At 63.9% G+C, this 175,061-nt stretch carries 177 protein-coding genes, 4 tRNA genes, 1 other RNA gene and 1 pseudogene (1 of these 183 running past the window's edge); 105 read left to right on the forward strand and 78 right to left on the reverse strand.

What is annotated here, in order from left to right; all coding sequences use genetic code 11:
* The 6 genes from ABFX23_RS14210 to ABFX23_RS14235 all read left to right on the forward strand — a co-directional run.
* Positions 1–199, forward strand: the final stretch of a protein-coding gene (locus ABFX23_RS14210; RefSeq protein ID WP_346033657.1) for a Maf family protein. It extends 356 nt beyond the left edge of the window; only the last 199 of its 555 coding nucleotides appear in the window; the start codon falls outside the window, past its left edge; the stop codon is at positions 197–199.
* Positions 192–1,157: a ribonuclease E/G gene (locus ABFX23_RS14215; protein ID WP_346033658.1), complete on the forward strand. Its 966-nt coding sequence runs from the start codon at positions 192–194 to the stop codon at positions 1,155–1,157. The genes ABFX23_RS14210 and ABFX23_RS14215 overlap by 8 nt, the downstream gene beginning before the upstream one ends.
* Positions 1,154–1,318 carry a DNA gyrase inhibitor YacG gene (locus ABFX23_RS14220; RefSeq protein ID WP_346033659.1) on the forward strand — a complete coding sequence of 55 codons (165 nt, stop codon included), beginning with the start codon at positions 1,154–1,156 and terminating at the stop codon, positions 1,316–1,318. Before ABFX23_RS14215 ends, ABFX23_RS14220 begins: the two co-directional genes overlap by 4 nt.
* A 91-nt stretch (positions 1,319–1,409) precedes the next feature.
* Positions 1,410–1,484, forward strand: a tRNA-Phe gene (locus tag ABFX23_RS14225).
* Positions 1,485–1,759: 275 nt separating this feature from the next.
* A complete protein-coding gene (wrbA, locus tag ABFX23_RS14230) occupies positions 1,760–2,362 on the forward strand; it encodes an NAD(P)H:quinone oxidoreductase (RefSeq protein WP_346033660.1) in 603 nt (200 codons plus the stop codon).
* A 74-nt stretch (positions 2,363–2,436) separates the two neighbouring features.
* Positions 2,437–3,759, forward strand: coding sequence for a cation:proton antiporter (locus ABFX23_RS14235; protein WP_346033661.1), 1,323 nt, complete (start codon positions 2,437–2,439; stop codon positions 3,757–3,759).
* Positions 3,760–3,817: 58 nt separating this feature from the next.
* On the opposite strand, the gene ABFX23_RS14240 is transcribed toward ABFX23_RS14235, so the two are convergent.
* Positions 3,818–4,219, reverse strand: a complete 402-nt coding sequence (locus tag ABFX23_RS14240) for a hypothetical protein (protein WP_346033662.1) — start codon at positions 4,217–4,219, stop codon at positions 3,818–3,820.
* Between the two features lie 265 nt (positions 4,220–4,484).
* On the opposite strand from ABFX23_RS14240, the gene purC reads away from it, so the two are divergent.
* Together purC and ABFX23_RS14250 are read left to right on the forward strand one after the other, a co-directional pair.
* The gene (gene purC, locus ABFX23_RS14245; RefSeq protein WP_120076708.1) at positions 4,485–5,306 is read left to right on the forward strand and encodes a phosphoribosylaminoimidazolesuccinocarboxamide synthase; all 822 of its coding nucleotides are present in this window, start codon (positions 4,485–4,487) and stop codon (positions 5,304–5,306) included.
* Between the two features lie 65 nt (positions 5,307–5,371).
* Positions 5,372–8,266, forward strand: a complete 2,895-nt coding sequence (locus ABFX23_RS14250; protein WP_346033663.1) for a M16 family metallopeptidase — start codon at positions 5,372–5,374, stop codon at positions 8,264–8,266.
* Here the strand turns inward: ABFX23_RS14250 and ABFX23_RS14255 are convergent.
* Complete coding sequence (locus tag ABFX23_RS14255; RefSeq protein ID WP_346033664.1) at positions 8,263–9,483, reverse strand: bifunctional alpha/beta hydrolase/OsmC family protein; 1,221 nt, start codon at positions 9,481–9,483, stop codon at positions 8,263–8,265. The genes ABFX23_RS14250 and ABFX23_RS14255 overlap by 4 nt on opposite strands.
* 281 nt (positions 9,484–9,764) lie before the next feature.
* Here ABFX23_RS14255 and purS point away from each other — a divergent pair, with 281 nt between their 5' ends.
* Both purS and purQ read left to right on the forward strand, forming a co-directional pair.
* Positions 9,765–9,998 (forward strand): phosphoribosylformylglycinamidine synthase subunit PurS, encoded by a 234-nt coding sequence (purS, locus tag ABFX23_RS14260; RefSeq protein WP_346033665.1) that lies wholly within the window; start codon positions 9,765–9,767, stop codon positions 9,996–9,998.
* Positions 9,998–10,669, forward strand: a complete 672-nt coding sequence (purQ, locus tag ABFX23_RS14265; protein ID WP_346033666.1) for a phosphoribosylformylglycinamidine synthase subunit PurQ — start codon at positions 9,998–10,000, stop codon at positions 10,667–10,669. The genes purS and purQ overlap by 1 nt, the downstream gene beginning before the upstream one ends.
* On the opposite strand, the gene ABFX23_RS14270 is transcribed toward purQ, so the two are convergent.
* From ABFX23_RS14270 to glmU, 4 genes are all read right to left on the reverse strand, one after another.
* On the reverse strand, positions 10,666–12,978 hold the full coding sequence (locus tag ABFX23_RS14270) for a putative bifunctional diguanylate cyclase/phosphodiesterase (protein WP_428831672.1): 2,313 nt from the start codon (positions 12,976–12,978) through the stop codon (positions 10,666–10,668). The genes purQ and ABFX23_RS14270 overlap by 4 nt on opposite strands.
* 111 nt (positions 12,979–13,089) lie before the next feature.
* Positions 13,090–14,913 (reverse strand): glutamine--fructose-6-phosphate transaminase (isomerizing), encoded by a 1,824-nt coding sequence (gene glmS / locus ABFX23_RS14275; RefSeq protein ID WP_346033668.1) that lies wholly within the window; start codon positions 14,911–14,913, stop codon positions 13,090–13,092.
* 18 nt (positions 14,914–14,931) lie between these two features.
* Positions 14,932–15,243 (reverse strand): hypothetical protein, encoded by a 312-nt coding sequence (locus tag ABFX23_RS14280; protein ID WP_120076713.1) that lies wholly within the window; start codon positions 15,241–15,243, stop codon positions 14,932–14,934.
* On the reverse strand, positions 15,240–16,598 hold the full coding sequence (gene glmU / locus ABFX23_RS14285; RefSeq protein WP_346033669.1) for a bifunctional UDP-N-acetylglucosamine diphosphorylase/glucosamine-1-phosphate N-acetyltransferase GlmU: 1,359 nt from the start codon (positions 16,596–16,598) through the stop codon (positions 15,240–15,242). The genes ABFX23_RS14280 and glmU overlap by 4 nt, the downstream gene beginning before the upstream one ends.
* Positions 16,599–16,659: 61 nt before the next feature.
* On the opposite strand from glmU, the gene ABFX23_RS14290 reads away from it, so the two are divergent.
* Positions 16,660–17,331 (forward strand): HAD-IA family hydrolase, encoded by a 672-nt coding sequence (locus ABFX23_RS14290; protein WP_346033670.1) that lies wholly within the window; start codon positions 16,660–16,662, stop codon positions 17,329–17,331.
* 15 nt (positions 17,332–17,346) lie between these two features.
* On the opposite strand, the gene ABFX23_RS14295 is transcribed toward ABFX23_RS14290, so the two are convergent.
* The 4 genes from ABFX23_RS14295 to ABFX23_RS14310 are packed head-to-tail and all read right to left on the reverse strand — an operon-like array spanning position 17,347 to position 20,347.
* Positions 17,347–17,703, reverse strand: coding sequence for a DUF2794 domain-containing protein (locus ABFX23_RS14295; protein ID WP_346033671.1), 357 nt, complete (start codon positions 17,701–17,703; stop codon positions 17,347–17,349).
* Complete coding sequence (epsC, locus tag ABFX23_RS14300; protein ID WP_346033672.1) at positions 17,703–18,416, reverse strand: serine O-acetyltransferase EpsC; 714 nt, start codon at positions 18,414–18,416, stop codon at positions 17,703–17,705. The genes ABFX23_RS14295 and epsC overlap by 1 nt, the downstream gene beginning before the upstream one ends.
* Positions 18,417–18,443: 27 nt before the next feature.
* Entirely contained in the window at positions 18,444–19,052 is a 609-nt protein-coding gene (locus ABFX23_RS14305) for an HdaA/DnaA family protein (RefSeq protein ID WP_346033673.1), read from the reverse strand.
* Between the two features lie 11 nt (positions 19,053–19,063).
* Positions 19,064–20,347 carry a heavy-metal-associated domain-containing protein gene (locus ABFX23_RS14310; RefSeq protein ID WP_346033674.1) on the reverse strand — a complete coding sequence of 428 codons (1,284 nt, stop codon included), beginning with the start codon at positions 20,345–20,347 and terminating at the stop codon, positions 19,064–19,066.
* A gap of 68 nt (positions 20,348–20,415) precedes the next feature.
* On the opposite strand from ABFX23_RS14310, the gene purM reads away from it, so the two are divergent.
* From purM to ABFX23_RS14325, 3 genes are read left to right on the forward strand one after another with little or no spacing between them, the layout of a single operon-like run.
* Positions 20,416–21,513: a phosphoribosylformylglycinamidine cyclo-ligase gene (gene purM / locus ABFX23_RS14315; RefSeq protein WP_346033675.1), complete on the forward strand. Its 1,098-nt coding sequence runs from the start codon at positions 20,416–20,418 to the stop codon at positions 21,511–21,513.
* A complete protein-coding gene (gene purN / locus ABFX23_RS14320; protein WP_346033676.1) occupies positions 21,506–22,471 on the forward strand; it encodes a phosphoribosylglycinamide formyltransferase in 966 nt (321 codons plus the stop codon). Before purM ends, purN begins: the two co-directional genes overlap by 8 nt.
* Positions 22,472–22,519: 48 nt before the next feature.
* Complete coding sequence (locus ABFX23_RS14325; RefSeq protein ID WP_346033677.1) at positions 22,520–23,677, forward strand: sulfotransferase family protein; 1,158 nt, start codon at positions 22,520–22,522, stop codon at positions 23,675–23,677.
* A 20-nt stretch (positions 23,678–23,697) separates the two neighbouring features.
* Here ABFX23_RS14325 and ABFX23_RS14330 read toward each other — a convergent pair whose 3' ends face one another.
* The 7 genes from ABFX23_RS14330 to ABFX23_RS14360 all read right to left on the reverse strand — a co-directional run bounded on the left by ABFX23_RS14330 (position 23,698) and on the right by ABFX23_RS14360 (position 27,981).
* Positions 23,698–24,102, reverse strand: coding sequence for a nuclear transport factor 2 family protein (locus tag ABFX23_RS14330; protein WP_346033678.1), 405 nt, complete (start codon positions 24,100–24,102; stop codon positions 23,698–23,700).
* 180 nt (positions 24,103–24,282) lie between these two features.
* Positions 24,283–24,678 carry a nuclear transport factor 2 family protein gene (locus tag ABFX23_RS14335; RefSeq protein ID WP_346033679.1) on the reverse strand — a complete coding sequence of 132 codons (396 nt, stop codon included), beginning with the start codon at positions 24,676–24,678 and terminating at the stop codon, positions 24,283–24,285.
* A gap of 143 nt (positions 24,679–24,821) precedes the next feature.
* Entirely contained in the window at positions 24,822–25,244 is a 423-nt protein-coding gene (gene ndk, locus ABFX23_RS14340) for a nucleoside-diphosphate kinase (RefSeq protein WP_346033680.1), read from the reverse strand.
* 124 nt (positions 25,245–25,368) lie between these two features.
* Positions 25,369–25,869, reverse strand: coding sequence for a hypothetical protein (locus ABFX23_RS14345; protein ID WP_346033681.1), 501 nt, complete (start codon positions 25,867–25,869; stop codon positions 25,369–25,371).
* 50 nt (positions 25,870–25,919) lie between these two features.
* Positions 25,920–26,357: a DNA polymerase III subunit chi gene (locus tag ABFX23_RS14350; RefSeq protein ID WP_346033682.1), complete on the reverse strand. Its 438-nt coding sequence runs from the start codon at positions 26,355–26,357 to the stop codon at positions 25,920–25,922.
* Positions 26,354–26,500, reverse strand: a complete 147-nt coding sequence (locus ABFX23_RS14355; protein WP_346033683.1) for a DUF2256 domain-containing protein — start codon at positions 26,498–26,500, stop codon at positions 26,354–26,356. Before ABFX23_RS14355 ends, ABFX23_RS14350 begins: the two co-directional genes overlap by 4 nt.
* Positions 26,501–26,517: 17 nt before the next feature.
* Complete coding sequence (locus ABFX23_RS14360) at positions 26,518–27,981, reverse strand: leucyl aminopeptidase (protein ID WP_346033684.1); 1,464 nt, start codon at positions 27,979–27,981, stop codon at positions 26,518–26,520.
* 103 nt (positions 27,982–28,084) lie between these two features.
* Here ABFX23_RS14360 and ABFX23_RS14365 point away from each other — a divergent pair, with 103 nt between their 5' ends.
* The 9 genes from ABFX23_RS14365 to ABFX23_RS14405 all read left to right on the forward strand — a co-directional run bounded on the left by ABFX23_RS14365 (position 28,085) and on the right by ABFX23_RS14405 (position 37,936).
* Positions 28,085–30,427, forward strand: coding sequence for an LPS-assembly protein LptD (locus tag ABFX23_RS14365; RefSeq protein WP_346033685.1), 2,343 nt, complete (start codon positions 28,085–28,087; stop codon positions 30,425–30,427).
* Between the two features lie 190 nt (positions 30,428–30,617).
* Positions 30,618–31,946 (forward strand): peptidylprolyl isomerase, encoded by a 1,329-nt coding sequence (locus ABFX23_RS14370; RefSeq protein ID WP_346033686.1) that lies wholly within the window; start codon positions 30,618–30,620, stop codon positions 31,944–31,946.
* A 6-nt stretch (positions 31,947–31,952) separates the two neighbouring features.
* Entirely contained in the window at positions 31,953–32,918 is a 966-nt protein-coding gene (pdxA, locus tag ABFX23_RS14375; RefSeq protein WP_346033687.1) for a 4-hydroxythreonine-4-phosphate dehydrogenase PdxA, read from the forward strand.
* Complete coding sequence (gene rsmA / locus ABFX23_RS14380; RefSeq protein WP_346033688.1) at positions 32,915–33,745, forward strand: 16S rRNA (adenine(1518)-N(6)/adenine(1519)-N(6))-dimethyltransferase RsmA; 831 nt, start codon at positions 32,915–32,917, stop codon at positions 33,743–33,745. The genes pdxA and rsmA overlap by 4 nt, the downstream gene beginning before the upstream one ends.
* A gap of 115 nt (positions 33,746–33,860) precedes the next feature.
* The gene (locus ABFX23_RS14385; protein WP_346033689.1) at positions 33,861–35,072 is read left to right on the forward strand and encodes a hydrolase; all 1,212 of its coding nucleotides are present in this window, start codon (positions 33,861–33,863) and stop codon (positions 35,070–35,072) included.
* On the forward strand, positions 35,069–36,082 hold the full coding sequence (locus tag ABFX23_RS14390) for an arginine N-succinyltransferase (protein WP_346033690.1): 1,014 nt from the start codon (positions 35,069–35,071) through the stop codon (positions 36,080–36,082). The genes ABFX23_RS14385 and ABFX23_RS14390 overlap by 4 nt, the downstream gene beginning before the upstream one ends.
* Positions 36,079–37,332 (forward strand): N-succinylarginine dihydrolase, encoded by a 1,254-nt coding sequence (locus ABFX23_RS14395; RefSeq protein ID WP_346033691.1) that lies wholly within the window; start codon positions 36,079–36,081, stop codon positions 37,330–37,332. The genes ABFX23_RS14390 and ABFX23_RS14395 overlap by 4 nt, the downstream gene beginning before the upstream one ends.
* Before the next feature lie 122 nt (positions 37,333–37,454).
* Positions 37,455–37,706, forward strand: a complete 252-nt coding sequence (locus ABFX23_RS14400) for a hypothetical protein (protein WP_346033827.1) — start codon at positions 37,455–37,457, stop codon at positions 37,704–37,706.
* Positions 37,703–37,936: a hypothetical protein gene (locus ABFX23_RS14405; protein ID WP_346033692.1), complete on the forward strand. Its 234-nt coding sequence runs from the start codon at positions 37,703–37,705 to the stop codon at positions 37,934–37,936. Before ABFX23_RS14400 ends, ABFX23_RS14405 begins: the two co-directional genes overlap by 4 nt.
* Before the next feature lie 42 nt (positions 37,937–37,978).
* Here the strand turns inward: ABFX23_RS14405 and ssrA are convergent.
* From ssrA to mscL (ABFX23_RS14420), 3 genes are all read right to left on the reverse strand, one after another.
* Positions 37,979–38,322, reverse strand: a transfer-messenger RNA (tmRNA) gene (gene ssrA, locus ABFX23_RS14410).
* Positions 38,323–38,372: 50 nt separating this feature from the next.
* The gene (gene mscL, locus ABFX23_RS14415) at positions 38,373–38,849 is read right to left on the reverse strand and encodes a large conductance mechanosensitive channel protein MscL (RefSeq protein ID WP_346033693.1); all 477 of its coding nucleotides are present in this window, start codon (positions 38,847–38,849) and stop codon (positions 38,373–38,375) included.
* Between the two features lie 76 nt (positions 38,850–38,925).
* Positions 38,926–39,396 carry a large conductance mechanosensitive channel protein MscL gene (mscL, locus tag ABFX23_RS14420; protein ID WP_346033694.1) on the reverse strand — a complete coding sequence of 157 codons (471 nt, stop codon included), beginning with the start codon at positions 39,394–39,396 and terminating at the stop codon, positions 38,926–38,928.
* 138 nt (positions 39,397–39,534) lie between these two features.
* Between mscL (ABFX23_RS14420) and ABFX23_RS14425 the strand changes: the two genes are divergently transcribed.
* From ABFX23_RS14425 to ABFX23_RS14480, 12 genes are all read left to right on the forward strand, one after another.
* Complete coding sequence (locus tag ABFX23_RS14425; RefSeq protein WP_346033695.1) at positions 39,535–40,146, forward strand: LemA family protein; 612 nt, start codon at positions 39,535–39,537, stop codon at positions 40,144–40,146.
* A 13-nt stretch (positions 40,147–40,159) separates the two neighbouring features.
* Positions 40,160–41,020: a TPM domain-containing protein gene (locus ABFX23_RS14430; protein WP_346033696.1), complete on the forward strand. Its 861-nt coding sequence runs from the start codon at positions 40,160–40,162 to the stop codon at positions 41,018–41,020.
* Positions 41,020–41,694, forward strand: coding sequence for a TPM domain-containing protein (locus tag ABFX23_RS14435; protein ID WP_346033697.1), 675 nt, complete (start codon positions 41,020–41,022; stop codon positions 41,692–41,694). The genes ABFX23_RS14430 and ABFX23_RS14435 overlap by 1 nt, the downstream gene beginning before the upstream one ends.
* Positions 41,695–41,715: 21 nt before the next feature.
* The gene (locus ABFX23_RS14440) at positions 41,716–42,261 is read left to right on the forward strand and encodes an NUDIX hydrolase (RefSeq protein ID WP_346033698.1); all 546 of its coding nucleotides are present in this window, start codon (positions 41,716–41,718) and stop codon (positions 42,259–42,261) included.
* The gene (locus ABFX23_RS14445; RefSeq protein ID WP_346033699.1) at positions 42,258–43,178 is read left to right on the forward strand and encodes a ketopantoate reductase family protein; all 921 of its coding nucleotides are present in this window, start codon (positions 42,258–42,260) and stop codon (positions 43,176–43,178) included. Before ABFX23_RS14440 ends, ABFX23_RS14445 begins: the two co-directional genes overlap by 4 nt.
* A gap of 76 nt (positions 43,179–43,254) precedes the next feature.
* Positions 43,255–44,085, forward strand: a complete 831-nt coding sequence (locus ABFX23_RS14450) for a beta-etherase (RefSeq protein ID WP_346033700.1) — start codon at positions 43,255–43,257, stop codon at positions 44,083–44,085.
* Positions 44,082–45,047: a 2-hydroxyacid dehydrogenase gene (locus ABFX23_RS14455; RefSeq protein WP_346033701.1), complete on the forward strand. Its 966-nt coding sequence runs from the start codon at positions 44,082–44,084 to the stop codon at positions 45,045–45,047. Before ABFX23_RS14450 ends, ABFX23_RS14455 begins: the two co-directional genes overlap by 4 nt.
* Positions 45,044–45,904 carry a kinase gene (locus tag ABFX23_RS14460; RefSeq protein ID WP_346033702.1) on the forward strand — a complete coding sequence of 287 codons (861 nt, stop codon included), beginning with the start codon at positions 45,044–45,046 and terminating at the stop codon, positions 45,902–45,904. The genes ABFX23_RS14455 and ABFX23_RS14460 overlap by 4 nt, the downstream gene beginning before the upstream one ends.
* Positions 45,905–46,002: 98 nt before the next feature.
* The gene (locus ABFX23_RS14465) at positions 46,003–48,114 is read left to right on the forward strand and encodes a PQQ-dependent dehydrogenase, methanol/ethanol family (protein WP_346033703.1); all 2,112 of its coding nucleotides are present in this window, start codon (positions 46,003–46,005) and stop codon (positions 48,112–48,114) included.
* Complete coding sequence (locus ABFX23_RS14470) at positions 48,114–49,349, forward strand: FAD-dependent oxidoreductase (RefSeq protein WP_346033704.1); 1,236 nt, start codon at positions 48,114–48,116, stop codon at positions 49,347–49,349. The genes ABFX23_RS14465 and ABFX23_RS14470 overlap by 1 nt, the downstream gene beginning before the upstream one ends.
* Positions 49,346–51,295 (forward strand): outer membrane protein assembly factor BamB family protein, encoded by a 1,950-nt coding sequence (locus ABFX23_RS14475; protein WP_346033705.1) that lies wholly within the window; start codon positions 49,346–49,348, stop codon positions 51,293–51,295. The genes ABFX23_RS14470 and ABFX23_RS14475 overlap by 4 nt, the downstream gene beginning before the upstream one ends.
* The gene (locus ABFX23_RS14480; RefSeq protein WP_346033706.1) at positions 51,292–52,284 is read left to right on the forward strand and encodes a VOC family protein; all 993 of its coding nucleotides are present in this window, start codon (positions 51,292–51,294) and stop codon (positions 52,282–52,284) included. The genes ABFX23_RS14475 and ABFX23_RS14480 overlap by 4 nt, the downstream gene beginning before the upstream one ends.
* A gap of 57 nt (positions 52,285–52,341) precedes the next feature.
* On the opposite strand, the gene ABFX23_RS14485 is transcribed toward ABFX23_RS14480, so the two are convergent.
* Positions 52,342–52,743 (reverse strand): c-type cytochrome, encoded by a 402-nt coding sequence (locus tag ABFX23_RS14485; protein ID WP_346033707.1) that lies wholly within the window; start codon positions 52,741–52,743, stop codon positions 52,342–52,344.
* 214 nt (positions 52,744–52,957) lie between these two features.
* On the opposite strand from ABFX23_RS14485, the gene ABFX23_RS14490 reads away from it, so the two are divergent.
* From ABFX23_RS14490 to ABFX23_RS14535, 10 genes are all read left to right on the forward strand, one after another.
* Entirely contained in the window at positions 52,958–53,512 is a 555-nt protein-coding gene (locus tag ABFX23_RS14490; RefSeq protein ID WP_346033708.1) for a hypothetical protein, read from the forward strand.
* Positions 53,502–54,209 (forward strand): HupE/UreJ family protein, encoded by a 708-nt coding sequence (locus ABFX23_RS14495; RefSeq protein WP_346033709.1) that lies wholly within the window; start codon positions 53,502–53,504, stop codon positions 54,207–54,209. Before ABFX23_RS14490 ends, ABFX23_RS14495 begins: the two co-directional genes overlap by 11 nt.
* The gene (locus tag ABFX23_RS14500; RefSeq protein ID WP_346033710.1) at positions 54,206–54,847 is read left to right on the forward strand and encodes a hypothetical protein; all 642 of its coding nucleotides are present in this window, start codon (positions 54,206–54,208) and stop codon (positions 54,845–54,847) included. Before ABFX23_RS14495 ends, ABFX23_RS14500 begins: the two co-directional genes overlap by 4 nt.
* Before the next feature lie 139 nt (positions 54,848–54,986).
* A complete protein-coding gene (locus ABFX23_RS14505; RefSeq protein WP_346033711.1) occupies positions 54,987–56,963 on the forward strand; it encodes an outer membrane protein assembly factor BamB family protein in 1,977 nt (658 codons plus the stop codon).
* The gene (locus tag ABFX23_RS14510; protein WP_346033712.1) at positions 56,963–57,985 is read left to right on the forward strand and encodes a hypothetical protein; all 1,023 of its coding nucleotides are present in this window, start codon (positions 56,963–56,965) and stop codon (positions 57,983–57,985) included. Before ABFX23_RS14505 ends, ABFX23_RS14510 begins: the two co-directional genes overlap by 1 nt.
* Complete coding sequence (locus ABFX23_RS14515) at positions 57,982–59,058, forward strand: hypothetical protein (RefSeq protein WP_346033713.1); 1,077 nt, start codon at positions 57,982–57,984, stop codon at positions 59,056–59,058. Before ABFX23_RS14510 ends, ABFX23_RS14515 begins: the two co-directional genes overlap by 4 nt.
* Complete coding sequence (locus tag ABFX23_RS14520) at positions 59,055–60,176, forward strand: hypothetical protein (RefSeq protein WP_346033714.1); 1,122 nt, start codon at positions 59,055–59,057, stop codon at positions 60,174–60,176. The genes ABFX23_RS14515 and ABFX23_RS14520 overlap by 4 nt, the downstream gene beginning before the upstream one ends.
* The gene (locus tag ABFX23_RS14525) at positions 60,176–61,291 is read left to right on the forward strand and encodes a hypothetical protein (protein ID WP_346033715.1); all 1,116 of its coding nucleotides are present in this window, start codon (positions 60,176–60,178) and stop codon (positions 61,289–61,291) included. The genes ABFX23_RS14520 and ABFX23_RS14525 overlap by 1 nt, the downstream gene beginning before the upstream one ends.
* 96 nt (positions 61,292–61,387) lie before the next feature.
* Positions 61,388–63,052 carry a carboxylesterase/lipase family protein gene (locus ABFX23_RS14530; protein WP_346033716.1) on the forward strand — a complete coding sequence of 555 codons (1,665 nt, stop codon included), beginning with the start codon at positions 61,388–61,390 and terminating at the stop codon, positions 63,050–63,052.
* A 32-nt stretch (positions 63,053–63,084) separates the two neighbouring features.
* Complete coding sequence (locus ABFX23_RS14535) at positions 63,085–65,163, forward strand: outer membrane protein assembly factor BamB family protein (protein ID WP_346033717.1); 2,079 nt, start codon at positions 63,085–63,087, stop codon at positions 65,161–65,163.
* 57 nt (positions 65,164–65,220) lie between these two features.
* Here ABFX23_RS14535 and ABFX23_RS14540 read toward each other — a convergent pair whose 3' ends face one another.
* Both ABFX23_RS14540 and ABFX23_RS14545 read right to left on the reverse strand, forming a co-directional pair.
* Positions 65,221–65,739, reverse strand: coding sequence for a DUF6644 family protein (locus ABFX23_RS14540; protein WP_120076757.1), 519 nt, complete (start codon positions 65,737–65,739; stop codon positions 65,221–65,223).
* A gap of 14 nt (positions 65,740–65,753) precedes the next feature.
* Entirely contained in the window at positions 65,754–66,290 is a 537-nt protein-coding gene (locus ABFX23_RS14545; RefSeq protein WP_346033718.1) for a hypothetical protein, read from the reverse strand.
* A 368-nt stretch (positions 66,291–66,658) separates the two neighbouring features.
* Between ABFX23_RS14545 and ABFX23_RS14550 the strand changes: the two genes are divergently transcribed.
* The 3 genes from ABFX23_RS14550 to ABFX23_RS14560 all read left to right on the forward strand — a co-directional run bounded on the left by ABFX23_RS14550 (position 66,659) and on the right by ABFX23_RS14560 (position 70,030).
* Positions 66,659–68,611, forward strand: coding sequence for an outer membrane protein assembly factor BamB family protein (locus ABFX23_RS14550; protein ID WP_346033719.1), 1,953 nt, complete (start codon positions 66,659–66,661; stop codon positions 68,609–68,611).
* Positions 68,612–68,732: 121 nt separating this feature from the next.
* Positions 68,733–69,521 (forward strand): hypothetical protein, encoded by a 789-nt coding sequence (locus ABFX23_RS14555; protein ID WP_346033720.1) that lies wholly within the window; start codon positions 68,733–68,735, stop codon positions 69,519–69,521.
* An 86-nt stretch (positions 69,522–69,607) separates the two neighbouring features.
* A complete protein-coding gene (locus ABFX23_RS14560; protein WP_120076761.1) occupies positions 69,608–70,030 on the forward strand; it encodes a DUF6152 family protein in 423 nt (140 codons plus the stop codon).
* 291 nt (positions 70,031–70,321) lie between these two features.
* Here the strand turns inward: ABFX23_RS14560 and ABFX23_RS14565 are convergent, their stop codons facing one another.
* Positions 70,322–70,927: a LuxR C-terminal-related transcriptional regulator gene (locus tag ABFX23_RS14565; RefSeq protein ID WP_346033828.1), complete on the reverse strand. Its 606-nt coding sequence runs from the start codon at positions 70,925–70,927 to the stop codon at positions 70,322–70,324.
* A gap of 327 nt (positions 70,928–71,254) precedes the next feature.
* On the opposite strand from ABFX23_RS14565, the gene ABFX23_RS14570 reads away from it, so the two are divergent.
* From ABFX23_RS14570 to ABFX23_RS14580, 3 genes are read left to right on the forward strand one after another with little or no spacing between them, the layout of a single operon-like run.
* Positions 71,255–71,935, forward strand: a complete 681-nt coding sequence (locus tag ABFX23_RS14570) for a response regulator transcription factor (RefSeq protein ID WP_346033721.1) — start codon at positions 71,255–71,257, stop codon at positions 71,933–71,935.
* On the forward strand, positions 71,935–73,299 hold the full coding sequence (locus ABFX23_RS14575) for a sensor histidine kinase (protein WP_346033722.1): 1,365 nt from the start codon (positions 71,935–71,937) through the stop codon (positions 73,297–73,299). Before ABFX23_RS14570 ends, ABFX23_RS14575 begins: the two co-directional genes overlap by 1 nt.
* Positions 73,296–73,883, forward strand: coding sequence for a hypothetical protein (locus ABFX23_RS14580; RefSeq protein ID WP_346033723.1), 588 nt, complete (start codon positions 73,296–73,298; stop codon positions 73,881–73,883). Before ABFX23_RS14575 ends, ABFX23_RS14580 begins: the two co-directional genes overlap by 4 nt.
* Before the next feature lie 117 nt (positions 73,884–74,000).
* Here the strand turns inward: ABFX23_RS14580 and ABFX23_RS14585 are convergent, their stop codons facing one another.
* From ABFX23_RS14585 to ABFX23_RS14605, 5 genes are all read right to left on the reverse strand, one after another.
* Positions 74,001–78,926 carry a hypothetical protein gene (locus tag ABFX23_RS14585; protein ID WP_346033724.1) on the reverse strand — a complete coding sequence of 1,642 codons (4,926 nt, stop codon included), beginning with the start codon at positions 78,924–78,926 and terminating at the stop codon, positions 74,001–74,003.
* Between the two features lie 20 nt (positions 78,927–78,946).
* The gene (locus ABFX23_RS14590) at positions 78,947–80,242 is read right to left on the reverse strand and encodes a tetratricopeptide repeat protein (protein ID WP_346033725.1); all 1,296 of its coding nucleotides are present in this window, start codon (positions 80,240–80,242) and stop codon (positions 78,947–78,949) included.
* A 123-nt stretch (positions 80,243–80,365) separates the two neighbouring features.
* A complete protein-coding gene (locus ABFX23_RS14595; RefSeq protein ID WP_346033829.1) occupies positions 80,366–81,589 on the reverse strand; it encodes a spinster family MFS transporter in 1,224 nt (407 codons plus the stop codon).
* A gap of 50 nt (positions 81,590–81,639) precedes the next feature.
* A complete protein-coding gene (locus ABFX23_RS14600) occupies positions 81,640–82,500 on the reverse strand; it encodes an alpha/beta fold hydrolase (RefSeq protein WP_346033726.1) in 861 nt (286 codons plus the stop codon).
* Positions 82,501–82,526: 26 nt separating this feature from the next.
* Positions 82,527–84,875 (reverse strand): TonB-dependent receptor, encoded by a 2,349-nt coding sequence (locus ABFX23_RS14605; RefSeq protein WP_346033727.1) that lies wholly within the window; start codon positions 84,873–84,875, stop codon positions 82,527–82,529.
* Between the two features lie 110 nt (positions 84,876–84,985).
* On the opposite strand from ABFX23_RS14605, the gene ABFX23_RS14610 reads away from it, so the two are divergent.
* Positions 84,986–85,606 carry a TetR/AcrR family transcriptional regulator gene (locus tag ABFX23_RS14610; RefSeq protein ID WP_346033728.1) on the forward strand — a complete coding sequence of 207 codons (621 nt, stop codon included), beginning with the start codon at positions 84,986–84,988 and terminating at the stop codon, positions 85,604–85,606.
* Positions 85,607–85,613: 7 nt separating this feature from the next.
* Here ABFX23_RS14610 and ABFX23_RS14615 read toward each other — a convergent pair whose 3' ends face one another.
* On the reverse strand, positions 85,614–86,396 hold the full coding sequence (locus ABFX23_RS14615) for a citryl-CoA lyase (RefSeq protein ID WP_346033729.1): 783 nt from the start codon (positions 86,394–86,396) through the stop codon (positions 85,614–85,616).
* Between the two features lie 82 nt (positions 86,397–86,478).
* Here ABFX23_RS14615 and ABFX23_RS14620 point away from each other — a divergent pair, with 82 nt between their 5' ends.
* The 4 genes from ABFX23_RS14620 (at position 86,479) to ABFX23_RS14635 (ending at position 90,381) form a co-directional block, all read left to right on the forward strand.
* On the forward strand, positions 86,479–87,603 hold the full coding sequence (locus ABFX23_RS14620) for a CaiB/BaiF CoA transferase family protein (protein WP_346033730.1): 1,125 nt from the start codon (positions 86,479–86,481) through the stop codon (positions 87,601–87,603).
* Between the two features lie 92 nt (positions 87,604–87,695).
* Positions 87,696–88,241, forward strand: coding sequence for a VOC family protein (locus ABFX23_RS14625; RefSeq protein ID WP_346033731.1), 546 nt, complete (start codon positions 87,696–87,698; stop codon positions 88,239–88,241).
* Positions 88,241–89,263 carry a 5-methyltetrahydropteroyltriglutamate--homocysteine methyltransferase gene (locus ABFX23_RS14630; RefSeq protein ID WP_346033732.1) on the forward strand — a complete coding sequence of 341 codons (1,023 nt, stop codon included), beginning with the start codon at positions 88,241–88,243 and terminating at the stop codon, positions 89,261–89,263. The genes ABFX23_RS14625 and ABFX23_RS14630 overlap by 1 nt, the downstream gene beginning before the upstream one ends.
* Positions 89,260–90,381: a cobalamin-independent methionine synthase II family protein gene (locus tag ABFX23_RS14635; RefSeq protein WP_346033733.1), complete on the forward strand. Its 1,122-nt coding sequence runs from the start codon at positions 89,260–89,262 to the stop codon at positions 90,379–90,381. Before ABFX23_RS14630 ends, ABFX23_RS14635 begins: the two co-directional genes overlap by 4 nt.
* Before the next feature lie 7 nt (positions 90,382–90,388).
* Here the strand turns inward: ABFX23_RS14635 and ABFX23_RS14640 are convergent, their stop codons facing one another.
* The 8 genes from ABFX23_RS14640 to pobA all read right to left on the reverse strand — a co-directional run bounded on the left by ABFX23_RS14640 (position 90,389) and on the right by pobA (position 97,567).
* Complete coding sequence (locus ABFX23_RS14640) at positions 90,389–91,384, reverse strand: SMP-30/gluconolactonase/LRE family protein (RefSeq protein WP_346033734.1); 996 nt, start codon at positions 91,382–91,384, stop codon at positions 90,389–90,391.
* On the reverse strand, positions 91,381–92,115 hold the full coding sequence (locus ABFX23_RS14645) for a hypothetical protein (protein ID WP_346033735.1): 735 nt from the start codon (positions 92,113–92,115) through the stop codon (positions 91,381–91,383). The genes ABFX23_RS14640 and ABFX23_RS14645 overlap by 4 nt, the downstream gene beginning before the upstream one ends.
* Positions 92,116–92,171: 56 nt before the next feature.
* On the reverse strand, positions 92,172–92,546 hold the full coding sequence (locus ABFX23_RS14650; RefSeq protein WP_346033736.1) for a DUF6152 family protein: 375 nt from the start codon (positions 92,544–92,546) through the stop codon (positions 92,172–92,174).
* Between the two features lie 83 nt (positions 92,547–92,629).
* Positions 92,630–93,502 carry a 3-hydroxyisobutyrate dehydrogenase gene (gene mmsB, locus ABFX23_RS14655; protein ID WP_346033737.1) on the reverse strand — a complete coding sequence of 291 codons (873 nt, stop codon included), beginning with the start codon at positions 93,500–93,502 and terminating at the stop codon, positions 92,630–92,632.
* A 1-nt stretch (position 93,503) separates the two neighbouring features.
* Entirely contained in the window at positions 93,504–94,289 is a 786-nt protein-coding gene (locus ABFX23_RS14660) for an enoyl-CoA hydratase-related protein (protein WP_346033738.1), read from the reverse strand.
* A gap of 16 nt (positions 94,290–94,305) precedes the next feature.
* Positions 94,306–94,785 (reverse strand): hypothetical protein, encoded by a 480-nt coding sequence (locus ABFX23_RS14665; protein WP_346033739.1) that lies wholly within the window; start codon positions 94,783–94,785, stop codon positions 94,306–94,308.
* Positions 94,786–94,790: 5 nt separating this feature from the next.
* On the reverse strand, positions 94,791–96,290 hold the full coding sequence (locus tag ABFX23_RS14670) for a CoA-acylating methylmalonate-semialdehyde dehydrogenase (RefSeq protein ID WP_346033740.1): 1,500 nt from the start codon (positions 96,288–96,290) through the stop codon (positions 94,791–94,793).
* Positions 96,291–96,394: 104 nt separating this feature from the next.
* Positions 96,395–97,567, reverse strand: coding sequence for a 4-hydroxybenzoate 3-monooxygenase (gene pobA, locus ABFX23_RS14675; RefSeq protein WP_346033741.1), 1,173 nt, complete (start codon positions 97,565–97,567; stop codon positions 96,395–96,397).
* 88 nt (positions 97,568–97,655) lie between these two features.
* On the opposite strand from pobA, the gene ABFX23_RS14680 reads away from it, so the two are divergent.
* Positions 97,656–98,531 carry a helix-turn-helix domain-containing protein gene (locus tag ABFX23_RS14680; protein WP_346033742.1) on the forward strand — a complete coding sequence of 292 codons (876 nt, stop codon included), beginning with the start codon at positions 97,656–97,658 and terminating at the stop codon, positions 98,529–98,531.
* Here ABFX23_RS14680 and ABFX23_RS14685 read toward each other — a convergent pair.
* Genes ABFX23_RS14685 through ABFX23_RS14695 form a run of 3 tightly spaced genes read right to left on the reverse strand, consistent with a single transcriptional unit; the run spans position 98,528 to position 102,283 of the window.
* Complete coding sequence (locus ABFX23_RS14685) at positions 98,528–99,934, reverse strand: aldehyde dehydrogenase (RefSeq protein ID WP_346033743.1); 1,407 nt, start codon at positions 99,932–99,934, stop codon at positions 98,528–98,530. The two genes, ABFX23_RS14680 and ABFX23_RS14685, sit on opposite strands and share 4 nt — an antisense overlap.
* A 41-nt stretch (positions 99,935–99,975) precedes the next feature.
* The gene (locus ABFX23_RS14690) at positions 99,976–101,535 is read right to left on the reverse strand and encodes a carboxylesterase/lipase family protein (protein WP_346033744.1); all 1,560 of its coding nucleotides are present in this window, start codon (positions 101,533–101,535) and stop codon (positions 99,976–99,978) included.
* A 4-nt stretch (positions 101,536–101,539) separates the two neighbouring features.
* Entirely contained in the window at positions 101,540–102,283 is a 744-nt protein-coding gene (locus ABFX23_RS14695) for an enoyl-CoA hydratase-related protein (protein ID WP_346033745.1), read from the reverse strand.
* A 159-nt stretch (positions 102,284–102,442) separates the two neighbouring features.
* Between ABFX23_RS14695 and ku the strand changes: the two genes are divergently transcribed.
* The 8 genes from ku to ABFX23_RS14735 all read left to right on the forward strand — a co-directional run bounded on the left by ku (position 102,443) and on the right by ABFX23_RS14735 (position 112,602).
* Positions 102,443–103,270: a non-homologous end joining protein Ku gene (gene ku / locus ABFX23_RS14700; RefSeq protein WP_346033746.1), complete on the forward strand. Its 828-nt coding sequence runs from the start codon at positions 102,443–102,445 to the stop codon at positions 103,268–103,270.
* Position 103,271: 1 nt separating this feature from the next.
* Positions 103,272–105,788, forward strand: coding sequence for a DNA ligase D (gene ligD / locus ABFX23_RS14705; RefSeq protein ID WP_346033747.1), 2,517 nt, complete (start codon positions 103,272–103,274; stop codon positions 105,786–105,788).
* A gap of 59 nt (positions 105,789–105,847) precedes the next feature.
* A complete protein-coding gene (locus ABFX23_RS14710; RefSeq protein ID WP_346033748.1) occupies positions 105,848–106,351 on the forward strand; it encodes a 2Fe-2S iron-sulfur cluster-binding protein in 504 nt (167 codons plus the stop codon).
* Positions 106,348–107,331, forward strand: a complete 984-nt coding sequence (locus ABFX23_RS14715) for an FAD binding domain-containing protein (protein WP_346033749.1) — start codon at positions 106,348–106,350, stop codon at positions 107,329–107,331. Before ABFX23_RS14710 ends, ABFX23_RS14715 begins: the two co-directional genes overlap by 4 nt.
* Before the next feature lie 8 nt (positions 107,332–107,339).
* Entirely contained in the window at positions 107,340–109,514 is a 2,175-nt protein-coding gene (locus ABFX23_RS14720; protein ID WP_346033750.1) for a xanthine dehydrogenase family protein molybdopterin-binding subunit, read from the forward strand.
* Positions 109,515–109,602: 88 nt separating this feature from the next.
* Positions 109,603–110,622, forward strand: a complete 1,020-nt coding sequence (locus ABFX23_RS14725; RefSeq protein ID WP_346033751.1) for a LacI family DNA-binding transcriptional regulator — start codon at positions 109,603–109,605, stop codon at positions 110,620–110,622.
* 10 nt (positions 110,623–110,632) lie between these two features.
* Positions 110,633–111,649, forward strand: coding sequence for a glycoside hydrolase family 3 N-terminal domain-containing protein (locus tag ABFX23_RS14730; RefSeq protein WP_346033752.1), 1,017 nt, complete (start codon positions 110,633–110,635; stop codon positions 111,647–111,649).
* A 20-nt stretch (positions 111,650–111,669) separates the two neighbouring features.
* Entirely contained in the window at positions 111,670–112,602 is a 933-nt protein-coding gene (locus tag ABFX23_RS14735) for a glycoside hydrolase family 3 C-terminal domain-containing protein (protein WP_346033753.1), read from the forward strand.
* A 62-nt stretch (positions 112,603–112,664) separates the two neighbouring features.
* Here ABFX23_RS14735 and ABFX23_RS14740 read toward each other — a convergent pair.
* Positions 112,665–112,754: transfer RNA gene (locus ABFX23_RS14740), tRNA-Ser, on the reverse strand.
* A gap of 164 nt (positions 112,755–112,918) precedes the next feature.
* Here ABFX23_RS14740 and hspQ point away from each other — a divergent pair.
* Positions 112,919–113,299 carry a heat shock protein HspQ gene (gene hspQ, locus ABFX23_RS14745; RefSeq protein WP_120076075.1) on the forward strand — a complete coding sequence of 127 codons (381 nt, stop codon included), beginning with the start codon at positions 112,919–112,921 and terminating at the stop codon, positions 113,297–113,299.
* 4 nt (positions 113,300–113,303) lie between these two features.
* Here hspQ and ABFX23_RS14750 read toward each other — a convergent pair whose 3' ends face one another.
* Positions 113,304–114,194: an ABC transporter permease gene (locus ABFX23_RS14750; RefSeq protein WP_346033754.1), complete on the reverse strand. Its 891-nt coding sequence runs from the start codon at positions 114,192–114,194 to the stop codon at positions 113,304–113,306.
* Positions 114,195–114,282: 88 nt separating this feature from the next.
* Between ABFX23_RS14750 and ABFX23_RS14755 the strand changes: the two genes are divergently transcribed.
* Positions 114,283–114,969 (forward strand): GcrA family cell cycle regulator, encoded by a 687-nt coding sequence (locus tag ABFX23_RS14755; RefSeq protein WP_346033755.1) that lies wholly within the window; start codon positions 114,283–114,285, stop codon positions 114,967–114,969.
* 157 nt (positions 114,970–115,126) lie between these two features.
* On the forward strand, positions 115,127–115,537 hold the full coding sequence (locus ABFX23_RS14760) for a hypothetical protein (RefSeq protein ID WP_346033756.1): 411 nt from the start codon (positions 115,127–115,129) through the stop codon (positions 115,535–115,537).
* 15 nt (positions 115,538–115,552) lie between these two features.
* On the opposite strand, the gene ABFX23_RS14765 is transcribed toward ABFX23_RS14760, so the two are convergent.
* The 3 genes from ABFX23_RS14765 to ABFX23_RS14775 form a co-directional block, all read right to left on the reverse strand.
* Positions 115,553–116,170 (reverse strand): class I SAM-dependent methyltransferase, encoded by a 618-nt coding sequence (locus ABFX23_RS14765; protein ID WP_346033757.1) that lies wholly within the window; start codon positions 116,168–116,170, stop codon positions 115,553–115,555.
* Between the two features lie 218 nt (positions 116,171–116,388).
* The gene (locus ABFX23_RS14770) at positions 116,389–117,744 is read right to left on the reverse strand and encodes an MFS transporter (protein ID WP_346033758.1); all 1,356 of its coding nucleotides are present in this window, start codon (positions 117,742–117,744) and stop codon (positions 116,389–116,391) included.
* Positions 117,745–117,746: 2 nt separating this feature from the next.
* Positions 117,747–118,694 carry an SDR family oxidoreductase gene (locus ABFX23_RS14775; RefSeq protein WP_346033759.1) on the reverse strand — a complete coding sequence of 316 codons (948 nt, stop codon included), beginning with the start codon at positions 118,692–118,694 and terminating at the stop codon, positions 117,747–117,749.
* Positions 118,695–118,852: 158 nt separating this feature from the next.
* Here ABFX23_RS14775 and ABFX23_RS14780 point away from each other — a divergent pair, with 158 nt between their 5' ends.
* Complete coding sequence (locus tag ABFX23_RS14780) at positions 118,853–119,371, forward strand: DUF1993 family protein (RefSeq protein WP_346033760.1); 519 nt, start codon at positions 118,853–118,855, stop codon at positions 119,369–119,371.
* A gap of 14 nt (positions 119,372–119,385) precedes the next feature.
* On the opposite strand, the gene ABFX23_RS14785 is transcribed toward ABFX23_RS14780, so the two are convergent.
* From ABFX23_RS14785 to truB, 6 genes are all read right to left on the reverse strand, one after another.
* Positions 119,386–120,450 carry a class I SAM-dependent methyltransferase gene (locus tag ABFX23_RS14785; RefSeq protein ID WP_346033761.1) on the reverse strand — a complete coding sequence of 355 codons (1,065 nt, stop codon included), beginning with the start codon at positions 120,448–120,450 and terminating at the stop codon, positions 119,386–119,388.
* Positions 120,451–120,522: 72 nt separating this feature from the next.
* Entirely contained in the window at positions 120,523–121,209 is a 687-nt protein-coding gene (locus ABFX23_RS14790; RefSeq protein ID WP_346033762.1) for a spermidine synthase family protein, read from the reverse strand.
* Positions 121,196–122,263, reverse strand: coding sequence for a sensor histidine kinase (locus ABFX23_RS14795; RefSeq protein ID WP_346033763.1), 1,068 nt, complete (start codon positions 122,261–122,263; stop codon positions 121,196–121,198). The genes ABFX23_RS14790 and ABFX23_RS14795 overlap by 14 nt, the downstream gene beginning before the upstream one ends.
* Positions 122,264–122,365: 102 nt before the next feature.
* Positions 122,366–124,678 (reverse strand): polyribonucleotide nucleotidyltransferase, encoded by a 2,313-nt coding sequence (gene pnp / locus ABFX23_RS14800; RefSeq protein WP_346033764.1) that lies wholly within the window; start codon positions 124,676–124,678, stop codon positions 122,366–122,368.
* 206 nt (positions 124,679–124,884) lie between these two features.
* A complete protein-coding gene (gene rpsO / locus ABFX23_RS14805) occupies positions 124,885–125,154 on the reverse strand; it encodes a 30S ribosomal protein S15 (protein WP_346033765.1) in 270 nt (89 codons plus the stop codon).
* Between the two features lie 25 nt (positions 125,155–125,179).
* Positions 125,180–126,163, reverse strand: a complete 984-nt coding sequence (gene truB / locus ABFX23_RS14810) for a tRNA pseudouridine(55) synthase TruB (RefSeq protein WP_346033766.1) — start codon at positions 126,161–126,163, stop codon at positions 125,180–125,182.
* A 93-nt stretch (positions 126,164–126,256) separates the two neighbouring features.
* On the opposite strand from truB, the gene ABFX23_RS14815 reads away from it, so the two are divergent.
* Complete coding sequence (locus tag ABFX23_RS14815) at positions 126,257–127,153, forward strand: hypothetical protein (protein ID WP_346033767.1); 897 nt, start codon at positions 126,257–126,259, stop codon at positions 127,151–127,153.
* Here ABFX23_RS14815 and ABFX23_RS14820 read toward each other — a convergent pair.
* Positions 127,150–127,833, reverse strand: coding sequence for a site-2 protease family protein (locus ABFX23_RS14820; protein ID WP_346033768.1), 684 nt, complete (start codon positions 127,831–127,833; stop codon positions 127,150–127,152). The two genes, ABFX23_RS14815 and ABFX23_RS14820, sit on opposite strands and share 4 nt — an antisense overlap.
* 208 nt (positions 127,834–128,041) lie before the next feature.
* Here ABFX23_RS14820 and ABFX23_RS14825 point away from each other — a divergent pair, with 208 nt between their 5' ends.
* Positions 128,042–129,523, forward strand: coding sequence for an AbgT family transporter (locus tag ABFX23_RS14825; protein WP_346033769.1), 1,482 nt, complete (start codon positions 128,042–128,044; stop codon positions 129,521–129,523).
* Complete coding sequence (locus ABFX23_RS14830; protein WP_346033770.1) at positions 129,520–130,011, forward strand: flavodoxin family protein; 492 nt, start codon at positions 129,520–129,522, stop codon at positions 130,009–130,011. Before ABFX23_RS14825 ends, ABFX23_RS14830 begins: the two co-directional genes overlap by 4 nt.
* Before the next feature lie 3 nt (positions 130,012–130,014).
* Here ABFX23_RS14830 and ABFX23_RS14835 read toward each other — a convergent pair whose 3' ends face one another.
* The 9 genes from ABFX23_RS14835 to pspF form a co-directional block, all read right to left on the reverse strand.
* A complete protein-coding gene (locus ABFX23_RS14835; protein WP_346033771.1) occupies positions 130,015–130,596 on the reverse strand; it encodes a thymidine kinase in 582 nt (193 codons plus the stop codon).
* A gap of 67 nt (positions 130,597–130,663) precedes the next feature.
* Complete coding sequence (rbfA, locus tag ABFX23_RS14840; RefSeq protein WP_346033772.1) at positions 130,664–131,059, reverse strand: 30S ribosome-binding factor RbfA; 396 nt, start codon at positions 131,057–131,059, stop codon at positions 130,664–130,666.
* Positions 131,059–131,484, reverse strand: a complete 426-nt coding sequence (locus tag ABFX23_RS14845; protein WP_346033773.1) for a PaaI family thioesterase — start codon at positions 131,482–131,484, stop codon at positions 131,059–131,061. The genes rbfA and ABFX23_RS14845 overlap by 1 nt, the downstream gene beginning before the upstream one ends.
* 90 nt (positions 131,485–131,574) lie before the next feature.
* Positions 131,575–134,127 carry a translation initiation factor IF-2 gene (gene infB, locus ABFX23_RS14850; RefSeq protein WP_346033774.1) on the reverse strand — a complete coding sequence of 851 codons (2,553 nt, stop codon included), beginning with the start codon at positions 134,125–134,127 and terminating at the stop codon, positions 131,575–131,577.
* A 77-nt stretch (positions 134,128–134,204) separates the two neighbouring features.
* Entirely contained in the window at positions 134,205–134,894 is a 690-nt protein-coding gene (locus ABFX23_RS14855) for a DUF448 domain-containing protein (protein ID WP_346033775.1), read from the reverse strand.
* The gene (nusA, locus tag ABFX23_RS14860) at positions 134,875–136,542 is read right to left on the reverse strand and encodes a transcription termination factor NusA (RefSeq protein WP_346033776.1); all 1,668 of its coding nucleotides are present in this window, start codon (positions 136,540–136,542) and stop codon (positions 134,875–134,877) included. Before nusA ends, ABFX23_RS14855 begins: the two co-directional genes overlap by 20 nt.
* Positions 136,542–137,105 (reverse strand): ribosome maturation protein RimP, encoded by a 564-nt coding sequence (rimP, locus tag ABFX23_RS14865; RefSeq protein WP_346033777.1) that lies wholly within the window; start codon positions 137,103–137,105, stop codon positions 136,542–136,544. The genes nusA and rimP overlap by 1 nt, the downstream gene beginning before the upstream one ends.
* Before the next feature lie 176 nt (positions 137,106–137,281).
* Complete coding sequence (locus tag ABFX23_RS14870) at positions 137,282–137,452, reverse strand: hypothetical protein (RefSeq protein WP_346033778.1); 171 nt, start codon at positions 137,450–137,452, stop codon at positions 137,282–137,284.
* 389 nt (positions 137,453–137,841) lie between these two features.
* A complete protein-coding gene (pspF, locus tag ABFX23_RS14875; RefSeq protein ID WP_346033779.1) occupies positions 137,842–138,867 on the reverse strand; it encodes a phage shock protein operon transcriptional activator in 1,026 nt (341 codons plus the stop codon).
* A 152-nt stretch (positions 138,868–139,019) separates the two neighbouring features.
* Between pspF and ABFX23_RS14880 the strand changes: the two genes are divergently transcribed.
* From ABFX23_RS14880 to ABFX23_RS14935, 12 genes are all read left to right on the forward strand, one after another.
* The gene (locus tag ABFX23_RS14880; protein ID WP_346033780.1) at positions 139,020–139,172 is read left to right on the forward strand and encodes a hypothetical protein; all 153 of its coding nucleotides are present in this window, start codon (positions 139,020–139,022) and stop codon (positions 139,170–139,172) included.
* A complete protein-coding gene (pspA, locus tag ABFX23_RS14885; RefSeq protein WP_346033781.1) occupies positions 139,169–140,005 on the forward strand; it encodes a phage shock protein PspA in 837 nt (278 codons plus the stop codon). Before ABFX23_RS14880 ends, pspA begins: the two co-directional genes overlap by 4 nt.
* Before the next feature lie 2 nt (positions 140,006–140,007).
* The gene (gene pspB, locus ABFX23_RS14890) at positions 140,008–140,304 is read left to right on the forward strand and encodes an envelope stress response membrane protein PspB (RefSeq protein ID WP_346033782.1); all 297 of its coding nucleotides are present in this window, start codon (positions 140,008–140,010) and stop codon (positions 140,302–140,304) included.
* Positions 140,301–140,678, forward strand: a complete 378-nt coding sequence (gene pspC / locus ABFX23_RS14895) for an envelope stress response membrane protein PspC (protein WP_346033783.1) — start codon at positions 140,301–140,303, stop codon at positions 140,676–140,678. Before pspB ends, pspC begins: the two co-directional genes overlap by 4 nt.
* A gap of 38 nt (positions 140,679–140,716) precedes the next feature.
* Positions 140,717–141,028 (forward strand): hypothetical protein, encoded by a 312-nt coding sequence (locus ABFX23_RS14900; RefSeq protein ID WP_346033784.1) that lies wholly within the window; start codon positions 140,717–140,719, stop codon positions 141,026–141,028.
* Positions 141,028–141,339, forward strand: coding sequence for a hypothetical protein (locus tag ABFX23_RS14905; RefSeq protein WP_120076034.1), 312 nt, complete (start codon positions 141,028–141,030; stop codon positions 141,337–141,339). Before ABFX23_RS14900 ends, ABFX23_RS14905 begins: the two co-directional genes overlap by 1 nt.
* Positions 141,339–141,638: a hypothetical protein gene (locus ABFX23_RS14910; RefSeq protein ID WP_346033785.1), complete on the forward strand. Its 300-nt coding sequence runs from the start codon at positions 141,339–141,341 to the stop codon at positions 141,636–141,638. The genes ABFX23_RS14905 and ABFX23_RS14910 overlap by 1 nt, the downstream gene beginning before the upstream one ends.
* Positions 141,635–141,871: a hypothetical protein gene (locus ABFX23_RS14915; protein WP_346033786.1), complete on the forward strand. Its 237-nt coding sequence runs from the start codon at positions 141,635–141,637 to the stop codon at positions 141,869–141,871. Before ABFX23_RS14910 ends, ABFX23_RS14915 begins: the two co-directional genes overlap by 4 nt.
* A gap of 28 nt (positions 141,872–141,899) precedes the next feature.
* A complete protein-coding gene (locus ABFX23_RS14920; protein ID WP_346033787.1) occupies positions 141,900–142,139 on the forward strand; it encodes a hypothetical protein in 240 nt (79 codons plus the stop codon).
* Positions 142,140–142,163: 24 nt separating this feature from the next.
* Positions 142,164–142,571 (forward strand): SufE family protein, encoded by a 408-nt coding sequence (locus tag ABFX23_RS14925; protein WP_346033788.1) that lies wholly within the window; start codon positions 142,164–142,166, stop codon positions 142,569–142,571.
* 6 nt (positions 142,572–142,577) lie between these two features.
* Positions 142,578–142,925 (forward strand): YbaN family protein, encoded by a 348-nt coding sequence (locus ABFX23_RS14930; RefSeq protein ID WP_346033789.1) that lies wholly within the window; start codon positions 142,578–142,580, stop codon positions 142,923–142,925.
* Positions 142,926–143,007: 82 nt separating this feature from the next.
* Positions 143,008–143,166 (forward strand): YqaE/Pmp3 family membrane protein, encoded by a 159-nt coding sequence (locus ABFX23_RS14935; protein ID WP_160608000.1) that lies wholly within the window; start codon positions 143,008–143,010, stop codon positions 143,164–143,166.
* A gap of 68 nt (positions 143,167–143,234) precedes the next feature.
* Here ABFX23_RS14935 and ABFX23_RS14940 read toward each other — a convergent pair whose 3' ends face one another.
* The 3 genes from ABFX23_RS14940 to ABFX23_RS14950 all read right to left on the reverse strand — a co-directional run bounded on the left by ABFX23_RS14940 (position 143,235) and on the right by ABFX23_RS14950 (position 144,995).
* Positions 143,235–143,735, reverse strand: a complete 501-nt coding sequence (locus tag ABFX23_RS14940; RefSeq protein WP_346033790.1) for a sterol desaturase family protein — start codon at positions 143,733–143,735, stop codon at positions 143,235–143,237.
* A 3-nt stretch (positions 143,736–143,738) separates the two neighbouring features.
* On the reverse strand, positions 143,739–144,494 hold the full coding sequence (locus tag ABFX23_RS14945; RefSeq protein ID WP_346033791.1) for a fatty acid desaturase: 756 nt from the start codon (positions 144,492–144,494) through the stop codon (positions 143,739–143,741).
* An 81-nt stretch (positions 144,495–144,575) separates the two neighbouring features.
* Positions 144,576–144,995, reverse strand: a complete 420-nt coding sequence (locus tag ABFX23_RS14950) for an acyl-CoA thioesterase (RefSeq protein ID WP_346033792.1) — start codon at positions 144,993–144,995, stop codon at positions 144,576–144,578.
* Positions 144,996–145,095: 100 nt separating this feature from the next.
* On the opposite strand from ABFX23_RS14950, the gene leuC reads away from it, so the two are divergent.
* The 10 genes and pseudogenes from leuC to ABFX23_RS15000 all read left to right on the forward strand — a co-directional run bounded on the left by leuC (position 145,096) and on the right by ABFX23_RS15000 (position 152,107).
* Positions 145,096–146,538, forward strand: a complete 1,443-nt coding sequence (leuC, locus tag ABFX23_RS14955) for a 3-isopropylmalate dehydratase large subunit (RefSeq protein WP_346033793.1) — start codon at positions 145,096–145,098, stop codon at positions 146,536–146,538.
* The gene (locus tag ABFX23_RS14960; protein ID WP_346033794.1) at positions 146,525–147,019 is read left to right on the forward strand and encodes a DNA-deoxyinosine glycosylase; all 495 of its coding nucleotides are present in this window, start codon (positions 146,525–146,527) and stop codon (positions 147,017–147,019) included. Before leuC ends, ABFX23_RS14960 begins: the two co-directional genes overlap by 14 nt.
* Positions 147,020–147,057: 38 nt before the next feature.
* On the forward strand, positions 147,058–147,216 hold the full coding sequence (locus ABFX23_RS14965; protein ID WP_120076009.1) for an LPXTG cell wall anchor domain-containing protein: 159 nt from the start codon (positions 147,058–147,060) through the stop codon (positions 147,214–147,216).
* Positions 147,216–147,821, forward strand: coding sequence for a 3-isopropylmalate dehydratase small subunit (leuD, locus tag ABFX23_RS14970; protein ID WP_346033795.1), 606 nt, complete (start codon positions 147,216–147,218; stop codon positions 147,819–147,821). The genes ABFX23_RS14965 and leuD overlap by 1 nt, the downstream gene beginning before the upstream one ends.
* A gap of 52 nt (positions 147,822–147,873) precedes the next feature.
* Positions 147,874–148,197, forward strand: coding sequence for a DUF1476 domain-containing protein (locus ABFX23_RS14975; RefSeq protein ID WP_346033796.1), 324 nt, complete (start codon positions 147,874–147,876; stop codon positions 148,195–148,197).
* A gap of 4 nt (positions 148,198–148,201) precedes the next feature.
* Positions 148,202–148,435 (forward strand): BolA/IbaG family iron-sulfur metabolism protein, encoded by a 234-nt coding sequence (locus ABFX23_RS14980; RefSeq protein WP_346033797.1) that lies wholly within the window; start codon positions 148,202–148,204, stop codon positions 148,433–148,435.
* Between the two features lie 35 nt (positions 148,436–148,470).
* Positions 148,471–148,812, forward strand: a complete 342-nt coding sequence (grxD, locus tag ABFX23_RS14985) for a Grx4 family monothiol glutaredoxin (protein ID WP_120076000.1) — start codon at positions 148,471–148,473, stop codon at positions 148,810–148,812.
* Positions 148,813–148,891: 79 nt separating this feature from the next.
* A complete protein-coding gene (locus tag ABFX23_RS14990; protein WP_346033798.1) occupies positions 148,892–149,773 on the forward strand; it encodes a hypothetical protein in 882 nt (293 codons plus the stop codon).
* 7 nt (positions 149,774–149,780) lie between these two features.
* The gene (locus tag ABFX23_RS14995; protein WP_346033799.1) at positions 149,781–150,398 is read left to right on the forward strand and encodes an SOS response-associated peptidase; all 618 of its coding nucleotides are present in this window, start codon (positions 149,781–149,783) and stop codon (positions 150,396–150,398) included.
* Between the two features lie 330 nt (positions 150,399–150,728).
* Positions 150,729–152,107 (forward strand): annotated as a pseudogene (locus tag ABFX23_RS15000) (NAD-dependent succinate-semialdehyde dehydrogenase).
* An 18-nt stretch (positions 152,108–152,125) separates the two neighbouring features.
* Here ABFX23_RS15000 and ABFX23_RS15005 read toward each other — a convergent pair.
* The gene (locus ABFX23_RS15005) at positions 152,126–152,287 is read right to left on the reverse strand and encodes a hypothetical protein (protein WP_346033800.1); all 162 of its coding nucleotides are present in this window, start codon (positions 152,285–152,287) and stop codon (positions 152,126–152,128) included.
* Positions 152,288–152,366: 79 nt separating this feature from the next.
* Positions 152,367–152,443, reverse strand: a tRNA-Arg gene (locus ABFX23_RS15010).
* A gap of 57 nt (positions 152,444–152,500) precedes the next feature.
* Between ABFX23_RS15010 and ABFX23_RS15015 the strand changes: the two genes are divergently transcribed.
* Positions 152,501–153,208 carry a queuosine precursor transporter gene (locus tag ABFX23_RS15015; protein WP_346033801.1) on the forward strand — a complete coding sequence of 236 codons (708 nt, stop codon included), beginning with the start codon at positions 152,501–152,503 and terminating at the stop codon, positions 153,206–153,208.
* 22 nt (positions 153,209–153,230) lie between these two features.
* On the opposite strand, the gene ABFX23_RS15020 is transcribed toward ABFX23_RS15015, so the two are convergent.
* Genes ABFX23_RS15020 through ABFX23_RS15030 form a run of 3 tightly spaced genes read right to left on the reverse strand, consistent with a single transcriptional unit; the run spans position 153,231 to position 153,741 of the window.
* Positions 153,231–153,452: a PspC domain-containing protein gene (locus ABFX23_RS15020; protein WP_120075989.1), complete on the reverse strand. Its 222-nt coding sequence runs from the start codon at positions 153,450–153,452 to the stop codon at positions 153,231–153,233.
* Positions 153,449–153,571 (reverse strand): hypothetical protein, encoded by a 123-nt coding sequence (locus ABFX23_RS15025; RefSeq protein ID WP_276309481.1) that lies wholly within the window; start codon positions 153,569–153,571, stop codon positions 153,449–153,451. The genes ABFX23_RS15020 and ABFX23_RS15025 overlap by 4 nt, the downstream gene beginning before the upstream one ends.
* A gap of 41 nt (positions 153,572–153,612) precedes the next feature.
* Complete coding sequence (locus tag ABFX23_RS15030; protein WP_346033802.1) at positions 153,613–153,741, reverse strand: hypothetical protein; 129 nt, start codon at positions 153,739–153,741, stop codon at positions 153,613–153,615.
* A gap of 235 nt (positions 153,742–153,976) precedes the next feature.
* Here ABFX23_RS15030 and recF point away from each other — a divergent pair, with 235 nt between their 5' ends.
* Entirely contained in the window at positions 153,977–155,059 is a 1,083-nt protein-coding gene (gene recF / locus ABFX23_RS15035) for a DNA replication/repair protein RecF (RefSeq protein WP_346033803.1), read from the forward strand.
* Here recF and ABFX23_RS15040 read toward each other — a convergent pair.
* Positions 155,056–155,796, reverse strand: coding sequence for an arylesterase (locus ABFX23_RS15040; RefSeq protein ID WP_346033804.1), 741 nt, complete (start codon positions 155,794–155,796; stop codon positions 155,056–155,058). The genes recF and ABFX23_RS15040 overlap by 4 nt on opposite strands.
* 39 nt (positions 155,797–155,835) lie before the next feature.
* Here ABFX23_RS15040 and ABFX23_RS15045 point away from each other — a divergent pair, with 39 nt between their 5' ends.
* Positions 155,836–156,537 carry an ABC transporter ATP-binding protein gene (locus ABFX23_RS15045; protein ID WP_346033805.1) on the forward strand — a complete coding sequence of 234 codons (702 nt, stop codon included), beginning with the start codon at positions 155,836–155,838 and terminating at the stop codon, positions 156,535–156,537.
* A gap of 5 nt (positions 156,538–156,542) precedes the next feature.
* Complete coding sequence (locus ABFX23_RS15050) at positions 156,543–159,050, forward strand: ABC transporter permease (protein WP_346033806.1); 2,508 nt, start codon at positions 156,543–156,545, stop codon at positions 159,048–159,050.
* A 17-nt stretch (positions 159,051–159,067) separates the two neighbouring features.
* Here the strand turns inward: ABFX23_RS15050 and ABFX23_RS15055 are convergent, their stop codons facing one another.
* The gene (locus tag ABFX23_RS15055) at positions 159,068–159,877 is read right to left on the reverse strand and encodes a hypothetical protein (protein WP_346033807.1); all 810 of its coding nucleotides are present in this window, start codon (positions 159,875–159,877) and stop codon (positions 159,068–159,070) included.
* 155 nt (positions 159,878–160,032) lie between these two features.
* The gene (locus ABFX23_RS15060; RefSeq protein WP_346033808.1) at positions 160,033–162,765 is read right to left on the reverse strand and encodes a TonB-dependent receptor; all 2,733 of its coding nucleotides are present in this window, start codon (positions 162,763–162,765) and stop codon (positions 160,033–160,035) included.
* Between the two features lie 298 nt (positions 162,766–163,063).
* On the opposite strand from ABFX23_RS15060, the gene typA reads away from it, so the two are divergent.
* Positions 163,064–164,905, forward strand: a complete 1,842-nt coding sequence (gene typA, locus ABFX23_RS15065) for a translational GTPase TypA (RefSeq protein WP_346033809.1) — start codon at positions 163,064–163,066, stop codon at positions 164,903–164,905.
* Between the two features lie 67 nt (positions 164,906–164,972).
* On the opposite strand, the gene ABFX23_RS15070 is transcribed toward typA, so the two are convergent.
* Entirely contained in the window at positions 164,973–165,263 is a 291-nt protein-coding gene (locus tag ABFX23_RS15070) for a hypothetical protein (RefSeq protein WP_346033810.1), read from the reverse strand.
* Positions 165,264–165,400: 137 nt separating this feature from the next.
* On the reverse strand, positions 165,401–166,162 hold the full coding sequence (locus ABFX23_RS15075; RefSeq protein ID WP_346033811.1) for a hypothetical protein: 762 nt from the start codon (positions 166,160–166,162) through the stop codon (positions 165,401–165,403).
* A gap of 74 nt (positions 166,163–166,236) precedes the next feature.
* Here ABFX23_RS15075 and ABFX23_RS15080 point away from each other — a divergent pair, with 74 nt between their 5' ends.
* Positions 166,237–167,385, forward strand: coding sequence for a glycosyltransferase family 4 protein (locus ABFX23_RS15080; RefSeq protein WP_346033812.1), 1,149 nt, complete (start codon positions 166,237–166,239; stop codon positions 167,383–167,385).
* Between the two features lie 9 nt (positions 167,386–167,394).
* Here the strand turns inward: ABFX23_RS15080 and ABFX23_RS15085 are convergent, their stop codons facing one another.
* Positions 167,395–167,832 (reverse strand): hypothetical protein, encoded by a 438-nt coding sequence (locus ABFX23_RS15085; RefSeq protein WP_346033813.1) that lies wholly within the window; start codon positions 167,830–167,832, stop codon positions 167,395–167,397.
* A 65-nt stretch (positions 167,833–167,897) separates the two neighbouring features.
* Complete coding sequence (locus tag ABFX23_RS15090) at positions 167,898–168,785, reverse strand: PadR family transcriptional regulator (protein WP_346033814.1); 888 nt, start codon at positions 168,783–168,785, stop codon at positions 167,898–167,900.
* Positions 168,786–168,906: 121 nt separating this feature from the next.
* Here ABFX23_RS15090 and ABFX23_RS15095 point away from each other — a divergent pair, with 121 nt between their 5' ends.
* Positions 168,907–170,220 (forward strand): replication-associated recombination protein A, encoded by a 1,314-nt coding sequence (locus ABFX23_RS15095; RefSeq protein ID WP_346033830.1) that lies wholly within the window; start codon positions 168,907–168,909, stop codon positions 170,218–170,220.
* Complete coding sequence (locus ABFX23_RS15100; RefSeq protein ID WP_346033815.1) at positions 170,217–171,083, forward strand: hypothetical protein; 867 nt, start codon at positions 170,217–170,219, stop codon at positions 171,081–171,083. The genes ABFX23_RS15095 and ABFX23_RS15100 overlap by 4 nt, the downstream gene beginning before the upstream one ends.
* 19 nt (positions 171,084–171,102) lie before the next feature.
* Here the strand turns inward: ABFX23_RS15100 and ABFX23_RS15105 are convergent, their stop codons facing one another.
* Positions 171,103–171,471 carry a TM2 domain-containing protein gene (locus tag ABFX23_RS15105; RefSeq protein ID WP_346033816.1) on the reverse strand — a complete coding sequence of 123 codons (369 nt, stop codon included), beginning with the start codon at positions 171,469–171,471 and terminating at the stop codon, positions 171,103–171,105.
* Positions 171,472–171,598: 127 nt separating this feature from the next.
* On the opposite strand from ABFX23_RS15105, the gene ABFX23_RS15110 reads away from it, so the two are divergent.
* The 3 genes from ABFX23_RS15110 (at position 171,599) to ABFX23_RS15120 (ending at position 175,029) form a co-directional block, all read left to right on the forward strand.
* Positions 171,599–171,674: transfer RNA gene (locus ABFX23_RS15110), tRNA-Thr, on the forward strand.
* A 282-nt stretch (positions 171,675–171,956) separates the two neighbouring features.
* Positions 171,957–173,210 carry an SIR2 family protein gene (locus tag ABFX23_RS15115; protein ID WP_346033817.1) on the forward strand — a complete coding sequence of 418 codons (1,254 nt, stop codon included), beginning with the start codon at positions 171,957–171,959 and terminating at the stop codon, positions 173,208–173,210.
* Positions 173,203–175,029, forward strand: a complete 1,827-nt coding sequence (locus ABFX23_RS15120) for an ATP-binding protein (protein ID WP_346033818.1) — start codon at positions 173,203–173,205, stop codon at positions 175,027–175,029. The genes ABFX23_RS15115 and ABFX23_RS15120 overlap by 8 nt, the downstream gene beginning before the upstream one ends.
* The last annotated feature ends 32 nt before the right edge of the window (positions 175,030–175,061 follow it).

A 175,061-nucleotide genomic window follows, 5' to 3' on the forward strand; every position in this document is an offset into this window, starting at 1 on the left:
GTTCAAGCGCCTCTCAAGCCAGGAGATCGACGCCTACATTGCCAACGGCGAATGGCACGGCAAGGCGGGCGGCTATGCCATCCAGGGCATGGCCGAGGCGCTGATCCCCTGGATACAGGGCAGCCATTCCGGCGTCGTCGGCCTGCCGCTGTACGAAACGCGCGCGCTGCTGAGAGCGGCAGGGTTTCCCATTGGCTGAAGGCTGGCTCGTCGAGCAGGGGATCGGCGAGGAACGCGCTATCCTCTATCACGCAGGGCACGCCGTTGCCGCCCGGATGCGCTGGCCCGGCGGGTTGGAGCCAGGTGCCGTGGTGCAAGGCGTACTGGTAAGCAAACCCAAGGGCTCCAATCGTGGCCGCGCCGCATTTCCCGGCGGAGCGGAGACGCTGGTCGACAAGCTGCCCCGCGAGGCCAGCGAAGGCGCGCAGATGCGCTTCGCCGTCACTCGCGCCAGCGTGGGCGAGGCGAAGCGGCGGAAGCTGGCGCAGGTTCGTCCGACAGACTTGCCGGAGCGCCCCGCCCCGTCGCTGGCCGAGAGCCTGCCCGAGGCGAAGATCGTTCAGAACTTTCCGGCAGGTGACTGGGAAGAAATCCGGGACCTTGCCGTCGAAGCCGTGGTCGATTTCGCCGGCGGTTCGCTGCACTTCGCGCCGACCCCGGCCATGGTCGTGGTCGATGTGGACGGCCACCTGCCCCCGCGCGAACTGGCGCTTGCCGCCGTGGAGCCACTGGCGCGCGCCATTCGGCTGTTCGGCCTCGGCGGCATCGTGAGCGTCGATTTCCCGACCCTTCAGGCCAGGGCGGACCGCAAGGCCGTCGATGCCGCCATCGAGACAGCCCTCGCGGACTTCGACCATGAACGCACCGCGATGAACGGCTTCGGCTTCGTGCAGATCGTCTCCCGGTTCGAGCGGCCCTCCATGCTCCACTTCGTTCAGCACGATCCTGCGGGCGCGGCTGCGCGTCTGCTGCTCCGCCGTGCTGAAGCTGTGGAAGGCCCAGGCCGGATCGAACTCGCCGCCCATCCCGCCGTGATCGTGCGGCTCACCGATAACTGGCTGGACGAATTGCGCCGCCGAACGGGCCGCGAGGTGTCGACAAGGCCCGATCCAGCCCTTGCGATAGAGGCACCGCACGCCCAGCTTGTGCCCCTATGAGCACCAGACCCTGCCCGATCTGCAAGAAGCCCCGTAGCGAGGAATTCACCCCGTTCTGTTCCAGCCGGTGCCGCGACCGCGACCTGGCGCAGTGGTTCAACGACGGCTACGCCGTGCCCGGTGAACCCGCCGCGCCCGAGGATATCGCGAAAGAAGACTGATTTGGGGGCTTGCCAAGCCCGCGCGGCTTCGCCATAGGCGCGCTTCACTTGCTCGCCGGGCGCTTCGAAGATGCCCGTTCGCGAACAGGATGCCTGGGTAGCTCAGGGGTAGAGCAGACGACTGAAAATCGTCGTGTCGGTGGTTCGAATCCGCCCCCGGGCACCATTTTTGCCTTCGCAAGAATGCGTGTTCCTCAAATTTCTCAGATCTGGCTCGGAACGATCGGCGACAAGCCGGGCGCAAGGGCGAACGCGGCTGCGTCTCCGGCAGGAAAACGATAGGCCCGCCCGGCCGATTTCGTGCCCTGGCACGGCCTTTGGTACCATTGCGGAACCGCGCGCTGCCACCAACATTGCCAAGACCGACAGAACCAATCTACGCGTCTCCCCTCGTCCGTAATACCGGCGACGGGCGACAACCCGGCAATCGAAAGGACCAAAATGGCTCGCATCCTCGTTCTCTACTATTCCTCCTACGGACATATCTCGACCATGGCCGAAGCCGTGGCCGCAGGCATCCGCGACGCAGGTCACGAGGCCGATATCCGCCGCGTGCCCGAAACCGCGCCGGAGGAGATCGTGAAGAACTTCGGCTTCCAGACCAATGACGAGCACCCGCTGATCGAAGGCCCCGATGCGCTGGGCAGCTACGACGGCATCGTGCTCGGCGCACCCACCCGCTTTGGTCGCCTGCCAAGCCAGATGGCGAGCTTCCTCGATACCTGCGGCGGCGTGTGGGCATCGGGCGCGCTGATCGGAAAGCCGGGCGCTGTCTTCACCAGCAGCAACTCTCAGCACGGCGGGCAGGAAACGACGCTGTTCTCGATGATCACCAACCTGCTGCACTTCGGCATGAGCATCATCGGTCTCGACTACGGCTTCGATGGCCAGAACGGCGTGGACGAAGTGAAAGGCGGCGCGCCCTACGGCGCCACCACCATCGCCGGGCCGGACGGCAGCCGCCAGCCCAGCGACACGGAGATCGAGGGAGCGAAATACCTCGGACGGCGCGTTGCCAACACGGCGGCGAAGCTTTCGGCATAAGAGGCACGAGCCTAGGGCGAGCAGGCAGGGCTAGCACTATGGGCATTGCGACGCTTGGCCGTTAATGCCACCTGATGGAACACGATAGCGCCGGCCTCTCGCCCTTCGATCTTGCCGCCATGCTGGTGGTGGCAAGCGCCCTGCTGGGCTGGTTCAACCACCACTTCATCAAGCTGCCCCATGTCGTCGGCCTGACGGTGATGGGAGCCATCGCTGCCATCGGACTGCTGGCGGCCAATGCCTTCCTGCCCGGCGTGACGCTGGACGATACCGTTGCGCGCCTATTGGCGGAGATGAACTTCACCGACACCCTGCTGCAGGGGATGCTCAGTTTCCTGCTGTTCGCCGGCGCGCTGCATGTCGATCTCGATCGGCTGAAGGCGGACTGGGTGCCGGTGCTGTTGCTCTCCACCGTCGGAGTGATCCTCTCCACGGTGATCGTCGGCATGCTGGCCTGGGGCCTCGGCATGCTGATGGGCCTGCCGCTGGCGCCGATCTGGTATTTCGTATTCGGCGCGCTGATCGCGCCCACCGATCCCGTCGCCGTGCTGGGCGTATTGAAGGAAGAGAAGGTGGACGAAAGCCTGCAGGCCAGCGTCGCAGGCGAAAGCCTCTTCAACGACGGCGTGGGCATCGTGGTCTTCACCATCCTGCTGGGCGCGGCGGTAACGGGCAGCGAATTCAGCCTCGGCGAAGGCGCGCGGCTGTTCCTGATCGAGGCGGGCGGCGGTCTGCTGGTGGGCCTCGTGTTCGGCTACATCGGCTTTCGCGCCATGCGTTCGATGGACGAATATGCGCTGGAGGTGACGATAACGCTCGCCGTGGTGATGGGCGGATACGCACTGTGCACCGCGCTGCATATCTCCGGCCCGCTGGCAATGGCCGTGGCCGGGCTGCTGATCGGGAACCACGGCGTAACCTACGCGATGAGCGACGTGACCCGCGACTACGTGATCCGGTTCTGGGAAGTGGTGGACGAATTGCTCAATTCCGTCCTGTTCCTGCTGATCGGGCTGGAAATGATCGTGCTGGTGCCCGGCGTGGACGAGCTGGGGCTGGCAATTGTGGCCATACCCATCACCCTGTTCGCCCGCGCCGCGGCGGTGACACTTTCCACCCGCGTGGTGCCAGCTGCACGGCCCAAGGCGGAAGGCGCGTGGGGCGTGCTGTGGTGGGGCGGCCTTCGCGGCGGCATTTCCATCGCGCTCGCGCTGTCGCTGCCTGCCGGCCCGGTGCGCGACCTGCTGCTGGCAGCCACATTCGGCGCGGTGCTGTTCAGCGTGCTGGTGCAGCGCATGACGCTGGGCCGGGTGATAGAGCGTGGGAAGGTGCCGCACGAGGCGCATCACGGGGCGCATCACGGGGCCGACACACAAAGGCCGGGCGGGCTGGAGTAACCCTGCGAATGAAAAAGGGCGCCGCGAACCGCAGCGCCCCGCTTCGCTGTAAAGATGATTACCCTTCGACGCGCGTGACCGTTGCTGTCTCGCCGGTTTCACGGTCCGTCGAGGTCCAGACACCGTCGTCGTCCACCATTTCGTCGTTGCAGCTTTCCTCTTCGCCTTCCCCGGTCGTGCACCACACGTTCGGGCCATCGGTGCGCCAGGTTCCGCTGCCGGTCTCTCCGTTGGTGGATATCCAGCTGTAGGTGCCGTCGGCGTTCACCGTTTCGGTAACAACGTCGCCGTTCTCCAGAACCACTTCGTAGGTGCCGGGCGCAGGCTGTCCGTCTGCTGCCATCTGGACTTCCATCGCCGGTTCCTCGACCGCGACTTCTTCTTCCACCATCGGCTCTTCGGTGGCGGCGTCTCCGCAGGCTGCAAGGCCCAGCACGGCAACGAATGCAAGCTTCTTCATTGGTATCCCCCCTTCGTTGATGAAGGCGCGAAGGCTACCACGCTATCGGCCCCCGCAAAGCGCTATCGCGCATGTGGTTGGATTGTCGGAGAAACGTCTGGTCCGACCGGGTGTGTACGCCTCGGCGACTCGGCGCACGGTGTCTCTGATTGCCCCCTTCCTCACTTCGGTGTATAGCGCTCGTTCAAACGCGCCCCGGCACTTTCGCGAACTTCCATCGCGTCGCCGGGGCGCAGTCTTTTTTGCTGTTGAAAGGTCCGTGCCCATGTCCCGCCGTCGCCAGATCTACGAAGGCAAGGCCAAGATCCTCTACGAAGGCCCCGAACCGGGCACGCTGATCCAGTATTTCAAGGACGATGCCACCGCCTTCAACGCCCAGAAGAAGGGCACGATCAACGGCAAGGGCGTGATCAACAACCGCATCAGCGAGTATATTTTCACGCGCCTCGCGCACATCGGCATTCCCACCCACTTCATCCGTCGCCTGAACATGCGCGAGCAGCTGGTGCGGCAGGTTGAGATCATTCCGCTCGAAGTGGTGGTGCGGAACGTGGCCGCTGGCTCCATCGCCAAGCGCCTCGGCATCGAGGAAGGCGAGATGCTGCCGCACACGCTGATCGAATACTACCTGAAGGACGACGCGCTGGGCGATCCGCTGGTGTCGGAAGAGCACATCGCCGCCTTCAACTGGGCCGGACACGAAGAGATGCAGGATATCGCCGCCATGGCCATCCGCATCAACGATTTCCTCTCCGGCATGTTCGCCGCGGTCGATATCCGGCTGGTGGACTTCAAGCTGGAATTCGGCCGCATCTACGATGGCGATTTCAGCCGCGTGATCCTGGCCGACGAGTTCAGCCCGGACAACTGCCGCCTGTGGGACTTCAACACCGGCGAGAAGATGGACAAGGACCGCTTCCGCCGCGATCTGGGCGGAGAGGAAGAGGCCTACCAGGAAGTGGCCCGCCGCCTCGGCGTGCTGTCGGGCGAGGACAACGGCCCCGGCGAAGTGCTGGACATGGATGCCCACCGCTCGCGCCTGCGCACCCCTGCCCCCAAAGCGACCGGACCCAAGCCGAAGAAGTAAGGCCCGCGCACGGTCCCGGCGCTCGGTCATTGCCCCTTAAGCTTGCAGGTGCCATGAAGGCGGGCATGAATTCCCGTTCCTTCGCGGCACTTGCCGCCGTGCTAGCCCTTCCCCTTCTCGCCGTTCGGCCCGCCTACGCGCAGGCACCCGAACTCGCGCAGCAGCCGTGGGACACGGCATCGTCCGTCCCTGCCGACGTTGTCGACGCGTTTCCCGATCTCGTCGGAAGCGACCTGCCGTTCGACAGCGAATACGTGGTGGGCGAACTCGACAACGGGATGCGCTACATCATCCGCCCCAATGCCACCCCGCCCGAACAAGGCAAGGTTCAGCTATGGGTGGACTTCGGCTCCGCCGCAGAGCGCGCGGACGAACAGGGCTATGCCCACTTCATCGAGCACATGGCCTTCAATGGCACCACCAACGTACCCGAGGGCGAAATGGTGCGCCTGCTGGAGCGCGAGGGACTGGCCTTCGGCGCGGACACCAACGCCGCCACCGGGTTCGACAGCACGCATTACCGGCTGGACCTGCCGCGCAACGACATGGAACTGCTCGACACCGCGCTGATGCTGATGCGCGAGACCGCCAGCGAAATCCTGTTCGAGGACGAGGCGGTGGACCGCGAGAAAGGCATCCTCCTTTCCGAGCGCCGCGTGCGCGATACCTACCAGCTGCGCAACACCATCGACACGCTGGGCTTCCTCTACCCCGGCAGCCGCATTTCGGAGCGCCTGCCCATCGGCACGGTCGAGACGATCGAGGCTGCCGACGGCGCATCCCTTCGCGCGCTCTACGAACGCTATTACCGTCCCGAGAACGTCACCGTGATCGTGATCGGCGACTATGACCCGGCCGAGGTCGAGGCCGCCATCGCGGAGCATTTTGCCGACTGGCAGGGAGAGCCCGCGCTGGACAACCCGCCGCTTGGCCCGGTGGACCTATCTCACGAAGGCGCAACGGACATTTTCCTCGACCCGGCGCTGTCCGAACAGATCACCGTTGCCGCCAACGGCGAATGGCTGGGCGAGACGGACACCGTCGCCAGCCGCCGCGCGCGTGTGTTGCGGCAGATCGGCTACGGCATCGTCAACCGTCGCCTGCAACGCCTCGCCCGGCAGGAAGACCCGCCGTTCCGCGGCGCCGCCTTCGGCACCAACGATTTCTTCAAGGAAGGCCGCACCACCAACCTGATCGCCGCCGCTGCCGATGGCGACTGGCAGCGCGCCCTTGCCGCCGCGCAGGAGGAATACCGCCGCGCGATGCAATTCGGCTTTACCGAGGCGGAAGTGGCCGAACAGGTCGCCAATCTCGACCAGGCGATCCAGTCCAACGCCGCAGGTGCCGCCACGCGGGACAACAATGCCTTCATCACCGGCGCCGTCACCCTGCTGCGCGACGGACAGGTGCCCACCACGCCCGCCAGCGCGCTGGAACGCTGGAACGAGCACAAGCCGCTGATCACGCCCGAAGCCGTGCTGGCCGCGCTGAAGGCAGAGGCCGTGCCACTGGAGAACCCGCTGATCCGCTTCCAGGGGCGCACCGCGCCCACAGGCGGCGAGGAAGCCCTGCGCGCCGCGTGGGAAAGCGGCATGGAAGTGGCGCTGGAAGCGAATGAGCAGGCCGAAGCCGTCGACTTTGCCTACACCGATTTCGGTACGCCGGGCGAAGTCGTGTCCGACACCGTGGACGACCGCCTCGATATCCGCACCATCCGCTTCGCCAACGGCGTGATGCTGAACCTGAAGCCGACAGACCTGCAGGAAGACCGCGTCCTGGTGCAGGTAAACATCGACGGCGGCGACCTGCTCGATACGCGGGAGAACCCCCTCGCCACCGCCATGTTCAATTCGCTGCCCGTGGGCGGACTTGGCGAACACACGCTGGACGAACTGCAGACCGTTCTGGCCGGGCGGCGCGTCGGCCTTGGTGTCAATTCGGCCGCCGACACCTTCGCCATGTCCGCCGCCACGACCCCGCGCGACCTGGAACTGCAATTGCAGGTCTATACCGCCACCATTACGGACAGCGCCTTCCGCCCGACCGGCGAAGCGCAGTACTATCGCAACGTTGAGGATTTCTTCGCGCGGCTGAACGCAACGCCCTCTGCCGCTTTCACCAACGGTATCGGCACGATCCTGTCGGACGGCGATCCGCGCTTCTCGTTGCAGCCGAAGGAAGATTACCTCGCGTTGACCTTCGCGGGCCTGCGCGATGCCGTGTCGGACAGATTGGCCAACGGCGCCATCGAAGTTGCGCTGGTCGGCGATTTCGAGGAGCAGGACGCCATCGACCTCGTCGCGCGGACGCTGGGCACACTGCCCCCGCGCGAGGAAAGCTTCGGTGACTACGCGCAGGAACGCCAGCGCGGCTTCACGCAGGATCGCTCTCCCCGCACGCTCTACCACACCGGCGCAGACGATCAGGCCATGCTGGTGATGGTGTGGCCCACCCGCGACGATTCCGATCATGTCGAGAACCTTCAGCTCGAAATGCTGGAGCGGGTGCTGCAACTGGAAGTGACCGACGTCCTGCGCGAGGAACTGGGCCAGACCTACTCTCCCCAGGTCGATGCCGACCAGAGCCGCACCTACGAAGGTTACGGCACGTTCGATATCTCCGCCCAGGTGGACACCGGGCAGGTGGATGCCGCGCGCGATGCCATGCTCTCAGCCGTGGAGACGCTGCGCGCCGGGCCGGTGGACGAGGACATGCTGTTGCGCGCTCGCCAGCCGCTGCTGGAAGCCTACAGCAACGCGCTCGATACCAACAACGGCTGGATGAACCTGATCGACCGCGCCCAGACGGAAAGCGAGCGTATCGACCGCTTCCTGGCGGGGGAGGAGCGGCTGCGCGCCGTCACTCCGGAAGACGTGCTCACGGTCGCGCAGCGTTACCTCGACCCGGCCCAGCGCGTGGAAGTGCGCGTGCTGCCGGAGCCGGAGGGCGACGAAACCTAACCGGGTATCAGCGTCGAATGGATATGCAGGTCGCCCAGCAAGGTCTTGTGAACCGGGCACTTGTCGGCAATTTCCATCAGCCGTTGGCGTTGCTCCTCGCTAAGGTCTCCCGATAGCTCGATCGCGCGGTCGATCACCTGGATCGGCGTGCCATCCTTTTCGCAGTCGACGCAGTCCGTGTGATGATCGCGGCTGTGCTCCATTTCGATCCGCACGCTTTGGAGCGGCCACTCCTTGCGCTCCGCATACATCTTGATGGTCATACTGGTGCAGGTGCCCAACGCCGATAGCAGCAGGTCGTAAGGCGTCGGTCCGTGGTCGCTGCCGCCGTAGCTGACCGGCTCGTCCGCGATGAACTCGTGGCTGGCGGTGCGCACCCACTGGGCGAACTTCCCGCCCGCGGTCGAGACTTCCACCGTCCCCGCAAACTCCTCGCGCGGCTCTTTAGGCAGGTCGGCAAGGTAGGGCGTGAACCACGCGGCGATCATGTTCGCGGCATATTCCGCGCTGCCGGTTTCGGTCAGCAGGTGATCGGCGTTGTCGAGCGCGACGAAGCTCTTGGGATGTTTCGCCTTCTCGAAAATGAGGCGGGCGTTCTCGATCCCGACGACCTCGTCCTGCGGGGAGTGCATCACCATCAGCGGCAGGCCGAGTTTTTCAATGCGCTCGCCCTGCGGCTGGTCACGCCCCTGCTCAAGGAACGCGCGGGCAATGCGGAACTGGCGTCCGGCGAGTGTCACTTCGCCCTCGCCGTCTTCCTCGATATCGTCGATGGCATCGCCGAAGTGCTCGAACACGTGGGCGGCATCGTAGGGCGCGTTGAGCGTGGCGACGCCGCGCGCCTGCGGCACGTGCTCCGCTGCGGCCAGCACTGCCGCACCGCCCAGTGAATGGCCCACCAGCAGCACCGGCGGCAGGCCGCGATCGGTCAGCGCCATTGCCGCGCAGGTCAGGTCCTCCACATTGGTGGCGAACCCGGCATTGGCAAAGTCGCCGTCGCTGCCTCCCAGTCCGGTAAAATCGAACCGCAGCACGGCAAGGCCCTTGGCCGCAAGGGCGGAGGCAACGCGCGTGGCGGCGTGGCTCTGCTTGGTGCAGGTGAAGCAATGGGCGAACAGCGCGGCGGCGCGCGGCTTCGTGTAGAGCGGCAGTTCCAACCGCCCGTCCAGCGTCTGCCCGTTCTTGCCGGTAAATGTGAATTTCTCGGTCGCGATCATGTTCTGCAAGCCCTCCTGCCGCGCGGCTTTCCTACACGCGCCATGGCACACCAATGCATGGGACGATGCAACCGTTTCAATCCCTCTTGATGCTGCCGCCGGCCCGCCTGCAACGGCCCCTCCGCTTTTTCGCTTCTGGACACTGTTCCATGTGTTCCAGGTTAGTTGGATTTCGCGCGCAATTCCCCGGCGGATTGCGCCGCCGCCCCTTGCCCATCGCGGCGGCAATCGCCATAGGCTGCGGCGAAACCAACCGAGACTTCACGCGAAAGGTCCGATCCATGAAAGTCCGCATCCATGTCAGCCTGAAGCCCGGCGTGCTCGATCCGCAGGGCCGCGCCGTGCACCACGCGCTGGAGGGCCTTGGCTACAAGGGCGTGGAAGACGTGCGCATCGGCCGCCTGGTGGAGATGGACGTGGCCGACGATACGTCGGATGCCGCGCTCGATGAGATGTGCCAGAAGCTGCTCGCCAACATGGTGATCGAGAACTACCGCATCGAGAAGGTCGCCTGATGAAGACCGCAGTCGTCACATTCCCCGGATCGAACTGCGACCGCGACATGTGGGTCGCGCTGCGCGACGTATCCGGCAAGGAGCCGGTAAAGGTGTGGCACGGCGATGCCGACCTGCCCGGCGGCCTCGATTTCATCGCCCTGCCCGGCGGCTTCTCCTACGGCGACTACCTGCGTTCGGGCGCGATGGCGGCGAACAGCCCGATCATGCGCTCCGTCGCCGCCGCAGCAGAGCGCGGCGTGCCGGTGCTGGGCGTGTGCAACGGCTTCCAGGTGCTGACCGAAGCGCAATTGCTGCCCGGCGCACTGATGCGCAACGCGGCACAGACTTTCATCTGCCGCACCGTGCCGCTGGTGGTGGAGAACGACACCAGCCTGTTCGCAAGCGCCTACACGAAGGGTGAGACGATCCGGATTCCGGTCGCGCACCATGACGGCAACTACTTCGCCGATGATGAAACGCTGGACCGGCTCGAAGGCGAAGGCCGCGTGGCTTTCCGCTATGCAGAGAACTGCAACGGCTCGCGCCGCGACATCGCGGGCGTGCTGAATGGCAAGGGCAACGTGCTGGGCATGATGCCCCACCCCGAGCGCGCCATCGAGCCCGCCCACGGCGGCAGCGACGGACGCCGCCTGTTCGAAAGCGTGATCGGCAGTCTGGTCGGGGCCTAGGCGGCTCGCGTTCCGCGGCCCTTCACCACCAGCGAGCGGGCCTCGACCGCCTTCATCGGGCGGCCGAAGTAATAACCCTGGATCTTGGTGCAGCCCAGCTCGCGGATCAGCGCGGCCTGGGTGGCGTCCTCGACGCCCTCGGCGGTCGTGGTCATCTCGAGGCTGCGCGCCATGGCCACCACGGCGCGGATGATGGCGAGGCTCTCCTGGCTCTCCTGCGTGGCACCCTGCACGAAGCTCTTGTCCACCTTGATAGTGGAGAAGCGCAGCGTGCGCAGGTAGCCGAGCGAGGAATAGCCGGTGCCGAAATCGTCCAGGGCGACGGAGCAGCCGAGCGCGAGGATCTCCTCCAGCGTCTGCCGCGCGGTACGGCCATCGCGCAGGAACACGCTCTCGGTGACTTCCACTTCGAGCCGGTGAGCGGGCAGCCCGGTATCCGCCAGCGCCCGCACCACGCTGTTGGCGAAGTTGGGCTCCAGCAATTGCTCGCCCGACACGTTGACCGCCACCTTGATATCGTCCGGCCAGCGGGTCGCCTCGCGGCACGCCTCCTGCAGCACCCATTCGCCGATCGGCACGATCAGACGGGTATCCTCTGCCAGCGGGATAAACTTGGCCGGGCTGACGAAGCCGTGTTCCTCGCTGTTCCAGCGCAGCAGCGCCTCGAAGCTTACCACGGTCTCGCTGCGGGCGTTGACCACGGGCTGGAAGTTCAGTTCCAGCTCTTCGCGCCCGATGGCACGCCGCAGGGAAAGCTCCAGCTTGCGGCGCTCTTCCGCATCGGCATGCAGCGAGGGCATATAGCGGTAGTGCGTGTTGCCGCCCTCGTCCTTCGCCCGGTAGAGCGCGAGGTCGGCGTTACGCATCAGCGTTTCCACCGAATTGCCGTCGCGCGGCCCGACGGCAGAGCCCACACTCGCACCGATGAACAGCGTGTGGTTGTCGATCACGTAGGGTTGCGAAAGCGTTTCGATGATGGCCTCTGAGAGACGGTCCACCCTGCCGTTATCGGTGGCATCGCGGATAACGACGGCGAACTCGTCCCCGCCAAGTCGCCCGCAACGCTCGTTCTCGGTCATCACTGCATCGAGGCGCTTCGAAACTTCAGCCAGTAGGCGATCGCCCAGTTGGTGGCCGAGGGAATCGTTCACCGCCTTGAACCGGTCGAGGTCGATCATCAGGAAGGCGCAGCGCGTCTTCCACTTATCGGCATAGCGCATGGCATCGCCCAGTGCTTCTGTCAGCATCAAGCGATTGGGAAGACCTGTCAGCGTGTCGTAGCGGGCAAGGTAGGCGATCTTCTCGTCACGGTCGCGCTGCTCGGTGACGTCGGAACCGACCCCGCGAAAACCGATGTAGCTGCCGTTGTCATCGTAGATCGGCGTGCCCGAAAGCTCCCACCAGCGGCGACCGGCCTCGAGATAGACCTGCACCAGCAGGTTGGAGAAGTGCTCCCGCCGTTTCAGCTTTTCGGCCAGTTCGTGAAGGCTGCGTGGAAACTCCCCGCTTTCCCACGATGATCCGGCGATCAGCTTGATGAAACTCTCTCCCTCGATATCGTGCGGGGTGGAGCCGAAAGCGAAAGCGAAACGCGGCGAGGCAGACCGGATGCGCCTGTTCGTGTCGACCTGCCAGAGCCAGTCCGATTCCTTTTCCTCGAACTCGCGCAGCAAGAGGGAGACGACCTCGTCCTTCTCCGCCACGCCTGCTTCCGCGATCTTGGCGGAAAGGTAGGTTCGCGCAGATCGGAGCGCGCCGGCAACAATCGTGACGGTGTAGGCCGCAGCAGCGATGGCGAAAATGAAATCGCCGGTAAGGAGGAAGGAGGCGACGCCTGCCGCGCCAACCACGAGGTCGAACAGTACCGTGGCGACCGGCGCCGTTGCCATCGCAGCCGCACTGCCAGCGATCAGCATCGCGGCAATCGCCCAGAGCGCGTAGTGATCCGTTACCGTTCCCTGCGGAACGAAGAACATCAGCGCGGCGACCCATGGTATGGTGCAACCGCCAACGCCGAGGGCCTGGCGGGTGAATTCGTTCCACTGGACGCCGCGCTTCTCGATATCGATGAAGTTGCGATCGATCCGCGTAACGTTCCACACAGCCGCCACGACGCCGAGCATCCAGATCCCGAGAATCCAGTGCGCTATCGTGTTGAGATAAAGCGAAACTGCCAGCAAAGCGGCAAGGCCGTGAGCGGCAATGCGGATTAGCGAAACCTTGTGCAGTTCCGAATACTGGAGCGTGCGCAGCCGGGTCCAGTCACCCTCGCCGGGTTCGCGCAGGCCAATGACCTGCAGGAAACTCATCTGCAGCGGAAGGCTGGGGAGTCCAGAATGCTTGTCGCTCACACGACCGCGATAACCGCCAATAGTTATTGCCCGGTAAAGTCAGCCGAAATTAGGCAGTAACGCTGAAAATCATTCGACAGTCACCGATTTCGCGAGGTTGCGCGGCTGGTCCACATCGGTGCCCTTGGCCACGGCCACATGGTAGGCCAGCAATTGCACCGGAACGGCATAGACCAGCGGAGCGATGAGCGGGTGCACCTTGGGCATCTCGATCACTGCCATGCAGCCCTCGCCCGCCTGCTCGATCCCGGCCTTGTCGGAAATCAGCACCACCTTGCCACCGCGCGCCTGCACTTCCTGCATGTTGGACACGGTCTTCTCGAACAGCGGTCCGGAAGGCGCGAGGACGATAACCGGCACCTTGTCGTCGATAAGCGCGATGGGGCCGTGCTTCATCTCGCCGCTGGCATAGCCTTCGGCATGAATGTAGCTGATTTCCTTGAGTTTGAGCGCCCCTTCCAGCGCCAGCGGGAAATCCGCCCCGCGGCCCAGATAAAGCACGTCGCGCGCCGGCGCGATCAGGTGCGCCATGTCGGCGATTTCCTCGTCGTGATCCAGCGCCGCGTTGAGGCACGCGGGCGCCTCCAGCAGGTGATCGACGATGATCGCTTCCTCGCGGTGGTTCAGCAGCCCCTTCTTCACCGCGAAATGCGCCGCCAGCGCCGCCAGCACGGCAAGCTGGCAGGTAAAGGCCTTGGTGGAGGCGACGCCGATCTCCGGCCCCGCGTGGGTGGGCAACAGCAGGTCCGCCTCTCGCGCCATCGAACTTGTAGGCACGTTGACCACCGCGGCAATCACCTGCCCCTGTTTGCGACAGTGGCGCAGCGCAGCCAGCGTGTCCGCTGTTTCTCCGCTCTGCGAGATGAACAGGGCCAGGCCACCGTCGGGCAGCACGGGTTCGCGGTAGCGGAACTCGCTTGCGTAATCGATGTCCACCGGGACGCGGGCGAACTGTTCGAACCAGTATTTCGCCACCATCCCGGCGTAGTAGGACGTGCCGCAGGCGACGATCGTGATGCGGTCGATGGCGGAAATGTCGAAATCGATCTGCGGCAGGGCCACGCGCTGTTCGCCGGGGCGCAGGTAGCTGCGAAGGGTCTGCGCCACCACGGTGGGCTGCTCGAAGATCTCCTTCTGCATGAAGTGGCGATAGTTGCCCTTCTCGATTGCCGCGGCAGAGGCGCCGGAGGTCTGAACCTCGCGCTCGACCTCGTTGCCATCGAGATCCCGGATTTTCGCGCCCTTCCGTGTGATCGTCACCCAGTCGCCTTCCTCGAGGTAGGCGATCTGCTGCGTGAGCGGGGCCAGCGCCAGGGCGTCGGAACCGAGGAACATCTCGTCCTCACCGTAGCCGACGACCAGCGGCGAACCGAGACGCGCGCCGATGAGCATGTCGGGGTGGTCGCGGAAGGCAATTGCCAGCGCGAAAGCTCCGCGCAGGCGCGGCAGGACGGCCGCGACGGCATCTTCCGGAGACATGCCCTCTTCGATCCGGCGCGAGATCAGGTGGACAACCACTTCGGTGTCGGTCTCGCTTTCGAACTGCCGCCCCTCGGCGCGCAATTCGTCGCGCAGTTCCTTGAAATTCTCGATGATACCGTTGTGGACCAGCGCGACATGTTCCGTCGCGTGCGGGTGGGCGTTCTTTTCGGTGGGGGCGCCGTGGGTCGCCCAGCGGGTGTGGGCGATACCCGTTTCGCCTGCGGCGGGATTGTTCGCCAATTCCTCCACCAGTCCGTTCAGCTTGCCTTCCGCCCGGCGGCGTTTCAGCTTCCCGTCGTGAACCGTGCAGATGCCAGCGCTGTCATAACCGCGATATTCCATCCTGCGCAGGCCGTCGACCAGTCGCGCCGCAACGTCGCGATGACCGACAATTCCGATAATTCCGCACATAAATTCAGTTCCTTGTCCCTAATGAGGGAAATTCTGGTCCACGAACATGTGGGCGAATTGCACCGGCTCGGGTTCGTGTCCGTTTTCTGCGATGAACCTCGCGCGCCCCTTGTCCCACATCTCGACAATCGCGGGCTGCATTCCTTCCGGGAACTGCATCCGCTGCGCCACGATATCCTGCCAACTGCCTGTGCCGCCGAAAGTTTCGCGGAAATAGGGTTCGGCCTCGACCAGCCACTTCGCATTCGCCTCGTCCAGCTTGCCGATGGCATCCAGCACGTAACTGTCGAGCAGGCGGAGGAAGGGCTTGCCCTCGTAGCGGTCGGTCACTTCTTCTTCTCGGCCTTCTTGCGCTTCATCGCGTCGTGGAAGCGATCTGCCCAGCCCGGCTTCACCAACTGGTCTGCCCGGACCATGCGAAGCTCGCCATCGGCCACATCGCGCGTCACGGCGCTGCCTGCCGCCACGATCGCATCGGCACCGATACTCACGGGCGCGATCAGCGCCGAGTTGGAGCCAATGAAAGCGCGTGGTCCGATCGTGGTCTGGTGCTTGAAGTATCCATCGTAATTGCAGGTGATCGTACCTGCACCGATGTTTGCGCCAGCGCCCACTGTAGCGTCACCCAGGTAGGTGAGGTGATTGGCCTTCGCCCCCTCGCCCAGCGTGGCCTTCTTGATCTCGACGAAGTTGCCGACCTTGCTGCCCTTCTCCAGCACCGCACCGGGACGCAGGCGGGCGTAGGGCCCCACTTCAACGCCCTCGCCGACAGTGGTGCCTTCGAGGTGGCTGAAAGCGCGGATCGTCGCGCCGCTTGCCACCGATACGTCGGGGCCGAAGACCACGTTCGGCTCCACGACGACGTCGGCAGCCAACTGGGTGTCGTAGCTGAAAAACACGGTGTCGGGAGCGCGCAGCGTCACGCCCTCTTCCATCACTTCCTCGCGCCGCAGCGCCTGCCACTGCGCCTCAGCCGCGGCCAGTTCTGCGCGGCTGTTGATGCCTGCGACCTCGTCCGCATTGTCGCAGGATACGACAGCGCAGTTATGACCGTCGGCAATGGCGATGTTGACGATGTCGGGGAGGTAATACTCGCCCTGCGCGTTCTCGTTCCTCACCCGGTCAAGCAGAGCGAAAAGGTCTTCGCTGCGGGCAGCGAGCAATCCGGAATTGCAGAGAGTGCATCCGCGCTCGTCTTCGGTCGCGTCCTTGTACTCCACCATTTTCAGGATGCGGCCCTGCTGCGCGATGACGCGACCGTAGCGCAGCGGATCGTCCGGCTCGAAACCCAGCACCACGGCGGCAGGGGAATCGACGGCGCGCAGCCTATCGATCATGGCCTGCATGGTGCCGGCTTTCACGAAGGGCACGTCGCCGTAGAGCACCAATACGTCGCCCTCGAAGCCCTCCAGAGCCTCCTGCGCCTGCTGCACCGCATGGCCTGTGCCCAGCTGCGGTTCCTGCACAGCGAAGTCCACACGGCCCTCGAGCCGTTCTTCAAGCTGTTCGCGCGATTCGCCAACGATGGTGACGAGCTTTTGCGGACCGAGCGTCTCGACGCTGGCGAGCAGATGCTCGATCATCGGCCTTCCGGCCACCTCGTGCAGCACTTTGTGCCGGCTGCTTTTCATGCGGGTGCCCTTGCCCGCGGCAAGGATGATGGCGGCGATGGGTCTCTCACTCATGACAGGCGCCATGCCAGCAATTGATTGCAGTTTCCATATCTCTCCCCCACATGCCCCCGCGATGAGCAAATTTCCTTTCGATATCGTCCTTTTCGACCTCGACGGCACGCTGGTGGACAGCGCCCGCGACCTGTGCCCAGCCGTCAACCACGCGCTTGGCACGATCGGCCGCGATGGCGTGAGCGAGACGGCCACGCGCAACATGATCGGCGGCGGCACCGACATGATGCTGACCCGCGCACTGGAAGCCACGGGCGGTCTGGTGGACGAGGCCACCTACAAGGAACTGAGCGGCGCGCTGCTGGAGTTCTACTGGGACAACATCGCCAACAACACGGTGCCCTATCCCGGTTGCCTCGGCGCGCTGGACCAGCTGGCGGCGCGTGGCTGCAAGCTGGCGGTGGTGACGAACAAAAGCGAGAAACCGGCCCGCGAATTGCTCGATGCGCTGGAAATGACGGACCGTTTCGCCGCGATCTACGGCGGCGACACGCTGGGCCGGGAACGCGCCAAGCCCAAGCCCGATATCCTCCAAGCCGCGATTGCGGACTGCGGTGGCGGACGCGCGGCGATGGTCGGCGATTCGACTTATGACGTGCGGGCCGGAAAGGCAGCCAACCTCCCGGTCGTCACCTGCCGCTACGGCTATCACGATGTGCCGGTCCATGAACTGGGCGGCGACGTGATGATCGACCATTTCGACGAACTGGTGGGCGTGCTGGAAGACCTATAGCGGCCTCGCGGCCGCTTACTGGTCCACTGCTTTCAGCAACCGCCGCTCGACGGGCGCGAGCACGTTGTTCAGTTCGTGACCGCGCTTCAGCACCTGTCCCTGCTCTCCGAACAACGCCCACATGCCCTGTTTCTGGTGCAGCGCGGGGCGCTTTTCCAGTCGCATCTGCGGCACGTCGGCGGTGCGGCGGAAGGCAGCGAAGGTGGCACAGTCGCGAGTGAAATCCATCGCGTAGTCGCGCCATTCGCCAGCAGCGACCATCCGTCCATAGAGATCGAGAATTCGGGTAAGCTCGTGCCGGTTGAAGCCCACCTGTTCGGGCGAGCGCTGACCGGGAAATGCTACGATATTCGGCCCTGCAGGGGCGGCCATCAACTACGGGCCCCGCTCTTGCGCGGTTTTTCGCCGCCATCGTCGGGCGTGGGCAGGCTCTTGCGAAGCTGCGCCATTTCCTCGCGCAGGAGCTGGATCTCGGCTTCGAGCACTTGCACTCTTTCGCTGGGCAAGGGTTCGCAGGGTTCATCGCAGGGCGTGCCGTAAGGGATGAATTCACGCAGCCAGGTCTCGGCAGGCACCAGTGTGGAGCGCGCCTTGAGGCCGATCATGGTCGCACCTTCCGGCACGTCGTCCGTCACCACGGCATTGGCACCCACCCGCGCCCGTTCGCCCACCGTGATCGGCCCGATTACCTGCGCCCCCGACCCGATGATCACGTTATCGCACAAGGTCGGGTGACGCTTCCCGCCCTGTCCGTTTGTGGGGTTGGTGCCACCCAGTGTCACGCACTGGTAGATCGTCACGTTGTCGCCGATTTCCGCCGTTTCGCCGATCACCGTGAAGCCATGGTCGATGAAGAAATTCTTGCCGATCTTCGCGCCTGGATGAATGTCGATCGCAGTCATCCAGCGGGAGACGTGGTTCACGAGGCGGGCAAGGAAGAACAGCTTGGCCTCGAACAGCCAATGGGCGATCTTGTGCATGCCGAGAGCCAGAACCCCCGGATAAAGCAGGATTTCCCACCGCGAGCGCGGCGCGGGATCGCGCGCGTGGATCGAGTCCAGATAGGCGACAAGCCGGTCGAACATAGCACTCAGTTTCCCATCAAAACCCGCTCAGATCAAGCGTGGCTCCTCCGGCCCGTGCACCGCTTCCAGTGCAGCGCGCCAGATACCGAGGGTAGGTGGGGCCTTTCGCTCGAGAGACAAGCGGTCGATGGTAGCGACCAGCTTTTCCAGTTCCTCCTGCGAACGTGACGCACGCGGGACGAGATAGTCGGCTGCATCGGCAGGCAGCGGCAATCCGCGTTCCTGGGCGAGGGACAACAACAGGTCGCGCGCCATGTCATCGTCCGGCTGGGCGATTTCCAGTTGCAGGGAACCGCCAAGGCGAGAGCGCAGGTCCGGCAGGGTGATGTTCCACGGCGGCTCTCCGCCGACGATCAGCAGCGGCGTGCCCTGCTCCTGCGCGCGGTTCCAGCGATGGAACAGCGCGTCCTCGGGCATCGCCTGTCCGTCGTCGATGGCATCGCCCTTGCCGCTTTTCGAGAACCACCTCGCCAGCAGGGACTTTCCGGACCGTGGCGGCCCCGTAAGCACGGCCGTACGATAGGGCCAGGTCTCGGGCGACAATAGAGCTTCGGCCACGTGCGCATTGGCATTGCCCACCACGATCCGCGCAGGGCCTTTGCCGCCGGCTGCAAGGGGAAGTGCGATCTGGCTCATCTCTTGAGCCCTTAGCGCGAAATGCCGAGCGCGTTCTGCCCTTCATTGACGGACCAGCCGCGCTGGCGCAGCGCGGCGGCCAGGGCAGAGATATCTCCGGCGTAGGTCACATCGAACACGGACGCACCGCCGATCGCGGTTGAGCGGACCGAGACCCGCGTCACGCCTGGCACGGCACGAAGGGCCGCAATGGCACCGTCGAAGTCGGAAGCGTCGGGCGTTGCCACCTGCACTCCGTAGCTCGCCGTCGGAACAGCGGTCTCAACCGGCTGGGGCTGCGCCGCGCCGTCGATCGATACGCCCGCCGGTGTGTCGCCTTCTCCCGCCGCGGCAGCCTGTTCCGCCAGTTCTGCCGCTCGCGCCGCCTCGAGCAAGGCGCGCACTTCGTCGCTGATCTCGATGTTGTCGAGCGTCAGCGTGGGGTCGGGCCGCAGGGTGCCGTCGGCCAGGGCGGCGGCAAAAATTTCATTGAACCGCGTTACTGCGCGCTCGAGCATTTCGGGCAGTTCTTCGGCATTGTCGGCGCGCATGGTGAATTCGTCGAGGAAACGGTTGTCCGGCCCGTAGCGCGCGGTGAAGCGACCCTCCACCGGTCCGCCGGGCCATTCCCACCGCAGGTTGGCGATCGGCACGAGAACGTCAGCCGCCCCGAACTGGTCGAGAATATTGTTCCACCATGCACGGCTGCGGCGGCCCGTCTGCCCGTAAGTGAGCAACAGCGATTCGCCACCCGAACCGGCTGGCCGGACATAGTCGATGGTGCTGGAGCCGAACTGGTATTCCGCCCATGCCCGCTGCCAGGGGTTGCGCACCTCGAACATGGTTTCCGTGCCGCCGGAAATCAGCACCGGCAGCGTAAGCATGGGGGCAGAGCGCGAGTTGGAACCGCCTGCGCCCAGCAGGGCGCCCGCACGCTGCCGGTCGAAAATCACGCCGAGCCGCGCGATGTAACGGCGCGGGCCGATGTTCTCTTCTTCCACCACGATTGCGGCGACCAGCGATTCGAGGCGCGAATCGGGAATGTCCGGCCCGTCCAGCCTTTCCCACGCGATGCGCTGAGCCTCGCGCCAGCCGTTTGCGCGAGCGTCTTCCGCGTTCTCGCCGTGAACGTCTACCTCGATGCCGTCCACCTCGATGTCGCTGCTGCTGGCGACAGGCGCGATCCCCCGCTCCCCGGATACCTGCGCGTAGAGCGCGACCGCGGCGAGAAGGGCGAGCACGAGCACGGCAATCGCCGCAATTGCGGTTGGCAGGCGCTCATTTGTGGGGCGAGAAGAGGGAAAAACGATGTTCATGGGGGAATTCGCCGGTCTTTTGCCCAAAGGCGAGTGGAATTCCAAGCGCGAATGCGTATGGCAGGTGCATGAATTCGGACAAGCAATCCTATACCTACGAGCAGGCTGGCGTTTCCATCGACGCAGGCAACCGCCTCGTGAAAGCCATCGGACCGCTGGTGAAGGCCACGATGCGCCCGGGCGCCGATGGCGAAATCGGCGGATTCGGCGGTTTCTTCGACCCAAAGGCTGCGGGCTACAAGGATCCGCTGCTGGTGGCAGGCAACGACGGAGTCGGCACCAAGCTGAAGCTGGCAATCGAGACCGACCGGCACGATACCGTCGGCATCGATCTCGTCGCCATGTGCGTGAACGACCTGATCGTACAAGGGGCGGAACCGCTGTTCTTCCTCGACTACTTCGCCACCGGCAAGCTGGAGAACGGCATTGCCGAGCGCGTGATCGCGGGCATTGCTCAGGGCTGCAAGGAAGCAGGCTGCGCGCTGATCGGCGGAGAAACGGCAGAGATGCCGGGTATGTACGCGCCGGGCGATTACGACCTTGCCGGGTTCTGCGTCGGGGCGGTGGAGCGCGGCGAGCAATTGACCGGAGAGCGCGTTGCGCCGGGCCATGTGTTGCTCGGACTTGCCAGTTCCGGCGTTCATTCCAACGGTTTCTCGCTCGTCCGGCGGCTGGCCGAGGACAAGGGCTGGAAGCTGGATCGCCCCGCCCTGTTCGATCAGGACCAACTGCTGATCGACGCGCTGATCGCGCCCACCCGCATTTATGTGAAGAGCCTGCTTCCTACGGTACGCGCGGGCCACATCGATGCCCTTGCCCACATCACCGGCGGCGGGCTGCTGGAGAACCTGCCGCGCGTCCTGCCTGAAGGTGCGCGTGCAGTAGTGGACGCCGACAGCTGGGCCCAGCCGCGCCTGATGGCTTTCCTGCAGGCGCAGGGCAATATCGAGCCGGGCGAAATGGCACGCACGTTCAACTGCGGCGTGGGCATGGTGCTGGCGGTCACGCCCGACAAGGTCGATAGCGTCACCGCAGCGCTTACCGATGCAGGCGAGAGCGTGTTTCGCATCGGTGAGATCGTGGAAGGCCAGCGGGGCTGCACGGTGAGGGGGCCTGCCGGCACATGGTCAGCCCGGGCAGACTGGACCGCGGATCACGATGCCTGAGCAGAAGGCGAAGATCGCCTGCCTGCTGTCCGGCAACGGCACGACGATGTCGGCGCTGCTGTTCCAGTCGCGCCTGCCCGATTGCCCCTATGAAATCGTGCTGGTCGCCAGCAACAATCCCGATGCGCCGGGCCTGAAGATCGCCGCGGCGGAAGGCATTGCCACGTTCAGCCACGATCATCGCGGCATGGATCGGCGCGAGCATGAGCAGATCATGGACGCGGCCTTGCGCAAGTCTGGCGCGGAATACCTCGCGCTGTGCGGATACATGCGCATCCTGACGGCGGATTTCGTGAACGGCTGGGAAGGCCGGATGGTCAACACCCACCCCAGCCTGCTGCCCAAATACAAGGGACTGGATACGCACCAGCGCGCTATCGAGGCGGGCGAGGACTACGGCGGCTGCTCGGTCCACGTGGTTACGCCCGAACTCGACGGCGGGCCGCTGCTGGGGCAGATGCCGGTCGCCATCCTGCCTTCGGATACGCCAGACAGCCTCGCGCACCGTGTGATCCTGGCCGAGTACCAGCTTTACCCCCGCATGGTGGCCGATTACGTCGGGCGGCATTACCGGGCGGACTGGCTGCTGGAGAAAGTGCGCGAACTTGCCATGGCCCTGCCCGAGGCAGAGGAGCGCGAGAGCCACGGCGCGCCGGGCTGGCGCAGCGGCGGCAAGAGCGGCAAATACTTCGCCTACCTGTCCGAGAAGCATCACGGCGAATCGCATATCGGCCTGCTGGTGAAGACCGGCGGACCGGACGAGGTTGCAGACCTTGCCGAGACCGCGCCCGAAACCTATTACCGCCCGGCCTATTACGGAGCGAGCGGATGGGTCGGGATCATTCTCAACAGGCCGGGCGTTGATTGGGACCATGTTGCTGAATGGCTTGAAAGAAGCTGGCGCTCCGTTGCTCCAAAGCGGCTCACGAAGCTGCACGATGCCGCAGACGAATTCTGACGCATGAGCCTGCCGCCTCGCCCACATCCCTGTGCCCGGTCCCCCCGCGTGGATCGCGTGAACGGCTGGCTGGAGAAGGCCTGGCGCAAGGGGCTCACTTACCGGCCTTCGCTGGATCCCGATGACTTGTGGAGCAAGGCCCTGCGCGATGCCCCTGCGGCGGGCGAACAGAGTCCGCGCAGCGAAGCCGATTGTGCCGATTTTCGGCTGCGACTCGAAATCCTGTGCGAATCGCTGGTGTCCGAGGCAGCCCTCAACCCGCTCGGCCTGACCATGGCGCATGGCCAGCTCGTGCGCGCAATTCGCCAGCGACTGGAACTCGGCGCGCTGTGGCAAGCCGAGCCCGAACTGCTGGAAACGCCGCTTGCCCCGCCGGTGATCGTGGTGGGCCACATGCGCAGCGGCACCACGCGCGTCCATCGCCTGCTCGCCGCCGACCCTTCCCTGTCCGCGACGCGGTTCTGCGATAGCTGGCAGCCAGTTCCGCGCTCTCCTGATACGCGGCCCGCCTGGTCTGCTTTCACGCTTTTACTCGCCCGCGCGTTGGACCCGTGGATCGATACCATCCACCCCTTCGGCGTCACCCGCGCCGACGAGGAACTGGGCTGGCTTGCCGCCGCGCTCGATCACTCCGCCTACGAAGCGCAGTGGCACATCCCGTCATTCACCGCCTTCAGCGAAACGCGTGATCCAACACCTCTCTACCGCGAGTTCACGCGCATGCTGCGTACGGACGCGAACTGGCACGGAAATGCCCACCGCCCGCGCGTTCTGAAAGTGCCGCAATTCTCGGAGGATCTGCCTGCCCTGCTGGGACAGTTCCCGGGGGCGCGCGTGGTACGGACGCAGCGCTGCGCGAACGACACGGCCGCCAGTGCCGCTTCGCTTGTTGCGAACCAGATGGCCATGCAGTCCGACACGGTCGATTACTCCTGGATCGAGGCGGAGGTAGCGCGAAAAATCGCGTTGCGGGAGGAACGGATGGATAGGGCTCTCGCGGCTTTTTCCGGTCCGCTGACCACGGTGGATTTCGATGCCCTGAACCACGATTGGGAAGCCGAGGTGCGACGCGTTTACGAAGACTTGTCGCTGCCACTGACCACTGAGGCGCTACAGGCAATGCGCGGCGAACAGGGCCGGGCCCAGCATTCGCCTCACACCGCACACAGTCGGCAGATGCACAGATTCTCGGAAACCACAGCCTGACCGAGGCGCGTTGAGCCTTTCTAAGGTCCGCTTGTGGCTGCCGCCGCGTCTGGATCGACAGAAATGCCGACCTTCTGCGGCAACAACATTCGCGCGAGCGGTAGGTCCACCGCACCATAGCTTTGCCAGAACGCCACCTTTCCCGCTTCGACACGGACGCGCCACAATGTGTCCTTCGCCAGCCTGGGGTCCCTCGCCTCGGCTCGCCCGCGCACAAGCACTTCGTCGCCGCGAAGCACGATCGTTTCTGTGTCGATCCTGAAATCGGTTTCGGAACTGAAGAATACGCGCAATGCACTCAGCGCGTTGTCACGCCCCTCCAGCCAGCCGCCCCTGCTGTCGACGAGGCGACAATCTTCTGCAGGCAGCCCCTCGAGGTTTGCCGGATCGCCCGTGTTAAGCGCGGAAATATAGCGGCGCACCACCGAAACAGGCTGCTCCTTGCGGGATCGAAAGATAGCGATCTCCATCCAGAGCCGATGGCGGGGACGAGTTCATTCTCGCCCAATTACCGACTCCGGCTTCGCAGAATATCATAGTTGGTGCATGCGCGCCCAACGCTCGATGCTGTTGGCGCCTTCATACAACCCTGACGCATTCGGGAGCTATTTACGCTGCCCCGTGACTTGCGCGATCATCGATGGCGTCAGCCTGTTGCTGTAGGACTGCCATTCCAGCATCTGTCCATCCTTCACACGCGCGCGCCACTGGCTCGCCGCGGCCATTTCCATACTGGTGGTTTCAGAATTGCCGGACACGAGAACGTCCTCGCCGCGTTCCACCATGTCGCTGACGTGCAACTGGTAATCCGGCGCGAGTTCAGCCACCCGGCGAAGCAGCTCGAGAGCAGGGCCTGATCCGCGCAGCTCCTTGTTGGAATTGTCGATGATGCAGAAGTCGTCGGCCAGCAGCCGCTCCACGGTCGCAAAATCGCGCGCATTCATGGCGTCCACGAAAGCGCGCACCGTCTGGGTCGGCGACTTTCTGAGCCAGGAAAACACATCAACCTCCCGCGATCCCTCGTTCGGACACGTGCGGCCTTGGAGGAAAAACTGTTAAAAAACAGAAACCCCCTGCGACCCGTGGCAACAATACCACCAGTCGAGGGGGTCTGAAAAGCAGTTCCGAAGAACGCTAAGGTTAATCAGCCGACGATTTCGTCTTCGTTGAAGAAGTATTCGATCTCGATCTTGGCGTTTTCATCGCTGTCCGAACCGTGGACCGAGTTTGCCTCGATGCTTTCGGCATAGGTCTTGCGGATGGTGCCTTCCTCGGCATCGGCTGGGTTGGTCGCGCCCATTACCTTGCGGTTGCGCAGCACGGCGTCTTCGCCTTCCAGCACCTGCACCACAACCGGACCGCTGATCATGAAGTCGACCAGTTCGCCGAAGAAGGGGCGTTCCTTGTGAACGGCGTAGAAGCCTTCGGCCTGTTCGCGGGTCATCTGGATGCGCTTGGAAGCGACGACGCGCAGGCCGGCGTCTTCCAGCATCTTGGTGACGGCGCCGGTCAGGTTGCGACGGGTGGCATCAGGCTTGATGATCGAGAAGGTGCGGGTAACCGCCATGGGAAGTTCCTTTGCGAAGTAATGTTCTGTTGTTGAGATTGCGCGCGCGCACTAGCGCCCTCGCCCACGCAGGGCAAGATGGCTTGCGCGGCGGCGCACCTGAAGGCGGCTCAACCGGGTTGGGTCAGTTCAGGCCCTGCCCGACGACGAGTTGCCCCGTGGTCGTGCCATCGGCGCCGGACGCGTTGAAGCTGAACGTCTGGCCGTCCTCGCCCTCGCCACCGATCATCATGCTGCCATTCGTGGTCATCTCCATCTGGATTTGGACCCCGGCAGCCTCTGCCTGTCGGCGATAGAAGGAAACCATGTCCTCTGGCGACGAATCACTCTGCATGATGACGAGCGCGCCCTGCCCGTCCCCCTGGTTCATCGTCGTGGTGGAGACGACGCTCGCACCGGGATAGAGCGAGAAGCCGTCGGGCAGGTCGACGGCAGAGCCCGTGCCGGAATTGATGACGATTTCCTGGCCGTCTTCCCCGGTAATCCGCATCGACGTGTCACCTCCGTCGCGGTCTACTTCGTAGGCGACGGTTTCGCCGTCCTCGGTTTCTATCGTGCCCTCATCGGAACTGCCGCAAGCGGTCAGCAACAAGGCGGCGGCGGAAAGGGTGAGAAGTGTGCGCATGGTTTCCCCCGTTTGGATCGGCGGGAATGTCCGCCCACCGGGTGCGAAGGTCAAGGCCCCTCGACCCAGCGGCCTTCCTGCTGCTTCCAGAACCGGCGCTCCATCCCCTCTCGGTCCTGAAGGGCCTTCCAGGTCTGCCGTGCCCCTGCGATGGTTTCCTGGTCGAACAGGAACAGCACCCGCTGGAAGCTGTCGCCCGGTTCGCGCCACTGCCCATCGGCAATGAGCAGGTAGCCGGCACCGTTGGCGGGATCGACCTCGTTCGAAAGCAGGATGGGCTGCACCGCGTCGTGCTCGTCCCCCGCAATGCCGTTGGCAAGGAATGCCTCGGGCTGGGCTTCCCACAGCGCCTTGCTCACTTCTTCCAGCAGCGAAAGTTCGTCCGCCACCACCAGCAGCCGCTCGCCCGCCTGCCGCACCTTGCTGGCGAGCAGGGCCACGGCGGCGGGAGCAGGGTCGCTGGAAAGAAGGTAGAAATCCACTCTCATGCCGGGTTCTGCCCCTTCGAGCGTTTGCAGCGTTCGGAACAGTATTTCACGTTGTCCCAGTCCCGCTCCCACTTCTTGCGCCAGGTGAACGGAAGGCCGCAGGCGGCGCAAGTCTTCGTGGGCAGGTCTGCCTTCTTTCGCATCCTGCCCACGAGAGTGCTTAGCCCTTCACCGTGTTGCGGATGAAGCGGTCGAGCAGGCGCACACCGTATCCGGTCGCACCCTTGTCCCAGGTGGCGCCGGGCTTGTCCGACCACACCATCCCGGCAACGTCGAGGTGCGCCCAGGGCGTATCGTTCTCGATGAAGCGACCGAGGAACTGCGCCGCGGTGATCGAACCTGCATAGCGGCCGCCGATGTTCTTCATGTCGGCGATCGGGCTGTCGAGCAGCTTGTCGTATTCCGGCGCGAGCGGGAAGCGCCACAGCTTGTCGCCCGACTGCTTGCCCGCGTGCAGCAGGTCATCCGCCAGATCGTCGTTGTTGGAGAAGACGCCCGCGTGCTCATGGCCCAGCGCCACCAGCATTGCGCCGGTGAGCGTGGCGAGATCGACGATGCGCGAGGGCTTGAATTCCTTCTGCACCCAGGTCAGCGCGTCGCACAGCACCAAGCGACCCTCGGCATCGGTGTTGAGCACTTCGATGGTCTGGCCGGACATGGAAGTCACCACGTCGCCGGGGCGCATCGCCTTGCCGTCGGGCATGTTCTCCACGAGCCCGCAGACTCCGATTACGTTGGCCTTGGCCTTGCGCAGCACCAGCGCCAGCATGGCCCCTGCCACGGCGCCCGCGCCGCCCATGTCCCACTTCATGTCTTCCATGCCGGGTCCGGGCTTCAGCGAGATGCCGCCGGTGTCGAAAGTCACGCCCTTGCCCACGAAGGCCACGGGCGCTTCGCCCTTGGCGCCGCCCATCCACTTGATCGCGAGCAGGCGGCTGGGACGTTCGGAGCCCAGGCCCACGCCCAGCAGCGCGCCCATGCCCAGCTTTTCCATCTCGGCATCGTCGAGCACCACCAGTTCCGCGCCGGTGCCTTCGAACCGCTTGTTGCAGCGTTCAACGAAGCTTTCGGGGTAGATGATGTTGGCAGGCTCGGCGACCAGTTCGCGGGTGAACTCGACGCCGGTGGCCACGGCCTGCGCATCTTCCCATTCGGCCTCTGCGCCCTCGGGAGCGCCGATCACCACGACCTTGGTCAGTGTGCGCTTCTGTTCGTCACGTAGCTTGGTGCGATAGTGGTCCCACCGCCAGGAACGAAGGCGCGCGCCCATCAGAACGGCGGCGGTTTCTTCTGCATCGAGGCCGCTCGCCTTGGCATCGAGCGCAATCTCGGTCTCGCCGCTGGTCAGGTATTTCGCCGCCAGCGCTGCGCCGGCTTTTTCGAGCGAGGCGTGGCGATTCTCGGCCTTCTTCTTGCCCGCACCCGCCAGCGCGAGTCGCACCAGCTTGCCGCCGTCTTCGGCGAAGCCATCGAACACCTGGCCCGGCTTGCCGGTGAAGCGGGTCGCTTTCGCGCCCTCCGCCACGGGCATCGGCAGGTCGGCGGGCAGCTTGTCCTGCTCCACGATGCGGGCGACGATGCGGGGGGTGTCGGTTTCCTGCGAGGGGCGGAATTCGATATCCATAAAAGGGGGGCTCCATTGGAGATTGTGGTTTTTGCGCCGCAGCCTGTCGCAGCCCGGCAAAGCTTGCGTTGCGATTACGTGCGCGTGGTGCAATAGGCAAGCCATGCTCCCCGGCCGGCTTTCCGCATTGCCCGACTGTTCGCTTCGCGTGTCCCTTGTCGGCGCGGCGACTGCGCTCGTGCTTGGCGGTTCCGTGCCGGCGCTGGCCCAGCAAGGAGCCGCACCCGGCGTGGAAACGGCGATCGAGCCCGTGCAGACACCCGAACCGGGGGACGACGAGGAACAGGGCTTCCCGCTGATCGACGATTCCATCCTGGCGGCGCAGGACGCCGACGGCACTCCGCGAGAAATCGCGTTCGAGGCGAGCGAACTGCGCTACGACCAGGACACGGATACCATCACCGCTGCGGGCGATGTCATCCTGCGTTCGGGCGACCAGTCGGTGCGCGCCGATGCCGTCACCTGGAACCGCATGACGGGCGAGATCGTCGCGACCGGGGCAATCCGGCTGGTGGACGAGAACGGCAACCAGCTCTTCACCGATCGCCTCGTGCTGACAGACGAACTGGAAGCGGGCGCGATGGACAACCTGCTGCTGGCGTTCCGGCAGGGCGGCAGGCTGGCCGCGCAGGAAGCCGCGCGCACCGCCAACGGCGATATCGAATTGACCCGCGCCGTCTATTCCAGCTGCGCGGTGACGGACATCGATGGTTGCGACAAGAGCCCCAGTTGGCGAGTGACGGCAGAGCGGGTCTATTACGACGAGGACACCGCCCGTATCCGCTTCCGCGGCGCTTACCTCGAACTGTTCGGCGCGCGCATCCTGCCCCTGCCCGGTCTTACCGTGCGGGCCGATGGCGGGCCGAGTTCCGGCTTTTTCATCCCCGATATCGGTCTTACCGCTTCCAACGGTATCGAGATTACCGACAGCTATTACTGGCGTCTCGCCGACAACCGCGACCTGACGCTGTCCGGATACATCTACACCGAAGCCGCGCCGATGATTTCGGGACAATACCGCCACCTGACGGGCAACGGCGCGTTTCAGGTGACGGCCTATGCCACCTACGGCAGCCGCATCCCGCTCAATTCCACGCAGGTCACCAGCGAGAAGGACATTCGCGGATACTTCTTCGCGAATGGCCGCTTCCAGCTGGACGAGAACTGGACCGCGCAAGGCTCGATCCGATACGCCAGCGACCGTACGTTTCTGCGCCGCTACGACATCAGCCGCGAGGACCGCATCCGCTCCGTAGTCGAGCTGAGGCGGCAGGACGAGAACTCCTACGTTTCCATCGCCGGCTGGGGCACACAGGCGCTGCTCGTCAGCACCGACCAGGGGCAGGTCCCGCTGGCCCTACCACTAGTCGACGCGCGTTACCGGCTCGAAGACCCGGTGCTGGGCGGACAGGTGGAAGTCCAGGCCAACACGCTCGCCATCACCCGCGCCGACGGGCAGGATACGCAGCGCGCTTTTGCCCGCGCCCGCTGGGACATGCGTCGCATCACGCCGATGGGTCAGGAAATCACCCTGACCGGCCTCGTGCGCGGCGACATCTACCATTCAGACGAAAACCTGCTGACTTCGGTGGATCTCTACCGCGGGGAAGAAGGCTGGCAGACCCGCGGCGTGGCGACGGCAGCGCTGGACATCAAGTGGCCCTTCATCGGTGAGTTCCTCGGTGGATCGCAGATCCTGACACCGCGCGTCCAATTCGTCGCCTCGCCCGAGATCCGCAATCTCGACATCCCGAACGAGGATGCGCGCGCCATCGACCTGGAGGATTCCAACCTCTTCGCCCTCAACCGCTTCCCGGGTTACGACCGCGTGGAAGACGGCGTCCGCATGACTTACGGCGTCGACTGGCAGGCGACTTTCCCCGGCTGGCGACTGGAAACATCGATAGGCCAGTCCTACCGCCTGAACGATGCCTTCGACCTGTTCCCCGATGGAACCGGCCTGAACGAACAATGGTCGGACTTCGTCGGCCGTACCGAGGTTCGCTACCGCGATTTCCTGAAATTCACCCACCGTTTCCGCCTCGACAAGGATAATCTCGCCGTGCGCCGGAATGAGGTGGACGCGACGGTCGGCACGGACCGCACCTATGTCGAGCTGGGCTACCTGCAGCTCAATCGCGACATCGATTTCACCCTGGAAGACTTGCAGGACCGCGAGGAAATCCGCGTGGCGGGACGCGTGGCCTTTGCCCGCTACTGGTCGGTCTTCGGCTCTGCCGTCGTCAACCTGACGGACCGCAACGAGGACCCGCTGCTGCAGGCCGACGGGTTCGAACCGCTACGCACGCGCCTAGGCATTGCCTATGCCGACGATTGCCTGGAATTCGGTTTTACTTGGCGGCGCGACTACATCCAGTTGGCCGATGCCCAGTCGGGCAACAGCTTCCGCATCTACTTCAACCTCCGCAACCTGGGCTTCAACTAGGGTCGTCTCCCGCGTCTTTTGCCCGCTTTTTGACTGCGATCATTGGCAGGCCTGCATCATTTGGTTAGGAGGAGCCGGCTCAGCGGGGGTTAAGCTGCGGTTTGCCAAAGCCACCCTTGCATCCGGGGGCCTTGTGCAAGGGGCACCCACACACAAGACAAGGTAACAAGTGATCGTGTTTGCGACGAAAATGCTGAAATATTCTGCCGCCGCAGTCGGTGCCGCGCTGCTCGCCACCTCCGCAAGCGGCCAGGTGCAGGTGCAGGGCTCCGATGCCTTCAACCTGCCGGACGATATTTCCTTCGTGATCGAGCCGCAGGATCCCAACGTCCGCCGCGCCACGGCGCGCGTCAACGGCAACATCATCACCGGCACCGACGTCGATCACCGTGTCGCCCTGATCCTTTCCGCGCAGGAGCAGGAATTTCCGCCCGAGGAAATCCAGCGCCTTCGCCTGCAGGTTCTGCGCAACCTGATCGACGAGACCCTGCAGGTGCAGGAAGCTGCTGCGCAGGAAATGGAAGTGACGTCGGAAGAGGTCGAGGCCGCCTACGAACGCTTCGCGCAGGAAGGCCGCGGCATGACGAAGGAAGAACTGGACGCCTATCTGCGTTCCATCGGTTCCTCCCCGCGTTCCATCAAGCGCCAGATCCAGGGCGAACTCGCCTGGGATCGGCTGCTGCGCCGCAATGTCCAGCCTTTCGTCAACGTATCGGAAGGCGAAGTCAACGAACTGGTAGAGCGGCTGAATGCTTCGCGCGGCACCACTGAATACCGTCTCGGCGAGATATTCCTCTCGGCCAACAGCGCCAACCGTGAACAGGTGAAAAGCAACGCTGACCAGATCATCGAGCAGCTGCGCGCCGGCGGCAGCTTCGTAGCCTATGCACGCCAGTATTCGCAGGCTTCCAGCGCCATCGTCGGCGGCGATCTTGGCTGGATTCGCCTCGAGCAGTTGCAGCAACCGACGCTGGAAGCGGCCGCACGGCAGATGACGCCCGGCCAGCTGGTCGGCCCGCTGGAAATTCCCGGTGGCTACTCGATCCTGCTGATGATCGACCAGCGCCAGATCGGCATGGCCGACCCGCGCGATGCCGTTCTCAGCCTGAAGCAGATCAGCATCAATTTCCCTCCCGGCACCCCGCAGGCGGAAGCCGAGGAGCGCGGTGCCGCTTTCGTGGAGGCGGTGGAAAGCATGAACGGCTGCGGCGATGCCAACCTCCGTGCCGCTGCAATCGGCGCGCAGACGGTCGATAACGACCAGATCCAGGTTCGCCAGTTGCCCGAGGCGCTGCAGCAGGTGATGCTGCAGATGAATGTTGGCGAGACGACGCCCCCGTTCGGCGACCTCAATGAAGGCATTCGCGTTCTGATGCTGTGTGGCCGCGACGATCCGCAGGAGACGCAGGGCCCCAGCACCGACCAGATCATGGCCCAGCTGGAAGACGAGCGCGTCAACCGCCGTGCCCAGCGTTACCTGCGCGACCTCCGCCGCGACGCTGTTATCGAATACAACTGATCTGCCGTGCCCGCTCCCCTGCCGCTTGCCGTAACGATCGGCGACCCGGCAGGGGTCGGTCCGGAAATCATCCTCGAGGCATGGTCCCGGCGCGACGAGCTGCGCCTGCCCCCCTTCTTAGTCTGCGGCAGCCCCCGCGTCCTGCATGAGGCGGCGCGCGGTCTCGGCATTGCCTTTCCCGATAACTTGATCGTGGATGCGGGCGTGGATGGCGCCTACACGCCGGGAGAACCGAAACGCGATGGCGCGGCGCTGGCCCGCGCGGCCTTGTCGCAGGCACTGGACATGGTGCAGTCGGGTGAGGCCGCTGGCGTCGTCACCGCGCCTGTATCGAAAGCCGCGATCTACGGGGTGGACGACACCTTCGTCGGCCAGACCGAGTTCTGCGCCGATGCCTGCGGAGCGCCGCGTAATAGCGCCGTCATGATGCTGGCCGGTCCCTCGCTGCGTACCGTGCCAATGACCGTGCACTGCGCGCTTGCCGAAGTGCCTGCGCGCCTCACCCACGACCTTATAGTGGATCGCACCCGGATCGTGGCCCGCGCAATGAACACCGATTTCGGAATCGAGACCCCGCGGGTAGCCCTTGCAGGCCTCAACCCGCACGCAGGCGAAGACGGGCGCATGGGCCGCGAGGAGATCGAAATCATCGCGCCCGCCATTGTGCAGCTCCGCAGTGAAGGGATCGACGCGACCGGCCCGCACCCGGCCGACACGCTGTTCGCGCCGCACAAGCGCGAGACTTACGATGTTGCTATCGCCATGTATCACGATCAGGCTCTGGTGCCTCTCAAGACGCTCGATTTCGACGAGGGTGTGAACGTCACTCTCGGGCTGCCGGTGGTGCGCACCTCGCCCGATCATGGCACGGCCTTCGATATCGCGGGCAAAGGGATCGCGCGGCCCAACGCCATGATCGCGGCGATCCGAATGGCCGGAGAGATTGCCGCGCGCCGGGCTTCTCTCGGATGAGCCTTCCTCCGCTACGCGAAGTTATCGCCCGGCACGGCCTCTCCGCCAGCAAGGCGCTGGGACAGAACTTCCTCTTCGACGAGCAATTGCTGGACCGCATCGTGGCCATCCCCGGCGATCTCGAAGGCCAAGCGGTCCTCGAAATCGGCCCCGGCCCCGGCGGCCTGACGCGCGCCCTTCTTCGGGCCGGTGCACGCGTCACCGCGATCGAACGCGACAGCCGCTGCATCCCCGCCCTTGCCGAATTGCAGCAGGCATACCCCGGCCAGCTACGCGTGCTGGAGGACGATGCCCTCGCCATCGATCACGCCGAGTTGATGGGAGAACCATTCGCCGTCGCGGCGAACCTGCCGTACAATATCGGCACCTTGCTTTTCACCAGGTGGATGGGCGGGGAGACCTGGCCACCCGCGTGGTCCAGCCTGACGCTGATGTTCCAGCAGGAAGTTGCCCAGCGTATCGTCGCCAAGCCGGGCACAGGCGCCTACGGTCGTCTGGCCGTGCTGGCCCAGTGGCGCGCCGTGCCGAAGCTGGCGATGAAGGTTCACCGCAGTGCCTTCACGCCGCCGCCCAAGGTGATGAGCGCCATCGTCCATGTGGAGCCGGGGGAGGCGCCGGACGGCGTATCCGCGAGAGTGCTGGAACGGCTGACCGAAACCGCTTTCGGCCAGCGCCGAAAGATGCTGCGCCAGAGCCTGAAGGGCCTGCCCGGCGCGCTCGACGCGCTGGAAGCCTGCGGGATCGACAACACCCGCCGCGCGGAAACTCTCACCGTGGAGGAATTTGTCACCGTCGCCCGTGCGATGGGCGACCAGAGGAAGACGTAGGCTACGATCCCTCGCCCACCTGCGCGAACTCGCGTCCGAAATATGCCACCTTGCTCCCGGTGCCGCTGGCGCAGGACAGTTGCATTGAACCGTCCGAAGCGTCATGTGGTTTTCCATGCAACCACTCTCCCAGACCGAACGCAACCTCGTCTCCGGCATAGACCAGCAACGGATGTTGTCCCGGACGCAGGAATGGGCGGCGATCAATTCCGGTACAGGCAACCTCGAAGGGCTCGCCCGCATGGCGCAGGTGCTGTCGGAGACATTTGCCGCCCTGCCCGGCGATGTGACCCTGCGCGATCCCGCACCCGTCGTGGTTGTCGATGCCGAGGGCCGCGAGGTCGAGAAGCCGCACGGTCGCCACCTTGTCTGCAGCGTGCGACCCGAGGCGGAGCGGCGCTTCCTCCTCACAGGTCACATGGACACCGTCTTCCTGGCGGACCATCCTTTCCAGGATCAGAAATGGCTCGACGACGAGACGTTGAACGGTCCGGGCACCGCCGACATGAAGGGCGGCATCGCAATCATTGCCGAGGCCCTGATGGCGCTGGAAACCAGCGATGCCGCATCCAGCATCGGGTATGACGTGATGATCAACGCGGACGAGGAAACGGGCTCGCTCTCCTCCGCCGCGCTGATCGACGAGTTGGCGCGCGGCAAGTTCGCCGCTCTTACCTACGAACCCAGTGCCCTGCCCGATGGCACGCTGGCCCACGCCCGCGGCGGCAGTGGCAATTTCTCGGTCACGTTCACCGGCAAGAGCGCCCATGCCGGGCGCAACCCGCAGGATGGGCGCAATGCGATCGTCGCCGCTGCCGACTGCGCGGTGCGATTGAAGGCAATGCAACACGCCGACCTGCCGATCAATCCCGCCAAGATCGACGGCGGCGCGGCCAACAACGTTGTGCCCGATCACGCGATCCTGCGCTTCAACATCCGTCCCAAGACGACCGAAGCCGCCGAGGAATTCTCGCGCAATCTCGATGCCCTGGTGCAAACCCTTGCAAGCGAACATGATCTTGCGGTCGCCCTGCACGGCGGCATTTCGCGGCCGCCGAAGCCTGTCGACGAGAAAGCGCAGAAGCTGTTCGATCTGGTCCGCGATACCGGCGCTGCGCTGGGCCATACCATCGGCTGGCAGAGCACCGGCGGCGTCTGCGATGGCAACAACATTGCCGCCAATCACGTGCCGGTGGTCGACACCATGGGCGTGCGCGGCGGCAAGATTCATTCGCCGGACGAATTCATGATCGCCCCCTCCCTTACCGAACGCGCGCAGCTTTCCGCCATCGTGCTGCACCGCCTTGCCACCGGAGACATGCTTTGAGCTTCGTAATCCGCCCCGCTGCGACCGACGACCTGCAGCACCTTTACGAGATGGCGAAGCTGACCGGCGGCGGTTTCACCAACCTGCCGCCCGATCGCAATTCGCTGTCCAGCAAGCTCGAAGGTTCGGAAGCGGCTTTCCTGCGCGAGGGGCCGGAGATCGTCGGTGAAACTTTCGTGCTGGTGCTGGAAAACACCAAGACCAACGAAGTGCGCGGCACCTGCCAGCTGTTTACCGCCGTGGGACACCAGTACCCGTTCTATTCCTACCGCATCAACACGTTGACCCAGTATTCCAAGGAACTGGACCGGGCGGTGACGGCGGAATTGCTCAGCCTGGTGAACGACCTTGGCGGGACCAGCGAAGTGGGCGGCCTCTTCCTTCACCCCAACGAGCGGGCGGGCGGGCTTGGCCTGTTGCTGGCACGCAGCCGCTATCTCTTCGTCGCGGCCCACCGCCATCGCTTCGGCAACCGCATCCTGGCGGAACTGCGCGGCATTATCGACGAACGCGGCGGCTCGCCCTTCTGGGACGCCATCGGCGGCAAGTTCTTCGGCATGAGCTTCCAGGAAGCCGATGAGTTCAACGCCATCCACGGCAACCAGTTCATCGCCGACCTGATGCCCAAGCATCCCGTCTATATCGCCATGCTGGACGAGGAAGCGCGCAAGGTTATCGGCCTACCACATCCCAGCGGCCGGGCGGCCATGCGCATGCTGGAGAACGAGGGGTTCTCTTACCAGGGTTATGTCGACATCTTCGACGGCGGCCCCACCATGCTTGCCGATACGGACAGGGTGCGCTCCATCGCCGACGCTCACCACGGCGAGATCGTGGAGGACTCTCTCGAAAAGGGCGAGAAGGCATTGATCGCGGCGGGCGAATTCAAGGATTTCCGCTGCTGCTACGGCGCTCGGGAAATCCGCGAGGACGGTATTGCCATAGACGCACAGGCGGCGGAATTGCTGCACGTCGGCAAGGGCGACAAGGTCTGGAGCATCGCGCGATGAGCAAGCTGGTCGAGATCAACTTCGACGGAATCGTCGGCCCGAGCCACAACTATGCCGGTCTCAGCCTCGGCAACCTTGCCGCGACGAAGAACGCGGGCGCTACCAGCTACCCGCGCGCCGCTGCTCTCCAGGGTGTCGCCAAGATGCGCGGCAACATGGCGATGGGACTGGCGCAAGGTTTTCTCCTTCCCCTGCCCCGCCCCGATACGGGCTGGCTTGAGGAGCTGGCAGCCGATCCCGACACCGACCCCGCACTGGTGGCAGGTGCCTGGTCGGCGAGTTCGATGTGGACGGCCAATGCCGCCACTGTCAGCCCCGCGCCCGATACGGCGGACGGCAAATGCCACCTGACCGTCGCCAATCTCGTCACCATGCCGCATCGCAGCCACGAATGGCGTGATACCCTGGCGCAGTTGCAACTGGCCTTTGCCGACAGCGAACACTTCGCCGTCCATGGCCCGGTGCCGCCCTGTTTCGGTGACGAAGGCGCAGCCAACCACATGCGCTTTGCCGGTCGCCACGGGGAGCCGGGGCTCGAGGTGTTCGTCTATGGAAGGCCCGGCGGCAGGTTTCCCGCCCGCCAGCACGAGCAGGCCAGCCGCATCGTCGCGCGCAAGCACGGCCTCGATCCCGCGCGGGTGCTGTTCGTGGAGCAAAACCCCGAGGCCATCGAGGCTGGCGCGTTCCATAACGACGTTGTCGCCGTGGCGAACGAAGGCGTTTTGTTCACACACGAACTGGCTTTTGCCGACCCGCGGGGGACATACGACACGATCATCGCGCGCTGTCCCGGCACGCAGGTGGTGGAAGTGCCCGCGGACCGCGTCAGCCTTGACGATGCGATCACGTCATATCTCTTCAATGCCCAGTTGCTCACTCCGCCCTCGGGCGAAATGACCCTGGTCGTGCCGGAGGAGTGCCGCGACAATTCCAATGTATGGAACTGGTTGCAGGACATGCTGGCCGGCAACGGCCCGATCCGTCACGTGAACGTGGTGGACGTGCGCCAATCCATGGCCAACGGCGGCGGCCCCGCCTGCCTGCGCCTGCGGGTAGTGGCAGACCCGGCAACGGTGGATCCACGCTTCATGCTGGACGAAGCCAAGGCTGACAGGCTGGAAGCGGTGATCGTGCAATACTGGCCGGAAACCATCGACCCTGCCCAGATCGGCGACGCGGAACTGGCCGCTACCGTAAGGACGGCACGGTCGAAGCTCCTTGAGGCTCTCGGGATTGACGAACTGGCCTGACGCCTGCTGACGTCCGCTGGGTGTCGGTTTGCCTTACACTCCCACCTGTCTTAACCATAGAATCGGCGGAACTGCGTGCTTGGCACGGTAGTTGCGATTATGTGCGTTAAGAAAGGTGCATGATGCTTAAGAAGATTTCCCGTCTGTTTGTCATCAAGACCCGCTGGGAAGCCTACCTGATCATCTACGCCCTGGCGCTGGGCGCCATGGAACGCGGCACGCACTATCTCGATCGCTTCCCCGGCTGGGGCGGCTGGATGCTGATGGCGGCTTGCAGCGGCGCGGTTTTCCTTGGTGGCGCGAAGATTCTCGACTGTCTGAAATACGAGAAGGCCGAGAAAGAGGCGGCAAAAGCAAACGCGGAGTTGTCGTGAGAAAACCGCAGCATAAGCTCTTTCGCGAAAATATGCCGGGCAATTACATGCCGGCCAACCGAACTGGCTGGACACTCACGATTGCCTTTGTCGCGACCGCGCTTGCGATCATTCTTTTCGGGCATCTGCTCAGCGGTTGGCTCGAAAGCTCATTGCCTGCCATAGTGTCGTGGGTGCTGTTCGTGCTGATCACGATCCGGTTCGTGCTATTCGCGAAAAACAATAGCTGAATGAAGGTGGGGGTTTCTGTTGCTAGCTACCCCCGGAGCCCCGGAATCCGCTTCTGTTGCCCGGTGGGTCCAACCGCGCTTTAGCTTTGTAAATTCAGTCCGTTAGGACATCAAATTACGCAGCGATTGCGAGTGCTTCGTTATCGTTGGCACTTATAGGTTTTGAACAGTTTTACGGGTTACTCAGCCCGGGCAAAAACACCGTCTTTCAGCACACGTCGATCCTGGTTCGGCCCCGTCAGGAACGGCAGGAAACTGCCGCTTTTGGTGGAGCCGCCGGGTACTGCCCCCGGGTCCGCTGTACCTATTACACGGCGCACTTTATCGCCATAGCCCGCCGAAGCGAGCACGACCTATATAGGCGATAATCGCTTAATGTGAAGTGACAGGAAGGGTCAGGGAGCGGACAGCAAGGGCCGCTCCCCGTCCGAACCGCTTAACCCATCGGACCTTTGCCCGGCGCGGCAGGTGCCCCGCCCTTCAACGTGTCGCGAATTTCGGTGAGCAGTTCGATTTCGGTCGGGCCGGCAGGCTCTTCTGCCGCCGCGGCTTCCTCTTCCTTCTTCTCGAAACGCTCCTGCACCCGCTTGGTGTAGCGGACCAACATGAAGATCACGAAAGCCAGGATCACGAAGTTGATCACGGTAGAGACGAAGTTGCCCCATGCCAGCACATTGGCCCCCGCCTCGCGCGCGGCTTCGAGCGACATGCCGGGTTCGATCATGTCTCCGCCGGCCAGCACGATGTACTTGTCGCTGAAATCGACGTTGCCGAAGATCGCGCCGACAATCGGCATGATGATGTCGGCCGTCATGCTGGCGACGATCAGGGCGAAGGCCCCGGCGATGATGACCGCCACGGCCAGTTCCATCACATTGCCCTTGGCAATGAATTCCTTGAATTCCTTCAGCACCGATTGGTCCCCTTCCTCGTCCTGTTGAACCGGCCCGATGGTTGCCGGAAAGAGGCAGGCTTGCAAGGGGCGGCGATCAGGGCTGCGCCGGTTTTCCGCGCATTTCCGCCAGAATCTGCTTCAGCACGTCGAGCTGCGGATCGGTGGGGATATCGCCTTCTTCGGAACTGTCCGCCGCCTGCTTCTGCTTCTCCTGCATTTCGTCCAGCACCCGGTTCACCGTGCGCAATATGAAGAACAGGGCGAGCGCGAGGATGAGGAAATCAACTGTCTGGGTGATGAAATCGCCGTAGCCGATCATTGCTACCCCGGCCTCTTTCAACTGCGCGTAGTTCGTGACGCTGCCTTCGTAGCCCTCCGGTATTTCACCCAGCCGCACGAACCAGTTGGAAAAATCGATATCGCCGAAAATCCAGCCGATCACCGGCATGATCATGCTCTCGTTCAGCGAAGTCACGATCCGTCCGAAGGCCGCGCCGATGATGACGCCCACGGCCAGGTCCAGCACGTTGCCGCGGGCGATGAATTTCTTGAATTCGGTAAACATGTCCGTTCGATCCCCTTGAGATTACGCAACCGGTGTAACGCGGAAAGTTCAGGGAATGTCCCGGCGGCTGTTCTTGAACGCGCCTCGCGCCGTGCTATATAGACAATACACCAAGTTCACTGGAGGGATTTTAGGGTCATGTTCACGCGTCTGGCCACACTGGCCACACTCATCGTCGGCACGTTCGCGCTTTCTGCTTGCGGCATCAACTCGGTGCCGACCAAGGAAGAAGCCGCCAAGGCGCAGTGGGCGAACGTCGAAGCCGCGCTGCAACGCCGTTCGGACGTGATCCCCAATCTCGTCGCCACGGTGGAGGCCGCCGCGGTGTCCGAGGAAGACATCCTCGTCGGCGTTACCGATGCCCGCTCGCGCGCAACCTCGATCAATATCACCACCGATGACCTTTCGAACCCGGAGGAGTTCCAGCGTTTCAACGAAGCGCAGAACCAGCTGACGCAGGCACTTGGCCAGCTTCGCACGGTGGTGGAGGCCTATCCCCAGTTGCAGAGCAACCAGCGCTTTGCCGACCTGATGGTGGAGATCGAGCAGGCCAACAACATGATCAACACCGAGATCAACCGCTACAACGATACAGCGCGTGACTACAACACCGAGATCCGCACGTTCCCGTCCACCATTGCCGCCAACATCATTCACGGTTCGGAGCCGCTGGAATATTTCGAGGCTGCGGAAGGCGCGGACGAAAATCCCGAGGTAGAATTCGGCAACATCACCGGCGACGACGCCTGAGGGCGGATAGCCGGTGACACGCCCTCTCTTCGCAATCTGGCTGGCGCTGGCGAGCCTGCTCGCTGCGCTGGCCATGCCTGCCCAGGCACAGCGTTACGAACTGCCCGCACGGCCCGATGGGCCTGTGCTGGATAGCGCGAACATGCTGTCCGATGCCACCGAGGCATCGCTCAACCAGCGCCTTACGCAGTATAACCAGGAAACGGGCCGCGCTATCGTCGTGGCAACCGTGCCCTCGCTGGATGGCGCCGAGATCGAGCCCTACGCCACGGAACTGTTCGCGGAATGGGGCATCGGCGGGGCCGAGCGGGATATGGGCCTGCTGCTGCTGATAGCGCGGGACGACCGCGAAATGCGGATCGAGGTCGGCTACGGCCTCCACCCCTATTTCGGCGGCATCATGGCAGGCCGCGTCATCCGCGATGTCATCACCCCGCAGTTCAAGGCCGGCAACTTCGATGCGGGCGTCACGCAGGGCATCGATGCCATTTTGCAGCATCTGGCCAACAGCCCCGAGGATGCCATCGCTATCGAGGAGGCCGCGCAAGCGGCGGCGGAAAGCCGGCAACAGAGCGAAGGCGGCTTTCCCATCGGCACGCTGATCTGGCTGGGTTTCATATTCTTTTTCTTCGTCCTGCCCATGCTTGGCGGCAAGGGCCGACGGCGGCGCTATCGTCGCAGCGGCGTGGGCGGCGTCGTGGGCGACATCATGCTCTGGGAAGCGGGCAAGGCGATCGCGCGCGGTCTCTCCGACGGTGACGACTGGGGCGGCGGTGGCGGCTTTGGCGGCGGCTTCGGTGGCGGAGGCGGCGGCGGTTTCGGCGGCTTCGGCGGCGGCATGTCCGGCGGCGGCGGCGCATCGGGAGGCTGGTGATGGCATACCTATCCCCTGAAAAGCACAAGCTGGTATCGGACGCGGTGGGCAACGCCGAGGCTACGACCAGCGGCGAGATCGTGCCCGTCATTGCGCAGCGCTCGGACGATTATTCCGACATCGCGCTCACATGGGCCGCAGCCATCGCCTTCACCGCGATGAGCATATTCGCCGCATTCCCCTCCCCCTTCCTCGATTTCTGGGACGCCACGGTGGCGGACTGGGGCCACGAGTGGACGACCGGCGAACTGGCCAGCATGACGATTGCACTCGGCCTGATCGCCTTCGTGGGCACGTGGCTGCTGATGCTGATACCCGGACTTCGCATCGCGCTGACTCCGGCGCCCGTGAAGGCGCAGCGCGTACGGCAACGTGCAATCAGGCATTTCAAGGTCGGCGCGGAAGGCCGCACGCACGGTCGCACCGGCGTGCTGCTGTACCTCTCGATGCAGGAACACCGGGCAGAAATCGTCGCGGACGACCCCATTGCGGTGAAAGTGGATGCCGAAGTCTGGGGTGAGGCCATGGCCGATATGCTCGATGAAATCCGCAAGGGATGCATCGCAGAGGGCATCGCCGCCGGGGTTCGCGACGTTGGCGTGGTTCTCGCGCAGCACTTTCCACGCAAGGACGACGATCGCAACGAATTGCCGGATCGCTTGATCGAACTGTAAGCCCGCGATAGCGCAGCGGGCATGAGTGACGCCGACCAGCTACCGCCCGAAGAGATTGCCTGGGAGGGCAAGTGGATTACCGCCAAGAAGCGCGGCAAGTGGGAGTATGCCTCCCGCGCCCGGCAAATCCGCGCGGCCGTGATCCTCGCTATCGAGGATGGCGAAGTGCTGCTGGTGGAGCAGTTCCGCGTCCCGCTCGGCAAGCCGTGCCTCGAACTGCCCGCCGGGCTGATCGGCGACGATGACGGCGGGGAGGACGACGATCCGCTGAGTGCCGCCAAGCGCGAGCTGCAGGAAGAAACGGGCTACACTGCCGCGCACTGGGAAGACTGCGGCGAGTATTTCTCCTCCCCCGGCATGGTGAGCGAGAGCTTCACGCTGCTGAAGGCCACTGGGCTCAGCAAGGTATTCGAAGGCGGCGGGACAGACAGCGAGGACATTACCGTACACCGCGTGAAACTGGGCGAAGTGGAGCGCTTCATCGACGATTTCCGCAAGGGCGGCATCGGGATCGATACCCGGATGCTGCTGTTGCTCGGTCCGAAACTGCTGGGAGCAGGCGCATGAAAGTAGCCGTACTGGGATCAGGCGCGATGGGGTGCCTGTTTGGCGCAGCTTTCCACCGCGCCGGGGCCGACGTCACGCTGGTGGACGTGAACGCCGAACACGTGGGCGCGATCAACACGCGCGGGCTGGAAGTCGACCTGCGCAGCGGCGCCGAGACCCTTCCGATCCGCGCGGCCCTGCCCCACGAAGTCACCGAGCCGGTCGACCTGGTGCTGGTGTTCACCAAGACGTTCCACACCAAGGCGGCGCTGGAAGGCATTGCCGCTGCAATCGGCGATGATACCCACCTGCTCAGCCTGCAGAACGGCCTGGGTAACGACCGGCGGCTGGCGGGCTTCGTGTCGGACGAACGCGTGATGGTGGGTGCCAGCATGCTTCCCAGTGACCTTGTCGGGCCGGGGCGCATCCGCAGCCACGGAGAGGGCTATTCCAGGCTCTATCCCGCGTTCGGCGGCGATCCCGCGATGGCGCAGCGCGCGGCGGACCTGCTGACACAGGGCGGGCTGGAAACCGTGCTCGACCCGAAAATCCACGAAGGCATCTGGTCCAAGGCGATCTTCAACGCGACGATGAATCCGCTGTGCGCCCTCACCCGCCGCACGCCGGGTTTCCTGGGGGCCAACGCGGAATCGCGCGCGACTATCCTTGCCGCTGTGGCGGAAGGCGTCGCCGCCGCCCATGCCAATGGCGTGATGCTGGACGGACAGCCGATCTACGACCTGACCGAAGTCAGCATGACCGACCATGCGGACCACGAACCTTCGATGTTGCAGGATCTGAACGCCAAACGGCGCACCGAGGTCGATGCCATCAACGGCGCCATCGTCACCGCCGCGAAAGAGGCTGGCGTCGAAGCCCCGGTGCTCGAAACGCTGTGGCATCTCGTCAAGCTGGAAGAGACGAAGCTGGCGAATTGACGCTCCGCCCATGTTGCATCTTTGACTTTGTCTGATTTGCGAGTAGCAAGCCCGTCAGGCAGAGGAGAGGGAGCCGATGGCCAACAAGAGCGTGACATTCTACGACCTGCAGGTCTCCACCGGGGCGACGATCAGCCCCTTCGTATGGGCCACCAAGTTCGCGGTGAAGCACAAGGGGCTGGACCTCGACGTGGTGGACGGCGGCTTCACCGGCATCATGGAACGCACCGGCGGCAAGACGGAGCGGCTGCCCGCGATCGTGGACGAGGGCAAGTGGGTGCTCGATAGCTGGGGCATCGTCGAATACCTCGACGAGACCTATCCCGATGCCCCCGCCCTGATCCCGCACGAGAGCGTCGCCGTGATGCTGAAAGCGCTCGATGCGTGGTTCTGGGGCGCGGTCGTGGGGCCGTGGATGCGCTGCTACTGCGGCGACTACCGCGACATCTGTTTCGAACAAGACAAGGAATACGTCACCAGCTCGCGCGCCGTCATGCTGGGCGGGCCGCTGGAGGATGTGCAGAAGGGCCGCGAGGACCGTCTGCCCGCCATCTCCGCCGCGCTTGAGCCGTTGCGCCTGGCCTTGCGGGAGAGCGACTTCCTTGGCGGCAGCGCGCCCAACTATGCCGACTATCGCATCATCGGCGGCTTCCTGTGGCTCGCCTCGCTGGCGCAGACCCCTGCGCTGGCTGCCGACGACCCCCTGCGCCCGTGGTACGAGCGTGTGTGCGCGCTTTATGGCGGACTGGGTGAGCATCCCGGCCTCTTCCCGATCTTCGGGCTGGAGCAGCGCGAGGGCGACCCGGACCTGTTCAACCGCGAGGGCGGCAAGGGCGGCATCTTCAAGCGCAACACCGGCCCAGCCTCGACCCAGGCCGAGACACAGATGATCGGCAAACCCAAATGAGCGATCGCCTCCGCGTCCTCGTCACCCGCCGCTGGCCCGAAGCGGTCGAACGCGCTCTGGCGGAACAGTTCGACGTGACGCTGAACGAAACCGACGAGCCGCTCAGCCAGGCGCAACTGGCCGATGCCATGGCCGAGTTCGACGTGCTGGCCCCCACTGTCAGCGACCGGATCGATGCCGACGTGATCGCAGGCGGCGAACGGGTAAAGCTGATCGCCAACTACGGTGTCGGTTTCGATCATATCGATCTTTCCGCAGCGAAGACGAAAGGCATCGCCGTTTCCAACACGCCCGGCGTGCTGACCGATGCGACGGCAGACCTCGCCCTCACCCTGATGCTGATGGCTGCGCGCCGCGCCGGTGAAGGCGAACGCGAACTGCGCAGCGGCAAGTGGACCGGCTGGCGCCCCACCCACCTGATCGGCAGCGCGCTGAAAGGCAAGGTGCTGGGCATTGTCGGCATGGGCCGCATCGGTATGGCGACGGCGGAGCGCGCGAAGCACGGGTTCGGCATGAAGATCGCCTATTTCGCGCGCGGGCCAAAGGACGAGGCAAAGGCTCTTGATGCCGAGTTCTGCCCCGACCTGGAAACGCTGCTGGCGAAATCCGATTTCGTCTCGCTCCACATTCCCGGCGGCGCGGCGACCAGCAACATGATCGATGCGCAGGCGCTCGCCGCCATGAAATGCGGCAGCTACCTCATCAATACCGCGCGCGGCGGCGTGGTGGATCACGACGCGCTGGCCGACGCGCTGAAAAGCGGCCACCTCGCAGGTGCGGGCCTCGACGTTTATCCCGAGGAACCGCAGGTGCCCGAAGCTCTGCTGGAGCTGGAGAACGTGGTCCTGCTGCCTCATCTCGGCAGCGCCAATGCCGAGACGCGCGAAGCGATGGGCCTGCGCGCGATGGCCAATATCGAGGCTTTCGCCAGGGGCGGGGATTTGCCAGACCGCGTGGCATGAGCGATCCCGTTGCCGACCTGATCGAGGCCGAGGGCCTACCCGAAAGCTACCGCGAAGTCGTCGAACAGCACTGGGAGCCGCTAGCCACCCGCATCGCCCGCCTGCCTGCCAGCCGGGCGCCGCTGGTGATCGGTATCAACGGCGCGCAGGGCTCGGGAAAGAGCACGCTGTGCAAGTTCCTCGAGGTGCTGCTCGCTCGCCGCCGGATTCGCGCGGTTACGCTATCGCTCGACGATCTCTACCTGACCCGCGCCGAACGGCTGCAGCTCGCCGAGGAGGTCCACCCCCTCTTCGCCACGCGGGGTGTTCCAGGCACCCATGCCGTCGCCATGGGGCTTGGCATAATCGAAGACATGCTGGCGGGCCGCGCGCTGGACCTGCCGCGTTTCGACAAGGCCACGGATGACCGCGCCGCCGAGGGCACGCGGATCACCGGCCCGGTGGACGTGCTGCTGCTGGAAGGCTGGTGCGTCGGCGCGAAGCCGCAGGATGCCGCCGCGCTGGCAGAGCCGATCAATCCGCTGGAGCGGGAGGAAGACCCCGACGGTATATGGCGCAGCCTCGTCAACCACTGGCTGAGCGAGGACTATGCCCGCCTGTTTGACCAGATCGACCTGCTGGTGATGCTGAAGGTCGCGAACTTCGATGCCGTGCGCCGCAACCGCGCCTTGCAGGAACAAAAGCTGCGCGCTGCCAATCCCGATGCGCCGAACGTGATGGACGAGGCCGCGCTGGAACGCTTCCTCGCCCACTACGAGCGACTGACCCGCCACATGCTGGCCGAGATGCCGGACCGCGCCGACGTGGTGATCGAGATCGGGCCGGACCAGAACCCGCTGCCACCTGCAAAAGATTGACTTTGCCCGATGGACTCGCGCGCAAGCTGGACTTAGTCTCCCCATCCGGGGGGTGACGCGCCGCCAAAGAAGGCGCGCACCGGGGAGGACATTTTCGAATGCTTGCAAAGCGCATTGCCACCGCTTTCATGGCCGCCGGCCTTGCAATAACCACCGCCGCCTGCGCCGATGCCGTGGCGGGCGACGTGAACGAGGAACGGCTGCTGAATGCCGACAGCGATCCCGACAACTGGATGGCGCATGGGCGCACCTGGGCAGAGGATCGCTTCAGTCCGCTGGACCAGATAAACGCCGGGAATATCGACCGTCTCAGCCTCGCCTACACGGTGGAGTTCGACACCAATCGCGGGCAGGAATCGACGCCCATCGTGATCGACGGCGTGATGTACGTGTCCACCGCCTGGTCGAAAGTGATGGCGCTGGATGCCGCAACGGGCGAGCAACTGTGGTTCTATGATCCCGAAGTCGACGGTGCGAAAGGCGCGCATGCCTGCTGCGACGTGGTGAACCGCGGCGTGGCCGTGTGGGAAGGCAAGGTCTTCGTCGGTACCATCGACGGGCGACTGGTGGCGCTGGACGCCGAAACCGGGGCGGAGCTGTGGGATGTCGTCACAGTCGACCAGAGCCAGCCCTACACCATCACCAGCGCCCCGCGCGTGGTGCGCGGCAAGGTCATCATCGGCAATTCCGGCGCGGAAATGGGCGTGCGCGGCTATGTCGGCGCATACGATGCCGATACCGGCGAACAGGTGTGGCGCTTCTACACCGTGCCGGGCAACCCGGCGGACGGCCCCGATGGCGCGGCATCCGATGCCGTGTTCGCGGAATTCGCGACCGACACCTGGGCAGGCGAATGGTGGGAAATGGGCGGCGGCGGCACCGTGTGGGATTCCATCGTCTATGACGCCGAACTGGACCAGCTTCTGGTGGGCGTCGGCAACGGCAGCCCGTGGAACCACCGCGCGCGCAGCAATGGCGAAGGGGACAACCTCTTCCTCGCCTCCATCCTCTCGCTCGACCCCGATACCGGCGCATACAACTGGCACTACCAGCTGAACCCCGGCGAGACCTGGGACTACACCGCCACGCAGCAAATGATCCTGACCGATCAGGTGGTAGATGGCGAACTGGTGCCCGTCGTGATGCAGGCGCCCAAGAACGCGTTCTTCTATGTGATAGATCGCCGCGACGGATCGCTGATTAGCGCAGAACCCTATGCGACGCAGAACTGGGCCGAGCGGATCGACCTTGAAACGGGCCGCCCGGTGGAAATTCCCGAAGCGCGCTACGCGGACGCGCCCTACCTCGTCACGCCCAGCGGCATCGGCGCGCACGCCTATCACCCGATGAGCTATTCGCCGCAGACCGGCCTTGTCTACATTCCCGCGATGCAGCCGCCGTCCGCCTACATGGACGATGTGAACTACACCCGAAACATCGGGCGCTGGAACACCGGCGTCATCTTCCTGACACCGCCGGAAGGGCTGGTGCCGGGCGACACGCCCGAAGCGCGCCGCGCCTACCTTACCTCCATCACCAAGGGCGAACTGGTGGCGTGGGATCCTGTGGCGCAGGAAGCGCGCTGGACCATCGAACGCGAGTTTCCGTGGAACGGCGGCACGCTGGCGACGGCGGGCAACCTCGTATTCCAGGGCCTGCCCGATGGCACCTTCAACGCCTACAACGCAGGCGACGGCACCCCGCTGTGGAGTTTCAACACCGATCGCGGCATCGTCGCAGGCGCAATTTCCTATGCCGTCGATGGCGAGCAGTACGTTGCTATCGTCGCGGGCTACGGCGGCTCCATGGGCATGGCGACGCAGAGCGACTGGATGCGCCGCCCGCCGCCCAACGGGATGCTGTTCGTCTTCAAACTGGATGGTGAAGGCGCGTACGAGAACCTGCCGCCCCAGCTGCTTGCGCCCTATGTTGCGACTGACGAGACGTTCAGCGCTGCGACGATCGAACTCGGCCAGCAGACCTATCTCGGCTTCTGCACCATCTGCCACAACGGGCCGGTCAACCCGAACCTGTTGCGCAGCGTCTACGCCACCGATGCGAATGCATGGAATGCGGTGGTGATGGACGGCGTGCTGTCGGACAACGGCATGGTCAGCTTCGCGCCGTGGATCACGCCCGAACAATCCGAAGCCGTGCGCGCCTATGTGCTGGCTGAGGCTGCTCGCCGCGCTGCCGAGGAAAGCGAGTGATGGACGAGGTCGACGTCCTGATCGTGGGCGCTGGCCCCGTGGGAATGCTCACCGCGCTCACCCTGGCGCGAGGTGGCGCGAGCGTGCGCGTGCTGGAAAAGGAACCGCACATCATCAACAGCCCGCGCGCGGCGGTCTATTTCCCATCGACGCTCATCATACTGGAGGAGCTTGGCCTGCTGAACGAGCTGCTGGAGATCGGTTTCACGAACCGCATGTTCGGCACGCACATTCCCGAATTCGGCTATCACTCGGTTGTGGAGACAAAGCCGGTCGAGGGCATTCCCTTCGATTACCAGCTTCACGCAGGCCAGCACGATGTCGCCCGCGTGGCGATGGAGCACGCGCGCAAGCTGGGCGTGGAGGTGCTGTTCGATCACGAAGTCACCGCCCTTGCCGAGAACAAGGATGGCACCGTTACCGCGGGCGGCAAGGATTTCCGCGCGAAATGGCTGATCGGCTGTGACGGTGCGCGCAGCACGGTGCGCAAGCTGGCGGGCATAGAGTTCGAGGGCCACACCTGGCCCGAGCGCTTCGTCGCCACCAACGTTAAATTTCCGTTCGAGGAAATCGGTTACGAGCAGGCGAACTTCGTCTGCGACCCGGTGAACATGGCAGTTATCGCGCAACTAGACCGCGAGGGCCTGTGGCGCTGCACCTACATGGAGGACGCGTCGCTGCCGCTGGAAAACTACGAGGACCGCATCCATGAACGCTACGAGTGGTTCATGCAGGGGCGCAAGGATTACGAGATCGTCTCCTCCAGCCCCTACATGCTGCACCAGCGCGCGGGCGAAACGCTGCGCAAGGGCCGCGTGCTGCTGGCGGGCGATGCCGCCCATGCGACGAACCCGTGCGGCGGTCTCGGCCTTACTTCCGGCGTATGGACCGGCGTGGTGCTGGCAGACGTGCTGGGCGCTGTCTTGAGCGGCGAGGAGGACGAGGAAATCCTCGACCGCTTCTCCGACGAGCGGCGACGCATCTTCTGGGAGGTCGTCTCTCCTGCAGCAACCGAGAACAAGCGCATGTTGCAGGAAAGCGATCCGGCAGCGCGCCAGCAGGACCTCGCCCATATCCGTGCGCTGGACGAGAACCCGGAAAGCGGCGCGCTGCTGATGCTGTTCGCCTACAAGGTTATCGGCGACGTGCTGCGCGAAGGAAGCCGATGGGCCGATGCGGACCCGAGCGACCGGGTGGCGATCAACATCAAGGGCAGGCAGGGACAGATCCATTGAGAACCTTACGACCTTTTCTCGCCGGCGCCGCCGCTCTCGCACTCACCCTGCCCGCCGCCGCGCAGGAAGAACCGGCAGACGGCGACTGGCCGCACTATGCGCGCACCCATTCGGGGCAACGCTTTGCGCCGCTGGCGGATATCAACCGCGATAACGTGGGACAGATCGAGCGCGCCTGGGAATACCGCCTGCGCCCGCAGGGCGGCGGCTTCATCCTCGCAGGCACGGTGCCCAGCGTTGTCGACGGGATCATGTACCTGCCGCTGGGCGATGCCGTGGTGGCGCTGGAAGCGCACACGGGCCGCGAAATCTGGCGGCACGCGGTGGAAGGCACGACAGTGCGCCGACGTGTCACCTATTGGGCGGGCGACGAAAACGGTGCGCGGCTCTACTACAACGGCGGCAACGAAATCGTTGCGCTGGACGCGGCGACGGGCGAGATCGCGACCGATTTCGGCGACAATGGCCGGGTGCCGTTCGAAGTGCGCTATTCCTATCCGCCCAGCATCTTCGGCGACGTGCTGGTCATCGGGGCGTCCACGCCCGAACTGCCCAGCGGTCCGCTCGGCAACCAGAAGGGCTACGACGCGCGCACCGGTGAACTGCTGTGGGAGTTCAACACCGTGCCCCAGCCGGGCGAGATCGGCCACGAGACCTGGCTGGACGACGGCTGGCGCGACAGGCCCGGCAACAACATGTGGGTCTGGTACATGAGCGGCGATGTCGAGACCGGCATGATCTACATGACATTGGGCTCGCCCGCGCCGAACTATTACGGCGGCGACCGTCCGGGCGACAACCTGTTCGGCAATTCGATCCTCGCGCTGGATGCGCGCACGGGCGAATACCGCTGGCATTTCCAGACCATCCACCACGACCTGTGGGACTGGGACCTGCCCGCCCCGCCGATGCTGATAGACGTGGAGAAGGACGGCGAGACCATCCCCGCCCTCGCCCAGACCGGCAAGCCGGGCCTCATGTACATCCTCGATCGCCGCACCGGAGAGCCGGTGCACGGCGTGAACGAAATGCTGGTGGCGAGCGCCGACGTGCCGGGCGAGTGGTATTCGCCGACACAGCCCATCCCGGTAGCGCCAGAGCCGCTTTCGCGCATGTGGTGGACACCCGACGACGTGGTTACGCTGGAGGATACCAACGCGGAACACGCGGCGAACTGCCGCGCCCTGCTGGACAGCTACGGCGGCAGCTTCTTCAATGCAGGGCCTTTCACGCCCTTCTTCCTGCACGAGGAAGGCGATCCCCCGCGCGCCTCCATCAACATGCCGCACAACGGCGGCTCCAACTGGGGCGGCAGCGCGGCTGACCCGACCACCGGATACGTCTTCGTGAACACCAGCGAAAGCGGCTCCATCGGCTGGATCGAGAAGCGCGATCCCGATGGTGATTACGGACGCGGCACGGCGGCCAGTTCGCAGGAATACGATCGCGGCAGCCTCAGCGGGCCGGGCGCCTATTCCTCCTTCTCCGCCAGCTTTACGGCGGAAGATGGCTCGCAAGTCACCCTGCCCTGCATCCGCCCGCCCTGGGGCAGGCTTGTCGCCGTGAATGCCAACACCGGCGAGATCGCCTGGGCATCGCGCCTCGGCACCACGCCGGAACTGGGCACTGACAAGCAGGACACCGGCGCGAACAACACCTTCGGCGGGCCGATGGTGACGGCTGGGGGGCTCGTCTTCATCGGCGCAACTTCCGACGGCATTTTCCGCGCCTTCGATTCCGCCACCGGCGAAGTCGTGTGGGAGGAAAAGCTGGACTACGCGGCGATGACCGTACCCATGAGTTATCGCGGCGCAGACGGCCGGCAATACATCGCCGTGGTGGCCGCCGGATCGGGCTTCGGCCCGCCCCAGATGGGGCCCAGCGGCCCGCTCAACAACGAAAGCCTGATTACCTGGGCCTTGCCCGAGAAATCACCAGAGGAATGACCATGCGTATCCTGCTCACCACCATCGCCGCCACTGCGCTCGCCGCCTGCACCGCCACGGCGCAGGACAGCGGCGAGGTCCGCACTCCCGAAGGCGCGCTGCTCGATACCAGCGGAGACCTGCACTACGCGCCCGGCGAACTGACCGAGGCGCAATTGCAGGCGAGCAACGGGCACATGTTCGAACAATCGTCGTTGAACGTCTTCCGCCGCTTCCCGCGCCAACTGACCGAGGAAATGGTCAACTTCTATGTGGGCGCGCTCGGTCTGCGTTCGCTCAACCCGATCCAGCTGACCAGCACCCAGCAGATGATCCTGACGGGAGTGGGTAGCGGACAGGTTAAGCTGTCGGCCGGACAGCAGGGCGACCGCCGGTACGATCTTTCCGGCGGCATCACGGGCGGCACCGGCATTCGCTACCTCCGCTTCACCTATCCCGATGCGGACGTGGTGCGAGAGCGGTTCGCCGAAGCAGGCCTGCCGGCTCCGACCTTTACGCAAGAGGACGGGTTCCCGTCCGCAGTGCTATCCGATCCGGCGGGGCTCGGCATCGTCATCGCAATCCATCCCGAAGCGCAGGACCGTTCGGACGACGGCGTGGGCGTGGGCATCGCGGTGTCCGACCTTGCAGCATCGCAGGCGTTCTACCGCGAATTCGTGGGGCTGGAGGAAGGCGATCCGTTTACGTCGGAGCAGCTCGGCTTGACGCTCTATCCCTACGCCCACGCGGAAACGACATTGTTGCTTTACGAAGTGGGCGAAGGACTGCCCGCCGATACCGGCAGTTCCGGCATCCAGTACGTGGTGAGCGATGCCGCGCTGGCGGCGGCACGGGCCGATTATCGCGACATCCCGGTTGAAACGCCGCTCAATCGGCTGGCCGGTTTCGATCTCACCACCGTCTGGCTCAACGATCCGGACGGGGTGACGAATTATTTCGCGCAAGTCGGCCCCAATTCGCGAACTGCGCGCGAGGCCGCCGAAGACTGACATGAAAAAGGGGGCCGCAAAGCCCCCTTCTCCATTCGCAAGTTAATTGAACGCGCCTTAGTCGGCCTTTTTAGCCACGATGTAGCGCGAAAGCGTTTCCAGCTCCTCTTCGGAAACCATCCCGCCAAAGCTGGGCATCGCGCCCTGGCCGTTGGCGATGATCTGGTTCACGTATTCAACGCTGAGAGCGGCATTGCCGTCGAGCGAAGGGCCGATGTGGCCGTAGCCGTTGGCATCCGCGAAAGCGTGGCACGATCCGCAGCCGTACTGACTGAACAGCGTGCGGCTGGCTTCGGCCTCGGCCTCGGTCACACTGACTGCGGCAGCAGCATCGGCTTCGTGCTCGTGAGCGGAATGATCGTGCTCCTGCGCTACGGGCGCAAAAGCGGGCGCGGCCAGCGTGGCGGCACCCAGCGCGGCAAGCACAATCTTTCCATAGGTCTTCACAGTCACGGACATCTCTATAAAACCCCTTCGAAATCTTTGGCGGGCCGGTTTCGGATTTCGGCCCTAGTCAAAATATGGTGTAACAGAGTCAAGCTTTACCGCAGATTTATCGCGGTGGCAGGCACGGAAAAAAGTTGGACATTGTCAACAAAGCGGCGCACTACCATGTCAGATGCCTGACAGCAAGCAGGCTTATCGCTGCCCAGAAAACGATGGAGAACAGGGCATGAAAACCGAAAACCGCATTCTTCTCGCCGCGCTGGGGTCGCTGGCTCTTGCCGCCTGCAACCAGGCGGAGGAAGTGCCACCGCTGGGCACTGCACAACAGATGATGGCGCAGGAAGTGCAGCCCACGGCGGAAATATTCTGGAACGCCGTCGGCTCCAGGAGCGAGCTTGTCGATGACGAGCCCGTCTTCACCGAATGGCAGCCCGAAGGCGATGCCGAATGGGGCGATGTTCGCGCCGCTGCCGCGCGCCTGGGAGAACTGGGCGAAATCCTGCAGACCCCCGCTTATTCCGAAGGTCGCGGCGATGACTGGATCGCCTACTCGCAAGGGCTGGTGGAAGCCGCGGCGCAGGCGGAACAGGCCGCCGAGGCGCGCGATCCGGAGGCCGTGTTCGAAGTCGGCGGCACGATCTATGCCGTTTGCAGCGCCTGCCACCGGATGTATCCGCCCGAGCAATTGCCCGAAGGCGTGACGGTGGACGACATCGCCCAGCCGCGTCCGAACGAGGACATGACCCTGGGCGAATACGTCGAGGAGACCGATGCGGAATAACTCCGCCTTTGCGCATAATGCGTTACTGATTGCGAGCCTGCTGGCGATCGTGTTGCTCGCCATGCCGATCGAGGCCCTCGCCCACGACGTGGCGGAAGGCGACAAGGCGTTCGTCCGCACGATTGACGGGCCTGCGATCGTTCCGTTCATGTACCTTGGCGCCAAGCACATGGTGACGGGCTACGATCACATCGCCTTCCTCGTGGGCGTGGTGTTCTTCCTGCACAAGCTGCGCGACGTTCTGCTTTATGTCTCGATGTTCGCCATCGGCCATTCGATCACCCTGATCGGCGGCGTGCTGCTGGGTACGGGTGTGAACGCCTACATCGTCGATGCCATCATCGGCGTCTCCGTGATTTACAAGGGCGTGGAGAATATCGGCGGTTTCCGGAAACTCGGCTGGAATTTCGACACCCGGATCGCCGTGCTCGTATTCGGCCTGTTCCACGGCCTGGGCCTTGCCACCAAGGTGATAGACCTCGGCGTATCGGCCAATGGCCTGCTGACCAATCTCATCGCCTTCAACGCGGGGGTGGAACTGGGCCAGGTCATCGTGCTGACGCTGGTGGTGCTGGCACTCGCCGCGTGGCGGCACACCGCCAGCTTCAAACGCTATGCTTTCGCTGCCAATGTGGCGCTCATTCTGGTCGGCGTGGCGCTGACCGCATACCAACTGCAAGGATATTTCTCGTCATGAGCAAGGGACCCTACATCGCCGCCGGTGTTGTCGCCGCAGGCGCCGCGCTTGCGGTATTCGTGATCCTGCCGGCCGAAATCGGATACGACCCGACAGGCGTGGGCGCGGCGCTCGGCCTGACAGAGATCGCCGAGCCGACCAACCTGGAGCTGGAGCGCGGCATGGCCCGGATGGAACAGCAGGAAGTGCTCACACTCTCCGATACCGCGCTGCCCGCGTCGGACGGGATTACCGATGTGTGGGAATACGAACTGCTGCCGTTCGAATCGGTGGAATTCAAGTACACCATGCCCGAAGGTCAGCCGATGACCTTCCACTGGCAGGGCACCGGCACCCTTGCATACGACATGCACGCCCACCCCTTCGACGGCGGGGAGGAAGTCACCGAGAGCTACGGCGTCGACGAGGCGCAGGAAATCCACGGCCGTTACACACCCGCCTTCTCTGGTATCCACGGCTGGTTCTGGGAGAACCGCTCGATGGACAATGTCACCTTGCGGCTGGAAGCGAGCGGCCCGATGAGCGCTGCCACGGTCTACACCGCGTCGGGCGAAATCGACCGTCCGCTGGAAGGCGCTGCCGAGGGGCCCGAGGGTTCCGTTGCAGGCCATACGATGCAATCGGGCGAGACGGACTGATCGAGATTTCACAAGTCCGAAATTTTCGGATTTTATCAATTTCGATGCCGTTTCACCCTTGTTGAGAAGGCCCCATTGCGGCTAGGCAGGGGTACGAAAGACAGCCCTCGGGGCTGCGCAAACCTATGGGAGCACGGGCTTGACCACTGCAATTCGCCGTAATCGTTCCGCAACCAAGGGCGCGCTGCGCCTTGCCCTCGCCACTTCGCTGGGGCTGGCACTGGCGGCCTGCGCCGCGACGCCATCGGGCGAAGTCGCCTCGGCCTCGTCCGCCGCGGTCGCGGGTGCCAGCTTCGATCACCGCGGCTGGGATTCCTACCTCGGCGGCGCGGACAGCTCGCAGTATTCGGCGCTTGCGCAGATCAACCGCTCCAACGTCGACCAGCTAGAGGTCGTGTGGGAATTCCCCACCGGCGAAGGCGCGCCGCCGTTGTTCAACCCGGTGGTCGCGGGCGGACGCATGTACGTGATCAACGGTGCGAACCAGTTGGTCGCGCTCGATCCGGCAACCGGCGCGCAGATCTGGGAAAGCAATCTAGAGGGCCGCATCGGCACGCGCGGCATCAACTACTGGACCGACGGCGCAGGCGACGAGCGCCTGATGGTGCTCAACAACGGTGAACTGCGCGCCGTGAACGCGGCGACGGGCGAGGTCATCACCAGCTTCGGCGGCGATGGCGGCGTGGACCTGCGCGATGCCCTGCCGGACGACGTGGTGCAGCCCGGCCCGCTGCAGACGAACAATCCGGGTCGCATCTACCGCGATACCATCATCATGAGCCTGCCCGCAGGCGCATACGACTACGCCGGTTCGCCCGCCAACATACAGGCCTATGACGTGCGCACGGGCGCATTGAAGTGGACGTTCAACACGATCCCGCGCGAAGGCGAGTTCGGCCACGACACCTGGCCTGATACGGAAGACTTCAACGAGTTCGGCGGCGTCCACAACTGGTCCGAAAGCACGGTGGATACCGAGCTTGGCATCGTGTTCATCCCCACCGGCACCCCCCGCTACGATTTCTACGGCGGCAACCGCGAGGGCGACAACCTGTTCGGCAACTCGATCATCGCCATCGACGCCGAAACGGGTGAGCGCATCTGGCACTTCCAGACCGTGCACCACGACCTGTGGGATTTCGACCTGCCCGTCGCGCCCAAGCTGATGACGATCACCAAGGACGGCGAGCAGATTCCGATCGTCATCCAAGGCACCAAGCACGGATACATCTTCGTGTTCGACCGCCGCGACGGCACGCCGATCTGGCCGATCGAAGAAGTGGCCGTGCCCGAAAGCGACGTGCCTGGCGAACACGCCAGCCCGACGCAGCCGATCCCCACCCTGCCCGAGCCTTACATGCGGCTGTCGTTCACCCCGGACGACATCAACCCCTACCTGCCCGAAAGCGACCAGGAAGCCCTGCGCGAACTGTTCGCCAACTCGCGCTGGGGTGAAGGGCCGTTCGTGCCGCCCAGTATCCAGGGCACCATTTCCTTCCCCGGCCACAACGGCGGCCTGAACTGGGGCAACGTGGCCGTCGATCCCGACCGCCAACGGCTCTATGTCGTCAGCCGCGAACTGCCGCTGATGCTGAAGCTGATGCCGGACCGGCGCGAGGAAGCGCTGGAAGCCATGCCGAACGCCGACGAGGAGGACTTGCCCTATCGCTGGCCGGTCAACTTCATGCTGCAATCGAACGGCATGGGCGCAATCAAGCCGCCGTTCTCCAACCTCACCGCCTATGACATGAACACCGGGCGCAAGATCTATTCCATCCCCAATGGCGAGATCCTGACGCTGGAGGAACAGGGCATCACCGGCGTCGGCGCGCAGACGCCGCGCTCCGGCCCTGTCGCCACGGCTGGCGGCCTGCTGTTCGTGAACACGGCAAGCGACCGCGCCTTCCGCGCCCGCGATGCCGACACCGGCGAAGTGCTCTGGGAACACCGCTTCGACGCGGCGACCGAAGGCGTGCCTGCCGTCTACGAGGTGAACGGTCGGCAGATGATCACCGTGCCGGTGGGCGGCGTGGGCCACTTCCTTGGCGGGCTCGGCCTGCCGGAGCCCGGCCCCGGTCGCTACGTCACCTTCGCTCTGCCGGAAGGGGCTGAGTAATGCGCAGCGCATCCTTCCTCGCGGCAAGCCTTGCCCTGCTGATAGCAGGCGGGGCTGCCGCGCAGGAAGACCCGACGCAGCTCCCCGCGCCTTCGAACGATTTCCGTCCGAGCCTCACCAGTTGGGGCGAACCGGATTTGCGTGGCGGATGGCCGATCGACCACCTGAACGGGCGCACACCGTTCCAGCGGCCTGCCGAATACGGCAACCGTCAGCTGCTGACCGAAGAAGAATATAACGAGCGCGCACAGGCGGTCGCCCAGCTGGAACAGCGCTACGAAAACGAGGAATCCGAGGGCACCATGGGCATGGGCCACTGGGCGGAGGTGGCCGCAGCCAACCGCCGCACCAGCTGGATCACCGCACCAGCCGATGGCCAGTTGCCCGCCTATACGCCGGAAGGGCAGCGCCTCTCCGATGCCATGCGCTCCACCTGGGCGGCGGGGCAGCACTTCGACTGGGTGGACGATTTCGACAGCTGGGACCGCTGCATCACGCGCGGCCTGCCGGCCAGCATGTTCCCCTTCATGTACAACAACGGCATCCGCATCTTCCAGGCACCCGGCCTCGTCGCCCTGCAACTGGAAATGGTGCACGAAGTGCGCATGATCCCCACCGATGGGAGCGCGCACCTGCCGCGCCAGATCGGGCAATGGATGGGCGACAGCCGCGGCACGTGGGAAGACCACAACACGCTGCGTGTCGATACCGTCAACTTCCGTCCCGGCCCCAGCGCCACCAACATTGGCACCACCGGCTCCCCGCGCGAGAACGATACGCCGGTGAGCGAAGAGGCGCACCTGGTGGAACGCTTCCACATGGTGGGCGAGGACGAGATCATCTACGAATTCACCTGGACCGATCCGGTGGTGTTCGAACAGCCGTGGTCCGCCCGCCTCGAATGGCAGCGCGACGACGACTACGGCATGTACGAATACGCTTGCCACGAAGGCAACGTGCAGATCCGCAATTACATCACCGCCAGCCGGGCCGAACGTGCTGCAGAGGACGCTAGCGAGTGATGCGCGCGGCGGCGATCTGTCTTGGCATTGCACTGGCGGCATCGTGCCCCGCCAGCGCTCAGGACGTTCCCGCCGACCTGACCGTCATGCCGCCCGTCCCGACCGACTTCGCGCCGCCGCGCACCAGTTGGGGGGATCCGGACTTTCGCGGCCATTTCCCCATCGACATCATCGCCCGCATCCCGTTCGAGCGCCTGCCCGAACACGGCGACCGTTTCTGGCTTACGCAGGAGGAATATGCTGCGCAGCAGACCAACGGCGACACGGCCGATGCGCGCTACGAGGCTGACACGCAAGCAGGCACGCTCGGCTACCGCAGCTTCATAACTGCCGAGGCATCGGGCCGCCGCACCTCGCTGCTCGTCTCTCCTGCAGACGGCAAACTCCCGCCGCTGACAGCCGAGGCACGCGCCAGTTACGAAGCGGGCCGTTCGAGCTGGACCGACGGGGTCGACTTCGACTGGGTTTCGGACTTCGATACCTTCGATCGCTGCGTGACGCGGGGTTTCCCGGCCACGATGTTCCCGCACCGTTACAACAACGGCCTGCGCATCATGCAGGCGCCGGGCCGCATCGTCATCATGACGGAAATGGTGCACGAGGCGCGCGTCATCCCGATCGTTTCGCGCGACGATGCGGAGGCCATGCGCTGGCCCGCCGACGTTCGCACGTGGATGGGCCAGTCCATCGGCTGGTGGGACGGCGATACGCTGGTGGTGGAAACCACCAACATCAAGACTGGCGACAGCGTGAGCGACGATCACATCGCGCGCGGCCCCTCCCCGCTCAATCTCGCCACCCACGGGCGGGAGCCGTGGAATATCCTGCCCACCAGCGAGGATGCCCGGGTAACGGAGCGCATCACGATGACCGGGCCGGACTCGCTGGTCTACGAAGTGACCTACACCGACCCGCAGGTCTTTACCGCGCCGTGGACCGCGCGCCTCGATTGGACGCGGGACGAGAACTACGAGATTTTCGAATACGCTTGCCACGAGGGCAACGTGCAGATCCGCAACTACATCACAGCCAGCCGCGCAGAACGGGCAGCGGCGGGCGGAGGAGACCGATGATCCGCAAGACCATTTTCGCACTCGCAGCCGCTTCGCTGGCCCTGCCTGCCACAGCGCAGCAGGTGCCCGATGACCTGACGACCATGCCGGACGTGCCCGACGATTACACCCCTTCCAGGACTCCCTGGGGCGATCCGGATTTTCGCGGTAGCTGGCCGCTCAACGACATCGCCGAATTGCCGGTGAACCGTCCCGCCCAGTATGGTGATCGCTTCTGGAAGACCGAAGAGGAAATCGCCGCCGAGCAGGGCCGGGTCGAACAGCTCGAGGAAGCCTACGAGAGCGAGGACGAGGAAGGCACCATCGGACTTGGCCACTGGATCGAATACCAGGCTGGCAGCCGTCGCACGTCCATGATCGTCTCCGCGCAGGACGGACAGCTTCCCGACCTGACGCCGGAAGGTAAGCGCCGCGCCGCGCTGATGCGGGCGAGCTGGATCACCGGCCAGACCTTCGACTGGGTGACCGACTTCGACAGCTGGGACCGCTGCATCACGCGCGGATTCCCCGCCAGCATGTTCCCCTTCCGCTACAACAACGGCATCCGCATCTTCCAGTCACCCGGCAACGTCACGATCATGCTGGAAATGCTGGGAACGCGTATCATTCCGGTGTCGGGCGAAGGCGAGCCGTGGCCCGAAGGCGTCGACGGATGGTTCGGCAACAGCCGTGGCCGGTGGATCGACGACAACACGCTGGAAGTCGTCACCACGAACATCAAGCCGGGCGCATCGGCATTGAATGTCGCCACGCGCGGTGTGCCGTCGGGCAACACCCTGCCGATGAGCGAAGAGGTGACGGTGACGGAGCGTTTCCACATGGTCGGCCCCGACACGATCACTTACGAGATGGAGTATTCGGATCCCATCGTGTGGGAAGACGACTTCACGCTGCGCGCCAACTGGTCGCGTGACGATGACTACGAGTTCTACGAGTACGCCTGCCACGAAGGGAACGTGCAGGTGCGCAACTACATCACTGCTGATCGCACCAAGCGGCAGCAGGAATACGAACGCGGCGCGATGGTGGAACCCATCGATCCCGACGCAGGCCCGCCCCCGGCGATGGACCCTGCCAGCCGCGGCGCCCAACAACGAAATTCCGAGGAGACTGAATGATGCCTGTTACCACCCTGAAAAAGCTCGCCATCGTTTCGGCCAGCGCCCTCGCGCTGGCCATGCCTGCCGCCGCGCAGGACATCGTGCCCGACGATCTGACCACGATCGCCCCGGTGCCCACCGATTTCGAGCCGCCCCGCACCAGCTGGGGCGCGCCGGACCTTCGCGGCACCTTCCCGATCGACAACATCGCACAGCTGCCGATGCAGCGCCCGGCCCGCTACGGCGACCGCTTCTACCTCACCGACGAGGAGTACGCCCAGCGCCAGGAAGAGGCCGGCCGCAGTGACGCTGCCTACGCCGCCGAAGACGAATCCGGCACCATCGGCATGGGCCACTGGGTCGAATCCGACGCATCGGGCCGCCGCACTTCGCTGCTGGTCTATCCCGAGGACGGACAGCTCCCGGAAATGACGGAGTGGGCGCAGGAGCGCTACCAGGCCGGTCGTTCCAGCTGGACGCCGAACACCCATTTCGAATGGGTTTCCGACTTCGACACCTGGGATCGCTGCGTCACGCGCGGTTTCCCGGCCTCGATGTTCCCCTTCCGCTACAACAACGGCATCCGCGTGATGCAGGCGCCGGGCTTCTTCATCATCTCGCTCGAAATGATCCATGATGCCCGCGTGATCCCCGTTGTCGCCAACAAGGCCGAAGCCGATGCCATGCGCTGGCCCGAGGAAGTGCGCACATGGATGGGCCAGTCGATCGGCTGGTGGGAAGGCAACACCATGGTAATCGAGACGACCAACATCGAGGATGGCGACAGCGTTTCGGAAGACAACTACGAACGCGGCCCCAGCCCGCTGAACATGGCAACCTTCGGCGTGCCCCCGTTCAACACGATCCCGACCAGCAAGCAGGCGAACGTGATGGAACGGCTGACCATGACGGGCCCCGATCACATCGTCTACGAGCTGACCTACTCCGATCCCGAAGTTTACACCGACAAGTGGACCGCACGCCTCGACTGGACGCGTGACGAGGAATACGAATTCTTCGAATACGCCTGCCACGAGGGCAACGTGCAGATCCGCAACTACATCACTGCTGCGGCTGCCGGTGTCGAGAACACCGAAGGCGGCGCCGTCGATGGTGAGGGCGGCGGCCACTAAAACTACAACGACATGCGGGCGCGCCGGGAGGATCGGTGCGCCCGTTTTCTTTCTGCCTGCTAAGACAGGCCACGATCAAACGGGATGGATGCGATGATGAGGACTCTTGCAACGAGCACGGCGCTGGCGCTGGCCGGAATGACTATGGGAGGGTGCGCCACCGCGCAGGAAACTTCCCCCGCCGCATCCCCGCAAGTCGCCGAAACGCCGATCGCGAGCGGCCCCGTCACCACGCAGAACGGCATGGTCCAGGGCGTACCCTCCGATGCCGTCGAGGGCGTGACCGTGTTCAAGGGCATCCCCTTCGCCGCGCCGCCCGTGGGTGACCTGCGCTGGGAAATGCCGCAGCCCGCCGCCAACTGGGACGGCGTGCTGGTAGCAGACGAATGGGGCGACAACTGCGTGCAGAATCCCGCCCCGCAGCGCTTCCCCGTCAATTCCGCAACGGACATGCCGGATAGCCCCGGTACGTCGGAAGACTGCCTCTATCTCAACGTGTGGACGCCGGCCGACAGCCCGAGCGAGAACCTGCCCGTCATGGTCTGGCTTTACGGCGGAGCCTACAACGAAGGCGGCGGCTCCAGTCCCTTCAGCCAGGGCGACTACCTGGCCGACAAGGGCGTGGTGATGGTGACGTTCAACTACCGTGTCGGCTCACTGGGCTTCTTCTCCCATCCCGAACTGACCGAGGCGAACGGCGCCAGCGGCAACCAGGCGCTGGGCGATGCTATCGCCGCGCTGCGCTGGGTGCAGGGCAATATCGCGGCTTTCGGCGGCGACCCCTCGCGCGTGACGATCTTCGGCGAGAGCGCGGGCTCCGCCATGAACGCGGCTCTCGTCGGCGCGCCGCCGGCAGAGGGCCTGTTCGCCCGCGCCATCGCGCAGAGCGGGACGTTCCAGGGCCTCAACATCGGGCAGATGGTACCGCGCGACACAGCGCAGGAACGCTCGCTTGGCGCAGCGGAAGAGAACTTCGGCACCACCAGCCTCGCAGAACTGCGCGCGCTGCCTGCGGAGGAAATCCACGCCAACATTCCCGGCCAGGGCATGATCGTAGATGGCCGTATCATCCCCGAAGACCTCGCGATCACCTTCTCGCAAGGACGGCAGTTGCCGGTGGACGTGCTGGTCGGTTCCAACGAGGACGAAGGCAGCTTCACCGCCATATTCGGCCCTCCCGCCACACTGGAAAGCTGGCAGCAGGGCGAAGCGATGCGCTGGGGTGAACAGGTGGAACTGGGCCGCGCGGCCTACCCCGTCACCACTGACGAGGAAGCGCGCGTCACCGCGACCCAGCCCTTCGGCGACAACATGAGCTGGCTGATGCGGCAATATGCCGAGTGGCAGGGCGCAATCGGGCAGCAGAGCTATCACTACTACTTCCGCCACGATCCTCCCTATGACGAGGGTCGCGGCGACCTGGGTGCGGCGCATACGGGCGAAATCCCCTACGTGTTCGACAATTTGTGCGCCCCGCGCACCTTCCCGGGCGGTTCTTCGGTCGAACTGATGTGCGGCAACGAGACCGAGGAGGCCTTTGCCGATCAGGTTTCGCAGTACTGGGTCAATTTCGCACGCACCGGCAACCCCAACGGCCAGGGCCTGCCGCAGTGGCCTGCCATCGGGCAGCTCGATGCGAACGAGGTGTTCGTACTCGATGCCGATGGCTCCGGCGTTGCCGAGTGGTTCGGCACTACCAAGGCAGACCTTTACGCCGCGATCTACCAAGACCGGGTTGGAGGTCCGCTCGGTCTGGAGTAACATTGGCCAACAGGCTTTGGGGAGAGGGGCCGATGAAGATCGTACACGGATTGCTCGCAGCGACGGGCATGGCGGCGCTTGGCATCGGGAGTGCTGGCCTTGCGCAGAACGGCGGTGGTGATGATACAGCCCGCGCGGCCTATCAGGCCAACTGCGCGGTCTGCCATGGCGCCGACCTTGGCGGGGGCCAATTCGCGGGGTCGCTGAAAAGTGCAGCCTTCCTGTCGCGATGGGGCGAGCACCCGGCAAGCGACCTTTACCGGTACATCAGCACTTCGATGCCGCCAGGCGGCGGCGGTTCGCTGGACGCCGAAATCTACGAGGCGATCACACGCCTGATCGTTGCCGAGAATGGCGGAGAGACAAGCGGCGATCTTGCTTCCCTGATTGTCCCTGCGGCCGGCAGCGGGGATGACGAGGCAGGCAACGAAATGGGCCTGCCCGGCATCACCAGCCGCTACCCCTTCCCCGAATCCCCGCCCTTGCCAGACCTGTTTGCCGATTTCACGCCAGTGACGCAGACCGAACTGGTCAACCCGGCGGACGAGGACTGGGTGGCATGGCGGCGCAGCCAGTCGGGCCATGGTTATTCGCCTCTCACCCAGATCACGCCGGACAACGTGAACGAGCTGACGATCGCCTGGGCACAGGCCCTGCCCGTCGGCCCCACGATGGCGGAACCGCTGGTGCGTGACGGGGTAATGTACGTCCATGCCTATGGAGAGCAGGTCTTCGCTTTCGATGCTGCTACAGGCCGACAACTGTGGCGATACCAGCGCCAGATGCCTGAAGGCACATTGATGCAGGGCAAGAAGACCATCGCGCTGTGGGATGACAAGATCATCATGGCCACCAGCGACCTGCATATGATGGCGCTCGACGCGCGCACCGGCAGGCCGGTGTGGGACGTTGCGATCCTCAATGCAGCGGATACCCGCAGTAACGGCGGGCCGTTGGTGGCAGACGGCGTCGCGATGATCGGCCTTGCCACGCAGAGGGCGGGCGGCGGCCTGATCGCCGCCTTCGATGCCGAGACGGGCGAGCACCTGTGGAATTTCGACACAGTTGCAAAAACCGGCACGCTGGGCGGTGATACGTGGAACGGCCTGCCCGATGATGAGCGCCACGGCGGCTCCGTCTGGACCAGCGGCAGCTACGATGCGGAAACGGGCCTAGCGCTGTGGGGCGTCGCGCAGACTTACGACACAGGCCCGGTGCGAGACGTGATCCCTGGCGGCAACAACGACGGGCTGTTCACCAACTCCACCCTCGCTTTCGAGCCGCGCACGGGCGAACTCGTCTGGTATTTCCAGCACATGGCGAACGATCAGTACGATCTAGACTGGGTGTTCGAGCGCGTGGTCGCCGATATCGAAGTCGACGGTGAAGAGCGCCACGTCGTCATCACCGGCGGCAAGGAGGGTTTGTTCGATACCATCGATGCCCGCACCGGCGAATATCTCGCCACGGCCGACATGGGGTTCCAGACCTTCGTTATCGACATCGACCCCGAGACGGGCCGCAAGACGCCGGACCCCGCGCTGCTGCCGGGGCGCGACAAGGGCCCTGTCTTCATGTGCCCGCACGCTGGCGGCGGTCGCAACTGGAGCCCGACAGCGTTGACCGAGAACAGCGCGATGCTGTTCGTCAACGCGCGCGACACCTGCATGGAACTGCGCCCCACCGAAGGCGGCTTCCTGACGAGCGGCGTGGATATCTATTACTCCGCCCCTGCCGACAGCGATGGCAATTTTGGAATCCTACAGGGCATCGACATGGAAACCGGCGAAGTCGCCTGGGAGCACCGCCGCCGATCTCCCTACGATACAGGAATCCTTGCCACAGGCAGCGGCCTGCTGTTCACCGGCGCAATGGATCGCCAGTTCATGGCCTACGACCAGTCGAGCGGGGAAGAGGTTTGGCGCACCGGCCTTGCAGGCGTTCCCAATGCCAGCCCCATCACCTACGCGGTGGACGGCAAGCAGTATGTCGCCGTCGTCACCGGCATGGGTAACCCTCTGGCATTCGGCTTGCCGAATTTCACGCCCGAGAGCCCACTGCCCGAAGTAAACAGCGCCAGCGTCTACGTCTTCAGTCTTTCCGGCGATTGAAACAAAAAAGGGCCGCTCGATCGAGCGGCCCTTTTGCTTTCCGGGGATGCGCGATCCTCAGTAGTAGATGCCCAGCGTGAAGCCGATGGCACGGCCGCAGAACACCACGCCCAGCCACAGCACCAGCGATGCCGTTGCCGCGAACTTCGCGCCGCCCGGCATGACCGGCGAGGAATCCCACTCTGTCACCGTCTTGTAGGTTACGAAGTGGAAATAGGCCATGTTGAGACCCGCCAGCGCGAGCAGGCCCATCTTCCAGAGGAAATACGGGTTCACCATGTAGGTGCTGGCCTTGCTGGTGAACAGCAGGGTGCCGGTGATCGCGGCAAGCACGAAGCCTGCCCAGGTCCACGGCAGGGTGTCCTTGCTCATCTGCAGCACGGTCCATTTGTTGCCCGCCAGGCCCAGCAGGCGAAGGTCCATCACCAGGATGGTGCCGAACACCGTGACGAGCGCGATGACGTGGATCGTCTCCAGCGTCGGAAAGGCCCACAGGCTCTCGGCAATGGAGGTGCCGAGCGAGGAATATTCGATCGATTCCCAGATATTCGTGGGTTCGGGATAGTAAGAAGCCATTGTGTCAGTTCCCCTCAAACCGGCGCGTAAGCGATCCAGCGACCGTGGGCCATGATGAGGCACCACAGGATTACGATAAGCCAGGCGGTGGCCTTGGTGCCGCCACCGGCATTCCATCCGGCGCCGCCGACTGTTGCCGCACTTTGCACCGATTTCTGGAAGGCGAGCGTGATAAGCACCGTCACCACGAGCAGGATCATTTTGACCCAGAACACGCCGTTGATCATGTTACGGACCGGCTCGGCCCACAGCATCAGCATGCCGCTGCCGACGATCCAGAGCAGACCCCACCATATCCACGGCATGTAGCGCGCGGAAACCTCCGGCACGCTGCGCGACATGCCGGCCATGTTGTTGATCCGCAGCGTCAGCATCAGCGTGGCCGCGAAGGCCGCACCGATCCCGATGATGTGCAGGACCTGCGCAATCGGCACGCCCCAGAAGTTCGTGACCAGCAACTTGTTGAAGCCGGTCGTCTCGATCCAGAATGCCCAGTCCAGCAGGAACGTCGTTCGCAGCCACTCTGTCAGTCCGAAAAAGAAATCACCCATTCCCTCTTGTCCTTATTATTTCCCCGGTCGGGCGCACAGATTGACCCTGTCCGGCCCGTTTACGCCTTGATCTCGCGCAAATCCGCTAGCGATCAAATGCCATTTCGCCAAGTGCAGGCGGGAAAAACGAGGAAAAGAAGGATCGGGGTGAGGCCCGCTTAATCCCTGTTTTTTCGACACTTTACCCCGCCAAGCGCGCGTCTTTTCATAGACTTAGCGCCACCCGGCCCCATCCCCTCACCCCCCTGTACAACATCGGGCGGTGCGAGGCATTGTCAAAGCCATGCAGGATGTTTAGGACAGAATCAACAAGAGCGGTGCCGAACCACGGTGCCTTTCACTGATCTGGTGATTCGGGAGATATGGGAATGCGCGTTGGCAAGGCTTGCAAACTGGCCATTCTGCTTGCGTGTTCCACTGCCTGCAGCACGGTTGCGACGGCTCCGCTTGCGGCGAACGATCATGCGGCTGCGCGGCAGATGCCGGAAGGCGACTGGCAGACGATCCACCGCGATCCCGCCGCCACCCGCTATTCCCCGCTGGCCGATGTCAACCGCGCCAACGTGGGCACGCTGAAACAGGCCTGGGCCTATCGCTACAATGCGTTCAATCAGGCCGTTCCGCTGGTGATCGACGGCGTCATGTATTTCCCTGCACAGAATCGCATCGTGGCGCTCGATGGCGCGACGGGCGAGGAAGTATGGGTCCACACGCACGAATTTCCGGCTAGCGAGCAGCCCGGTCCGCCGCCGAGCTTTGCCGGGCGGGGACTTGGCTACTGGCCCGGCGACGGCGATCATGGCCCGCGCCTGCTGGTAACGACGGGCGGCACGTTGATGGCGTTCGACCTCGCGAACGGCGAGGTTATCGAATCCTTCGGTGACAACGGCGCGGTGGCCATCGATCCCGGCTACACCGGCACGCCCACCATTACCGGCAATGTCGCCATCATCGGCGCGGCCAGCCTTGAAAACCCGCAGGGCAACGAGGGCAATCCGCGCGCCTTCAACGTGATTACCGGCGAGAAGATGTGGGAATTCGATACCACCCCTGACGCCGGCGAACCGTTCAACGATACGTGGGGCGGCGGCGCCGAAGGGCGCGGCGGCACCAACATGTGGGGCTTTGCCGCGACGGTCGATGAAAGCACCGGCACCGCCTACCTGCCGATCGCGGGCCCAGCCCACAATTATTACGGCGGTGATCGCCCCGGCACCAATGTGTTCGGCAATTCCGTCGTCGCCGTCGATGCGGAAACCGGCGAATACAAGTGGCACTTCCAGACCGTGCATCACGACCTGTGGGACATCGACATGAGCCATGCCGGGCCGCTGATCCCGGTGACCGCACCCGATGGCGAGGAACACATGGCGCTTGCCAACGTCGGCAAGTCTTCGCTGTTCTTCGTGCTGGATGCCGAGGATGGCGAACCCGTGCTGCCTGTCGAGGAGCGCCGCGTTCCGCCAGGTGACGTGCCCGGCGAATACTACCATCCGACACAGCCCTTCCCTGTCGTCACCCCACCGCTCAGCCGCGTGGAAATGACCTACCAGGATATCGTCGGGCCGGAAGACACCACGCCCGAGCATTCGGAAGCCTGCTATGCCATGTGGGACCGCGCGGGCGGCTTCCTGAACCTTGGCCCCTATACGCCTTTCATGTTCCGTGCCGAAGGCCAGCCGCCGCGCTCCACGATCCAGTTGCCCGGCGGCATCGGCGGCGTGAACTGGGGCGGCCCGGCGGCCGATCCCACCACGGGCATGGTCTACGTCAACGCGCTCGACACCTCGCTGGTCGGCTGGGTGGAGAAGGTCGAGGGTGACGAGCCCTATTCGTTCGATACCAGCGCGGAAGGGCCGCTGCCCGAGTACGACCGCGCGAGCGTGGACGGCAAGGGACCGTTCTTCACGTTCAGCGCCCCGCTTTCGGGCGAGTATGACGACAACGGACGCCCGGTCGGTCCGAGCCTGCCGTGCTACAAGCCGCCGTGGGCCCGCCTGACGGCTGTCAATGCGAACACCGGCGAGATCGCCTGGGCCGTGCCGCTTGGCCAGTATGACGAACTTCCCGAGGGACGCCGCGTGCTCGGCAATGCCGGTAGCGCCGGGCCAACGGTGACGGCAGGTGGACTGGTATTCGTCGGCGCGACCAACGATCGCCGCTTTCGCGCTTTTGACGCCGACAGCGGAGAGCAGCTATGGGAAGCACAATTGCAAGGTAACGCCAACGCCAACCCGTTCTCTTATCGGGGAAGCGACGGCAGGCAATATGTCGCGATCAATGCCGGTGGGCAGATCGTGTCGTTTGCCCTGGAACAGTAATCTGGGCATGAGCCCACAGTATCTAGCAAGGTCTTGAGGAGAGAATATGCGGGGTCTTAAACATATGGCAGCTGTCGCGACGGCGGCTGTAGCATTGGCAACACTGCCGGCGTCGCCGGCATTGGCCGACAATCACGCGTCGGCAGAAATGGATCGCATCGGCGACCACCCCAATCTGAATGGTGTGTGGCAGGTGATGAACTCTGCCAACTGGAACGTGGAACCGCACTCTGCGGGTCCGAATCCGCTGGAAGCCGGTGACCGGCTGCTGGGCGCGATCGGTGCAGTCCCGGCTGGCCTTGGCGTCGTCGAAGGCGGCGAAATCCCTTATAACGATGCTGCGCAGGAACGCCTGCAGTACAACCGCGACAACGTGATCAACTACGATCCCGAAGCCGCCTGCTACCTGCCGGGCATTCCGCGCGCCACCTACATGCCCCACCCGTTCCAGATCGTTCAGGGCGATGGCGACGACATCCTGATGGTCTACGAATATGCTTCGGCCAACCGTGTCATCAACATGGAAGAAGTCGGCATCCCGCCGATCGATACCTGGATGGGCACCAGCTACGGCGAATGGGACGGCGATACGCTGGTCGTCACCACGCTGGCACAGGGTCCGGGCCTGGTGAAGCTGCCGGCGGGCGAAATGGTCGAAGGCGTGACCTGGATCGACCGCGCGGGCAACTACATAACCAACAACGCCACCGTGACGGAGCGTTTCACGCTGCGCGAGGGCGGCAACCACATCGATTACCATGTCACCATCGAGGATCCCTCGATTTTGACCGAGCCCTACGAGATGGAGATGGTTCTCTATCGCCATGTCGAGGACAACGCGCAGCTTCTGGAATTCAAGTGCGTGCCGTTTTCCGAGCGCCTGCTCTACGGCGACTTAATCGAAGAGTAATGTTGCGATTGCTATTCGGACAAAGTCAACGTAAACACTTGTCCGTCTGACAGCTTTCGAATGTGATTAAACCAAGGAGTTCAACCATGCAGATGAAGAAGCTCAGCGCTGCCGCAATTGGCGCCGTGCTCGCTGTGACGGGCGTTGGTGCCTATGCGCACCACTCGTTCGCCACCGAATTTGACCGCAACAAGCCGATCCGCCTCGAGGGCAAGGTCGTGATGTTCGAATGGGTCAACCCCCACAGCTGGATCCACATCGATGCAGAGCGCAACGGTCGCACCGAGCGCTGGCGTATCGAAGGCGGCGCACCGTCTGCGCTGCTGCGTCGTGGCTGGAACAGAAATTCGCTGCCCGCGGGCACCGACATCATCGTGGACGCCTTCCAGGCCCGCGATGGCGATACCCGCGCCTCGGCGGCGGAAATCCGCTTCCCCAACGGCCGCGAACTGTCGCTCGGCAACCCGACCACGGAAGCCGTGGCCGCTGCGCGCCGCCGCGCCCAGTAAGCGACCGGACACATACGCGAACAAGACGGGGGTCTCCGAAAGGAGGCCCCCGTTTTCGTATGTCGACGGTAATTGGGTGAGCGCTGTCTACGCGATCACGTTCTCGATGATGCCGGGAGGGTGGCATCGTAGTCGGAGGATGTGTGGGATGGAGGTATGTACGAGGCGGGAGGGGGAAGGAAAGAGAGCCTCGCGCACCCGACTACGATGCATTCCCCAGATAGCGCAGGTGCTGGCAAACGAAATACGGGCTTTGGCCCCATGGTCCTTTGACCATGTACGAAACCGCCTTCAGATTCCCGCTTCGACGGCAAGCCGGATCATCTCGGCAGAGCTTTGCGCGCCGAGCTTTTCCATGGCGATACCGCGGTGCATCTTGATGGTCTTTTCGGACAAGCCAAGTTCCCAGGCGATCTGCTTGTTGCGCAGGCCGCTGGCCACCATCTGCAAGACCTCCAGCTGGCGCTTGGAGAGTTCCTTGATCTTCTCTGCCGCCCGCACCCGCCGCGTGAGACTGGGCCCTTGCGCGTCCTCGCAAAGCTCCACCTGCGAGCCGAAGAAATATTCAAGTTCACCCTCTTCGTCGAACATCGGCGCGACGACCACGGCGTTTCGGAACGGGGTGCCATCCTTCTTGTAGTTCAGGATCTCGACCATCACGGGCTTACGCTCTCGCACGCCCTTGCGGATAGTTTCCGTCAGCCACGGCTCGGTGCCCGGCCCGGCCAGGAAACGGCAATTGCGGCCCAGGATTTCTTCATCGCTGTATCCGGTCAGATCCCGGAACGCCTTGTTGCAGGCAACGATCGGGTTGTCGGGCAAGCGGGGATCGCTGAGCACCGAAGCTACCGGATTGGATTCGATCAGATCGGCGACCGCCGGATCGGAGAGTTGCATTGTCTTTCCCACCACCTCATCCTTCTAGCGCAGCAATGCACACAAGGCAAAGTCAACGCGTTAACCTCGCAGGCGCAATCACCGCGAGTTCCCTCCGCCTTCGATAGAATGGCGATTGCAGGCACTTCTTGCTACAGAAATCTTCATTTTCCCGCAGGTTCGTGCCCGCAGCCGCCCCGTCCCGCCAGCTAACGGTTCGAACCGCTCCCGGCAGCGACAGGTTCTGTCCCCGGAAAACCGAAATCACGCTAACTAACGGATTTTGTAACTCCCCAAACCGGGTGATCTGTTGCACATCCGTCTCCGAGCAAACCGAGCCGGAGAGCAATGCAGCAATTGTCCGTCCTGTATGTCGAGGATGACGCGATTATCGCCAATGCCACGCGCGACGGTGCGCGAGAGCACGGCATACACATCGAGCTTGCCGATACCGGAGAAAAAGGCCTACGCCGGGCGGGATCGGACGAATTCGACGTGATCATCCTCGACCGTATGCTGCCCGACCTCGACGGGATAGAGATCGTCACGCGCCTTCGCGCCGCCGGAGTGGCCGTGCCGGTTCTGATGCTGTCGGCCCTCGGTCGGGCCGAAAACCGGATACAGGGCCTGGACGCGGGCGTGGACGATTACATGGCAAAGCCGTTCGAACCCGACGAGCTGATTGCCCGCCTGCGCGCCCTGCATCGCCGTTCAACCAACCGCGAGGCAAGCGCGGTGATCCTGTTCGGCGATTTCGAATGCCACGTGAAAGCGCGAACCGTTCACCGTGCGGGCCAGCACATCCCGCTCAGCCCGAAGGAATTCAATCTCTTCAAGTACCTGATCGAGAACGCCGGCGAGATCGTCACCAAGGACATGTTGCTGCGTAATGTGTGGAACCTGAACTTCGATCCGGAGACCAACGTGATCGAAGTCAACGTCAATCGCCTGCGCCGTAAGCTGGACGAAGGTTTCGAAGCGCCGTGCCTCGAGACGGTGCGCGGGATGGGCTATCGCCTGACCGCCTGATGGACCCCCTGCTTTCCAACGAACGCGTTTCCTTCATCCGTTCGCTTTCCGGCCGCTTCACGCTGGCCGCAGTCGTGCTGTCCCTCGGCATCTTTGCCACGCTGTTCTTCGCAACTGACTGGTACGTTCGCGGTGCATCCCGGCAGGCGCTTACCGAGGCCGTGAACACCGACCTGGCAGGGCTCGCCGATATCTACGCCACTTCGGGCAGGGACGAATTGCTGGAGCGGATCGAGGACCGCCTGGCGATGGAGGCTTATGACCGGGCCGACCGGCACTACCTGCTCGCGGATGCCGCCGGACAGCGGCTCGGCGGTGACATTGCTCGCTGGCCCAGCCTCTCGGCAGAGAATTCCGCCAGCGGGACCATCGCCTTGGAAGATGGCAGCGAGGCTTACGCGAGGGCAACGCAGCTAGACGCGGACTTGCGGATCGTTGTGGCTCATGAGGTTGGCAGCCAGTCTGCACTCCTCAGCAATGTGCGCAGCGTTTTCCTGGCAGGGCTGGCCCTCGCCCTCCTCGCCCTGCTGCTGCTCGGCATCTTGGGCGCCCGCGCTCTGCGTCGCCGGGTAGATGAGTTGAACCGGGCGTTCGCCGAAGTCGGAGACACTTCGACAAATATCGATTTTCCCGGATCGTGCAGCACCGACGAACTGGGCATCCTGGCCCGCAACGGCAGCGCCATGGCCCGGCGGATCGTCGGCCTGATCGCCGCGCATCGGCACATATCCGACCAGATCGCCCACGAAATGCGCACGCCGCTGATGCATCTCGACATGCGATTGCGCCAGGCCATTTCGGAAACCCGCGATGCCGAGGTGCAGGCAACTCTCGCCCAGTCGCGCGAGGATATCCGCGGGGTGGCGCGAATGCTGGATTCGCTGCTCGATATCGCCTCCAGCGAGGCCCGGCGCAGCGATCGCTCGGGCTTTGAGGGCGTGGACCTCTCCGCCATGCTGCGCGATCTGGCCGATTTGTTCGAGGAAAGCGGCGCAGAGGCCGACATCGCCTTCGAAGCGCATATCGCGGACGGCGTCCTGTTCGAGGGGGACAGGATGCAGCTGACGCGGATGGTCTCGAACCTGCTGGACAACGCTTTCAAGTTCACCCCGGCAGACGGCTTCGTCGAACTGGTGCTGGAGCCGGGTCCGGTCATCCGGGTGCACGATAGCGGTCCGGGCGTGCGCGATGAGGACAAGCCGCGCATTTTCAATCGCTTCGTGCGCAGCGATACCCAGGCCAAGGGACACGGCCTCGGCCTCGCGCTCGTGCGCGCCATCGCGCTGCGGCACGGCCTGAAAGTCGATTGCCGGGACGGCGATCCCGGTGCAATATTCGAAATAACGAAGGGTATTGGTTCGTGAAGAAGCTTGCGGCGCTTGGCGCCCTGATCCTGGCCTCGGGATGCGCTTCCGTGGAACACGAAGCCGACCGCGTCGTGGCGGCGCAAGCACCGGCTGAACGTGTGGCGGAAACGCTGGTGCGCGGTCACAAGGCATTGGCATCGGATGGCTCGGCGCAAGTGCTCGCAGACGCGTCCACACGCTTGCAGGACCTTGGCGCCAAACCGGCTGACGATGGTGAGGCCGACAGGGCGCAGGACTGGCTCGTAGAGGCGCGCAAACGTGGTTTGGAGACCGATGCCGTGCCGTTCCGCGGGCGCGTGCTTGGCCCTGCCTACCGCTCCGGCTCGCTGGCCCCTGGAGAGGCGAGCGAAACATCCCAGCTTTTCCTTGCTGGGGAACAGGCCGAAGTCGTCGCCATCCCTGTCGAAAGCACGGCCCTGCAACTGGAAATCGTGGAAGACGAGGGGCAACGCAATTGCACCCCTCCCCCGACCGCGGCCCGGTCCGTCTGTCGCTGGATCCCGATCTTCACCAGCCGCTACCGGATCCGCGTGCGCAACATCGGCGAACGACCGAGCGCGTTCTACCTCGTCACCAACTAATACGCATCCTGCCATAAACGCAGAAAAACCCGGCCGATCCGCAAGGACCGGCCGGGCCAGTTCCCCCCGTTTCTCCCCCTTCACCGGTATGGCAACCGCAAGAAGGGGGAGGCGAGATCAATTTATCTGCTGGCTGAGGTAGGCTTCCAATTGCGCCAGCTGATCGGCCGAGTACTGGATACCCATGCCCGCAATCGCATCGATGCCGGGCGCCACCATGCCAGCCGCTCCTGCTGCGGGAGAACCATCGACCGGCACTTCCCACCGCGCCCAGGCGCTGGCTTCGTCGGGAGTCTGGGCCGCATTCGCGCCTTCCTGTCCGAAGATCGCGAGGCCGGATGCGCCAATGGTGCCGTTCGCCGCGCTGGAGTCGGTTACGTTCATGGCAAGGGCGACATGGTCGGCCCCGGCGCCGTAGAGAGTGCCCGAGACATTGACGATACAGGTCGCGGCACAGGCATTGCCCGTCGCCGTGACAGTGTTGGCGGTGCTGCTGAACAGGCCGCCGAACGTCCAGCCACCGCTGCCGATCGAGATCGCGAACTGGCTGGCGGACGGGTTGGCCGCCCCCCCGTTGGTCGAGACGGCCCAGCCCATGCCGCCCACTTCCATCGACAGGTCGTAGCCGACAACAAGCGAGGCGAAGTCGATGGCGAGGTCGCCAGTCAGCGAGCCCGGAGTAGAGCCGCGATTGTCGGTAGCAGACGTGCCGCCGATCAATTCGTAAGCGATGGTGCCTGCCGGAAGGTTCACCGTCGGCGTACCGGCCATCACGTGATAGCCGCCATTCGCACCGACCACGCTATCGACATCGCCGACGATGGTGCGCGTTTCGACCGTGCCCCCCGTCCAGCGCGCCCACGCCATGTCACCGAGGTCGCCCGCTTCGACGATGTTGGCAGATGCGACGTCGACCGTTCCCAGGACGGAGGTGAACTTCGTCAGCTCGCCATCGACGAGATCGGCACTGCCGCCGAACCCGCTGGCGAATGAACCCTCGAAGTAGGTATAGTAGACGATGCCGTCGCGCGTGCCGCTAAAGCCGCTCGTGCCTCCGCCGGAGCCACCGCCCAGATCGATGGCGTCGCCTGCCGCAAAGGCCGCTGTGCCGTCGATGAACTGGCTGGGCGTGCTGTTCGCACGTATGGAATAGGCAAGGCCCATGTGGCTGGCACCCTCGCCTGCAAGGAAACCCTCGACGAAACCGGTGCACGTGCTGCCGCAGAATGTTGAGGCCGAGTCCACGAAAACGGCGTTGTCGCTGCCGGCAAAGCCGTTCACCACGCCCAGCGTGTGGAACATGCCGTCCAGCGGATTGATTGCCAGCGTGCTCTGTTCAGGATTGGTCAGCTTGCCGGCCGTGTAGAGGTTGAAGCTGTCCGGACCGCTGGTGATGTCGAGATCCAGCGCCACGACCGGGCTTGCCCCGAACACCACGGCAGCCCCGCCGGAAACCGACCCGGTCGACGTGCTCTCCTCATGCCGCGTGGGGGTGGTGAAGCCGATGAGGTCATAGGCCACCGCGCCGCTGGCCGGCATATTGGTGAGTGGAGCGCCCGCGATCACGTGATAGCCCCCGTTCGGCCCCACCGATTGCAGGGTCTGGTTGTACCAGTTCCCGCCCGGCGTCCCATCGCTCCAGCGCGCCCAGGACAACGTACCGCTGCCTGCCGTGCCGGTATCGGCCAGTACCATGTCACCGCTCGTCAGCGCCTCGTTCGGATCGAGTGACGCTTCGTAGCCGACGGGAATGCCGTCGGCGTTGTAGGTCACATCGCTCAACGTATGCACGTCGTCTCCGATCAGCTTGTTGGCAAAGGCGATCGACTGGTTTGGCAGGGTTACGTCGGCCGCCGGGGGCGGCGTACCCAGGCCCGCAACAGGCGTGCCGTCGGTGCCGTACACGGCCACGCCCTGCACCGCGTTGTTCGCTTCCCGATCGAAGATGTTGTATGTGAAACCTGCGTGCGATGCGCCGACGCCGAACAGCCCGCCGAACACCTGCGCCTGGCAATAACCGTTGCAGGTAGTGGCCGTCAGGTTGGTGATGGCGAGGCTCTGGTTCTCGAACTGTCCGTTGGCATCGACGCCCATACCGCCTTCCAGCGGGTTGGCCGCGCCGCCGGGCGTCTGCACCCGGTATCCCTCTGTGCCTGTCAGCACGTCGAAATTCACGCCCACCAGCGGTGCCGCGCCGCCGAAGGCAACGCCAAGTTCGCCCGTGAAATACGCCGTGCTTCCAGCGGTATTGCGCCGGTCGGTCGGCGCGGTTCCGCCGATCAGGGAATAGGACACGATGCCGCTCGTCGGCATGTTGATCGCAGGCGTGCCGACCAGCAGGTGTTCGCTGATGTTGCTGCCGCTGGGGCCGCTGCCGACATAGTATCGGCTCCATGCGACGGCGTTACCGATACGGCCGAATTCGCGCAGGTCCGCGGTTCGTGCCGAGTAGTCGAATACCTGGTTGCCCGCCGTGCTATTCAGACTGACCCGTGTGATCCGCCCGTCGGCAGTGATCTCCGCGTCGCTCGTCGAGTTGATACGCAGGCCATCCACGCCGAAGACCCAGGCGTTGATCCCGCCCAGTTCAGGCGCACTGCCGTTGGGCAGGCCGGAGAACTGGTCGGCATTTCCGCCCGCGGCAAGATAAGCGAGGAAGATGTTGAAGAAGGTCAGTTGCTCACCGCTGTAGGTCGCGGTGAGAATGCCAGCGTCGGCCAGCGCGGCAAGATATGCCTCGATCTGGTCCGCCGTAAGCGCAGTGTAACCCGACGGCAAACCGCCGTTCAGCAGGTAGGCGTAGAACGCGTCGATCGCGGCAAGGTAGTCGACATAGACAGGAAGGCCCGCGAAATCCGCGGGATCGCCGCCTGCCGACAGGAACGCGAAATACCGGGTGTAGAAAGTGCCCAGATCGCCAAGCTGCGATGCCAGCCCGCCCGCAGACGCCAGCGCAGCGAGGTAATCCTCTATCTGCTGCGCAGTCAGCGCGGTGTAGTCACCCGGCAGACCGCCATTGTCGAGAAACGCGTAATAGGCCTCTAGGGCGCTGACATAGTCCGCGTAGATCGGCAGGCCAGCGAACTGGTCCACATTGCCGCCTCCCGCGAGGTAGGCGAAGTAGCCACTCAGCAGATCGGCATTCGCACCCAACAGGCTGGCAAGCTGTCCCGACTGTTGCAGCGCCGCGAGATAGTTCGCCAGCACGTCCAGATCGGTGGCGCTGAAATCGCTGGGCAACCCGCCGTTCGCGAGGAAAGCGGCGTAGGCGTTCAGCGCGTCGGCAAATACCGGCAGGTTGAGCACCGGAAGGCCGGTGTAGATATCGGGATTGTCTCCGCTTGCCAGGAATTCGGCATAGCCTGCGTAAAACGCGCCCAGTTCAGGCAGGAACGCCCCCGTCGCGCCCGCCGTCTGCAGCGCGGCGACATAGGCCGCGATCTGTTGCTGCGTCAGCGCTTCGTAGGCGCTCGGGATGCCGCCCGACAGCAGGTAGTTATAGTATGCCTGCAACTGGGTGGCATAGTCTGCGAAGATATTGGCATTCAGCCCGGCAAAGGCATCGGGCTCTCCGCTGCCCTGCACGAAGGCGAGGTAGCGGGCGAAGAAATCCGCCTGCGCACCGGGCAAAGTGTCAAACAGACCGGCAGCCTGAAGCGCTTCGAGGTAGGCCTGCAGCGTCTCGACATCCCGCGCGTCGAACTCGCTCGGCAGGTTGCCCGCTGCAAGATAGGCGAAGTAAGCATCGAGCGCGGTTCGGTAATCCCCGACGAAGCCGAGGCCGCCGTTGGCCAGATAGGCGGCGAGCAGCGCGCGGTTCGCTTCCGAAAGCTGCACCAGCAGGCCGCTGTCATTCAGGAACGCGATGTAATCGTTCACCAGCTCTGCCGAACCGCCGCTGAAGTCTGCGGGATCGCCGCCTGCGCGAACGAAGGCGAAATAGGCTTCCACCAAGGTCGTGAACCGGCCGGTGAAGCCGTCCACCTCGCCGCCCCCCGCCAGGAATGCGAGGTAGGCATCGACCAGCGCCCGGTCCTGCGCAGCGAGTCCGCCCAAGGCACCAAGGCGCGACTGGTAGGCGAGGAAGGCGTTGATATCACTCACGCTCGCGGCAGCGAACCCGGATGGCAGTGCACCGCTGCGCAACAGGTCGAGATATTGCGAGACGAACCCTGCATAGGCGGTGAGGAACTCCGCACCCGAGCCACCATCGGCCAGGTAGCCGATGTAGGCGCGGATGATGTCGGCCTGCGCCTGCGGGAAGGGTGTGCGGCCATAAGCGCGCTCGAGCCGCCCAGCCGCCGCCACCAGTAGCGCCAGGTCGCCACTGGGGAAGGTTTCGAGACGGGGATTGGCCGCAGCCGCTTCCACCCGGCGAGCTGCCCCCAGGATATCGCTGGATGCGCCAGCCGCCGCGAGCGCATCGCCGAGCGAGGCCGGAAGGCCGTTCTGGGCCGCCGCTACCGGGCCGCCCCGGTCCATCCGCGCCACCGCAGCACGCCGGGCCGATGGCGTGGCTTGCGCGCCGTTCGACACCACTTGCCGCAGGCCGCTGCGTCCCGAACTTGCCCAGTGCTCGCCTGCCCGGAAAGCGCGCTCGCTACTCCCGCGCGTCACGGTGACGAGCCCGGTCAACGTCTGCCCCCTGCCCTGCCCGTTCGCGTCGACGCTGAAGCTGCCCGCGCTACCGGTGCCATAAACGCGCGCCTGCGTTCCATCAGGCATGCGGATCACGCCCGCTGCGCCGTCCGCGCCTGCCACGGTGACGGAGCCTGCATGCAGGTCCACCGCGCCATCGGCCCTGATGGTGTATTCGGCGTTATCGACGAACGACAGCATCACGCGGTCCTGCAGGCGAAGCTGGGTCACGCCGCCGGACTGCGCAGTGCGCTGGCCCACGCTCACGCTGCCGGTGCCGTTGTCGCTGAACACAACGTCCTGCGCGCTGGCGGGCGCTGCGGAAAGCGCGAGGCCCGATGCGGAAAGCAGCAGCGCGGCAATACGGTTGCCGGTGGGACGATTGGTGTGTTTGGTGCTGGTCATGTGAAGTCTCCCGGTCGGCATCAGAATTCGAAACGCAGGCCGACAGAGGCGGTCCAGCGCTCATAATCGTAGATTGCGATGTTGCTCCAGTTGCGGGTGTAAGTGACCCGCGGCTGGAGGAAGATGCTGCCTGTCAGCGCCAACTTGATGCCGCCCTGCAGGTCGAGGCGCTCGTCGGATCGCTCGGTGAGGAAAAGCGGATCGGGCGCATCGTAGCGGCGCAGGTCGAAGGCCCCGCCCGCCACCAGCGCGATGCGTTCGCCCACCGGCAGTTCCACGCCGAGCGACGCGGTGGCGAACCAGTTGGAGAAATGGTCGCCCGCCACACGGCGCGTTTCCTCGATCCCGCCCTGCACGCTGGCAGAGAGGTTCTGCGTGACGTAGCCAACGCCGAAGGCGGCGCGGTCTGCGTCCAGAAGCGGCTGGCCTGCGTAGTTCAGTCGGGTGTACTGGGCGGAAACGGTCAGCGCCTGCCCCCGCCCGGTCATGTGCGTGTATTGCGCGATGGCTCCCACGCTGTCGCGATATCCGTCCCAGTCCAGTGCGAAGACCTGCGCCTGGGCGCTGATCGAGATTACGTCACGATTGGCGAAGGAGTGAGCATAGCCCGCCGTGCCGGTCAGGCTCTCCTGGCTGAATGCGGAAACATCGAAATTCTCGCGCGCGGTGCCCAGCAGGCTGGCGAAGACCCTGTCCTGACGGCCAATGGCATGCACCCCGGAAATCCCGGCGCTGATCTCGGCAAACTCATCGTCCTGCGCCCGCGCTCCGGCTCCCAGTGTGCCGGGGCCGAGGAAGCTGAACAGGGGAAGGGTGAGCGTCGTCAGGTCCGTTGCGGCGTTGACGTTGCTGTCATGCCCCACGCGCGCATCCACGAAGCCGCTGACAGAGCTGCCACCGCCGGAAATCTGTTCGTCGAACTGGCGCACGAAGCCGGTGAAACGCTGGCGCACCGGGTCCGGCAGGCTGGGATCGTCGACGACGGTCGCGAATTCCTCGCGCGCGGTGTCGATATCGCCTGCCATCGCATAGGCGCGCGCCAGTTCGGCGCGGGCCGCGGCATTGTCCGGCTGCACGGCCAGCACGCGCTGGAGGGCGATAATCGCCTCGCCGTAGCGGCCCGTGTCGATGGCGGCGATGGCCAGCGCATAGTCGAATTCCGCATCCCCCGCGCGGGCGTCGGCCTGTGCGGAAAGCTGGGCGAAGGCCCGCTCCGCGTTACCATCATCCGATTGTGCAACGGCAGGTGAGGCAAGCGCGACCAGCAACGCCGCCGTCGCCCCCGCCTTTGTGCGGAACCCGAGTATTCTTTTCATCTAAATGCCCCCAAGCATTGGATTGTTTGGCCAATGTGGGGAGCGGTATTATAATCGAGCGCGCGATCTGAATGACAATTGCGTTAGGTAGATTACAAATGCCGTAAGGCATTCGCCAAGCCGTTATTCGGCCACCCAGTCCCTGCGCAGAGCCGGGCCTGCAAGCGTCATGAGCAAGGCTGCAATCCCATACAGGCCAAGCGCATAGAGCATCGAATAGCGCAGGGCCTCGTCGGCGTAGATCGGGGTGAGAAAATCGGACAACGCACCCAGCGCGTAGATGCCGCCACCAAGGCCGATCAGATTGTTGATGAGCAGGAACAGCGCGGAAGCCGTCGAGCGGGCGGCGGGCACGACAAGGTGCTGCACGGCGGAAAGAACCGGGCCGAGCCAGATGTAGGCCAGCGCCTGAGGCAGCAGGAACAGCACGAAGGCCAGCTTCCAGTCGCTGCTGGTGATGCCCGCTGCAAACAGCGGCGCACCGAGGAAGAAGGCCAGGCCCGGAAGCCATGCGTAATAGGCCCGGTCACGCCCGCCAAGCCGGTCTGCCAGAAGGCCGCCTGCCATCACGCCGATTACACCGCCGATAAGCAGGACCGCGCCGAAGAACTGCGACGCCTGCACGAGGTCGAAGGCAAAACTGCGGATCAGCAGGCTCGGCAACCAGAAAGCGATGCCGTAGCCCAGCATGGACGACATGGCCGCCCCGAAGGAGAGGAACCAGAAGCTCTTCTTGCGCGCGAGGACACCGGCGGTTTCCTTGAGTGATGGTGTCTCGGGCAGCGGCGCGGAATTGTCCGCCGCCACCTTTGGCCTGGCCTTGTCGCGCACCAGGAACTTGAACACCGGCACGATGATCACGCCGGCAAGACCAACAGCAAAGAACGCCGCCCGCCAGTCCACCGTCGCGGCGATATAGCCGCCCATCAGCACGCCAAGCCCGGAGCCGATAGGGATGCCGAGCGAATAGATCGAGAGCGCCGTCGCCCGCTGCGAACTGGGGAAGTAATCCCCGATCAGCGCGTAGGAGGGGGCCACACCGCCCGCTTCGCCGATACCCACGCCCAGCCGGGCGAGGAAGATGTGCCAGAAGTTCTGCGCAAGTCCGCACAGCGCGGTGAAGCCGCTCCACGCGGCGAGCGAGACTGCGATCACCCAGCTGCGGCTGGTCTTGTCCGCCAGGGCCGCCAGCGGAACGGCCATGGTCGAATAAAGCAGAGCGAACGATAGCCCGCCCAGCAGCCCCATCTCGCCGTCGCTGAGATCGAGATCGGCCTGGATAGGCGCGGCGAGGATGGAGAGGATCTGCCGATCGATGAAATTGAAGATGTAGACCACCAGCAGCATGGCCAGCACCACGTTGCGGTTCGGGTCGGGCTTGCTGGCGGTCGTCGCGCTCAATTTACATGCTCTTTCAGGAATTCGGTTATAGCCGAGACCGCCACCGGCTCATCCAGCATCGGCGCATGCCCCCGATCGGGCACGTCGACGTGGATAAACGGTCCTGCATGGCGGCGTTCCATTTCGCGCACGGTTTCCATCGCCAACAGGTCTGTCAGAGCCCCGCGGAGTACCAGCACGGGGGTGTCGCTCAGCGCTTCCCATAGCGGCCAGATATCGGGCTGCGGTTCGTCGCCGATGTCGGCAAAACCGTCTGCAATCGCGGGGTCGTAGGCAAAGGCGACGCGGCCATCGGGAAGCTCGCGGCACGTGCGCCGCGCCCATGCCTGCCAGTCCGCTTCTGCGTAGCCCGGAAATGCATCCCCGTTGATGCTCGCGCAGGCCTCTGCAGCGGCATCCCAATCCGCGAAGGGTTCCCCTCCGCCAACGTAGCCGCCGATCCTGGCCAGGCCCGCCGGGTCCAGGACAGGACCGATATCGTTGAACACGATTGCCGGGAAATAGCCCGGTTTCATCGCGTTCATCACCATGGCCATCAGCCCGCCCATCGACGTGCCGATCAGCCCGGGACGTTCGATGCCGAGGCTTTCCAGGAGGGCGAACATGTCCTTCGAATAGACATCGGGGCGATAGTTCGCCGGAACGGGATCGTTTTGCGACAGCCCCCTTCCCCGCTGGTCTGGCACGATAAGCCGGTAATTGCCCGCCAGGTGCTGCGCCAGCGGCTCGAAATCGCCGCTGTTGCGGGTAAGCCCGTGCATCAGCAGCAGTGGCGGGCCATTACCGGGGTAGTCGCGTGCGAACAGCTCCAGCTGTCCGCACGCGCTTTGATAGCGGTGTTCGCGATAGTCCATCATCGAGCTTTCCGTCCGCGAGGCGCGGATCAGAATTCGATGGTGGCGGTGACGTAGACCTGGCGCGGATTGCCGTAAAATGCGGTCAGCGCCCCTTCCGTGCCAAGCGACGGGGTCGGGAAGCCATCATCGTTCAGCGGGATCTCCCCGGTTGCCGGATCGGCCACCACGAAGGTGTAACCCGAAGTCTTGTATTCCTTGTCGGTCAGGTTGCGTCCGTAAAGGCCGAGGCTGAACCCGCCGTCCGCACTCGTCCAGACGATGCTGGCATCGACAAGCGCGTAGCCCGACTGATCGAGGAACGGGTTGGGGACTTCGAACTGCGAGGTCTCGCTGCGGTAGGAAACGGTCGAACCGAGGTACAGATCGCCGCTGCCGACAGGCGTAGTGTAGCCCAGCGTTGCGCTGCCGCTCCATTCAGGGGTGTTCTGCACTTCCCGGAAATCGGAAACATCGGTCGGCTGGCCACCGATCAGCGTCACGAACTCGGTGTATTCGGCATCGATCCAGCCGAGCGAACCGGACAGGCGAAGCTCGTCGCCGGCGGTCGCCAGGTCACGGCCGAGGCGGGCATTGGTTTCGAATTCGATGCCCTTGATCTCCGCCGCACCCGCATTGGTCACGACGCCGCAGAACGTGGCGATCCCGCCGACATTGCAGGCGGCCGAGCCGGGAATCTGCACATCGGTGTAATCGGCATAAAAAGCGGCAAGAGCGACATAGACCGCATCGCCCAGCAGGCTGCCCTTGTAGCCCACTTCGTAGCTGTCGACCGATTCAGGCGCGAAGCTGAGGAAGTCCGCCACTTCGGCGTCGGTGGGCATTCCCGGCGTTGCGGCAGGCGCGTTCACGCCCACGCCGCGCGGGTCGAAACCGCCACCCTTGAAGCCCTGCGAATAGCTGGCGTAGAGGTTGTGATCCGGCGTCGGCTGGAAGCTGATCGAGGCGCGCGGGGTGAACTTGTCGAAGTCCTCCGTGCCCTGGAAGTCCGTGCCCGGAGCGCCGAAGGGGATGCCCTCGCCGCCGAAAACCGGCGAACCACCGCCGAGGTAGTTCTGTCGCAGGATATCCGCCGTACGTTCGTCCCATGTATAGCGACCCCCGAGCGACAGGCTGAGCCGGTCGGTCAGATCATAGGTGAAGTCACCGAAGACTGCGAAAGTTTCGGTGTCCACGTTCGCTTCGGTGAAGGCCGTGAAGCCGGCGAAGGTGGTGAACAGACGCACGTCGAACTGGGTGTCGGCCGTGGCGCTGAGGTAGTAGCCACCCAGCAGGCCGGTGAAGCGACCGCCATCATCCCACAGCAGCTGCACTTCCTGGCTCACCTGCGAATTGCGGTAGTAGGCCGGGACGTCGAAACTGACGACTTCCAGCGCGTCGAAGTCGATCGGAGAGGCGCTGTCGTCCTTGCGGTAGGCGGTGATCGAACGCAGGGTCAGCGCATCGGTCAGATCGAAGCGGGCATTGAGGGCCACACCGATGGCTTCCACGTCCTGCTCGGGATCAGTCAGGCCACCGCGCGTGTCGTAGACATCATCGAGCACCGGCGCGCCGGAGGTTGCCCCCGGGATCAGGCGGTGGCCGCCGCGAGCGTTGGACTCGTCCTTGGTGTAATCACCAGAGAAACGGATGAAGTAAGGCTCGCCGTTGCCGCCCACTTCGATGGTGCCGCGCGCGGCCCAGATATCCTTGTTGTAGTTTTCCTCACCCGTCGTCAGGTTCTCGCCGAAACCGTCGCGCGTAAGACGCGCAACCGAACCACCGACGCGGACAAGGTCCGTGACCGGGGTGGAGGCGGTGACGACGCCTTCGAGACGGCCATAGGTGCCAGCCGTGGCGCGCAGGCGCAGGCTGGTTTCGTCCGGCAGCTCGCGGGTGACGTACTTCACCGCGCCGCCGATGGTGTTGCGACCGTAGAGCGTGCCCTGCGGCCCGCGCAGCACTTCGATGCGCTCCACGTCGTAGATGTCGAGAACGGCGGCCTGCGGACGGTTCAGGTAAACGTCGTCGAGATAGATACCCACACCCTGCTCGAAACCGGAGACTGGGTCCTGCTGGCCGATGCCGCGAATGAATGCGGAAAGGGTGGAGTTGGTGCCGCGCGATTCTTCCAGCGTGGTGTTGGGGGTGACCTGCGCAATATCGGTGATGTCGACGGAGCCACGCTGCTGAAGTTCTTCGGCGCCGAAGCTGGACACGGCCACCGGTACGTCCACCAGCCGCTCTTCCCGGCGGCGCGCGGTAACGATGATCGTGCCGCCCTGCGCCTCTTCGGCCTGCGGCAGCGTATCGCCCGCCTCCTGCGCGTGGGCGGGCATGGCGAATGCACCCAGGACGAGCGCAGTAGCAGCGGATTGCCAGAGAGTGGCTTTCGACATCGGTAATCTCCCAAGAACGATTCTTATCGGCGATCCTGATATTGAAACATGAACCACCTTTCAACTTTTAGTTTTTGCGCTTCCTCGGGAAAGGGGTTAGCCATTGCAAAATGGCAACATCGCAGTCCCGCTCACCCGATAGCGAACCCAAGGTTCCACGCACCGAACGCGGGCGGCAGACGCTGCGCAAGCTGCTGGACGCGGCGGCCAAGGAATTTGGCGAGAAGGGTTTCCACGAGGCGTCCATCAGCGGCATCACCCGCCGCGCCGGAACCGCGCTGGGAAGCTTCTACACCTATTTCGACAGCAAGGACGAAATCTTCCGCGCGCTGGTGAAGGACATGAGCGGACAGGTCGCTGCGCAGGCGGGCAAGGCCGTGACGCCGGACCTCGCCGGATTTGACATCGAACGCGCCGCACTGCGCGCATTCCTTGAGTTCGCACGCGACAACAGGGAAATCTACCGCATCATCGACGAGGCGGAATTCGTCGATCCCGCCAGTTTCCGCGAGCACTACGAAACCACGGCCAAGCGCATACTCGAACGGTTGCAAAAAGGCGAAGCCGCAGGCGAATTTGCACCCGGAATGGACGAGGCCCACGCCTGGGCAATCATGGGCATGAACGTGTTCCTCGGCCTTCGCTACTCCGTCTGGGGCGAAGGCAACGAACCGGACCGGATCGCCGATATCGCCAACGCCATGCTTCGCGACGGAATAGCCAGCCGGTAGAGCGCGATCAGTCCCCGTCGTATTCGATGGCGGCGGAGGCTGCCCCGCTCATGATGAAACCCACGGGCCGCTCGGCCTCTTCGGTCAGGTGGCCGATCAGACTGCCGGTGCGCGACAACAGGCCGATGCCCTTCAGCGCCGCGAGCGGCCATCCGATATCCAGCAGGATGGCAGGGATCGGGCCGTTGACGTTCACCGCCAGTTCGCGGCCGATGGTTTCCGGCAAGGCGGCCTGGATTGCGCGCATCATGGCGACATGCTCTCCGCTGGCCCCGCGCTCGTCGGCCAGTTCCAGCAATTTGAGCGCGCGCGGATCGCCCTCGACATGCTGCCAGTGACCGAAGCCCGGCACGGCCTTGGTGTGCTCCCGCCAGCGATGGATGTTGCGCACCGCAACGTCTGCCACCGGATCGCCCGTGGCGCGCTGATCCTCCACGCATTCGGCATAGAACCGCCCCGCGATTTCCGCGCTGCCGAGTGCGACGGAACCGCAGCCGAGGATGCCCGCGGCCACCGCGCCCTGCACCGCTTCCGGCGCGGCAGCCAGCGTCATGCGCGCGGCGACGACCGAAGGCACCATGCCGTGCTCCGCCAATGCCACCAGCGTGGCGTTGAGGAAAAAGCTCTGGTTCTCGTCCGGCTCTTGCCCCGTCACCAGCAGCCAGAAGTAGCTGGAGAAGTCGACCTTTCCCATCAGGTCCTCGCAAAGGTCCCGCCCGCGCACGGTGATGGAGTCGGCATCCGAAGTGCAGATGGCCGAGTATCCTGTGTCCTGCTTGCTGGTGCGCAAAGTCCCTCTCCTTGATTCTATCCAGTTGCGGCGCTTGCCACCTGCCTATAGCGATAGGCCGCAGAGGCAAGGGAGAGACAGATTGGCCAGACCGCTTGAAGGCATTCGCGTGCTCGACATGGGCACGTTCATCACCGGCCCTGCGGCGGGCATGTTGCTGGCGGATCTTGGGGCGGAAGTCATCAAGGTTGAAATGCCCGAAACGGGCGACCCCTTCCGCGCCTTCAAGGGCGATCTCTATTCGCCGCATTACCAGACCTACAACCGCAACAAGAAGTCGATCGAGCTCAACACGAAGGCGAACCCGGAAGACCTCGATGCGCTGGACGAACTGGTGAAGACCGCCGACGTCTTCATCCAGAACTTCCGCCCCGGGGTGGCCGAGCGCCTGCATGTGGGGGCCGAGCGTTTGCAGGGAATCAACCCTCGCCTCGTCTATGCCGACATATCCGGTTTCGGGAACGAGGGGCCGTGGAAGGATCGCCCCGCTTTCGACACCGTCAGCCAGGCGGCGAGCGGCTTCCTGCGGCTGCTGGTGAACCCCGGCAATCCGCGCGTCGTAGGCCCTGCCATCGGCGACGCGGTGACGGGCTTCTACACCGCCTACGGCATCCTCGCCGCCCTTTATGAGCGCGAGAGCACCGGCAAGGGGCGCCGGGTGGAAACCTCGATGTTCGAGGCCATGGCGCATTTCAATCTCGACGATTTTACCCACTACCTCAGCGTCGATGAAGTGATGGGACCGTGGAGCCGCCCGCACGTTTCGCAAAGCTACGTCTTCCAGTGCGAGGACGGCGGATGGATCGCGCTGCACATGTCGAGCCCGCCCAAGTTCTGGGAGAACCTCGCCATCGCGGTCGACCAGCCTGACATGCTTCAGCGCCCCGAGTTCGAAAGCCGCCCCGCCCGCATCGAGAATTACGAGAAGGTGGTCAATTTCCTCGCCCCGATCTTCGCCACGAAGCCGCGCGCCTACTGGGAGGAGCGGCTGAGCACGCTCGAAGTCCCGCACTCCGCTGTCTATACCTCGAAGCAGGTGGTGGAAGGCGAACTGGCGCAGCATCACAGGTTGGTAATCGAAGGCGAAGGGGAGCGCGGGACGTTCCGCACCATCCGCAACCCCATCCGGTTCGATGGCGAGATCGAGGACGCCGTCAGCCCGCCGCCGGAACTGGGCCAGCATAACAAGGAAATCCTCGGCCGATAGCAAGGTCGCCCGCGCGCATTTGCGCCCGCCGCTCTGTTTGATAAAGTCCGAGAACAAGAGCCGCGAGAGTCGGCCATCACGGGAGAGTATCGATGGGGAAACTGCCAAGCCGCCTGCACCACACCGCCTATGTCACCGCCGACCTGGAGGCCACGCGCGCCTTTTACGAGGACGTGATCGGCCTGCCGCTATCGGCCTGCTGGACCGAGATCGATCACCTGTTCGGCAAGGACCGCACCTACTGCCACCTGTTCTTCGATCTGGCCGACGGCAGCTCGCTGGCGTTCTTCTCTTTTGCCGATCCGGAAGACCAGGCGGAGTTCGGCCCTGAACTCGCCCCGTCCCCCTTCCGCCACATCGCGCTGAAAGTGGATGACGAAACCCAGGCCGAGATTGAGGAACGTATCGCCAAGGCAGGAATCGAACCGCCAAAGACCTATGCGCTGGAGCACGGCTATTGCCGCAGCGTCTATGTCGAGGATCCCAACGGCATGATCGTGGAATTTTGCCGCGACGATCCGCGCGCCGCCGATGGTGCCGAGGAGCGCAAGGCGAAAGCCCACGCCGAGCTGGAACGCTGGCTCTCGGGCGATCACAGCAACAATAACAATTTCCGCCACGACGAGGCCGCAGCCTGATGCTGCTTCCCACATCGCTGGTCGGCTCCTATTCGCAGCCCGACTGGCTTATCGACCGCGCGAAGCTGGCCGGTCGCTTCCCGCCCCGCACCCGCGCGATGGAGCTCTGGAAGGTGGAGCCGGACCTGCTCCAGCAGGCCTGGGACGATGCCACCATCGTCGCCATTCGCGAGCAGGAGGCCGCCGGGCTGGACATCATCACCGACGGCGAGATGCGGCGCGAAAGCTATTCCAATCGCTTCGCTACAGCGCTCAAGGGCATCGACATGCAAAACCACGGCACCGCACTCGATCGCAGCGGGGAGCCGGTGCCGGTGCCGCGCGTGATGGGCGACATCAGCCGCAAGCACCCGGTGCAGGTGGACGACGTGAAGTTCATGCGCCGCTTCACCGAAAAGCCGATCAAGATCACAGTCCCCGGCCCTTTCACCATGAGCCAGCAGGCCCAGGACGATCACTACCGCGATCCCGAGGCACTCGCCCTCGCCTATGCCGCTGCCGTGAACGAGGAGATCAAGGACCTGCATGCCGCCGGAGCCGACGTGGTGCAACTGGACGAACCCTACATGCAGGCGCGCCCCGATGCAGCGCGCGCCTATGGCCTGAAGGCGCTGGCCCGCGCGCTGGAGGGCGTCGAAGGCACAACCGCGCTGCACATCTGCTTCGGCTATGCCGCGCTGATCCACGAACGGCCCGAGGGCTATTCCTTCCTGCCCGAACTGGCAGGAACCGCACTCGATCAGGTCAGCATCGAGACGGCGCAGCAGAACCTCGATTGCGTCGTGCTGGAAAGCCTGCCGGACAAGACCATCATCCTTGGCGTGCTGGATCTCTCCACGCACGAAGTGGAAATTCCCGAAGTGGTCGCGCAGCGTATCCGCAAGGCCTTGCCGCACGTGAATGCAAGCCGCGTGATCGTGGCGCCTGACTGCGGCCTCAAGTATCTGCCCCGCAATGTCGCCTTCGCCAAGATGAAGGCCATGGCGGACGGTGCCCGTATCGTGCGTGAGGAGCTTTCGTGAGCCGCTTCGTCACGACGCACACCGGCAGCCTGCCGCGCCCGGATTACCTGCTCGACCTGATGTTTGCCCGCGAGAGCGGCGAACATGTCGATCAAGCGGCGCTGGACGATGCCGTGGAGCGCGCCACCGCCGAAGTGGTCGCCCGGCAGAAACAGGCGGGCATCGATGTGGTGGGCGACGGCGAAATGTCGAAGCCCAGCTACGCCACCTACATCAAGCACCGCCTGTCCGGTTTCGGCGGCGAAACGGGACAATACGAATTCCAGGACCTCGAAGATTTTCCCGGTGCCAAGGCGCAGGTCTTCGGAAACAAGGGACGCGCCAAGCGGTCCGCCCCTGCCTGCACCGCGCCGATCGAAGTGATCGACATGGATGCGCCGCGCATTGATGCGGAAAGGCTCGTGCGCATGGCCGATGGTCACGCCACTTTCATGTCCGCCGCTTCGCCCGGCGTAACCGCGCTGTTCTTCCCGAACCAGTACTATTCCAGCGACGAGGAGTACGTCTTCGCCCTCGCCGAAGGGTTGCGCCACGAATATGAGACTGTTGCCGCTGCCGGGATCACCCTGCAGGTCGACTGTCCCGATCTCGCCATGGGCCGTCACGTGCAATTCACCGCCTTGTCGGACGGGGAATTCCGCAACCGCATCGGCATGAACGTCGCTGCACTGAACCATGCGCTGCAGAACATCCCGGCAGACCAGTGCCGGATGCACCTGTGCTGGGGCAACTACCCCGGTCCGCACCACTGCGACGTGGACCTTGCGTTGATCGCCGACATCGTCTGGCAGGCCAAGCCGCAGACCGTTCTGCTGGAAGGGGCAAATCCGCGCCACGCTCACGAATTCGCCTATTTCGAGGAACACCCGTTACCCGAAGGCAAGGTGCTGTGCCCTGGCATGATCGAACCGCAAAGCCCCTACATCGAACATCCCGAACTGATCGCCCAGCGAATCGGCCGCTATGCCGACCTGCTTGGCCGTGAGCGAGTGATGGCAGGCGTCGACTGTGGGTTCTCGGTCCACGCCGGCAGCAACAGCCTCGATCCGGAGATCGTCTGGGCGAAGCTGGCAGCACTTGCCGAAGGCGCCGCGATCGCCAGCGATAAGTACTGGTAGCGGCGGCTCACATGCCTCTGGACAGCGTGTCCAGCTTGTAGATGGTCATCGCGACGTTGCGAACGCCTTCAGGCGTTTCCCACGCCTCACCGTCGGGCGTCGCCGCGCCCATCGCGCCAACATAAAGCGTGCCGCGGTCAGGCCCGGCAAAGGCCAGCGTGATGGAACGGCGCGGCACGGGGATCACGCCCAGCTTCCCGCCATCGCCCGCGAAGACGTAGACGCCCGCATCGCCGGTGACATAGAGCCTGCCCTCGCTGTCCACCGTCATGCCATCGCCGCCGAAGCCTTCGCTGTCTTCGTCCAGCGAGGCGAAGACACGGGCGTTCGAGGCAGTGCCTTCGCTGTCCAGATCGAAAGCGTGAACCGTTCGCATGTCCGTGACATAAAGCGTTGAATTGTCAGGGCTTGTGGCGAGGCCATTGGTGAATGCCTCGGGCTCGTAGACCTTCGTAACCGAGCCATCTGCGGCGATATGCCACAGCGCCGATTGCGTGACCCAGGCCCCACCCCGGCCATCGGCCAGAACATCGTTGAGACGACCGAGCGAACTGCCATCGGGCATCGCATCGGCGATCACGCGGCGTTCGGGGAGCAGTTGCACCAGCGCGCTGGGCTGGCTGCATTCCAGGCCATTCAGGCCAGGGTCCGTGCAGCCCCGCTCCACCGCCAACAGGCTTCCGTCGACGGCGAAGGAGGCCGCTCCGGCACCCAGCACATAGGGCACTTCCACGAAGGCGCGATCGTCCGGCCACAGCGCCCAGATCGCGTTGCTCTGCTCCTGCGCGAACAGCAGGCGACCATCGGGCGCGGTGGTCATGCCGTCCGCTGTCATCGGGCCGGACCACGCAGTTTCCCATTCGGCCCCTGCCGCAACCACCCCAGCTATAGCCTCGATCTGCACGGCATTCTCGCCCGGCAATGGCGATTCCTGCGCGGCGAGAGGGAGGGACAGGGAAAGGGCGGCAAGGGCCCCTGCGAGGGCGAGCGAAGCCCGGATCATTCCACCACCTCCATCTCGATGGTGTTGACGCCGTTTTCATCGACGCCGGTCCGGTCGTTGTCCCAGTCGATCTCGATCATGCGATCGAAACCCTCGTCGCGAACCCAGCTGACCTGCGTGCGATATGGCTCGTCGAGCGTCACCGGGTCAGTGATGGTGACATCGGACACCAGCCGGTCTCCCTCCATGCGAATCCGTTCGACATAACGCGCCTCTTCCGAGAACGGCGGCGCGCCGTGGAAATATTCGATGGGGCTTTTGACCATGATCGTCTCGATCACGAGCGTGTCGCCTTCCCAGTGCCCCACAGAGGTCCCCCGCACCGTCGGCCACAGGTCGAACTCGTCGGGCATTTCGCGGTCGGTGTAGATGAAGCGCACTTCGCTGTAGGCGTTCACGATCAGCACTTCCTCAGGCGTGATCGTGAACTGGATCGGCGTTGCCGCGTCCATCATCATCGGGAAACCCCAACCCGTCGCCTTGCGTCCGGCATTGACCCGGCGGGCCTCCTCGAGACGACGCCGCCCCTCCTCGTTCCACGCGGCGTTGGCAGCGCGCAGGTTCATGAAGTTCTCGGGCATTTCGCCCGTTTCCCGCGCTTCGAGGACGGAAGGCGCGATGCCGCCGATGGTGGTGCCCGCCTGCTGCTCGCTCACCCAGTATCCGGGCCAGTGGGGAAGTTGAGCGAATTGTTCGACGCGGCTTTCCTCGACCTGATGATTGTCCGCCAACGAGGGTGTTGCCAACAGCGTGAGACCGCAGGCGATTGCCGCCGCAAGAGCCCGCATTACTGGTTCGTCCCGATGGGATTGCCCTCGGCATCGGTCACGTCCAGCACCACGCCGCCGGGCCTGCCGCTGCGCAGCGGATAGATCCGCGCGACGATCTCGGTGCCGGGCCGCAAGGTGCGCGGGCGCCAGCCGCGGGCGTAGAGATACATGGGGGAGCCCATTTCCATGCTCCATTCCACCTCGCGGCCCTGCCCGTCAGTGGAAGTCATTTGGATGTAGGCGTGCGGGTTGGACCACTGGAACTGCGTGACAGTGCCGCTCACGCTCACTTCGCGAGAGCTGTCGAACATCGACATGGAATGATGTGCGGCAACGGTTCCCGCGCCCAATGGCAACAGCATGGCCGCCGCGGCGGCCAGGGCGATACGCATAGTCCTTCTCCCAAACAGTATTCTCTGTTTGGAAGGGATCATGCCACCACATTCGCCGCAGGTCACGGCCCTTTGCGAAGGCCCTATTTCAGCGTCTGGATGATGGAGGAAAAGTCGCGTCCACCGTTGCCTTCGGCATCGAACTCTTCGTAAAGTTCGCGCGCGCGGCGGCCCATCTTCGAGTCGACACCGGCGGTCTCCGCCGCGGCCATCGCCAGCTTCAGATCCTTCAGCATCAGGCCCGTGGCAAAGCCGCCCTGGTAATCGTTGTCGGCAGGCGACTTCGGCCCCACGCCCGGCACCGGGCAATAGCTGGTCATGGACCAGCACTGGCCGGAGGAGACGCTGGAGATATCGTAGAAGGTCTGCGGGTCCAGCCCCAGCTTCTGCGCCATGGCAAATGCCTCGCAGGTGCCGATCATCTGTACCGCCAGCAGCATGTTGTTGCAGATCTTGGCGGCCTGTCCGTTGCCGGCCTGCCCTGCATGGATCACCGCCTTGCCCATGCCTTCCAGCACCGGCTTGGCCTTTGCAAAAGCTTCATCGCTGCCGCCGACCATGAAGGTGAGCGTGCCCGCCTCTGCCGCCGCGATCCCGCCGGAAACCGGCGCATCGACCATGGCATAGCCCGCAGCCTCGGCAGCCTCGGCCACTTCGCGGGCGGTCGCCACGTCAATGGTAGAGCAATCGAGGAACACCGCGCCCACAGGCGCCTTGCCGATCACGTCGCTGGTGTAGACCGATTTCACGATCTCGCCGTTCGGCAGCATGGAGACCACCGCATCCACGCCCTCGCAGGCTTCGGAAGCGGAAGTGAAGGTCTCGCAGCCATGCTCCTTCGCGGCGGCCAGCGCCTGTTCGCTGAGATCGAATGCGCGAACGGCATGTCCGGCTTTCACGAGGTTCGCGGCCATGCCGCCGCCCATGTTGCCAAGACCGATGAATGCGATTTTCATGTCACCGCCCCTTCCACTCGCCGTCGCGTTTCTCGACGAAGGCCTGCATACCCTCCACCTTGTCCTCGCTGGCGGTGAGGATCTGGAACAGGCGGCGTTCGTGGGCGAGGCCGTGCTCCAGCGTTGTCTCGAACGCGGCGTTGACCATTTCCTTGTTCGCGATCGCGGCCATCGGCGGCTTGGAGGCAATCGTCTCCGCCGTTTTCATGGCGTCGGTCAGCAATTCGTCATGCGGCACCACGCGGGCCACCAGTCCGGCCCGCTCTGCTTCCTCCGCATCCATCATGCGGCCCGTCAGGCACATTTCCATTGCCTTGGACTTGCCGACCGCGCGGGTGAGGCGCTGCGATCCGCCCATGCCAGGCGCAACGCCGAGGTTGATCTCGGGCTGGCCGAATTTCGCCTTGTCGCTTGCGAGAATGAAATCGGCCATCATCGCCAGTTCGCACCCGCCGCCCAGCGCAAAGCCGTTCACGGCGGCGATCCATGGTTTGCGCGTGCCTTTCACCACCTTGCTCTGCCAGCCGGAGAAGAAATCCTCGAGGTAGAAGTCCACCGCTTCTTTCTCGACCATTTCCTTGATGTCGGCGCCTGCGGCAAAGGCCTTGTCGCCCGAACCCGTCAGCACCATGCAGCGCTGGCTTTTGTCGGCATCGTAGGCGGCAAAGGCCTCGCCCAGTTCACGCAGCACGTCGCTGTTGAGCGCGTTCAACGCCTTGGGGCGGTTCAGCGTCACCAGCGTCACGGCGCCGCGTTGCTCGACGAGGATGTTTTCGAAAGTGCTCATTGTTTTCGTCTCCTGTTCAGGATGCGCAGCGTTTGCGAATGTTCGTCGGGTCGGCAGGGTACTCTATATTCTGCATCACCAGTCGCTCCGGATTGCCTTGCAGGCTGAGACGGAAGCGGCTGTCCCAGGTCTGGCCCTCACCTTCCATCGCGAGTTCGACTTCCGTGCCGTCTGGCCCATCGGTAACGTTCTCCACCTCTCCGACGGATTCGTAGAAGATCACGCGGTCGGCGGAAATCTCTACCCGCAAGTCCGATGCAGGGTCGCAGCTGCCATCGACGTAGTCCCACACACCGCGAAAGCGTGCCGGGATGCCATCGACCTGCGCGGCGTCGCGAACTTGCGCCAACGGCTCCGCACCATCACCGATGCCGCCGTCGGGCTCCACCGGTATTGCCGTCCGATCGGCTTCGGGCGGTGCTTCTGCCGTATCGTCCTGCGAGCCGCAGGCGGCAAGCGCCAGGACCATCACGGGAAGAGCCAGCTTCGCACGCATCGGTATTACCCCATCGTCGGAATGACGAAGGCGTTGCTACCGTCGCCGCCACCATCGGGCCAGCGCTGGGTGACTTTCTTGGCCTTGGTCCAGAACCGCAGGCCTTCCATGCCGTACTGGTCCGCATCGCCGAAGCCGCTGCGCTTCCAGCCGCCGAAGCTGTGGTAGCTTACCGGTACGGGGATCGGCACGTTGATACCCACCATGCCCACGTTGACCCGGTGCGCGAATTCGCGCGCGGCGTGGCCATTGCGGGTGAAGATGGCAACGCCATTGCCGTACTGGTGCTCGCTCGGCAGTTTGAGCGCGTGCTCGAAATCGTCGGCGCGCACGATCTGCAGGACGGGGCCGAAGATCTCTTCCTTGTAGCTTTCCATATCGGGCGTGACGCGATCGAGCAGCGTCGGGCCGACGAAGAAGCCGTTCTCGTGGCCCTGCAGCGAAAACCCGCGCCCGTCGATCACCACTTCGCTGCCCTCGGCCTCTGCGGTATCGATCCACTTCTCGATCCGCGCCTTGTGCTCGGGCGTGACGACCGGACCATAGTGCGCTTCGGGATCGTTCGACACGCCGACGCGCAGGGCGTTGATCGCGGGGATCAGCTTTTCCTTCAGGCGCTCGGCCGTCTGCTCGCCCACCGGCACAACCACCGGCAGCGCCATGCAGCGTTCCCCGGCAGAACCGAAGGCCGCGCCTGATAGGTCGTTCACCACCTGGTCGAGATCAGCGTCAGGCATCACGATGCCGTGGTTCTTCGCGCCGCCCATTGCCTGCACGCGCTTGCCGGCGGCAACGCCGCGGTTGTAGACGTAGTGGGCGATATCGCTGGAGCCGACGAAGCTGACCGCCGCGATATCCTCGTGGTCGAGGATGGCGTCCACCATTTCCTTGTCGCCGTGGACGACTTGCAGCAGCCCGGCGGGCGCGCCGGCTTCCACGAACAGTTCGGCAAGCCGCACCGGCACACTAGGGTCGCGCTCGCTGGGCTTCAGGATGAAGGCATTGCCCGCCGCGATCGCCATGCCGAACATCCACATCGGGATCATGGCCGGGAAGTTGAACGGCGTGATGCCCGCGCCGATACCGAGCGGCTGGCGCATGGAATAGACGTCGATGCCGGGGCCTGCACCATTGGTGTATTCGCCCTTCAACGCCTGCGGGATGCCGCAGGCGAACTCGATCACTTCCAGCCCGCGCTGCACGTCGCCGTGCGCGTCGTCCACGACCTTGCCGTGTTCGCTGGAGAGGAGTTCTGCCAGTTCTTGCTTGTGCTCTTCCACAAGCCGCTTGAATTCGAACATCACGCGGGCACGGCGCTGCGGATTGGTGGCGGCCCATTCGGGCTGCACCTTCTTCGCCTCGGCTATTGCACGATCGAGCAGCGCGGCATCGCCCAATGCGACCTGCGCTTGCACTTCGCCCGTCGAGGGGTTCCAGATATCGTGCACCCGCCCGCCATCAGTGGCATGGGCTTTCCCGGCTATGAAATGATCGACCTGGCGCATCCGTTCTCTCCGTTCCTGTCAGGAATGAAGCGCATGTCAGATCGAAAAGTTGCACACAACGAAAAAGTTTCACTCGCAACCTTCTCACTTGCCGAAGCGGCGACTTAGACCGGCAGTCCGACGTAGTTCTCCGCAATGCTGGTCTGCGCGGCGCGGCTGCTGGCGATGTAGTCCAGTTCGGCCTGCTGCATCGCCCGCTCGAAAGGGCCGTCCTCGGGAAAGCGGTGCATCAGCTTGGTGAGCGACCAGCTGAACCGCTCGCTCTTCCAGACGCGGGCCAGCGCGGTGTCGGAATAGGCGGCGATCGCATCGTTGTCCGACTTGTTGAAGAACCCGGTCAAAGCCTCTGCCGCGTAGTGCACGTCGCTGGCTGCAAGGTTCAGGCCCTTCGCCCCTGTCGGCGGCACGATATGGGCGCTATCGCCGCACAAGAGCAGCGAGCCATGGCGCATCGGCGCGAAGACGAAGCTGCGTAGCGGCGCGATGCTCTTCTCCAGTGCCGGGCCGCGCGTGATGTTCGCCGCCGCTTCGGGGCCGAGGCGGATGGCGAGTTCGTCCCACAGCCGTTCGTCGCTCCATTCCTCCACCTTGTCGGTAAGCGGCACGTCGACGTAGTAGCGGCTGCGCGTCTCGCTTCGCATGGAGGCAAGCGCGAAGCCGCGCTCGTGATTGGCGTAGATCAGCTCGTGATTGCATGGCGGCACGTCGGCGAGAATGCCCAGCCAGCCGAACGGGTATTCCCGTTGGTATTCCATGCCGACCGAGGCGGGGATAGCCTTGCGGCTCGGTCCGTGGAAACCGTCGCAGCCGACGATGAAGCGGCAATCGACGCGGTGCTGCGTGCCGTCCCTGGTGTAGGGGACGTAGGGCGCATCGCTTTCGACGTCGAACAGCACGGTTTCCTCTGCCTCGTAGATGACTTCCAGCCCGCGCTCCTCGCGCGCGTCCATCAGGTCGCGGGTCAGTTCGGTCTGGCCGTAGACCACCACCTGCTGCCCGCCGGTGAGCTCTGCGATGTCGATGCGGATCAGCCGCTCCCCATCGGCAAGGTTGAAGCCATCGTGCGGCAGTCCCTCCGCCTTCAGTCGCTGGTCCAGCCCCAGCCGCTCCATCAGCGAAACGGTGATGTTCTCCAGCACGCCTGCACGAATGCGGCTGAGCACGTAGTCGGGAGACCGCCGCTCCAGTACCACGCAGTCCACGCCCTCGGCGCGCAGCAAATGGCCAAGCAGCAGGCCAGCAGGACCGGCACCGATGATACAAACCTGGGTCTTCACGAACGTCTCTCCCGATTTTTGCCCGAAAGTGCCGCGCCGGGCGAATTTTTAAAGGGACAGACCCGCGTTCGACTGGTATATTTGAGACATGACGCAGCCGGCTCGCTCCATCCCCGTCTTCAGCCTGTTCGGCGAGGATGTAGGGGAGCAATTACCCGAATACTTCCACTGGGAAACGATCGAGGCGCGCAGTGCGGGCTATCATTGGGAGATAGCCAGCCACCGACACCCTGCATTGTTTCAGGTGCTTTTCCTCAAGGAAGGAATGGCGGAAATTGTGCTGGACCGGACCGCCAGCAGTGTCGAGGCGCCCGCGCTGGTGATCGTGCCCGCCGGACGTACGCACGGCTTCCGCTTTTCTGACCGGGCGGACGGATTGGTAATGACAGGGCGAAAGGCTTTTCTCGGCCTGCTTGGTGCAGGCGATCCGCTGCACAGGGTGATGAACGAAGCGCAGGTGGTGCTGCCGACAGCCGACGCGGCCGAACGCCTTGCAGGTCTCGCCGTGCAGTTGCTTTCTTGCGAAGTCATCGCGGCCGACGCCAATCGCACTGCCCTGCGCGCCAATCTCGCCGAGGCATGGCTGCGGCTCGTCGTGACTGCGCGTGACGTTACCGGCGAGGAGGCTAGCCTTTGCGACAGGTTCATTGCGCTGGTGGAAAGGCACTGCCACGAACACTGGACGGTGCAGACCTACGCGTGCGGACTGGGCTGCACACCGCGCACGCTTGCCCGCGCGACGCGGGAGACACTCGAACTGTCGCCACTCGAATACGTCAACCGTCGCCTTGCCAGCGAAGCGCGGCGGCTACTCAATTTCACCAATGCCAACGTGGCGCAGGTTGCCGATGCTCTCGGCTTCGAGGACCCGTCCTATTTCTCGCGCTTCTACCTGCGGATGACCGGCCGGCGCCCCAGTGCGGAGCGCCGGCAAATCAGTAACCCTCAGATGGGCCAGAATTAAATCGGGTAATGCCCCGGTTCGGTCTCGAAAGTGATCCAGCGCAGTTCGGTGAAAGCGTCGATCCCGGCCTTGCCACCGAAGCGGCCGTAGCCCGATGCCTTCATGCCGCCGAACGGCATCTGCGGCTCGTCCGACACGGTGGAGGCGTTGACGTGGCAGATGCCCGCCTCGATCTGCCGCGCCACCTTCAGGCCGCGCGCGGTGTCCTTCGTGAACACGGCTGAGGAAAGGCCGTACTGCGTGTCGTTCGCCAGTTCGATGGCGTGGGCCTCGTCCCGTGCGCGGGCGATGCCGACGACCGGGCCGAAGCTCTCGTCGCGGAACAGCTTCATGTCCGGCGTCACCTTGTCGACAAGGTGCGCGGGCATCAGCACGTTCTTCGTCGTCTCGCCGCCCACCAGCAGCTCCGCGCCCTTGGCCTTGGCATCCTCGATCAGCGAGTAGCAGTGATCGACGGTCTTCGTGTCCACCACGGCCCCCAGCGGCGTCTTGCCTTCGGTGGGGTCGCCCACGGGCATCGACTTCACCTTCTCGGCGAACTTCGCTGCGAACTCGTCGGCCACGGCATCGACCACGATGATACGCTCGGTGCTCATGCAGATCTGGCCCTGGTTCATGAAGGCACCGAAGCCCGCCGCCTTCACCGCCTCGTCGAGGTCGGCATCTTCCAGCACCACCATCGGCGCCTTGCCGCCCAGTTCCAGCAGCACGGGCTTCAGGTGTTCGGCAGCGCGCTTGGCGATGATCTTGCCGACCTGGGTGGAGCCGGTGAAGTTGATGCGCTTCACCTGCGGCGCGTCGATCAGCGCGCCGACGACTTCGGCGGCATCTTCGGGGGCGTTGGTGACGACGTTCACCACGCCGTCGGGGAAGCCTGCCTCGGCAAACGCCTCGATGATCAGCGCGTGGGTGCGCGGGCACTGCTCGCTCGCTTTCAGGATCACCGCGTTGCCGCAGGCGAGCGGCACGGCAATGGCGCGCACACCAAGGATGATCGGCGCGTTCCACGGCGCGATGCCCAGCATCACGCCAACAGGTTCACGCAGCGCCATGGCAACGGTGCCCTCGTGATCGGAGGGAATGACCTCGCCCTGGATCTGCGTGGTGATGGCGGCAGCCTCGCGCACCATGCCGGCCGCCAGGCCGAGGTTGAACATGGCCCAGCCCGCCGTCGCGCCGATCTCGCCCATCATGGCAGCGACGAAATCGTCCTTCTTGCTCTCCAGCGCATCGGCCGCCTTGTTCAGCACCTTGCGCCGCGCGTTAGGCCCCATCTTTGACCACTGCGCAAACCCCGCCTGCGCCTTCTCGGCAATGGCGGGAATATCGCCGGGCTGCATGGCCTCCGCGCTGGAGGCGACTTCGCCGGTCATCGGGTTCAGGCGTTCAAACTTGCTCATCATTCATCCTCTTGCGTGGGAAAGTCTCGGCTGATTCAACACTGTCAGTCGCTTGCGCGTTCCGCATGGGCCTGTGCCACGTCGAGCCGTGCGCGCCACGGGTCTTCGCCGCCGCGATTGCCGTCCATGCCGAACAGCATAACCGGGCGGCTCTCGTCGTCGTAGATCGGCCACGCGGGCGCTCCGGGGCCGTTGGGATCGCCGGTCTTCGCGAAGTTGACGAAGGCTGCGCTCATCGCTGCCGTTGCGGCGTGATCCTCGGGCGTTGTCTCATCCGGATAACGCGCATCGATGGTGCGGAAGAAGAAGGGTATCTCGGTTGCGTGCGGCAGTCCGGCGGACCATTCCTCTCGCATCACCTGCGGCACGTAGCCGGCGCGGTAGTGCCACGCAGGTTGTCCAGCCCGCGTCATGGACTGGACCATGAAACGCGCAGGCTCGACCATCATCTCGTCGGCGTAGACGACGGTTCGCAGGGCGGCGGCGGGAAGGTCCGCCATATTGGCGTAGGCCTCCCGCGCATCATCCGCCAGCGGACCGAAATGCGCGGCGATGACATCGCCTTCCAGCGGCGGACCGAAGCCGATATCCGCCGTGTTCGCCCCGGCCATGAACGGCACGGGAGCGGCATTGCCTTCGGCATAAGTCTTGTCGATCGCTTCGAGCACGATCATGCCGTCCATCAGCGGTCCGGAGTGCGGGGCGACAGGTTGCTGGCCAAGGCCCACGCCCGTTGCCAGGGTATTGGCGGGCAAGGCGCGCAGCGCGGCCAGCGCTTCCGGCCCCTCTCCTTCGACGCCTGCCCATTCGGCGAAGCCCAGCCCTGCGTCCTCGCCATCCGGGCCATCGTCCGAATGGACCGGCGTGGTGGAGCGCAGACCGGCACGCCCGCCGCCCGACATCACGACGGCCTTGTCGAACAGGTCGCGCGTCATGGGGCTGGCCATCATCATGCTGACTGAACCACCGCCCGCGCTCTCACCGAAAATCGTCACGTTGTTCGGATCGCCGCCGAAGGCTGCGATGTTGCGCTGGACCCAGCGCAGAGCCTCCACCTGGTCCATGTAGCCATAGTTGCCGAGCAGGCCATTATCCTCGTTCGCCGCGGTCAGCGCCGGGTGCGCGAAGAAACCGAAACGGCCGAGGCGATAGTTGAAGCTGACGAGGATCACACCCTGCCGCGCCAGTTCGGACCCGTCGTAGACAGCAGGCGACGAACCGCCGTTCACGAAGCCGCCGCCGTAGATCCAGAACATCACCGGCAGGCGATCGTCCGCAGTAGTGCCTTCGGGCCGCCAGACGTTGACGTAGAGGCAATCCTCCGCAGGCGGCGTGCCCAGCGGGGCCGCGTCGGCGGCGAAAGGTATCTGCATGCAATCATTGGCGTATTGCGTCACCTGGCGCACGCCTTCCCACGGCTCGACCGGCTGCGGTGCGCGCCAGCGAAGGTCGCCTACGGGTGGCTGGGCGAAGGGAATGCCCTTCCAGGACGAGATGCCGTCCACGGTCTCGCCTTCCACCTGCCCCACGTCGAGCGACACGACCTGCGCGGCGGCGGGCGCGGCGATCATGAGAGAAGTCAATGCAAATGCTGACCTGATCATTGCTCTACCTCCTTGCGAAGAACGCAGCGATGGCCTGCTGCACTTCGCTGCCTTTCAGCGCGCCTGCGAACACTTCGGCCTCCCGGTCGATCTGCGCGAACACGGCCTCGCGGTTGTCGGCCATCAGCTTACGGCTTTTCGCCAATGCCTGCGGCGGACGCTTCAGCAGGTCGGCCACGCGGGAGCGGGCGTGGTCCTGCACTTCGCCAGCGGGCATGGTGCGGGTAACGAAGCCTGCCGCCTCGGCATCGCTTGCGGACAATGGATCACCCAGCAGCAACAATTCCGCCGCCTTGGCGCGGCCGAAAACGGTAGGCGCGAGCATGCTCGAGCCGCCTTCGGGGACGAGGCCGAGGTTCACGAACGGCATCGTGAACTGCGCATCATCGGCGGCGTAGACGAGGTCGCAGTGGAACAGCATGGTCGTGCCGATACCGACCGCCGCGCCCTGCACCGCCGCCACCAGCGGCTTGTCGAACCGGGCGACCGCGCGAATGAAGTCGATGGCCTCGGTCGCGCCAGTCTGGGCGACGGCAAGGAAATCCTTCAGGTCATTCCCGGCGCAGAAGGTCTCCCCTTCCCCGGTGAACAGCACGACACGGATATCGTCGGAGGCAGAGGCGCGCTCCAGCGCGGCAATCATCTCGCGGTACATGGCCAGCGTAATGGCATTCTTGCGCTCGGGCCGGTTGAACCGGAGCTCGAGGCAGCCCGGCGTTTCGCGCAACTGGATTTCCTGATCTGACACCGACTTCTCCCGCATGGACCCGGTCGCGATCGGCCAGGCACTCTCCGCGAGCGTGCTAGGGGCAACGCACGAGTCTATCAAGCCGGGGCGTATCCGGCGCAGTTTCTGAAACCTTTGCCCGCCTTGAACGCTGGGATTCGTGCAGAAAGGATTTTCGCAATGGCAGCACGCGCATATTGGCAGGGGCAGATCAGGCTGGCGCTCGTCTCGATCCCCGTTGAAATCTACACCGCTACGAAATCGTCGGCGAAGATCCGCTTCAACCAGATCCACGAACCGAGCGGGAAGCGCATCTCCTATGAAAAGGTGGTGCCCGGCATCGGGCCTGTAGACCGTGACGACATCATCAAGGGCTACGAAGTCTCGAAGGGCGAATACGTGCTGCTGGACGAGGAGGAGATCGACGCCGTCAAGCTGGAGAGCAAGCGCACGCTGGAACTGGTGCAGTTCGTGGACGCGCACGAGATCGATCCGCTCTACTTCGAAAAACCCTACTACGTCGCGCCGAAGGACGAGCTGGCCGAGGAAGCCTTCATCGTGCTGCGAGAGGCGCTGCGCAAGGCGAAGAAGGTGGCCCTGGGACAGCTTGCCATGCGCGGCAGCGAGAAGCTGGTGGCGATCAAGCCGTGCGGCAAGGGCCTGCTGCTGGAAACGCTGCGCTATGCCGAGGAAGTGCGCGAAGGGCAGACCTTCTTCGACGATATCGAGGATGCGAAGCCCAAGAAGGAACTGCTCGACCTTGCCACCACCCTGATCGAGCAGAAGAGTGCGCCCTTCGATGCCGGCGAGTTCGAGGACCGCTACGCCGATGCGCTGCGCGGCCTCATCGAAAAGAAGCGCAAGAGCAAGGGCGGCAAGAAAATCATCGAGGATGTGGAAGAGCCCGAAAGCGGCGGCTCCAACGTGATCGACCTGATGGCGGCATTGAAGAAATCGGTCGACGAAAAGCCGAAGAAATCCGCTGGCAAGAGCAAGAAGTCCGCCTGACATGGCCAAGGCGTCCGATCCCCTCGCCACCTACAACGCCAAGCGCGATTTCAAGGCGACGCCGGAACCTGAGGGCAAGCGTGAGAGCAGCAAGGGCGGCAACGCCTTCATCGTTCAGAAGCACGATGCCACGCGGCTGCACTGGGACCTGCGGCTGGAAATGGACGGCGTGATGAAAAGCTGGGCCGTAACCAAGGGCCCCTCCCCCGATCCCGACGTGAAGCGGCTGGCCGTACGCACGGAGGATCACCCGCTGTCCTACAACACTTTCGAGGGCACGATCCCCAAGGGTGAATACGGCGGCGGCACGGTGATGCTTTGGGACCGCGGTACCTGGGAGCCGATCAAGGGCAAGAGCGCCAGCGATATCGAGAAGGGCCACCTGCATTTCTGCCTCCACGGCGAACGGATGCAGGGCGAATGGCTGTTGATAAGGCTGAAGATAAAGCCGGGAGAAAAGCGGGAAAACTGGCTGCTGCGCAAGTTGCAGGACGATCACGCGCAGGAAGGCGACGCACTGGTCGAGCACGAGCTCACCAGCGTGGCCACGGGCCGTTCGATGGCGGAAATCGCAGCGGACAAGGAGGGGGAATTCTCGCTGGAAGGCAAGAAGGACGACGCCTTCCTGAAACAGATGGAAAAGGCCAGCGCGCATACGGCGAAGAAAGGCAAGTCCCGCTCCCGCAAGGATGCGCCGTTGCCCAAGTTTCGCAAACCACAACTCGCAACGCTGGTGGACGAGGTGCCATCGGGCAACGGCTGGATGCACGAGATAAAGTTCGACGGCTACCGCGCGCTGATCGCCGCAAAGGGCGACAAGGTGCGCGTCTACACCCGCAGCGGCAAGGACTGGACCGACAAGTTCGGCCCGCTGGCAGACGCCATCGGCGCGCTGGACCTGCCGAGTTGTCTGATCGACGGGGAAATCGTCGCCGTCGATTCCAGCGGCAACCCCGATTTCTCCACCCTGCAATCGGTCCTGAAGCGCGGCCACGGCAGCCAGTCGAAAGAGGACGCGCTGCAGTTCCACGCATTCGACCTGCTGGAACTCGCGGCCGAGAGGCTGACCGACCTGCCGAACATAGAACGCAAGGAGCGGCTCGAGGCGCTGCTGGGCGATGCGGCCTCGCCGATCTTCCTTGCCGACCACGTCATCGGCGCGGGCGAGAAACTTTACAACGCGATGTGTAAGGCCGGACAGGAAGGCATCATCTCGAAAACCATCGACGGACGCTATTCCGGCTCTCGCGGCAAACGGTGGGTGAAAGTGAAATGCACGCGGCGGCAGGAATTCGTGGTGATCGGCTGGAAGAAATCGAGCGCGAAGGGCCGCCCTTTTTCCTCGCTTCTGATGGCACAGCACCAGGATGGCGAACTCGTCTACAAGGGCAATGTCGGCACCGGCTTCTCGGCGGACGACCTCGACGAACTGGCAGGAAAACTCAAGCGCCTCGAACGCAAGACCCCGCCAGCCGAAGTGGACAAGGCCAGCAGCCGCGGCGTGACCTGGGTAACGCCGAAGCTGGTGGCGGAAGTCGCCTTCTCCGAATTCACCGCTGACGGCAACATTCGCCACGGAAGCTATCTGGGCCTGCGCGAGGACAAGAAGGCGGAGGATGTGAAGCCCGAGCAGCCCTCCGCCGCGCCCGCCAAGGCCGAGGGGGTCAAGATTTCCAGCCGCGACCGCGTCGTCTTTCCCGACACCGGGCAGACCAAGGGCGATCTGGCGGACTATTACGAAGCCGTCGCCTCGATCATGCTGCCCTTCGTGGGGCATCGCCCGGTCAGCCTGGTGCGCTGCCCTCAGGGACGCGCGAAGAACTGCTTTTTCCAGAAGCACGACAGCGGCGGTTTCGGCGACGCCGTGCAACACGTTCCCATCCGCGAGAAGGACGGCGGGACCGAGGACTATCTCTACGTCGAGGATGCGCGCGGGCTGCTGCAATGCGTGCAGATGGGGACGATCGAATTTCACGGCTGGGCCTCGCGCAGCGACGAGGTTGAAAAGCCAGATCGCATGATCTTCGACCTCGATCCCGACGAGGGTCTGGATTTCGGCGATGTGAAAACCGCCGCGCGCGACATTCGCGACCGGCTGGCGGACCTTGGCCTCACCAGCTTCGCCATGCTTTCCGGCGGAAAGGGCGTGCATGTCGTCGTGCCGCTATCGCGAGGACACGATTGGGAAGCCCACAAGGATTTCGCCCGCCGCTTTGCCGAGGCGCTGAGCGTCGCGGAGCCGGATCGCTTCACCGCCACGATGAGCAAGGCGAAGCGCAAGGGGAAAATCTTCATCGACTGGCTGCGCAACCAGCGCGGCAGCACGGCCGTGGTGCCCTATTCCGCACGAGCCCGCAGCGGCGCACCGGTGGCGGCACCCATTGCGTGGAATGAGCTGAAGGGCATCGATAGCGCGGGAATTTATACCATCGGCGATGCCAAGCATCTGATCGACCGGGCCGAGAGCAAATCGCTCGCGGGCTGGGGTTTTGCCGAGCAATCCCTGCCTGATTTCTGATCTTTCGGATACTTTTGCCAAAAGCACGCGTTGGCAGGGGGAGACCAAGGAGCCCCCTCTTGCCGATCACCATCAACGACACCCCGCACGAACTGCCTGACGATCCCCGCGTCAGCCTGCTCGACTTCCTGCGCCTCCATGCCGGGCTGACCGGCACCAAGAAGGGCTGCGACCACGGCCAGTGCGGTGCCTGCACCGTGCTGGTGAACGGGATGCGGATCAATTCCTGCCTTTCGCTGGCCGTCATGCACGATGGTGACAAAGTGACGACGATCGAGGGCCTGGGAACGCCAGATGCGCCCAGCGCCTTGCAAAAGGCTTTCGTGGAGCACGACGGCTACCAGTGCGGCTACTGCACGCCCGGCCAGATCTGCTCTGCCACGGCAATGATGCAGGAGATCGCGAACGGCTGGCCCAGCGATGCGAGCGACGATCTGGAAGGTCCGGTCAAGCCGAGCGCAGAGGAAATCCGCGAACGCATGAGCGGCAACCTGTGCCGCTGCGGGGCCTATGCCAACATCGTCGCCGCCATTGCCGAAGTTACAGCGGAGGACACGCAATGAAGCCTTTCCGCTATTACCGGCCCGACAGCCTCGATCATGCAGGCCAGCTTACCAGCGATGCAGAAGCACGAGCGATTGCGGGCGGCACCAACCTGATCGACCTGATGAAGCTGCAGGTGGAAACGCCGCAGGAGCTTGTCGATATCAACACGCTCTCGCTGGGCGAGATTGCCGACACCGACGACGGCGGCCTCTCCATCGGCGCGCTGGCGACCAATACGGCCACCGCCGCGCACCCGCGCGTGCGGTCGGATTATCCGGTGCTGGCCCGCGCCATCCTCGCAGGGGCGACCCAGCAGTTGCGGAACAAGGCGACGACAGGCGGCAACCTGTGCCAGCGCACGCGTTGCTACTACTTCACCAACATCGACCAGCCCTGCAACAAGCGCGAACCCGGCTCCGGATGCGGCGCGATCGACGGCATTGCGCGCCTCCATGCCGTTCTGGGCACCAGCCCGCACTGCATCGCCACCTATCCGGGCGACATGGCCGTTGCGATGGCCGCGCTTGATGCGACGGTGCAGATTACCGGATCTGCCGGTGAGCGCAGCGTACCGGTGCGCGATTTCCACCGGCTTCCGGGTGACACGCCGGAGAAGGACAACGTGCTGGAGACCGGCGAAGTCATAACGGCCGTCACCCTGCCCGCGCCCGTTGGTGGCAAGCAGCTTTATCGCAAAGTCCGCGAACGCTCGTCCTATGCCTTTGCGCTGGTCTCGGTCGCTGCGGTGGTCGAGATGGATGGCACCCGCATCGCTCGCGCCGACCTTGCCTTCGGGGGCCTTGCCCACAAGCCTTGGCACGACCCGCGCCTGTCCGAACTGCTCGTGGGCGAGGAGCCGACCGCTGCGCTGTTCGACAAGGCGGCCGACCTGCTGCTGGAAGATGCGCAGGGCTACGGCGAAAATGATTTCAAGATCCCCCTCGCCCGGCGCGCGCTCGCGGCGACCCTTGCCGAAGCTACGGGAGCAGAACTGTGAGCACGCACATGGAACAGGACAAGCCGAACCGCGAGTGCCTGCTGGACAAGACGCCGCAGGGTACGCTCGGCAAGCCGCTCAGCCGGTCGGAAGGGCTGGCAAAGGTCACGGGAACGGCGCCCTACGCTGCCGAATACCCGATTGCCGATTGCCTTGAAGGCGTGCTCGTCACCGCGCCTTTTGCCAAGGGCACCATCGATTCCATCGACAAGGAAGGGTGTCTCGCGATGGAAGGCGTGATCGCGGTGATCGATGACGAACGCCTGACCTCCCGGCCCGCGCAGGGCACGGCGGGAGAGGCTCCCGTACAGAAGCCGCGCCAGATCGACTACTTCGGCCAGCCCTTCGCGCTGGTCGTGGCCGAAACCTTCGAGCAGGCGCGCCACGCGGCGAAGCACCTCGAATTCACGTTCACGGCGGATGATCTTTCCCAGGTTCCCTTCGATCCCGAAGCGGCTGAAAGCGAACGGCAGGAAGAAACGCGCCAAGGCGATCTTGCCCACGCCATGTCGGATGCGAAGCACGCCGTCGATGCGCGCATCACCACCGCCGGACACGCCAGCGCCGCCATGGAACCCCACGCCGCGATCGCGCAGTGGGACGGATCGAACCTCAGCGTACATGCCTCGTTGCAGATGTTGAACTACAATATCTCCGAACTGGCCGATGCGCTGGGGATGGATGAGGACAACATCCGCCTCGTGTCACGCTACGTCGGCGGCGGCTTCGGCTCGAAACTCGGCATTTCGCAGGAATGTCTCGCCGCATCGCTAGCCTCCATGGCGCTGGAGAAGCCAGTTCGCGTGGTGCTAAGCCGACAGCAGGTGTTCCAGACCATCATGCGCCGGTCCGAAACCACGCAGCGCCTTCGCCTCGCCGCAGGGGATGACGGCGCGCTGAGCGGGTTCGGGCACGAGGGGCTGGTATCCAACCTGCCCGAAGAAAGCTTTGCCGAGCCTATCCTGCAAAGTTCGCAATTCCTCTACGGCGGACAGAACCGCCTGCTGGGCCTCGATGTCGCGCGGGTGCACCGCATGACGGCAGGCTCCGTCCGCGCGCCGGGGGAAGCCGTGGGCATGCCCGCGCTTGAAGTGGCGATGGACATGCTGGCGGAGGAAAGCGGCGTCGATCCGGTTGAGCTGCGACTGCGCAACATCCCCGATGCCCACCCGGTGGAAGGCACGCCGTTCTCCTCCCACAAGCTGGCCGAATGCCTGCAGCAGGCCGCCGATGCCTTCGGCTGGGATGCAGGGCCGCGCAAACCCCGCCAGCGCCGCGAGGGCGAATGGTGGGTCGGCACCGGCATGGCCAGTGCGGCGCGCGTACACAACATCTCCAAGGCCAAAGCGCGCGTCACGCTGAAGCCCGATGGCACCGCTCTCGTAGAAACCGACATGACCGACATCGGCACCGGCACCTACACCATCCTCGGCCAGCTCGCCGGGGAAATGCTGGGCTTGCCGCGTGACAAGGTGCTGGTGGAACTGGGCGACACGCGCTTCCCGCGCGGTTCCGGCTCCGGCGGCAGCTGGGGCGCGTCCTCTGTCGGCTCGGCCGTCTATGTCGCCTGCCAGGGACTGCGCCGCGAACTGGCATCCCGGGCCGGGGTGAACGAGGATGACGTGTCGCTCAAGGATGGGCGCATCGCCAACGGACCCAGCCTCATCGACCTGCTCGACGGCAAGGACCTCAGCGAGGAAGGTTTTTACGAGCCGGGCGATATCGACGACGATTTCGTCGCCGCCGGTTTCGGTGCCTATTTCGCGCAGGTCCGAGTGAACCGCTTTACCGGGGAAACCCGCGTCGACCGCATGACAGGCGCCTTCGGGTTCGGGCGCGTGCTGAACGAGAAGACCGCCCGCTCGCAATGCCAGGGCGGCATGGTCTGGAGCATCGGCGTCGCCCTGACCGAAGCCCTGCATTTCGATCCGCAGGACGGCCACCTCGTCAACTGCGACCTCGCCGAATACCACGTACCGGTGAACCGCGACGTGCCCGAACTCGATGTGATCATGGTGGAGGAACGCGATCCCGCCGCCAGCCCCATCCAGGCCAAGGGCATAGGCGAACTGGGCATGTGCGGCGGTGCGGCAGCAATCGCCAACGCCATCTACAACGCCAGCGGAGCGCGGGTGATGGACTTCCCGATGACGCCGGACAGAGTGCTCGCCGCGATGCCCTGACGCCTCTCGGGCAGCGCAAGCCATCTGGCCCTTTTCGCGGCAGCGCGGTAACGCGTGCCCTCGCGTTGCAATGCTGCGGGAGGAAAGCGTGTCGCAGGAGAAGGCCACACGGGTAACGTCGTTCGACGTTGCCGAGAGGGCCGGTGTCAACCAGTCGACGGTGTCGCGGGCGCTCAACGGCGACCCGTCCATCAGCGCGCCCACACGCCACAGGATCGAGCAGGCAGCCGCGGACCTCGGCTATCACATCGATGACCGCGCCGCTCGCCTGCGGACCGGCAAGACCGGCACGATCGCCGTGATCGTCATCACCCGGCCCGGACGCAGCCCGACCGATGTGAACCCGTTCCACTATGCCTTGCTGGGGAACGTCTGCGCTTCGGCTTCGGCCAAGGGGTATCGCTCCCTCGTGTCCTTCCAGTCCGAGGCCGAGCATTTTGATTCCGGTTTCGTCCAGCGCAGACAGGCAGACGCCATCGTCCTGCTCGGCACGGCGACGAACACCGCAGCGTGGGATTTCCACCGACCCTTGCTCGGCCGTCCGGAAACCTCCTGCTGGGGCGCGCCTTTCGAGAACGCGAGGCGGATCAAGGCCGACAACCGGGATGGCGGTCGCCGGGCGGCAGAGCGGCTGCTGCAGGGAGGATATCGCAACCTCTCCTTCATCGGCGATCTCGACGATCGGCAGAGCCAGTTTCGCGAGCGATACGAAGGTTTCCGCGATGCCCTCTCCGCTCACGGTATCGCGGCACCGCCTACCGTATTCGAGGATGCCGAAACGCGCGTCGAGCAAGGCCGACGCTCCGTCCGGAGGCTCCTGGCAGATAGCCAGGAGATCGACGGCCTTTTCTGCTGTTGCGACGCGATGGCGCTCGGAGCCCTCGGCGCGCTTGAGAACGCAGGCATAGAGGTGCCGGGAGATATTGGCGTGATCGGTTTCGACGGCTTGGGAAGCGGCGCCCACAGCAGCCCGCCGCTGACCACCATAGAGCCGGATTTCACCAGTGCCGGAGCCATGCTTGTCGATCTCGCCCTGGGTGCGATCGAACCGGCCGCCGCGAAGGGCGTGCCTGTTCATCTGGTGGAACGCTCGAGCGTTCGTCGCTAAGCCCCGCCCCATGAAAATCTCAAAGCTCGCATCACTGTCCCTGCTTCTCACTTCCGCGCTGGCGCTTGGTGGCTGCGTCCACGCCAATATCCAACACGTCCAGCCCGAAATCGGCCTTCGCGTGAAGAACGCCATCACGATTGATGGTCTGCAATTCCGCGATGCCGACGGCGACGGCCGACTTGCCCCATACGAGGACTGGCGCCTTTCTCCCCTCGAGCGCGCTGCCGATCTGGCGACCCGGATGAGCACGACCCATAAGGTCGGCACGCTGATGCATTCGACCATGCCGGGCCGCGATGGCGAACTGGGTCGTGCGGAAAGCTACGACCTCGATGCGCTTGGCCTGCTTGTGGGCGACAGGCACGTGACCAGTTTCATCACCCGCCTGACGCTCGACCCGGCCCTGCTGGCAGAGCAGAACAACGCCGCACAGGAGGTCGCCGCCGCTGGCAGACTGGGCATTCCGCTGACCATCAGCACCGATCCGCGCAATCATTTCAGTTATGTCCTTGGCGCAGCAGAGGCCGGAACGGGCACCACCCAGTGGCCGGAACTTCTCGGCTTTGCCGCTCTGCGCGATCCGCAACTGGTCCGCGAGTTCGGCGAGATCGCCCGACGCGAATATCGCGCGCTGGGCATCCACATGGCACTCTCGCCGCAGCTCGACCTGCTCACAGAACCGCGCTGGCCGCGCGGCAGCGGAACCTTCGGCAGCCAGGCTGAACTCAGCAGCGAGCTTGGCGGTGCCTACGTCGAATCCTTCCAGGGTGGAGCCGAGGGCTTGCAGCCCGATGGCGTGATGACCGTGGTGAAGCACTGGGTCGGCTACGGTGCCCAGCCCGAGGGGTTCGAGGCGCACAATTACTACGGCCGCTTTGCCGAACCGGGCGACTATCTTGGTCAGCATATTGCCGCTTTCGAGGGCGCGCTGGATGCAGGAACTGCGGGCATCATGCCAGCCTATCCGATCCTGCGCGACGCCACATTGAACGGAGAGCCGATCGAAGCAGTCAGCCCCGGCTAAGCACGCAACTGCTCGACGGCTTGCTGCGCCGGGACCTGGGTTACGAAGGGATAATCCTGTCCGACTGGACCATCACCCGCGACTGCAACGAACGGTGCATGAAGCCAACCGACGAGGCCCCACAGCGGCCGCAGGACATTGCGACCTTCTGGGGAGTGGAAGACCTCAGCGTTCAGGAGCGATATGTGAAGGGCCTCGAGGCCGGGATCGACCAGTTCGGCGGGACCGACGACGTGGCTCCGCTATTGCAGGCCATCGAGACCGGAGACATCGATATCGCGCGTGTCGATCAGTCGGTAATCCGCATCATGGTGCCCAAGTTCGAGCTCGGCATGTTCGACAACCCTTACGTCGATCCGGCAGCGGCGACTTCGAACATCGGCCGGGCCGACGATATTGCAAAGGCCGACAGGCTTCAGCGTGAGTCGCAGGTGTTGCTGCGAAATGAAGGCAGCGCCCTGCCCTTCGCCAGCGGTGCTAAGGTCTGGCTGCACGGGACCGCACCCGAAGCAGCGACGGCTGCGGGTCTGCAGGTGGTCGATGACCTGGCCGAAGCGGATTTTGCGTTGGTGCGCGCCGACACGCCTTCGGAGATGCTTCACCCCAACCACTTCTTCGGCAGCCGTTACAAGGAAGGTCGGCTGAATTTCGAGCCGGGCGATCCGGCCTACGATGCTCTTGCCCGTGCGAAAGCGGCTCAGGTGCCGACGATACTGGCGATCTTCCTCGACAGGCCGGCAGTGCTGACGGAAATCCTGCCGGTAACGGACGTGATCCTCGCCAACTTCGGGGCGAGCGATGCCGCCGTATTCGACGTAGCGCTGGGCCGGGCGTCGGCGCGCGGGCGCCTGCCTTTCGAGCTGCCACGTTCCATGGAAGCCGTGGAGCTGCAAGACCCGGCAGCCCCCGATGACAGCGCGGATCCGCTCTACCCGTTCGGCGCGGGCCTGTGATCTCTCATGGGAGGGGCGCTCGAACAACTGACAAGCGCCCTGATGACATCGCTTTGGTGAAATGGCGGAGAGGGAGGGATTCGAACCCTCGGAACCCGTAAGGGCTCAACAGTTTTCGAGACTGCCCCGTTCGACCACTCCGGCACCTCTCCGCAAGGGGTATCCGCTGTCTGCAAAACTGCAGCCGATTGGGAAGCGCGGCGGTTAGCGGAGTGATCCGTGCTTGCCAAGTCCCTTCCGCGCGAAATCTCTCAAAATCGGGGGACTGCCGCCCCTCAAAGCTTGTCGAAGGGCGCATCCGACATATATTTGCACCATGGATCGCTCGGAATTCTACTCGTCCCAGGCCGGTCGTCGCATCGATGCGCCCCGCCGGTCGCGTGCCCGTTTTGCCATCGGTGACATCGTGAAACATCGCAAGTTCGACTTTCGCGGTGTCATCTTCGATATCGATCCGGTCTATGCCAATTCGGAAGAATGGTACGAGCAGATCCCCGAAGGCCAGCGACCCGATCGGGACCAGCCCTTCTATCATCTGCTGGCAGAGAACGAAGACAGTTCCTACGTCGCTTACGTCAGCCAGCAGAACCTGCTGGCCGATACGGAGGGCGAGCCGATCGACCATCCGCAGGTAGACCAGCTGTTCGAGCATTTCAGCGCCGGGCGCTATCGCCTGCGCCGCAGCTTGACGCACTGATCCCTTATGACTTGATTTTCCAGCCGCTCTTCAGGACGCGGTAGGTAATCACGCCCAGCACCAGGTTGAGCACGCCGACGCCGATGGCCGCGCCGACCACGTGGGCGTTGTCATTCCCGATATCGCTGACGCCCAAAAAGCCGTAGCGGAAGCCGGAGATCATGTAGAAGAACGGGTTGGCCTTGCTCACCGCCTGGAAGAACGGCGAGAGGTTGGAAATCACGTAGAACGTGCCCGACAGCAGGCTGAGCGGCGCGACGATGAAGTTTGTGATCGCGGCGTTGTGATCGAACTTCTCCGCCCAGATGCTGGCCAGCAAGCCGAAGATCGCCAGCATGGTGGCTCCCATCAGGCCGAACCACACCACGGCCCAGGGATGCGCCACGGAAAGGTCGACATCGGGGTACAGCAGCATGGCCAGCGCCACCGCGCCGCCCACCATTACCGCGCGCGTAATCGCGGCCATGACGATGCCGATCATCAGCTCGGCCTCCGACAACGGCGGCATCAGCAGGTCGATGATCGTCCCTTGCAGCTTGCCCGCCAGCAGACTGAAGCTGGAATTGGCAAACGCGTTCTGCATCATGCCCATCATGATCAGGCCGGGCGCTACGAAAGTGCCGAAGTTCACGCCCAGGATCTCGCGCCCGCCGCGACCCAGCGCGACGGTAAAGATCACGAGGAACAGCAGCGTGGTGACGGCAGGTGCCCAAACGGTCTGCGTCTGCACCTTGAGAAAGCGGCGGATTTCCTTAATATAGAGGCTCCACAGCCCGATCCGGTTGATACCGGTGATCTGCGGCTCTCCCTTAGGCGGGAATTTGCGCCCGGCATTGCTGCCGGCGGCGATGAATTCGCCTTCTGCGGAGTTTGTAGCGGGTGCTTGATCGGCCATGGGGGCGCGACTATCTCCCTATGGCCGGGCTGGCAAGAACTAGAGAGGGCCCTGACCGGGGCCGACACGAACGGAATCTGTTTATCCCATGAGTTGGACCGAAGAACGCATCGCCACCCTTACCAAGATGTGGGAGGGCGGCGCGACCGCGAGCGAAATCGCCACCGAACTCGGCGGTGTCTCGCGCAACGCTGTCATCGGCAAGGCGCACCGGCTGGGCTTGAAGGCTCGTCCCAGCCCCGTGAAGGCGAACGAGAAGAAGAAGGCCGCCAAGAAGAAGGAAGCCGCGGCGAAGCCCGCTGCAACCAAGCCAAAGCCGAAGGCACCTGCGCCCAAGAAGGCGAAAGAGCCCGAAGCGCCCAAGCCTGCAGAACCCAAGAGCGAGGAAGCATCCCCCGCCAACGCCAGCCAGCCCATGCCCGACAAGCGGGAAGACCTGCCCAAGATCGTCTCTTACGGTCCCGGCGGCTTCCTGCGGCAGGGTCCGGGCGATCAGCAGGCGCCTATTCCCCCTGCCCCGCCCCGTCGCCTGGTTCCGGCAAAGCCCGATCCCTCGATCGCGGACAAGACCAGCCTGCTCGATCTGAACGACCGCGTGTGCCGCTGGCCGATGGGCCATCCGGGCGAGCCCGATTTCCATTTCTGCGGCGAGAAGGTGAACCCCGGGTTCCCCTATTGCGTCGAACACTGTGGCCGGGCCTATCAGGCACAGTTGCCCCGCGGTGCGCGCCGTCCCCCGCCCCCGCTGCCCTTCGGTGGCCCGCGGGTTCGCTAACCGCGCAATCGCCCAAACCGAGACAATTGCTGGAAAGGCCCGCTAACCGAAAACCGGATGGCGGGCCTTTCCTTTTGTCTGCTTGCGAATCGCCGGACTTGCTTCGCCCCGGCAAAGGGTTCATTTTGCCCGCAAGGGGAATTGACAGGGGGCAGCTATGAGAAAGTCACTTGGCATCGCGATAGGCATTGCCGCAATCGCCGTTGCGCAACCCAGTTTCGCGCAGGACGCAGCCGAATCGGCAGTCATTCTTTCCGGTACGGGGGAACGGACCGGCGCTGCGGCCCGGTCGCTTGGCGCAAACTCTGCCGGTGCCATCGACCGCGCTACCAATGCATTGCGCGAAACGCGCTCAGGAGGAGCCAACAGGTCTCGCCGGGACCGCGGCGCGGCGGCAAGCCAATCGCCCGCCGCAGCCGTTTCCACGTCGCACCGTGTCTACTACAGCGGCGATCCACTGGAATTCATGGATGTCCCGACCTATCGGCTAAGCAACGGCCAGTCTCTTCGTCTAAGCGGGTCGTTTATCGCCATCCCGCCAACCGAATGCGTCAAGAACTGTCGTTAGGAACTTGAGCCTGGCCTAGCTGGCTTCGACCGGTTCCTTCCAGCCCCATACAAGCAGGCAGGGCGGTATGTTGCGCCAGACGAAGCCGGTTTCGATCCGGTCGAAATATTCTTCCGTCAGTTCCTTCGCCGTGGGTCGGAACTGGTAGGTGAGGAATGCGCCGCCGGGGCGGATTACCCGCTGGGTGGCCTTTGCGATAGCCGTTGCAACTTCATCCGGCAGGCTGGAGAACGGCAGGCCGGACAGGACGTAATCCGCTTTCTCGTGTCCCAGTTGCTGCACGTACTTCTCGACATCCGCGGCCGAGCCGAGCACCGCGTGAAAACGGCCGTCGTCGATCGTCTCGTTCAAGTATTCGATAAATCGCGGATTGGTGTCGATCACCAGCAATTGCCCGCCGGGCGGCAAGCGATCGAGGATAGGGGGGCAGAAAGTCCCCACACCCGGTCCGTATTCGACGAACAGCTTGCAGCTCTTCCAGTCGACCCGTTCCAGCATGGCGTCGATGGTGACGCGCGAGGATGGTATCACCGAGGCGACCATGCCCGGATTCTCGATGTAGCCGCGAAGAAATACGGCAAAGGGGCCCAGCAACCGGCTGATAGGCCCGCGCCTTCCGCCATTCCTGGTCAAAGCCTGCTCATTTGAACTCACGTGGCTTGCGCCCTTTTTTCTGCTTCACGTTCCCACCGGCCCGGCGGCAGCCACCCCATGCCAATCATGGCCGGCAATTCCAAGGGCGGCGTTCGGTCCAGGTCCGACTGCTCGAACTCCTGCTACTCCCGACAGTAGGGCTGTGTTCCCCTGGGAACAGGGCGAATGGGCACTGATCCACAGCGGGAACCGGCGTGTCAGCCCGCCCTGCCGAGCGGCGGGACGTGCCGGTCGACGACAAAGGCGGCGGCAGAAACCAGCGCGCCGGCAGCGGCAAGCGTGCCGAAGAACGGCCAGACGCTCTCTCCGCCGAAATCCAGCAGAGCGCCGCCCAGGCCCGTGGCGGAGACGGCGCCCACGCGGCTCATGAAGATGCCGAAACCGATACCACCGGAGCGGCAACTGGGCGGATAGCCGTGCGTCATCATGACGTACATGCCCGCAATCGCCGCGCTGAAGGCAAACCCGGAGAGGCCGACAAGCCAGGTGACAGAGCTGCGGGTCTCGTCGTCCAGCACGGCGGGAAGCCCCTCGATCGTGGAGCCGATCACCAGCATCCACACCACCATCATCGCCGAAAGCACGGCCATGACGATGCGCGAGCCAAAGCGGCGCATGACGATGCCGACCAGGATGGAGCCGATCATCGAGCTGATACCCGCCAGCGCCACTGCGTCACCCGCCTGGTCCAGCGTGAAGTCCTGCGCCGTCAGGAATGTGGTGCCCCAGCTGAGGATGCCATAGGCGACCAGCGTGGCTGCGGCAAAAGCGATGCCGATGCCGAGATTGAGGCGGAAGTTGCTGGGGTGCAGCACCCCGATCTGCGGGCCGTCGGCAACGTCTGTCTCGTGCCGGTCGGGTGCTAAAGCAATGTTCTCGTCCAGCACGAGCTTTGCGTTCATCTCCGCCTGTTCAGGGCGTCCTCGCGCCAGCAGGAAGGACGGACTGTCCCGCAGCACGGCCCAGATCGCCACCACCACCAGCAGCGTGGCCATGCCGAAGATCAGGAAGGTGCCTTCCCAGCCGTATGCGCGTTCGAGGTCCGGCCCGATCCAGCCCACGATGGTGCCGCCGATGGGCGTGCCCACCGCCAGCGTGCTGACCACAACCGGTCGCCACCGATCCGGCAGCCACTCGCCGGCCATGGCCAGCGCGTTGGCATAGGCACCGCCGAAGCCGAGCCCTGCGAACATGCGCCAGAAGGCCATGGTCCAGACCCCGTCCGACGTTGCCGCCGCCATCGTGCCCAGCGAGAACACCAGCGCCGCAATTACCAAAGTCCAGCGCCGCCCGATGGCATCGCCCAGCCAGCCCCCGCCCCAGCCGCCGAGGCCGAAGCCGATCAGCGCCGCCATCATGGCGATGCCGAATGTGGAGCGGGTGACGTCAAAAGCCTCCATCACCTTGGGCGCGACAACGCCCAGCAGTTGCAGGTCGATACCGTCACACACCAGCACCAGCATGCAGACGGTGACGATGGCCCACTGCACGGGTTTGACAGGCTGCGCGTTCAGCGCATCGCCGAAGGTCGTCTTCACGGGATTGCTCGCCATGTTCAGCTATTTCCTTCCGGGCTTTTTGAGCCGAGATCGAGAGCCATGTCGCCGTCATCGGTTTGCGGCACGGGACGATTGCCGGGCGCCATCAGGTTCTTTACCATCTCGCGCCGTGCGTTCTCGAATTTCACGCGACCGGGTGTAGGCTCGTCATCAGGGAATGCGTCCTCGATCTCGCGGTGACGTTCCTTCACTTCCTCCAGGAATTCCCTGTTCGTGAAGATGTAGAAACGATTCTCGCGAATGGCTTCCACCACGGCGCGTCCCGTATCTTCGGGGTCGATTGCCCCGCGCATCGCGTCCCAAAGGTCTTTCAGGAACTGCGGCGCATTCTCTTCGTCCAGCGTCGGATCGTCTTCCGGGGTCGGCACCAGGGCGGTGCGGGTGGCGCCGGGGAACAGGCAGGACACGCCGATGCCCTTCTCGGCAAGCTGGATACGCAGGGATTCGGAGAAGCCGCGCACCGCATACTTGGCAGTGGAATAGGCGGCGAGGCCCGGCAGCGGCACGACGCCTGCCATGGAACTGGTGTTGACCACGTGGCCGCCCTCGCCCTGCGCACGGATGATCGGCACGACGATCTTGGTGCCGTTGACCACGCCGCCCAGATTGACCGACAGCGCCCTGTCCCAATCTTCGAAATCGGGGCTGGCCGCCGTGCCGCCGCCGTTAACCCCGGCATTATTGCACAGGACATGGATCTTGCCGAAATGCTCCAGCGTCTCGTTCACCGCGGCCCGCAGGTTGTCCCGGTCGGCCACGTTGGCTTTCACGAAATGAACGGCATTGTTGCCCGCCAGCGCGGCTTTCGCCTTGGCGATGTGATCGTCGTTCCAGTCCGCCAGGCTCACCTTCATGCCTTCGGCCAGGAAAGCCTTTGCCATGCCGAGCCCGATGCCGCTGGCACCGCCGGTGATGAAGGCGACGCGGCCCTCCAGATGTTCCATGAATCGCTCCCTCTCCGCGCTCCACAATGCCAGCAGGCTGGCGAATGTCACGCATAAAGCAATGAGGCCAAAGGTCTGCCCGAACTTGCAGAGAGTTGCCGCTGGTGGCAGCTATGGAACCGGGCGGGCGCGGGATTGCGCCGTTTGAGGGAACTGCCATGCCGATTTCGCTGTACGATGCCACGGTGCCGACCATGATTCAGATGCTGAATGCAGCGCAGGGCTGGATCGAGAAGGCCAAGGCCAGCGACATATCGGAAGAAACCATCGCCACGGCCTGCCTGAGGGACGACATGGCTCCGTTCCCCAAGCAGGTGAACTGGATGATCTGTCACTCGCTGGGCGCGATCGAGGCGGTGCGCAAGGGCGAGATGAACCCCGATCTCGAAGACCCCACGACCGAGCTCGAACAGATGCGGCTGAACCTGGGCGCGGCGGAAAACAAGCTGCGCGCCCTCTCGATCGGCGAACTGGAAAGCTTCGTGGGGCAGGAAGTTCACTTCGTCTACAAGCCGCACGACGTCGACATTCCGTTCGCAGGCGAGCATTTCCTGCTCAGCTTTTCTCAGCCGAACTTCTTCTTCCACGCTACGACCGCCTACGCCATCCTGCGCCACGTCGGGGTGGACGTGGGCAAGATGGATTACCTCGGGCAGATTCGCGCAGCCGCCGTCTAGCCAGCGAAGGCCGGCTAGACCCTGGCTTCCAGTACCATGTTCGACGGCGTCTCGGTTGCGCGGCGAACGTTCGCAAATCCTGCCTCGTTCAGCACTTCTGCCAGCCGCTTCTGCCCGGCCTGCGCGCCAAGGCCCAGTCCCACTTCCTGAGATAGGGACACCGGCACGCAGCCCATGCAACTGAAGCCGTAGAATATCTGCCCCATAGGGTGCATATTCTCAGCCATCGTGTCGCCTGCCATGGGTTCCACCACCATGAAGGTGCCATCGGGTTTCATCGCCTCGCGAATGTGCCGCGCCGCGCCGACAGGGTCGCCCATGTCGTGCAGGGCATCGAAGATGCAGGCGAAGTCGAAACCGTCGCCCTCGAAGTCCTGTGCCTTGGCGACGTGGAATTCCACATTCTCCACGCCCTGTTCTTTTGCCCGCGCCCTGGCGGTCTCGATGGAAGGCTCGTGAAAGTCGATGCCGACGAAGTGCGACTGCGGGTATTCCCTCGCCATCAGTATGGTGGAACTGCCGTAGCCGCAGCCGATGTCGGCCACCTTGGCCCCGGCCGCCAGCTTCTCCGTCACGCCTTCGAGCGACGGCAGCCAGCTGGAGATCAGGTTCGCCTCGTAGCCGGGACGGAAGAACCGGTCCGTGCCGCAGAACAGGCACTGCGAATGATCCGACCATGGACGCCCTTCGCCGGATTTGAACACTTCCACCGCTTTCTCATGCGTGTCGTATTGCGCGACAACGGCCTGGAAGAAGCCTTGCATGCACAGCGGCTGGCCTTCGCGGGTGAAAATCAGGGCAGCCTCGGGCGTCAGTTCGAAGGTTTCCTTCTCGCCGTCGAATTCGACGTAACCCGCCGCGGCGACCGATCTCAGCCATTCGCGCAGGTACTTGGGCTCCATCCCGGTCTTCGCGGCCAGTTGGTCCAGCGTCATCGGACCCTCGCCGTCCATCGCTGCCCAGACCCCTGCCTGGTCGCCCATATAAGCCATCATGACGCTGACAGCGCCTGCCACGTGCCCCATGACCTTGCCGGCCATGGCTTCGACCTTGCCGAAATCGATATCCTGTTCGCTCATCGTTCAACCCTCCCAGATTGCGTTTGTCCGAAAGACTAGCACCGGGACGCGCAGAAGGAAGAGGGTTTGGTTTCAGCGTTGGCGGCGGGCGAACCAGATGGTGTGCTGCGGGCCCTTGTTGTTGGGCCGCGCGCGCACGCGCTGCACGTCGACGTCCAGCCCCGCATCTTTCAGGCGGCGGGTGAACTTGTGATCGGGCGCGGCAGACCACACCGCCAGCACGCCGCCCACGTTCAGCGCATCGCGCAATCGGCCGATGCCGGTGCGGGTGTAGAGCCGTTCGTTACCCTCGCGCACGATCCCGTCTGGGCCGTTGTCCACGTCCAGCAGGATCGCGTCGTAGCGCGGCGTGGTGCCGTCCACCGCATCGTCCACCAAAGCGGCGACATCGGCGATGATGACTTCGCCGCGCGGATCGTCCAGGCAATCGCCTGTCAGATCGGCCAGCGGACCTTTCGCCCAGTCGAGAATGTCCTCGACCACTTCGGCCACCACCACTTCACCACCGGTTTCGGGCAGGGCCGCCAAGGCAGCGCGGTAGGTAAAGCCCATGCCATAGCCGCCGATCAGCACGCGCGGAGCAGGCGTGTCCAGGCGCTCCAGCGTCAGGCGGGCAAGCTGTTCCTCGCTGAACTGCATGCGCGTGCCCATCAGCTCGTCACGGCCCAGCATGATGATGAAATCGCGCCCGTGGCTGACCAGCGTCAGCGTGTCGCCGCCGGGTATCTGCGCGGTAGCCAGTTCCTCACGTGGCAGCATCGTTTTCCTCCTCCACGGGCAGGGGAATGAGGAGGCGGGCAATCGCGCCCTTCCCGTCCTCGCGGTTTTCGAGAGTAAACTCGCCATCGAGGCTGCGCGCAAGGTTCACCGCGATGCGCAGGCCTAGGCTGTCGGCATCCCTCAGGTCGAAGCCCTCGCGCAGTCCGCGTCCCTCGTCCTGTATGCAGATAATGTAATCGTCCCCGTTCTCACCGCCGACCAGCGTCACTTCGATGGAGCCGCCCCCGTCGGCGTAGCCGTGCTCGATGGAATTGCTGACAGCTTCGGCCACGATCAGCGCCGTGGGCACCGCGCTCTCTGTCGGCAGGGCGCCGCTCGCCTGGGCATCGAAGGTGTAGGAGATATCCGTCCGCCCCGAAGTCTCCAGCGTGTCCCTCACGATCCGGTCGGTATATTTCGCCAAAGACAATTGCGCGCCGTCGGCGCTATAGAGTGTGCGCTGCAACCGGCCCACCAGGCCAAGCCTGCGTGACGCGTCGGACAATGCCGCCTTGCCCGGCCCTTCGGCCACACGCCTTTCCTGCAAGTTGAGGATCGAAGACATCATCTGCAGGTTGTTGCCCACCCGGTGCTGCAATTCCTGAAAAAGCATCTCGCGTGTTTCGGCGAGTTCAGTGCTGCGCTGCTGCTCCAGCGCGAGGCGAGCGTTGGCCGCCTGCATCCAATGGATCAGCGCAATGTCCACCACCACGATCCCGGCGAAGAACAACAGCGCCACCACTGCACGGTAATCAAGCGCGAAGCTGTCGAACGGCGGGATAAAGAAATACCAGCTCATCAGCCCGCACAGCAGACCGGCCAGCGCGCCGGGGCGTGCGCCGAAGAAGAAGGCGGTGAGGATCACTGGCGGGAAAAAGGTGATGTAAGGGAAGCCGTCCGGCAGTGCGCCGCCGACCCAGCGACGTGCGTAGTACCCTGCGAGGCTCGCCAGCGCGGCCACGAGGTATCCCACCCAAGGCTTGTCGCGCGCTAGCGGAAGTTTCTGCAGGAACGACAGGCTGCCGGCAGACAGGTTATCGAGGGTCTTCAACATCTTGCAGCCGTATCATTCACCGCGGTTCACAAAGCAATAGGGGCCGCGAAGGAGATTACCCTCACGGCCCCGATCACTTGCCCGATGTTTTGAGCGTGTGGCTTAGTCGTCCTTCAGGAAGGCGGGCATGTGGTGTTCGCCACCGCCGTTGTCGCCGCCCTTGTTGCCGCCACGACCACCACGGTCGCCGCCACGGCCACCACGACCACCGCCATCACGGCCGCCGCGCGGTCCACGACGGTCGCCGCCGCGACCACCACGGTCGCCGCCTTCACGCTTTTCGCGCGGCGGACGGGTGTCTTCCAGCTCTTCGCCGGTCTCCTGGTCGACGACGCGCATCGACAGGCGGACCTTGCCGCGATTGTCGATCTCGAGGACCTTGACCTTAACTTCCTGTCCTTCGGACACGACGTCGGTCGGCTTCTCGACGCGCTCGTTCTTCATTTCGGACACGTGGACGAGACCGTCCTTGCCGCCCATGAAGTTCACGAATGCGCCGAAGTCCACGATGTTGACGACCTTGCCGGTGTAGATCTTGCCGACTTCGGCTTCTTCCACGATGCCTTCGATCCATGCCTTCGCAGCCGCAATTTCATCGGCGTTCGAGGACGAGATCTTGATCGTGCCTTCGTCGTCGATGTCGACCTTGGCGCCGGTCTCGGCAACGATCTCGCGGATCACCTTGCCGCCCGTGCCGATCACGTCGCGGATCTTCGACTTGTCGATCTGCATGGTCTCGATACGCGGAGCGTGCTTGGACACCTCACCACGCGAGCCGGACAGGGCTTCGTTCATCTTGGCGAGGATGTGAGCGCGGCCACCCTTGGCCTGCTCCAGCGCCTGCGCCATGATTTCCTGCGTGATGCCGGCAACCTTGATGTCCATCTGGAGCGAGGTGATGCCCTTCTCCGAACCGGCCACCTTGAAGTCCATGTCGCCCAGGTGATCTTCGTCACCCAGAATGTCGGACAGGACGGCGAAGTTGTCGCCTTCCAGGATCAGGCCCATGGCGATGCCGGAGACAGGGCGTTCGATCGGAACACCGGCGTCCATCATCGACAGACAGCCACCGCACACGGTCGCCATCGAAGACGAGCCGTTGGACTCGGTAATGTCGGACAGGACGCGGATCGTGTAGGGGAAGTCCTCGTGCTTCGGCAGTACCGGGTGCAGCGCACGCCATGCCAGCTTGCCGTGGCCGGTCTCGCGACGACCCGTGAAGCCGAAACGGCCAACTTCGCCAACCGAATAGGGCGGGAAGTTGTAGTGCAGCATGAAGTGGTTGTACGAAAGGCCTTCCAGCCCGTCGATCATCTGCTCTGCATCCTTGGTGCCCAGCGTGGTGGTGCAGATCGCCTGCGTTTCACCGCGCGTGAACAGCGAGGAACCGTGCGTGCGGGGCAGCAGGCCGACCATCGCCTCGATCGGGCGAACCTCGTCCAGCTTGCGGCCGTCGATGCGGGTGCCGTCCTTGAGGATGGAGCCGCGCACGATGTCGCTTTCCAGCTTCTTCACCAGCTTCAGGCGGCCCATGTAGCCAGCCGGATCGCTCTCGGCGAGATCGGCGAAGTGTTCGCGTGCCTTGGTGCGCGCCTCGTTGATCGCGTCCTGGCGCTCGGCCTTGTTCGTGATCTTGTAGGCAGCTTCCAGATCGGCACCGATCACACCGCGCAGTTCTTCCAGCAGGCCAGACTTGTCTTCAACCTGGTCGAGTTCCCACGGATCCTTGGCGGCCTGTTCGGCCAGATCGATGATCGCACCGATGACCTTGCGGCTTTCCTCGTGCGCGAACATGACGGCGCCGAGCATTTCTTCCTCGGTCAGTTCCTTGGCTTCGGACTCCACCATCATCACCGCGTCCTGCGTGGCGGCGACGACGAGGTCGAGGCGACCTTCTTCGTCCAGCGCCTTGTCCAGCGACGGGTTCAGTTCGTATTCGCCGTTACGGAAGCCGACGCGCGCGGCACCGATCGGGCCCATGAAGGGCACGCCGGAAATGGTCAGCGCGGCGGAGGCTGCGATCATGGCAACGATATCGGGCTCGGTCTCGCCATCATAGGACAGGACCTGGCAGATCACGTTGATCTCGTTGTAGAAACCTTCCGGGAAGAGCGGACGCACGGGGCGGTCGATCAGGCGGGAGGTCAGCGTTTCCTTCTCCGTGGCGCGGCCTTCGCGCTTGAAGAAGCCACCGGGGATACGGCCCGCGGCGGAGAATTTTTCCTGGTAGTGAACGGTAAGGGGGAAGAAGTCCTGCCCTTCCTTCACGCTCTTGGCGGCGGTCACGGCGCACAGCACCACGGTTTCGCCATAGGTGGCCAGAACGGCGCCGTCGGCCTGACGGGCAATACGGCCGGTTTCCAGAGTGAGGGTCTTTCCGCCCCACTCCAGCGATACAGTTTTCGTGTCGAACATTGATTTTCCTTCTGAACCCATGCGCCACATTGCGTCATGGGGCCTACTTTTTCCGGGAGATCCGGCCCGGTCCGGTGCGAGGCCTCTCTTGGCCTCATGGCCCCTTCACCGAATTGCGAAGGATGCCCTTTCAAAATGCCAGCCGAATGTGACGGCTTGCAGATAGACGAAGGGGCGGCTCTTGGAGCCGCCCCTTCGAGAAACTCTTACTTGCGAAGACCCAGCTTCTGGATCAGCGCGTTGTACCGCTCCAGGTCCACCTTCTTCAGGTAGGCCAGCAAGCTGCGGCGCTTGTTGACCATCTTGAGCAGGCCACGACGGGAGTGGTTGTCCTTGTGGTGATCCTTGAAGTGTTCGGTCAGGTTGCGGATACGCTCGGTCAGGATGGCGACCTGTACTTCCGGAGAACCGGTGTCGCCCTTGCCTACGGCGTTGTCCTTGATGATTTCCTGCTTCTTCTCGGCAGTAACCGACATATTGTACTTCCTTTTCGCAGTATCCTCAGACGTTGAAACCCCTGACGACTTTCATGTCGCCCCCTTCGAGTTCCACCAGTGCCACCGGAGTTTCCTCCAGCTTGGCGAAGTAGAGCCCGTCGGGTTGGGGCAATCCGGATACGACCCGGCCCTGTCGGGCCGCCTGCGCACTATCCGGATCGAGAGCGAGGGCCGGGATACCGTCCAGCCCCGCCTCCAGTGGCAGGAGGTGGTCTTGAAGAGGCGCGCCCTTACCGATTTCGTTCAGCTTGTCCAGCGAAATCGCCTGATCCTCGCTGAAAGGGCCTGCTTTGATGCGACGTAGATAGGTGACATGGCCCAGCGTTCCAAGGGCATGCGCGATATCCCGTGCAAGGCTACGGATATAAGTGCCCTTGCTGACACGGGCGACCAGCGTTGCCGTGTCCGCCAGTTCCAGCGGTGCCTGCGGATCGTAGGGATCGGGACGGCCAAGGGTGGTGGCAAAAGCGGAGCCGACGCGGTCGTCCGCAGCGCCACCGCCCATCACTTCCAGCGAATGGATCGTCACCCGGCGCGTTTCTAGCTCCACGTCCTCGCCCTTGCGCGCAAGATCATAGGCGCGCTTGCCGTCCAATTTCAGCGCGGAATATTTCGGCGGCACCTGGTCGATATCGCCGGTGAAGTGTTCGCAGATCGCCGCGATGGCTGCGCGCGGAGGCCGCCGGTCGGTTCGGTCGACAACCTCTCCCTCGGCATCGAGGGTGTCGGTCTCCTCGCCGAACTGGATGGTGAACTCGTAGGTCTTGTCGCTATCCAGCATCCGGCCGGAGAGCTTCGTCGCCTCCCCCAGCGCAATCGGCAGCACGCCCTCGGCTTCCGGGTCCAGCGTGCCACCATGGCCGACTTTCACCTTGCCGAAGCCCGCTTCGCGCAGATTTCGCTTCACCGCGCCAACGGCCTGCGTGGAGCCGAGACCGCGCGGCTTGTCGAGAATGATCCAGCCGTTTGCCGAGGGTTTGTCTGACATGGGGCCGCCCTAGCCCTGCCTCCGCGCCCCGTCCAGCGACAGTCCGGCCAGGGGTTTTTGCCTATGCACGGGTCCGCCGGAATTTCACCGCAGATGGCTATTGCCTCCCGCATGAAGCTGATCGTCCATCCCGGCCTGCACAAGACAGGCTCCACCTACCTGCAGCACGTGCTGAACGACAATCACGCCGCGCTGGCCGCGCAAGGCGTGTGGTATCAGCCCCAGCAAGGCTATCCCGCGCATCATCACGCGGTCTGGCGCATCCTGCTGGGCGATCCCGCTCCGCTGGTGGCGATGGTGGAGAATGCGCGCAAGGCGGGTTGCCATACGCTGGTGCTGTCTTCGGAAGACCTCGAGGGTGCGCTGTACGACGATCGCCCGCTGGCGGCGATCGGCGCAGCGGCAGCATCAACCGACGTTTCCCACATCGAATGGCACGTTGTGCTGCGCGAACCGGGCAGCGCCTTTGCCAGCCTGTACGCACAGTTGCAGCATCACGTTTACGCCGATGCCTTCCAGCTCTTCTGCGACGTCATGCGGCGCGGGTTCGTGCACATGGCGCAGCCCACGCCCGGCCACGGCACGCCCTACTGGTATTACGCCTTCGATCACCTTGCCGATCTCGACCGTTTCCAGGAACGGGCCGATGCGCCGCTGTTCGCGCACGACTTCGCCCATGCCGCGCCTTTCCCCGGTGCGGGTCTGCTCGACCACCTCGGCGTGCTGGATGCGCTGGTCACTCTTCCCGGTCGCTCGGCTCGCAATGCGCGCCCCGCGGTCGACGAGATCATCCGTGGCTTTGCCGAACGGGTGGAGGAAGCCGTTCCGGGCGACGCCGAACAGGCGCGAATTCTCGACGGGTTCCTCACTTGCATGCAGAACGGGCTGGACAATATCGAGACCTACGCCGCGATCATCGGACAACGCTACGCCGAGAGCCACGCCGGGGCGCTGCGCTGTTTCGCGCCGATCCAGCCAGCAGTGGCCTAAAGCGCTGCGATCCAGTCTGCCACGGCGAAGTAGTAGCCCATCGCCCATTCGACCGGCGGCACCACGAACCTCTCGATGATGTTCGCCTCCGGAAAGACGTACGGCACCACCAGCAGCAGCGCGAAAAGCAGGATCATGCCGAAAGGGCGCAGCTTGTCGTATATGCGCGCGGCGGAACGCGGCAGCAGCCCCTCGACGATATGCGATCCGTCGAACGGGGGTATCGGCAGCAGGTTGAACAGCGCCAGGAACAGGTTGATCGAGATGAAGTAGACGAGCGCGGTAGTGAAAAGATCGGGCGTACCGACACTCGCTGCGTTTACGTCCACCGACAGTCCCAGCAGCACCGCACCTATCAGCGCCAGCACGAAATTCGTCCCCGGTCCGGCCGCCGCGACGGCCATCATGCCAAAGCGCGGGTTATCCAGTCGCTGCTTTATCACCGGCACGGGCTTGGCCCAGCCGAATACCGGCAGGCCCGCCAGCGCCAGACCGCCGGGCACCAGCAGCGTGCCGACAGGATCGACATGACGGATGGGATTTAGCGACAGTCGCCGCTGCTCCTTCGCGGTGGGATCGCCGAGCATCAGCGCCGTCCAGCCGTGCGCCACTTCGTGAAAAACGATGGCGATCACCAGGCAGGGGATCAGGATGGCGGCGAGGATCAGGGTCTCTGTCATCGCTGGCAAGATGGGGAGACTCGCCTCCCCGTTAAAGAGCACTGGACCACGCGAGGGCCGCGTGACAGTCTGCGCCCTTTCAGGCGGGGGCTTCGATGGCGGCAACAGCGACACCAGCAGCGCAAACAGGCTTTCTCGGCTGGGTGGAGAGAACCGGCAATCGTCTGCCCGATCCCGTGTTTCTTTTCTGTGGTTCATCCTGGCGCTGGTGGCCATTTCCGTTGTCGCCGCATGGGCGGGATGGTCCGCCCCGCACCCGGTGGAAATCGACCCCGACACCGGCACCAACCGCATCATCGCGGTGGAGAGTCTTATCTCGGCCCAGAACCTGCGGCGCCTTCTCACCGAAATGCCCGAGACGTTCACGCACTTCCCGCCGCTGGGATACGTGCTGACCGTGATGCTGGGCGCGGGCGTGGCGGAACGATCCGGCCTGTTCGCCACGGCCATGCGGGCGAGCATGGCAAAGGTTTCGGCCTTCTGGCTGACGCCCGCCGTCGCGCTCGTCTCCATGATGGGCAACCATGCGGCTGACGCGGCCTTCGTGGTGATGATCCCGCTGGCGGGCATCATCTACCATGCTGCCGGTCGGCACCCGCTGGTGGGCATCGCCGCCAGCTTCGCCGCCGTTTCCGGCGGCTTCTCCGCCAACCTGCTGCCCGGCCAGCTAGACGCGCTGCTGCTGGGCATCACCGAGGCCAGCGTGAACACCGTGTTCGAGGGCTGGACCGCCAATATCGCGGGCAACTGGTACTTCATCGCCGCCATGACCATCATCTACCTTCCGGTGATCTGGTACGTGACGGACCGGATGATCGAACCGCGCCTGTCGGGCTACGCGCTGGACGGTTCGGCCATGGAGGCAGAGAAGGATGCGGGTGAGCAGACCGCAACCTCGCCGGAGGAGCGCCGTGGCCTGAAGCACGCAGGACTCGTCGTACTGGCGCTGGTCGCCCTCTGGGCCATGCTGGTGCTGATGCCGGATGCGCCGCTGGTCGATCCGGACGCGCCGCCCGAGGGCCGCCTGACGCCCTTCTACCGCAGCCTCTTGCCGTTCTTCCTGCTCGTCTTCCTGCTGCCCGGCTGGGCCTATGGCCGCGCGGCGGGCACGATCAGGAGCCAGGCCGACCTCGTCGAGATGATGGCAGGCGCGATGAAGGACATGGGCTATTACATGGTCCTCGCCTTCGCTGCCGCGCATTTCGTGGCGATGTTCGCGTGGAGCAACATGGGCCTCGTGCTGGCGGTGGACGGCGCCGACGCCCTGCGCGCCAGCGGCCTGCCAAGCTGGGCCATGCTGCTGGGCGTACTGATATTCGGCGCGACGCTGAACCTTTTGATCGGCTCCGCCAGCGCGAAGTGGGCGGTGCTTGGCCCGGTGATGGTGCCCATGCTGATGCTGCTGGGCCTGTCGCCAGAAATGACCACGGCGGCATACCGCGTGGGCGACAGCGGCACCAACATCATCACGCCGCTGATGCCCTACTTCCCGCTGGTGCTGGTGTTCTGCCAGCGCTGGACGAAGGAATTCGGGCTCGGAAGCCTTACGGCGACGATGATGCCCTATGCGCTGGGCATCATGGTGACGGGCATGATGCTGACCGCGGGCTGGGTCATCCTCGATCTGCCGCTGGGTCCGGGCGCTCAGGTGTTCATGGACGTGCCCGCTGCTGTTACCATCGGCGAATGACCACGCTTGCGATCATCTGGTACTCACGCACCGGCGGCAGCCGCCAACTGGCTGAGGCTGCGCGTGATGCGGCACTGGAAGCAGGCGATGTCGATGTGCGGTTCCTGAAGGCGGAGGATGCCGAAGCGGACGACTTGCTGGCAGCAGACGGCTATCTCTTCGCCTGCCCGGAAAACCTCGCCGCGATAGCCGGAGTGATGAAGGCCTTCTTCGATCGCACCTATTACGAAGTGCTCGGCAGGATGGAGGGCCGCCCCTACGCCGCCATCATCTGCGCCGGCTCGGACGGCGAGAACGCAAAAAAGCAGCTCGAGCGGATATGCACGGGCTGGCGTCTCAAGAAAGTGGCCGACACGCCGATCATCAACGTCGGAGCGCAGACGAAGGAAGAAATCCTCGCGGAAAAATCCATCGGCGAAAGCGATCTCGAAAAGGCCCGCGAACTGGGCGGGGCGCTGGGGGCCGGGCTGGAAATGGGCGTTTTCTAGCGCCTAGCGATACATGTCTAGCGCCTCGGCAAAGTGCTTTCGGCACAAGGCGGTGTAGCGTTCGTTGCCACCGATTTCGGTCTGCGCGCCCTCGCCCACGGCCTCGCCGCTCTCCCCGACCCTCAGGTTCATGGTGGCCTTGCGGCCACAGTGACAGACCGCTTTCAGCTCTTCTAGCGAATCCGCGATGCCAAGCAGCACGGCAGAGCCGGGGAACAGGTCTCCGCGAAAATCGGTGCGCAGGCCGTAGCAGAGCACCGGGATATTGCCCTCGTCCGCGATCCGCGCGCACTGCCAGGCCTGCTGGGCCGTGAGGAACTGCGCCTCATCGATCAGCACGCAGGCAAGCGGGCCTTCACGGTGCTGCGCCATTACCTCGCGCCACAAGTCCGTGCCCGGCGTGAAGCGACGCGCATCGGCGGAGAGGCCGATACGGCTGGCGATGGGGCTTTCCGCGCGGTTGTCGATGGCCGCGGTCCACAGCATCGTTGCCATGCCGCGCTCGCGGTAGTTGAAGTCCGCCTGCAACAGCGTGGTCGATTTGCCCGCGTTCATGCTGGCGTAGTAGAAATAGAGCTTGGCCATGGCCGGATTTATGAGAGACCCGACCGCCACTCGACAAGTTCAGGCCAAGCGGAAAAAGGGGAGAACTCTAGTCCTCGTCGTCCAGGTCGCGGCGGACCTTGGGATCGTCGAGCAATGCCTCGATCCGGCTCGCCTCGTCGAAACTCTCGTCGGCGCGGAATTGCAGCTTCGGCGCGAATTTCAGGCCGAGGCGCTGGGCGACTTCGCGCTGGAAGAAAGCGGTGTTGGTACGCAGAGCCTTCACCACCACGTCCTCGTCCTCGCCCAGCAGCGGCTTAACGTAGACCTTGGCGTTGCGCAGGTCGGGCGACATGCGGACCTCGGTAACGGAAATATTGTGGGCGCGCAGCACATCGTCATGCGCTTCGCCGCGCGCGAGGAGTTCCGAAAGGATGTGCCGCACACGCTCGCCCACTTTCAGCAGGCGGACGGACTGGTCTTCGGGCTTGGAGTGTCTGGCCATCAGCCGTCTCCTTCAACTTTCCCGCGATCGGGCCATTCGGTCGTCATGGTCGTTGCCGTGGCGCGGGCGCACAGCTTGCCCTCGGCATCGAACAATTCACCTTCGACGAATGTGACCCGCCGACCGCCCTTCACCGCGCGCGCCGTCACCGTCACCTGTCCCAGCGGCACCGGGCGCAGCAGCGACAGGTTGATGTCGAGCGACAGTTGCAGCTTTCCGCCGCTGGACAGGAACACCGCCGCGCCCATCGCCTCGTCCAGTGGCCCTGCCAGCAATCCGCCCTGCACCGTGCCGCGCATGTTGGCGAAACTTTCGGGTAGGTCGAACGCCATGCGCGCCGTGTGGCTCTCGGCATCGTAGCCGACGAATTTCGCGCCCATCGTCCGGGCGGAGGGCCAGTGCGGCTCGGTCGGAAGGTTGTCCATTGCGAAAACACCTCGTCATCCCGGCGCGAGGCCGGAAGGCGGTTGAACTTGGCAGCAAGGCCCCGGCTTGAACCGGGGCCACAGCCGCTATCAGAGCGTGCGCTCTTCTTCCTTCACCTCGTACACTTCCAGCTGGTCGCCAGCCTTGATGTCGTTGGTGTCTTCCAGGACCACGCCGCATTCCAGGCCAGCGCGGACTTCGTCCACGTCGTCCTTGAAGCGCCGCAGCGACTGAATGACCGTTGCCGAGACGATAACGTCGTCGCGGGTGAGACGGGCGTGCAGACCCTTGCGGATGACGCCCTCTTCCACCAGCAGACCGGCGGCCTTGTCGCGCTTGCCAGCAGGGAACACCTGCTTGACCTCGGCGCGGCCGACGACGTTCTCTACCTTGAGCGGGCCGAGTTCGCCAAGCAGTTCCTTGGTGATCTCGTCGGTCAGGTGATAGATCACGTCGTGATACATCATGCGCACGCCATCGCGCTTCACCAGTTCGCGCGCCTTGGCGTTGGGACGCACGTTGAAGCCGATGATCGGTGCCTTGGAACCGGCGGCAAGCTGCACGTCGGTTTCGGTGATGGCGCCCACGCCTGCATGCAGCACACGCACCTTGATATCGTCGTTCGACAGGTTGTGCAGTGCCGAGGTAATCGCCTCGACCGAACCCTGCACGTCGGCCTTCACCACCACGGGCCATTCGATCACGTTCGACTTGTTGAACATGGTATCGAAGCTGGTGGGCGCGAGAGCGGTGCGCTTCTCGGTCGCCTTCTCCTGGCGGTACTGCGCCACTTCGCGGGCACGCTGTTCGTTCTCGACAACGGTCAGCATGTCACCGGCAGAGGGAACGCCCGACAGGCCAAGCACTTCCACCGGCACCGACGGCCCGGCTTCCTTCACCTGCTTGCCCTGGTCGTCGATCAGCGCGCGGACCTTGCCGCTCTGGGTGCCGACAACGAAGGTATCGCCGCGCTTCAGCGTGCCGCGGTTGATCAGCACGGTGGCGACGGGGCCGCGGCCCTTGTCCAGCTGTGCTTCCACCACCGTCGCCTCGGCATCGCGATCCGGACGGGCCTTCAGTTCCATCAGTTCTGCCTGAAGGTTGATCTTCTCGATCAGCTCCTCGAGTCCGGTGCCTTCCTTGGCCGAAACTTCCACGTCCTGCACGTCGCCGCTCATCTCTTCCACGATGACCTCGTGTTCGAGCAGGCGGTTGCGGATGTTCTGCGGATTGGCCTCCGGCTTGTCGATCTTGTTGATCGCCACGATCATCGGCACGTTTGCCGCCTTGGCGTGATTGATGGCCTCGATCGTCTGCGGCATGATGCCGTCGTCGGCGGCCACCACCAGCACCACGATATCGGTGACATTGGCACCGCGCGCACGCATTTCGCTGAATGCGGCATGGCCCGGCGTGTCGAGGAAGGTGATCTTCGACTTGTCCTTCGTGGTGACCTGGTAGGCACCGATGTGCTGCGTGATGCCGCCCGCTTCGCCGCGCGTGACGTTCGTCTTGCGCAGGGCATCGAGCAGGCTGGTCTTGCCGTGGTCGACGTGGCCCATCACCACCACCACCGGCGGGCGGGGCTTCATGGTTTCTTCCGGATCGACGTCTTCCTCTGCGGAAATGTCGACGTCGCTTTCGGAAACCTTCTGGATGTTGTGGCCGAACTGCTCGACCAGCAGTTCCGCGGTGTCCTGGTCGATGGTCTGGTTTACCGTCACCATCATGTCGAGGTTGAAGAGTTCCTTCACGAGGTCGGCACCCTTCTCGCCCATGCGCTTGGCCAGTTCACCCACGGTGATCGCTTCGGGCACGATAACATCGCGAACCTGCTTCTCGCGCGGCTGGCTGGAGCCACCGCCCTGGGCGCGGCGTTCCTTCTCGCGCGCACGCTTCAGCGCGGCGAGGCTGCGGGCGCGGCGCCCCTCGTCCTCGTTCAGCGCCTTGTTGACGGTCAGCTTGCCGGAACGGCGCTTGTCCGCCCCACCACCGCCAGACGCGCCGCCGCGTTCGGGGCGTGCCGCCTTCTTGTCGTCCTTCTTCTTCTCCGGGCGCTTGGGCTCGGGACGGGCGACAGGCGTGAACTTGCGCGGGCTCGGAGCCTTCGCGGTCTCCTCGGCAGGCGCAGCTTCAGGCGCGGCAGCAGGCGCTTCGGCCTCGGCCTTGGCGGCAGCTTCCTTCTCTGCCTTGCTCTGCTTCGCGGCTTCTTCTTCGGCCTTCTTCTTTTCCTCGGCGCGCTTCTTCTCGTCCTCGGCGGCCTGCCTTGCCTGTTCCTCTTCGCGCTTGCGCGCTTCTTCGGCCAAACGCAGGCGCTCTTCCTCGGCCTCGCGCTGCATGCGGGCGACGCGTTCCTGCGGAGTCTCGTCGCTGGCCGCAGGCTTCTTGGGCGCAGGCTTCTTGGGCGCAGGCGCAGGCGCCGGTTCGGGCTTCTTCGCCTCGGGGGCGGGCTCGGGCGCAGGTGCAGGCGTCGGCGCGGGCTCCTCACCCGGCTTCACGAGCTTGCGACGACGCTTCACCTCGACCGCCACCTTGTTGGTGCGGCCGTGGCTGAAGGTCTGCTTGACTTCCCCGGACTCCACAGCCCGCTTCAGTCCAAGCGGTTTGCGGGTGCGTTTCGGGGTTTCGTTCTCTTCGCTCATGTGCTCGTATTAGTCCTTCAAAATCAAACAGTCACGCTTCCCTGTCTCCGGGAAGCTTGGTCCGCCACCCGGCGAGGTTACGTTTCGGCCACCGTGTCGGCGGCCCCAAGAAAGGTCTGCAGACGCCCCAGCGGAATGGCAATCCGCTGTGCCGATCTGGCATCGGCAAGCGCCAGGTGGACGACATTTTCGCGGCCCAATGCCACAGACAGGGCCTCCCGGTCCAGTGGCAGGCGCTCGCCTTTCCTTCCGGACCCTTCTTCATCGAGGCCGACGCGCCACGCCTGGTCAAGCTTGCGGCACCCGTCCTCCTTCGCATCCGATGCGTGATAGAGGGCAGCTACCGCCCCCATACGCGCTTCGTTGGCGATACGGTCGGACCCCAAGATAAGGCGTCCGCTGCGCATTTCGAGGCCCAGTCTTTCCAGCACGGCCTTTTTCAGCGCGGATTCGATCCGTGTAGGCAAGTCTTCCGGAATGTTGAGCGCACCGGTCTTGAAGGCACGCGACAACGCGCCCTTCAGCTTGCTGCTGGCCATCGCGTCGGCAAGTTCGGCTTTCGACACGCCGATCCATGCGCCCCGCCCCGGTGCCTTTGCAAGGGCGTCGGGCAGCACATCGCCATCGGGCGATACCGCAAGGCGCACGAGATCGTCGCGCGCCGACGTCTGGCCCGTCAACACGCAACGACGCTCGCTCCCCTTCTCAGGGGAAGCGCCGGTTTCGGTTTTAGGCGAACCTAATGCGTCATTGCGAGGATTCCGCATCGGCGGCCTCCTCTGCTTGAGGGGCATCGACAGCCGGAGCCTCGCTGGCGGGTTCTTCGTCCTCGAACCAGTGCGCGCGGGCGGCCATGATGATCTCGTTGCCTTGCTCTTCGGTCAGGCCGAAGGCACCCAGCACCCCGCCCTTGTCCTGCTCGCGCTGCGGACGCCGCATCGGCGGTCCCGCATCGTTGTTGCGGCGACGCGGAGCCTCGCGCTTCTTGGCGATCAGTTCGTCGGTGGCGAGATCGGCGAGGTCGTCGAGATCCTTGATCCCGGCCTTGCCCAGCACCACCAGCATTTCCTCGGTGAGGTGCGGCAGTTCGGCAAGATCGTCCTCCACGCCCAGTTCGCGGCGCGCCTCGCGGTGCGCGGCCTCCTGGCGCTCGAGCGCTTCCTGCGCACGGCTCTGGAGTTCCTCGGCCAGTTCCTCGTCGAAACCTTCGATCGTGGCGAGCTCTTCAAGCTGCACGTAGGCCACTTCCTCCAGCTCGGCGAAGCCTTCGGCAACCAGCAGCTGCGAGAGGGTTTCGTCGACGTCCAGCTCTTCCTCGAACATCTTGGAGCGCGCGGAGAATTCCTTGCTGCGCTTCTCCGAGGCTTCTTCCTCGGTCATGATGTCGATCTGGCTGTCGGTCAGCTGGCTGGCGAGACGCACGTTCTGGCCGCGGCGACCGATGGCCAGCGAAAGCTGGTCGTCCGGCACGACAACCTCGATGCGGCTTTCTTCCTCGTCCAGCACCACGCGGCTGACGGTGGCGGGCTGGAGGGCATTCACCACGAAAGTCGCGGTGTCCTCGCTCCAGGGGATGATGTCGATCTTCTCGCCCTGCAGTTCCTGCACCACGGCCTGCACGCGGCTGCCCTTCATGCCGACGCAGGCGCCGACAGGGTCGATGGAGGAATCGTGGCTGATGACGCCGATCTTGGCGCGGCTGCCCGGATCGCGGGCAGCGGCCTTGATCTCGATGATGCCATCGTAGATTTCGGGCACTTCCTGCGCGAACAGCTTGCGCATGAAATCGGGATGCGCGCGGCTGAGGAAGATCTGCGGGCCGCGGTTGTTGCGCTCCACCTTGCTGATCAGCGCACGCACGCGCTCGCCAACGCGGGCGGCTTCGCGAGGGATCTGCTGATCGCGGCGGATAACGCCTTCGGCACGGCCCAGGTTCACGATCACGTGGCCGAATTCGACCGACTTAATCACGCCGGTGATGACTTCACCGGCGCGGTCCTTGAATTCCTCATACTGACGCTCACGCTCGGCATCGCGGACCTTCTGGAAGATCACCTGCTTCGCGCTTTGCGCGTCGATGCGACCAAGGTCGTCCATGGCGGGCAGCGGGTCGACGATGAAGTCGCCCACGGCGGAACCCGGCTCCAGCTTCTGGGCCTGCTCCACGTCCACCTGCTTGAAGTAGTCGTCCACTTCCTCGACCACCTCGACCACGCGCCACAGGCGCAGGTCGCCGGTCTGCGGGTCGAGCCGGGCGCGGATATCGTTTTCCTGGCCGAAGCGCGCACGCGCGGCTTTCTGGATCGCTTCTTCCAGAGCTTCGATCACGATGCTCTTGTCGATCATCTTCTCCGACGCAACGGCGTTGGCGATCGCAAGCAGTTCAGCCTTGTTGGCAGACATTGGGCTGGCCATCAGTCTTGTGCCTCTTCTTCTTCCTGTTCGAGTTCTTCGATGTCTTCGACGCCGCTCATGTCGAGCGGCCGGGTTGCTGCCATCAGCTTGTCGGTAAAGACAAGCTGGGCGGAATGAATCTTGTCCAGCGGCACGGCGACACGGCCGGCCTTCCTGTCCTCGATGGTGACCACGTCGCCTTCGATGCCGAAGAGTTCGCCCTTCAGGTTACGATGCCCGTCGATCTTGTCAGCCAGGGCAATCTTCGCCTCGTGCCCCGCCCAGTCGGCGTAATCCTTCGGCCGGGTCAGCGGACGGTCGATGCCGGGGCTGCTGACTTCGAGGTGGTAAGTACCCCGCACCAGTTCCTCGCCGCCTTCCTCGACTTCGTCGATGCGGTCGGAAATGCGGCGGGAGAGGTCCATGCACTGTTCAACCACCAATTGCCCGGTGGCCGGGTCCTCGGCCATGATCTGCAGGGTGCGTTCGTCACCCGAACCGGTCATCTTCACGCGCACGAGTTCGAAACCAAGCGCCTTGGCTTCGGGTTCGATCACTTCGGTAAGGCGCGCAATATCGGCCAAGCGGTTCTCCATCAATCGACCCGTCATGGCGGACAAAGCGGTTTGCTGCCGGCCCCTTGCGGCGCCAGCCCTTCAGAGTCACAACAATGTCGGGATGGGCGCTATGTAGGCACAGCCGCCGGGAAAGGCAACATCAAAGCAAGAGTGCGCGAAAGAAAAGCGGCAGACCTGGCCAGCTAGTCCGCCAGGGCGCCTCGCGTGATGCTCGGCTTGCGCTCGGTCCTGGGTTCGCGAACGCTGTCGCTCCAGCCGCCGTTGTCATCGCTGGCGTAGAGTTCGCTGACCGGATCGCCGTACTCGCCAACGACGTAGTCATCTTCCGCGGACGCATAGGCGGCATCACCCATGCCCTGTCCTCGCGCAGCCTCGCGCTGCGGCGAGCCGCCCTCGAAAAGGACCTGCGCCGTCGCATCACCCGTATCGCTGCTTGCCTGGAAACCGTCCAGCCCCCAGCCCCCACGACCGTGATCGATGCGAACAGGACCAGTGCGCTCATGCCGATGGCCTTGCGGTCGCGACGCGTCGACGGACGACGGATGTCGGGCCGGTCAGGGATAGGAATGGCGGGTTGCGGCATGGTATCCATCTCGAAAGCTTCTTGGCACGACCCGGCTTTACAGCCTTGCAACACAAGGCAAGGATTGCGTTACCGGCGCCTGCGCAAATCTACTTAACGCACAGTTCCTAAGCCCCGCTTAACACCCAGCAGAGAGGCGCGCGCCCAACCGGGCCCCTGCTATTGCGATAGCCCATGTTTCTTGATGGCATGGCGCAGTTGGTCGTAGGTGAGGCCGAGCGCCTTTGCCGTCTGCCGCTGGTTCCAGCGATTGGCACCCAGGGCATGCTCCACGATTGCCTTCTCGTGCGCGTCCACCGCTGCCCGAAGATCGTCCACCTTGTCGTATCGCGGGCTGGCCGGCTGGGGCTTTTGCCTTACGCCCTCGCTCTCCGCACTGCCCGATTGCGAACCCGATACCGGCAACGGCTTCCACGGCGAATCGAACGGGTCGAGAATGACTTCGCCGATGGGGTGATCCCAGTTGTCCCAGCGATAGACCGCGCGCTCTACGACGTTGCGCAGTTCACGCACGTTGCCGGGCCAGGGATGGTCCTCCAGCCGCTCCGCCACGTGATCTGCGAAGCCGGGCCATTCTTCCCAGCCCAGTTCCGCCGCCATGCGCCGCCCGAAATAGTCGGCCAGCACCGGAATATCCCCCTCGCGCACACGCAGCGGCGGCAGGGTGATCACCTCGAAGCTGAGCCGGTCGAGCAGGTCGGCGCGGAAAGTACCCTCCTCCGCCCGGCGCGGCAGGTCTTCATTGGTGGCGGCGACGATCCGCACGTCGACGCGCGTCGGGCGGCTGGCACCAATGCGCGTCACCTCCCCGTATTCGACGGCGCGCAGCAGGCGTTCCTGCGCGCCCATCGACAAGGTACCCAGTTCGTCGAGAAATAACGTGCCCCGGTCGGCTTCCTCGAACCGACCCTCGCGCGCTCTGGTAGCGCCGGTGAAGGCACCCTGCTCGTGCCCGAACAGCTCGGCCTCGATCAGGGTTTCGGGAAGAGCGGCGCAGTTCATCGTGACCAGCGGCTCCTCCCATCGGTCCGACAGGCGGTGAAGGCGCTCGGCAATCAGTTCCTTGCCGGTGCCGCGTTCGCCGATTACCAGTACGGGCCGTGCCATCGGGGCGGCGCGACTGGCCCGCTCCACCGCGTCGAGAAAGGCGCCGGACTGGCCAATGAACTGATTGTCACGCTCCATGACCAAATTATAGGGATTTTTCCCAAGTCTTGGCAATAGGCACTAAACTCGTTTCCCCGAACTTGATAAAAACCCGCAGAAATCAGCCATTCAGCCAGTTTGGCACGGCTGTTGCAGTTCATCGGGTAGAAAGGGTTTAGGAGGAAACACCAATGTTCGATCGCCGCTTCTTCAGCAGCCAACTGGGCCAGGCCGCACTGGTCAGCATCGCTGCGATGGTCGCGTTCACGATCTTCGCCGGAATGCTGCCGACTGCCGGGTCGCAGACCATGCTGGTCGGCACCCCGCTGGTGGAACTGGCGTGACCGACAACAACCGCAACCCTTTGGCGCCGCTGGCGCGTGGCACGAAGCGGATTGGCTCTCGTCTCGATCAGGAGATAGAGCGTATCCGCACCAGCCCGACGCCAACCGGCAACTCGCTTAATATCGGAGGACCCTTGATGGGCATTTTCTCTCGCACTCGTGATATCATCGCCGCCAATTTCAACGAGCTTCTCGACCAGGCCGACGATCCTTCGAAGATGATCCGCATGATCATCCTCGAAATGGAGGAAACACTGGTGGAAGTCCGCGCGAGCGCGGCGCGCACGATTGCAGACCAGAAGGAAATGCATCGCCACACCGTGAAGCTGGAGCGGCTGCAGGCCGACTGGTCGGAAAAGGCCCAGCTTGCCCTCTCCAAGGACCGCGAGGACCTGGCCCGCGCCGCGCTGATCGAGAAGCGCAAGGCATCCGACACCTGCGACCAGCTGAAGCAGGAGATCGCCGTGCTGGACGACGCTCTGCGCGCTTACGAGCAGGACATTGCCAAGTTGCAGAACCGCCTGCGCGAAGCCCGCAGCCGCCAGAGCCAGATCTCGGCTCGCCTGGAAAGCGCGGAAAACCGCGTGAAGCTGCGCAGCCTGATGACCAGCGACCGTGTGGACGAGGCTCACGCCCGTTTCGACCAGCTCGAACGCCGCGTCGACTACGCGGAAGGCCGCGCTGATGCGCTGAACATCGCGCAGGACAAGATGTCGCTCGCCGACGAGTTCGCCGCGCTTGAAGGCGGTGACAAGGTCGATGACGAACTGGAGGAAATGAAGCGAGCACTCGGCAAGGGCAGCGCCGCTGAAAAGAAGAACGAAGGGGAATAACCGTGGAAGAACTCATCATCATACCGGCCATTTTCATCGGCCTGCCGTGGGTGGTGCTGCATTACGTAACCAAGTGGAAGACAGCCGCCACCATCACCACTGATGACGAGGCGCTGCTGGAGGAACTTTACCAGCTGGCCAAACGGCTGGACGAGCGGATGGACACGGTCGAGCGCCTCGTCGCTGCCGACAATCCGGACTTCGAACCCGCCCGCATCCGCCACGACAAGTCCGTCGACAACGTACCGCTGCGCGAGCTGGAGGAACTGCTCGCCGAGAAGAAGGGAGACCACGCATGAACACCCCCCGCACCACGCTTTACCGCGATAGCATGAACGGCAAGCTGCTGGGTGTCTGCGCGGGAATTGCCGATTACACCGGCGTCCAGGCCATCTGGGTCCGGCTGGCCGCGATCTTCCTGACCTTCGCCGTCAGCGGACTGACCATCCCGATGTACATCGCCGCCGGCATCCTGCTCAGCAAGAAGCCCGCGCACCTCTACACCGCGCCCGACGAGACGCAGTACTGGCAGCGTGTGCGGCAGAGCCCGAAGCGCACGGCACGCGAAATTCGTGCTCGCATGAAGGATATCGATCGCCGCCTGGCCGACGTTGAAACCTATTACGTCTCCGCCAATCCGCGCCTGTCGCAGGAAATCGAACGACTGCGCTGAGCGCGCCAACCACACGAGGAAAAGGGGGGACGAAGGACATGGGTGAACTGATACCGATCGTGGCCATCATCATGGGCTGCGGCATTCCGATCACCGCCATCTGGGCCAAGCACAAGGAAAAGGTCGCGCAGCTCCAGGTCGATGCCACCGCGCAGAACACCGCCGAACGCGCCGCGCAGTACGCCAGCAGCGTGCAGCAACTGGAAGACCGGGTCCGCGTGCTGGAGCGCATCGTGACCGACAAGGGCTATGATGTAGCGACGCAGATCGAGGCCCTGCGCGACCAGCGCGCCGTCGACGAAGCCGGAAGCGGCGTGTCGCTCGACTTCGCGAAGAAGGAGAACGCCTGATGGAACTGATTACCGAAACCACCGTGATTGCCGGCGTCGCCATCATGACCGCGGGCTGGGTGATAAACACCTGGATGCGCATGAAGCACGGCTATCCGCTGGAAAACAGCTGGGGCAAGGCCGTCTATCCCAAGAACGACCAGGCCGTAGAGCGGGTGAAACTGCTGAGCCAGGAAAACGCCGCGCTGCAGGCTGAACTCGGCTCGCTCAAGGATCGCCTCGCCAATGTGGAGCGCATCGTCACCGACAGCGGCTACCACTTGACCCACGAGATCGAGAGCCTGCGCCGCGACGGGAAGGAAACCAACTGATGGACGGCGACCTGATGCTCATCTTCGGCTTCATCCTCTGCCTGCTGATGCTGATCCTGCCGTTCGCCTTCGTGATGAACCAGCGCGTGCAGCAGCACGAGGAGCGCAAGCTGGAAATCAAGGCCCGCATCGAAGAGGCCAAGGCCCGGCAGGCCAGCGGCCAGCGCCAGGTGGCCGATGACATGGAAGACCGGATGCGCGTGCTGGAGCGCATCGTGACCGATCCCGGCGCGGACATCACGCGCCAGATCGAGGAACTGCGCGCCGATCGCACGGCGCGGGAGGAGAGAATATCGTGAGTTTCTGGAGTGCCATTGTCCTGATCGTGCTGATCACCGCTGTTGCCGGATACTTCCGCAGCCGCAGCAACGGTCAGGATCGCTTTCCGGAAGACGAGGCGACCAGCGCCCGGGAGCGGGAACTGCAAAACGAAGTCGAACAATTGCGCGAACGGGTGAAAGTGCTCGAACGCATTGCCACCGATCCGGCCCGCCGCACGGCCGAAGAAATCGAGAAGCTGCGCGACGAGTAATCGTTGCTGCCACCGCAGGGAGGACCAAATGACGCAAATCGACCTGTTGATCGCCGCCAGCGCCCTGCTTGCGCTGGCAATGCTGACCGCCTCCGTCCTGATGGGCTGGCAGGGCTGGCTCGCCTTGAAGAACCGCGAGCTGGAAATGAACCGCGTTCCGCCCGAAATGGAGAATGGATCGCGCGAAGGCATGGCGCGGATCGAGATCGCCGACCTCAAGGAACGCATCCGCAAGCTGGAAGCCATCGCCAACGGGGTGGACCTCTGACGCCGAGGCACTACATGCCTCGCCATGCGCACACTTGAAGACATCCAGGAAGAATACGAATTCCTCGAAGGCGACGAACGCTATCGCCTGCTGATCGAGCTGGGCCGCGAGCTGGACGAGATGCCGGCCGCCCTGAAAACCGACGCCACCCTGGTGCGCGGCTGCTCGGCGCAGGTCTGGGTCTATCCCACGACTGAGGCCGACAAGTTGCACTTTCTCGCCGACAGCAATGCCGCCATCACCAAAGGCATCGTCGCGCTGGTAATTTCCGCCGTTCAGGACAAGCCCGCCGCCGAGGTGGCTGACATGGATATCGCGGGCGCGCTGGCCCCGTTCGACCTGAAGAATCAGCTGTCCTCGAACCGCACGCAGGGCGTGCCCAACATGATCGCACTGGTGCAGGAACACGCAGCGCGCATCGCACAAGGTTGAGAGGGCTTGCGCCCGCTTTTCCTCGCGGGCGGAGTGATTGCCGTGGGTCTCGGCGCTATCGGCGCCTTCCTGCCCCTGCTCCCCACCGTTCCCTTCCTGCTGCTGGCCGCGTTCTGCTTTGCCCGCAGCAACCCGGATTGGGAACGCCGCATTCTCTCCCACCCGCAGTGGGGGCCTTCGATTGCGCAGTGGCGCGAACGGCGCGCCATCAGCCGCCGCGCCAAGATCGGTGCCATCGGCGCGATGAGCACAGGTGCGCTGCTCACCTGGTTCACGCTGGGTGCGCCCTGGGTTTTCGTATCGATTGCCGTGCTGGTGATCTGCGGTGGCTGGATAGCCACCCGCAACGAATAGACGCCGCGGCTTTCTCGGAACGCGGCCCTGATCTCGCCGTTGATAGGGCAAATGGACGGGTGAACCCGCAAGGAGATCCCAAATGGCAATTCTTATCCTTATCGCCACCATTTTGCTGCCGCCCCTTGGCGTTGCCGCCAAGCACGGTCTGGGCGGGACGACGTTGCTCAACCTCGTCCTGACGCTGCTGGGATTCATTCCCGGCCTGATCCACGGGCTGTATGTGAATTACGCGCGATAATATCGAAACGAAGGAAGGCGCCGCGAACCATTGAGGTTCCGGCGCCTTCTTCGCGCGCAGTCCCTAGATCATGCGCCCGCGCTGTCACGCACGACGGCGATACCAGCTTCGCGCTGCCGGCGCAGGTCCGCTTTCAGGACGGCAGGATCGCGTGCGAAGAGGAACCCGAAGCTGACCCCGCCCTCCTTGCCGACGGTGGCGTGGTGCAGCTTGTGAGCCTGCACCAGTCGCTTGGCATAGCCGCGCTTGGGCACCCATTTGAAATAACGCTGATGCACCAGCCCGTCGTGCACGAACGTGTAGATCAGGCCGTAGACGGTGATGCCGAGCGCGAACCACCAGAGGAAGTCCGACACGAAATAACCGACGATGAACATGACGATCACGATGCTGCCGAAGACAACCGCGAACAGGTCGTTCTTCTCCAGCACGTTGTCGTGCGGTTCGTGGTGATCGCGGTGCCATGCCCAGCCCCAGCCGTGCATGACATACTTGTGCGCCCACCAGGCGAACGCTTCCATGAAAACGACCGCCCCGATTACGGTGAGGACGATCTCGGCTACACTCATTGCTCAGCTCCGTTTCGGCTCCGCCAGGCCGCGGCGGCAGCTCGGCAGCGCCCACCACGGTGTTTGCGGAAACCTGTGATGCTCGTGATGATACCCGAAATGGAAACAGGTTGCGAGGCTGACAAGGGGCGAAAAGGCATCGGAGCGTGCGTTGTGCCGGTCGGCAAAGCCATCCGCATCGTGGCGGTGGGGGCGGTAGGTGCCGAAATAGAACAATTGCATGCTCGATGCGATGGCGGGCAGGCCGAACACCAGCACGATCTGGGCCATGGAAACGCCCACCACCAGCCAGTAGATCGTCACGATGGTGGAAACGTAGAGGATTGACTGCCAGCCGAAATACCGGGTGAGAAAGGTGCGATACCAGCGCCAGAAGCTGCGTGGGTTGGCATGGTCGAAGTCGGGATCGCTCTCGCTGCCGGGATGGCGGTGGTGCTCGAAATGCGCGTCCCGCATCCGGCGCCAGCCAAAGCCTGCGTAGAGGAACAGCAGCCCGCCGCCGATGGCACTGTTCAGACGCGGCATTCCGGGCCCTAGGGAGCCGTGCATGGCATCGTGGCTGATGATGAACAGCCCGACCGAAAGCCAGCACTGCACCGCCGCGATGGCAAGCGCCAGCGGAACGTTGCTCCAGCTCAATTCGAACACGAAAATGGCGTAGATGTGCAGGGAGAGCCAAGCAGCGAAAATCAGCACTGCCAGCCCAAGGCCGATGCCCGCCTGCGCGGCGCGCGCGATCACTGGCGTGTGCTGGCTCATCGTGGCGGCCTTACGGCAATTTCAGGCGCGCGCAAATGCGTCCCGTGGTCCATGTGCTTCGGGGCTGGCGCAGGCTGGCACTCAGGGCTTGCGCGGTATGCCGAAACAACGCTCCGCCACATCCTGATCGATACGCGCGGGACGATGGGTCTTGCTGTCGATGCAGCACCACGCCGACCGGACTTCGGCAAGCACTTCCTCCCCGCGGCGAATCACGGTGTTGTAGAAGCTGCGCGCGCCCTTGATCCTTTCCAGAACGGTCTCGGCGATCACGTCGTCGTCTAGGAACGCCGGGCGGCGGTAGGTTATCTCGTGCTTGATCGCGACCCAGGCCTTGCTCGCCACTTCCTCTGCCGGGGCGAGCTTCTGCCAGTGCTGCAGCACCACGTCCTGCACCCAGTTGAGGTAACGCGAATTGTTCACGTGCCCCATGAAATCGATGTCATCGGGTAGAATCTTGATGGGAATCGCGAAAGACTTGGGAGATGCTTTGGCTGACATAGGTGTAAGTTAGGCGTGAAATCTTAAATTTCCAAGACAGCAGAATCCGTTTTTATCGTAATTCTTGGCGGATTCGATCACGCGCGCTATCTGCCGCCCCATGTCCAGCAAGCCACGCACCCTCTACGAGAAGATTTTCGACGCCCACGTGATAGAGCGCCGCGATGACGGCACCTGCCTGATTTTCATCGACCGGCATCTGGTGCACGAAGTCACCAGCCCGCAGGCGTTCGAGGCGTTGCGGATGAATGGCCGCACCGTGCGCCATCCCGAGCTTACCCTGGCCGTTCCCGACCATAACCTGCCCACGACCCCCCGGCTGGATGCGCAAGGCAACCGCGTGCCCATCGCCGACACGCAAAGCCGTGAACAGCTCGCCGCGCTGGAGCGCAACGCGCCCCATTTCGGCATCCGTTATTTCGATGCGACGGCGCAGCAGCAGGGCATCGTGCACGTGGTCGGCCCGGAACAGGGCTTTTCCCTGCCCGGCACCACCATCGTCTGCGGCGACAGCCACACCGCCTGCCACGGCGGACTCGGCGCATGGGCTTTCGGCATCGGCACCAGCGAGGTGGAGCACGTGCTCGCCACGCAGACGCTGCTGCTGCGCCCATCGAAAACTATGGAGGTGCGCGTCGAGGGCGAACTCGGCCTGGGCGTGACCGCAAAGGACCTGATCATGCACATCATCGGCGTGATCGGGACGGCGGGCGGCACCGGTCACGTGATCGAATACCGCGGCAAGGTGTTCGAGGAGATGAGCATCGAATCGCGCCTCACCGTGTGCAACATGAGCATCGAGGGCGGCGCACGAGGCGGCCTGATCGCGCCGGACGAGACGACCTTCGCCTACATCAAGGGCCGCCCCTTCGCGCCCAAGGCAGACGAATGGGACGATGCCGTCGCCTACTGGAAGACGCTCTACACCGATCCCGATGCGACGTTCGACAAGTCCGTGGTGATCGACGCACGCGATGTCGAACCCTCAGTCACCTGGGGCACCAGCCCGGAAGACGTGGTAAGCATCGGCGGCGTCGTGCCGGCACCGGAGGATTTCGCCGATCCGTCCAAGCAGGAAGCCGCCCGCGGCAGCCTCGACTACATGGGCCTGGAACCCGGCACCCGGATGCAGGACGTGGAAGTGCAGAACATCTTCATCGGTTCGTGCACCAACAGCCGCATCGAGGATCTGCGCGCCGCTGCCGAAGTGCTGCGCGGCCGGAAGAAGCATCCGAACATCAAGTGGGGCATTGTGGTGCCCGGCTCCGGCCTGGTGAAGATGCAGGCGGAGGCGGAAGGGCTGGACAAGGTCTTCACCGATGCGGGCCTGGAATGGCGCGAGCCGGGCTGCTCGGCCTGCCTCGGCATGAACCCGGACAAGGTGCCCCCAAGGGAGCGCTCGGCTTCCACCAGCAACCGCAATTTCGTGGGCCGGCAGGGACCGGGCGCGCGCACGCACCTTGTCTCGCCTGCTATGGCAGCGGCCGCTGCCGTCACCGGCCGCCTCACCGATGTGCGCGAACTGATGCGTGAGCCCGCGTAAGGAATCGTTTGCGCCCGTCGTCCGCCCGGATACGCGGCTGCTGGTGCTCGGCAGCTTGCCGGGTGAGAAGTCGCTGGCGGCAGGCCAGTACTATGCCCACCCCCGCAACCTTTTCTGGAAACTGATGGAACAGGTTATCGATAGCGAACTGGTTGCGCTCCCCTATCGGCAGCGCCTCGACGCGCTGCTCGCGCACGGGGTCGGTCTGTGGGACGCTGTCCGGTCCGCGACACGCAAGGGCAGCCTCGATGCCGACATTCGCGATGCACAGGCGGCGGACCTGCCCTCTCTTGCTGCGACCTTGCCCGATCTTCGGGCCGTGGCCTTTAACGGGCGCGCGTCGGAGAAGGTCGCACGCCCGCAATTTGCGCAGCTCAATCTAGCTCTGGTCGCCCTGCCCTCCTCCAGCCCGGCCCATGCGGCGATGACTTTCGAGGAGAAGGCGCGGCACTGGACAAAATTGCGCCAATTCCTGTCCTGAATCTTGCAACCCTCACGCCCCGAGAGCATTGAAACATCATGACCGATAAAATCCCCAAGACCGCCGCAATCGCTGCCGGTGCAATCGGCTCCGCCGCCGTGGCAGCAGCCCTGCTTTACGTGAACCGCCGCAAGAAGAAGAACGAGCCGAGCCAGCCCGGCCCGATCCCCAGCGGCGAAAAGCCGGAAACCGACTGATGGAAAAGGTTCGCCAGGTCGAAGGCCGCGCCATCCCGTTCGGCCGCAAGAATGTCGATACCGACGTGATCATCCCGGCACGCTGGCTGAAAACGGTCAGCCGCGAAGGACTGGGCCAGGGCGCATTTGAATCCGTGCGCGCCAATAACCCGGACAACGTGTTCGACAGCGAGGAATTCGCCGGTGCGCCGATCCTCGTGGCGGGCGACAACTTCGGTTGCGGTTCCAGCCGCGAACACGCTGCCTGGGCCTTGCTGGATCTCGGCATCCGCGCCGTGATCGCACCAAGCTTCTCGGATATCTTTGCGGGCAATGCCTTCAAGAACGGCATCCTTACCGTTGCCTTGCCGCAGGAACAGGTGGATCGCCTGCTCGAAGTTGCGAAGACGGACCCGATCACCATCGACCTCGACAGCCAGACCGTGACCACCCCGTTCCAGGATCGTTTCACGTTTGAGATCGATCCGTTCCGCAAGCACTGCCTGCTGGAAGGGCTGGACGAGGTGGGCCTTACCCTCACCCGCGAAGATGCGATTGCCCACTACGAAAACCGCCTGGCGCAGGACAAGCCATGGCTTGCGCGCGGCACGGGAGTTGCGGCCTGATCGCTGGCCGCGCTATTCCTTCCCCAAGTTCTCTTACAAGGATCGATTCACAATGACTGATTTCCGGGACCGCGAGCGCGCCGAAGAAGCAAAGTTCGCGCTAGACGAAGAAACCGCTTTCAAGGTCGCTGCTCGCCGCAACCGGCTGGTGGGCGAATGGGCCGCCGGACTGATGGACCTGACGCCGGAAGAAACCGACGCCTACAAGAAAGCGGTCGTGCAGGCCGATTTCGAGGAAGCGGGCGACGAGGACGTGATCCGCAAGGTGCTGGGCGACCTGACGCAGGCTGGCTGCGACGTGGACGAGGCGCAGGTGCGCGCCAAGCTGGAAGAGAAAGCCATCGAGGCCCGCCGCCAGTTCATGAGCGAGTCCTGATCCTATGCCGATGCCCGCTGCCCAGATCGAAGCGCTCATCAAGGCCGCCATTCCCGATGCGACGGTGGAGATAGAGGCGCTGGTGGATGATAACGACCACTGGCTCGCCCGCGTCACTTCCGCCGAATTTGAAGGGAAAAACCGCGTGCAGCAGCACAAGATGGTGTTTGCCGCGCTGGGCGATCGCATGGGCGGCGAGCTTCACGCCTTGCAACTGCATACCAGCGTTCCCAACTGAGGCCTGACAGTTTCTAGCAATTCCCGGTGGGACAGATGACCGATACGAACGCCAATACCAACGAGCGCATTGCCAAGATCGTGGGCGATGCCGACGTCGTGCTTTTCATGAAAGGCACCCCGCTTTTCCCGCAGTGCGGTTTTTCCAACCGCGCCGTGTCGATCCTCGATCATTGCGGCGTCGCTTTCGATAGCGTCGATGTGCTGCAGGACATGGAAATCCGCCAGGGCATCAAGGCCTATTCGGATTGGCCCACGATCCCGCAACTCTACGTGAAGGGCGAATTCGTCGGCGGCAGCGACATCATGATGGAAATGTTCGAAGCCGGTGAGCTTCAGCAGCTGATGGACGAAAAGCAGGTCGCCAAGGCGTCCTGATCGGCATGGGCCGTGTGGGTCCGTTTCCATTCACAATAAAATGCCTAGTCTCCGGGCGAACGATTCGCCTGGAGACCCCATGATCCGCACCCTTTTTCTTGCCGCCACCCTCACTCTCGCTGCCCCTGCCGCAGCGCAGAATGCCATGCCTGCCGACCTGGCAGAGCGGGTGGCCGCAGCCCGCGTGGCGGAGGCAACCGCGCGGCAGATGATCGAGATGCAGGAAGCCACGGCTGCCGCGCAGATGCAGTACGTTGGCATGACAGGTGCCGAATTCGACGATGGCTATCGCGGTGCGGTCGCCTTCCCATCCGAAGATTCGCTGGGCGTCTGGAAAGTCGTCCTCGTGGCTGCGCGCGGCGACGGAGCGCAGGCCGATCTTGTCGCACTGGCTGAGTACGAGGTCACGCAGGGCGAAATTCTGAGCGAAACGTTGCGCGACGCGGGCTCCGAACCTGCGCTTTCCGGCACGGCGCTGCAGATGGCCCGCGCGAAGTACGTCGCACCCCGCGCTGTTATTGCCGCGCCCGGCGCTGGCTATTGTCTCGACGGCGAACCTGCGGCGGAGGGCTCGACCCACTCGGTCAGTTATATCCCGCTGGTGCTGCCCCCTGACGAAACCGGCGCGATGGAGGCCTACGTGCTGAACGGCCCGATCGCCGAAGGGTCGGTGCCGCTGGGCAAGCATTACCGCGTTAGCTTCGACGAATTCGGGCAGGTCGGCGATCCCGAAGTGGTCACCGACACCTGCGAGCTGATCAGCTGGCAGCCCGGCGAGGCCGATCTCGCTAATAAAGTCTACGTCACCGAACATGACGGTGGCGCTGCGCCCAATGCCATCCACGCGTTCATTTCCGCCCAACTGCCGATGAGCATGGGCGTTGTAACCGGAGACATCGTCTGGCCGATAGCTGGCGGGATGATTGCCCCGCCCGTGTCCGCCGCAGAAGCGGGATACTGATCCTGCCATGTGCAACCTCTATCGCATGTCGAAGTCGCAGGACGAGGTCGCACGTTTCTTCGATGCGATCGCGCAGGACCTGTCCGTTGCGCCCGGAGCTAATGCGCCGGACGTGATCTATCCCGGCTATCCCGGTCTCGTTCTGGCTGAGGGCCAGCTTCGCCAGATGACATGGGGCTTCCCGCTCGCTCGGAAGGGCGCGAAGGGTCAGCCGCTGAAGCCCAAGCCGGTCAACAACGCGCGCACCGACAGGTTGAAAAGCCCGTTCTGGCGTTCGAGCTTCGAGAACCGCCGGTGTCTGATCCCTGTCTCCGATTTTGCCGAAGCCGAAGGTCCGAAGGGCGGCAAGACACGCACCTGGTTTTCCCTCCCCGACAGTTCGCTGATGGTGGTGGCCGGGTTCTGGCGGGACAGCGCGGAATTCGGCGCGGCCTATACGATGGTGATGACCGATGCGAACGACCATGTTCGCGGCGTGCACGACAGGATGCCGGTGATCGTGTCACCCGCCGATTGGTCAACCTGGCTCGATAGCTCTCCGCAAGAGGCGTTTACCCTGTGCCGTCCTTTTGCCGGAGACATGCAGGTCACGCGCACGGATGAGCCCTGGGCCGGTCGGCGCTAGTCTTCGCAATTTCGTGGGGGGAGGTCTTCGGGGAGGCGGAGCCGGGAGACTTGGTTGGGGACCATTTGATCGGCCCCGCCTCATTCGAAGAACCAGTGGTTACGCCAATAACACTGCATGGCCCGTGCCAGTTTGGCCGAACCGCAGTTTTCCGCGCTTCACGATGGTTGGCGAAAAGTAAACGCGGTCGGCTCCTGTCAAAATTCCCGACACGTCGCAGTTCCTGCTCCATCGGGCGCGCAGCCATACTGCTTTGGCCCATGATCCGGACCTTTGCGCCTGCTCAGGCGTCTATTATTCAAAGCGAACTTCTTGAAGGAATTGAACCCCATGGGCACGATCACCACCGTCAATCCCGCCACTGGCAAGAATATCGACACCTACGAGGAACTGGCCCGCGATGCCGCGATGGCCAAGGTCGACGCCTGTCACGAGGCGTTTACCAAGTGGAAGCTGAAATCGCGCGAGGGCCGCGCCGAAACGATCAAGGGCCTTGGCAAGGCACTCCGCGACAACAAGGAAGAACTTGCCCAGTTGATGACCGAGGAAGTCGGCAAGCTGATCAAGGACAGCCGCGACGAGGTGGAGCTGTGCGCCGCCATCTGCGACTACACCGCCGGTTGCGGCCCGGCAGAGCTGGCACCCGAACCGCGCGATCCGTCCAATGCGGGGCGCGGCATCGTGACTTATGAGCCGATCGGCGTGATCTATGGCATCCAGCCGTGGAATTTCCCTGCCTACCAGGTGATTCGCTACGCCATCGCCAATCTGATGGCTGGCAACGGCGTGCTGCTGAAGCACGCATCGAACTGCACGGGCAGCGGCCTGATGATCGAGAGGATCTTCCGTGAAGGCGGCCTGCCCGAAAACCTCTTCACCGTGCTGGTGATTGATCACGACACGTCTGACGAAATCATCACGCACGACAAGGTTCGCGGCGTGACGCTGACCGGATCGGATGGTGCAGGCAAGCACATTGCAGAGGCTGCCGAAAGGTGCTGAAGCCCACCGTGCTGGAGCTCGGCTCCAACGATGCCTACATGGTTCTGGAAGATGCCGACCTGGACCTGGCGGCAAAGGTCTGCGCCGAGGCGCGGCTGTATAACAATGGCCAGACTTGCATCAACGGCAAGCGTTTCATCGTGACCGAGAAGGTCTACGACGAATTCCTCGAGAAATTCGTTGCCCGTTTCGAAGCGGTGAAGACCGGCGACCCGACCGCCGACGACACCGACATGGGGCCGATGTCGCGGACGGATCTGCGCGCTGATGTTCACGAGCAGGTCGAGAAGAGCGTCGCCAAGGGTGCGAAGATCGCGTGTGGCGGGCAGATCCCCGATGGCCCCGGGGCGTTCTATCCGGCAACCGTCCTGACAGACGTTGCCCCTGGCCAGCCCGCCTACGACGACGAAATCTTCGGCCCGGTCGCCTCGGTTATCAAGGCGAAGGACGACGAGGACGCCATGCGCCTTGCCAACGACAGCCGCTACGGCCTTGGCGGAGGCATCCTGTCGAAGGACGAGGACCGCGCGATCGAACTTGCCTCGAAGCACTTCGATACCGGCATGGTCTTCATCAACGTCTACGGCGTGGCAGACCCCTCGATGCCGTTCGGCGGGGTGAAGAATTCGGGCTACGGGCGCGAACACGGCGGCTTCGGCATGCGCGAGTTCACCAATACGAAGAGCATCTTCATCGGCAGCGCCTGATCCGGAACCGAATGCGCGTCAGCCGCTGAAAACCATGAGTCCGAACAGGGCAAGGCTGACGATGCAGAACGGGATGGCCCAGCGGTTGTGTTGCTTGCGGTATCGGCCGATCTTGCTCTTGTCGGCCACTAGGTAGGCCAACAGGATCACGCCCGCGGCGCCAAGTATGATAGGACCCACGCCCGTCTCCCTGCAAAACCATTCCGGTAAAGCCGGACAAGTGACGAGCCTGGCGGCGTTGCCGGGCTCGTTGCTTTTGTGGCGCGCCCAGCAGGAGTCGAACCTGCGGCCTCAGGATTAGAAGTCCCGTGCTCTATCCAGCTGAGCTATGGGCGCGTCCCATGGGCCTCTAGCCATATTTGCGGCCGGCGCAAATGGCGCTAGCACTCACACATGGACAATTCCGCCCCGGCCCACGCGCGCTTTCGCTATTTCGATCTGGTGATGGCGGCCTTCGTCGTGGTGCTGGTGCTTTCCAATGTCATAGGCGCAGCGAAACTTTCGACCGTGGCCGGATTCACCTTTGGCGCGGGCATCCTGTTCTTTCCGCTCTCCTATGTGATCGGCGACGTGCTTACCGAGGTCTACGGATATGCGCGCGCACGCCGGGTGATCTGGGCAGGCTTTGCCGCGATGATATTCATGGCCGTGATGAGCTTCGTCGTCGTGGCCCTGCCCCCTAGCGCGAGCTGGACCGGGCAGGACGCCTACGAGCAGGTCTTTGGCCAAGTGCCCCGCATCGTGCTCGCCTCCATCGCGGCGTTCTGGGCGGGCGAGTTCGTCAACTCCTACGTCATGGCGAAGATGAAGCTCTGGACGAGGGGCGAGAAACTGTGGACCCGTACCATCGGTTCCACCGTAGTGGGCCAGGGCGTGGATAGCCTATTGTTCTATCCCATCGCCTTTCTCGGCGTGTGGGAAACGAGCGACGTGGTGCTGGTGATGGTGACGAACTGGGCGCTCAAGGTCGGCTGGGAAGCCGTGCTGACGCCGGTCACCTATCGCGTGGTCGGCTTCCTCAAGAAGCGCGAGGGCGTCGAGATCTTCGATACCGACACCGATTTCTCTCCCTTCGCGTCACGCGAGACGCGCGGGAGTTAAATGGGCGAAATGGCCGCCGGCTTCAATCAGCCAGCAGCCAGATCGCGAGATAGATGAGGATGAAGCTGCCGAACCCGGCAACGGCCCCCACCAGGAATACCAACCGAACGATCAGCGGGTTGATCCCGAAATACTTGGCGATGCCGCCACACACCCCGGCGATCTTGCCGTCTGCATGATCGAGACGGAAGTTCTTGGAAGAAGCGGGTCGGACCGCGTTGTGATTGCTGTCGAACTTGCTCATGCCAGCAGGCCCACAACGCTGGTTGCGTTGGGATTGGCAAAGCTGCTCACCAGCAGGGTGAGAGTGACGGCAGCGGCGGCAAGGCCGGCCATCAGCTTGTTCTGAAATTCGTTGGTCATGTCAGTCTCCTTGAAAGTGTAGTGATTGCGATTGCTCTGCTTCAGGCGAGAAGACCGGCGACGATGCTGGCCTGCGGCGCCGAGAAGCTGCTGACGAGGATCGTGGTTGTCACCGCAACGGCAGCGAGAGCGGCGGAGATGCGAGCGGTGAAGTCGTTTGCGAAAGTCATTTTGTTTCCCTCATTTGTTAGATCAGGACCATTTCGTCTCATGCCCCAGACTTTGCAGAGGGCGTGCCAGTTTTGAAAAACCGCAGAATTCTGCCATTTCTGTTCAGCGTTCAGAAAGGTTGCAATCACAACCAGACCACAAGTTAGGATTTTTCACCAACTTTGGGGATCGATATTCTGGCTGCATTTGGAGTGGCAAGCGCTGCCCCGCTGCAATAGTAGATGCGGCACACCCATGGCGCTCGACCGCATCACCCTTTCCACCTTCCGCAATCATGCCGGAACGCAGCTGGACGACACCCGCCCGCTGAACTTGCTGGTAGGCGAAAACGGCGCGGGAAAGACAAATGTGCTCGAAGCCCTCTCGCTTTTTGCCCCCGGTCGCGGAATGCGCCGTGCCGCCTTGTCGGACATGGCCGCACAGGAAGGCCGTGGATTCGCGGCCAGCGTGTCGCTCGATACGGGCGATGGCGGAGAGCCTGTGAAGCTCGGCACCGGCATGGCCGCAGACCGGCCCGGCAGGCGCATCGTGCAGGTGAACGGCGCGGAAGCCACCGCCATCAGCCTGGGGGAATGGCTCGCCATGGGCTGGCTCACCCCGGCCATGGACCGCCTCTTCGCCGACAGCGCGGGTGCGCGCCGTCGCTACATGGATCGCCTGGCCGTTGCGCTTGAGCCCGAACACGCGCGCTGCGCCAGCCGTTACGAAGCAGCACTGAGAGAACGCAACCGCCTGCTCTCCGACGAGCACGAGCCCGATCCCGCATGGCTCGACTCGATCGAGGCGCAGATGGCCGAGGTCGGCGCAGGTCTGGCGCAGGGTCGCGCGCGGCTTGTCGGCGCGCTGACAGCGAGACTGGCAGAGTTGCCCGAAGCGCCCTTCGCACGCCCGCTGCTCACATACGAGCCTGGTGGTGAACTGACGCGCGAGGGCTTGGCCGCGGCATGGCGGGATACGCGCGCACGCGATCGCGCGGCGCAGCGAACATTATCGGGGCCCCACCGTGACGAGTTGGGCGTCACTATGGCGGGCAAGATGATGCCTGCTGCCGATTGCTCGACCGGGGAGCAAAAGGCCATGCTCGTTGCCATTACCCTCGCCCATGCGGAACTCGCGGCGCGCGGACGTCCCGGCGTCCTGCTGCTGGATGAAGTGGCAGCGCATCTCGATCCGGTTCGCAGGGAGGCGCTGTTCGATCGTCTGCGCGCGAGCGGAACGCAGGTCTGGCTGACCGGAACCGAGCCTGCGCCGTTCGAGGGCATATTGTCAGAAGCCGCAGTCTGGCGCGTGGCAGGCGGCAGGGTGGAGCGGCTCTAGTTCGTGTCCTCTTCGGGCAACGCGTCCACCACGGCATCCAGCGTGGCGGCCACCATGTCTTCGATGCCTTCAGCAGTCGGGTGAATGCGATCGGCCTGCATCAGGTCGGGATCGTCGAACACCGGCTCCATGAAGAAGGGCACCAGCGCCGTGCCGTATTGCTCGGCAAGCGCCGGATACATGCCGTCGAACTGGCCGACGTATTCCGCCCCGTAGTTGGGCGGCGCGCGCATGCCCATGAGCAGGACCGGGATGCCGCGCGACTGCACTTCCTCGATGATCGCGCCGAGGTTCTCCCGCGTCTGGTCAGGAGAAATGCCGCGCAGCAGGTCGTTCCCGCCCAGTTCGATGATGGCGAGGTCGATATCGGCATCGGCATTGTCCAGCACGAAGGCGATGCGCTGGCGGCCCGCCGCAGTGGTATCGCCCGAAACGCCCGCGTCGATCACGCTGGCATTCATGCCGCGCCCGCGCAGCGCGCGTTCCAGCACTTCGGGATAGCCCTGCTCTTCCTCGACATTATAACCCGCCATCAGGCTGTTGCCGAAACCCAGGATCACCCGCTCCGGCCCCATCATGGGCAACGTGTCCTCGGCATGGACTTCGCTTGCTTCGGGAGCTTCGGTGGTGGGGGCCGGTGCCTCCGATCCGCAGGCGGCGAGCGCCAGTGCGAGAGAGGCGATGATCGACGAAGCGCGGATGGCGCTATGCCACCGACTTAGGACTGGCTTGCTCATACCCCATAGCTATGCCATCGCCGCCCGGTGACAAGCCCTATGACAAGTCCTGACACTGCCAAACCCGTCATCGCTGCCAAAGACCTGCGCCTTACCCTTGGTGACGGCGAGGCGGCCGTAGAGATCCTGCGCGGGATCGATCTCGACGTGATGCCCGGCGAAACCCTCGCCCTTCTCGGCCCCTCCGGCAGCGGCAAAAGCTCGCTCATGGCCGTGCTTTCGGGGCTGGAGCGGGCCACCTCCGGTTCTTTGACCGTGGCAGGCGAGGACTTCACCGCGCTGGACGAGGACGCGCTCGCGCTTGCCCGCCGGGGCCGTATCGGGATCGTGTTACAGGCATTCCACCTTCTCCCAACGATGACCGCCGTGGAGAACGTTGCTACCCCAATGGAACTGTCAGGGGACAAGGCCGCGTGGGAACGCGCGGCGGAGGAACTGGAATCGGTCGGCCTCGGCCACCGCCTTACCCATTATCCGGCGCAGCTTTCGGGCGGAGAACAGCAGCGCGTGGCAATCGCCCGCGCCATCGCCCCGCGCCCTCCGCTGATCTTTGCCGACGAGCCGACCGGCAACCTCGATGCCAGCACGGGTGACAGCGTGGTGGACGTACTGTTCCGCCGTCGCAAGGAAACCGGCGCGACGCTCGTTATCATCACGCACGACCGGCACCTTGCTGAAATGTGCGACCGCGTGGTGACGCTGGGCGACGGCCAGATCGCTTCCGATACGAAAGCGGCCTGACGCGCATGGACTGGCGCACCGCATGGACCATTGCCCGGCGCGATCTTGCCAGCGGCTTTCGCGGTCTAAGGCTGCTGCTCGTCTGCCTGTTCCTGGGCGTGGGCGCGCTGGCGGCCATTGGCAGCCTGACCTCCGCCATCCAGGGCGAACTCGATAGCCAGGGGCAGGCAATCCTTGGCGGCGACATGGAAGTGGAGCTGTGGCAGCGCATGCCCAGCGCCGAGGAAATGGCCTATCTCGACGGGCTGGGAGAAGTTTCCCCCGGATACAGGTTGCAGGCCATGGCGACCACGCCGGACTCTGCCGTGCCGGTTGAATTGAAAGCTATCGCGCCGAACTATCCCATGTACGGCGAACTGCTGCTGGCAGACGGCTCGAGCACAGGCGCACCCGTAGCAGGGCAAGCCTACTTGGCCCCCGGCGCGGCAGAGCGGCTGGGTGTGGAAAACGGCGACACCATTACGCTGGGCACCGAGCAGGTAGAGATTGCGGGCATCATCGCGGAAGAGCCGGACAGGCTTTCCGAAGGCTTCGCGCTTGGCCAGACCGTAATCGTACCGCTCGACTTGCCCGAGGCGGCGGGTCTCGTCGCGCCCGGAGCCATGTTCCAGACCAAGACCCGGGTCGCCTTCGATGGCAACCAGGACCCGGACGAGATCACGGAAGCCATGCAGGAAGCTTTCCCGGACAGCCCGTTCGACTTTCGCACCCGTAACCGTGCCTCTCCCGGGGCGGACAGGTTCGTCAGCCGCATGGGCGAGTTCCTGACCCTGGTGGGGCTTGCCGCGCTGGTGATTGCAGGCATCGGCATCGGCGGCGGTGTGAATTCCTACCTCGAAGCGCGGCGCAATTCGATCGCCACGCTGAAAATCCTCGGCGCGACCTCGGGCGATATCGCCCGTATCTACGCACTGGAAATCGGCATCGCGGCCTGCGTCGGTGCTGCCGCCGGTTTGCTGGCGGGCGTGCTGGTCACGCCGCTGCTGGCGAGCGCGCTGGGGTCGCTTCTGCCTGTCACTACAAGTTTCGTGTTCGATCCGCTGGCGCTGCTGCGCGCGGCGCTGTTCGGGCTGCTGGTGGCCCTTGTTTTCGCCGCCCCGCCGCTGACGCGGGCGCGCAATTTTCCGGCTATGGCGCTGATGCGCGCGCGGGTATCGCCGCTGGCACAGCAATGGCGCAGAGCCGCCCTGCCCGTCGGTATCGGCATCGTCGGTATTATCGCGCTGGCCGTGATCGGCTCCAACGACCCGCTGCTTTCTGCGCTTTTCCTGGCCGGCGCTGCCGCGATCCTCGGCTTCCTTGCCCTGCTTGGCCGCGCCATCCGCTGGGCAGCCGCCCGGATGCCTCGCCCGTCGGACCCCATCGTGCGCGCCGCCATTGCCAACATGCACCGGCCCGGTGCCGCGACGGGCTCTCTCGTGACGGCGCTCGGCTTCGGCCTCGCCGCGTTCGTGCTGCTGGCTGGCGTACAAAGCAGTCTCGACGGCAATATCCAGCGATCCGTCCCCGAGCGTGCGCCCGACTATTTCGTACTGGACGTGCCGCGCGACGGGGTGGAGCAGTTCCGCGCGATCGTGAGCGACATCTCCCCCGAAGCCGCCGTGGACACCGTGCCCACCCTGCGCGGCTCTATCGTGTCCTTCGGCCCTGAAGACAACATGATCCGCGTCGCCGACATGGAAGAGCGCGAAGGCACATGGGGCCTGCGCGGAGAGCGCGGCCTGACCTATTCGGACACCCTTCCTGACGGCAACGTCGTCACCAGCGGCGAATGGTGGGACGAAGGCTATGCCGGAGAACCGCTCGTCTCGGTCGACGAGGAGCTGGCGACGGCCGCCGATATTGCCATCGGCGACATGATCACGGTGAACGTGCTGGGCGTGGAATTCACTGCGCGCGTCGCCAATACGCGGCGCATCGACTGGGAGAGCCTCGGCTTCAACAACGTCTGGGTTTTCTCGGCGAACACCTTTGAATCCGCACCCCATAACCTGGCCGCGACCATCGAACTGCCCGAGGGCACGCAGGCGAGCGGCCTGTTGCGCGATCTAGTCGAGGCTTTCCCGTCCTCCAGCGTAATCGAGGTCGGACCGCTGCTGACCGAGGCGCGCACCATCCTTGACCAGGTGAGCCTCGCCATCCTCGCAGCGGCATCGGTGGCAGTGCTGGCCGGCATTGCCGTGCTGTTGGGTGCGATTGCTGCAGCGCGTGCCGCGCGCATCTACGACACGGTGATCCTGCGCGTTCTGGGCGCAAGCCGGGGCCAATTGCTCGCCTTACAATTCGCCGAATTCGGCCTGCTTGTCGCCGTGCTGGCAGGCGTTGCGCTGGCGCTCGGAACGGGCGTCGCCTGGCTGGTGATCGTGCAGATGTTCGAATTCGACTGGCTGCCCGACTGGACCGAGATCCTCGCCGTGCTCGGTGGCGGGCTGGTGCTGGTGCTGGCCTTCGCGCTTGGCGCTTCGCTGCCGCTGCTGCGCGCCCGCCCGGCGCAGACGCTGCGTTCGCTCTAGCGTCTGCGCCCCTCGGCTCAGGCGAAGGTTTCGGCCACTGCCTCGGGCCCGGCCAGCGAAGCGTGCAGCACGGCCATGAAAGCCGCGGAAAGCAGCGCGAGCAGGACCATCAGCACGAGAAAGCCTAGGAAGAAGACGATCATCGTGGCACCCATCGCGGGAGCCGCGGCGTCGATGTTTCCACCTGCTGCAAAGCCCATCATGCTCCCACCCATCAGGGCGAACATCGCCAGAATGGCGCCGACCACGATGAGCGAGAAGAGGAGTATGACGACGAAAATCTTGCCTACGTGGCCGCTCGTCAGGGTCCAACTACGGGTTACGGCGGTTATCGGGTTACGCACTCCGTCGACGGCAATCACCGGCATGATAAGCGAGAGGCGGCAGGCCACGTAAATCATGCCCAGGAACACGGCGACGAGGAACAGCACCGATCCGGCATCCCCGGCAAGCGAGAAGATCGCGCCGACAATGGCAAGCAGAAGGACGGCCGCGATGTAGGCCGCCATCAGGAGTAGCGCGAGACCGAACAGCGTGGGGATCTTGCGCAGGCCTTCCATGAGGGAATCGCCCAGCGTGGTGTCGTGCACGGGCGAGGCGTTGTGAACCAGCGAAGCGCCCTGCGCCATGTAGATCAGGAAGTAGGCAATATAGGCGACGATCATCATCAGCATGGCGCCTGCGCCCATGGCCATGGGGCTTTCCATCGCTCCGGCCATCATGAAACTGGAACCGACGGCACCGAACATGACGAACATCAGCACCAGCTGCAGCACGAAATAAATGGCATAGATGCCGAGGAGCGAACCGATCCGCTGTCTCGTCATGCTGAAAGTCTGCGAAATGATCCCCCCAATACTGAGCGACATAGCGAATCCCCCTGTTGCTGCCCGTCGCTGCACATCGAACACGGAAAACCCGTATCGCGCAACAAAAAGGGGGCCGCGAAGGCCCCCTTTCCTTTTTCTCTCTAACCGTTTGTTTAGAAACGGAAGCGCCCCGTGACACCGTAGGTGCGCGGATCGTTCGGATATCCGACAACGCTGCGCGGCTGGGCGGGCGCGTCGAACACGGTACCCAGGTTGCGGTCGTCGGTCAGGTTGCGGCCCCAGACGGACAGCGACAGGCCACAGTCGCATTCGTAGGTCAGCGAAGCGGTCAGGTTGTCGACCTGCGAGGTGAACGGCAGGCCCGCGTCGATAGCCGGCTGGCCGTTGACGATGGTGCCGTCCGGTCCGCGCACTGCGAAAGCCGGCAGGCCTTCGACCAGCTGCGTTTCGGAGGACCAGAAGTAATTCACGCGCGGGATCAGCAGACCGCTGCCAACGTCGGCTTCATATTGTGCTCCGACAATCACGGTCCATTCCGGGATGCCCGAGGGACGGGTGCCCGAGATATCGCCCTGCGCCGACTGCACGAAGCTGTCGAAGGTCGGGTCGAGGTAGGTGACCGCCGCGTTCAGCGTCAGCGAACGGGTCGGGTAGAAGGTGCTTTCGAATTCCACGCCCCAGGTCGACTGGCTGCCGGCATTCGCCAGCACGAAGCCGGAACCGGTGAAGATGTTGGACTGGAAGCCCTCGATCTCCTGGTCGAACACCGTCAGGTTGGCGGAGAAGGTGTCGAAGTTGGCCTTGATGCCGACTTCCATGACAGTCGACTCCTCCGGGCCGGCAAAGCGCGAACCGTAAGTCTGGTTCGGACGGGCGAGCCCGGCCGCTTCGATTGCGGCCCGATCGGCGAGCGACGGACGCGCGTCGCGCGACAGGTTGACGGAGCTTGCCTTGAAGCCCGTGGCGTAGCTTGCGTAGATGTTCACGTCGGGCGTGAGATCGTAGGCAAGGCGCGCCGAGAAGCTGAAGTTGTCATCGTTGATCCGGCCATCTTCCACGGCGTTGGGAACGCCCAGGAACGGCGGCAGGAACTGCAATGCTCGCAGCGGGTTCAGCGGGTTTGCCAGCGGGTTGTTGACGTTGCCTGCGGCAAAGGCCTGGGCCCCGGCCTGAATCTGGCCGAAGGCCGCCATGTTGTTGGCGGCGAAGGCGCCGATCTCCGCAGCGGTCGCCGCACGGCCCAGCATCAGCGCATCACCCACGCCCTGCGCCAGTGCGCCCTGGAACAGCACCTGCTGGCGGAACGGCGCCAGTTGCGGAGCGTCGAAGTCGATCGCCGAGAACACGTCGGTCGAGGTCGCATCCTGGGTGAACTGCTTGCTGTCGTCGGTGTAGTTACCGCCCAGCGTCAGCACGAGGCCGTCGACGATTTCGAAATCGACCTGGCCGAACAGCGAGTAAGCTTCAGAATCCAGCGTGTAGGCTTCGGTGAAGCCCTGGCCCTGGTTGAAGAAGGTGCCCACATAGTTGGTGCTGAAAGCTTGGCTGAACACCTGTTCCAGCGGCGTTGCGCCCGGAGCGACCGGCGTCGGGAACAGCGAGAAAGCGCCGCCCGACAGGTTGGCGACCACGAGGTTTGCGTAGTCGCGGAAGTCGGCACCGTAGAGCAGCTGGTTCGCCTGCGTCACGTCTTCGTTGATGTAGAAAGCGCCCAGCAACAGGTCGACGCGATCACCGATGGACCCGGCGATGCGGAATTCCTGCGTGAAGGTATCGATCTCCAGATCCTGCGAATTGGGATAGATCAGGTCGGCACTGGTGAAGTCCGAGTCCTGGAAGGTCACGGCTTCCGTCGTGCGGCTTGCGGTGATCGAGGTGAAAGTGAAATCGCCCACGTCCCAGTCGAGCTGGGCGGAAACGCCGCGGTTCTCGATGTTGTTGGTGGAATCGAAGTTCCTGTAGATGACATCGGCAAAGGGATCGCTCGGGTCGGTCACCATGCCGCCCACGCCCAGAACGGCAGCAGTCGTCGGACCGTTCTGCACGTTCACGACGCCGCAGCAGACCTCGTCGATCTTGTCGAGATCGGCGATGAAGCGCAGGCGGATGTCGGTGCCGTTGTCGACCAGCAGCTGCGCGCGGCCGTACCAGCGGTCACGGTCGTTCGAATCGTTGCCGGTGCCCAGGTCCTCGAAGAAACCGTCGCGCTTGTTCACGCCGCCAGCGACGCTGAAGGCCACCATGTCGGTGATCGGGCCGGTCAGGTAACCGCGCAGCACCTTGGCGTTGTAGTTGCCCCAGGTCGCCTCGACGGAGCCGCCAAGGTCGAACTGCGGCTCTTCGGTGGTGACCGAGATCACGCCGGCAGAGGCGTTCTTGCCAAACAGGGTCGACTGCGGGCCGCGCAGCACTTCGATGCGCTGCACGTTCGGCAGGTCGGAAATGGAGGACGCGGTGCGGCTGCGATAGACACCGTCGATGAACACGCCGACGGAGGGTTCGATACCGGCGTTGTTGGCGCCGTTGCCGAAGCCGCGGATGAAGAAGCCGGTGTTGGCCGAGGATTGGCGCTGGCCAACCGTCAGCGAGGGAACCACGGTCTGCAGGTCGCGGATGTCGCGGATCTGATCACGCTCCAGCGTTTCGCCGCTAGTGACGGACACGGCAACGGGCACTTCCTGCAGCGTCTGTTCGCGCTTGGAAGCGGTAACGATGATGCTGTTGCCCTGGTTGCTGTCCTCGCCCGCTTCGTCGGGATAGATGTCCTGTCCGGTATCCGCCTCGTCCTGCGCCATGGCGGCAGCCGGTGCGATTAGTGCAATGGCGGCAGCGCCACACAGGCACTTGCGCGAAAAACCCGCGATGCGGGCAGTCTTGCTGGTCATTGATTTCTCCATCTCTCCCTCGAAAACCTGTCCCGCCGTTTGGCTGTGAACCGGTTTCAAGCGACCTCTATTGGTCGTCCTTGGATAGAGTGCGCAAAAGCTTCGCACAATCGGGACTTTACCAACCGATTACGGAAGAAACCGGCTGTGTTACATTTCCGCAACATGGAGGAACCTCACGTATAGGTAAAGCGAAGCACCCCACATCCGCTTGCGGCGGAGGCCGTCATAGGCTATCGGCGCGGCAAATTCGCAGGTGCAGCATTTGCTGCCTGCCACAACCCAGGAAACCAAGAACATGTCCGCCCCCCTTCGCAACGTGGCGATCATCGCCCACGTCGACCATGGCAAGACCACGCTCGTCGACCAGCTCTTCCGCCAGTCCGGCACCTTCCGCGAGAACCAGCGCGTGGAGGAACGCGCGATGGATTCGAACGAACTGGAACAGGAACGCGGCATCACCATCCTGGCGAAGCCGACCAGCGTCGAATGGAAGCCCGAGGGTGGCCAGCATTCCTACCGCATCAACATCGTCGACACCCCCGGTCACGCCGACTTCGGTGCCGAGGTGGAGCGTATTCTCAGCATGGTCGACGGCGTCATCCTTCTGGTGGACGCTGCCGAAGGCCCGATGCCGCAGACCAAGTTCGTGACCGGCAAGGCGCTGGGCCTCGGCCTCAAGCCCATCGTGGTCGTGAACAAGATCGACCGCAGCGACGCGCGCGCCAACGAGGTGCTGGACGAAGTGTTCGACCTGTTCGTGAACCTCGATGCGGATGACGAGCAGCTCGATTTCCCCGTTCTCTACGCTTCGGGCCGCTCCGGCTATGCCAGCGAGGACCCCGAAGCACGCGAAGGCGACCTGCTGCCGCTGTTCAACCTGATCGTGAACCACGTTCCCGAGCCCGATCTCGATCCCGATGGCGACTTCGCCATGCTGGCCACCCTGCTTGACCGCGACGCGTTCCTCGGCCGCATCCTGACGGGCCGCATCGAGAGCGGTCGCCTGGAAACCGGCATGCCGATCCGTGCGCTGGACGTGAACGGCAAGGTCGTGGAAGTGGGACGGGCAACCAAGGTGTTCGCCTACAACGGCCTTGATCGCGAGCCCGTGCTGCACGCCAAGGCGGGCGACATCGTCGCCATCGCCGGCCTGACCGACGCCACCGTTTCGAACACGCTGGCCGCCCCGCACGTCACCACCCCGATCCACGCCTCGCCGATCGATCCGCCCACCCTCTCCATGACCTTTGCCGTCAATGACAGCCCTTATGCGGGCCGCGAAGGCGACAAGGTGCAGAGCCGCGTCATCCGCGAGCGTCTGGAGCGCGAAGCCGAAGGCAATGTCGCCATCCGCGTGACGGAAAGCTCCGGCAAGGATGCCTTCGAAGTTGCCGGTCGCGGCGAATTGCAGCTTGGTGTGCTGATCGAGACGATGCGCCGCGAGGGCTTCGAATTGTCCATCAGCCGCCCGCGCGTGCTTTATCGCGAAGAGAACGGCCAGAAGCTGGAGCCCTACGAAACCGTAGTGGTAGACGTGGACGACGAATTCTCCGGCACCGTCGTCGAGAAGATGGCGCAGCGCAAGGCCGAGATGACCGAGATGCGCCCCAGCGGCGGCGGCAAGACGCGCCTGACCTTCATCGCTCCCAGCCGCGGCCTGATCGGCTATCATGGTGAATTCCTGTCCGACACGCGCGGCACGGGCATCATGAACCGCCTGTTCGACAGCTACGGTCCGCACAAGGGCAAGATCGCCGGTCGCCAGAACGGCGTGCTGATCTCGATGGAACAGGGCGAGGCAATGGCCTACGCCCTCAACACCATCGAGGAGCGCGGTGTGCTCTTTGTCGGCCCCGGCGAAAAGCTGTATCAGGGCATGATCATCGGCGAGAATGCCAAGCCGGAAGACCTCGAGGTCAACCCGCTCAAGTCGAAGCAGCTCACCAACTTCCGCGCCAGCGGCAAGGACGAAGGCATCCGCCTGACCCCACCGCGCAAGATGACGCTGGAACAGGCGATTGCCTACATCGGCGACGACGAGATCGTGGAAGTCACGCCCGAAAGCATCCGCCTGCGCAAGGTCCACCTGGACCCGCATGAGCGCAAGCGCGCCAAGCGCGCCGCAGCGGACTCCTGAGAAATGTCGTGTCGTTCATCCCGCGCCATTCGCGGGATGAACGACAGCAACCGATGAACTTTGGCCCCTAGCGGCACATTCGCAGGATGAAAGGCGCTCGGTCGCCGTAGCTTGCCTGCATCGTATTTGCGTCCAGAAGGGTCATGGTGAATTGCACCTCGCCCTGCTCCAGGGAGAGGCGGGCGATCGCGTCCGTACCTGCCACTTGCACTTCGTCCACAGCGCCGCCGAAACTGGCCGTGTCGATACGGCCCGCAGCGATCTCGTAGCGGCGCGAATTGGGCACGAGGCAGGCGGCGGGTTCCTCCGCCCAGCGGCCACGAAATTCGCGCGGGATGATATGGGTGGTGGTCGCCAAGACAGCGTCCTCGCCGCCCTCGCCATCTTCGCTTGCGCCCGGGGCGCAGCCAATCAGTGCGAGAGAAATCGGCAGCAGGGACAGGCAGGCGCGCACCCTCAGATTACCCCGCTCCCGCGCTCCGGTTCCCGCGGAGGTCAGACCCAGTGGCGCTCCGCCATGATCAGGCCGGCGTAGAGGATCACGCCCAGCAGGAAAGGCAGGAAATAGCTCTGCCGCTCCTCCGGCAATTCCTCTTTCAGCACGTTGAGGATGATCCCGCCCGCAAGGAAGGCGAAAAGGCCCCCGATCAGCACCGGAGACAGCGCGATGAAGATGCCCAGCACCCAGCCGCCGACGACAGCGGCACTGATGATCCAGCGCGCCAGCCTGTCGTATGCTTCTCGGTGATCCTGCCGCATTCCGAAATCGGCGGTGAGAAAATGCAGCGCCATGGCAATGAAGAACAGCGCAAGCGCCCAGTCGCCGCTTTCCTCCCGGTGCAGCAGCAGGTAGCCGACCAGCGCGTTGAACGATCCATAGGTGACGAGGTGCAGGTAAAGGACATCGTCCTGTATGCGGTCCCCTTCCCCGGCGGCGCGCGCCTTCTCCCGACTGACCTTCACCGCGCGTTCCAGCCCGTAGAACACGGCAAGCCCGGCAAGGGCCAGTGAATAGACCGCGCTCTCGGCCGCGGTTGGCGAAACGCCCAGTTCGTCGGAGAATTCGCGGCTGTGCATCCCGATATCGGGCAGCACGTGGAGAAACACGTAAGCCACGGCCACACCGCCTGCGAAGGAAAGCCAGCGGCTGCGCGGCGTTACGTCGAGGAAACGCAGGCGATGCACCTGCAGGTGCACGGTGAGGAAACCCGCCACCATGATTGCGGTTACGAAAATCTCGTTGCTCTCCATCGTCATTCCAACGCCGCGTCACCACGGCCCGTTCCATTGCCCTCTCGCCAAGCAGCAATGCCTCGCCTAAGGGCAGAGCGATGGATGTGAGTGAACTTCGCGTCGCGCTGTTCAGCGGGAACTACAACTACGTCCGCGACGGCGCGAACCAGGCTTTGAACCGGCTTGTCGATTACCTGCTGCGACAGGGCGCCGATGTGCGCGTCTATTCACCGACCACAGATACACCTGCGTTCGAACCTGCGGGCGAGCTTGTCAGCCTGCCTTCCGTGCCTATTCCGGGCCGCGGGGAATATCAGTTCTCCACAGGTCTCAGCAAAGAGATCAAGGCGAACCTGGCCGAGTTCGATCCGCACATCGTGCATATTTCCAGTCCGGACGTCGCCGGCCATCGCGCCGCCACCTGGGCGCGGGCGCATGACAAGCCGGTGCTTGCCAGCGTGCACACCCGGTTCGAGACCTATCCGCGCTACTACGGGTTCGGCTTCATCGAGCCTGTCTTCGTCGCCCTGCTGCGCCGGTTCTATCATCGCTGCGATGCCATCGTCGCACCGTCCGCCAGCATGATCGAGGAACTGCGCGAACAGGGCATGCATCACGATATCGGCACCTGGTCTCGCGGGGTCGATCGGCACATCTTCACCCCTGCCCGACGCGATCTGGAATGGAGGCGGTCGCTGGGCATCGAAGATGACGACATGGCGGTCGGCTTCCTCGGGCGGCTGGTGCTGGAAAAGGGCATCGACATCTTTGCGGAGACGATGGTGGAACTGCGAAAGCGCGACGTGCCGCACCAGGTGCTGGTGATCGGGGAAGGCCCGGCAAAGGAATTCTTCGCCGAGAAAGTGCCGGAAGCGAAATTCGTCGGCTTCCAGCAGGACGAGGACCTGGGCCGCGCTGTCGCCAGCATGGACGTGCTGCTCAACCCTTCCGTTACCGAGACATTCGGCAACGTCACGCTGGAGGCGATGGCTTGCGGCGTGCCCGTAGTGGCCGCCGATGCCACCGGTGCGTCCAGCCTGGTGATCGAAGGAGAAACCGGACACCTCGTGCCGCCGCGCGATGTGTCTGCCTACGCCGATGCCTTGACGGCCTACGCTGCCGACCCCGACCTGCGCCGCGCCCACGGAGAGGCAGGCGCCCGGCGCGCCGATGCCTTCGATTGGGATACGATCAACGGGGCCGTGGCCGATACCTACCTGCGGCTAATCGCAGCGCGCAGAAAATAGGTTGCTGGATCAGCGCAGCACGCCGCGGCGCATCATCGCCAGGGCATAGAGCGCCAGGAGGATCTGGCTGGTCCAGATCACAACCGTCATGATCAGCCCCGTACCGTCGAGAACGCCGTCCGGTGCCGGGTTGGTGAACTGGTAGACGGACGAACCCGCCAACCCGATCAGGCCGAGCACGAACGCGTGAACGGCAAAGCGGCTGCGCAGCACCAGCAGGACCGCACCAAGGAACGCGCTCCAGACGCCGATCGCCCAGAACGCCTCCATCCATGCGGGGAAGCTGTAGAAATATTCGAGCTGCTGCGGGGTAAAAGCCGACATGTAGGCCTCGTTCCGCGTCTGCGTCATCAGGTAATCGTAGGCGCCAAAGGCGTTCCACAGCAGCGCCAGGATGCCGATCACCCAAAGGTGCCACGGCGTGGCGGGACGTTCCATGATGGCCATTGTTGCCTCCCCTGTTTCGCGCAAGTCTAGCATGCTTGCGCAAAAGAGGGAATTGGCTTGGAAAGTTACAGGCGCTCGATCTTGCGCGCCAGTTCGTCGATCAGGTCGACAACCTGTTCCTTGTCGAGATCTTTCACCTTGCCGTCGGCAGCCTTGTTACGGATGACCTGCGCAAGGTTGCCCATCGCGCGGAACAGTTCGGACGAACCCTTGGGCCGCGCCTTTTCGCGCTTGCGGCCAAGCCGGTCCCACAGTTCCTCGATCTCGTCCTTGCGCTCTTCCAGCTCGGCAAGGCCGCTCTCGGTCGCCTGGAACAGCTTCTTCGCGTCCTCGCTGTCCTGCTCGGCAATCGCGCCCTCGTCGGCCAGCATTTGCAGGGTCGGGTAGATCGTGCCGGGACTGGGTGAATAGGAGCCGGCGGTCATGTCCTCCAGCGCCTTGATCAGTTCATATCCGTGGCGCGGTTCCTCTGCCAGCATGGCCAGCAGCACGAGGCGCAGTTCGCCCGGCCCGAACAGGCGGCGACGACGATGGCCTTCGCCTTTGTGCGAGCGGGAACGCTTGCGACCACCGCTTTGCGCGAACATGCCTCCGGGGCCGAACACGCCGTCCTTGCCGAACACCCCGCCAGGACCGAAGGGTCCATCGGGGCCAAGCGGACCGTCCCTGCCGAAGATGCCGGTCATGCCGAGCACGTCCTCCGCGTTGTAACGACGGCGACGGCGATAGCGGCGCGGGCCGCGCTCCTCCCAGTCACCATCGTCGTCGTCCATTTCGATCTCCACCTCGACTTCGAAGTCCTCGTCCTCGGGTTGGTCCTCGATATCGCCCTCGACTGGTTCCAGATCTTCGGGTTCGACGATCTCCTCTTCCCGGCGCGCGCGGCGCGGGCGCGATGCGGCGCCCTTTGCCGATTTTCCGGTTGCCCGCGGCTTCCTGCTATCCTTGCTCATTGCAACTCTCCAGTACGTCCCACTCACCTTAAGATATATCTTAGACCTATCGTAACAAGAGGTCGGAGGAAAATTCCCGCCCTGCCCTACCTCCGGCGAGCCAAGCCGCTACATAATGCCCATGGCCGACCTGTTTGCCGATGATGCCCCCCAGAAACCCACCGAAGAGGTGCGCGAGGATGCCCCCTTGGCCGATCGCCTGCGCCCGCGCAGCCTTGCCGAGGTTATCGGGCAGGAACACCTGACCGGCAGCGATGGCGCCATCGGCCGGATGGTGGCCGCGGGCCGGCTCTCCAGCATGGTGTTGTGGGGACCGCCCGGCACCGGCAAGACCAGCATCGCTCGCCTGCTGGCCGACGAGGTGGGCATGCGCTACGAGGCCGTGAGCGCCGTGTTCTCGGGCGTTGCCGACCTCAAGAAGGCCTTTGCCGCCGCCGAAAAGGCCCAGAAGGCCGGCCAGCGCACGCTGCTGTTCGTGGACGAAATCCACCGCTTCAACCGCGCGCAGCAGGATGGCTTCCTGCCCTTCGTGGAGCGCGGCCTCGTGACCCTGGTGGGCGCGACGACGGAGAACCCCAGCTTCGAACTCAACGCCGCCCTGCTCAGCCGCGCGCAAGTGCTCATACTGCACCGCCTCGATGCCGAAGCACTGGGGAAACTGCTGGACCGGGCCGAGGAACTGGAAGGCCCCCTCCCCCTGACCGAAGAAGCGCGCGAGGCGCTGATCGCCTCCGCCGATGGCGATGGTCGGTTCCTGCTCAACCAGGCCGAAACGCTCTATGCGGCAAAAATCGACGATCCGCTCGAGCCAGCCGCACTAGGCCAGTTTCTCCAGCGCCGCGTTGCGGTTTACGATAAGGACCGGGAGGGCCACTACAACCTCATCTCCGCCCTGCACAAAGCGGTGCGCGGGTCAGACCCGCAGGCCTCACTCTATTACATGGCCCGGATGCTGGTGGCAGGCGAGGAGCCGCTGTTCGTCGCGCGGCGGCTGATCCGCATGGCGGTGGAGGATATCGGCCTCGCCGATCCGCAGGCGCTGACGCAGTGCATGGCAGCAAAGGATGCCTACCAGTTCCTCGGCAGTCCGGAAGGCGAACTCGCGCTGGTGCAGGCATGCCTCTACCTCGCCACCGCGCCCAAATCGAACGCCGTTTACAAGGCCCAGAAAGCCGCCTTCCGCAGCGCGAAAGAAACCGGCAGCCTGATGCCGCCGATGAACATCGTGAACGCGCCGACGAAGCTGATGAAGGATGTCGGCTACGGCAAGGGCTACACCTACGATCACAACGCAGAAGAAGGCTTTTCGGGCGACAACTACTGGCCGGACGACATGGACGCACAGACCTATTACGAACCGGTGGAACGCGGGTTCGAGCGCGAGATCAGGAAGCGGCTCGACTATTGGGACAAACTACGGGCAGAGCGCGGTTGAACCGCTTTTCGCATTTCGTCGCGATTGACTGGTCTGGCGCGGCAGGCGCGCGGCACAAGGGCATTGCGATAGCCATCGCCGATGCTGGCGGCGGTCCACCCGTGCTGGTAGAGCGCGGGAAAGACTGGAGCCGGACGGAGGTCCTCCACCTTCTGCGAGAGGAATTGCCGCCCGATACGCTGGTAGGTCTGGATCTTGGTATCTCGCTCCCGTTCCTCGATGCTGGCGCCTTCTTCCCCGGCTGGGAGGAAAGCCCTGAGGATGCCAGATCGCTGTGGGCATTGATCGACAACATTGCGCAGGATGACGAGCATCTGGCAGCCGGAAGCTTCGTCGACCATCCGGAGGCAAGCCGCCATTTTCGCCGCCACGGCGGGCGCGAGGGCGACTTGTTCGGCGGCGGACGCGGCCGGTTCCGCGTGACGGAAGTCGAACAGACCAGGCAAGGCTGCAAGCCCTATTCTAACTTCAATCTCGTCGGCGCGGCGCAGGTGGGCAAGTCCAGCCTTACCGGGATGCGGATGCTTCACGCGCTGCGCGGGCGAGTCCCCGTCTGGCCCGTCGATCCGCTGCCCGCGAGAGGCTCTGTCATCGTGGAAATCTACACGACGCTTGCGGCCATCGCGGCGGGGCGCTCAGCCTCCCGCGCAAAAATCCGCACGATCGAGGAATTGAATACGGCCCTCCAGAATCTCGGGAGTCCACCCGTCGTGGGTAGCGGCACAATCGACGATCATGCCAGCGACGCGCTGGTTACAGCCGCCTGGCTTCGCACGAAAGGCCATGATGCAGCGCTTTGGTCACCGGAAGGCCTGACACCGCACATCGCCAGAACCGAGGGCTGGACTTTCGGCGTGCCCTGACGAGCCGTACGTGAACCAGTCAGCGGCGGCGCAATTCCCGGATCTCCTCGACCCGCGGGTCCAGAGGACGCGGTGGTTCGTGCTGTGGCGCCGAGAGCCGCGAGCCGCTCTGCCCTTCGCGGTAGCCGCTGAGTTCACGAATCGTCTTCATGTTCTCCTCGCGCACCATTCCCGGGATCTGAAAGGCATCGATCAGCCACCAGAAGGCCAGCGGGATGATCCCCACGATGCTCAGACACATCAGCAACTGGGCAATGCCCGTCCCCGTCCGCCCGAGGTAGAAGCGATGCGCGCCGAAAAATCCGAGGAAGAACCACAGCAGGTAGCTGGCGCCCGCGGACTTGCGGTGCGCCTCGAAGATTAATTGTTCCTGGGTACGGGAATCCATTCGCTGCTCCAGGTTGCGTCCCCGTGCGATAGAAGCATATCCGCCGTGCGGTTTCAAACACCACCTTCGCGCGCCCACTTGCCTTCCGATCCGCTTTCGACCAAAGGGGCGACCGCCCATACGGTGAGCCGGTTTAGCTCAGTTGGTAGAGCAGTTGATTTGTAATCATCAGGCCAGGGGTTCGAATCCTCTAACCGGCACCATCGCCTGTGGGACGTCACAACTGATTGGTCTAAATCCAATTAGCTTGGATAAAATTTCCCCCACCACCGCCTAGAGGTCGCTCTGATCCAGTCAGCTGGTCTCTGGCCATTGTCAGCCTGGCGCCCTCATTGCAGTCATTGGAGCCCAAGCCGAAATCACTCGATTGCAGACATTGGCTTCTTTCGGGTGTTCACATCTTCATGCATCGATGTCAGAAAGGAGCTATCTAATTGGCGTTGCTCGGTTTAGCCCGCAATGACGCTACAGAGGGCAAAGCGCCAATGACCGATACGACACTACACAATCCAGACCGCTTCATGGTCGATTTGCGCCAGATATTGTCGCAAGGGAAGAAGCGAATAGGCCTCCTATTGGGAGCTGGCGCACCCGTTTCCGTTCGTGTGAACGTCGATGGCAAGCTTGATGCGAGCGGCGCACCTCTCATTCCAGATGTTGCCCGTCTTACCGAAATCGTTGTTGGTGGCTTGGCCACCAAGGATCGAGAGGTCATTGATAAACTTTTGCCCGAGCTGGGTGACAATCCCAACATCGAGACAATTCTCACGCGTGTTAGACGTTTGTCACAAGCGATCGGAGCCGCCGAGGTTCACGGACTCAACGGCATCGCATTTGAAGAGCTTGCCAAGCGGATATGCGAAAAGATCGGAGCGATCGTTGCGAGCCCGCTTCCCGAAGAACCGAACGCCTTCACGGAGTTAGTTTCTTGGATTGGCGGAACCCAGCGTGACCATCCAATCGAGATATTTACCCCGAATTACGATCTCTTGCTTGAAGAGGCGTTTGAGCGCGCAAGATTGCCTTACTTTGATGGCTTCACGGGCTCACACAAGCCGTTCTTCGATCCCACGAGCATCTCGGAAGACTCACTGCCACCTCGTTGGTCGCGGATGTGGAAGATCCACGGATCACTCGGCTGGGAGGTAAAACCGGACGCGATCATCAGAACAGGCAGTCGTGAAGCTACGCAGCTTATCTATCCCGATCATCTGAAGTACGAGCAGATAGCACGGCAGCCATATTCCGCTTTGTTCGAGCGCTTGCGGGATTTCTTAACGACGCCGGACACGATCCTGATCTGCTCGGGCTTCTCATTCTTCGATGCCCACATTAGCGCGGTCTTGGATGAAGCATTGTCTTCGAACACCCATACCGCCGTGCTCGCGTTTCAGTTCAAGCCCCTTGAGGAAGAGGAACTAGCGGTCAAGCTGGCCCTTCGTAGGCCGAACTTAAGTGTTTATGCGCGAGATGGGGCTGTGATCTTCGGCGTTAAAGGTAAGTGGAGGCCAGGAGAGCCGCCGACGGAAGAATGGAAGAGCATTCGCCGGACATTCTGGCAGTCCGACACAGGTGGCGAAAGCCAGTTTGTTCTCGGAGATTTTGCTCGACTTGCACGCTTTTTCGCATTGGCTCAGGCCACGGACATCCTTTCAAAACCCGAGCCAAAGGCGGAAGACGAAGCCGGAGAAACTGGCGAAGCTGAAGCACCACCAGCGGCTTGTGCCGAGAATGCTTAGCCGCGACCCTACATATCTGGGCAGCGTTGCATCGGTTTCCGGTTCTTCTGTAAGCGTTCATCTCGCTCAATCTGTCGCTTCAGGTCTCTCGATGATCGAGGGACGGGCCTACCGGATCGGGCAGGTTGGCAGCTTCGTAAGGATACCGCAGGGATATCAGGAGTTGTACGGAGTCGTGTCCGGTGTGGGTGCGAAGGCCGCACCTCAGACTGGCGTTGCCCCAGAAGCCGACACCGGGCGATGGATGGAAGTGCAACTTGTCGGAGAGGCAATAAGCGGAGTTTTCGAGCGAGGCATTAGCCAATATCCCAATGTCGGGGATGGCGTGCACATCACAACCGAGAGCAGCCTCGCCAAGATATACGGCGCGAGCGAACGGGGCCAGGTTGTCATCGGTTCCTTGTCTAGCGCCGAGAGCATCCCCGCTAAAATGGCCTTGAACGAGCTGGTCACTCGTCATTCGGCGATCTTGGGCTCAACGGGCTCAGGTAAATCGACAACTATCGCGAGCTTATTGCGCTCAATTTCCAGCTCAGAAGATGGGGAGGAAGCCTACCCAAGCGCTCGCATTCTCATGCTCGACATACACGGCGAATATTCCGCGGCACTCTCCGATATCGCCACGGTTTTCTCGGTTGATCCACAAGCCGGCGAACAGGAACTGCTGATGCCGTATTGGGCGTTGGACACGTCCGATTTGCTCGACTTTCTAACGGGCGGCGTTGATGGTGCGCGCGAGACTGCATTCTCTGACAGGATTTTCCAGCTAAAAGTCGCTTCGCATACAGCTCAGAATTTTCCAGGCGTTCTTGAAAGCTCGATCACAGTCGATACGCCTCTCCCGTTCAGTCTCAAGCAGCTCTGGTATGATCTTATCGATTTCGAGATTGCAACATTCGAGGGGCCAAACCGCGATCAGCCCACGCTGCAAAATCCAGGTGATGCAGACCAGCTCGTTGCTCCGACTTACAAGCCTCACGCAATGGGAGCCCAAGGCCCGTTCTTGAACCAACAGGCCATCGGCATCCGTAGGCAGCTCAACCAGCTTCGGTCTCTGCTGCTTGATCGGCGTTACAACTTTCTCCTCCACCCCGGCAACTGGGAACCCGAACTAGACGGCACGATCAACAAGGACCTTGATGAGCTATTGGCCGGATGGATTGGCGGTCCCAAGCCGATCACAATCCTTGATCTTTCGGGCGTGCCAAGTCTCGTTCTTGAGCGGTTGGTGGGCTCAATTCTCAAGGTCGTTTACGAATCAATGTTCTGGAGCAGAGAGAAATCGGAAGGCGGCATTGAGCGCCCGCTTTTGGTCGTGATGGAAGAAGCACATCGATATCTGTCCAGCAGCGCTAACGGGTTAGCGTCCCAGACTGTCCAAAAGATCGCAAAGGAGGGCAGGAAGTATGGCGTAGGTGCAATGGTCATCAGCCAGCGGCCTTCGGAGGTCGATGAGACGATCCTCTCTCAGTGCGGGACCTACTTCGCATTGCGTCTTTCAAATCCTCAAGATCGGGCAAGGGTCCAGGGTACATTGCCTGATGGTCTTGTTAGCCTGCTCGAGGTTCTACCCGTGCTGAGAACTGGTGAGGCAATTGTCATGGGAGAGGCCGCAAAGCTTCCAATGCGCTGCCGGATCACTCTGCCACCTGAAGAGCATCAACCCAGAAGCAGCGATCCTCAGGTGAGCGAACGATGGTCGATACCTCGACGAGAGGAGGGCTACGATCGGGTTGTAGCCTCATGGCGCGCACAGCGTCCTCGAGCAGTCATCAATACCTGTCCGTCGTCAGAACATTTGGCACAACTCGCGGCGTAGATCAGCGGAGTGTGGGCCTCGTCTCGGATTGA

Source organism: Erythrobacter westpacificensis, from assembly GCF_039542285.1.
Classification (GTDB): domain Bacteria; phylum Pseudomonadota; class Alphaproteobacteria; order Sphingomonadales; family Sphingomonadaceae; genus Alteraurantiacibacter; species Alteraurantiacibacter westpacificensis.

Coding starts and splice junctions, on each gene's coding strand:
- ABFX23_RS14220 (WP_346033659.1), top strand. CDS start 1,154: ATGAGCACCAGACCCTGCCCGATCTGCAAGAAGCCCCGTAGCGAGGAA.
- wrbA (WP_346033660.1), top strand. CDS start 1,760: ATGGCTCGCATCCTCGTTCTCTACTATTCCTCCTACGGACATATCTCG.
- ABFX23_RS14235 (WP_346033661.1), top strand. CDS start 2,437: ATGGAACACGATAGCGCCGGCCTCTCGCCCTTCGATCTTGCCGCCATG.
- ABFX23_RS14240 (WP_346033662.1), bottom strand. CDS start 4,219: ATGAAGAAGCTTGCATTCGTTGCCGTGCTGGGCCTTGCAGCCTGCGGA.
- purC (WP_120076708.1), top strand. CDS start 4,485: ATGTCCCGCCGTCGCCAGATCTACGAAGGCAAGGCCAAGATCCTCTAC.
- ABFX23_RS14250 (WP_346033663.1), top strand. CDS start 5,372: ATGAATTCCCGTTCCTTCGCGGCACTTGCCGCCGTGCTAGCCCTTCCC.
- ABFX23_RS14255 (WP_346033664.1), bottom strand. CDS start 9,483: ATGATCGCGACCGAGAAATTCACATTTACCGGCAAGAACGGGCAGACG.
- purS (WP_346033665.1), top strand. CDS start 9,765: ATGAAAGTCCGCATCCATGTCAGCCTGAAGCCCGGCGTGCTCGATCCG.
- purQ (WP_346033666.1), top strand. CDS start 9,998: ATGAAGACCGCAGTCGTCACATTCCCCGGATCGAACTGCGACCGCGAC.
- ABFX23_RS14270 (WP_428831672.1), bottom strand. CDS start 12,978: ATGAGTTTCCTGCAGGTCATTGGCCTGCGCGAACCCGGCGAGGGTGAC.
- glmS (WP_346033668.1), bottom strand. CDS start 14,913: ATGTGCGGAATTATCGGAATTGTCGGTCATCGCGACGTTGCGGCGCGA.
- glmU (WP_346033669.1), bottom strand. CDS start 16,598: ATGAGTGAGAGACCCATCGCCGCCATCATCCTTGCCGCGGGCAAGGGC.
- ABFX23_RS14290 (WP_346033670.1), top strand. CDS start 16,660: ATGAGCAAATTTCCTTTCGATATCGTCCTTTTCGACCTCGACGGCACG.
- ABFX23_RS14295 (WP_346033671.1), bottom strand. CDS start 17,703: ATGGCCGCCCCTGCAGGGCCGAATATCGTAGCATTTCCCGGTCAGCGC.
- epsC (WP_346033672.1), bottom strand. CDS start 18,416: ATGTTCGACCGGCTTGTCGCCTATCTGGACTCGATCCACGCGCGCGAT.
- ABFX23_RS14305 (WP_346033673.1), bottom strand. CDS start 19,052: ATGAGCCAGATCGCACTTCCCCTTGCAGCCGGCGGCAAAGGCCCTGCG.
- ABFX23_RS14310 (WP_346033674.1), bottom strand. CDS start 20,347: ATGAACATCGTTTTTCCCTCTTCTCGCCCCACAAATGAGCGCCTGCCA.
- purM (WP_346033675.1), top strand. CDS start 20,416: ATGAATTCGGACAAGCAATCCTATACCTACGAGCAGGCTGGCGTTTCC.
- purN (WP_346033676.1), top strand. CDS start 21,506: ATGCCTGAGCAGAAGGCGAAGATCGCCTGCCTGCTGTCCGGCAACGGC.
- ndk (WP_346033680.1), bottom strand. CDS start 25,244: ATGGCGGTTACCCGCACCTTCTCGATCATCAAGCCTGATGCCACCCGT.
- ABFX23_RS14345 (WP_346033681.1), bottom strand. CDS start 25,869: ATGCGCACACTTCTCACCCTTTCCGCCGCCGCCTTGTTGCTGACCGCT.
- ABFX23_RS14350 (WP_346033682.1), bottom strand. CDS start 26,357: ATGAGAGTGGATTTCTACCTTCTTTCCAGCGACCCTGCTCCCGCCGCC.
- ABFX23_RS14355 (WP_346033683.1), bottom strand. CDS start 26,500: ATGCGAAAGAAGGCAGACCTGCCCACGAAGACTTGCGCCGCCTGCGGC.
- ABFX23_RS14360 (WP_346033684.1), bottom strand. CDS start 27,981: ATGGATATCGAATTCCGCCCCTCGCAGGAAACCGACACCCCCCGCATC.
- ABFX23_RS14365 (WP_346033685.1), top strand. CDS start 28,085: ATGCTCCCCGGCCGGCTTTCCGCATTGCCCGACTGTTCGCTTCGCGTG.
- ABFX23_RS14370 (WP_346033686.1), top strand. CDS start 30,618: ATGCTGAAATATTCTGCCGCCGCAGTCGGTGCCGCGCTGCTCGCCACC.
- rsmA (WP_346033688.1), top strand. CDS start 32,915: ATGAGCCTTCCTCCGCTACGCGAAGTTATCGCCCGGCACGGCCTCTCC.
- ABFX23_RS14385 (WP_346033689.1), top strand. CDS start 33,861: ATGCAACCACTCTCCCAGACCGAACGCAACCTCGTCTCCGGCATAGAC.
- ABFX23_RS14395 (WP_346033691.1), top strand. CDS start 36,079: ATGAGCAAGCTGGTCGAGATCAACTTCGACGGAATCGTCGGCCCGAGC.
- ABFX23_RS14400 (WP_346033827.1), top strand. CDS start 37,455: ATGCTTAAGAAGATTTCCCGTCTGTTTGTCATCAAGACCCGCTGGGAA.
- mscL (WP_346033694.1), bottom strand. CDS start 39,396: ATGTTTACCGAATTCAAGAAATTCATCGCCCGCGGCAACGTGCTGGAC.
- ABFX23_RS14425 (WP_346033695.1), top strand. CDS start 39,535: ATGTTCACGCGTCTGGCCACACTGGCCACACTCATCGTCGGCACGTTC.
- ABFX23_RS14435 (WP_346033697.1), top strand. CDS start 41,020: ATGGCATACCTATCCCCTGAAAAGCACAAGCTGGTATCGGACGCGGTG.
- ABFX23_RS14440 (WP_346033698.1), top strand. CDS start 41,716: ATGAGTGACGCCGACCAGCTACCGCCCGAAGAGATTGCCTGGGAGGGC.
- ABFX23_RS14445 (WP_346033699.1), top strand. CDS start 42,258: ATGAAAGTAGCCGTACTGGGATCAGGCGCGATGGGGTGCCTGTTTGGC.
- ABFX23_RS14450 (WP_346033700.1), top strand. CDS start 43,255: ATGGCCAACAAGAGCGTGACATTCTACGACCTGCAGGTCTCCACCGGG.
- ABFX23_RS14455 (WP_346033701.1), top strand. CDS start 44,082: ATGAGCGATCGCCTCCGCGTCCTCGTCACCCGCCGCTGGCCCGAAGCG.
- ABFX23_RS14460 (WP_346033702.1), top strand. CDS start 45,044: ATGAGCGATCCCGTTGCCGACCTGATCGAGGCCGAGGGCCTACCCGAA.
- ABFX23_RS14465 (WP_346033703.1), top strand. CDS start 46,003: ATGCTTGCAAAGCGCATTGCCACCGCTTTCATGGCCGCCGGCCTTGCA.
- ABFX23_RS14470 (WP_346033704.1), top strand. CDS start 48,114: ATGGACGAGGTCGACGTCCTGATCGTGGGCGCTGGCCCCGTGGGAATG.
- ABFX23_RS14480 (WP_346033706.1), top strand. CDS start 51,292: ATGACCATGCGTATCCTGCTCACCACCATCGCCGCCACTGCGCTCGCC.
- ABFX23_RS14485 (WP_346033707.1), bottom strand. CDS start 52,743: ATGTCCGTGACTGTGAAGACCTATGGAAAGATTGTGCTTGCCGCGCTG.
- ABFX23_RS14490 (WP_346033708.1), top strand. CDS start 52,958: ATGAAAACCGAAAACCGCATTCTTCTCGCCGCGCTGGGGTCGCTGGCT.
- ABFX23_RS14495 (WP_346033709.1), top strand. CDS start 53,502: ATGCGGAATAACTCCGCCTTTGCGCATAATGCGTTACTGATTGCGAGC.
- ABFX23_RS14500 (WP_346033710.1), top strand. CDS start 54,206: ATGAGCAAGGGACCCTACATCGCCGCCGGTGTTGTCGCCGCAGGCGCC.
- ABFX23_RS14510 (WP_346033712.1), top strand. CDS start 56,963: ATGCGCAGCGCATCCTTCCTCGCGGCAAGCCTTGCCCTGCTGATAGCA.
- ABFX23_RS14520 (WP_346033714.1), top strand. CDS start 59,055: ATGATCCGCAAGACCATTTTCGCACTCGCAGCCGCTTCGCTGGCCCTG.
- ABFX23_RS14525 (WP_346033715.1), top strand. CDS start 60,176: ATGCCTGTTACCACCCTGAAAAAGCTCGCCATCGTTTCGGCCAGCGCC.
- ABFX23_RS14530 (WP_346033716.1), top strand. CDS start 61,388: ATGAGGACTCTTGCAACGAGCACGGCGCTGGCGCTGGCCGGAATGACT.
- ABFX23_RS14535 (WP_346033717.1), top strand. CDS start 63,085: ATGAAGATCGTACACGGATTGCTCGCAGCGACGGGCATGGCGGCGCTT.
- ABFX23_RS14540 (WP_120076757.1), bottom strand. CDS start 65,739: ATGGCTTCTTACTATCCCGAACCCACGAATATCTGGGAATCGATCGAA.
- ABFX23_RS14545 (WP_346033718.1), bottom strand. CDS start 66,290: ATGGGTGATTTCTTTTTCGGACTGACAGAGTGGCTGCGAACGACGTTC.
- ABFX23_RS14550 (WP_346033719.1), top strand. CDS start 66,659: ATGCGCGTTGGCAAGGCTTGCAAACTGGCCATTCTGCTTGCGTGTTCC.
- ABFX23_RS14560 (WP_120076761.1), top strand. CDS start 69,608: ATGCAGATGAAGAAGCTCAGCGCTGCCGCAATTGGCGCCGTGCTCGCT.
- ABFX23_RS14565 (WP_346033828.1), bottom strand. CDS start 70,927: ATGCAACTCTCCGATCCGGCGGTCGCCGATCTGATCGAATCCAATCCG.
- ABFX23_RS14570 (WP_346033721.1), top strand. CDS start 71,255: ATGCAGCAATTGTCCGTCCTGTATGTCGAGGATGACGCGATTATCGCC.
- ABFX23_RS14575 (WP_346033722.1), top strand. CDS start 71,935: ATGGACCCCCTGCTTTCCAACGAACGCGTTTCCTTCATCCGTTCGCTT.
- ABFX23_RS14585 (WP_346033724.1), bottom strand. CDS start 78,926: ATGACCAGCACCAAACACACCAATCGTCCCACCGGCAACCGTATTGCC.
- ABFX23_RS14590 (WP_346033725.1), bottom strand. CDS start 80,242: ATGAAAAGAATACTCGGGTTCCGCACAAAGGCGGGGGCGACGGCGGCG.
- ABFX23_RS14595 (WP_346033829.1), bottom strand. CDS start 81,589: ATGCTGCTGGTGGTCTACATCTTCAATTTCATCGATCGGCAGATCCTC.
- ABFX23_RS14600 (WP_346033726.1), bottom strand. CDS start 82,500: ATGATGGACTATCGCGAACACCGCTATCAAAGCGCGTGCGGACAGCTG.
- ABFX23_RS14605 (WP_346033727.1), bottom strand. CDS start 84,875: ATGTCGAAAGCCACTCTCTGGCAATCCGCTGCTACTGCGCTCGTCCTG.
- ABFX23_RS14610 (WP_346033728.1), top strand. CDS start 84,986: ATGGCAACATCGCAGTCCCGCTCACCCGATAGCGAACCCAAGGTTCCA.
- ABFX23_RS14625 (WP_346033731.1), top strand. CDS start 87,696: ATGGGGAAACTGCCAAGCCGCCTGCACCACACCGCCTATGTCACCGCC.
- ABFX23_RS14630 (WP_346033732.1), top strand. CDS start 88,241: ATGCTGCTTCCCACATCGCTGGTCGGCTCCTATTCGCAGCCCGACTGG.
- ABFX23_RS14640 (WP_346033734.1), bottom strand. CDS start 91,384: ATGATCCGGGCTTCGCTCGCCCTCGCAGGGGCCCTTGCCGCCCTTTCC.
- ABFX23_RS14650 (WP_346033736.1), bottom strand. CDS start 92,546: ATGCGTATCGCCCTGGCCGCCGCGGCGGCCATGCTGTTGCCATTGGGC.
- mmsB (WP_346033737.1), bottom strand. CDS start 93,502: ATGAAAATCGCATTCATCGGTCTTGGCAACATGGGCGGCGGCATGGCC.
- ABFX23_RS14660 (WP_346033738.1), bottom strand. CDS start 94,289: ATGAGCACTTTCGAAAACATCCTCGTCGAGCAACGCGGCGCCGTGACG.
- ABFX23_RS14665 (WP_346033739.1), bottom strand. CDS start 94,785: ATGCGTGCGAAGCTGGCTCTTCCCGTGATGGTCCTGGCGCTTGCCGCC.
- ABFX23_RS14670 (WP_346033740.1), bottom strand. CDS start 96,290: ATGCGCCAGGTCGATCATTTCATAGCCGGGAAAGCCCATGCCACTGAT.
- ABFX23_RS14680 (WP_346033742.1), top strand. CDS start 97,656: ATGACGCAGCCGGCTCGCTCCATCCCCGTCTTCAGCCTGTTCGGCGAG.
- ABFX23_RS14685 (WP_346033743.1), bottom strand. CDS start 99,934: ATGATGAGCAAGTTTGAACGCCTGAACCCGATGACCGGCGAAGTCGCC.
- ABFX23_RS14690 (WP_346033744.1), bottom strand. CDS start 101,535: ATGATCAGGTCAGCATTTGCATTGACTTCTCTCATGATCGCCGCGCCC.
- ku (WP_346033746.1), top strand. CDS start 102,443: ATGGCAGCACGCGCATATTGGCAGGGGCAGATCAGGCTGGCGCTCGTC.
- ligD (WP_346033747.1), top strand. CDS start 103,272: ATGGCCAAGGCGTCCGATCCCCTCGCCACCTACAACGCCAAGCGCGAT.
- ABFX23_RS14715 (WP_346033749.1), top strand. CDS start 106,348: ATGAAGCCTTTCCGCTATTACCGGCCCGACAGCCTCGATCATGCAGGC.
- ABFX23_RS14720 (WP_346033750.1), top strand. CDS start 107,340: ATGGAACAGGACAAGCCGAACCGCGAGTGCCTGCTGGACAAGACGCCG.
- ABFX23_RS14730 (WP_346033752.1), top strand. CDS start 110,633: ATGAAAATCTCAAAGCTCGCATCACTGTCCCTGCTTCTCACTTCCGCG.
- hspQ (WP_120076075.1), top strand. CDS start 112,919: ATGGATCGCTCGGAATTCTACTCGTCCCAGGCCGGTCGTCGCATCGAT.
- ABFX23_RS14750 (WP_346033754.1), bottom strand. CDS start 114,194: ATGGCCGATCAAGCACCCGCTACAAACTCCGCAGAAGGCGAATTCATC.
- ABFX23_RS14755 (WP_346033755.1), top strand. CDS start 114,283: ATGAGTTGGACCGAAGAACGCATCGCCACCCTTACCAAGATGTGGGAG.
- ABFX23_RS14760 (WP_346033756.1), top strand. CDS start 115,127: ATGAGAAAGTCACTTGGCATCGCGATAGGCATTGCCGCAATCGCCGTT.
- ABFX23_RS14770 (WP_346033758.1), bottom strand. CDS start 117,744: ATGGCGAGCAATCCCGTGAAGACGACCTTCGGCGATGCGCTGAACGCG.
- ABFX23_RS14775 (WP_346033759.1), bottom strand. CDS start 118,694: ATGGAACATCTGGAGGGCCGCGTCGCCTTCATCACCGGCGGTGCCAGC.
- ABFX23_RS14780 (WP_346033760.1), top strand. CDS start 118,853: ATGCCGATTTCGCTGTACGATGCCACGGTGCCGACCATGATTCAGATG.
- ABFX23_RS14785 (WP_346033761.1), bottom strand. CDS start 120,450: ATGAGCGAACAGGATATCGATTTCGGCAAGGTCGAAGCCATGGCCGGC.
- ABFX23_RS14790 (WP_346033762.1), bottom strand. CDS start 121,209: ATGCTGCCACGTGAGGAACTGGCTACCGCGCAGATACCCGGCGGCGAC.
- ABFX23_RS14795 (WP_346033763.1), bottom strand. CDS start 122,263: ATGTTGAAGACCCTCGATAACCTGTCTGCCGGCAGCCTGTCGTTCCTG.
- pnp (WP_346033764.1), bottom strand. CDS start 124,678: ATGTTCGACACGAAAACTGTATCGCTGGAGTGGGGCGGAAAGACCCTC.
- rpsO (WP_346033765.1), bottom strand. CDS start 125,154: ATGTCGGTTACTGCCGAGAAGAAGCAGGAAATCATCAAGGACAACGCC.
- truB (WP_346033766.1), bottom strand. CDS start 126,163: ATGTCAGACAAACCCTCGGCAAACGGCTGGATCATTCTCGACAAGCCG.
- ABFX23_RS14815 (WP_346033767.1), top strand. CDS start 126,257: ATGGCTATTGCCTCCCGCATGAAGCTGATCGTCCATCCCGGCCTGCAC.
- ABFX23_RS14820 (WP_346033768.1), bottom strand. CDS start 127,833: ATGACAGAGACCCTGATCCTCGCCGCCATCCTGATCCCCTGCCTGGTG.
- ABFX23_RS14830 (WP_346033770.1), top strand. CDS start 129,520: ATGACCACGCTTGCGATCATCTGGTACTCACGCACCGGCGGCAGCCGC.
- ABFX23_RS14835 (WP_346033771.1), bottom strand. CDS start 130,596: ATGGCCAAGCTCTATTTCTACTACGCCAGCATGAACGCGGGCAAATCG.
- rbfA (WP_346033772.1), bottom strand. CDS start 131,059: ATGGCCAGACACTCCAAGCCCGAAGACCAGTCCGTCCGCCTGCTGAAA.
- ABFX23_RS14845 (WP_346033773.1), bottom strand. CDS start 131,484: ATGGACAACCTTCCGACCGAGCCGCACTGGCCCTCCGCCCGGACGATG.
- infB (WP_346033774.1), bottom strand. CDS start 134,127: ATGAGCGAAGAGAACGAAACCCCGAAACGCACCCGCAAACCGCTTGGA.
- ABFX23_RS14855 (WP_346033775.1), bottom strand. CDS start 134,894: ATGCGGAATCCTCGCAATGACGCATTAGGTTCGCCTAAAACCGAAACC.
- nusA (WP_346033776.1), bottom strand. CDS start 136,542: ATGGCCAGCCCAATGTCTGCCAACAAGGCTGAACTGCTTGCGATCGCC.
- ABFX23_RS14870 (WP_346033778.1), bottom strand. CDS start 137,452: ATGGGTGATGCCGCCTATGCGTCCGCGGAAGATGACTACGTCGTTGGC.
- pspF (WP_346033779.1), bottom strand. CDS start 138,867: ATGGAGCGTGACAATCAGTTCATTGGCCAGTCCGGCGCCTTTCTCGAC.
- ABFX23_RS14880 (WP_346033780.1), top strand. CDS start 139,020: ATGTTCGATCGCCGCTTCTTCAGCAGCCAACTGGGCCAGGCCGCACTG.
- pspC (WP_346033783.1), top strand. CDS start 140,301: ATGAACACCCCCCGCACCACGCTTTACCGCGATAGCATGAACGGCAAG.
- ABFX23_RS14900 (WP_346033784.1), top strand. CDS start 140,717: ATGGGTGAACTGATACCGATCGTGGCCATCATCATGGGCTGCGGCATT.
- ABFX23_RS14905 (WP_120076034.1), top strand. CDS start 141,028: ATGGAACTGATTACCGAAACCACCGTGATTGCCGGCGTCGCCATCATG.
- ABFX23_RS14910 (WP_346033785.1), top strand. CDS start 141,339: ATGGACGGCGACCTGATGCTCATCTTCGGCTTCATCCTCTGCCTGCTG.
- ABFX23_RS14920 (WP_346033787.1), top strand. CDS start 141,900: ATGACGCAAATCGACCTGTTGATCGCCGCCAGCGCCCTGCTTGCGCTG.
- ABFX23_RS14925 (WP_346033788.1), top strand. CDS start 142,164: ATGCGCACACTTGAAGACATCCAGGAAGAATACGAATTCCTCGAAGGC.
- ABFX23_RS14935 (WP_160608000.1), top strand. CDS start 143,008: ATGGCAATTCTTATCCTTATCGCCACCATTTTGCTGCCGCCCCTTGGC.
- ABFX23_RS14940 (WP_346033790.1), bottom strand. CDS start 143,735: ATGAGTGTAGCCGAGATCGTCCTCACCGTAATCGGGGCGGTCGTTTTC.
- ABFX23_RS14945 (WP_346033791.1), bottom strand. CDS start 144,494: ATGAGCCAGCACACGCCAGTGATCGCGCGCGCCGCGCAGGCGGGCATC.
- ABFX23_RS14950 (WP_346033792.1), bottom strand. CDS start 144,995: ATGTCAGCCAAAGCATCTCCCAAGTCTTTCGCGATTCCCATCAAGATT.
- leuC (WP_346033793.1), top strand. CDS start 145,096: ATGTCCAGCAAGCCACGCACCCTCTACGAGAAGATTTTCGACGCCCAC.
- ABFX23_RS14965 (WP_120076009.1), top strand. CDS start 147,058: ATGACCGATAAAATCCCCAAGACCGCCGCAATCGCTGCCGGTGCAATC.
- leuD (WP_346033795.1), top strand. CDS start 147,216: ATGGAAAAGGTTCGCCAGGTCGAAGGCCGCGCCATCCCGTTCGGCCGC.
- ABFX23_RS14975 (WP_346033796.1), top strand. CDS start 147,874: ATGACTGATTTCCGGGACCGCGAGCGCGCCGAAGAAGCAAAGTTCGCG.
- ABFX23_RS14980 (WP_346033797.1), top strand. CDS start 148,202: ATGCCGATGCCCGCTGCCCAGATCGAAGCGCTCATCAAGGCCGCCATT.
- grxD (WP_120076000.1), top strand. CDS start 148,471: ATGACCGATACGAACGCCAATACCAACGAGCGCATTGCCAAGATCGTG.
- ABFX23_RS14990 (WP_346033798.1), top strand. CDS start 148,892: ATGATCCGCACCCTTTTTCTTGCCGCCACCCTCACTCTCGCTGCCCCT.
- ABFX23_RS14995 (WP_346033799.1), top strand. CDS start 149,781: ATGTGCAACCTCTATCGCATGTCGAAGTCGCAGGACGAGGTCGCACGT.
- ABFX23_RS15015 (WP_346033801.1), top strand. CDS start 152,501: ATGGACAATTCCGCCCCGGCCCACGCGCGCTTTCGCTATTTCGATCTG.
- ABFX23_RS15020 (WP_120075989.1), bottom strand. CDS start 153,452: ATGAGCAAGTTCGACAGCAATCACAACGCGGTCCGACCCGCTTCTTCC.
- ABFX23_RS15025 (WP_276309481.1), bottom strand. CDS start 153,571: ATGACCAACGAATTTCAGAACAAGCTGATGGCCGGCCTTGCCGCCGCT.
- ABFX23_RS15030 (WP_346033802.1), bottom strand. CDS start 153,741: ATGACTTTCGCAAACGACTTCACCGCTCGCATCTCCGCCGCTCTCGCT.
- recF (WP_346033803.1), top strand. CDS start 153,977: ATGGCGCTCGACCGCATCACCCTTTCCACCTTCCGCAATCATGCCGGA.
- ABFX23_RS15040 (WP_346033804.1), bottom strand. CDS start 155,796: ATGAGCAAGCCAGTCCTAAGTCGGTGGCATAGCGCCATCCGCGCTTCG.
- ABFX23_RS15045 (WP_346033805.1), top strand. CDS start 155,836: ATGACAAGTCCTGACACTGCCAAACCCGTCATCGCTGCCAAAGACCTG.
- ABFX23_RS15050 (WP_346033806.1), top strand. CDS start 156,543: ATGGACTGGCGCACCGCATGGACCATTGCCCGGCGCGATCTTGCCAGC.
- ABFX23_RS15055 (WP_346033807.1), bottom strand. CDS start 159,877: ATGACGAGACAGCGGATCGGTTCGCTCCTCGGCATCTATGCCATTTAT.
- ABFX23_RS15060 (WP_346033808.1), bottom strand. CDS start 162,765: ATGACCAGCAAGACTGCCCGCATCGCGGGTTTTTCGCGCAAGTGCCTG.
- typA (WP_346033809.1), top strand. CDS start 163,064: ATGTCCGCCCCCCTTCGCAACGTGGCGATCATCGCCCACGTCGACCAT.
- ABFX23_RS15075 (WP_346033811.1), bottom strand. CDS start 166,162: ATGACGATGGAGAGCAACGAGATTTTCGTAACCGCAATCATGGTGGCG.
- ABFX23_RS15080 (WP_346033812.1), top strand. CDS start 166,237: ATGGATGTGAGTGAACTTCGCGTCGCGCTGTTCAGCGGGAACTACAAC.
- ABFX23_RS15085 (WP_346033813.1), bottom strand. CDS start 167,832: ATGGCCATCATGGAACGTCCCGCCACGCCGTGGCACCTTTGGGTGATC.
- ABFX23_RS15090 (WP_346033814.1), bottom strand. CDS start 168,785: ATGAGCAAGGATAGCAGGAAGCCGCGGGCAACCGGAAAATCGGCAAAG.
- ABFX23_RS15095 (WP_346033830.1), top strand. CDS start 168,907: ATGGCCGACCTGTTTGCCGATGATGCCCCCCAGAAACCCACCGAAGAG.
- ABFX23_RS15105 (WP_346033816.1), bottom strand. CDS start 171,471: ATGGATTCCCGTACCCAGGAACAATTAATCTTCGAGGCGCACCGCAAG.
- ABFX23_RS15115 (WP_346033817.1), top strand. CDS start 171,957: ATGACCGATACGACACTACACAATCCAGACCGCTTCATGGTCGATTTG.
- ABFX23_RS15120 (WP_346033818.1), top strand. CDS start 173,203: ATGCTTAGCCGCGACCCTACATATCTGGGCAGCGTTGCATCGGTTTCC.